Genomic DNA, 190,957 nt, shown 5'->3' on the forward strand with positions numbered 1-190,957 from the left:
AGATCAGAACCGGCTCGACGCCGAGCGCACGAACGCGCGAGACGATGTGGCCGATGCCGCTGCCCACCTTCTGCACCTTCGTCGGATCCTCGAGGTTGCAGGTTCCTTCGGGGAAGATCGCCAAGTCGTCACCGCGTCGCACCCGCTCGGCACTGACGTCCATCATGCGGTTGCCTGCCGCGCTGACGGCCCGCATTCCGTGATTCTTCCCGCGGAACACCGGTATTCCGCCCATCATGTCGATCCGCCTGCGCTGCTTGGGTTCCTGGAACAGCTCGTCCTTGGCCAGCACCCGTGTCCGTCCGATGACCGGGCGCAGCGGCGACGCCCATGCCGTCGCGGCGACGGTGTACGGGTCCGTCTCCGACAGGTGGTTGACGGCAATGATCAGGCGCGTGTCGTCGTAGACGAGGCGACGCAGTTCCTCCCGCGCGCCCTCGGGGTAGCTCACGCGCGGCTTGAAGCGCCTGGCCAGCGTTGCGTAGGCCAATCTCGCGACCTGACGGTTCTGCTGGTGGCGCAGATAGAAGTCGTAAACAGTGGTGTCGTTCTCCAGAATTACCGCGGGTCGATCCATGGAGGGAAGCTTAGCTACCCGAAGATCGGAAACCGACGCTTCGTCGCGAGGTCGTCCATTCCGCTCTGGATGAGCGCGCGCACTTCCTCGTATTTCGCGTCGACGTAGTCCTCGTCCTCGCAACGCGTCGGGTCGTGGTCGACGGTGATCGCCGGCATGAACCTGGTGCGGATCTTCGCCGGAAGCGGAATCTGAGGGAGCGCCGCGGGGGCGATGATCCACGGCAGAGACAGTGCTATCGGGAACACCTTGAGCCGTGCGATCCGGTCGAGTCCCAGCACTCGCGCGAGCCTGTCACCTCGAACGAGCACGGGCATCGCGTCGGCCCCGCCGACCGTCGCGACCGGGACGATCGGAACGCCCATGCGGATCGCCATCTTGACGAAACCCGTTCGCCCGCCGAGGGTTGCGACATCGCGTTCGCTCCACGGCCGCAGCGAGTCCACTTCGCCGCCCGGCCAGACGATGACGTCGCGGCCCTCGGCCAGTGCGGTCGCCATGGAGTCCGGGGCGGCCGGAAGCACACCCATCGCGCGAAACACCGTTCCGATGACGGGGAACGCCATCAGCGCGTCGTGCGCTGTGCCGTGCAGAGTCCGCTTCTCGCCGAAGCGTCGCCACCACTGGGCACCGACAGTCCATGCGTCCCACACGAACGGTGCGCCGGTGTGGACTCCGACGACGAGCACCGGAGGGTCGGGGATGTTGTCCCATCCGTCGATCTCCATCCGGAACCATTTGTCGGTGACGAACCGCCAGAACCGCACCTGCCGATCCATCGCGGCCGTGTTCTGATCGTCCAGATCCCAGTCCCCCGCCCGTTCGGCGACGTATCCCCCCAATCCCCCTTCTTGCCGGTCGCGGCGGTGCTTCATCTTCACCCGTGCCGCCGCGGCCTGCCGCTGAGCTTGCTCCTGCAGTTCCTCACTCCGGTGATCTGCATCACTCATACCCGAACCGTACTCCACCTCGTCAAGAACTAATGTCCATACAAAACGCGGATCGGGAGGTTGTACCAATGGCCATCGCATGGGCGTCGTATCCCTACGCCGAGCACGTGGTCGTCGTGACCGGCGGCGGCTCGGGTATCGGCCGAGCCGTCGCTGTCGCGTTCCTGGAACAGGGTGCGACGGTATGCGTCCTCGGCAGGTCCGACGCCACACTGCGGGAGACCGTCGTCGGCTGGGGAGACCGAGCATCGGCGTGGGTCGTCGACGTGACGCAACGCGACGAGGTCGACCGCGTCGTGGCGAACATCGTTGCGCGACACGGCCGAATCGACGTCGTCGTCAACAACGCGGGACTCAGCGAACCCACGGTCATCGACGACTTCGACCACTCGGCGTGGGACCGGATGCGGGCGGTCAATCTCGACGCGCTCATCCATGTCGCGCGAGCCACGGTTCCCCACCTCGAACGATCGGGAGGCAACTTGATCGCGATGTCGTCGGTCGCCGGCCTGGGCGGCGACTGGGGCCAGTTCGCGTACAACGCGACGAAGGGCGGCGTGAACACCTTGGTGCAGAGCCTCGCTCTCGATCTGGGACGACGTGGGATCAGGGTGAACGCCATCGCCCCCGCGTTCACGGCGACCCAACAGACGAAGTCCCGCCTCGACGACCCCACATTCCGCGGCGCACTGATGGACCGCGTCGCCCTCGACCGCGTCGGCGAGCCGGAAGACATTGCGCGCGTGGCACTCTTCCTCGCCTCACCCGACGCCGCCTACATGACGGGCGTGATCGTCCCAGTCGACGGCGGCACCACTGCATCCGTCGGGACTCCCCGGCCGCCGGCCTGACGATCGACTCGTCCGCAATCGAGCACAGGTTGTGTGAACGATCTCCCAGCGGGTATCTCAGGCCCAGGCAACCCGAAGGGACTACTCGTCATGGCCAAGAACAAGACCGCGCCCGGTCCGCGTTGGATCAAGACCGCAGAGAACCGCACCGGAATCATCCTGGTGATGTCCGGCATCGTCGCTGCCGCGTTGTTCATCACCGCACTCGCAGGTGGCTTCGAGGGATGGGTATGGATCGCCGGTATCGCAACGATCGTGCTGGTGGCGTCCGGCGTCCTTCTACTACGCGCCGGCGCGAAGCGCGCCACGGCGGCTCGGCCCGTCCTCTACCATCCCGACTCTCCTGACGTCGTGCTCGACATCGATCCCGACACCGGTGAGCGGACACCGCACAAGGACTGATTCACCCGAACGATCCACAGCGCCGTCCGCGAACCGCGGATGGCGTTGTGTGCTGTGTGCTGTGTGCTGTGTCCGGATGTCCCATCCACCGCCTCGACGAAACGGTCGAAAGTGTCGGCGATATTGTCTTAACATTCGCACATGGACTGGTGTAGTCTTCAAGCACCATAGTGACACAGCACACACGACGGCCTCGCACCCGACCGTCCCGAACCGAAGAAGGACACAACCAATGTCCGCATCCACCACGCCTGACCTGACTCCCGCACTCGCCCAGCGAGTACATCGGCATCACGTCGTCATCATCGGCTCCGGGTTCGGCGGTCTCTTCGCGGCGAAACAACTGCGCAAGGCCAACGTCGACGTCACGCTGATCGCGAAGACCACACACCACCTCTTCCAGCCACTGCTGTACCAGGTGGCCACCGGCATCCTCTCCGAAGGAGAGATCGCCCCCTCGACCCGCATGATCCTCAAGGACCAGCACAACGCCTCGGTCATCCTCGGCGAGGTCAACGCCATCGACCTCGAGAAGCGAGTCGTCACCTCCCAGTTCCTCGAGCGCATCACCGAAACCAGCTACGACAGCATCATCGTCGCCGCAGGCGCCGGCCAGTCCTACTTCGGCAACGACCACTTCGCCGAATACGCACCGGGCATGAAAACCATCGACGACGCCCTCGAGCTCCGCGGCCGCATCCTCGGAGCGTTCGATCAGGCCGAACTCGCCACGGACCCGGCCGAGATCGAGAAGCTGCTGACCTTCGTCGTCGTCGGCGCCGGACCTACCGGCGTCGAAATGGCAGGCCAGATCGCCGAACTCGCGAACAAGACCCTCGACGGCACCTTCCGGCACATCGACTCGCGATCAGCGAGGATCATCCTGCTCGACGCCGCACCCAAGGTTCTGCCCCCGTTCGCCGACTCCCTCGGTCAGGCGGCCGCGAAACGGCTCACCACGATGGGCGTCGACATCCAGCTCGGCGCGATGGTCACCGACCTCGACGCCAACGGCTTGACCGTCAAGGACAGTGACGGAACCGTCCGACGCATCGCCTCGCGCACCAAGGTCTGGTCTGCGGGTGTCGCCGCGAGCCCACTCGGCAAGACCCTCGCCGCACAGTCGGGCGCCGAGATCGACCGCGCAGGCCGCGTCCTGGTGAACAAGGACCTCACCCTCCCCGGCCACCCCGAAGTATTCGTCGTCGGCGACATGATGGCACTGGACAAGCTCCCCGGCGTCGCACAGGTCGCGATCCAGGGTGGCCGCTACGCGGCACGCGTGATCGAAGACGGCGTCGAAGCAGTGCGCGCGGGCAAGCAGGTACCCGAGCGCAAGGACTTCAAGTATTTCGACAAGGGCTCGATGGCGACGGTGTCCCGCTTCTCCGCCGTCGCGCAGGTCGGCCCCATCAAGATCACCGGCTTCATCGCCTGGGTCATGTGGCTGTTGGTTCACCTGCTCTACATCGTCGGCTTCCGCAGCCGCCTCACCACCGTGATCTCCTGGCTGACCGCGTTCTTCTCCCGCGGACGAGGCCAGCTGGCGATGACCGAGCAGCAAGTCGACGCCAGGCGCGCGATGTTCTACTTCACCGCACCGGAAACCCCAGGAAGCGACGCCCCGGTCACTGCACCGGAGCCAGAATCCGCCACGCGCCCACTGCAAGACAGCCGGACGTAACCAGCAGGAACAGGCCCACCCAGACGATTCCCGGTAGGAACGTCAGGCGAGCCAACTGATCGGCGTCGGAATCGCGTGCCCGTCCTCGACTGCGTGAGCGTTGCAGTTCGAGGACGGGCCGTGGTCCGGCGATCAGCAAGAACAGGGTGATGAAGTACGCGGCGGCCACCTGCTGCTCGCCGGTTCCCCACCAGGACACCGCGAACAGCGCCGCACCGACCACGACCAACGACAACGCTCCGTAGACGTTGCGGATCATCGACAGCATCAGTGCGATCGAGACGATTCCGATCCACAGCACCGCCGACGCGCGCTGCGTGCCCAGTACGAACGCCGCCCCGAGGCCGAGCAGCGACGGCCCGACATATCCCGCGAAGGTCATCGCGATGACCCCGAGGCCCGTCGGCTTGCCCTTCGAAATCGCGACGCCCGACGTATCCGAGTGCAATCGCAGTCCCACCAGTTGCCTACCGGTGATCAGAGCAACGAACAGATGAGCACCCTCGTGGGCGATCGTCACGACATTGCGCGCAACCCTCCACGTCTGCGGAATCAACACGATCGCCAGAGCGACCAGCGCTGCTACTTGGACGATCCATACGGGTGGATCAGGACTCACCGCGGAAATGCGGTCCCAGAATTCGGTCACCCTTCATTATGCGGCTCCGCCGCCAGTGACCCCCGCGTGCGGCTCCGCCGCCAGTGACCCCCGCGTGCGGCTCCGCCGCCAGTGACCCCCGCGTGCGGCTCCGCCGCCAGTGACCCCCGCACGACCACAAAGACCTTTGTGTCCATTGGTTTCCTATGCGTGACGGCGATCACGACGGTGGGTCAAGATGAACGGGCGATGACGAACCGACCGAATCCGATGACGCGTAGACGCGCACTGACCGCTATGGCTTTGTTGCCGATAGCGCTGTCGGCCGGCTGCGCCCTGACCGCGGACCCGCCGCCGTCGGATCTCCGCATGCTCATCCCCAACACTCCGGGCGGCGGATACGACGTCACCGCTCGCACGGTCGCACGCATCTGCGAGAACCACGAGCTGAGCGGGCCCATCGAGAAGTTCAACGTAGTCGGCGGCGGCGGATCGGTTGCGCTCGCGAGGGTGATGCGTGAAAGCGGAAACGTGTCGCTTCTCGGCATGGTCGGAGTCGGCGTGGTGGGTGCGGCACACGTAGACAGGTCACCGTGGGGTCTGTCGGACACGACGGCGCTCGCGCGGCTCGTCGACGAACCGGAAGCGCTCATCGTTCGATCGAGCGCGCCGCTGCAGACCGTCGAACAGTTCGTCGACCGTTGGCACGCCGACCCCGCCACTCTCACCGTCGGGGTCGGTTCGGCGGTCGGCGGTCCGGACTACGTCTTCGCGTTGGAACTGGCCCGAGCTGTCGGCCTCGACACCAGAGACCTCCACATCGTCGAATACGACGGTGCAGGGGATCTTCTGACGGCGGCGATCGACGGCAGTGTCGATGTCGCCATCGCGGGGGCCGGTGAGTACATCGACCAGATCAGCGCAGGGTCGCTCCGCGTGCTCGCTGCGTCGAATCCGTCCGGCGACACACCGACTCTCATCGATTCCGGCATCGATCTCGTGTTCACCAACTGGCGCGGGTTCGTTGCTCCACCGGACATCCCCGATCAAGTCCGCGCCGACCTGATCGACATGCTCGCCCGCATGCGCGATACCGACGATTGGCACCGCGCAACCGTCGAACACGGCTGGATCGACTCGTTCCTCGCCGGTGACCGATTCTCCGAATTTCTTGCAGCCGAGGATGTTCGGATGAAGAGCACCCTCGGCGAACTGGGTGTGCCTCGGTAACGAGGAAACCCTGACCCTCCCCGGCCCGACGCCGGCCGATGAACACTGCCATGCGGACACTCCGCTGCGCCCGAAAAATACGGAAGGACTTCTCGTGGACGACTGGGTCCAAACCCTTTCCACAACGGCACTGCTGTCCATAGCCGTCGTCGCCATCGTGGTTCTGCTGCTGTTGATCATCAAGGTCAAGCTGCATCCTCTTCTTGCTCTCGTGATCGTTTCCATCGCAACAGCTTTCGCGGCTCGGATTCCGATCTCGGAGATACAGGACGTGCTGATCGTCGGGTTCGGCACGACGCTCGGCGAAGTCGCACTGCTCGTCGGACTCGGCGCGATGTTCGGTCGTCTCGCGGAGATCAGCGGCGGCGCACAATCATTGTCCGACGCCTTGATTCGACGATTCGGCGACAAACGTGCACCGCTCGCGCTCGGCGTCGCATCACTGTTGTTCGGCTTTCCGATCTTTTTCGACGCAGCGTTCATGGTAATGCTGCCCATCATCTTCAGCGTCGCCCGCAAGCTCGGCGGTAGCGTGCTGCTCTATGCACTGCCCGGCGCGGCAGCACTCTCGACCATGCATGTCTTCCTCCCGCCGCACCCGGGCGCGGTGGCGTCGACCATTCTTCTCGGCGGCGACGTCGGCCTGACCATTCTCATCGGCATAGTCGTCGCGGTCCCCACCTGGTTCATTGCAGGGCACCTGTACGGAACGTTCATCGGCAAGCGAATCAACCTGCCGGTCCCCGATCTACTGAGCGGCGGACCACAGGTGGAGACCGTGGAGAATCCGCCGAAGCCGAGCACCATCGTTGCCCTCCTGATGCTCCCGCTGCTGCTGATCTTCGCCAACACCGCCGTCACCACCGCCGCGCGGACGGGCAGTCTGGACGAGAACTCGCCGTGGGTCACCATCCCTCAGGTCATCGGATCGACGCCGGTCGCACTACTCATCACCGTTCTCGTGTCCATCTACGTGCTCGCGCTACGACGCGGACGCACCGCGACATTCGTCGAAGATCTGCTCGACAACGCCCTCAAACCGATCGCACCCGTCGTCCTCATCACCGGTGCAGGCGGCATGTTCGGCGCAGTGCTATTGGCAAGCGGCATCGGCGACGCCCTGGCCGAGACCCTGCGCGAACTGGGTCTCCCGTTGATTCTTTCCACGTTCATCGTCGCCGCGATTCTGCGGATCGCACTCGGAACCGCAACGGTTGCGATCACCACGTCCGCAGGACTGCTCGGCGCATCGATCATGGCCGCAGGATTGAACCCGGTCCAGACCGTCGCGATGATCCTGGCCCTGGCTGCAGGTTCGTCGATCTTCCCGCACGTGAACGATGCGAGCTTCTGGCTCATCGGCAAGTTGCTCGGAATGGACGTTCCGACGACCTTCAAGACGTGGAGTGTCATCAAGACGCTCATCTCACTGGTCGGATTCGCGCTGTCCTGCGTCGTGTTCGTACTCGCATCCGTGTGAGCCGACCGCCATCATGAAGAGCATGACTCGACGACGACCCGGTGCCAGGAGCCTGGCGCAGCAGGTCCTGCTGTTGCAGTTGGTCGTCGTCGCGGTCGTGCTCGTCGCCGTCGCCGGGGTCTCGGTCCACCAATCGGGAGCGGAGTTCCGCGACAGCCAGGGCGGACGCATGGTTGCGGTAGCAGAAAATCTCGCCTCCACACCCGTCGTGCGTGAGCAGCTGGACTCACTCGAGGCCGACCGCGTGCTGGCCCCGGAAGTCGACAGGGCCGTGGATCTCTCGGGTGCCACTCTGGCGGACATCGTCCTACCCAGTGGCCGAATCATTGCGTCGTCGACGCCGGATCGCGTCGGGCAGCGCGACGAACTGGACGGCGACGCCGCCAGCGGTCGGGCGTGGAGTGGTGACGTCGACATCGACGGCCGACGCGCGATCGCAGGCCACGTACCCGTTCTTTCTCCGAACGGTGACGTCCGTGCCGTTGTGGCGGTCAGCTCGTCGTACCCGTCGACGTGGCATCTCATCGGCGAGGCCGGGGCGCCGCTGCTCCTGTATCTCGGAATCGGTGCCGGCCTCGGCCTGGCCGGCTCGTTGCTGTTGGCGAGGCGGATCAAGATGCACACACGGGGACTGGAGATCGCCGAGATCGCAAGCCTGGCCGATCACCGAGAAGCGCTGCTGCACAACATTCGCGAAGGTGTGGTCGCGGTGAACCCGGACGGGGTCATCACGGTCTTCAACGACAGTGCAGCCGAACTCCTCGGCTCGAGCGGAACCGCCGCAGTGGGGCGCACCGTCGACGACGTGATAATCGAACCGGCGGTGCGTGAATACCTCATGGACGAACAGGACAGCGGCGACGTCGTACTCGCCACTGCGTCGAAGGTTCTGGTTCTGAGTCGCCGTAAAGCATCGAGCCGGGGACACCGCATCGGGACGGTCACCACGATGCGCGACAGTACCGAGTTGGCCAGGTTGCAGAGCCAACTCTCCTCGCACAAATCCGTCACCGACACGCTGCGCGCGCAGACCCACGAGTTCGCCAACCAGCTGCACACCATTTCCGGACTCAATCAACTGGGTGACCATTCCGCGGTAACGGATTTCGTCGGCGCCCTCACTCGCCGGCGCGCCGAGATCAGCGACGCCGTCACGCACGCCGTGTCCGACCCCGCGGTCGCAGCGCTTCTCATTGCCAAGACTTCCCTCGCCGCCGAGACGGGGATCGTTCTCGAACTAGAACCCGATTCTCACCTTTCGGCTCTGGACCCGATGCTCGCGACCGACATCATCACCGTCCTGGGCAACCTCGTCGACAACGCCGTCGAAGCGTCGACCTCGGTCCACGGCGCCAGGGTCACGGTACTCATCGACGATTCCGACGGCATCGAAATCGAGGTGTCCGATTCCGGCCCAGGCGTTCCCGTGAGCATGCGCGACGAGATCTTTGCACGCGGCGTGACATCCAAACCCGACGCTCCTGGCGGTCGCGGTATCGGCCTCGCGCTGGTACGAATCGTCAGTACCCAACACGGAGGCACGGCGGTGGTCGACGACTCACCGACCACCGGCGGGGCGCGGTTCACGGTGTTCATTCCAACCGAAGTCGATAGGATCGACACCGATGGTTGACCAGTCCCCGCCGCGCAAGGTGCTCGTCGTCGACGACGACTTCATGGTCGCCGAAATACACCGTCGCTTCGTCGACGCCACTCCTGGCTTCAGGACCGTTCGAATCGTCCATACCGCCGCCGATGCCGTGGCAGCAGTTCGCGAGCTCGAACCAGATCTCGTACTGCTCGACGTCTACCTCCCGGACACGTCGGGACTCACTGCGCTGCAGCAGCTTCGGGGTGAAGGCTACGACGTCGCCGTCATAGTCGTCACGGCGGCGCTGGAACTCGATGCCGTCGGCAAAGCTTTGCACGGCGGTGCGTCCGACTACCTCGTCAAACCGTTCGAGTATCCGCAGCTCGTGGAGAAACTGGACAACTATCTGCGCAGGGCTCGCGCGCTGGCAGATCCGACCACGATGGACCAGTCGACCATCGACTCCTTGTTCGGCGTAGCACGACCGGCCGAGCCCGTCGTGTTACCGAAGGGTCTGAGTCAGGAAACTGGACAGCTCGTGCTCGAGGCCGTTCGAAACGGCCGTGAAGTATCGGCGACCGAGTGCGCCGAGCTCGCGGGTCTGTCGAGGGTCAGTGCTCGGCGCTACCTCGAACACTATTCGTCCGTTGGTGTCCTGACCGTTCGCCTGGAGTACGGGCGCGCAGGCCGCCCAGTGCATCGGTATCGCACGACGACTCAGCCCTGAAGCGCATCCGAGACGATCTCCAGCACCTCCGGTGCGTACGGCACGGAAGAGTGGCCCACGGGCTGAGGCAACGTGATGTTCCGAACACTCGCCCCTGGTCCTGCAGTGAGGAACGTCGACTCCCACGGGGTGACGGTTGTGTCGCCGGTAGAGGCGACGACCGTGTAGTCGACGCCCGGTTCGGTGTCACCACCTGCGTCGAGCGCCTCGAGGAACGGTGATCCTCGCGTCTGATCCACTGCAGCCTGGCCGAGGACGGAGCCGAGGTTCGGGTCGGGCGCCAGGTCCGTTCGGCTACCGAGGGTGGTTCCGTGATTGGAACCCGAAAGACTCACCACCGAACCTACTTTCGGCGCTCCGTCGCCGAACCGGAGATACTGTCGAGCCACCAGTGCACCCTGCGAATGACCGACGATGTCGACTTTCTCTGCCCCGGTCCGTTCCAGGACACCGTCGACGAAGACGCTCAGCTCGTGTGCGGACCGGGCCACAGAAGCGACTCCACGTCGCTGCAGAAGTCCGGCCGCGCTCGTCGCCTCCTCCCCGTAGTTCAGAGCGAACACGCAGTAGCCCTGCGCCTTCAGTGCCGGTGACAACGACGCGAAGGTTCCGTACGCAGTGCTGTACGTGCCGTGAACCAGCACAACGGGTTCCGGATGTTCCTCGGACGGAACGCAGCCGAAGTCGTTGGACCCCGCCGGTGCGGCGTCGGGATGCAGCTGGGCGTACGGCAACGCTTCGTTCCGCGTCGACGCCTCGGGTCCGACACCGACGGTCTCCGTCGTGACGTCCGGAGAAGGGGCCGCTCCCGAGATCCCGGCAGTGCCCGCGCCGAACACGAACGCCAGAACGACGATCGCCGACGCTCCGATGCGGGTCCCTCCACTCATGTTCGTGCTCACACAGGCCGCAGCAGCGATCGACGCCGAGGTGGGAGAGGCTCGGGGGTCTTGTCCGCGAGCAGTTTCAGCGCGCGCCTGATGTCGAGCCGGGTCTGCGACGGTTCGATGACGGCATCGATGTATCCACGCTCGGCAGCGGTGTACGGCGTCGCGACGTACTCGTTGTAGAAATCGATGAAGTCCTGACGCACCCGCGGGCCGTCCTCGCCCGCTGCCTCGATCTCCCGGCGCTTCAGCAACCCGACGGCACCCTCGGCACCCATGACCGCGATCCGTGCCGTCGGCCAGGCGAAGTTCAGATCGGCACCGAGGTTCTTCGAACCCATGACTGCGTACCCGCCTCCGTAGGCTTTTCGGATGACGACGGTCACTTTCGGTACGGTCGATTCGATCACTGCGGCAAGCAGTTTGGCGCCCCGATAGATGACGCCGGCTCGCTCCTGTTCCAAGCCGGGCAGATAGCCGGGGATGTCGACGAGGAACACGATCGGGATGGCGTAGGCGTCGCAGATGTAGATGAAGCGCGCTGCCTTCTCCGAACTGGCGATGTCCAGTGCTCCACTGAGATACGTCGGTTGGTTCGCGACGACTCCGACGGTTCTGCCGTCCACTCGGGTGAAGGCAGTGATGACGTTGGGTGCGTACAGCGCACCGACCTCGAGAAACTCGCCGTCGTCGAAGACCTTCATCATGACGTCGTGCATGTCGTAGGCGGTGTTGTCCGAGTCCGGCAGAAAGGAATCGAGGCTCAGATCCGATTCCGTCACAGTCGGTTCCAGACCGGGGTTCACGATGGGTGCGCTCTCGTGGCAGTTGCTCGGCAGGTAGCCCAGGAGCGTCTTCACCCACACGAACGCGTCGGCCTCGGAATCGGCGACGTGATGCACCGTGCCGTAGCCGGCCTGCTTCGTCGCGCCACCGAGGTCCTCCGCCGAGATATCCTCCCCGGTGACCGCTTTCAGAACGTCCGGTCCGGTGACGAACATGTACGACTGGTCCTGGACTGCGACGACGAAGTCGGTGCACGCCGGCGAATACGCGGCACCACCAGCACACTTGCCGAGCATGATGGAGATCTGCGGAGCCAATCCGGACAGCAACCGCTGGCGGCGCCCGATCTCGGAGTAGAAAGCCAACGACGTCACGGCGTCCTGCACCCGGGCGCCACCGGAATCGTTGATACCGATGATCGGACACGCCGTCTTCGCGGCCAACTCCATCATCGCAACGACCTTGCGGCCGAACATCTCTCCGAGCGAGCCACCGAACACGGTGTTGTCGTGCGAATACACGACAACAGGCCTGCCCCCGACAGTTCCGCGGCCGGTGACGACGCCGTCGCCGTACGGATTCTTCGGGCTGCCCGGAGCCCGCATCAACGCGCCGTACTCGATGAAACTGCCCGGGTCGAGGAGCGCGTCGATGCGATCTCGCGGACCGGGTAAACCGGCAGCGGCTCTCTTGGCGATCGCCCTCTCGCTACCTGGACTGTGCGCCCGGTCGAGTTTCTCGGCGAGGCTGGACAGTTTCTCGGCTGTCGTGTTCAGTGCGAACTCCCGTGTTCGGTACGGCCCCAGGGTGCAAGCGAGCGGGGATCAGGACGCCTTCTGTGCCTTCTCCGCCTTGGCCGCATCACGAGCCAGCGAACGGTCGCGCATCTCCTCGAACTTCGTCGCCTGCTTCTCGAGGTCGTCGAGGAACACAGCGAGTTCCTCACGCTTGTTCTCGCCCTCGCCGGTGAAGTCCTCGCGCTCGAACACTCGCCACTTGCGCAGTACCGGCCACACGACCTCTTCGAGGTGCTGGCGCAGGTCGTAGATGCCGTGCTTGGCCATCAACACACCGTTGCGGCGGAAGTTCGGCATCCCAGCGCCGGGCATCTGGAAGTTCGTCACGATGTCCGACACCGCGTTCAACGTCTGATCCGGCGCGATGTCCATCGCGGCGCCGCAGATGTTCCGGTAGAAGATCATGTGCAGGTTCTCGTCCGCCGCGATGCGCTGCAGCATGCGGTCGGCAATGGGGTCCTCGCAGACCTTGCCGGTGTTGCGATGCGACACGCGCGTCGCCAGCTCCTGGAACGTCACGTAGGACACCGAATGCAGCAGCCCCGTGTGCGAACCGGCGGGAGAGGCGAACCCGTTGGTCATGTGGATCATGCGAGCCTCTTCGAGCGCGACGGGATCCACGCCTCGGCTGACGACCAGGTAATCACGCATGACGATGCCGTGACGGTTCTCCTCGGCGGTCCACCGGCCGACCCAGGTACCCCAGGCGCCGTCCTGCGAGAAGTTCTCGGCGATCTCGCGGTGATACGACGGCAGATTGTCCTCGGTGAGCAAGTTGGTGACCATCGCGGCCTGTGCCACGTCCGACAGCCTGCTCTGCTCCGGGTCGTAGTCGACGCCGCCCAACTCCGCGAAATTGCGGCCCTCGTCCCACGGCACGTAATCGTGGGGATGCCACTCCTTCGCCATCGACAGATGCCGGTTCACGTTGTCTTCCGCAACCGGAACCAGCTCCTGCAGCAGCTCCAGCTGTGTCAGTTCCCTGACCATGGACATGCCTCCTCGAATCGAATACCTACGAGAGCGTAGGTGTGCTCGACCGGTCGAAACGTCAGCTGCCGGAAATTCTGTTAGATGTAGCAAGCCTGCCCGTGGGGACTTTGGGCAGGCTCACACCGTCGTGCCGGCGCCACCCGTCACCGCCACCCCGTCTGCGCGACTTGGCACCCTTTTTATCGACCTGCCACGCCTGTTCACCTTTGAACGAGTATGCGGAGTTCGTAAAAAGGGTGGCAGGTGCCCCCCGGGTCATTCCGCAGGCGCCACTCCCAGCCCCCGGGTCATTCCGCAGGCTCCACTCCCAGCCCCCGGGTCATTCCGCAGGCTCCACTCCCAGCCTCAGCGGGAGGATTCGGCCCATCGCCCCCATCTCCGAACCCAAGCCCTGGGGATCGGCCACGCTGGCGAGGCCGACGTCGAGACTGCCCGACCACTCGCGCGCCACCTGAGCGTCGAGCGCGCTCAGCCGCGCGAGCAGCGGTGGGTGTTGATCCGGCGGGCATGCGGCCGTCAGGGTTTCGAACAACGACCGGAGTCGACGCTGCACCTGGGTCGAACCGCGGCTGAAGTGTCGGATCTCGTCGGTAGCGACTGCGACGTAATCACCCCATGTCCGACGCGTTCCTCGGACGCGGGTGAGCGCAGAGTCCTCGGCTTCTGCGTGCACTCGCGGTGCGAGTGTCATCAGCAGGTCCTCCAGGTGATCCATTGCCTGTACCGCACGTCCTGGGTCGTTGATGGCCGGGGACAAGGCTTTCAACGCGATGTCGACGATGGCCTGCAGGGCGGCAGCAGGACTGACCGTCGGGCTGTGCGTGTCTCCGAAGACGAGGGCCGCCATGAGCTTGTGCGGCCGAACCCGCAGTTGCGGTCCTTCGACGCGGAACAGGACGGCGTCCTGGGCGACGAATTCGCCGATGGTCGGCATCAGCTGCACGGTCACTCCCCAGGACGATGCCATGCGTTGGATGCCGGCCAGGTTCACCGCCAGCAGCACTCGTCCGTCCGGTGAGAGTTGCGTCAACCTCACCGTCGACGTCTCCTCGGGCGAGGACGCTCGATCGTCCGGCTCCGGCACCACTGCACTGTCCGCCGATGTCGTCGGGGCTGATTCCCTGGCTGCCGGATACATTCGAACGATCGAGGTTCTGCCCTGGGCAGCGAGCCAGCGCAGTAGCCGGGACGAGTTCAGGATCATCCCGACCCGGGCCACCAGCCCGATGAACAGGAACGCGCTGACGAACGACAGCAGAATAGCGATCGACGTCGACAGTACCGGCGACGACGACTGACCGGACAGCGCGATGTCCGAGGCGATGACGATGGCGAACACGAAGGTGGACAGGAACATTCCGATGGACCATCGCATGATGGCTTCCTGTTGAAGCATCGGAACCACACGCACCGAGATCTGCGACGCGCCGAATTGCATGGCCAGGGTGATGGCCGTGAACACCAGACCGGTGAGGGTGATCATTCCTCCCGCGATCACTGCCAGCAGTGTTGCCGTCGCACCGATGTCGAGACTCGAATCGACCGTGACGTTTCCGTCGCTGCCCGCGAGTTCGGCGTCGACGACGACGAGAACGAGTGCGAGGATCAGAAAGAACAGCACCAGCAGGGTCGGAAGGCGCCACACCGGAGGCCTGCGCAGACGTCGGCGCGTGCTGCGCCACCGGATCGTCGCCAACACTCGGTTCGGCAATGGGGGTTTCGGCGCCTGGGGCGTCGCCGCGACAGGCAGTTCCTGCACCGGGGCGATGTCCACCGGGGCGATGTTCACCGGGACTCCGAAGCGGCCGGACAGTGCCTCCTGCACAACGATCTTCGCGTGGATCATCGGCTCACGGAATCGCTTCTCACGCGACCACGCTTTGGCTTGTTTGCTCGGCTTGTCCGCGTACCTCCACCGCGCCCAGGGAGAACCCGGCCGCCCGAGCCTCGACGCGCCGACGATCAACAACGGCACGAAGAACAACCCGACGAGTCCCGTCCACAGTTTGCCCTTGAGCAACGTGACCGCGGCGAGCGCCAACTGGAACGCGAGCCCGCCGAGCACGAGAGCGAGCGTGACCAACGAACGATCCTGCTGATAGGCGTCGAAGTCGCCGGCGAAACCGATCGGATGCACCCCCAGCAGGTACAGCCCGGTGATGGCGACCGCAACGAAGACCGCGTCGATCGACGCTCGACCTTCCTCCGCCCAGTACACGTCACGCAGATGCAGGATCAGTGCGAACTCGTCGAGCATCAACGCGCTACCGACGCCGAAGACGCTCGCGAGGATGCAGTTGGCGACCGGGGTGTGGTAGTTCGCGATCGCGACCAGCGAGAAACCCGAGATCAGCACCATGATCAGCCCGAACATCACGTGGTGGATGTGCATCCCACCGGGGGTGACGTTGCCCGGCCACCAGGAGACCTCGGCCCGGATCATGCGAACGCTGAAGCGGATGAACAGGAAGGCCAGCAGAAACGACACGAGCAGGAAGAACAGCGGTAATCGACCATTGTCGACGATCGTCTCGGTGAACCACCTGCTCATGGCCAGCCAGCCTATAGCCGGGCAGGTGAACTACGTGGTGAGAGCTAGAAAACCCACCCGCGGAGGGCGAGAAAGCGGAGAGCGCCGGTGGCTGCGCTCACGGCGACGACCGCGACTATCTGGACCAGAGCGGACGAGCCGGGGAACAGCACGTGCACCGCGGCGAGTGCGGCAGTACCGAGTGCCAACCCGACGAGCGCGAGGCCGCCTGCTTCCCACTGAGTCTGGAACCAGCCGACACGCTCCGCGGCGTGGAAGGTGTGGCGACGATGCAGTTCGTTGGCCAACACGGTGCTGGCGGCGATACCGACGATGTTGGCGACGAACGACCCGAACGTCGCGAGAGCCACGAACAGCGCGGCGTACAGGGCATTGCTGGACGCGCCGACGACAACGAATCTGACAAATTGCGCGGTGGCCGATTCACCGAGGAACCTGGCCTTGAGCCGCGGCCCGCAGGTATCGACTCCGGTATGCGTGTCGACCCTGCTGCTCATGAATCCATACAACCGCAGACCTACGACATTCGGTCCCGCACTATGGCCTATGTCACCGAAGAAGGGCCCGAATTACTTGGAACGGGTGTTCTTCTCCGCTTTGGCGCGCTTGCCACGCGTGAGATCGAAGTTGAACAGATCAGGCTTCACGGACGCCAGGAACAGCATCGCGCACCCGAAAACAACCAAGACGATCGTCAGAACGACCACGACGATTCCGATGAACGCGCCGATACTTTCCATAACTGCCTACCTCCCGTGTCGCCCCTTACCGTACTGGGCAGCCGAAGTGCGGGTCGAATCCACCCCGAATCGGACATCCGTGGCCGACGCTGTGCCACCCTCTCACCCTTCTCCACCCAGCTCGGCGGCTCGCGCGATGGCACGTCGAATCCGGAAGTACGTGCCGCAGCGGCACACGTTCTCGATGCGGTCGATGTCCTCGTCGGTCGGCTCGGGAGTACGACGAAGCAGAGCGACCGCGGCCATGATCTGCCCCGGCTGGCAGTAGCCGCACTGGGCTACGTCCTCGTCCAGCCAGGCCTGCTGAACCGGATGCAGGCGGTCGCCGTCGGCCAGACCTTCGATGGTGGTGACCTCGCGGCCCTCGGCCTCGGCCAGCGGCGTGACACACGGCAGGATCTCCTCGCCGTCGAGGTGGCTCGTGCACGCGTGGCACACCCCGATGCCGCACCCGTACTTCGGTCCCCTGATGCCCAGCTTGTCCCGCAGCGCCCACAGCAACGCAAGATCGCCCGGGGCATCGACGGACACCGGTCGACCGTTCACCACGAAGTCGGTCATGAGCGAGAGTCCGTCATACAGGTGCACCTTCCGTGGCAGCGGTAGTCATCGGGGGAACGGTTCGAAGTCGACGGCGAACCGCAGGGGAAACGACGTGATGTCACGTCCGGTGGCCTTCTCGTAGGCGTTCGCGACGGCCCCGACGGCGGGAGGCACCCCCAGCTCGCCTGCACCTCCCGGCTCGCCGCCACCGTCGACGACGACCACCTGAACGTCCAGCGGCGAATCTCGCTGCCTGGCGTAGTGGAACTGCGAGAAGCTGCCCTCCAACGGAAGCCCGGCCTCGATGTGCAGGCCCGCGGACAGTGTCGTCGAGATGGCGTCGGTGAGGCCACCGAGCATCTGCGCCTCCAATCCGAGCGGATTGATCACCGTACCCACGTCCACAGCGATCACCGCACGCCGGACGCGTGGCCGCTCCGGATCCACCGCATCGATCTCCACCACGACCGCCGCGCACGACCGGTACTCGGCATGGAACCCGATTCCCCGAGCCACTCCTGCGGGTAGTGGGTCACCCCACCCGCTGGAGGACGCGGCGGCGTCGAGCACCGCTCTGTGGCGTGGATCCTCGAGGTGTGCGCGACGGAACTCGACCGGGTCGATGCCCAGTCGCGCCGCGACCCGGTCGACGACGATTTCCGCGGCGCCTCGACTGGTGGCGGAGAACACCGATCGCCAACTGCCGGTGTTCATCGGCAGGTCCACTTCACGCAGTGACTCCTGCACCCCGCCGAATCGGTAGGGGGTGACCACGGTCCGCGCGTACACCGACCGTCCCGATCCACCGCTTCCGGCGGTCAACGCCTCACCGAACCCGTGCGAGAAGTCCGTTGCAACAGAAGCGATTCGATGATCGAACGACGATACCGTCCGACCGTCGGTGCGGACGGCGAACCTGTGATGGGATGCCGCACGGGCCCGGCCGTGACGCATGTCGTCGACCCTCGTCCACATCAACCGAACCGGCCTGCCCATGGCCTTCGAGATTCGAGCGGCCTCCAACGGCGCGTCGAAGAACAGTCTGCGACCGAACGATCCACCCCCGGAAACCACGTGCACGGTCACACTCGACACGGGCAGGCCGAGCGCGCGGGCGATGGTCTGCTTCGCGATGATCGGTGTCTGCATCGAGGCCCAGACCTCGGCCGAATCCGAACGCACATCTGCTACAGCAGAATTGGTTTCCATCGGCGCGTGCGACACGAACGCGAAATCGAAACGGGCCTCGAGATCACCTGCCGTGTCGAACGGTTCGACGGCGCCGTGCAGCCGAGCTCGGATGGACTCGTCGTTCTCGTCGTCGACGGTGCCTGCCGTCCACGTGACCTGCGCCGCCGCGGCAGCCTCGATGGCCTGGCCGAAGGTCTCGGCCATGATCGCGACACCTGTCGGGATCACGGCGACGTCGACCACACCGGGAAGGCCTCGCAGGCTCGCTTCGTCGACGCCGTCCACGCGGGCGCCGATCGTCGGGGGACGCTTGACGACAACGGGAAGTGCGCCCGGCACGTCGAGGTCGAGAGCGTACTCGTGCGCGCCCGTCACCATGGCGCGTGCATCGAGCCTGCCTGTCCCGGCGAGACTCTTCTGCGGCTTGGGCGGACCGGAGACGACACGCAGCAACGGGTCGGCGGCGGCCACGGCAACGGATCCGATCCCCATCGACCGACCGTCCCGAGCGGTGAGAACACCCTCGCGTAGCGAAATCGCGTCGGGAAGCACCGTCCACGCCGCCGCGGCCGCCGCGATCAGACGTGCCCGCACACCCGCTGCCGCATGACGCACCGGCCAGTACATCGAGCGGATCGAGTTGGAACTACCGGTCATCTGGCCGAACAGCAGTTCGGGACGGGCATCGGCAAGGGTCGCGCGCACGGCCGAAACGGGTACGTCGAGCTCGTCGGCGACGAGCATCGCCAGCGACGTCGTCAGACCCTGCCCCACCTCGGCGCGAGGAAGGACAAGACCGACGGTGCCGTCGGCGCGTACATCCAGAACGACCAGCAGATGCTCCGTCGGCTTGCCCGCCGCGATGAAGACGTCACCCAGATCCATGCTGTCACCGAGACCCGTCGCATCCTGGGCCGAGGCGGACGGCGACACCGCAACGGTGAGCGTCGGAGCGATGAGCAGAGTCGTCAGAAACGCTCGCCTACTCCACACCGACTCCCCCTTCTCGTCACGCATGCCTGAACGGTCACGCCGAAACGCGTGTTACCGCTTTGAGTTCCGCAGTCATGTCGCGGGAGCTGGGAAGGGACGACGGGTCGACCCACTGCGCGCTGTCCCAGAGCCCTGAACGCTGGAAAGCCTTGGGGCAGTGCGCGAATATCTCTTCTACCTCGACGACCACACCGAGCTTGGGCCGTGCCTCCTCGCCCTCGAGCAGGTCGAGGATCTCGGGCGCCACCGTCAGCGTGGCGCGGCCGTTGACCCGGAGTGTGTGCGATGCACCAGGCACCACGAACAGCATTCCGACGTGTGGGTTGGCGAGGACGTTGCGGAAGTTGTCCACTCGCCGGTTGCCCGGACGATCTCCGATCACGAACGTCCGGTCGTCGAGATGCAGCAGAGCGCCGCGCGCATCTCCCCGCGGACTGACGTCGCAGTTGCCGTCGGCATCCGACGTCGCGAAGAGCAGGAAGCGGGCGTCGTCCAGGAACGCTCGGACCCCGGGGGTGACCACGTGCCCGACCTTGGTTCGTACGAGTTCCGACGGCTCGCCGACGAGGTCTTCGAGATCCGGAACCGAGGCGATGGTGGCTGCGAACGCAGCGTCTCGAAGTGCCGACATGCAGTACAGGGTAGCGGGGGAATAGATCGTCTTCGTGGCCGTTACACTCGGCAGCAGTAGTTGACTAAGCAACTAAATCCAGCCGGCGGAAAACCAGCCGACTGCATCGTCGAGGAGCCCACCATGCCCGCTGTCACGGTCGACAACATCCTTGCCCTCCCCCGCATCCCCCTTCCCGACGCCACGGCGGTGGCCCGGCCGGTCAAGACCGTCACCACGGCGCCCACAGGGTTCGAGGGTGAAGGGTTCCCGGTTCGTCGGGCGTTCGCGGGTATCGACCTTTCTTCGCTCGATCCGTTCATTCACATGGACCAGATGGGCGAGGTGAATTACGCGCCCGGTGAGCCGAAGGGAACTCCGTGGCACCCGCACCGTGGTTTCGAGACGGTGACGTACATGATCGACGGGATCATGGAACACAAGGATTCCCACGGCGGTGGCGGAACCATCGGCGGCGGCGACACCCAGTGGATGACGGCCGGTGCGGGCATCCTGCACATCGAAGCGCCGCCGGAGCACCTGGTGATGTCCGGTGGACTGTTCCACGGGGTGCAGTTGTGGGTGAACCTTCCGCGAGCGAACAAACTGGCGACTCCGCGGTACCAGGACATCACGGGCAACAAGGTCGCACTGTTGTCCAGCAGTGACGGCGGAGCGCTGATCCGCGTGATCGCCGGTGACGTGGCAGGACACCCGGGTCCGGGATCGACGTACACCCCGATCGCGCTCACGCACATCACGGTCGCACCGGGCGCAGCACTGTCCCTCCCGTGGAACCCGGAGTTCAACGCACTGGCCTACGTGCTGGCCGGTTCGGGCACCGTCGGCGGGGACGGATCCGTCGGGAGTGCATCGGCAGGCAGGCCGATCCGCATGGGCCAGACCGCGCTGTTCGGCAGGGGCGACGTCATCGACCTCGCCGCCGATCCGCGTGGAGAGTCGATGGAGATCTTCGTGCTCGGCGGCAAGCCGATCCGTGAGCCCGTCGCGATGGCCGGACCGTTCGTCATGAACACCAAGTCCGAGGTCGTGCAGGCGTTCGAGGACTACCAGGCCGGGCGACTGGGCGCACCGACCGAGTAGGGATCGTCAGGTGCGGGCGGGCGGCGCCAGTCGTCGTACCGCCCGCATCGGGATCTCCAGCCAGGTAGGCCGGTTGCGCGCTTCGTACACCGCTTCGTAGGCGGCTTTGTCCAACTCGTACGCACCCAGCAGTGCCTCGGTGGCGCGCGGATCCTCCCCGGTCACCGAGGCATACCCCTCGCAGAACGCAGCGGAGTTCTGCTCCACCCACCTCGACGCAACTGCCTCGTCCAGCCCGGCTCCGTCCGGCCCGGCACCATCCACGAGCAGATGGTGTGCGGCGTAGTCGAAGGATCGCAGCATGCCCGCGACGTCCCGCAACGGACTGTCCGGCCGTCGACGTTCCTCCAGCGACTTGGACGGTTCCCCCTCGAAATCGATCAGCAGCCACGTCAGCGGTGTCCGCAGTACCTGACCGAGATGAAGGTCGCCGTGGATGCGTTGCACCGTCGTCTCACCCGAGCGAGCGCGAGCGATCAGTTCACGGGCTGCAGGCAGGCACTCGGCCAACTCCGGCACCACCAGCGCCGCCGCCTCGACCCGCTCGGTGATCTCCTGTACCACCTCGGCTGCCGGACGCCTCGACGTTCCCAACTCCGTCGCCAGATCCGCGTGGACGTGCGCAACGGCCTTGCCCAGTTCGAACGACTCCACCGCGAATCCGTCGGACTCGCCCGCGGCGATCAGATCCGCGACGGACGCAAGGGCAGTCGTCCACCCCTCGGCCGAGTCGACGACGAAATCCTGCGCCATCCCCAGCATCGACAGATCGCCGAACTCTTCCGTCTGAATCCACCCACGCAGCGGCGCGACGTTGCCGCAGCCGGCTTCCGCCAGCGCTCGATGCAGCTCGATATCGGGGTTCACACCCGGTGAAATACGACGAAAAAGCTTGAGCAGCAGCACTTCGCCGAGCACAACCGACGTATTGGACTGTTCTGCACCCAGTACTCGACCGGCCAACCCGGAATCCACCGAATCGTCGGCGAGCGTCTCGAATTCGATGCGCCCGATCGACGCCGAGTCCGCAAGCGCGTCACCGTACAGCGAGATGATCGCCGGATCCAGCAAACCGTCGTACACGACGACGTCGTAATCCGGAAGCGGAAGTTGCCAGGCAGCCACCTCGTCGGGGGCGCTGCTGCGAAACCCCAACGGAACCTGATACCGCTGCACCTGTGGACTCTGCGCGAGCGGAGCGTCGAGCCCGATGTCCACCAGCAGATGCTCGGCCGTCACGTCGGAACGGGCGCCGATGCGCACGCGTTCGACGATGTCGAGGGAAACGACCGGTGTGCCCTTCGCGGCGAACCAACGCTGCTGCGGAATCCAGGTGAGCAGTGCCGTCTCGAGATCCACCGTGGTCACGCCCGTCGACTCGATCATGAAAAGTGTGCCGCCTTCGCTCGGTATGCCCGAAGTTCGATGTGCCCCGCAGTCCGATGTGCACCGCAGTTCGATGTGCACCGCAGTTCGATGCACCCGAACCCTATCGACCCTTACCCAGCGTCGCATTCGCTCACACATGGCCCCTTTCGTCGCGCGAAAGTTATGCGAGGACAGTTCCGAGGTTCGAGCGCGCTCCGTAGAGTGGTCTCATGTCCGCTCCACGACGTAGTCCGCACCAACCCTCGATCCCGCACATCGACATCCATCGCGCCGGTGATCGCCTGAAAACCCGTGTGGCATGGCTGGACTCGAAACATTCCTTCTCCTTCGGCCAGCACTACGACCCGGACAACACCCACCACGGCCTGCTGCTCGTCAACAACGACGACATCGTCTCTCCCGGGCAAGGATTCGACAGCCACCCACACAAGGACATGGAGATCGTGACCTGGGTGACAAAAGGGTCACTGGTTCACCAGGATTCGATCGGACACTCCGGCGTCATCTATCCCGGTCTGGCGCAACGGATGAGCGCAGGCCGCGGCATCATGCATTCCGAGAAGAACGATTCCTGGCGCATCAGCGGTGACACCCACCAGGAGCCGGTCAGATTCGTCCAGATGTGGGTTGTTCCGGACACGCCCGGTCTCGATCCCGGTTACGAGCAACTCGAGGTGGACGACGAATTGTTACGCGGCGGATTGGTACCCGTCGCATCCGGAATGAAGAAGCACGACGGCCACGCCGCGATCAGAATCAATCAGAAGGCGGCAGCACTGCACGTCGCTCGCCTACAACCCGAACGGCCCATCACGCTCCCCGAAGCCCCGTTCCTCCACGTCTTCGTCGCACAGGGCACCGTGCAGGTCGAGGGAGTCGGGGAACTGTACGAAGGGGACGCCATACGGATGAGCGATTCCGGTGGGCAGCGCATCCAGTCGTACGAACACGCGGAAATCCTGGTCTGGGAAATGCACTCCCGCCTCGGCTTCTGACACGCTGCCTTCGACACCATTCACGCAACCACAACGGGGGGACACCACATGACCTATCCGCCACCTGGAGACCAGCAACCCGGCAATCAGCCATCGGGTGACTACCCGCGACCGCCCGGTGACTACCCGCGACCGCCCGGTGACTACCCGCGACCGCCCGGTGACTACCCGCCACCGCCCGGTGACTACCCGCCACCGCCCGGCAACTACCCACCACCGGCGAGCGGATATCCCCCGCCACCCGGCAACTACCCGACGGGTGAGTATCAGCCCGGTGGCTACCAGTCCGGGGGCTACCAGTCGGGTGGCTACCAGTCGGGTGGCTACCAGCAGCCCGGGCAGTACCCGCCGTCGACGCCGAAGAACACTCTGGGCACGGTGGCGCTCGTCGCGGCGATCATCGGCGTACTGACGTTCTGGTCGGTCGTCGGCGGGATCATTCTCGGCCTGCTTGCGGTGGCGTTGGGGTTCGTGGCGAGATCGCGAGTGAAGAAGGGCGCCGCGACCAACGGAACCGTGTCGTTGGTCGCGATCATTCTGGGTTTCGTCGCTGCAGCGCTGTCCGTTGCGCTGATCGCCTTCGGTGTCAGCTGGTTCAGCAACGTCGGCGGGCAGGAGTTCGTCGACTGCATGAACGACGCAGGCAGCAGCCAGTCCGCCCAGGACCAGTGCAGCGACAGATTCCAGCAGAACATCGAGGACCGATACCGCTAGCGAGTCCCTCCGCACGTCGGTTCCCCTGCCGGGTGCTCACGTGCGGAGGGAACCGATGTCCACGACCTGATTGCCGCCCCGATGCTTCGCCTCGTACATCGCGACGTCGGCCCGGCGCATCAACCCGGTGACGGTCCGAACCGGGTCGGATTCGGTGGGCCTGACATGTGCGAGCCCGACACTGACCGTCAGAGGGCATGCGTCCTGCGGTGAGTGCAGTCGACTGCGCAACCACTCGGCGATCGATCTGGCCTGTTCCAGACCCACCTTGGCGACCACGGCGAACTCCTCACCGCCGGTACGCGCAACGAGCAGATCGTCGACGCGGAGCCGCCGGGCGATGAGCTGCAACGCCACGTCGCCCGCCTGATGGCCGAACCGGTCGTTGATCGACTTGAACCGGTCGACGTCGATGACCATCACGGACACGTCGGGTGCAGCACCGAGGAACTGAGCGACCTTCTCGTCGAGCCCGCGCCGGTTCTGCAGCCCGGTCAACGGGTCGGTTCTGGCGCCGTCGGCGTCGATCCGAAGACTGAGCAACACCGACTGCAGAAACACCGGCGCCGCGAACATCACCGGCAGCAACACCACCAGCTGCGATACCGCCAGACCGTGGTCCAAGTGCGGGGTCGTCATGATCAGCACGAACATCAGCGCGACGGTGCACGCCGACCATCCGAGATGCATCAACAGCACCCGCGGACTGTGAAAGATCTGCACGTAGACACCGGTGGCGGCCAACAGCGCGCATCCGGGAAACGACATCTGGATCGAGCCGTAGGACAGCAACGCGAGAGTGGTCCCGACGTCGGCGTAGATCACGAACATCAGCGAGCGGTGCTCGTGCGGCCACGGCCCGCGAATCCAGAGCAGCCCCAAGGCGAAAGACGAGACGGTTCCACCGATGATCACGGCATCGGCCACCGTCGAGGTGGGAGGAACTGCAGTGAGGTACGTCGTGATGGCGGCGAGGCCGAAACACAAACAGCTCAAACCGACGCCCACCCGGTACGCAGTGAGTGCACCGTGCCCGTCGAAGTAATGGACCATCCAGTCGTAGCTGTAGGACTGACGCCACCATCTGCGCAGAAACGTCACCAGCACGTCTCCTTTGCGCCCGAATATGGAACCAACTCCGCGGTCCGGTTGCGAGAGATGGTAACCGCTCGGGCTCAACCACGAAGATCGCGGTGCTCGAAGGCGACGACCCCGGCCACGAGGCCGACTGCCGACACGGCAACGAGCCACACCAGTGGCACCACCTCGACGGCACCGCCGGGAAGATGCGGCAGGTGCGTGAACGGAGACAGATCGAGCACCAGCTGGGGAAGACCGACCACCGTTCCCACCTGCCCCAGCATCACGAACACAGCCAACAGACCCCAGACGGCCGCCGAGAACCGAGGGACGAACCCGAACAGAACGATGCCCGACGCCGTCAGGACCCACACTGCGGGCAGTTGGCTCACCGCCCCGGCGAGCACTCCCGGCAGCACCGACCGGACGTCGCCCACCGACATCCCGTACGGAACCCCTGCCGCGAAGCCGACGACCGTCATCGCGACGGCCGGGCCACCGAGCGCGAACACGAGTGTGCTCACCAGCCACCGAGTGCGCCCGACACTCCCGGCCAGTACCACCTCCGCGATCGACGACTCCTCGTCGGCGTGCACGCGCAACACCGACGAGATGGACATGGCCGCCGCACCGATTCCGAGGATGCTCAGGGCCGTCGCCAGGAACGAGTCGACCAGAGAGGACCCACCGAACTTGCTCAGCGCGTCGCCGATTGCCGCGCTTTCACCCAGCTGGCCCTGCACGCTGTCCGCGGCACTGCCCAGCACGGCCGCGATCACCGCGAGTCCGACGGTCCACGCCAGCAGGGTGCCGCGTTGCGCGCGCCACGCCAAGCCGAACACACCCTGCATCGACGTTGACGGCTTGCCGTCGCGCACCGCCACCAGACCGGCGCCCAGGTCACGCCGAAGTGCCAGCGCGAACGCGAGCCCGGCTGCGACCGTCGCCGCTGCAGCTGGAAGCACCAGTACCCACCACCGTTCGTCGGCGAACGGTCGTAGCTGTGACGACCACCCGATCGGCGACAGCCACGACAGCGTCCCGGAAGACCCTGAAGTTCCTGATGCTCCCGCATCACCGACGGCCCGCAGCACGAACGCCGCCGCCAGCACCGAGATCGCGTAACCGCGCGCCGCACGCGCGTTGGACCCGACCTGCGCGGCAACGGCAGCGACCCCGACGAACACGACGCCCACCGCGGCGATCGACAGCCCGAACGCGACGCTGCCGCCCACCGGGAATCCCGAGGCCGCGAGCGCTGTCGCGGCGATCGCCGCCGTCAGCACCACACCCGTCGTCGCCAAGGCCATCGCCGCGCACAGCCCGGCGCGTCGGCCGATCGCCGTCGAACCCACCAGCTCGGTGCGGCCTGTGTCTTCTTCCGCCCGGGTGTGCCGGACGACCGTCAGCAGCGCTGCGAGAGGGACGAGCGTCAACAGAATTCCGGAGCGCCAGGTCACCAGCGCGCCCAGATCGTCGCCGAAGATCGGTCCGACCAACGCCAGCTCGGCGGGTGTGTGTGCGGTTGCCTCGTAGAACGCCTGCCGATCTGCCGCCGTCGGGTAGAGGCCTTCGAAACTGACGGCGTAGAGCAACGGCACCAAGCCGATGGCCAGCACCCACAGCGGCAGGATCACCCGGTCGCGTCGGGCGAACAACCGGAGCAGCGCCGCCGTCCCGTTCACGACTGCGCCGCGTAGTACTTCAGGAACAGGTCCTCCAGCGTGGGCGGCGAGCTGACGATGCTGGTGATCCCCAGCGCAGCCAGCCTCGTCATCAACTCCGGCAGTTCAGCGGACGGCACCCGGCAGGTCAGGCGGTGCCTGTCGACCTCGATCACCCCGGGCACACCGGCATTGGGCAGACCAGCATCGGGCAGGGTCTCGACGACGACGGTGACCGTCGTGTGCGTCAGATGCCTCATGTCCTTCAGCGATCCCGTGTCGACCGTTCTGCCCTCACGGATGATCGTCACTCGCTCGCACAGCTTCTCGACCTCCGACAGGATGTGCGAGGACAGCAGCACCGTCGCGCCGCGGGCCGACGCGTCGGCGACGCATTCGGCGAAGACCTGCTCCATGAGCGGGTCCAGACCGGATGTGGGCTCGTCGAGCAGAAGCAGTTCTGCGTTCGACGAGAACGCCGAGACGAGCGCGACCTTCTGGCGGTTTCCCTTGGAGTACGTGCGGGTCTTCTTCGTCGGATCGAGCGAGAACCGCTCCAGCAGGTCCGCACGTCGCCGTGGATCGAGGCCACCGCGCATCCGCGCGAGGACGTCGATCACCTCACCACCGGTCAACGACGGCCACAGCGTGACGTCCCCCGGAACGTATGCCAGGCGGCGATGCAACTCCACCGAGTCGGCCCAGGGGTCCTTCCCGAACACCGACACCTCCCCGGAGGTGGCACGAACGAGCCCCAGCAACACGCGGATGGTGGTCGATTTTCCCGCACCGTTCGGTCCGAGAAAGCCGTGCACTTCGCCCTGCTCGACACTCAGATCCAGGCCCGCCAGGGCGAGCGACGCGCCGAAGGTCTTCCGCAGTTCCCTGACGTGCACCACCATGGACGAGCTCCTGCCTCTGCAGTCACGACTCGAAGGCCACTTTCTGGCGATGAGTGTAAAGATGGAATGCATGACAGTTGTGGATTCTGGACAGGCGAACTCTGGTATCGACCTCAGCTACACGGACGCGGGCACTCGCGCGCAGGACGATCTGTTCGTTCACGTCAACGGCAAATGGCTGGACGAGTACGCCATTCCTGCGGACCGGGCCGTCGACGGCGCGTTTCGGACGCTGTACGACAAGGCGGAAGAGGACGTACGCACGATCATCCAGGAGAGCGCGGCGTCGCACCCCCCGGTCGGAACCGACGCACAGAAGATCGGTGACCTCTACTCGAGTTTCCTCGATGCCGACGCCGTCGAGGAAGCCGGCCTGACGCCCATCGCCGACGAGCTCGCTGCCGTCGCCGATGCGGGTGACCTGGTCACCCTCGCCGAGGTACTCGGTTCGTTGCAGCGCACCGGGATCGGCGGCGCCATCGGCCACTACGTCGACACCGACGCCAAGGATTCCTCCCGATACCTCGTGCATTTCTCGCAGTCCGGCATCGGTCTGCCCGACGAGTCGTACTACCGCGAGGAGGGGTACGCCGACATCCGCGACGCCTACGTCGCGCACATCGAGAAGATGTTCTCGATCGCCGGGCTCTCCTACGACGCCCGGAAGGTCGTCGACCTCGAGAAGAAGCTCGCCGCGGGCCACTGGGACGTCGTCGCGCGTCGTGACGCGGAGAAGAGCTACAACCTGGTCGACTTCGACACTCTCGTGAAGAACGAACCCGGATTCAACTGGACCGCATGGATTTCCGGACTCGGCGGTACCACGGAGCAGTTCGCCGAGATCGTCGTGCGGCAGCCTCCGTTCCTGTCCACGTTCACCGGACTGTGGGTGTCCGAGGACATCGAGGACTGGAAAGCGTGGCTCGCCTGGCGCATCGTGCACGGCCGTGCGCCGTACCTGACTGCCGCGCTGGTCGACGAGAACTTCGCGTTCTACGGAAAGAAGCTGAGCGGCACCGAGGAGAACCGGGAGCGCTGGAAGCGCGGTGTCTCGCTGGTGCAGGACCTGCTCGGCGAGTCCGTCGGCAAGCTCTACGTCGAGCGTCACTTCCCCGCGGATGCCAAGGCGCGCATGGAGGTTCTCGTCGCGAATCTGCGTGAGGCCTACCGTCGCAACATCACCGATCTCGAGTGGATGAGCCCGGAGACCAGGCAGAAGGCACTGGACAAGCTCGAGAAGTTCACCCCGAAGATCGGGTACCCGGATCGCTGGCGCGACTACTCCGCCGTGGAGATCGACGCGAGCGACCTGGTGGGCAACTACCGACGCGGATACGTCGCCGAATACCAACGTGATCTGGACAAGCTCGGCGGCGAGGTGGATCGCGACGAGTGGTTCATGACGCCGCAGACCGTGAACGCGTACTACAACCCCGGCCTCAACGAAATCGTCTTTCCCGCAGCGATTCTCCAGCCCCCGTTCTTCGACTCCGGTGCCGACGACGCCGCGAACTACGGTGGAATCGGAGCCGTCATCGGCCACGAGATCGGCCACGGTTTCGACGACCAGGGCGCCAAGTACGACGGCGACGGCAACCTCGTGGACTGGTGGACCGATTCGGACAGAACCGAATTCGGCAAGCGCACCACCGCACTGATCGACCAGTACAACCAGTTCGAACCGAAAGCGCTCCCCGGCCACAAGGTCAACGGCGAGTTCACGATCGGTGAGAACATCGGCGACCTCGGTGGCCTGTCCATCGCTGTCGCCGCGTACAAGATCGCGCTGGACGGCAAGGACGCTCCGGTGCTCGACGGGCTGACCGGTCTGCAGCGAGTGTTCTTCGGCTGGTCGCAGGTATGGCGAACGAAGGCACGCGACGAGGAGGCGATTCGCAGGCTTGCGGTCGATCCGCACTCGCCGCCCGAGTTCCGCTGCAACGGCGTAGTGCGCAATCTGGACAGTTTTCACGAAGCGTTCGATGTGAAGCCGGGCGATGCGTTGTACTTGGATCCACAGGAGCGGGTCAGGATCTGGTAACCACGTGAGTGGAAATGTAGTGCCTTCGGGTCGCTCCGCAGGCTCCGCTCCTGCCCCCTGGCCTACATTTCCACTCACAACGGAGGGGGACGACGTGAAGAACAGAATCAGGTGGATCGCAGCACACGGTCTCGTGCGGTACGGGGCCAAGAAGGCCGCCAAGGCCGGTGACCTGCAGGCCAAGCTGGTTGTCGATCCGGAGACCCGCGCGAATCCGCGGCAGGTGTTCGAGAAGATTCGCGCCACCGGTCCCCTCGTCAAGACGCGAATCTCCAACATCACGGTCACCCACCGCGTGGTCCACGACCTGCTGCGCTCGGACGATCTCCGAGTCACCGAGATCGGCGCCAGCCTGCCGAGTCCGCTTCGGTGGATCGAGAAGCGAACCAGGTCCAAGGCTCTTCATCCGCTGAAACCGCCCTCCCTGTTGTCGGTCGAACCGCCCGAGCACACCCGGTACCGAAAGCTCGTGACCTCGGTGTTCACCCCTCGTGCGGTCGCCCGTATGCGAGAGATGGTGCAGGAGAAGGCCGACAGTCTGCTCACCGAGCTCGCCGCGGCAGGTCCACAGGTGGACATCGTGCACGAGTACTGCGCGCAGCTGCCCGTCGCCGTCATCAGCACCATCCTCGGAGTCCCCGACGAGGACCGGCAACGGGTGCTCGAATTCGGGGAGATGGCCGCCCCGAGCCTGGACATCGGGTTGTCCTGGGAGCAGTTCAACCGCGTCGAGGACGGCCTGGCGCAGTTCGACGCCTGGCTTGCCGGGCACCTCGCGGAACTGCGCCGCAACCCCGGCGACGACCTGATGAGCCAGCTGATCAGGGCCGAGGAGGACGGCGTCGGACTCGACGACGAAGAACTGCGGGCAACGGCAGGCCTCGTACTCGCAGCGGGCTTCGAAACGACCGTGAACCTACTCGGCAGCGGGATCCGGCTCCTGCTCGACAACCCGGACCAACTCGAGATTCTGCGCAACGACCCGTCGCACTGGCCGACGGCCGTCGACGAGATGCTCCGGCTGGAATCCCCGGTGCAGCTCACCGCCCGCATGGCACGGCACGACGTGACGATCGAAGGCGTCCCCATCTCCGAAGGGTCGCTGGTGATTCTGGTCCTGGCCGGCGCCAACCGCGACCCCGATGTCTTCGACGACCCGTACCGCTTCGACGTCACCCGAGCCAACGCAGGTAAGCATCTGTCGTTCTCCGGCGGCAGGCACTACTGCCTCGGCGCGTCCTTGGCGAAGGCGGAAACCGAAGTCGGCCTGAAGACCCTCTTCGACAAATTCCCTCACCTGCGGCTGGCAGGTGAGGGAATTCGCCGCGACACCCGAGTCCTGCACGGCTGGGCGTCGCTGCCGGTGGATCTGGGGCAGCCCGCTACAGCCGATCACCCGTCGTAGCGGAGAAGAAGAACACCTCGTCGAGCTTCGGGACGAGCCGAACGGTCTCAGCCAACCCGACGGACAACCGGCGGTCGACGCGTACCGACACCCGGCCGGACTGCGTGCTCCAGTCCGAACCGAGCGGTGGAGCGCCGTACAGGAACGACTCGGCGCCCAGCTCCTCGATCAGTTCGACCGCCACCGCAACAGCCCCAACCCCCTTCCCGACGAGATCCCACGACTGCGCCGATGATCGTTCCCGCAAGCTCCACGACTGCGCCGATGATCGTTCCCGCAAGCTCCACGATTCCGGCCGGATTCCGACCGTCACGCGGGGATCCTGCGTGGGAGCAGGGATGCGCACGTCGCCGACAACGGCGGCGCCGTCGACGACCGGGGCGTCGATCAGGTTCATCCCGGGCGAGCCGATGAACGACGCGACGAACGTGTTGACGGGGTTGTCGTACAGCTCCCGCGGCGACGCGATCTGCTGCAACTTGCCTGCCTGCAGTACCGCGACTCGGTCACCCATCGTCATGGCCTCGACCTGATCGTGCGTCACGTACACCGTCGTGGTGCCGAGCCGCTTCTGCAATCCGGCGATCTGCGCCCGGGTACTGACGCGCAGTTTGGCGTCGAGGTTGGACAGCGGCTCGTCCATGCAGAACACCTTGGGCTGCCGGACGATCGCACGGCCCATCGCCACCCGCTGACGCTGACCACCCGACAGCTTGCCGGGTTTACGGTTCAGCAGGGGCTCGAGTTCCAGCATCTTCGCCGCGTCGAGCACACGAGCAGCTGTGTCCGCCTTGCTCATTCCCGCGTTGCGGAGCGCGAAACCCATGTTGTCCCCGACGGTCATGTTGGGGTACAGCGCGTAGTTCTGGAACACCATCGCCACGTCCCGCTCACGAGGAGCGAGCGACGTGACGTCGACGCCGCCGATGTCGATGTGGCCGCTCTCGACCGATTCCAGACCGGCCAGCATCCGCAGGCTCGTCGATTTGCCGCACCCCGACGGGCCGACGAGAACAATGAATTCACCGTCGGCGATATCGAGTTCGAGCGAGTCGACGGCCAGCGTGTCCGCCCCCGGGTAGCGGTGCGATACGCCCGCGTAGTGAACCCCTGCCATTACGACGGGAGGTTCGGGGTGATCTGGCGGTCGATGATCTGCTGCAGCTGATCCTGAACACCAGCGAACGTCGTTGCGACATCGGCATTCTGCAGTGCGATCTGCTCGAGGCCCGTACCGATGATCTTGTCACCACCGGGAACGAAGACACGTGCGTAGTCCTGCGACCGCGTCCGAGCGAGCTGGTCGACGGCCGTCTTGGCGTTCGGGTTGGCGGCGAGGAACTCGATCTCGCTCGGATCCTCCTGCGCGGACTTACGGACCGGCATGTACCCGGTGTTCTGCGAGAAGTACGACGTACTCGCTGCATTGGTGAAGAAGTCGATGAACTTCAGCGCATTGACCTTGCGCTCCTCCGAGATCTTCGACGGGATGGCGAGGCCGGCTCCACCCGTCGGGCAGCCCGGTTGTCCGTCGGCTGCAGGCAGGAATGCCGTGCCGAAGTCGAACGCCGCGTTCTGGGTGATGCCGGACAGGTCGCCGGTGGACGCGATCGTCGACGCGATGATTCCCGCACCGAAGTCGTTGGCGATGTCGTTGGAGACGGCCGCGTACTTCTTGGTGTGGATCATGTCCTTGAGGAACTGGCCGGCGGCGATGGTGTTGGGGTCGTCGAACTTCAGGGTGAAGCCGTCGGAGTACGCACCGCCGAACGTCCAGATGGGGCCCTCGAATGTCCACCCCAGGTAGTCCACCGCATTGCCCCAGCCGTGGGCCAGCTTGCCACCCCCGACGACGGCTTGGATGCGCGGGCCCCACTCGTCGAATTCCTGCCAGCTGGCCGGTCCGCGATCCGGAAGTCCCGCCTGCGCCCAGACATCCTTGTTGTAGTAGAACAGCGGGGTCGAGCGTGCGTACGGCAGCGCCCAGTGGTTGCCGTTCCAGTTGTAGTCCGCAAGAAGGGAATCGACGTAGTCGCTGGAATCCACACCCGCGGCGGAGAAGTGCTGATCGAGCGGCTCGATGGCGCCGGTGAGCGCGAAGTTGAACCACCACACGTCGGAGAGGACCACCACGTCGGGGACGTCGTTGCCGGACAGCGAGGCGTTGAACTTCTGCGCCACTTCCTCGTAGTTCTTGCCACCATCGATGAGATTGACCGTCAGACCGGGGTTCTCGGCCTGGAAGCGGGAGATGAGCTCGCGCTCGAACTCCTGCGACTTGCCGGGGTGGCTGGACCAGAAGTTGATGGTGTTCGCGTCGCCCGAACCTTCGGATCCGGACGAGCTGGTTCCCGGGCTGCTGCACGCAGCCAGGGCGGCGGCAGCAGCCGCTGCACCGGTGAGCGTGAGGAATCCGCGGCGATTGATGTTGGCCATGTGTTTCTTTCTCCTGAAGAGGTAGAGCGAATCAACCTTTGACCGCACCGGAGGTGAGGCCTTTGATCATGTGGCGTTGCAGGGCAAGGAAAACGACGAGAATCGGAAGGATGGTCAGGATGGTCGCCGCCATCACTGCGCCCCAGTTCGTGTATCCCTCACTGTTCTGCAGAAGCGTCAGGCCCACCGGTAGCGGTGCGACGGACGAATCGTCGGACATCAGGAACGGCCAGAGGTACTCGTTCCACTCGTTCACGATCGTGATGATCGCGAACGCCACCATGGTCGGTCCGGACAGTGGGAGCACCACCCGGAACAGCAGCCGGAAAGGGCCTGCTCCGTCCATTCGTGCCGCTTCGATGATCTCGGCGGGCAGCGACAGAAAGTGATTGCGCATCAGGAAGGTCCCGAAGGCGACGCCGGCAAGGGGAACGATGATGCCCTGGAATGTGTTTCGCCATCCCAACTCGGAGATCAGCGAGTAGTTGGAGATGACGGTGATCTGATTGGGCACCATGAGGGCGGCGATGATCACCAGGAACACGATGTTCTTGCCAGGGAATCGCAGGAACACCAAGCCGTATGCACTGAGAACGCCGAGAACGAACTTGATCGATGCCACGACACTGGTGATGATCACCGAATTGCGCAGGTACGTGAAGAACGGAACCTCCGTCGTCGCCTCGGTGTAGTTCTCCGGCCGGAAGGAACCCGGCCACCAGGTGACGGGTTGGACGTAGATGTCGCCGCGTTCCTTGAACGAGGTGACGAGGATCCAGAACAGCGGTAGCCCGATCATCAACAGCACGAGAACCATTGCAATGTAACCGAACACCGTCGACAGGCTGCGCTGCCGCTGCGGATCCTTCGGTGCACTACGAGGCGCCTGGGAGGTGTCGGGTTTCGATGTCACGGTCATCGCTGATCGTCTCGATCCATGATGCGAACCTGCACGAGCGTGACGATCAGGAGGATCACGAACATGATCGTCGCGACCGTCGCACCGTAACCCGCTCGGAAGTTGCGGAAAGTCTCCTCGTACACCTGGAAGACCATCGTCGTGGTGCCGTTGCCGAGCGGCCCACCTCGGGTCATGACGTTGATGATGTCGAAGACCTGCAGCGAGTTCAGGAGCACGGTGATGGACAGGAAGAACGTCGTCGGACGCAGTTGCGGCAGCAGAACTTTGCGAAACGTCGTCCACTTCGACGCGCGGTCGATCTCGGCGGCCTCCATCAACTCCTTGCGTGTCCCCTGCAGCGCGGCGAGGTAGATGACGAAGGTGTAGCCGAGGTTCTTCCACAGGTAGGTCACCGTGATCATGAACAGTGCCCACGTGGGGTCCTGATAGAAGTCCGGTGACGAGAATCCGATGCGCTGCAGCAGATCCTGCACCAGGCCGAAGTTGGGGTCGAACACGAACTGGAAGGCGATACCGATCGCCGCGCCGGAGATCACGAACGGCGCGAACACGGCAGACCGAACGAAATTGCGGCCCCGTAGCTTTCGGTCCAGAAGTATGGCCAGCACCAGGCCGAGTACCAGTGAACCGACGACGGCGGCAATGGTGAAGATGACGGTGTTGGACACGATGGTCCACGTGTCGTCCCGCGAGAACCATTCTCGATAGTTCGCGAATCCGATGAACGTCGACGTAGGCGAGGACAGATTCCAGTCGTAGAAGCTGAACTGGAAATTCTCGACGAGCGGCCGGTAGGTGAACACCACCAGCAGGGCCAGGTTGGGCCCCAGAAGAATCAGGAAGAGTGCGTAATCACTCCACGGTCTGCCGAAGAACGATTTTCGGCGTGCTGTGGGCAGCACTCGTTCCGTTGTAGTACTCACTGCGGGGACTGTGCTCACCTACCGAGAACGGTTGGTGAACGAATCCCTAACTCAGTCGGTCGTCGAAAAGAAAACAACCCACTGTGGGGGGCTAGCGGTTCCAGTCCCCCAGGCCGTCGGAGCCACTGAGGGTGCCGCCTGCCGTACCGGTGACGACGACGGGGTCACCCTTCTGCGAGTTCTCGAAGAACCACTTGCCGTCCTCGGTGCTGACGTTGAGGCAGCCGTGGCTGACGTTCTCGTAGCCCTGGGAATCCACCGACCACGGCGCTGCGTGGACGAAGATGCCGCTGTACGAGATACGTGTGGCGTACTCGACGTAGGTGCGGTATCCCTCGGGGGAATCCACCGGCACTCCGTAGGTCGAGGAGTCCATGTACATCTCGCGGACACGTTCGCCGACGATGTAGGTGCCGTTCGGTGTCTCGTGACCGGGCTTGCCGAACGAGGTGGGCATGGTCCTGACGACCTCACCGTTGCGGGTGACGGTGATGGTCTTGGTGGCGTCGTCGGCCGTGGTGATCACCGAGTCGCCGGTGGAGAAGTCCGCGCGTGAACCGCCGGCCTCGACGGTCACCTGGGTGTGCGCCGGGTAGAACTCGTTGGGCAACCACCGCACCTGGGTGTCGTTGATCCAGTAGAAGTGCCCGTCGACGGATGGGCTCGTGGTGACCCGAATGGCGGCCTCGGCGGCGCCGCGGTCCGCAATGGCCTCGTTGAACCGAATGGCGATGGGCTGCGCGACTCCGACGACCTCGCCATTGGGCGTGATCGACGGATCGGAGAAGTTGGCGGGCGCGAGGCGCTGGATCTGCGGTTCAGGAACAACAGGAAGAACCTGATCGGATGATCCGACGCCGGGGATTTCGGGGCCGCCGGGCCACAACGGCGCTGCGGTGGCGGGCGATACCAGGGTGGCCGCACCGACGGCCGCGATCACCGCTGTCAGAGAGATGCGTGTGACAGTCCGACGAAATGCCATGAGTATTCCGATCCATCCTTCTGTGCTGTGCAGGCTTCTGCTGGGCGCCCGTGCTGTGCCGGCGCGCGACGTCCTCGCCGCAATTAACACACACCCGTACCACCGAGTGCCAATCGTCGCGGTGACTGCACGGTCATTCTGCAGGCTGACCGAGGAGTCCCGCTTTCTTCGCCGCCGACCGTACTTGAAATGCAGATACGACGAACAGGACGCCGAACAGTACCGCGAATACGCCGATCAACCACACAATGCTCAGAATGCCGCTGACCGGGGAGAACACCAGTACGAGGCCGAACAGGAGCTCGACGATGCCGGCGAACAGAAGCATTCCCCAGTGAGATGCGCCCGGCGATGTGCCTGCGACCTTTCGCAGGCGGATGGATCCGGCTATTTCGAGAATTCCACCCATGATCGCCCAGATACCGATGACGAAAACAGCGGCGAGTGCGGTGATGCCCGGCCAGACGAACGCCACGATTCCGGCGACGAGCGAGACGACGCCGCCGAGCAGCCACCACACCCATCCGGATTCGACGCGGCGCGACTGGACGGCTCGGATGATCGCGGAGATGCCGTCGACGATCGCGTAGGCACCGAAGACGACGACGAGTGCCCAGACGGTGACGCCGGGCCACACGAGGGCCACGATGCCGAAGATCACGGCGACGATGCCCCTGAGCAGCACCGCCCACCACAGGTCCTTGCCGATCCTCAGCAACGCATCGGCCCCGTCGCGTTCAGAGAATTCGTAGCGTCCCGAAGGCTCGGTGGTCACGTCGGTTCTCCCTCGTTCATCGCAGTAAATAGCGGTTGTCGACGCCTCACGGCATCGAGGTCCAGGTGGTGGACCCGTCGGAAACACAGATTTGGCCGGTGCTGAGGTTGACGGCGAATCCGGCGCCCGCCTGGCAGCTGACGCCTTCGGCAACTGTTCCGACGAACGTCTGTCCCCTCGTCAGCGACAACGCAAACGCGAGAGCGCCTGGATCGGGAGAGACGATCGACACGGAGTCCCCGCCGATCGACACGGCGCCGACGGTGCCCGCCGTCGTTTCCGCGGCGGCCACCCCACCGGACCGGGCGACGGACAGCGCGGATCCGCCCGCGTCGGCGCGGGCGAAGGACACTGCGTCGAGTGCGTGTGCGAGAGCGCGGGAGAACTCGTCGACGGTCGATCCGCACGCAGCGGTGCCGTCCACGACGACGGTGTCGACGCCGGGCCGCGCTGTGCACGACAACTCGGCGGCCGACGCGTGCGACGGCGACACGAGAGCCACCGCTGCTCCAGCGAGTACGCAGCCCGTGAGCAGCGCTGTCGATCGATATCGCCCGTATCCGCCGAACCCTGCCACCGGAGCACCTTTCTGTGAGCGTGATCGGAGATCGTATGTTTGGATTGTGCCACTACGGGGGACCATCTAGCGGGTCTATCCGACCCGTCAGTTCTCCGTCGAGCCACCGGCGGCTCACACAATGCCGCCTCCGACGCCTGTACGAATCGTTGCCCCTGGTCACCGCGGCCCGGGGCCTGTTCTCTCGTATGGGGACGGAACGGCTTCCGCGGATGGGGGTCGAAGTGTTCGACAAGCAAGCGCCGATCGAGCGCGCTGTGGTGGTTGTGCCGGTTCACAACGAGGAAGCACTTCTGGACTCGTGCCTGTCTGCGCTGGTCAGGTCGTGTGAGCAGGTCGACATCGACGTCGACCTCGTCGTGGTTCTCGATTCCTGCACCGACACGTCCGCCGATATCGCCGCGACGTGGGCCGACAAGGTCGACGCGACCGTCCTCACCGTCGCGCGACGCAACGTCGGAGCAGCCCGCGCAGCCGGTTTCCTGTCGGCCACCGGACCAGCAGGCCGAGCACAGGACAACACCTGGTTCGCGACGACCGACGCCGACAGCACCGTCGGACTGGAGTGGATCTCATCGCACCTCGCTCACGCAGCGCAGGGTGCGCACGCCGTGGCGGGGACCGTCGTCACCGAGCTGGATTCGCCCGCGTTGACTCTGGTGTACGACGCCGGCTACCGCCACACGTCCGGCCATCGCCACGTGCACGGCACCAATCTCGGACTGCGCGCGGATTTGTACTGGACCGTCGGCGGATTCGGCGCACTGACCACCGGCGAGGACGTCGACCTGATGGCTCGGGTCGAACGCGCGGGCGTACCGGTTCTGTACTCGTGCGATTCGCCCGTGCTGACGTCGTCGAGGCGCTCCGGCCGGGCACCCGACGGGTTTGCCGCTCACCTGCAGGATCTCGAATTGGCCATCGCCCGATGACGGTCGACGGTAGCTCGCTCGTCGAGCGTCTCAAGCGATTCGTCGCCGACGAGGCACCTGGAATGCCGCTCCCCGGTTCGGGTTTCACCGACACTCGCTGGTTGACGCTCGCCGGGCTCGGCCGCGAGGACACGGTTCTCGGGCGTCTGGCCGAGGGCCACGCCGACGCAGTGGCCATTCTCGCCGAACTGGGCGGCCCTGCTCCGAGCCGCGGGCAGATCTGGGGTGTCTGGGCGGCGGAACCACCGTCGCCGGTGCTCGAGGCGGCGCAGGGCAAGAACGGGTGGAAGCTCACCGGCGTCAAACCGTGGTGCTCGGGCGCTCATATCGTCACGAATGCCCTCGTCACCGCCCGCGTCGGAGATCGATCGCGGTTGTTCGCGGTCGACATGACCCAGGACTGGTGCTCGCCGATTCCCAACACGTGGCACGCCGTCGGGATGTCTCGAAGCGATTCCGGGACAGTGCGTTTCGACGGTGCGCACGCCGTTCCCGTCGGCGAAGTCGGGTCGTATGTCGAACGCCCGGGCTTCTGGCACGGTGGGCTCGGCGTGGCAGCGGTGTGGTTCGGCAGTGCCTGCGCTGTCGCCGACACGTTGCACGCGGCAGCGCAGTCGAGCTCCGATCCGCACACCATGGCTCATCTCGGCGCCGTGGCGGCATCGCTCGGTGCCGCGTCGGCCGCGTTGACCACCGCCGCTGCGGAGATCGACGCCGATCCGACCGACTCCGAGGCCCGCGGCAGCACCAGGGCACGGACCGTCCGCGCGATCGTCGAGAGCGCCGCTACCGACACCATCGACCGCGTGGGCCGCGCGCTGGGCGCCGCCCCGCTGTGCGCGAACGGTGAGCATGCACGCCGCGTCGCCGATCTGACCGTTTTTCTACGCCAGAGCCATGCCGAGCGCGATCTCGCAGCGCTGGGCCAGGAGATCGCGAAGGAAGAGTCGCCATGGTAGCCGCCGCCGAACACACCGACACGCAGGAAACCAGAACGTTCGACACCGTCGACCCGGGCACACCGCTCGAGGTGTGGCAGCAGTGGACACCGTCGTTCCCGCCACTCGATCTCGGTCGATGCCGCGAGATGATCGTCGTCGCGCCCCATCCCGACGACGAAGTGCTCGGTGTCGGTGGCCTGATGTCGCTCGCCGCCGCGTCGGGCATCCGGGTGTCCGTCGTGGCCGTCACCGACGGCGGCGCGTCGCATCCCGGGTCTCCGACGATGTCCGAGGCGCAACTGATCGACGAGCGGCCGCGTGAAGCGAGGCGCGCTCTGACCGAACTCGGTCTCGACGTCGACCCGATCCGGCTCGGCTTTCCCGACGGCGACGTCGCCGCGCACGAGGACGAGCTCGCGCGGGCGCTCACCGAGCTGTTGTCCGGTGGACAGGGCACCTGGTGCCTGACGCCGTGGCGCGGCGATCGTCATCCCGATCACGAAGCGACGGCGCGGGCATGCCTGACGGCGTCGAGACGCGTCGGGATCGCGGTGCTCGAGTACCCGGTGTGGATGTGGCACTGGGCGTGGCCGGATCATCCCGAGGTTCCCTGGGGTCGCGCGCTGGGGATCACTCTGGACGATCGCACTGCCCAGGCGAAAAAAGCCGCGGCACACCGGTTCACGTCTCAGATCCAGGATCTGTCGGACGATCCCGCCGACCGGGCGGTACTTCCGCCGCACATTCTGGCGCGTTTGCTTCGATCCGAGGAGGTGGTGTTCGCATGACGGACGGCACTCTGCAGAAGGACTATTTCGACGACGTCTACGACGGCAACGTCGATCCGTTCCGGCTGGGCGACAACTGGTACGAGGAGCGAAAATACGCTCTGACGTTGGCTGCGCTGACCGAACCGCGATATCGCCGCGCGCTCGAACCGGGCTGTTCCGTCGGAATACTGACCGAGAAGCTGTCCAGCCGCTGCGACGACCTGACGTCCACCGACATCGTCGCCTCGGCGCTGGAGACCACCAGGGCTCGTCTCGACGCGCGCACCGGCGAGTCCAGCGGCCGGGTGCAGCTGCGCGAATGGTCGCTCACGGACTCGTGGGACGAGTTCGACGAGATCGGCCCGTTCGATCTGATCGTGCTCAGCGAGGTCGGGTACTACCTCGGCCCTGCTGACCTACGCGCTGCCCTGGGCCAGGCAGTGGCGCATCTCGAGCCGGGAGGCACGCTCCTCGCGGTGCACTGGCGACACCTCGTCGCAGACTATCCACAGACCGGTGACCAGGTGCACGACGCCATCGGGGCCACCGACGGACTGGTCCGTATGGGCGGTTACGTCGACGAAGATGTGATACTCGAAGTGTTCGCTGCGGAGTCGTCCGCACGGAGCGAGTCGGCGGAGCCGACCGGAAGACCGGAATCGGTCGCACGACGTGAGGGTTTGATATGAGTGAGACTGAGATGAGCGACAGAATGACCAGCGGTGAGACCGCGACGCGCGCCTATCGCGGCGGCGCACTCGAGGATCTGCTCGGACCGGACAGTCTGCACACCGACTTCGCCCCCATCGTCGACCTGATGACCCGTGAGGTGATCGGTTACGAAGCCATCGTCATGGGACCCGAGGATTCGGCGTTCCGCGAGCCTGCGGCCCTCGCGTCCGCGGCGCGGGCGATGGACATGACCGTCGACCTCGACCTCGTTCGCTGGGCCGGCGCCGTCGAGGGTGCCGCACGCCTCGATTCGCTTCAGGGACTGCCGCTGTTCATCGCCATCGACCCGGACACACTGCCGTACCTCCCCGACCGCGGAGACGTCGACGCAGGTTCCGCCGTCCTGCAGCTGGACGAGACCTCACTCATTCGTCGACCCGCGCAGTTGCTGCGCGCGGTAGCGGACGTCCGCAAGCTCGGATGGGCAATCGCCGTCGACCATGTCGGTGTGAAGCCGGAATCGCTGGCACTGCTGCCGCTCCTCGAACCCGACGTGGTCAAACTCGATCGCAGCTTGATCACCCAACGTCCGAGCCGGTTCACCGCCCGCGTCGTCAACGCCGTCGCCGCGTACACCGAACGCACGGGCGCGATCGTCATGGCGGAAGGAATCGACACCGAGGACGCCGTCGGGACCGCCATCGCGCTGGGCGCACGCGTCGGGCAGGGCCGGTTCTTCACCGAGCAGAACCCCGTTCCGGTGGAACCGTCGAAGCGACTGTCACCGTTGGATTTCCGCACGTCACCCGAGCGCGGCTCGCTTCCACGTTCCTCGCCGTACCAACTGGCCGCGGCGGGACGCGATTCCAAGCCGTCGACCAAGCGTCTTCTGGTGGAGGTCAGCAAGGGGCTGGAGTCCATTGCCGGCCAGAGCCTGCAGACCGCCGTCATCCTCGGCTCGTTCGAGAGCCGGGAACATTTCACGCCGCTGACCGCACGTCGCTGGGAGGTCATGGCGACGAGGGCAGCCCTCGTCGGCGCACTCGCCGCGGGCATCGATCCCGAGCCCGCGCCGCGCGTGCGCGGAGCGGACCTCGACCCCGACGACCCGGTACGGCTCGAATGGGTGGTGGTGGTGCTGTCGCCGCACTTCTCGGCGGTACTGGCGGCCAAGGACATGGGAGATACCGGACCGGACATGAACCGGCGGTTCTCCTACGTCCTCAGCCACGACCCGCAGCTGACGGTCGACTGCGCGCGAAGTCTGCTGCTGCGGCTTCCGGTGGAACGTACCGGGCTCTGACCGATACCGATCAGTCTTCGGCCTTCTTCTTCGCTCCTGGCTCCACGGCCCTCTTCCGGGTCGTTCCTGCAGGCTCCACGGCCCTCTTCCTGGTCGTTCCTGCAGGCTCCACTCCGGCGTAGCTCTCGGCGTCGGCGACGACCTTGCCCGCCAGTTCGGCCAGACGCGTGTTGGTCTCCTGCGAGAGCCTGGAGAGCAGCGCGAACGCCTCCTGAGCACCCAACTTGTAGCGCTCCATCAGCATGCCCTTGGCCTGGCCGATGATGTCGCGTGAGGTCAGCGCGGCACGAATCTGCTGTTCCTCCTTGGCGCTGGAGAACGCGATGGCAGCGTGCGCGGCGAACAGCGAGCCGATCGACTCGGCGTCCTCCCCGAACGCGTCGTGACGGGTGGAGTGCAGGTTGAGCGCACCGAAGTTGTAGCCCTCGACGTACAGCTGGAAGCAGATCATGCTGCGCACTCCCAGCGCCGACGCGGCGGCAGCGAACCGTGGCCAGCGTCGGTCGGAATCCATGTCGTCGATCCGGATGGTCCGCTGCTCGACGGCCGACTCCAGGCACGGCCCTTCACCGATCTGCTGCTGAATTGCGTCGCACTGACCGGCGAGGTCACCGGTCAGTGCGGCGCTGTGGACGAATTTGCCGCGGAGCACCGTCGTGATGCTCGCTGCTTCGGCGGCCGGGACGTTCATGACGGCCGATTCGGTGATGGCCGCCAGTGTCCGGTCGGGGTCTCCGTGCTCGCGGCGAAGTTCCCTGGCCACCGCCGCCAGGCGCTGACTCAGATCGAAGTCGGCTCCGGTCGTCGTGGTGACGTCCGCGCCGAGAACCTGCTCACTGATGAGAACCACCTCCGCCGAGATTTTACGACTCAGAGTTCGCTGGGCGCGATGAGCTGGTGCACGTATCGCATTTTGTCCAGCACTGTGGGCGGCAACACGAACGGGTACAGATCCTGGTGGCCCATCGAGCGGTTGATCTGGTTGAGCGCCCAGGACAGCGGTAGCCACCACTCCACGATCTGGTCGAAACCGACGTCGCCCGGTAGTGGGCTGTCCAGCGTCGATCCGGCCGGGGCCATACCGAAGGCTGCCGCGGTGTCGAGCGTGTCACGAATGTGCAGGTAGTGGGCGAACGTCTCGGCCCAGTCCTCCGCCGGGTGCATCGTCGCGTAGGACGAGACGTAATCGTCCTCCCAGTTCTCCGGCGCACCCTCGTTGTAGTGCCGGTCCAGGGCGGCCTGATAGTCGGTGTCCGGGTCGCCGAACAGTTCCTCGAACCGCGGTCGGTGTTCGCCCGTTCCGACGAGGACCATCTGGAAGTAATGGCCGATCTCGTGCCGGAAGTGTCCGACGAGAGTGCGGTACGGCTCGGACATCGACACTCGGAGCTGTTCGCGGTGGACGTCGTCGCCCTCGGCCAGGTCGAGCGTCACCAGTCCGTTGGCGTGGCCGGTCATCACCTGCGTGTTGGCGCTCGACAGCAGGTCGAAGGCGAGACCGGTCTCCGGGTCCTTGTCACGCCCGTCGATCGGGAGACCCAGCTCGGTGAGCTCGAGGATGACCCGACGCTTGTTCGTCTCCGCGTCGGCGTAGGCGACCATCGCGTCGACGTCGTCGTCCGCGGGGCGCGTCCTGGTGAGTCGGCACGAGAAGCAGAGTTCCTCGCCGGTCGAGGTGTCGACGAGCCAGTTGCACCTGGCCGTGCTCAGGTTGGCGCACACCTTCCAGGTGACATCGACATCGCTGCCGGGTGTGGTGATGTCGATCTCGGCGGCGCCGTCACCGTCCGTGTCAGGGAGCGGCAGCAGGGCGCGGGTGGGAAGGTGGAATCCCAGCGCACTGTGGCAGCTGAGGCACAGCGAATTCTCGAACGAGAGTTTCTGACCGCATTTGCGGCAGATCAAAGCACGCATGATCCCGACTTTCATTGCTCAGGTGCCTTGGTCGACTTCAGGCCCACCAATGCTCGACTGCGAATATGACGGTTTCCCGTCGGTTTCGGTACGTCGGAGATAACAGAGTAGTCACGATACGGTCACGAGGTGCCGTAACGGTGGAAGCTTTCCTACCGTCGGCGCGTTGCGTGGTGTGCGCAGCGACCGAACACACGCTGCGGAGAGTCAGGTCCACCAGCTGGACCACCGATCGAGGGGATTTCTTCAACCGATGAGCACGCTTGCAATCCCCGGACCCCGCGCCTGATGGCCGACATGACACCGACCGTCTCACCCGTGCGACGGTTGGCCCAGCGCATCACCGACTCCCTCGGCCCGGGACAGGGTGCCGCAACTCGCGGTGCAGGGGGTAGCGAGACCCTTGCCGCGGGTTTCCTTCTCGGGGCGACCCTACTCGCACTCCTGTGGGCCAACTCGCCTTTCGGCGACACCTATCAGAGCTTCTGGCACACCGAACTCTCGATCACCGTGGGTGGCCACGGCATCTCGCTCGACCTCGCGCACTGGGTCAACGACGGCTTGATGGCGTTGTTCTTCTTCGTCGTCGGCCTGGAGGTCAAACGCGAATTCGCGATGGGCGAGCTCACCGATCGCTCACGCGCGAGCATCCCGATCGTCGCGGCGCTCGCGGGTCTCGCCATCCCCGCTGTTCTGTTCCTGATCCTCAATCCATCCGGTGAGGCCGCAGGCGCCTGGGGCGTCGTCATCTCCACCGACACCGCGTTCGTTCTCGGCGCACTGGCGGTCATCGGACCGAAGAAGGCCGCCCGTCTACGCATCTTCCTGCTGACGCTCGCCGTCGCCGACGACGTCGGCGCGCTCGCCATCATCGCGTTCTTCTACACCGACAAGGTCGAGATCGTTCCGTTGATTCTGGCGTTCGTCGGTCTGGCCGCGATCGCGCTGCTCCGACGCATGCAGGTGTGGCGCGGGATCGGTTATCTGGTCGTCGCACTGGCCACCTGGGTGGCCTTCCACGAGTCGGGCGTGCACGCCACTCTCGCCGGCGTCATGATCGCACTCATCCTGCCGGTCTACCCGCCGAGGCGCAGCGAAGTGGAACGCGCAGCCGACCTCACCCGAGCGTTCCGCCAGTCACCCAATCCCGAGTACGCCCGCGCCGCGAGGCTGGGCCTGGACCAGGCCGTGTCCGTCAACGAGCGTCTGATGCGGTTGTATCAGCCCTACACCGCGTTCCTGATCGTGCCGATCTTCGCGCTCGCCAATGCGGGCGTCGTCCTCAGCGGCGAGACCCTGCGTGCCGCCGCCACGTCGCCGTTGACGTGGGGCATCGTCGTCGGACTCGTCGTCGGCAAGCTCATCGGAATCACCGGTGCAGCAGCCGTTTTCGCCAGGATGAAGCCGTCGGCGCTGGCGCCCGGTCTGACGATCTCGCACATCGCGGGCGGTGCTGCACTGTCCGGAATCGGATTCACGATCTCGCTGTTCATCGTCGACCTCGCCCTCGACGACGAATTCCTCGCCGACCAGGCGCGCGTCGGCGTGCTGGCCGCGTCCGTGGTGGCGGCGCTGCTCGGCTGGCTGCTGTTCCGTATCGACGCGCGCATCCATCCGCCCAAGCAGGAGGTGTCGCATCGGATCCTGCGACCGGTGAACGCCAAGCGCGATCACATCCGTGGTCCCGTCGATGCACCCTTGACCATCGTCGAGTACGGCGATTTCGAATGCCCGTTCTGCAGCAAGGCAACCGGAAGCATCAAGGAGGTCCGAGCCTACTTCGGTGACGACGTCCGATACATCTTCCGGCACTTGCCCCTCGACGATTACCACCCGCACGCGCGCTACGCAGCCCACGCCAGCGAAGCCGCGTCGGCGCAGGGGAAGTTCTGGGAGATGGCGGACGTCCTGTTCGCGAACAGCGACGCACTCACTCCCGACGACATCGACGACTACGCCGAGGATCTCGGTCTCGACATGGACCGGTTCTCCGAGGACCTACGTACCGGCGATTACGTGGTTCGAGTGGAGGACGACGAGCTCGACGCCGCGTCGAGCGACGTCGAGGGCACGCCGACGTTCTATCTCGGCCGCGGGGACACCGACTTGATCCGGCACACCGGGCCTTACGATGCCGCCTCGCTCATCCGGGAACTGACGCAGCTCCGCACCTCCTCGACGTGACGCGGCTCCACTCACAGACGGTTGCCGTCGTCGTCCCAGTGCTCGGCGACTTTTTTCGACGGTTGAACGCGAGGAGGTTCGCCGGGCATCTTGGGGTAGTCGGGCGGGAAGTTGAGTTCGCCGCCCGGCAGGGTCTCCCAGAGTTCCAGCAGCGGGTCCAGCGAGTAGGCGTGCTCGTCCATGTCCGCCCACGGATCGCCGTCGGACAGGTAGTCGGGGATCGTCACCAGGTTGTACTCGCGAGGGTCGGAGATCCCGGCCAGGTGCGCCCACGTCATCGGCGTGCTCACGGGCGCACCGGTCTTCGCCCGTAGGCTCCACGCGCTCGCGATGGTCCGATCCCGGTTGTTCTGGTTGAAGTCCAGGAAGATCCGTTCCCCGCGCTCTTCCTTCCACCAGTTGGTCGTGACCCCGTCGTCGCGGCGCTCCAGCTCACGTCCCAGCCCGATGGCGGCGTGCCGCACCTGCTCGAACGTGTACGACGGCGTGATCCTGACGTAGATGTGGATGCCGCGGTTGCCGCTGGTCTTGGGGTATCCCTTCAGCCCCAATTCCTCCAGCAGTTCACGGGTCACCTCGGCCACGCGCTGCGCGTCGGCGAACGTCGTCCCGGGCTGCGGGTCGAGATCGAGCCGCAACTCGTCGGGATGGTCGACGTCCGGGCGTCGCACCGGCCAGGGATGGAACGTCAACGTGCCCATCTGCGCGGCCCACACTGCGGACGCCGGTTCACCGGGGCACAGTTCCTCCGCGGTCCGGCGGCTGGGGAAGGCGATCTTCACGGTCTCGATCCAGTCGGGAGCGCCCTTGGGCAGCCGCTTCTGATAGAAGCCGTCGCCCTCCTTGTCCTGCGGGCCGAGGGCGAGACGCATCCCGTCGCGGAAACCGTCGGGCCACCGTTCCATCGCGGTCGGTCGAGTGCCGATCGCTCTCAACAGTGGTTCACCGACGGCGGCGAAGTACTCGCACACCTGCAGTTTCGTGATCTCCGGCGTGATGTCCGTTGCCTCGTAGATCACGCGGTCGGGGCTCGAGACTCGTACCTCGCGGTCACCTGCCTGCACGAACGCGGGCGGTGTCTTCGCTGCCATCTTATTTGCCCCCGGCGATCACGTCGGCCACGTCGTAGCTGACGGGCACTTCCAGCTGTTCGTAGGTGCAGGACTTCGGATCCCGGTCCGGTCGCCACCGTAGGAAGCGTGCGGCGTGCCGCAGACGCTCGCCTTCCATCTGGTCGTAGGCGACCTCGATGACCCGCTCGATGCGCAGCGGCACCCAACTGCGGTCCTTGTTCGACGTCCACCGGTTGGCTTCGGCCGATTTCGGTTCTTCCCCGGTGCGCAACGGCTGCAGTTCTTCGAGGATTTCGACGCGCCGCTTGTCGGTGAACGCCGACGCGCCGCCGATCATCCGAAGCTCGCCGTTGTCGTACAGGCCGAGCAGCAACGATCCGATTCCGTTGCCGGATTTGTGCACTCGGTATCCGATCAACGCGCAGTCGGCCGTTCTGGCGTGTTTGATCTTGATCATCTCGCGCTTGTTCGGCAGGTACAGCCCGTCCAGTTTCTTGGCAACGACTCCATCCAGCCCAGCGCCTTCGAAACGCTCGAACCAATCCTGCGCGGTCGCCGCGTCGTCCGTCGTGCTGGTGACCTGGCAGCGATCACCGCCTGCCATCACCTCGAGCAGCTTTGCCCGACGGACGGAGAACGGCTCACCCGTCAGGTCGGTCGAACCGATCGCCAGAAGATCGAACGCGACGAACATCGACGGTGTCTTCTCCGCGAGCATGCGCACTCGCGAATCGGCGGGGTGGATGCGCTCGGACAACGCGTCCCAGTCCAGCCTCGTACGCCCGTCCCGCTCCCGCGGCACGACGATCTCACCGTCGACGACGATCTTGTCCGGCAGTTCCGCCAGGACGGCCGAGACCAGCTCGGGGAAGTAGCGGGCGAGGTCCTTGCCGCCACGCGACCCGAGGATCACCTCGTCGCCGTCGCGGAAGACGATGGCACGGAAGCCGTCCCACTTGGGCTCGTACGACCATGCGGGCTCTCCGCCCTCGGGCTGTGCGGGGACGGTCTTGGCGGCTTTGGCCAGCATCGGTTGCAGCGGCCACGCGATCGGGAGGTCCACGAGAGCAATACTGCCCTAGTGGAACCGCCGAGGAGTACCTTCTTTCGCTGCAGGTAATCGTGAATGTCCGCCTCAGCGTTCACTCGAGCCACACCTGGTCTCACGAAATCGGGACGGACGGGATATTTTTGATCCGATTCTTGTCGTGCTCGGGTCCTCACCTTCATAGAACTAAGGAACGGTCAATGCTCTCCCTCAGTGAGAAGTTTCGCGGCGCAGCGATTGCTGTGCTGGCATGTAGCGCTGTCGTGCTCGCAGGCTGTAGCAGCACCGTCACTCCGCGGGCGATCCCGGCCGCCGACGAACTCGTCACCTCGACCACCCAGACCAGCTCGTCTGCGCCCACGACGGGCGAAGCGCCGGCGCAGGAAGGTGAGGACATGGGCGGTGACGTCGACATCGACGTCGAGATCGGTGAATGCGTCGACCTCGGGGGAACTGTCGACGACGCCACCATCGACAATGCCGCGTGCGGAAGCGCCGACTCGAACTACAAGGTGATCGGCAAGGCTCCCACAAACGCCGAGTGCATCTCCGACGCAGACCAGTACTACTACGAGACGTACGCGGACATCGAGCAGGGCGCACTGTGCCTGGACATCGACTGGGTCATCGGCGGCTGCATGGACATTCCGATGGACGACGATCCCGAGCGTATCGACTGCGGATCGCCCGGGTTCGATTCCGTCCGCGTCGTGGAGATCCTCAGTGGAACCACCGACGTCGACTCCTGCGATCTCCAGGCGACGAGCGGTTTCCGTTATCCGGAACGCAACTTCGTCGTCTGCGTCGAAGATCTGTAGATCGGTGCAAGACTTCCGTCATGACGGTGCTTTCATGACGGTGCTTCCATGACGGGGTCCGATTCGGTCCGATTGAAGACTCCGAGGGGACGCTGGATCGTCGCCGCGACGGTTCTGGGGTCCTCGCTGGCGATGCTCGACGCGACCGTCGTGAACGTGGCGCTGCCCGACATCGGCCGGGATCTCGGATCCGGCGTCTCGGGACTGCAGTGGACCGTCAGCGCCTACACCCTGACGTTGGCGTCGTTCATCCTGCTCGGCGGTGCGCTCGGCGATCGCCTCGGCAGACGGACGGTCTTCGTCTGGGGCACGATCTGGTTCGCCGTCGCCTCGGTCCTGTGCGGTCTGGCGCCGAACATCGAGGTACTCGTCGCCGCGCGATTGCTGCAGGGCGTCGGCGCGGCGTTGCTGACGCCGGGAAGCCTCGCGTTGATCTCCGCGTCCATTCATCCCGACGACCGGGGCGCCGCCATCGGCGTGTGGTCCGGTCTCGGCGGTGTCGCGTCCGCCGTCGGGCCTCTGCTGGGCGGGTGGTTGGTCGACGTGGCCGGGTGGCGATCGGTCTTCCTGCTGAACATTCCGCTGGCTGTCGCCGTCGTCCTGGTGGCCGTCAAGCACGTGCCCGAGAGCCGCGACCCTCACGCGGAGGGGAAACTCGATCTCCCCGGTGCAGGTGTCGTCGCCCTCGCGCTCGGCCTGCTCACCTACGGCTTCATCGACGCATCGTGGTGGGTCGTGGCGGCGGGCGTACTCGCGGTCGGAGCGTTCGTCGTCGTCGAGTTGCGGACATCCAATCCGCTGATTCCGCCGTCGTTGTTCGCGTCCCGTGTCTTCCTGGCGGCCAACCTGGTGACGTTCGCCGTGTATGCGGCGCTCGGCGGAGTGTTCTTCCTGCTGATCCTGCAACTTCAGTTGGCGCTCGACTATTCGCCGATCGCCGCAGGTGTGGCGACTCTGCCGATCACCGCTCTGATGCTCGTGCTCTCCGCGCGGGCCGGACGGGTGGCGCAGCGCATCGGGCCCCGTGTGCCGATGACTGTCGGGCCGTTGGTCGCCGCCGCCGGACTGCTGCTGATGCTCCGTATCTCGCCGGCCGCGGCGGGAGTGGAGGCTGCAGGAACGACTGGATCGGCGGCGGGAGTTAGGCCGGCATCGACATACCTCGTCGACGTGCTTCCTGCCGTCGTCGTCTTCGGCCTCGGCTTGTCGATCCTGGTCGCGCCGCTCACCGGCGCCGTCCTGGGAGCCGTGTCCACCGACCGCGCAGGAACAGCATCCGGTGTCAACAATGCCGTCGCCAGAACCAGCCAGCTCCTGGCCGTGGCCGCTCTACCTGGCCTCGTCGGAATCGCGGGCGCCGACTACGACCGGCCCCAGACCTTCTCCGACGGCTTCCACACGGCCATGATCGTCTGCGCCGGCCTGCTCGTCGTGGGTTCCCTCATCGCCGCAGTCATGGTCAGGAGTCCGTCTCGAAAGAACCCCACCTACAGCTGCGACCCGTCGTCCCCGGCGCTGAGCCCGAGGGAGCAGATTTAGGGGGCAGGAGTGGAGCCTGCGGAACGACCCCAATTAGGCCAGGAGTGGAGCCTGCGGAACGACCCGGATTAGGCCAGGAGTGGAGCCTGCGGAACGACCCGGATTAGGCTGACCGTTACGGATACAGCCCATATCCGAGATCAGGTCAGGAGAGCTATGTCGACCGAGAACGATTCGCCGGACGTCAAACCGCGGAGCCGCGACGTCACCGATGGTTTGGAGAAGACCGCTGCGCGAGGAATGTTGCGCGCGGTGGGGATGGGTGACGAGGACTGGGGGAAGTCCCAGATCGGCGTCGCGTCGTCGTGGAACGAGATCACTCCGTGCAATTTGTCCTTGGAGCGCCTCGCGAAGGCGGTCAAGGAGGGGGTCCACACGGCGGGCGGGTATCCGCTCGAGTTCGGCACCATCTCCGTCTCCGACGGTATCTCGATGGGTCACGAGGGAATGCATTTCTCGTTGGTCTCGCGTGAGGTCATTGCGGACAGTGTGGAGACGGTGGTCAGCGCGGAGCGCCTCGACGGCTCGGTGCTTCTGGCCGGGTGTGACAAGTCGCTTCCCGGAATGTTGATGGCCGCAGCGCGATTGAATCTCGCGAGTGTGTTCCTGTACGCCGGTTCGACGCTTCCGGGTTTCGCGACGCTGTCCGACGGCAGTGAGCACCAGGTGACCATCATCGACGCGTTCGAGGCTGTCGGTGCGTGCTCTCGTGGCCTGATGTCCCGCGAGGATGTCGACACCATCGAACGCGCAATCTGTCCGGGCGAAGGCGCCTGCGGCGGCATGTACACGGCCAACACCATGGCCAGTGCCGCTGAAGCTTTGGGAATGTCGTTGCCCGGCAGCGCTTCTCCGCCTGCACCCGATCGTCGACGCGACGGGTACGCCCGTGCCAGCGGCGAAGCCGTCGTCGAACTTCTCCGACGCGGTATCACTGCGCGAGACATCATGACGAAGAAGGCATTCGAGAACGCGATCGCCGTCGTCATGGCCTTCGGCGGATCGACCAACGCCGTGCTCCACCTTCTCGCCATCGCCCACGAGGCCGAAGTGGAACTGACGCTCGACGACTTCCGGCGCATCGGCTCCAAGGTGCCGCACCTCGCGGACGTCAAGCCGTTCGGCAAGCACGTCATGACCGATGTCGACGCCATCGGCGGAGTTCCCGTCGTCATGAAGGCGCTGCTCGACGCCGGGCTCATGCACGGCGACTGCCTGACGGTCACCGGAAAGACCGTGGCCGAGAACCTCGCTCACATTGCGCCGCCGGACCCCGACGGCAAGGTGCTGCGTGCGCTGGAAGAGCCGATTCACCCGACCGGCGGCATCACCATCCTCGAAGGTTCACTGGCCCCGGGCGGCGCCGTCGTCAAGTCGGCAGGTTTCGACTCGGACGTGTTCGTCGGCACTGCACGAGTTTTCGAGCGCGAACGCGCCGCGATGGATGCGTTGGAGGACGGCACGATCTCCGCGGGCGATGTCGTCGTCATCCGATACGAAGGCCCCAAGGGCGGACCGGGAATGCGAGAAATGCTCGCGATCACCGGTGCCATCAAGGGCGCGGGACTCGGTAAGGACGTCCTGTTGCTGACCGACGGCCGATTCTCCGGCGGTACAACGGGACTGTGCGTCGGACATGTCGCGCCGGAAGCCGTCGACGCCGGACCCATCGCCTTCGTTCGCGACGGTGACCGGATTCGCCTCGACGTCGGAAAGGGAACCCTCGACCTCCTCGTCGACGACGCTGAACTCGAATCCCGCAAGGAAGGTTGGGCACCTCTACCGCCCCGCTACACCCGCGGTGTCCTGGCCAAGTACGCCAAGCTCGTCGGTTCCGCATCCGATGGTGCGGTACTGATCTAGCGCGTGACCCCATCGCTCGAATCGTCCGTTCACACGAACAGACAGCGTGTGAGGCGTTTTCGAGCGATGGGGGTGGGACGCAATCCCTGTACTAGAGCGGCATGGACCAGACGGAGCTCGAGCGCTCTTTCAGGTCGGTGCACTTGCGGCGGACGGAGTCGCCGTACTGGTAGATGTTCAGCTGATCTTCCCGGACGACGGGCTTGGGTGCCCGTTTCATGACCGGAAGTTCCGCGAGGTCCAGCGCCGCGTCCAGTTCTTCTTCTGCGGTTTCGCGGCGCTTGCGAGCGATGTCGGCCAGGGCGAGGTGGTGGATGGTGAGATGGTCCGACGCTGCGAGGGCAGCTTCCTCCTCGGTGGCGGCCTGGACCTCGTAGACCTTGGCGGCGAGCTGGTAGATGCTGGGTCGGGTGAGTTCGTCGTCGACCACTTCGATTGCCACCGGATCCTGCGTCGACGCCTCGGGCGCAACCTCTTTCCGAGGTTTCTTCACCACGGCGTCCGGGGCCGACGGTTGCTCGAGGAGATGCTCCAGCTCGGCAACTTCCTTGGCTGCGTCGGGATCGAATGCAGTGCGGACGGTAGGCACGACGCGCGGGGTGCGGCCGGGCAGCAACACGCCGACCACGACGGTCCCGATGGCGAAGACCACGGCTGCGATCAAAGATGTGTGCACGACGGCGTTCGCGAACGAGCTCACCGCGGTGATCACCAGGTTGTCGGCGTATCCGGTGAGAAAGGTGTTCTCGCGCATGATGTCTGCGACGATCACGGCCCCGGCCACCGAGTCGCCGGACGCTTCGATCGCTTGTGCGGCTTGCGCGGTCGGCTGGCCGTCGGTTCCTTTGCCGGGGAAGTCCGCGAGGTAGTCGACGATGCCGCCGCGGTACGTCGTTGCGAGAACCGAACCGAGAACGGCGATTCCGAGAGATCCGCCCAGTTCCAGCGCAGTGTCGTTGAGCCCGCCGGCGACGCCGAGCTTGCTCTCGGGGAATTCGGCCATGATGGCGTCGGTGCACGGCGACACGCTGAGGCCGATACCGAGGCCCAGTAGTGCCAGAACCGGAACGAAGTCGACATAGGTTGCGGTGGTGTCGATTCCGAGCATCGAGACCACGGCCAGCGTGCCGACGACCATGCCGGCCGTGACGGTGTACTTCATGCCCACTCGCGGCGTCAGCCATTGTGTGATGCCCGAGCCGACGAACACGGCGACCGCCAGAGGGAGCAGGTGCACCCCGGTCGAGACCGGGCCCATGTCGAGTACGAACTGAAGATATTGGGCCACATAGTAGATCGCGCCGAAGGTGACGAGGAAGAACAGCAGGACGGCCAGTACGGCACCGCTGAGGATGCGGGACGAGAACGCTCGGACGTCGAGAAGTGGGCTCGGGTGGCGAAGCTCCCAGGCGACGAACGCCGCGGTACTGAGCGCGCCCACCACCGCGAAGTACGTGGGTCCGACGCTCCAACCGAAGTGCATGCCCTCGATGATCGCGTAGACCACCGTGGACACTGCGAGCACGGAGAGCAGCCCTCCGAGCCAGTCGATCCTGCCCGGGTTCACCGCACGTGACGGCGGCACCAAAGCGACGGCGCCTGCGATCCCGATGATCGTGAACGGGATGTTGATCAGGAAACTCGAACCCCACCAATAGCTTTCGAGCAGCCAGCCGGCGAGCAGCGGACCCATCGCGATGGCGAGACCCGACGTGGCGGCCCAGATGGTGACGGCCGTGGCCCGTTCGCGTTTGGGGAACGTCGCCACCAGGAGCGACAGCGTGGCAGGCATGACGATGGCAGCGGCGACGCCCATGACGATGCGAGCGAGAATCACGCCTGTCGTGGCGCCGGTCAGCGCGCCGGCGAGAGAACCCGCCGTGAAGATCAGCAGGCCGATGATGAGTGCGCCTCTGCGAGAATACCGATCGCCGATGACGCCGAACAGAAGCATCAAGGCCGCGTACGGCACGGTGTATCCGTCGATGACCCACTGAAGGTCGCTGCTCGACAGGTTCAGATCCAGCGTCATCGCAGGCGCCGCCACCAACAGCGACGTGTTCGCCATGACGACGACGAGCAGGCTCAGGCACAGCACCCCCAGCGCTGCCCAACGTTTCGCGTACGGCTTTTCCATCTCCTGAACAGGAGTCATCGCAAGCAATGTCATGTGTGTTCCCCCCCTAGGCACCACACGCGACACACCGCGCGCAGTGCTGTGCAGCCTAGGAAGGATGCGTTAGAGTACGCAATTCTTTGTGGCGGCCGTTACACAAGTGACTGGGAGAGATCCCAACGAACGAAAATGCCACCGTGTCAATCGAACTGACACGGTGGCATGATCTGTAACGCTGATGACCCGATCGGCGACTCGGAGAGTCCGATCAGGGGATGGGGGCGAAACCTGCTCCGACGGCGTTGCCTGCGTCGATGTGGCGCAGAATCGCGTCGATGTTGGTACCGACCTGCGGTCCGAAGCACGCCACACCGAGGTACGCGTTCACCATGCCGACGAGCGTGGTGCCGACGACGACCGGGCTACCGGAGTCACCTTCGACGACGCACAGCTGCGACCAGGTCTCCTGCGACTGCAGAACGTCCCCGTAGGCGACGCCGCACGTGTTACCGGTGGTGCGGCCTTCCTTGCAGACGATGTTGGGGAACGAGGCGGGAGGACCGACCTGCGTGATGGTCACGTTGCCCACCCGGTTGACCGGAACGACCTTGGCGCGATCGAACTCGATCACCGCGTAGTCGTACTCGGGGTTGGAGAACGCGATGCGTCCGACGACGCCTGCCGACGGGTCGTACTCCGGCACGATCGTGGCGCCTGCTCCACCGCAGTGACCGGCGGTGATACCGACGAGGCGGCCTTCGCGGTCGTTGCCGATGGTCGTCAGAGTGCACTCGGCAGCATCGTCGACGATGATTCCGGATCCGCCCCCCAGCACCGCCGGAGCCGCAGCTGACGCAGTTCCGACGCCGAAGCTCGCAGCAACAGCGGCAGCAGCCACGGCGACGAGCATGAACTTCTTCAACATGTATTCCCTCTCCAGCGGTGTCCGCAGAACCCTAGCAATAAGAAGCACCGATGGACGAGTACCTGACGTCAATAAGTACGCACGAGTACTAAAGGTCCGATTCCAGAGCGGCCAGCATGGACCGGGCTTCCTCGAGTTGGCGGCTGAGCTCCTCCACACGCGACGCTGCCTCTTCTCGCGCGTACGAGATCACGGCTTCCACGGCGTCGCGTGCCGAATCGTCGCCCAGTTCGCGTACCGCGCGGGAGACGGACTCGGGGGACACCGACTGCGCTTTTCCTGGCCTGCGGGCACCGTGGGTGACCGTCACGGACCAGTCGTTGTCCGGCCCGGCGTGGATGGTGACGCTGACGCTGTCCGGCCCCTTCTTTCCCTTCCTCGCCGGCGCAGGCTTGGGCGCAGCAGTCTTGGGCGCGGCAGTCTTGGGCGTGGCGGACGTCGTCACCTCCGACTTCGGAGCTGCGGATTTGGTGGCCGCAGGCTTGGGTGCTGGGGCCGGCTCGGTCCATTCGGCCACCTCGGGCCCCGGCGTCGACGCCGGTTTCGGTGCCGGTTTCGGTGCCGGTTTGGGTGCACCGCCCGGAGGGTTCCGGGTGATCCGGAGTTCCTCCGCTTCGAACGGGAGCTCGTCGTTGACGCCCTTGGGGCTGATGGTGACGGTGTTTCCGTCGATCGAGACGACCCTCGCCGACGTTCCCTCGGGCAGGCCCAGGCTCGGCGTCGGCTCGATGAGGTACACCGTCGCGCGCCGCCCCTCGGAGAGGGCCGTGGCCAGCGTGTCGAGATTCTCCGGCGTCAGGGAACCGGTGGGCGTCGAACGTCTACGCGGTGGCATCGGTGCATACCTCTCTCGAAAGTGTTTGCGAATACTGTCGCATACTTGTCCCCCGGAACGCAGAATCCATGCATGCGATCGACACCCGTCACCTCCGACCTTCTTCTCGGCGCACTCGATGTCGAGGTCACCGAACGAGGCCTGATTCCGCACCGGCTGCCCGCGTGGACTCGCAGCCGGTTTCCCGACGACCGGATCGCCGGGGCCGAGGTGCAACCGGCGGGAGTTCGGCTGGCTTTCCGCACCGATGCGACAGTCGTCGAACTCGACGCCCTTCCGACGCGGCAGGAGTTCGTCGGACTCCCGCCCCGTCCGTCGGGGATGTTCGACATGACGATCGACGGCGAACTCGTGCACAGCGTGGCGTCGGCTGGTGGCAACGTGCTGTCGGTCGACATGGTGACCGGCAGTGTCGATCGAACGGACGGCCCGGTGGTTCCGGTGCGATTCGAGATGACACCCGGCGCCAAGGACGTCGAGATATGGCTGCCGCACAATCAGCACGTCGAGTTGATCGCGCTGCGCAGCGACTCTCCGATCGTCGCCGCATCCACCTCCGAGCGGCAGGCGAGGCCGAGGTGGATCCACTACGGCAGTTCCATCAGCCAGGGATCGAACGCGACGAGTCCCAGCACGACCTGGGTGGGACTGAGCTCGTCGGCGATGGGTTTTTCCGTGACGAACGTCGGGTTCTCGGGCAGCGCGATGCTGGATCCGTTCGTCGCCCGGGTCATGCGCGACGAGCCTGCCGAGGTGATCAGCCTCGAGGTCGGCATCAACCTCGTGAACGGTGACGTCATGCGGACGCGCGCGTTCACGCCCGCGGTCCACGGGTTTCTGGACACGATTCGCGACGGGCACCCCAGCACACCGATCGTGGTGGTATCACCGTTCTACTGCCCGATCCACGAGAACACTCCGGGGCCAGGCGCATTCGACCCCGACGCACTGGCCGAGGGCGCCGTGCGGTTCGTCGCGACAGGTGATCCGGGGCCGGGGAAGCTGACGCTCACCGTGGTCCGGGACGAACTGCGGCGCGTGTTCGACCAGCGGGAGGATCCGAACCTGTATCTCGTCGACGGTCTGGATCTGTACGGTCCGAGCGACTTCGACGAGTTCCCGCTGCCCGACGCCTTGCACCCGGACGCCCGTGCTCATCGTCGGATTGCCGAACGGTTCGTCGAGTCGTTCCCCGCCGCACAGAATTATGTGTAACTCGAAGTAACAGATAAATTTGGCTTTGTCGGAGCTTCACTCGACGACGTCCTCCAGCCTACTGCGCGGCAGCCCGAGGGGCATGGCGAGAGCATTGTGAGATAGCCGACCCCAAACCCGCATATAGGCCGCTTCGCCCCCGTAGCCTGGCCGAGTACCTGCGTGCGGTACGGGAAACGGGAGGACTCGATGTACCACGTCGAAGCGAGTGATCAGCGAACAGCCGAAGGCCGGCAGGTCTATTTGCTCGACGCAGCGGGGGCTCTCGAGATCCAGGCACTCAACTCGTGGATCGACGCGACGACGCCCGACGGTGAAACTCGTCCTCCGTCGATCGCGCTGTCCGGCGACTCGTCGGGGCAGGTGGCCGAGCTGGTACGCGGGATCGGTGACGACCCCCTGCTGATTCCGCTTCGCGTGACCCTGTCGGCCAAGAAGCGACCCGGATTCCTCCGTCGGGCACTCGCACCGCGCGGCAACTCGCTCCCGACGAAGACCTGGCAACGATGGGTCCAAGGCGACGACCCGGACAGGTCCGCCGTCCTGGTCGGCGAACCCGCGACGCTGGGCGATCTGTCGGCCAAGTTCGAGAAGTCGGGCGGAAGGTCGTTGTCCTCGTTCATCGCCCGCCAGGCCACTCTTGCCCTCGACCGGGCCGAGCGAGACGTCATCGGCTCGGAGTACAAGATTCCGCGCTTCGTCGTCGAGGACATGACCGAACAGAAGAAGTTCCACGACGGCATCGCGGAGCTCGCGCAACAGGTCGGCGAGGACGTACCCGAGGTGGAGCGACGGGTACACACCATCCTCGGCGAGATGGTGGCCACCGAGACCAGGCGGGCGGTCGAGATGTGGGGCACCCTGGGCGCCTACTTCTCTCGCGCGTACAAGGTCGACGTGGACCGAGCTCAACTGCAGAAGGTGCGTGAACTCAACAAGAAGCACCCTCTCGTCTTCCTCCCCAACCATCGCTCGTACCTCGATCCTCTGGTCCTGCGGCCCGCACTGCTTGCCGAAGGGCTGCCACTCAACCACGTGATGGGCGGCATCAACGTCGGTTTCTGGCCCATCGGCCCCATCGCGAAACGCAGTGGCGTCGTGTTGATCCAACGCAAGTTCTCCGACGAGATCTACAAGTGGACGCTGCGTCAGTACATGAGCTTCCTGCTGAGCAAGCGCTTCAATCTCGAGTGGTACATCGAAGGCGGACGTAGCCGCACCGGCAAACTCCGTCCGCCGCGCTTCGGCTTGTTGACCTATCTGGTCGACGCCCTCGAGTCCAGCGACGCCGAGGATGTCTATCTGGTGCCGACGGCCATCACGTACGACCGACTCCACGAGGTCGGCGCCATGGCCGCCGAATCCCACGGCGCGCAGAAGCAAGCCGAGGGAATACGGATGGCCATCGGCTACATCCGCGCCCAGGGCAAACTGCGCGGCAACGTGTACCTCAACTTCGCCGAGCCCGTCTCGGTGCGGTCCATACTCGACGACAACGAGGACAAACGCGTTGCGGTGCAGAAGATTGCGCTGACGGTGTCGCACGCGATCAACGACACGACGCCGGTGACCCCTGCCGCGCTGGTGACGATGGCACTGCTCGGTATCGAAGACCGCGCCCTGAACGTGCACGAGATGTGGGCCATCATCTCGCCTCTTGCGAGCTACATCAAGAGACGCGGTCTCCCGACGGCGGGCGGCATCGACATCAGCGAGGTCGACGTGGTGCGATCCGCCGTCATCGCGCAGGTGAATGCGGGCGTCGTCAAGCGCTTCGACGACGGACCCGAGCCGGTGTTCTATCTCGCCCAGGACAAGCACCTGGTTGCGGCGTTCTTCCGCAACAACGCAATTCACTACTTCGTGATGCGCGCCATCGGCGAACTGGTCGTCCTGCCCGACCTGGGCCAGGGCACACCGTCGACGCCCGAATCGTTGTGGAAGTCGGCGCTCGAGCTCCGCGACCTGCTCAAGTTCGAGTTCTTCTTCGGCGACAAGAAGGACTTCGGTGATCGCCTCGAAGCCGAAGTGGCACTGATCGATCCGGATTGGCGCGCCAATCTGGACGATCCCGAGTACTCCTCGCGGCAGCTCGAGTCCCAGGACCTGCATCTCGCTCACCGCGTGTTGCAGCCCATCCTGGAGGCCTATCAGGTGGTGGCGGATCAGCTCATGCTGCAGCCCACCGGAGTCGAGTTCGACAAGGCGTCGTTCGTCACGCATTGCCTCGGCGCAGCTCAGGCCCGCAGGCTTCGGCAACAACTCGACCACAGCGAAGCCATCTCGGGTGAACTCTTCGACACTGCACTGCAATTGGCCGACAATCGCAACCTCGTCGATCCTGGCGGGGAGAACCTTGCGCAGCGCCGACGGGACTTCGCCCGCGAGATCAACGAATGGGCACGGAAAGCGAGAATCGTCCGCGACATGGCCCACCGCATGCTCGACGAGGTGGATCCGTTGACCCTTCCGGCCCCTGTCGCGAGCACCGACGAACGTGAGGACGACGCCTGATGACCAGCCCTCTCGACCTCCAGCTGCAGGCCATCGCCGAGGCACCCGAAGGCCCGGACACTGCGGCGTTCTTCGACCTCGACGGCACGCTGATCAACGGCTTCTCCGCGAAAGCCGTGTTCCTGGAACGACTGAAGACTCTCGATGTCACCGTTCACGAACTGTGGGAGATCTCGAGCGCCGTCGTGGAGATGCGGATGCGCAACTCCCCCGTCGACAACCTGATGGGCAAGGCCGTCAAGGGTCTAGAGGGACGGCGCGAGGAGGACCTCATGGAGCAGGCATACACGCTGTTCCGCAACGAGATCGCACCGATGATCTACCCGCAGGCCCGCAGGCTCGTCGAAGCACACCGACACGCGGGGCACCGGTTGGTGATGGCTACCTCCGCGACCCCGTATCAGGCCATTCCCGTCGAGCAGGACCTGATGTTCGACGAGTTGCTGTGCACCACACCGGTCGTCGTCGACGGCGTCCTCACCGGCGAACTCGTCGGGACGTCGTTGTGGGGGCCGCGCAAAGCGAAGGCCGTCGCGGATTACGCGGACCGGGAGGGCCTCGACCTGGCTCGCTGTTTCGGATACTCCAACGGCGGCGAGGACGTGCCGTTTCTGGCGGAGGTCGGCCGACCCGTCGCACTCAACCCCGACGAGGAGCTCACCCGGCACGCGGACAAGGCCGGCTGGACGTCGTTGAGGCTCGAGAACCCCAAGCGCGGCACCGACCTGGCGTCGGCTGTTCGCAGTACCGCTGCCCTGGGCTCCGTCCTCGCCAGTGCCGGGATCGGGCTCGGTCTCGGCCTGTTGACCCGCAGCAGGCGGACCGGTGCCAACATCACCTCTTCCATCGCCCCGGACATCGCGCTGACGCTCGCGGGCGTGAAGTTGAACGTCGTCGGCACCGAGAACGCGTGGTCCGCTCGGCCTGCGGTGTTCATGTTCAATCACCAGAGCACCGCGGATTCGATCATCGTGGCGTCGATCCTCCGTCGCGACATCACCGCCGTCGCCAAGCGGGAACTCGAACGCGACCCGCGCTTCGCTCTCCTCGGCAAGATCTTCGACGTCGCCTACATCGACCGCGGCGATCCAGCCCAGGCCAGAGAGGCCATGGCCCCGGCCATCGAGAAGTTGGATTCCGGCATTTCCGTGGCGATCGCGCCCGAGGGCACCCGGATGCCGACGTCGCGGCTCGGCCGGTTCAAGAAGGGCGGCTTCCACCTCGCGATGCAGGCCGGCGTACCCATCGTTCCCATCGTCATCCACAACGCAGGCGACGTGATGTGGAAGAAGGATTTCACCGCGCACTCCGGTACGGTCGATGTCACCGTCGGCGAGCCCATCTCCACCGAGGACTGGGTTCCCGAGAAGATCGACAACTACATCGACGACGTCCGGTCCTTTTTCGACAGAACGCTGGGATATGCCTGAAGAACAGATCAACTCGGTCGTGCAGAGAGAAATCGAAAAGAATCTGCTGGGGGGAACACCGAAATACACGCGCACGGATATCGTCGAGAAATCCGGGATACCGCTCGAGCGAGTCATTCAATTGTGGATCGCGATGGGCTTCCCGGTTCACACCGACGCCGATGCCGTCGTGTACACCGACGCGGACCTCGATGCTCTGCGCATGATCACCGGTCTCACCGAGCAGAAGGTCATCCGGCCGGACATGGAGGTCGCCATCGCGCGCACCCTCGGTCAGACGATGTCCAGGCTCACCGAATGGCAAGTGGGCGTTGTGAACAGTCACATACACGACCGCGTCGCCGAGGGACGTGACGCCGAGGGCCGGGACGCGGACGAGCTCGCGAGCCCCGCAGACCTCGACGCCATCCGCCGCGACGCGCGCGAGATCGCGGCGCAGACGGTGCCGACTCTCGAAGCCCTGCAGTCCTACACCTGGCGCAGGCATCTGGCGGCCACCGCCGGCCGCGCCATCGCCGATCCGGGCGAGGAGACCACCAGCCGTACCTTGGCCGTCGGTTTCGCCGACATGGTCGGATACACCAGCCTGACGCGACGCCTCGCCATCGACGAGCTCACCGAACTGCTCGAGCAGTTCGAGTCCGTGGCCACCAACATCATTGCGCGCGGTCGTGGTTCGGTGATCAAGAACGTCGGCGACGAAGTGATGTTCAGTGCGCAGACGCCCGAGGACGCCGCCCACATCGCCCTCGATCTCCAGGATGCGTTCGCGACCTACGAGGACATGCCCGAGCTTCGCGTCGGAATCGCCTGGGGACCGGTGCTTGCCCGTTACGGCGACCTCTACGGTTCGGTCGTCAACATGGCTGCGCGCCTGACCAGCTCGGCGCACCCGGGAACCATCCTGGTGGACACGACGCTGACGGAACTGCTGAGGGAAGATTCCGAGTTCTACCTCAAGTCTCTTCGCTCCCTTCGTGTTCGCGGCTTCCACAAGCTCAAGCCGCACGCACTGCGAAGGAACAGAAGAGACTGACCCTATGTGAGGACCGACCGATAGAAGTCGAGGTGCCTGCGTGCTGCTTCGTCCCACGTCAGGCTGCGCGCAAGGGCGCGACCGACGTCCGGGTCGTGGCCGTGATCGATCGCATCCGCCAGTCCCGACGCCATGTCCTGTGGGCTCGTCGCGTACGTGACGGCGTCCCCGAACACCTCACGCAGTACCGGCAGGTCGCGGGCGACGACGGGTGTGCCTGCCGCGAGCGCTTCCATGGCGGCCAGACCGAAGCCCTCTTTCGTCGAGAAGAACGGAAGAACGCTCGCCTGCGCGACCAGGTGCGGCAGTTCCTCGTCGTCGACGACGCCGAGCACGACCGGTTCGATTCCCATTTCTGCTGCCCGCGAATCGAATTCATGCCGGTAGTCGCGGTAGTCGAACAGTGTTTCCCCTCCGGCGAACACGAGCGAGAAGTCCGGCCTGTTCAGCAACGAGAAGGCGTCGAGCAGGTCCAGTGACCCTTTTCGAGGCTCGATGCCGCCCACCGCCAGGACGTACTTCCCGAGCTTGTCCCGCCACTGGGTTCCCCTCGACCTCGCTGCGGCGTCGAAGCGCTGCGCATCCACTCCGTTCGGAATCACCGTGGGTGTGAAACCCCAACCGGCTCGTACTTCTTCGGCCACGGCGGCCGATACGCAGATCCGCGCACGAGGCTCCGTGATCGCGCGCTCGTGGCACGCAGCCAGCGCGGGGGTCGTGAACGTGTCGAGGTGGTGGATAGTCCGGATGCACTGCCCCACGGCATTCGCCGAGATGCAGTCCTGCGCGTGGACGATGTCGTGCTCCTCGCGCGAGAATGCCTGCCCCAGAACGTCGATCGAACGAAGAATCCTGTCTCCGACGGTTTCGTTCTCGCGGGCCTCGAACGGAACCATTCTGACCGTCACCGACGGATCGACGGGACGGAAGAATGCCGCATCGCCGCCTCGACCCAGCGACCACACGGTGACGTCCTCGCCGGCGCGGGCGAGCGCTTCGGCCAGATGAAGCGTGTGCACCACTCCGCCGCGCGGCTTGGACGAGTACGTCAGGAGTGCCACCTTCAACTTCCTGATCCTTTCTCGTCCAACAGATTCGGGTACGCATCCACTCGCCGCTCTTCCAGGTGGTGCAGACCCCGGCGCGCACGGTCGACTTCGGCGTCGACGTCGATGTCGACGACGGCGAGGCCTCCTTTGTCGCGTGTCTTGACGAGCACGTCGCCGCCGGGACCGACGATCTTGGCCTGTCCGAGGAATCGGAGCGAACCCATCACCCCGGTCTGGTTGGACGAGACCAGGACCACCTGGTTCTCCGCGGCACGTGCTGCGTCGTACAGATCGAACAACCGAGACTGGCGATCGTTGGGCAGACTGGACGCCCGGTCGGTCACACTCGCAGGCCACGCGGACAATGCAGCGATGATGCGAGCACCGTCCAACGCCAGCGTGCGAGCGGATTCCGGGAACGTCTTGTCGTAGTCGATCAGCATGCCCATCCGACCGACAGGAGTGTCGAAGGCCGAGAATGTTTCCCCCGCAGCGTAGGCGAGCGACTCACCCAACGGCTGATGCACCTTCCGGTGACTACCCAGCACACCATCGCCGGTAAGACACACCGCGGCGTTGTAGCGAAGCCCGCCGGCCAGCTCGGTGTACCCGACGCACACGGTCAGATCCCCGGCCGCGGCCATGATGGCGGCGATCTCCGGTCCGTCGATGTCCAGAGTCGGCGGCAGTTCGGACACGTCGGGATTGCGGAGACTGTCGATGTACCCACCGAGGGAGGCGTCCGGCAGCACGAGAAGATCGAGTCCGTCTCGCTTGGCGCTGTCGACGATCGTGACGATCTTGGACACCGCGCGATCCACGTCTCGACCGAAGTGTGCTGCCAGAGCGCCTATCCTGATGGATGTCACGAAGCTAGACCACTACCTTCTGCGGCTGAGCAGCACTGATTTCCAAGCCGATCTGCTCGGCCAAGAACTCGGCGTCGCGGGCTACGGAAGCAAAGCGTCCCGACCCCCAGGTGTGTTGCCACGGCAGCCCGAGGAAGTACAGACCCGACACCGACGTGACACCGCGGTTGTGCGTCGGGTGGCCCTCGCCGTCGAACGCACCGACCTTCAGCCACCGGTAGTCGGTACGGAAGCCGACGGACCAGATCACTGCCGTGACGTCGCTGTCTGCCAGATCGAGCTCCGTGGTCTCCTGCTCCGGACGCCACACCGGAACGTAGCGCTTCTCGGTGGGTGCATCGATACCCTCACGCTCGATGTAGGCATCGATGTTGTCCTTGATGGACTCGGCGACGGCGTCGGCTGCATCGAGTGACGCTTCGAGCGTCGGCGCGAACCGCAGCACCCCGTCGTCGACGCCGAGAAGCCGGCCGTAGAGCTGCATGCCCTCGGTCGCGAACGCGCGCAGGTCGATGTCACGACCACCGTCGCGTCCCGTCACGTAGTGGTTCGTGTTCTCGCGTTTTCCGACGCCACCGGGCTGATCTTCGATGGACACATCGTAGACGCCCATGTCGTGCAACCAGGCGACACAGTCACGGCCACGATAGAACCGTGCGACGCGCGGAGCGGTCCCCGCGACCAGGTGCACCCTCCTGCCGTCCAGGTGCAGGTCCTCGGCGATCTGCGCACCCGATTGTCCGGTACCCACGACCAGCACGTCACCGTCCGGGAACTGATGAGACCCGCGATACTCCGACGAGTGGATCTGAAGGATGTCGCTCGGCAGCTTCTCGGCGAAACGCGGGATCGTCGGGATGTGATATCCCCCGACCGCAACGACGAGGTGGTCGGCGTGCATCGGCCCGGCTGTGGTCTCGAGATCGAAGCCGCCCTCGGTGCCTTGGAGTGCGTTCACCACCGAGACGTGTTCGCGGACGGGTGCGTCGAAGGTGTCTGCGTACCGCCGGACGAAGTCGTAGACCTCGTCGCGCTTCATGAAGCCGTCGGGATCGTCACCGCCGTAGGAGAATCCGGGCAAGGCGCACTGCCAGTTCGGCGTGACGAGGGTAAAGTTGTCCCAGCGGGAATCCTTCCACTCGTGCGCGACGGTCTCGGCCTCGAGGACGACGTGGTCGATTCCTCGCTGCGTCAGATGCCAGCTGATGGACAGTCCCGCCTGTCCACCGCCGACGACGATCACGGAGTGATGTTCGCTCATAACAATTCAGCTCCCGACATACTCAGGACACGAACTGCGCCCGAGGAGTACCCGGCGCCGACGTCGTGAATTTCTTCCATCTGCTGGGCGGCGGAGGTGCACCGCATTCCGAATTTCGCCAGCACGCGATCGCTGGCCACCGTCAACGCTTCCGAGGTCAGCTTCACGAATTCCTCGACCGAGTACTCCGCTCCGGGCGTCAGGTAATCGTGCATCACCAGAGACGGTGAATAACAGGATTGTTCGCGGCCGTCGGGCCACTGCACGAGAAATCGCATCTCAGGCATGAACTGGCTCTTTCGTGATGGTCTTGTACACCGAGGGCCGACGATCGCGCAGGTTGTACATTCCGCCTCCGCGTGCAGCCGCCATCAACCCTTGGACATCCACCGTCGCCGTCGCCAAACCGGGTTCGACGCCGGTGCCCGCGAGAATCTCGCCACCGGGTCCGACGATCTTGGCGCTGCACACGAACCGCAAGGATCCGAAGGTGCCCGACTGGTTGGCTGCCACCCACACCACCTGGTTCTCCAGTGCGCGGGCGCGGTCGTAGATGTCGAAGCGCTGCTTCCAGCGGTCGTCCTCCATGTTTTCGACTGTCGCGGTACGGGCGGTCGGCCACGCGGAGATGGAGGTGATGATCTCCGCGCCGTCGAGCGCAAGTTCACGTGCGGCTTCGGGGAATCCCTTGTCGTAGCAGATCTGCATGCCCATCCGGCCGACCGGAGTATCGAAGGCAGCGTAGCTGTCGCCTGCGTCGTAGCAGAGGTTTTCGCCGAGTGGCTGATGCACTTTGCGGTACGAGCCGAGTATTCCGTCGCCGTGCAAGGTGACCGCCGCGTTGTAGCGTGTGTCGCCGTCCTTCTCGCAGAATCCGAGGGTGATCACCGTGTCACCGGCCATGTCGATGACCCGCTTCAACTCCGGTCCGTCCAGTTCCAAAGCAGGAGGAAGGCTTTCGAGCCTGCGCTGGCGCGCTTCCTCGGATTCGTCACCGCCGCCCAACGAAGGGAGGTACCCGCCGAGGCAGGCCTCGGGCAGCACCAGCAGTTGACTTCCGCGGTTGCGCGCCTCTTCGAGCAACGCGGCAATGGTCCGGTATCCCTGTTCCATGTCGCGGCCGAATTCGGCTGCGGCCACGGAGATGGTCGTGTCGTTCATGCTTCTCCCAATCCGGTCACGGTGGACGTGACCGCTGACGTGGTGATTCCGTCGGGCCACCGCAAAGCGACGCCCGGAATGTCGGTGAGCTGGCCGCATCGAGCGGATACTGCTGGTCCCGACGGTGCACACTGCGCATCGGGACGGTCCGCGGTGATCATCGCGAACCCTGGAAAACACGTGACCCACTCGCCCATGGCGGCGGCGTCGGGTTTGGGGATGGAGGCGACGTCGAGAACGGCTCCGGTTCCGCTCGCTTCGGCGAGCATTCCGGTGGTGCCGACGAGGCCGGCCATCGAGACATCCTTCGCGGCTCGGGGCGCCGTCCGAGCGACGAACGACGCCATCTGCGTGAGCTCCTCGGAGTTTCGTCTGGACGACGAATCCCACTGCTGACCTTGATAACCCCGTCGCCAGTTGCCTTCGATGTCCGCGGTGAGAGTCAGGACGTCTCCGGCGGACGCGCCGCCGGCGCGAACGGGGCGCGGGGTACTTCCGAGTGCCGTGACCGACAGCGACGACGGCACCCCGACCTGGGTGTGACCACCGAGGACCGGTACTTGCCAGGCCTGTGACGCGTTGGCCAACCCTCGGACGATGCGCGTGAGCCTCGACTGTGTCGGGGCACCGACCGCGTCGAGCATTCCGACGGCCCGGGCCCCCATTGCCGACAGGTCGTTCAGGTTGACCAGTGCGGCACACCAGCCCGCCCATTCGGGATCGCGGTCGACCATGGAAGGCAGGATGGCGTCGCACGCGGCGATGATGTCGCTCCCCGGAACGGGGACTCCGTCGTCGCCACGGAATCCTTTGGCACCGAGACCGAGTGGCTGAGCACGCAAGGGTGCGAGCACACCCGCGAGCATCGCCTTGGTCGAGACCACGAGCCGCTCGATTCGATCGATCGGCCAGTACATGGCGACGTGTGGCGCGCCGTGCACGTCGACGTCGGCGCGTCTGACCCATCCCAGCCTGGTGAAGAGCGTTTCGTTCTGTTTCTGCACGGTGGCGTCGAAGCGCAGTACGCCGTGACTTTCGGCGTGCGCACACGCGGCCCGCACCAACGCCGGCCCGACCCCGGATGTGCGCGCCGCCGACGAAACCACCAACCGGCTGCCAGCCCACCACCCCAGATCGGTCGATGTGCAGGGAGCCAACCGAACTCCGCCCAGCACGCTGCCGTCGGATGCAGTGGCGACCAGTACTACCGTGCGCGGGTCGTCGTCGACGTCGTCGTGATCGGACCCGGCGAACAGCCCCTGCTCTCGGACGAAGATGTCGCGTCTCAATCGGCGGTAGGTGCCGAGCTGCGAAGCGTTCGAACACGGTTGGATCAAGAAGTGCGAATCGGCTTCGGTAGGTACCGTTCCCGACAGACCGGCCAAGTCACTCGCATACATCAGCCACCCGCATTCTGCAGTACGCTGCACGCTCCGCACGCCGCGCAGCCTGCTTTCTGATCCGAACCGAGCATCGATGCCGCTTGCAATTCCTTGGCTACCCGGCGCGTCACGTCCTCGAGCACGTCTCGGTTCGGAGCGACCGCATGGTCGACGTCGACAGCCAGCGTGCCGCCGAGCGGCCGGAACGGAACGACGAACGGGTAGACACCCATCTCGATGAGTTGAGCTGCACCCGAAACCAATTCGTCCGGATCCTCACCGAGGCCGACGAGTATGTACGTCGAGACCTGGTTGCGCCCGAAGACGCGAACCGCTTCCTTCCACGCTGCTCGGTATTCGTCCATCGACACCGAGGCCTTACCCGGCATCCATTTCCGACGGACATCGTCGTCGAGTGATTCGACGTGAATGCCGATGGATTCGGCACCGGCGTCGTAGAGATCGGTGATGGTCTGAAGGTCGCCGGGTGGTTCGCACTGCACCTGGATCGGCAGATCCGGGACCACGGCCTTGATGGCCTTGACGCACCGTGCGAGGTGCCGCGCTCCGCGATCCTTCGCCGCGGAGGTACCCGTCGTCATGACCATCTGGGTGACACCGTCGAGTCGGACTGCAGCTTCGGCAACCTCGGCGAGCTGCGCCGGAGTCTTGACAGCGATCGTGTCTCCTGCTTCCAGCGACGCCTCGATGGAGCAGAACCGGCAGCGCTGGTCTGCGCCGTACCTGATACACGTCTGCACGACGGTAGTTGCGAGAACGCTGGTTCCGTGGAGTTTGGCGATCTTCTCGTAGGCGATTCCGTCGGCAGTCTTCAGGTCGTAGAATTTCGGCCGGTCGATTGTTTGGACGTCGAGACCGATGTCCGATCCGTCGAACAGGATTCGCCCCTCTTCGAGGACATACGGACTCAACGGATTACGAGGGATGGCTGCGCCGAGACCATCGATTCGAACATGCCCGTCGTCGCTGGGCCCGGCGCCGGCCGTTCTGTTGACCGGCGGCGTCCCTCGAACTCCGAGCAACGCCAGGTCTACACGCGTACTGACAGACATGTCAGGCTCCTAGACCATGTAGGTCGAGTTGATGATGGCGCCCTTGCGTGCGTAGTGAATGAGGGCGTCCTGGACGTCGAGGGGATGCGCCGGGATGACGCCCTCGATCAGGTCTTCCTCGCGGCCACCGTGCAGCGCGAGGCCGAAGCGACAGCAGAACACGGTGCCGCCCTCGGCGATGAACGTCGCGAGCGAGTCGTTGATGTTCTGCTCGCCCGGGAACCCTGAGTCGCCGGTCGTCGGGAAGCCGCGCGTGGCAAGGCAATTGATAGCGCCGGGACCGTAGAAGTACATGGCCGACTCGAAGCCCTTGCGCAGTGCCCTCGTTGCCTGCAGCACGGCAACGAAACTGACGGATGATTCGTGGGCGATACCGTGCACGAGCGTGAAGTAGCTCTCGCCGTTCTCGGCCTTGTAGTCGGGGAAGATCTTGGTGGAACCGTAGATGTTGCTGCCCTTGGGGAGCGAGGGATGCGGGATCTCCGAGAGGGACTTGGCGATGTTCTCGGCGATGGCGTTGTCGATATCGGACACGTAGTGCTCCTGGGATGAGAGGTTGTCGATCAGCGGGTGACTGAGAACCGAGTGGGCAATCGTTGGCCACCGGTGGAGAGAAGAATCGAAGCCGGAGATGCTCTTCGGCCATGAGACAAGTACAAGCCCCATCCATTTCCGAATGGTCACGCGCGGAATAACGCACTGTTTCGAAGGGCTCACATCGAGGCACGTGCGCGGACCGATACTCTTGAGTTCTACTGACCACCCGCACCACTGCCTAGTTCGAACGAGGAAACGATGATCGGCGCCGTCACAGGCTTGCTGTACGTGATGTCCCTGATCGTCGGCGTGTGGGTTCTGGTCAAACTCGTCATGGGGAGCCCGGTACTCCTGAAGTACCGATCCAACCGGGCGCTGTTCTGGACGATCGCCGCGACCGAGGCCGTCGTGCTCGCTCAAGCAGTCATCGGATTCGCCATGATGTTCACCAGCGACCGCGAGATACATCGCCTCACGTTCGGCTCGTACCTCGTGGGGCTCCTGCTACTGTTGCCGATCGGCACCTGGTGGTCGCTCGGCGATCGCTCACGCGGCGGTACAGCAGTGCTGCTCGTCGCCGTCGTCACCCTCGCAGCCATGGTGTTGCGCCTCAGCCAGATATGGGCCGGATATGCCTGATACCTCGTCACCCCGGGACCACCTGCAGCAGGCGACACGCACCGGATTCGGCCGATTCCTGATCGCCGTCTACGCGGTGTTCGCTGTGGCTGCAACGTCCCGATCGATCGTGCAGCTGACGACGCGGTTCGACGTCGCACCGTTCGCGTACATCCTGTCGGCCGTCGCTGCAGTGGTCTACATCGTCGCAACGGTCGGGCTCGCTCGTGCCACCGAGGCATCACGCAAGGTGGTGACGGTGTCGTGCATCATCGAACTGGTCGGCGTCCTCGCGATCGGCGCCCTCAGCTACATCCAGCCCGACGACTTCCCCGACGCAACGGTCTGGTCTCACTTCGGCCAGGGATACGTCTTCATCCCCGTCGTACTTCCCATCGCCGGACTGTGGTGGCTGCGTCGCACCCGGCAGCCGCGCACTCCGCAGTAAACCGGAGTCCTCTACTTCAGCGCCGCGAGGTTGGCGACGGATTTCTTCACATCCGAGTCGAGTGCTCTGGCGACGACTTTTCCGACGGGACCGAAGAGGACGCCGCCGCCGAATTCCGCGTCGAGGGTCAGTTCGGAACCGCCGGGGCTTTCGCGGACGTGGATCGTCAGGGAAATCCTGACGCCGCCTTTTCCGCTGCCGGACATTTCGATGAGCTCGGGTTCCTTGTACTCGGTGAACGTCCATCGGATCGTGTTCTTGAAGCCTTTGACCTTCACGAGGGATTCGACTTCGGTGCCCTTGGACAGCGTTTTCGGCGGCGGGCTGCACCATCCACCGTGGATGGTCATCCACTCGTCGAACCTGTCCAGGGCCGACGCCTTGTCCCACGCGCCCTGCGGGTTCTCGGGCATCTGCACGGTCACACTGATCGTCGCCATACCTTCCATCATGTCCCACGTCGGCGACGGCCAAACTATGGTGGCGATCATGGCGACGCTCGACATCGCAGGTCGGAAGGTCTCGGTGACCAACCTGGACAAGGTGTTGTTCCCGGAGACGGGCACCACCAAGAGTCAGGTCATCGAGTACTACACGACGATTGCGCCTGCGATGCTTCCTCATCTGGCCGGTCGGGCCGTGACTCGGAAGCGGTGGCCGAACGGTGTGGAGCAATCGTCGTTCTTCGAGAAGAATCTCGCGTCGTCGGCGCCGGAATGGCTGGATCGCCGGGACATGCAGCATTCCGATCGGGTGGTGACGTATCCGTTGTTCTCCACCACGGCGGACTTGGCGTGGCTCGGGCAGCAAGCTGCCATCGAGGCCCATGTCCCGCAGTGGCGGTTCGACGGCAGTCAGCCCGGACCGGCGACGCGCATGGTGTTCGATCTGGATCCCGGGGACGACGTCGACCTGGCCCGTTGCGCCGAGGTGGCCTGCGAGATCCGCGATCTGATCGCCGAGATCGGGTTCACGGCGTTTCCGGTCACGAGCGGGAGCAAAGGCATCCACCTGTACGTGCCGCTGGAGAAGCCGCTCACGACATCGGGGGCGTCGACCGTCGCCAAGCGTGTGGCGACGTTGCTGGAGGAGCGCTCACCGGACCGCATCACGGCGACGATGGCCAAGGCCAAGCGAACCGGACGGGTGTTCGTCGACTGGTCGCAGAACAACGGCAAGAAGACGACCGTCGCGCCGTACTCGATGCGCGGCAGATCTGAGCCGACCGTCGCCGCACCGCGCTCCTGGGACGAGCTGGAATCACCTGGTCTGCACCAGCTTCGGTTCGAGGAGGTCCTGCGCAGATACCACGACGACGGCGATCTGCTTGCCGACCTCGATCCGCCGTTGGAGGTCCGCGAGCCGGACAAGCTCACCAAGTACCGCAGCATGCGCAGCGCGTCGAAGACGCCCGAACCTGTGCCCGACGCCGCCGAACCTCGCGGCACTACCCCTGGACACGAACACGAACACGACGACACGTTCGTCATCCAGGAACACCATGCGAGGCGCCTGCACTACGACTTTCGCCTCGAGCACGACGGTGTCCTGGTCTCGTGGGCCGTGCCCAAGAACATTCCCGACGACCCGGCTCAGAACCGCCTCGCGGTGCACACCGAGGATCACCCACTGGAGTACGCACGCTTCGAGGGCACCATCCCCAAGGGCGAGTACGGGGGCGGCGAGGTGACCATCTGGGATTCGGGCACCTACGAACTCGAGAAGTGGCGTGACGACGAGGTCATCGTCGTTCTGAAAGGCACTCGGGCACAGGGCCGTTTCGCGTTGATCCGCACCAAGGGAAACCAGTGGCTCATGCACCTGATGAAAGAAAAGGATGCACCCGAGCTACCGAAGAGCGTTCAGCCGATGTTGGCGACGGCAGGCGACGTGACCGACCTGCCCGACGGCGAATGGGCGTTCGAGGGCAAGTGGGACGGCTTCAGGGTCGTCGCGCGGATGTCCCACGGGGAGATGAAACTGGAGTCTCGGACCGGCAAGGATCTGACCGAGCGGTTCCGCGCCCTCTCGGCGCTGGCCGCGGATCTTGCCGACCACGAGGCCGTCCTCGACGGCGAGGCCGTGGTGTTCGCTGCCGACGGATCGACGAGTTTCGAACTGCTGCAATCGAGTTCCGGTACCGACGTGAAGTTCATCGCGTTCGATCTACTGCACCTCGACGGCACATCGCTGGTGAAGAAGAAATACTCGGACCGGCGCAAGCTGCTCGAACTCCTCACGACCGGCCTGGAGTCGGTCCTGGTGCCCGAGGCGCTCACGGGCACGGCAGAAGAAGCTCTGGCCACCAGCGTCGAGCGTGGCTGGGAGGGCGTCGTCGCCAAGCGTGTCGACTCCGTGTACCAGCCAGGTCGACGCGCGCACACCTGGATCAAGACGAAGAACTGGCGAACACAAGAAGTCGTCGTCGGCGGGTGGCGACGCGGGAAAGGTAGGCGCGGCGGTGGTCTGGGTTCTCTGCTCGTCGGCATTCCCGGCCCGAACGGACTGAGGTATCTGGGCCGGGTGGGAACGGGGTTCACCGACTCTGCACTCGACACTCTGGCCGCGCTGCTCTCGCCTCTGGAGTCGGACGAGTCGCCGTTCGAGGAACGGCTCCCGACCGCCGACCGAAAAGATGCGGTATGGGTCACACCGTCGCTCGTCGGCGAGGTTCGGTTCTACGAATGGACGGACTCCATGCACCTCAGGCACCCGAGTTGGCGTGGCGTTCGTGACGACAAACAGCCGACTGACGTGGTTCTCGAGAACGATCCCTAGCCGACTGGTCAGTTTGTAGCCGCGTGCCATAAAATCTCGGAGTCTTCGGTGATCGCTGCCGGGGGGCGGCGTAACGAGCGGACTGCTTTTCCCTATATCGCATTCGGTGGGGTAGAAGGACAGCAACATTCGCTCGAGTAATCAGAGCTTTCGGGAGGGAACCCAACGTCATGCGCGCACTCAAACTGGTCGGGGCTGCCAGTATCACGGCAGTGGCGATCGCCTGTTCCGCGGTGATATCGACGGGCACCGCAGCGGCCAATCCTCTGGAACCGACGCCGATCTCCGACGTCTTCTATGCGCCTGTGCCGGACCTGGAGGCCAAGAATCCAGGTGACATCATCTCCAGTCGGCCCATGCCGCCTCCCGCCGGTTTCCTCGACACCGACGTGTGGCAGATCCGGTTCCGCTCGACCAACTCTGCCGGCGATCCCATCGCGGCGGTGACGACGGTGTTCTCACCGCGGAACAAGGTTCCGAACGGGCCGTTGCTGTCCTACCAGCACATCATCAACGCACTCGGTCTGCAGTGCGCGCCGTCGCAGGCCTTGTGGACGCAGGACCCCAACCTGATGATCCGTGAGGCTCCTGCACTGAACGTCGCATTGCAGCGTGGCTGGACCATCAACATGGCGGACCATCTGGGACCGAACAGCGCGTACGGCGCGGCCAAGATGGGCGGGCAGATCGTCCTCGACAGCATTCGGGCGACCCAGCGTTTCGATCCGCTGCAGGTTCAGCAGAGCCCGGTTGCACTCGCCGGTTACTCGGGCGGCGGCATGGCCACCGCGTGGGCTGCGGCATTGCAGAACGACTACGCACCCGAGCTGAACATCGTCGGAAGCGCAGCGGGCGGCGCACCGATGAACCTCGAGCGCATGGCACGCGACCTCGGATTCAACCCGCACCCGGTCTTCGGACTCGCATTCGCGGCGGCTCTGGGTCTCGAGCGTGAGTACCCGACGCGCATCCCGATCAGCGAGCAGCTCAACCCGCTCGGTCAGCAGATGGCAGCGCAGCTGCAGAATGCGTGCACCAACGACATCATCGCCGTCGGTGCGGGCAAGAGCGCGATGCAGGTGGCCAACTCCATCGACTTGATCGACAGCCCCGAGATGGTTGCCGCAGTCAACGAGAACAGCGTCGAGCTCTACCCCGGTGTCCCCAAGGCCCCGTACTTCGAGTGGCACAGCCCGACGGATGCGCTCATCCCTGTCTCGGCCATCAGCAACACGGTCGGCCGCTACTGCGCCGCAGGCGTTCCGGTCACCGAAGTGCTCGTTCCCAGCAATGATCACCTCACCGCTGCAGTTCTCGGATTGCCTCAGGCGCTGGAATGGATCGACGCACGCTTCAACGGCGTGCCCGCTCCCAGCAACTGCTGACGGCCGGCCGACCCCGGGCCTTGAACGTTCGATCGGTTCGAGGCCCGGGAGTGGAGCTTGCGGGACGACCATCCGATTTTGTTAGCCTTACCTCGCACAACGTTGTCGATGCGAGGAGTTTCCGTGCGTTCCAGTGTTCTCAAGCTAGCCGCAGGTGCGGCCGCCATCGCCCTGGCCGCAGGGTGCTCTTCGGACGACAGTTCGTCGTCGTCCGAGTCGGGCGGCGAATCCGGGGCGTTTCCGGTCACCATCGACCACGCGTTCGGCCAGACGACCATCGAGAGCGAACCGTCCAACGTCGTGACGATCGGGTTCAACGAGCAGGACTTCGTTCTCGCGCTCGGCGTGAAGCCCGTTGCTACCCGCGGCAACCTGAGCTACGACTACCGCCAGCGTCCCTGGGCACAGGACGCACTCGGTGGCACCGAGATCCCCGAGGTCGGCAGCACCGACCTCAACCTCGAGCAGATCGCGGCGGCCGGTCCGGATCTGATCCTCGGGCCGTACTCCTTCATCGAGAAGGGCCAGTACGACCAGCTGTCCGAGATGGCTCCGACGATCGCCGACATCGGCGGGTACGAGGACGTACCCGCTGCCACCTGGCAGCAGGAGTTCGAGGTCATCGGAAAGGCCCTCGGCAAGGAGCAGGAAACCGCGGACAAGACCGCCGAACTCGAACAGAAGTTCCAGACGGCGCAGGACGAGAACCCGCAGTTCGCCGCCAAGACGCTCGCACTCACGTTCCTCATGGACGACGGCAGCTACATGATCCTCGGTTCCGACGACATCCGTGCGCTGTTCTTCACCGACCTCGGCTTCCAGGTTCCGGAGAAGACCGAGACCGTCAGCCTGGAGGGACTCACCCAGCTGAACTCCGACGTGATCGTCGTCGCCGGCAAGAGCCGAGAAGAGCTCACCGCCAACCCACTGTTCGCGCAGCTGCCCGCCGTCGCCGAGGACCGCACCGCCTACATCGGTTCGTTCGATCAGGACCTTCCGTCCGCTCTCGGATACTCGAGCCCGCTCTCGCTCGACTACGCGATCGACGGCTTCACCCCGATGCTCGCCGCCGCTGCGGACAACGACCCGGCGACGGTCGTGCCCGCTCCTGCAGGGTGATCACGATCCACTGGTAGCGAATTGAGTTCGATGGAGCTCCTCGTAGCGGCCACCCGCTGCGAGGAGCTCTTCGTGTGTTCCCCGCTCGACAATCGAACCTGCCTCCACCACCAGGATGGCGTCGGCGGCCCGAATCGTCGACAGTCGGTGCGCGATCACAACCGAGGTTCTGCCCGCGAGCGCCTCGGACAGCGCAGCCTGGACCGCTGACTCCGACGTCGAATCCAGCGACGCCGTCGCCTCGTCGAGAATCACGATCCGTGGCCGAGCAATCAGCAGCCGAGCGATGGTCAGTCTCTGCCGCTCACCTCCGGACAACCGATAACCGCGCTCTCCGACGACGGTGTCCAGCCCGTCGGGCAGAGATTTCACCAGATCTTCGAGCCGTGCCCGACGCAACGCGTCCCAGACTTCGTCGTCGGTGGCCGACGGCCGCGGCAGCACAACGTTGGACCTGATCGTGTCGTGGAAGAGATGTCCGTCCTGCGTCACCATCCCGACGGCACCTCTGATCGAATCCGCTTTCAGATCACGGACGTCCTTGCCGCCCAGCAGGATGGATCCACTGTCGACGTCGTACAACCGAGCGATGAGCTGCGCGACGGTGGACTTGCCCGCGCCCGATGTACCGACCAGGGCAATCATCTGCCCAGGTTCGGCGACGAACGAGATGCCGTGCAGCACTTCGTCGCCGCCACGAGAATCCAGCGTCGCCACTTCCTCCAACGAGGCAAGCGACACTTTGTCCGCCGACGGGTAGGCGAACCTGACGTCGCGTAGTTCGACGGCAGCAGGCCCGTCGGGGACGTCCACGGCGTCGGGACTGTCCTCGATGAGCGGTACGAGGTCGAGGACTTCGAAGACACGCTCGAAGCTGACGAGAGCGCTCATCACTTCGACGCGTGCGCTGGCCAGCTCCGTCAGCGGTGAATACAACCGGGTCAACAGAAGAGACAGCGACACAACCGAACCCGGATCCAACTGTCCCTTCAGCGCGTAGAAACCACCGAGACCGTAGACGACGGCGAGCGCGAGGGCCGACACCAACGTCAGCGCAGTCACGAACACCGTCTGCACCATGGCGCTCCGAACGCCGATGTCCCGGACCCGAGCTGCGCGAACCGCGAACTCGCGCGACTCGAAGTCCGGTTGGCCGAACAGCTTGACCAGAGTCGCACCCGGCGCGGAGAACCGCTCCGTCATCTGCGTACTCATCGCGGAATCGTGTTCGGCTGCTTCACGTTGCAGCCTCGCGAGTCGCCTGCCCATCCGGCTGGCTGGTATCACGAAGACCGGAAGGATGATCAACGCGAGCAACGTGATCTGCCAGGAAATCCCGATCATCACGACGAGCGTCAGGATCAGCGTGACGAGGTTGCTCACGACGCCCGAGAGCGTGTCGCTGAAGGCGCGTTGCGCTCCGATCACGTCGTTGTTCAACCGGCTCACGAGAGCACCGGTGCGCGTCCGGGTGAAGAACGCGATCGGCATCCGCTGAACGTGGTCGAACACCGCGGTGCGCAGATCCAGAATCAACGCCTCACCCAAGCTCGACGACAGCCACCGGTTCACCAAACCGAACGCCGCGTCGACGACGGCGATCAGTGCGATCGCCACCGACAGCCACAGCACGACATCGAACGAGTCGCCGTCGACGATGGCATTGACGACGCGTCCCGCCAGTACCGGCGTCGCGACCGCCAGAACTGCGAGCACGACGCTCAGAACGACGAACCCGATCAGTTTGTTGCGGTGCGGCTCGGCGAACCTCAGGATCCGCCGAGCCGTGATCGACGAGAACTGCGTGCTCTGCTCGGACGCATGCATCGTCCGATACAGCTGATTCCAGGCCGTGACTTCCATGCTCATACCGGCAACGCTAGAACCTCGATGTAGGTAGAGGTCAAGGAACGCGCCACATCACGCCACTGCGGACACAGCAGCCTCCTCCAGGGCGAGATCCACGATGTCCGCGACGTCGGTCATCGGACGTACGTCGAGGGCGGCGAGCACCTCGGCCGGTACGTCGTCCAGATCCGGTTCGTTCCTCGCGGGAACGAAAACGGTCTTCAGACCTGCCCGTTGCGCGGCCAGCAACTTCTGCTTGACTCCGCCGATCGGCAGGACCCGACCGTTCAGCGTGACCTCGCCGGTCATTCCCACATCCGACCGCACCGGCCGTCCCGTCGCCATCGACACCAGTGCCGTGACCATCGTGACGCCTGCCGACGGACCGTCCTTGGGTACGGCACCTGCCGGTACGTGGACGTGGATGCTGCGGTCCAACACCTGCGGATCGATGCCGAATCGTGCCGCGTGAGATCGCACGTAGGACAGGGCTATCTGCGCCGACTCCTTCATGACGTCACCCAGCTGACCCGTCAGCGCAAGTCCGGGCTTGCCCTCCGTCGACGACGCCTCGATGAACAGCACGTCGCCTCCGAGTCCCGTCACGGCGAGACCGGTTGCCACACCCGGCACTTCGGTTCTCTCGTGAACGTCGGGAGTGAAACGCGGTCGGCCGAGGTACTCGACGAGTCCCGCCTCGTCGATACGCACCGTCGCCTTTCCCCCTGCCAGTGCTGTCGCGGACTTCCGCAGAGCCTTGGCGAGCAGACGCTCGAACTGACGCACACCTGGTTCACGGGTGTAGTCGGCAGCGATCTTTCGCAACGCATCGTCGGTGACGTCGACTTCGTCGGACGTGAGCGCAGAACGTTCCAACTGACGCGGCAGCAGATAGTTCCGCGCGATCACGACCTTGTCGTCCTCGGTGTACCCGTCGATGGTGACGAGCTCCATCCGATCGAGCAGAGGTCCCGGAATCTGTTCGACCACATTGGCTGTCGCCAGAAACACGACGTCGGAGAGGTCGAGATCGAGGTCCAGGTAGTGATCCCGAAAAGTGTGATTCTGCGCCGGATCGAGAACTTCGAGCAGAGCGGCACTGGGATCGCCGCGGTAGTCGGAACCGACCTTGTCGATCTCGTCGAGCAGCACCACGGGGTTCATCGAACCCGCCTCACCGATGGCGCGGACGATTCGCCCGGGCAACGCACCCACGTAGGTACGCCGGTGTCCGCGAATCTCCGCTTCGTCTCGAACGCCACCGAGTGCGACACGAACGAACTTGCGGCCCAACGCACGCGCCACGGATTCGCCCAGCGACGTCTTACCGACTCCGGGCGGCCCCGCGAGCACCATGACCGCACCCGATCCGCGTCCACCGACGAGGCCCATGCCGCGCTCTGCTCGACGCGCCCGCACGGCGAGATACTCGACGATACGATCCTTCACGTCGTCCAGACCATGGTGGTCCGCATCGAGAATCGCTCGTGCCGAATCGATGTCGGTCGTGTCGGTCGTGGTGACCGACCACGGCAGGTCCAGGACGGTATCGAGCCACGTCCTGATCCACCCGGACTCGGGACTCTGATCACTCGCCCGCTCGAGCTTTCCGACCTCACGAAGTGCGGCCTCGCGCACCGCATCCGGGAGATCTGCCGATTCGACGCGGCCGCGGTAGTCGTCGGCGCCGTCTGGTTCGTCCTCGCCGAGCTCCTTGCGGATCGCGGCGAGCTGCTGCCGCAGCAGAAACTCTTTCTGGGTCTTCTCCATACCGTCGCGCACATCGTTCGAGATCTTGTCGTTGACCTCGACCTCCGCGAGATGGGACCGGGTCCACTCGATCAGCAGTGTCAGACGATCGTGCACGGATGGGGTCTCGAGCAGCTGCCTCTTCTGCACATCGGTCAGGTACGACGCGTACCCCGCGGTGTCGGCGATCGCGCCGGGATCGGTGAGCTTGTTGACGGAGTCGATGACCTGCCACGCGTCGCGGCGCTGCAACATCGCGACGACGAGCTGCTTGTACTCGGTGGCCAGCGTTCGGGTGCTCTCGGCAGTTCCACCACTACCGTCGACGGCGGATTCGTCGACGATTTCGGCCTCGACCCACAGGGCAGCACCGGGCCCGCTGACACCGTGACCGATGTGAGCGCGGCGCTCGGCCTTGAGGACTGCGGCAGCCTCCCCGGTCGCGAGCCGTCCCATCTGCACGATGGACGCAACCACGCCGTACGCGGCGTATCGGTCCTCGAGCCGAGGAGCAACGAGCAAGGTTCCGTCGTTGGAAGCCTGTGCTGCGTCCACGGCAGCGCGCGCGGACTCGTCGAGTTCGACGGGGACGACCATCCCGGGCAGAACGACGGGGTCGGTCAGAAAGAGAACAGGTAGGCGGATGGGTTCGGGCATTACAGCACCTCCGGTCGGTTGAGCTATGTGGACTCAACTTCACGTGTGCTCCGGGTGTTCCCCGTGGTGAGCGTGTTCTCCGTGGGCAGAATCAGCGTCCGCGACTACGCCCGACGACTGCCGTCCCGTCCAGTTCCTCGGATCTGACGATCTCCGCTTCGAAACCCGACGCCGCGACGAGCGCCGCGGTGCCCTGCGCTTGCCGAACGCTGGTTTCGACCACGATGCGGCCCGCAGGAGCAAGCCACTCCCCCGCCCCCTCGACCACTCGGCGCTGGAGGTCGAGGCCGTCGACACCTCCGTCGAGAGCGTCTCTCGGCTCATGGTCCCTCGCCTCGGACGGCATGGAACCGATCGCCCCGGTCGGAACGTACGGGGCATTGGCGACCACGACGTCGACGGTTCTCCGAAGACTGTGCGGCAGAGCGCTGTACATGTCACTTCGATAGACATGACCTCCGACGGGCTCCAGATTCCGACGCGCACAGCGGACTGCAGCGGGTGCGATGTCGGAGGCATGCAGCGCCACCCCGGGCCGCTCGTGTGCGATCGCAACGGCGACTGCCCCGGATCCGCAACAGATGTCGAGCACAACCCCGGGCTCCGCGTCGACCGCGGCGTGCACGAGGAGTTCGGTTCTGCGACGGGGGACGAACACTCCGGGCGCGACCGATATCCGCAGACCAGCGAACTCCGCCCACCCGAGAAGTTGTTCCAGTGGAGTGCCGTCGACTCGCTGTGCGACAGCCTTTTTCAGAGCGCTTCCGCCGAACGCCTCCACGAGGAGCCGAGCCTCGATTTCCGCGAACACGCAGCCCGCGGCGCGCAACACCCGGACGATCTCGTCGAAGGAAGGCGCGGACATCGGACTCGAGATCAGCCGAGGGGCGTGAGGCGGTAGTGCAGCCGGACAGCGGTCACGTTCCACAGTTTCAGCACATGATCGGTCCGCAGCACCCCCTCGTCGTCGACGTAGACATGGAAGACCTCGTGGATCGGCGCTCTGGCCGCGTACCAGGCACCTTTGTCCAACACGACCGTGTAGGCGCCGTCCTGCCCGAACCTACCCGACGGGGACGTCAGAACGAGCGAACCTCCTTCGCCCACTGTCGGTTTCAGGAAAACCTGGACGTTGCCGTCCTCCAACGGGAAAGTCACATGGACGCTCGGACCCGACGCCGAGGGAAGCGTCGAAGCGCGGTAGTAACCGCTGTACATGTAGTCGCCGGTCTTCCGCAGAGTTCGCAACCAGGCAGAGCCGGCATGCCGGCCGTCGGCGTCGACGATCTCCGTGACCTCACTGTCCACACCGTGTGCCACCGCCAGAGGCTGCACCGGAAGAGCAAGCTGCTGCACGCGTTTGCCGTACAACGCTTCGATGGCCGCGCCGGGTAGCCCGAAACCCGTCGTCCACTGCGTCCACGCATCCATGCGCCACCGAGCAGTGTGCTCGTAGAATTCGCGAATGCGAGGGTCGATCGCGCTCGGGTCGAACTCCGGACCGGCCAGCGCATCGAAGCTGTGCAGCAAACCGTCCGACGAGGAACCGGGTACGACGCGCCCACCGATGCGCTCCGCCTCCTGCTGCAGCCACCTGTCCCGAACGACGCCCGGACCCGATACCGGCCCCCGCAACCACGACTGGTCGCCGTCGAGGTCGACACGTCTTCCGACCGTCTTCCACCCCAGTCTCGACGCCTTGTCCGCCAGCGACCACGCCCCCACGCTCACCATGCACCCAGCGTCTCACACCGGCTCCTCAGCAGCGAGCACTGCGACAACCCAACCGGAATCGAGTTCCGAGAACGGCCCGAGTGCATCGACCTACTTCGCAGGATCGGGTTCTCCATGAATCCGTACCCACGGCCCCAGAGCTTGTCGTAGGCGAGACCAGCTAGCACCCTCGGAGGAACACCACAGTGACTACACCCAAGACCGCGTCCGTGTGTCGGACTTCGATCATAAGATCTTGCATCGTGGGCACATCGAGTGCTGTCGCCGTCGTCGGCAGGTATCACCGCTGTTGCATCAGCTGACGAAACTCGCCTGGCGAATCCAGAGACAGCAGAGGCACTTCCGGGGTGAAACCGGCCGACGATGGATACCGAACCGATGCCTACACAGGGTCGGGGCAAATACTGGCGACAGCCAGCACTTGCGAACCAAGTCAGCCCGCAGTCGGGACGTTCTACCTTGCGCCCGCATCAGGCTAGGCCGTGATCGCCGGTTCGCGTGGACGCATGTCGGATAATCTCATCCGTCTATTCCTGCAGCCGCGGAGCGGTCCGAAATTCCACCCCCGAATGACGGCGATCGCCTCCGTACTCCCAGCGAATGGTCCGTTCGGGGCCATCTCGACGAGGCCTCACGCTGATTCCGCGATAGTCGTAACCGTCCTGTCTCACCTGTTCCCACTCGAAATCCACGGTCTCCCCGACGACCGCGTCGACACTGGAACCGGTGATATGAATGGACTCATTCTCGCGCGCAGGAGGCAGCGTGATGGCCCACAGCATGCTGACGTGAACCCAGCATCCGCCGGCAGTGTCCAGGGAGTCGAGAACGCCCCATCCTTCGTCGGCATACCACTTCCTGATAACGCCTGTACTGGTCATTGCCTCAGGTTAGCCAGGTTGCGGGAGCCATACCGGAGCAGACGACCCGACCACACCGATGTGGAGCAGAGAAAGAAAATAACGGGAGGCATCGCTCACGGTTGCGTTCGAACGTATGTTCGATTACTCTATGTGACATGGCACAGCCGGGGGGCTCCACGCAGGTTCGATCCGATGCAGACAGTGCGGCATCGCGGTCACTGACGCGCCTGTCGGATGGACGGCGGGCAGAGAACCGAGCGTCGGCAGTGGTGATCCACGAGTTGCAAGATCTCTACGAGATACGGCTGTGCGCAGAGATGGACGTGCATGCACTGGGTGCAGAGCACGGCAGTGAGGAACCGAACGTCGATCGCGCCCGACACACAGTCGAATACGAAGCAGCAGTGTCCATGTCGACAACTCGGACTGTTGCGCGCCAGATGATCGTTGTCGCCAACCATCTGTTCTGGCGTCTGCCGGCAATCGATGCCGCCTTCACGGCCGGGGACCTCGACTACGGCCGTGTCCGAACGGTAGTTCTGACCCTGCTCCGCGCCAGCGACGAGACTGTGTCGGCTCTGGAGGCAGATATTCTCGCCGCGGCACAGCGATGCGCTCCGAAAGCGCTGCGGGAGAACATCTGGCGCCGCTGGTTCCAATACGACCCGGACGAGGCCGCGGCTGCACAGAAAGCTGCGCTCGCCGACGAACGATGCGCCGAGATTCGCCGCAACGACTCCGGCATCGCCACCCTGGTGTCGAAGATGAGCGTGCTCGAGGGCGCTGAATGCGACGCCCTCCTCGACGAGTACGTAGCCACCGTCTGCCCGAAAGATCCACGAACCAAGAAAGAACTACGCGGACATGCCTTACTCGCGTTGATCCACCGAGAAGATGCGCTCCAATGCCGTTGCGGGAGCGAGGAATGCCCGTTTCGCGGAGTCGATGCCAAGAACCCCAACCGGCGACCGTACCTGCTGAACATTCACATCGACATCGAAACCATTCTCGGGCTGAACGAAGAGCCGGCCACACTGTCCGACGGCACAGTTCTCGACGCGGAAACCGTGCGACTCCTCGCCACCGACACCCGCTGGCAGGTCCTGCTCACCGAAACCCTGACCGCCGCACGTGACCGCCGTGGCCTCGACAACGACGAATCGGCCGACGATCTCGACGACGACGGTGCCGGCAACTCGGACGAGGGTTCGGACGGGGGTGACGACGACGATGGCGGCACCAAGGTTACTGACGCACCGAATCCCAGACCACCGGCGCAACATCCAGTACGGCGCGGTCGGCGTAAGGCTGCCCGTGCTCGGCGGGTTGTCGCCCGCGGCCGAACACGGCCTCCAGCGCCTCTGCCGACTACTACGCAGCGGGCCAAGGACAATCCGCGTGCATCGGCGATCGGGGAAGAAGCGGCGCTGTCCGCGGCGATTGCTGCGTTCATGGACGCTGTGGCACTCGACCCGTCGCTCGCCGAGGGCTTGCACCCCGACGGACACGGTGGATTCTGCACGCCTCCGCCCGGAGCCCTCACCTACCGGCCGAGCGCTGCTCTGGTCGCGCTGGTTCGCGCGAGCTATCACACCTGTACGTTCCCGAACTGTGGGGTACCGGCTGCCCGTTGCGACATCGACCACATCGTTCCGTTCGATCATCGAGATCCGATTTCCGGAGGCTGGACCGTTCTCGGAAACCTGCATCCACTGTGCCCGTACCACCATCAGGCCAAGACTCTGCGACTGTGGGCGTGCACCAAGCTCGACGGAGACGGAATCTATTGGCGCTCAGGGGCTGGGCTGCAGCACATAACCCCACCCGCGTTCGGAACAGTCGACATCCCCGGCGATTTCGTCCACGTCCGTCGATTCCGCATGCCGTCCCGACCGACGTCGAGGGGCGCATCCCGTCGATCCGACACCCGCAACAACATCGACCGCCACGACGACTTACCCGACCCGCCGGACGAACTGTACGAACCCACGTGGTGGGAAGCCAACATCACCGACGAGGACTGCCAACTCTGGAGGCTCCTGAATCCGCGCACCGACGGCGGCGCACCAAGTCTGGCGGACATCGCAAGACTCGACGATCCGCAGTGCCGAGCCGACGCGCTATACCTCCGCGAGAAGTTCCTCGAGCATCGCGCCGTGGTCGCCGAACGCGAGAAGTACCGGCCACCACCGTTCTGAGCAGGAGGTTTCAGGAGTGGAGCCTGCGTAATGACTCGTACTAGGGTTCGAGCCCGAGTCCTTCCGCTTCCAAGGCGGCCTTCACGATGCCGAGTGCTTTGGGGCCGACGCCGTGGAGCTGTGCGAGCGCCGATTCCGACTGCCCGGCCAACGCCTCGAGCGATGTGAAGCCGGCGGCGAAGAATGCGCCTGCTGCGGGGCGTCCGGTGCCTGCGGGGAAATGGTCGATCGGCTCACTCATGGCCACATCTTAAACTCGCCGGTAACCTGGTCGGGTGCCTGACAACAAGCAGCGACGCGTCATCCTCACCGGCGGAAACACCGGAATCGGTTACTTCACCGCGCTCCAGTTGGTGAAGCAAGGCGACCACGTGACCTTGGCCTGCCGCAACCTGGACAAGGCCAAGACAGCGGCGGACAAGATTGCCGCAGAAACCAACAGCACCGGCGGCGTCGTGGACACTGCCGAACTCGATCTGGCCGATCTGAGCTCGGTGCGTGATTTCGCGGCATCGGCTCCCGACCGCGTCGACGTCCTCATCAACAACGCAGGCGTCATGATGCCTGCGACGCGGCGCGAGACCGTCGACGGCTTCGAACTTCAATTCGGTACCAATCACCTCGGCCACTTCGCGTTGACCGGCCACTTGCTCCCCAAGCTTCGCGCGTCGGACAAGGCCACCGTCGTCACCGTCTCCTCGGTCGCCCACAAGCAAGCACCGAAACTCGATTTCGACGATCTGCAGGCCACGCGCGGGTACAACCCACAGCGGGGTTACGCCAATTCCAAGTTGTCGAATCTGTTGTTCGCACTGGAACTTCAGCGCCGTCTCGATGCCGCGAAGATCGACATCACGAGCAACGCCGCCCACCCCGGCATCTCGTCGACCGAGTTGTACTCGAGTCCCGACGGCCTGGGGAGTTCCAAGATTGCGTCCCTCGTCGCGGCCGTCGGGCTGCCGATCATCTCGCAGTCCGCGAAAGCCGGCGCACTTCCTACCCTCCACGCACTCGAGAAGGGTGGACCGGGGTCGTACACGGGCCCGAAGTGGTTGTTCGAGTCCCGTGGCGCTCCCGCTCCGGCAAAGCTCTCCGGCAAGGCAAAAGACCGCCAGCTCGCCGAAAAGCTCTGGGAAGCAAGTGAACGACTCACCGGAGTCGTGTACGACCTCGGCTGACGCACCGACATGCGGGTCAGCCGCCTACCGTGACCGAAGCGGGTAGCGGCATACCCCGGTCGCTCAGCACCGCGCGTAGCCGGTCCGGGTAGTCGGTGATGATCCCGTCGACTCCCATGTCCAGCAGGACGTTCATGGTCTCGGGGTCGTCGACTGTCCACGGAATGACCCGAATTCCAGCGGCATGGGCGTCGTCGATCATCTTCTGGGTCACGTACAGCTCGAAGTCCGGGTCACTTACCTTGCCGCTCTGCGGATTTCCCTGAACCGGTGAGAATCCGGATGCGCCGAACGAGCGGATCGCGGCAATCGGGTCACCGTCGAAATCGTCGATGTCCACGCCACCGAGCCATGGCGACCTCCCGGACTGACCGATCTGAAGAAACTCACCGTTCGTCAGCGCGACGGTCGGTAGTGCGGGTTCCACTTCCCGGACCCGCTGCAGCGCACCCCAGTCGAAGCTCTGGATCGTCGCTCTGTCGAGCATCCCAGCGGCACGGATGGTGCCGAGGACGGTGTCGACGAACTGCTCACGAGGTGCCGTCTCCGTCGGGCTTGCCGCTTCGACCTTGGTTTCGACATTCAGCTTGATCCCAGGGGCACTGGCGGCAAGTTCGAGAACGTCGGCCAACGTCGGCATCCGCGCACCCGGCACCGTTCGTTGCTCCGGATAGTCCGCCAGCCGCAACGTCCCACAGTCCAGGGTCCGAATCTGCGCCAGCGTCAACGTGTTCACGTACTTGCCGACGTAGGGGAACTCGGGATCCTGCTCGACGACAGGTGCCGTGTCCAGACATTTCTTCGACGAGACCTGCCGATCATGGGTGACGACGGCAATCCCGTCCTCGGTGATCTGCGTGTCCAGTTCCAGCGTGGTCACGCCGAGCTCCAGTGCAGTGGTGAACGATTCGAGGGTGCTCTCGGAGACGAGGCCGAGTCCACCCCGGTGCGCCTGTAGATCGAACTCGCCGTTCGACGGCTGAGGTCGAGGATCCGGCGACCGGTCCGCTTCGGCCGACGAACATGCAGTGAACGTGACCGCTGCGAGCACGGTCAAGACGAGCGCGGCACCTGGTAGTCGTCGCATGCCGTTCGACGCTAGGGGTGAGAAGCGTCGACTCCGTGAACTAGAGCTTCCCCGCACCCTTCAGATAAGTGACAACAGGCGCTCGGAACATTTCCGTGCGTGCGGCGCGGGCCCCGAGGGCAGAGGTCACCAACCCCTCGCACAACGCGATGTAGCCGGCTCCGACCTCGGCGTCGCCGAACAGTTCGACGGCACCAGGCCCCGAGAACAGGCTGCCCGCCAGCGCGGCGCGGTCGGCGTCGGACACCGTCGGGTCGAGCATCAGCACGTGCCGGGCGCGTAGTTGGGCGGCTCTCTCCGTGACGAGGTGGTCCAGGTACCGCACCGTCACTTCGACCGGATCACCCTCGATGGTCGACAGGTGGGTGAACTCGGCACGCGAAGTCTCGGTGATCCGGGCGATCACGGCGGCGAACAGATCGGCTTTCGATCGGAAGTAGTACGACGTGGAGCCGGCCGGCAGCGTCAGGGCGTCGTCGAGCTTGCGGTGGGTCAGTGCCCGGAGTCCGGAATCGGCGATGACGTCGATCGCCGCGTCCGCGATCGCAGCTCTTCTGTCCATGACGTGGATCGTACGCCAATTTCCTCTACATATGTAGAGTGGGCGCCCATGAGGCCACCAGTACCCCGGAATGCGTTCGCCGCCGATTTCGACCTGGACCCGTCGCAGCACTCCGTCGTCGACCTTCTCACCGAGGCCGACACGCTCGGCCTGTACCTGTGGGGACCCGTCGGGCGAGGCAAGACCTGGTTGATGGACAGATACTTCGGCGCCGCACCGGAGCCCAAGAAACGCCTGCACTTCCACACCTTTTTCCGTGACCTGCACGCGTCGTACTTCGTTCATCGGTTCCAGCTCGAACCGACGCTCGACGCGTTGATCGGCCCCACCCGATTGCTCTGCTTCGACGAATTCCACGTGCACGACATCGGCGACGCACGGCTCATCGCCCGGATGCTCGACGCCCTGTGGGCACGAGGTGTCGCCGTGGTCGCGACGTCCAATTACCCACCCGACGGCTTGCTGCCCAATCCGCTGTTTCACGACGCATTCCTCCCGACCATCGAGGTTCTGAAAGCGAACCTCCGAGTGGTGTGCGTCGACGGACCCGTGGATTACCGCACCCTGGGCGACGCGAACACCGAGAACTCGGGATTCTCCGCGGGAACCTGGTCCACCACCGGAACTGCCGCAGGCGAGTCCTTCGCGGACCTGTGCGAGGCCCCGAGGTCGACGGGCGATTACCTGGCCATCGTCGATCGGCTCGACGCGGGCGCAGAACTGACGATCAGGGAAATACCAGCACTTGCCCAGGCGTCGGACGACGCAGTGCGCAGATTCTCGAATCTCGTGGACATCCTGTACGACGCGGACATCAGGACTCGATTTCACGCACGGGTGCCGTTGGAGGAGTTCGCCGACGGTCACCGGGAAGGCCTCGGCTCGGTCTCGTCGGGAGGAGTCGATCTGAAGAGGACGCTGAGCAGGCTCCATCAGCTTCGGCATTCGCGGGCGTCGACACGTCTCGGAGCCGAGAAGTAAGGGAGACGCCCACAGCTGACGGCGGTCGGGGGCGACAGCAGCCGCGGGCGTCTCATCCATCATTCGCCGCAGGTGAAAGGCTGGATGGGTCCGGATGGAAAGTTTTTCGGAAATTTCTCGGCACCGGCATGGAATACCACCCGGCAAACTCCCGTTAGAGTAGAAGTCAATGCAAACGCATGAAAATGCGTTCGAGGGATTCGGCCAGGGAGCACACCATGCAGTTCGGAATCTTCACCGTCGGCGACGTGACAGTCGACCCCACCACAGGTCGCGCACCCACCGAAAACGAGCGGATCAAGGCAATGGTCACCATCGCCAAGCATGCCGAAGAAGTCGGTCTCGACGTGTTCGCAACCGGTGAGCACCACAACCGGCCGTTCGTGCCGTCGTCACCGACGACGATGCTCGGGTACGTCGCCGCCCAGACCGACAAGCTGATCCTGTCCACGTCGACGACACTCATCACGACCAACGACCCGGTGAAGATCGCCGAGGACTACGCGATGCTCCAGCATCTGTCCGACGGCCGCGTCGACCTCATCATGGGCCGCGGCAACACCGCGCCGGTCTACCCGTGGTTCGGCAAGGACATCCGTCAGGGCATTCCCCTCGCGCTCGAGAACTACCAACTCCTGCGACGCCTGTGGACCGAGGACGTCGTGACGTGGAAGGGCAACTTCCGGACTCCGCTCGACAGCTTCACCTCCACGCCTCGCCCGCTGGACGACATCCCGCCGTTCGTATGGCACGGCTCGATCCGCAGCCCCGAGATCGCAGAGATCGCCGCGTACCACGGTGACGGATTCTTCGCGAACAACATCTTCTGGCCCAAAGAGCACTACATTCAGCTCATCGACCTCTATCGCCAACGCTACGAGCACTACGGGCACGGCCGCGCGGACCAGGCCATCGTCGGCCTCGGCGGTCAGGTGTTCATGCGCAAGAACAGCCAGGACGCAGTGAACGAGTTCCGGCCGTACTTCGACAACGCACCCGTCTACGGACACGGCCCGACGATGGAAGAATTCACCGAGCAGACACCGTTGACCGTCGGCTCACCACAGCAGGTCATCGAGAAGACACTCGCGTTCGCGGACTTCTTCGGCGACTACCAGCGCCAACTGTTCCTGATGGATCACGCCGGTCTCCCGCTGAAGACGGTCCTCGAGCAGCTCGATCTGCTGGGCGAGGAAGTGGTACCGACGCTGCGCGCGGAGTTCGCCGCACGACGCCCGGCCGGGGTTCCCGAGAACCCGCCGACGCACGCGAGCATGCTCGCCGAGAAGGAGACGGCTGTTGCCGTCTAGCACCGAACTGTCGGTTGTCGCCTGGGAGGCGTTGTTTCGCTCCCAGGTGGCGCTGATGCGCAAGTTCACCGCCGACGACATTTGGGGCCCGATCAGTCTGCGCGAGTACGACGTGCTGTTCACACTCGGCAATTGCCCGACGCGAACGTTGCGTCTGCACGACCTCAACGCCGAGATCCTGCTGACCCAGCCCTCGCTCAGTCGACTCTGCGAACGGCTGGAGAAGCTCGGACTGGTCACCCGCACGCCGGACCCGAACGACAAACGCGGAACCGTCGTCGGCCTCACCGACGACGGCCTCGCTGTGCAACGGGAGATCGGACGGAAGCACGCGTCGCGCATCAGGAGATACGTCGGCGACGCGTTGACCGACGAGGAACTGCGAACACTGACGGCACTGTGCACCAAACTGAGGCTCGCGCAGAAGGACATCTCATGACAGGCGGTTTCCCATGAACCTCGAAATCATCACCCCACGCGACGTTCCACTCGGCGGCCCTCGCGCCATGAACGTCCGGCGGACGCTACCGACGAAACAGCGAACCCTGATCGGCGCGTGGTGTTTTGCCGATCACTACGGTCCCGACGACGTATCCGCGTCCGGAGGCATGGACGTCCCGCCGCACCCCCACACCGGGCTGCAGACCGTGAGCTGGCTGTTCACCGGTGAGATCGAACACCGCGACAGCATCGGCTCGCACGCACTTGTCCACCCCGGCGAGCTCAACCTCATGACCGCGGGCCGCGGAATCTCCCACTCGGAAGTCTCGACCGACAACACCCGAATCCTGCACGGCATGCAGCTGTGGGTCGCCCTGCCCGGGTCCGCTCGATTCACTGCGCCGGCCTTTCAGCACTACGTCCCCGACGCCGTGACGACGGGCGGCGCAGAGCTGCGGGTGTTCCTGGGATCTCTCGCGGGCCGGACATCCCCCGTCTCGACTTTCACACCACTCCTCGGCGCCGAGATCGTCCTTCCCGCAGGGAGTGCCGTTCAACTCGACGTCGACGAGGCCTTCGAGCACGGCATCATCGTCGACCAGGGCTCGGTGAACGTCGAGACCCTTCCCCCAGCTGACGACGCCGATCCCGAGGACGCGGAATCCGGCACCCTTGCCCGAGCCGAATTGGGATACCTCCAGCCCGGCAATCGCGCCATCACCCTGCGAAACTCGGGCACCGACGAAGCACGAATGCTGCTGCTCGGCGGGCCACCGTTCGGTGAAGAAGTAGTGATGTGGTGGAACTTCATGGGCCGCACCCACGACGACATCGTGGCCTATCGCGAGGCCTGGGAAGGAGCGGAGCATGCGGAGCGTGACGGGCAGTTCGGCACGGTCGATGGGTACCGGATACCGGGGTTCAGACTTCCTGCGCCCGAACTACCGAACGCTCGCATCGCCCCGAGACACTGAGGTGCGGGCGCTGCGAGGGTTCGGCTCGAGCCTCAGAAAAGAGTAGCGACCTCGTCGAGGGATTCGCTGCGGGAAGGTGCGGCAGCGGCAGGCGTGCCGGCAGCGGTAGCAACAGGTTTGCTGGGGCCCGCTTTGCCCGAGGCGACGGCGCGAGCAGCTTCACCGGCGAGCGCGTCGGCTGCCTCGTTGAAGTGGTTGCCGACATGTCCACGGACCCAGCGGAATCGGACAGGTCCGCTGCGGTCCACGATTGCTCGATCGATGCTCTGCACCAATTCCAGGTTGCGCACCGGCGATCCGCCCGCGGTTTTCCAGCCCTTACGCTTCCACCCCGGCAGCCATTCCGAAGCACACTTGATGGCGTACTGCGAATCCGACTCGATGAGCATCGGCTCGTCACCGGGGTGCGCGAGGATTGCCTCCAAAAGCGCTCGAAGCTCGGCGATCTGGTTGGTTCCCGACGCTTCTCCACCGGAGTTGGACGGCCCCGTGTGGTTGACCCAGGCCCAACCGATGGCGCCACCCGGATTCCGCAGACACGAACCGTCAGTACTCACGATGATCACGGGAAGGACCCTACTTCGCCCCACCGACAAACAACAGGCGCCGCGCAGGAGTGGAGCCTGCGGAACGACCTGATGAGGCAGGAGTGGAGCCTGCGGAACGACCTGATGAGGCAGGAGTGGAGCCTGCGGACCTCTGAATTCGGGGGCCGAGGACCGCTCGAGGCTGTGTGGGTGTCCGAATGGGTAGTGTGGGAAAGCATCCGAGAACGCACCCGACAGGGTCGATCACACATTCGCACTCACCGAGGACTCGAATCGTGACAACTGCAGCGCCAGGAGAATCCATCCCGTCGTCGTTCGAAGCATTGGTGGCGAGGGAGGCCGACGGCATCACGCTCACGCGAGAACGCGTCGACGCGTCGTTTCTGCCGGAGGTGTCGGGTCCGTCGGTGACGATTGCCGTGGAGTATTCGTCGGTCAACTTCAAGGATGCTCTCGCGATCACGCCGAAGGGTGGAGTCGTCCGCGAGTACCCCATCGTCCCTGGCATCGACGTCGCGGGAACCGTTGCGGAGTCCACATCGCCGGAGTTCGAGGTGGGTCAGCGCGTCGTTGCGCACGGGTACGACATCGGTACTGCGCAGCACGGTGGTTACGCCGAGTTCGCGCGCGTTCCCGCCGAGTGGGTGGTGCCGTTGACCACCCTGTCCACCCGTGAGGCCGCGGCCATCGGCACCGCGGGTTTCACCGCGGCACTGAGCGTACGTGCGCTGCAAGCGGCAGGCGTGACTCCGTCCGACGGGCCGGTGCTGGTGACGGGTGCCAGCGGCGGAGTGGGGACGGTCAGCGTCGACCTCCTCTCGGCCGCAGGCTACGAAGTGGTCGCATCGTCCGGCAAGCAAGGCGCCACGCAACTGCTGACAGAGTTGGGTGCATCGCGGGTCGTCGGCCGGCTGCCGGAGGATCCCGATGCCAAGCCGCGTCCGCTCGGCAAGGCGGAGTGGGGCGGCGTCGTCGACTGCGTAGGCGGCAAGACGCTGGCACATGCGTTGAGCACGGTCCGGTACGGCGGCGCTGTCGCCGCGAGCGGTCTGACCGGAGGCGCGCAGCTGCCGACGACGGTGCTTCCGTTCATTCTGCGCGGCGTGTCTCTGCTCGGCATCGACTCCGTGTTACTCCCCATCGACAAGCGCCGGGCACTGTGGCAGAAACTCGAAACCGATCTGCGCCCGCAGCGTCTGTCGGCGCTCACCACCGAGGTGCCCGTGGCGGACGTCGCGAGTGCTCTCGACTCGATCTCCGGCGGTGGCGTCACCGGCCGAACGGTCGTCGCCGTCTCCGGAGGCTTCGCGTAGGCCGCGGCGCTCGGATCCAGTTCCGGCGTTTGTCGGTCGGAGGGGATAAAGTCGGCGGCACGATGTTCCCGAAGACCACGCCAGGCTCTCCATCCGCCGCCGGAGACAGTGATGTCTCGACGGTGTTCGAGTCGGCGTCCCCGCTGGACCCGATGGCGTGCCTTCGGGATCTACGCAGGGGCAAGGGAGACCCCACGTTCGAGCGGGACAGCGCAGGCAGTGTCTGGCGAGCGTCGCGTCTTCCGTCCGGTCCGGTCACATACAGGATCACCCCTATCTCGCGCACCGCCGTCCGGAGCCAGGCGTGGGGTCCCGGTGCCGAGGAGTTCACCGGATTTCTGCCCGCGCTGCTGGGCAGTGAGGACGACTCGTCGGGCTTCGCGCCGGAGCATCCGACCCTGAAGGAAGCTCACCGACAGCATCCGCACCTTCGCCTCGGCAGGACCGGGCTCGTCATGGAAGCCCTGGTGCCCGCGGTACTCGAGCAGCGTGTCCACGGGTTGTCCGCGTTCTCGTCGTGGCGCAGGCTCGTCACGAAATTCGGCGAGCGGGCACCTGGCCCGACTCCGAAGCCGATGTTCGTTCCGCCCCCTCCGGACGTCTGGCGCCGCATTCCCTCGTGGGAGTACCACCTCGCCAACGTCGATCCTGCTCGCTCCAAGACCATCGTGCGATGCGCACAGGTGGCGCACCGTATGGAAGAAGCCGCCTCGATGCCGTTCGCGGATGCGACACGTCGCCTGCGGGCTGTCCCCGGCGTCGGCATCTGGACGGCAGCGGAAGTCGCGCAACGTGCCTTCGGCGATCCCGACGCCTTGTCCGTGGGCGACTACCACTTGGCCGCTGCGGTCGGTTGGTCGCTTCTCGGTCACCCCCTCGACGACGCCGGAATGATCGAGTACATGAAACCGCTTGCACCGCATCGCTTTCGTGCCGTCAAGCTACTTCAAATCAGCGGCCGGGCAATCAAACCGAAATTCGGTCCACGCACACCCCTCGTCGACCACACCTGGCACTGACGCACGAGTACGAGTAGCACCCAATCCACCTGCGGCACAATGATTGTGAGCACGGTGATTTTTTCTCCTCCACGTCCCTGACCTGGCAGTTCGCGAGCGTTTTGCACACCGAATTTCAACTGCTAGTTTTCCGGGACACAAAAGCAGGAGGATGACGTCATGAGTCTCGGCCCACGTCTGCGGGCGGCGGCGGTTGCGATCGCCGCGGCCAGTGCGCTTCTCGCCGGGTGCAGTTCAGGAACCAGCACCAGCACCGACGGGGGCCTGACTCCCCGGTCGGGCGGGGAGATCACCGTGGGGATCATTCCTGCCTGCGGTTGGGACAAAGCACAGACGTCCGGGTGCAACTTCGCCAATGTCGAAATCGTGGACAATCTCACCGAGCAGATCCCCGACACCGGTGAGGTCGTACCCTGGCTCGCGGAATCGTGGAAGATCGGCGACGACGGGACGTCCTACACCTTCGCGCTGAAGGACGGAGTCACGTTCAGCAACGGCGAAGTTCTCGACGCCGAAGCCGTGAAGCTGAACTTCGACAACGTGGTGGAACTCGGCAAGCAGGGGCGCGCATTTCAGTCCTCCGCATACCTTCAGGGTTATCGGGAGTCGGTCGTCGTGGATCCGCTGACGCTCCGAGTCGAGTTCGACGCCCCGAAAGCCGGCTTTCTGCAGGCGTTGTCGGAGAAACCGCTCGGCATCATCGCACCGGAGACCATCACCACCAGGACACCCGAGGAGCGACTGGCGCAGGGCGTCATCGGAAGCGGTCCGTTCGTCATCGAGGAAGTTGTTGCAGACCAGAAGTTCGTCGTGAAGCGCCGCGACGACTACCGATGGTCCTCGCCGAAGAACGCACACGAGGGACCCGCTTACCTGGACCGCGTGACGTTCCAGATACTCCCGGAAGACCTCGTCCGAACCGGAGCGTTGCTCAGCGGTCAGATCCAGGTCTCGACGACCGTACCGAGCAACGACGTCGACTCCATTCGGGCACAGGGCTTCGACATCGTCTCCCGCTCCTCGGCGGGCGTCGTCTACACCTATTACCCGAACGTGACGGACCCGATCCTCGCCGACGAATCCGTCCGAAAAGCGTTGCAGCTGGGCATCGATCGCCATGAAATTCACGACACGGTGTTCAACGAGTTCCAGACGGTTCCCACGAGCGTGCTGTCCTCGACGCACCCCGACTACACGGATCTGTCCGAGGCCCTAAAAGCCGACCAGGACGAGGCGCGTCGAATCCTCGACGACGCGGGGTGGACCGAAGGCCCCGACGGCATTCGCGAGAAGGACGGCCGGAAGCTGAGCGTCGCAATTCAATTCAGCGCGAACGGCGACAAGCCGATCCACGAGCTCACACAGCAGCAGCTGAGAGAGATCGGCATCGACTTCCAGCTCGAGCAGCTCACCGCCGCCGAGGTGACCGCCAACCGTTCGTCGGGTCGATGGCAGCTCCAGTACGGCAACCTGACTCGGCCCGATGCCGACGTGCTGGTGTCCGCGTTCGACCCGACGTACAGCAACTACTTCAAGTCCTCCTACGACCCCGAGCTCGAACACCTCCTCGGCGAGCAGGCGTCCGAGCTCGACGATGTCACCCGCCGTGAGCTCGCCAACCGCATTCAGGACACGATCGTCGACCGCGGTTACGCATTCCCGATCACCGAAGGGAGCCAGACCCAAGCCGCCCCGTCGACCGTGCACGGGCTGAGCTTCCAGGCACCGTGGTGGCCGTCGTTCGTGGATACGTGGATCGAGGAATGACACTCGCGGGAACAATCCGGCGACCTCCCCGCGTTGCCACACAGGAATAGTTCGCCTAGATAAGGAGTCATCTTGGTTGCCATCGGAAACTCGAACCTCGACATCTTCCCCCTCGCTCTCGGCGGAAACACGTTCGGTTGGACGAGCGACGAGAAAGCGTCGTTCGAGATCCTCGATGCGTTCACGGCAGGTGAAGGCAACTTCATCGACACCGCCGATTCCTATTCCGCCTTCGCCGACGGTAATTCGGGCGGCGAATCCGAGACCATCATCGGTAAGTGGACTGCCGCGCGCGGCAACCGCGACGACGTCGTGATCGCCACCAAGGTGAGCCAGCACCCCGAGTTCAAGGGCCTCGCCCCGAAGAACATCGCCGCTGCAGCCGAGGCCTCGCTGAAGCGACTCCAGAGCGACCACATCGACGTCTATTACGCCCACTACGACGACGAGTCCACCCCGCTCGTCGAGTCCCTCGCCGCGTTCGACCAACTCGTCAAAGACGGGAAGGTGCGGTACGTCGCCATCTCTAACTACTCCGCCGACCGCATCCGCGAGTGGGTGTCGCTCGCCGACGAGCATGGTTTCGCCAAGCCGATCGCGCTGCAGCCGCACTACAACCTCGTCACGCGCCGCGAGTACGAGAGCGAACTCGCACCACTCGCCACCGACAACAACCTGGGCGTCTTCCCGTACTTCTCGCTCGCAGCGGGCTTCCTGACAGGCAAGTACCGCACTCGCGAAGACCTGGAAGGACAGGCACGCGAGCGGCTCGCCACGGGATACTTCACCGACAAAGGCCTCGACGTCGTGACCGCACTCGACGAGATCGCCGATGCTCACGACGCGGAGATCTCCACCGTCGCACTCGCCTGGCTTCTCGCACAGCCGACGGTCACCGCACCGATCGCCAGCGCCAGCAAGATCTCTCAACTACCCGCACTGCTCGACGCACCACGTCTGTCGCTCGCCTCCGACGAAATCGCACGACTCACCGAGGTGTCCGGACGAATCTGAGCCGGGCCGGTCTTCAATCTGGTCACTCCTGCGGGCTCCGCTCCCGGCCTTCTCGGATACGTAACCTCTGCCACACCGGGAACTTTTCCGCAGAGTCGGGAACAACGCGCCGGCGTCGGTTGCTGACGGTTGGGTGACGCAAGCAACCGATGCCGTGTCGGCATCCACAGAACCGACCTCCGCCGAGCGCCTGCGAATCATTCTGGTGCTCGGCGCATTGATCGCGCTCGGTCCATTGACGATCGACATGTACCTTCCCGCTCTGCCGTCCATCGTCGACGATCTGAACTCGTCGGCAGCCGCCGTGCAGTTCACGCTCACCGGAACGTTGATCGGGCTCGCGCTCGGCCAGCTCGTCATCGGACCTCTCTCCGACATCGTGGGGCGACGCCTTCCGCTGATCGTCGGCACCGCGGTGCACATCGGCGCATCCCTTCTCTGTGTCATCGCTCCCAACGTCCCGGTCCTCGGACTGTTCCGTGGCCTGCAAGGACTCGGTGCGGCAGCGGCGGCGGTCGTCGCCATGGCAGTCGTTCGTGACCTCTTCACCGGTCGGGCGGCGGCAACCGTCCTGTCTCGTCTGATGCTGGTCATGGGCGTCGCACCCGTACTTGCACCGTCGATCGGCGGCGGCATCCTCATCGTCGGAACGTGGCGGTGGGTGTTCGGTGTCCTCGCCGTACTCGGCGTCGCCTTGCTTACTCTTGCCGTCTTCGCTCTGCGCGAGAGCCTGCCGCCCGAGCGTCGTCGCAGCCGAGGCGTCATGCCCGTCGTGCGCACGTACGGCGGCCTCCTGCGCGACGGCCAGTTCGTCGTACTCGTCCTCGTCGCCGCCCTCGCGATGTCGGCAATGTTCGCGTACATCGCCGGATCGTCCTTCGTGCTGCAGGACGAGTTCGGTCTCAGCGAGCAGCAGTTCGCGATCGTGTTCGCGCTCGGAGCGATCGCGCTGATCGGCGCCTCGCAGTTGAATGTCGTGCTGCTCGGACGCTTCACTCCCGTACGCATCGTGATCAGCGCACTGTCGGCAGCTGTGGTGTCGGCTCTCGTCATGACGATCCTGGCGGTTGCAGGGATCGGCGGGATCTTCGGCTTCCTCGTCCCACTGTGGTTCGTGCTCGGTGCCGTCGGCTTCGTGATGCCCAACGCGCCTGCCCTCGCGCTGTCGCGACACGGCGAAGCAGCCGGAACGGCAGCCGCACTCCTCGGCGCCGCACAGTTCGGTTCCGGTGCGATCATCGCTCCCGTCGTGGGTGCGCTCGGCAACGACAACGTGGCAGTATCGCTGACGATGGTTGCCGTGTCGGCCATCGCCCTGCTGGCCCTGATCGGCGTGACGGTCACCTCCGCACGACAGTCCGGACGCCGGTCCGAGCCGGAAGCCCAGGCAAGTCGGACGGTCCACGCGAGCGAGGACCGAAAGTCTCCTGAGGGGGCAGCCCAGACGGCACGAGCGAAGTCCGTGGAAACGTCTACCAGCGAGGTGTGAGAGTCGAGTGCCGGACCGTGAACGCGACGCCACCGGCAAACCGCTCAACGGGCGCCCCCGTGACGGCCTGGGAAGGCCGCTCGCGCGGGGCGCCGTCGGCGTCGAACGCATTCCCGACGATCTGAGGTTGCCTCCCGACGAGGCCATCACGAGAGCGCAGAAGCTGCTCGACGCGTCGATGCCGTTCCACGCTCACGAAATCCTCGAAGGCACGTGGAAGGACGCGCCCGAGCCGGAACGCAGACTCTGGCAGGGCCTCGCCCAGCTCGCCGTCGGACTGACTCACGTGCTCCGCGGTAACGTCGTCGGCGCGAAGTCCCTGCTGAGACAGGGGCACGACCGGATCCGCGACTACGAACTCGACCCACCGTACGGGCTCGACATCTCGGGGCTGCTCAGCTGGTCGGAAGGCATACAGGACCAGCTCGACGCCGGCGCTCTTCCGCCTGATCCCACCGTTCCTCGTCTACTCTCCTGAGCCCGCGTTTGGCGATGCCCGCCGCTTTGGCTACAGTGGCGCAAGGTTAGGTAAGGCTTGCGACAGTTAGACGAGAACTTCGAGGTGGTGTCGGCATGCTCGGGCAATCTGCAGTGGAGGCTCCGTACTGGGTCGCCGTCCTCACGCCCGAGGAACGCACCTTCGGCAGCAGGCGTACCGACGAACGAATCGACACCGTCTTCTCGTCCGTCGTCACCGAGACGCACACGCAATGGGCCGCGCCGGAGCACCCGACGTCCGCGACGCTCCTGGCCGTCCTCGCCGCCACCGTCGGCGCGTGGCAGAGCGACCGGTGCCGCTGCTCCTCGTCCGGAGTTCTCGTGGATCTTCCGTGCAGCACCGTGGGGCAGGACCATGCCCGGTACCCGGTTCGGCTGCCGGTGACCGGCGCGCCGAGCACGATTCTCACCGAAGTTCGACGCCGCATCGCCGCCGTCCCGGACGGCGGCGCAGGTTACGTCACCGCGAAGCGAGCCCCCGCCCTCGCCCGCAAGCACGGCGCGCAGATCGCGTTCTCGTTCGAGCCCGACGCCGCCGCGATCACCGCGCCCGGCGACGACGATCCCCTTCGCCACAACCTCTCGGTCACGTGCAGCGTGTCCGAACTCGACGGAGTGGTCATGGTCGACGCCGAGTTCCGCTGGAACAGCCGAGTTTTCACTCGCGCCGACGTCGACGACTTCGAGAGGTTCTGGGAGAAGACCGTCTCGGCGTTCGTTCGGTCCTGAACCTCAGAGCGACTTCAGGTACTGCACGTCGGCCGCGAGTCCCTCCGCTGGAGTTTCCAGGATCACCGGCGCACCCGATGCCTCCGCGACCGCGACCAGAACGTCGGTGTCGATGGTTCCGTCGGCAAGATTCGCATGGCGGTCACGAGCGGAATCGAACTCGTCGCGTGAATTGTTCAGGTGCACCAGGTCGATTCGTCCGGTGATGGCCTTGATCCGATCGACCACACCGACCAATTCCTCCCCACCCGCCCATGCATGGCACGTGTCGAGGCAGAAACCTGCACCGAATTCTCCGACGGCATCCCACAGACGAGAGATGTCGTCGAAATGCCTGGCCATCGCAAAATCCCCGCCCGCAGTGTTCTCGATGAAGATCGGCACCGCGAAACCACCGTCGTCGGCCTGGCGCTCGAAAAGCTTGCGCCAGTTCTCGAATCCTTTGGCGGTGTCCTCACCGTCGCGGACATGTCCGCCGTGGACGACCAATCCGATGGCGCCGATGTCGGCCGCAGCAGACGCCTGCTCGATCACCGCTTTACGCGACGGAATGCGGATCCGGTTGTTCAGACTGGCGACGTTGAGAACGTACGAACTGTGTACGACGACGTCGACGTCACTCGCCTTCAACTCCTCACCCTGCGGATGCGGTGTCAGCTTGTTCCACTTCTGCGGGTCGGTCAGAAACATCTGAACGAAATCGACCCCGAGGCTTGCCGCAGAACCGAGCGGGTCGGCACTGTCACGAACGTGTGCTCCGATGCGCATCTCTCCATACTAGGGGCGGATGGGTGGTCTCCCCGATATGGAAATGCAGAAAACACTGAAACACTGATGCCATGACTGACACAGGACCCTCAGGTCGTTCCGCAGGCTCCACTCCTGGCCACCCGGGTCGTTCCGCAGGCTCCACTCCTGCCGCCCGGGCGAGCGCCCTCACCAAGACCTACGGTTCCGGCGACACTCAGGTCCATGCGCTGCGGGACGTGACGGTGGAGTTCGCCCGCGGCGAGTTCACGGCGATCATGGGCCCGTCGGGGTCGGGCAAGTCGACGCTGATGCACTGCCTCGCAGGTCTCGACACGGCCACCTCGGGAACGGTCACGATCGGTGACACCGAGCTGACCAATCTCGACGACAAGCAGATGACCGGACTGCGCAGAGACAGAATCGGTTTCGTGTTCCAGTCGTTCAACCTCGTGCCCACGCTGACGGCGTTGGAGAACATCACGTTGCCGCTGGACATCGCGGGGCGCAAGGCCGACCCGCAGTGGCTCGACACCGTCGTCGACCGACTCGGCCTACGTGACCGTCTCGGCCACCGGCCGAGCGAACTGTCCGGTGGCCAGCAGCAACGCGTCGCGTGCGCACGTGCACTCGCCGGACGACCCGATATCGTCTTCGGCGACGAACCGACCGGCAACCTCGATTCCCGCTCGTCCGGTGAGGTGCTGAGCATCCTCCGCGCTGCCGCCGACGAGTTCGACCAGACCGTCGTGATCGTCACGCACGATCCCCGCGCCGCCAGTTACGCCGACCGGGTCGTGTTCCTCGCCGACGGTTCGGTCATCGATCACCTCGCGAACCCGACCGCCGAGAACGTGCTCGACCGCATGAAGCGTCTGGAAACGGCCTGACCATGCCTTCGACCAATCCCATGCGCAAGGTCTCACTGCGCAATCTCGCCGCCCACAAGGTCAGACTCGCACTGACCGTCCTGTCCGTCGTGCTCGGAACCGCCTTCGTTGCAGGGTCTTTCGTGTTCACCGACACACTGCAACGAACGTTCTCGTCGATCTTCTCCGACACTGCCCAGGGCGCCGACGTCCGTGTCAGTGCCGAGGACGCACGCTCGAGCGGCGTCCCTGTCTCCGCAGCCGACGTCATCTCGTCCCTACCCGACGTTCGTGCCGTCGCACCGTATGTCAGCGGTCAGATCGTCGTACTGGATTCCTCGGGCGCTGCCGTGCAGACCGGTGGCGCGCCGACTATCGGCGAGGCGTACCTACCGCCCGAGCGGCGACTGGGCGAGGACGCGGTGTTCATCGCAGGTTCAGCGCCCACGGCACCGGGCGACGTCGTCATCAACGAGGGCGGCGCCACGCGCTCCGGGCTCAGCGTGGGTGACACCACGCAGGTCCTCGTGCCGTCGAAAGGCACCGTGGACGTCACCGTGACCGGGATCTACGACACCGCCGTCGAATCCGGCGGGTACATCGGCATCCAGTTCACCGAGGGCCAGGCCGACGAACTGTTCTCCGACGGCGAGCACGTGCAGTACTACGACATCGCCGGAACAGGCGTGTCGCAGACGGAGCTTCGGGACGAGATCGCCGCCGCCCTACCCGACTCGAAGGTGCAGACCGCGGACGACGTCCGGGACGAAGCACAGGCCGAGATCGAACAAGCCCTGTCCTTCGTGAACTACTTCCTGCTCGCATTCGGCGCGATCGCATTGCTCGTGGGCACGTTCATCATCTACAACACCTTCTCGATGATCGTCGCCCAGCGCGTTCGCGAGCTCGCTCTGCTCCGCGCGATCGGCGCCAGCCGCGGCCAGGTCAGCCGCTCCGTGGTGCTGGAAGCTCTCGTCGTCGGTGTCATCGGCAGCGCGATCGGCTTCGCGGGCGGCATCGGTCTCGCCTACGGCCTGCGCGCACTGCTCAACGCGTTCGACCTCGGATTGCCCTCGGGGGCACTGGCACTCGAACCTCGAACCGTCGTCGTCGCTTTCGCCGTCGGCATCGTCGTCACCGTGCTCAGCGCATACGCACCCGCTCGTCGTGCCGCCAAGGTGCCACCCATCGCGGCGATGCGCGAGGAGTTCGCCTCCGCCGGTGACAGTCTGCGCGTGCGCACCTGGATCGGCGTCGTGATCGGCGCGATCGGCGCCGCTGCCGTCGTCATCGGAGCGCAATCCACCGGCGGCGCTGCCGCAGCGACCGTCGGCGCAGGTGCCGTGGCGGTGATCGTCGCCGTCGCGCTGGCGGCACCGTCACTGTCCCGGCCGGTCGTCGGTGCCCTCGGTTCGGTTCTGACGCGGCCGTTCGGCCCGATCGGACGCCTGGCCCGAACCAACTCGGTCCGCAATCCCCGGCGTACGGCCGCCACTGCCTTCGCTCTCATGCTCGGGCTGATGCTGGTGTCGGTCATCGGCGTCCTCGGCTCGACCGCCAAAGCGAGCGTCGACGCCCTGGTCGACAACGGAATCGAAGCCGACTACATCTTCAGCGGCCCACCGTCGATCGGAATCCCGACGGGAGCCGCCGCAGCCGCCCGGGAAGTGAACGGGGTCGACCGCGTCGCCGTACTTCACCCGGTGTCGGTGGACATCGACGACGAGCCCGCCTTCGGCGTCGCGCTCGAAGGGAGCCCGGAAGGATTGTTCGACAGCGTCGTCGTCGCCGGGTCGCCGGAGCTGCAAGGCGACAGCATCGCAGTGTCGTCCTCCGCGTCGCGCGACGAGGGGTGGGCGCTCGGCTCGATCGTGAACATGACGTCGGTCGACGGGCAGCAGGTTCCCGTCACGGTCACCTCCGTCTACGAGGACAACCCGCTGGTAGGGCAGTGGATGATCTCGAACGACGTCTACCAGAAGGTGACTCCGAGCATCGTCCGGTCGGACATCGTCGTGCTCGTCGGCGCCGCTGCGGGAACCGACCTGAACGTGCTCAGGACCGACCTGGAAGCCGCCACCAAGCCGTTCGTCGTCGTTCAGGTCCAGGATCGCGACGAATTCAAGGGGTCGCAGGGCCAGCAGATCGACACACTGCTCGCCGTCCTCTACGGGCTGCTCGCGCTCGCCGTCGTCATCTCCGTGCTGGGAATCGTCAACACTCTCGCTCTGTCGGTCGTCGAACGACGCCGTGAAATCGGAATGCTCCGGGCCGTCGGCATGCAGCGCCCCCAGGTCAGGCGCACGATCTATCTGGAGTCGCTGCTCATCGCGCTCTTCGGGGCCATCGTCGGTCTCGGCCTCGGCGTGGCCTTCGGATGGGGATTCGTCAGAACTCTGCGCGACGAAGGTCTCGGTCTCCTGACCGTTCCGTGGGGCCAGATAGTGGCCATGCTGTTCGGCTCGGCCGTCGTCGGAGTCCTCGCGGCACTCTGGCCGGCGGTGCGCGCCGCCCGCACCCGACCTCTGGAGGCAATCACGGAACCATGAGACGGGTCGTGGCGGCCTCGTCGGTCGATCGAACGAAAAGTTGCAGCCAAAAGGACCGCAGAGTTACCTTGTACGGAGTAAAACAGACTTTACGATTGTTTTCAGGGTGGTTTCCCGGTAGAGCGATCGCAAGGAACGCCGTACTCGAGGAGCAACCATGTCGGTGCACAAGCTGGAAGCGCCCACCCACGCGCCGCTTGCACCGCTGTGCAAACCCGGCACCAGGGACACCCTTCTCGACCGACTCTGCGAGGTCGCTCACGCGGTGCCCGACGCCGTCGCCGTCCACACCGAGGACGGGGCGGTCACGTTCGACCAACTCCTGCACCGCACCTATGCGTCGGCGAGGAAGATCGCGCAGCTCGCAGGGGACGATCCTCGCCCGATCGCCGTCGAGGCCGCCTCCACGTCGGAGTCGATCGCCACGATGCTCGCGGTGATGGCGTCGGGCCACGCTCTGGTTCCGTTGGATTCCAACCTGCCGGCCAACCGCGCGGATCGCATCGTGGAGTCGGCAGCGGCGCTCCGCCTCGAGCGGGCGGACCTGGCGACCACGCAGGATTCCGCGATGCCGCTGCCCTCTCTCACCGGCAGCCGGACGGCCTTGATCGCATACACCTCGGGCTCCACCGGTGCCGCCAAAGGCGTGCTGCTGAGCCACCGCATGTGCCTGACCAAGGCGTACGAGGTCAGCTCGGCACTCGGCCTGTCCTCCCGCGATCGCGTCGGCAACGCCCTGCCGGTCAGCTTCGGTGCGGGCCTGAACACGTTGTTCGCCGGCATCCTCAGCGGTGCGACGGTCTACTGCACGGACCCACGCACCGTCCTGCCCACCACCTTGACCGAGTGGATCGAACGGTCGTCGTTGACGACGTTGCATTGCTCACCTTCGCTGGTACGGAGCTTCCGAGGGGGAGCAGGGGAAAGCCCGTCCGACGCCATCGTCCCGCTCCCGGACAACGCCGTGCCGTCGCTGCGCGTCGTGACCACCTACGGCGAAGCCCTGCACTCGCGGGACGTCATCGGATTCCGTAGCGCACTCGGCAGCGGCGCCACCTTCGTCAACTGGTACGCAACCACGGAAGCAGGCGGCGTGGCGTACGGCGAGTACCGATCGGACCACCCCCTGCCGTCGGGCTTCCTCACCGCGACGACCCTCCCGAAGGGCAAGATCGTCGACGTCGTCGACCCGGTGGGCACGCTCGCACCGGCCGGAGTGGCCGGGGAGATCCGCGTCTCCGCGGAATGCCTGTCCGACGGCTACCTCGGTCTCCCGGACCTGACGGAATCCCGCTTCGCGAGCGACGGGCCGCTCATGCGCTACGCAACCGGCGATCTCGGCCGATTCGACGAGACCGGACAGCTGCACCTGCTCGGCCGAGCCGACGACGCCGTCAAGATCCGCGGATACCTCGTCGAACCCGCCGAGGTGGAAGCAGCAATCCGCGGACTCGACGGCGTCCGAGACGTGGCGATCGTTCCCCGCTCGACCGACGACGAACCTCACCTCGATGCGTTCTTCGTCAGCGACACACGGGACAGTGCCTACGTCCGGGCGCGCATTCAGGACCAGCTCCCCACGTGGATGGTTCCCCGGAACATCACGCGCACACACACGATCGAACGCAACGAACGCGGCAAAGTGGACCGGCAGCGGCTGCCGGAGCAGGGTGCAGACCTGGAGTCCGCCACGGTGACGGAAGCGCCGCGCGGCGCGACGGAGATGTGGATCGCCAACATCGTCCACGATGCCCTTCGGGACGAGGTCGACGGGATCGACGACATCGGGTCCACCACCGACTTCACCGCCATGGGCGCTACGTCGCTTGCTCTGACTCGTATCTCGGTGGGGGTCGCGCGCGCCTTCCACATCGTGCTGTCGGCGGAGGAACTGGTCGGGGCCATGAGCGTCCGCCGTCTGGCCTCGATCGTGGACACCAAGCTCGCGTCCATCGACAACAACTCGGCCCGTTCCAGAGCCGAGTCGATCGCGGTGCCACTGCGCACCGCGGGTGCGCTCACGCCTCTCTTCGTCGTCGCAGGTGGTGGGGTGCCCGCCGTCGGTCTGGCCGCGCTTGCTCGGCGGCTCGATCCGGACCGTCCCGTCTACGTGATCCAGGCCAAGGGAATGGACACCCGGGCACTTCCCGACCGCACCATCCGCGCCGCAGCCCGCACCTACGTACGAGAGATCACGCGAATCCAGCCGACGGGCCCGTACCTTCTCGCCGGGCACTCGCTCGGCGGATGGATCGCACTCGAGATGGCACACCAGCTTCGGGCCGGCGGCGGATCGGTGGCGCGGTTGACTCTCCTGGACCCCCGCCTGTACCGCCATCTGCTCGACCGCTTTCCTGGCGGAAGCTCCCTCGAAGCTGCACCGGCGGGCGTAGGTGCAGCCGCGTCGCCGAAGATCACCGTCGCAACCCGCGTCGGTATCGCAGCGCGGGTGGTCACCGCGGGCATCGCACGTTATTCGACGACCGAGAGGTGGCTGGCATTCGCGGCGATCGGCTCGCTCGCTCTGCGCTTCCATCGTCCGAAGCCATGGAACGGGCCGGTCAGCGTCATCGTCACGGCGGAGAACACCGACGATCGCCGGTCGTGGGCCGCGATAGCCACCGGTGACCTGTCCATCACACATGTCGACGGCCGCCACGTCGACATGGTCCGCGAACCGGTCGCCGAGGACGTCGCTCGAATCCTCGACCACGAACTACGCCGAGCAACCGAGGGAATCATCCACTAGTGCAGCACCTCGACCCGGAACGACGACACTCCTCTCGTCGTGCCGCCTCACGGTCACTGACGGCCTCCATCGCTGCTCACCGGGGCATCGACTGTCCCGAGGACGCCGATCCGCGTACGTTGGGCATCGAAGCCGCCGGCGGAACGACCCAAGTCGGCAGGAGTGGAGCCGGCGGAACGACCAGAGTCACTGCGCGAGGAGGATCGATGCCAGACCGAACGTCGCCCTACGAGCTCGAGTCGGTCGAGTTCCATCGGGACACCCTGCGGTACGTCGACGCCGGGGACGGTCCACCTGTGGTCCTAGTTCACGGCCTTCTCGGCTCGCACGAGTCCTGGGCAGGTCAGATCGAGCGGCTGTCGGAGAAGTACCGCGTCATCGCACCGGACCTGTTCGGCCACGGCGACTCGGACAAGCCACCCGGCGACTACTCACTCAGTGCGCACTCGGCGACCATCCGCGATCTACTGGACCACCTCGACATTCGTTCGGCACCGATGGTGGGGCATTCGCTCGGCGGCGGAATCGTCATGCAGACCGTCTACCTGTTCCCCGAGCGCGTGGAGCGGATCGCCCTCGTCAGCAGTGGCGGCCTCGGACGCGAAGTCAGCTTGTTCCTGAAGGCTGCGACTCTGCCGGGCAGCGAACTGGTGCTGCCGGTGTTGGCGTCGGACTGGGTCCGTAGGAACACCGAGAACGTGGTGACTCAGCTCGGTAAATGGGGGCTGCCTGTGCGTCCCGGTAAGAGCACCACCGAGACGTGGCGCGCGTTCAAGACGGTGGCGGACCACGGCTCCCGCTCCGCTTTCCTGGCGTCGACCCGCGCCGTCGTCGGTCCACGCGGTCAAACCGTCAGCGCCAAGCAGCATTTCGAGAAGTTCGAATCGCTGCCCTCGCTCCTGGTCTGGGGCGGGAAGGATCGCATGATCCCAGCGTCGCACGCGGACAACATTCGACGCGAGGTTCCGAACTCGCGCGTCGAGATCTTCTCCGATGCAGGGCATTTCCCACAACTGGACGAGCCCGATCTGTTCTTCCGGGTGCTCGACCAGTTCCTCGGCACGGCAGCGGTGTCCGAGCTCGCACCGATTCCGCAGTCGACGCGGCCGGCCTCGTCGGACTGACCGTGGCAGTGATTCCGATGTTTCCCCTGGGAAGCGTTCTGCTCCCGGGTGAGCCGCTTCCTCTGCACATCTTCGAACCGCGCTACCAGGAGATGCTGCGAGACTGCCTCGCTACCGAGGACCCGAGCTTCGGGGTGGTGCTCATCGCCCGCGGCCACGAGGCCGGAGGCGGAGACGTTCGGCACGATGTCGCCACCAGGGCGCACATCGTCGCGCACCAGGACATCGGCGACGGCCGCTTTCTCGTGGAATGCGTAGGAGGGGAAAGAATCCGAGTCGACGCCTGGCTCGAGGACGACCCGTACCCTCGTGCCGACGTACGGCCGTGGCCCGATCATCCCGAGGATTCGGTCACCGAATCCGAGTTCGCCGAACTCCAGGAGCAGATCAGGGCGCTGTATCGACTGATCGGCACTCTCGCCGAAGCGGAAGGCTCGACGCCGCCGGACGATCCCGAATTCTCCGAGCTTCCCGCCGCGTCGGGGGAACGCCTGTTCCGCCTCGCCGCGCAGGTTCCCATGGGCCAATCCGACCGCCAGGACGTCCTCGAGGCACTCGGCGCGTCGGATCGACTGCAGGCCCTGACCGACGCCATCGACAACGTCAGCGACATAGTCCGGTTTCGACTGCAGTAGCACATTCAGCGCACAAAGGAAGAACCCCCGGGAAGCAATGCTTTCCGGGGGTTCTTCTTTCGTAGCGGGGACAGGATTTGAACCTGCGACCTCTGGGTTATGAGCCCAGCGAGCTACCGAGCTGCTCCACCCCGCGTCGGGTGCTTCACTACCGTACCTCTCCACGGGCCCGAACACCCAATCGCCTGGTCAGACGCATTACGCCCACAGCGATCTCTGCTCGGAGCAGAGAATCCTTCCTTCCCGCCGACCCACCGCGCAGCCTGATGGGGACCGACGACACTCACGAGTGAGGAATGCACATGTACACCACCATGAACGAACGCGACACCGCCGCGGTGTCACCGTTCGACGACCAACTGGCGTCCCGACTGCTCGATCAACGCATCGTCGTACTGGGGGCCGCCGTCGACGACGCCATCGCCGGACGGATCTGCGCGCAGCTGCTCCTCCTGTCCGCCAACGACTCTCGCCGCGATATCAGCCTCTACATCAACTCACCTGGAGGTTCGGTGAGCGCGGGCCTCGCGATCATGGACACCATGCGGCTCATACCCAACGACGTATCCACCCTCGCAATGGGTTTCGCCGCCAGCATGGGCCAGTTCCTGCTCACCGCGGGCACCAAGGGAAAACGCTACAGCCTCCCGCACGCCCGCGTGATGATGCACCAGCCGTCCGCAGGCATCCGCGGCACCGCCGTCGACATCGAGATCCAGGCGCAGAACCTCGAATACACGAAGGCATTGATGCACAGCCTCAATGCCGAACACTCCGGCCACGACGTGTCCACGGTGACGGCGGACAGCGAACGCGACCGTTGGTTCACGGCCGAGCAGGCTCGGGACTACGGCCTTATCGACCACATCGTCACCACCCTCGACGACATACGACCATCGGCACCGCACCACAAGGTAGGACTGGGAGTCGAGCAATCATGAGCCAGTACACGATCCCCACCGTCGTCGAACGGACTCACAGCGGCGAGCGCGCCTACGACATCTACAGCCGACTCCTGTCCGAACGCGTCATCTTCCTCGGAACCGAGATCGACGACGGCGTCGCGAACGTCGTCATCGCGCAGCTCTTCCACCTCGAATCGGACAACCCCGATGCCGACATCAGCTTGTACATCAATTCACCCGGCGGATCGTTCACCGCGATGACCGCCATCTACGACACGATGGAATACATCAAACCCGACGTGTCCACCTTCTGCGTCGGGCAGGCAGCGTCGGCCGCGGGAGTGCTGATGGCGTCGGGAGCACCAGGTAAGCGAATCATGCTGAACCACGCCAGGATTCTGCTTCACCAGCCGTCAGGTGGAGGTGAGGGAACCATCTCCGATCTCACGCTGCAACGCGACGAGATAGTGCGCGTGCGCTCGGAGATGGAGAAGATCCTCGCCCATCACACCGGTCAGAAACCCGAGACACTACGGCTGGACACCGACCGCGATCGGATCTACACCGCCACCGAGGCAGTCGATTACGGGTTGGCAGACCTGATCGCGACCAATCGGAACTGACTGCGCTGCAGACCACTCCGCCCCGGTCAGGCGGCCAGCATGGTGACGGGAGCGGGACCGCGCGAGACTCGTTGGACGGAGATCGTTCCAGCGAGTTCTCGCCCGGTCAACATCAGCAGGCGAGACGGGGCGATCTCCAGCGCGCCGCACAGAGCCGAGAGCACCTCGGACGACGCTTCCTTTCGTCCCCGCTCGACCTCGGAGAGGTAGGGCATCGACACCCGCGCCTCGGACGAGACCTCCTGCAAAGTGCGGCCCTGTTCCGTGCGGATTCGACGCAGAACCCGGCCCATACCCTCACGGACCAGCGGTTCGGGGCCGGGCGGCGTACGACCTGCGGCGGGGCGCAGCGGGAGAACCTTCGCGATAGCTCGTTCGTCTGCCATGCAGCCAGGCTAGGAGCTGTGTGGACCTTTCGCTCGATCTTCCGAACCTATTCTGCTGTCGGCAGAAATCGGTCCCGTCCGTCCTGGTCGTCGCCATACTGTCGCCGCGGTCATGAGCTCCCACGCCACGAAGGTGTAGATCGAGACACGCTCCACCGCGCCGACCGGCCCGATACCCGTGAGGAGCAACGCCGACGCCGCGAACCCCACCGTCCCCAGCCCGACGGAAGCGCGCGAGTACCAGCGCGGGAATCTCGTCGCATCGGAACCGACAGTCCGTGCCGAACCGACAGTGAGGGCGATGACGTTTCCTGCGCCGATGGCCAGAACCGCCCCCAGGGTGTGCAGGTTGCCCTCGCCCGTGTGCACCACGGCAACCAGCACACTCCCGACCGCGTAGGCGAGGACACTGCCACGCATCAGCTGCGCCCGTCCCCTCGTCAGCAGGGGAGCCGCGACGAGTCCCGCCGCGAGCACCGACGCCGCGGACACGCAGAACGAGGCGTTCATCAGTCCGTGCCACTCGGACACCTCCGGCACCCCGAGCTCGCTGACGGTGTCGTGCAGTGGGCTGTAGCCGTCGAACCGGAGAGCTGTAGCCGCCTCCGCGAGCAGATATTGCACACCGGCCACTCCGAACAGAGCGCCGGCAATGCGGCATCGTCGACCTACCGATGCGCCGCGTGCCCAGGCAGTACGCAGTGTCCCGATGACTGTCTCCCTGTACGAACGATCCGGAACCAAGGGGTCCGGGTGAACAGCCTGTACCGGTAGGTACAGTCGGGGTCGTTCCCACGCAGCGCGGCGCGGGAGCACCCCCTCGAGGAGCAACTGTGCCACGAACAGCAGCGTCACGAACAGCAGCGTCACGAAGAGCAGCGTCACGAACAGCAGCGTCACGAACCACCGCCGACAGGCGGGACGTGGTGCCCGTCCTGGCAGGTGTCTTCGGAGACCTGGGCTGGAACGGGTCCTCGCTGTCGGTGATCAGCAAGCGAACCGGGCTCGGCAAGGGCAGCCTGTACCACTTCTTTCCCCGCGGAAAGACCGAGATGGCGGAGGCAGTTCTGGACGAGGTCGAGCGGTGGTTCCAGAGCAACGTGTTCGCACCGCTGCGTGCCGCGACGGACGCCCGCGCGCGCTCCCACGACATGTTTGCGCAGACCTCGAAGTACTTCCAGTCCGGCCGTCGGGTCTGCTTGTTCGCGGCGTTCTCGCTCGGTGAGGAGCGGGCACTCTTCGGCTCCCGCGTCGCCAAGTACTTCAGCGATTGGATCGACGCGCTGACGCCGGTGCTGCGGCAACTCGGACACGGCGACGACGCCCAGGGTTTGGCGGAGGAGATCGTCGCCGGGATACAGGGAGCGTTGGTGCTCTCCCGCACGTCCGGCGACACCCGTAGCTTCGAGCGTCTCATGTCCCGCCTGGAGACCGCCGCGCTCGGCACGGGCTCGCTGGAGATGGCGCGATGACCACCGGACCCATCACCACCAGACCTGCTCCGCCGCTGCGTACATTCGGAGTTCGCGAATTTCTGCGCCTGCTCGTCATCGGCGCGGTCCTGGTGTTATATCAGGTGCTGGCTGTCGGAAAGTGGGCGCTCGCACCGCGTCGCGGTTGGCCGCTTCACGCCTCGGAGGGCGTCGTCGACGCCTTCTTCGTCCTGGGACCGACGTTCGTCAAGGTCGGGCAGTTGATGGGCTCGTCCCCGGGACTGTTTCCCAAGGTCCTGGCCGACACCTGCCTCCGATGTCTCGACGAGGTCCCGCCCTACCCGGGTGCGCAGGCCCGCGCCACCATCGAGTCCGACCTGGGACGGCCGACGGCGGAACTGTTCAGCCGCTTCGACGACGTCCCGCTGTCCTCTGCATCGGTCGCGCAGGTGCATCTGTGCGTCCTGCGCGACGGCCGCGAAGTGATCATGAAGGTCCAGCGCCGGGGCATCTACCACCGCATGAAGGTGGACCTGCGCATCGCCTACATCTTCGCCCGGGCGCTCGAGAAGTTCATCGTGTTCTTCAAGACCGCCAACGCATCCGCGATCATCGTCGACCTCCACGCCGCCACATTCGCCGAGTTGGACAGTGTGGTCGAAGCGCGCAGGCAAGCACGCTTCCGCGAATCGATCTCCGCGTTCGGCGACAACGAGTACGTCACCGCGCCAGAGGTGTTCACCGAATACTGCGGCAGCCGCGTGATCTGCATGGAACGAATGCACGGTTCACCGCTCGACCAGTGCACGCCGGGCGACGCGTCGGAACTCGTCGTCCGGCGAGCCGCGAAGGTGTGGATGGAAGCGCTTGTGCTGCACGGCCTCTTCCACGGCGACGTCCATGCGGGCAACGTCTGGGTGCTCGACGACGGACGCGTGTCCTTCCTCGACTTCGGCGTGATGGGCGAACTCGACGAACAGTGGCGGATGCTCCTGCAGGACCTGTTCCACGCCACAGTCGTCGACGGCGATTTCACCCGCCTCGCGGGCAGCGTCAAGCGTCTCGGCATCGTCACCGACGACGTGGGCACCGACGCCGAGGTCGGACTCATCCTTCAGGCCGTGTTCGCACCGATGCTGTCGGACACGTTGGCGCACTTCAGCCTGACCGATTTCATCAAGGCTCTCGTCGGAATGGGCAAGCAGTACCGAACGTCGAGTCCCGAGGAACTCATTCTCGTCGGCAAGCAACTCGGATACTTCGAGCGGTACGCGATCGAACTGGCCCCGAACTGGGCGCTCGGGACCGACCCGTTCGTCTTCAAGAACGTCTTCCCCGCGGAGATCGCTGCGTTGTCCACAGCACGCGGAGTGGAACTCCCCGACTGAACCGAGTGGAACTTCCCGATTGAACCGGAGTGGAACTGCCGGCTACTTCAGTTGGAGAACCACTTTTCCTGCGGCGGTGCGATTTTCGAGTGACAGTATGGCATCGGATGCCTTGTCGATCGAGAACACCGTCGGCTCCGGGGCGGTCAGTTCTCCCGACGCCAGCAGCGGTTCCAGCTCCGCCCACTGAGTCGCGAGGTACCCCGGCCGCGTCATCCACCATGCGCCCCAACCGACACCGACGACGTCGACGTTGTTGAGCAACAGGCGATTCACCTTCACTGTCGGGATCTCGCCGCCCGTGAAACCGAGCACCAGGATGCGTCCCGACGGCGCCAAACTCCTGATGCTGTCGGTGAACCGATCACCGCCGACAGGATCGACGACGAGGTCGACGCCTCTGCCGTCGGTCAGCTTCTTGACGGCGTCCTTCCATCCTGTTCCGTCCGCGTCCGCGGTGAGCACGACGTCGGTGGCGCCTGCAGCCCTCGCGATCTCACCCTTTGCCTCGGTGCTGACGACCGCGATCACGCGCGACGCTCCGAGTACCGGCGCCAACCGCAGCGCAGACGTTCCGATACCGCCTGCAGCGCCGTGCACCAGCACGGTCTCGCCCTCGGCCAATCGCCCTCGTTCGCGAAGCGCGAAGTGCACCGTCAGGTCGTTGAAGAGCAAACCCGCCCCTGCCGTGAGCGACACGGCGTCGGGTAGTGGAAACACGGTGTCGGGCGAGACGACGGCGACCTCCGCCATACCGTCGGACAGTCCGGTCAGCGCGGCGACACGGTCGCCAGCGGCGAACCCCGATCCCTCCGGCGCCGAGCGCACGATCCCGGCGATCTCGCTGCCGGGAACGAACGGTAGTTCCGGCTTGTACTGGTACAGCCCCCTGGTCAGCAGCGCATCCGGGTACGCGACGCCCGCCGCCTCGACGTCGATCACCAACGCGTCGTCGCGAACCGCGGGTTCGTCGATGTCGACGATCTGCACCGATTCCGGGCCGTCGAGACTCGTGATGTGTACCGCGCGCATGTGCTGTCCTCTCGGAAGATCTGCTGCCAGGGGGAATGCCGACGATCTACGTACCTCGATCCCACCGTACAAGTCGATGTGATCGAATCGACTCATGAGTACCCCCCTCACCGTCGAAACACCGTCCGGGCCGGCGCGCGGAGGCATCGTCGTCGTCCAGGAAGCCTTCGGAGTGACCACCCACATCGTCGACATCTGCCGGCGCCTCGCCGACGCCGGCTGGGTAGCCGTCGCACCCCATCTCTTCCACCGCCAGGACAAGCAGATTCACGATTACACCGACATGGACTCGGCGATGGCGTCCATCGGCGCGCTGCAGGCCACCGAGGTCGATGCCGACGTCGACGCGGCCCTCGGTGACATCGCCGCCCGAGGCTTCGAACCGGCCCAGTCCGCGATCATCGGGTTCTGCATGGGCGGATCGGTTGCCTTCCACACCGCTGTTCGACGCACGCTCGGCGCAGCCGCCACCTACTACGGCGGCGGTATCGACAAAGCCCGCTTCGGTTATCCGACAATGCTGTCCGTCGCCGACGCACTCCAGACACCGTGGCACGGTTTCTTCGGCGACCTGGACACCGGCATTCCCGTCGAACAGGTGGAACAACTGCGTGCCGCCGCAGCAACGGCCCCTGTGTCGACCGAGATCACTCGCTATGCAGAAGGCCGGCACGGCTTCAACTGCAACGACCGGCCCGCGGTCTACAACCCCGACGCCGCCGCCGACGCCTGGGTCCGCACTCTCGACTGGTTCGACGGCCATGTCGCCCACTGAACCGAGCTCGACCGAACGAGGAACGGACGAACCAGGAACGGACGAGACGGAGCAGGTCCGAGCGTTCTGGCAGGAGCTCGAACTTCCGGGGCTGTTCGACGTCCACACCCACTTCATGCCGAAGAACGTCATGGACAAGGTGTGGGCGTACTTCGACAGTGCGGGGCCGCTCGTGGGCATGGACTGGCCGATCACCTACCGCGAGGACGAGGAGGTGCGGCTGAACCGGCTGCGCGAGTTCGGCGTACGCGGTTTCACGTCGATGATCTATCCGCACAAGCCGGGGATGGCCGCGTGGCTGAATTCGTGGGGTGCAGATTTTGCGCAACGCACACCGGATTGCCTTCGGACGGCAACGTTCTACCCCGAGCCCGACGCGGGGCGGTACGTCGCCGACGCGATTACCTCCGGGACTCGAATCTTCAAGTCGCACATCCAGGTAGGGAATTATGCACCGGGCGATCCCCTACTGGATCCTGTGTGGGGCGCCATCGAGGATGCGGCGGTACCCGTCGTCATCCACTGCGGTTCCGGCCCCGCACCCGGTGACCACACGGGACCGGAACCGATCGCCGGACTGCTCCGACGATTTCCGCGCCTACCGTTGATCATTGCGCACATGGGCATGCCCGAGTACACCGAATTCCTCGATATCGCGACGCTTCACCAGGAGGTACGGCTGGACACCACGATGTCCTTCACCGATTTCTCCGAATCGGCATGGCCGTTTCCGGTCGCCGAGAGATCGCGTCTGCTGGATCTGCAGGATCGCATCTTGTTCGGAAGCGACTTTCCCAACATCCCGTACCCGTATCTCGATGCGCTCGAGGCCGTCCGTCGATTGGATCTGGGCGACGACTGGGTTCGAGATGTCTGCTACCACAACGGCGCAACCCTCTTCGGACTGCACGAGGCGTGAGCCGAACCGACTGAACCGAAGGTCAGGCCTGCTTGAAACCGCGAAGCGCCTCGCTGACCGCACTGCCCTGACGGAAGCCCGCCTCGGCGGCTGCTGAACGTACAGCCGGGTCGGTGGGGTCGGGTCCGATGGCCGACAGCGTGTCGGCGTCGGGCCGGATGACCTCGACGCTCGAACCTCCCGCGATCAAGCGTCCGCGCTCGGCCGCCGATGGATCCTGCCCGGCATCGACGACGCCGACCTGCAGGATCAGGACTTTCGCGAAACCGACTGCGAGGTCGGCATTTTCGCTGGATCGGACGCCGCCGTCGATGTAGCGATGCACGCCTATCGTCACCGGCGGCCACATTCCCGGGATGGCGCAACTGGCTGCGACGGCGTCGACCAATCTCACTCCGGAATCGCGATTCAGCACTCGAAGTCGGCCCGATTCCGCGTCCACCGCCACGACCCTGAGATCACGATCCGGCCACTCGTGCGACGGCAGCCTGTGTGCGATCACCGCACGTCGCTCCGCTTCGGACGGTGTCGACGCCGCGAGAGCGGCAGTGCCGACGTAGCGGGCGAAGCGCTGTCGGTCGCCTGCTGCCCGCTCGGCGGCCGCGTCGAGCAACTCGTTCAGCGAGTCGATCGACACATTCGGACGTGGCTCGTCGATCTGCAGTTCGGGCCGAACCTGCCTGTCGTAGAGGTCTGCGAGCGACACTCCACTGCTGACCTGGGCTGCGACGGCCGCTCCCGCCGAAGTGCCTAGCAGCATGTCCGACCAGTCGGGGCCGGTCACGTCGACACCGGCGTGGGCCAGTCCGTGAAGCAGGCCCGTCTGCCATGCGATTCCGGCGACCCCACCGCCGCCGAGAACCAACGCTGTGCGCGACACATTCATCCCCTTCGATACGAACATCCCCGGCTACGTTCTTCGAGCCCCAGGCACAGAACCTACTACCTCGGTGTCGAATCACCCGCGGAGCGAGACTGCCGATTCACCCGCGGAGCGAGCCACGCGACCAGATCGGCGAGGACCTGCTCACGTTCGGGTTCGTTGAAGACCTCGTGGAACAAGCCGTCGTACACCTCGAGGGTGAGGTCGGTGGAGCCGGCTCTCTCGGCGATCATCCGGCTGCCTGCCACGTCGGCGAGCTTGTCCTCGCTGCCGTGCTGCAGCAGCACCGGCAGCGTCAACGACGGCAGGGCAGCCGGGAAACTTTCCATCGCGCCGACGAGGTGGCTGGCCAGCCCGGCAGGAACCTTCCCGTGATGCACGAGGGGATCCGCGTCGTACGCGGCGACGACGGCGGGGTCGCGCGAGACGTCGGCCGAGTCGAGTGCCTGAACCGGAACGGACGGCGCGATTCTGCCGAGAATCTTTCCGATCGGCACGAGGATCTTGGGTGTTCCGTCACCGAGCACCACTGCCGGGCCGGACAGCATGAGACCGTCGAGCTCGGCTTGATGCTCGAGTGCGTAGGACAGCGCGATAGCGCCGCCCATGCTGTGCCCGAGCAGGAATGTCTTGGTGTTCGGGTGCGCGGTGCGGGCGATGCGGAACAGTTCGTGCAGGTCGCTCACGTAATCCGACCAGTTCTTGGACTCGAGCCGTTTGCCACCCGACCGCCCGTGCCCTCGGTGGTCGATCGCGTACACGATTAGGCCGAGGTCGCCGAGCACAGCGGCAACGTGGTCGTAGCGTCGGGCATGCTCACCCAGTCCGTGGGACAGCACGACCAGCCCGGTAATCTCGGCATCGGGCGTCCAGACGTCGTAGACGATGTCGGTCCCGTGCCGGCCAACGAGCGAGAACTCGGCTCTGTCCACAGTGGTGCTCCTCACGTCGGGTCTGTGTGCCCATCCGATCACGTGGCTGGTTCGAACGACAATGGTGAGGACCTTTGCCCGAAAATAACTGTTACCTTTAGTCAGAGTAAATTTCTTGCGGTCGATTTTCCGAGAGGGGGTATGCGACCCTCATGAGCCAGCAGACTCCGAGCGTGCCGCTCACGTGGCGCGATCCCAAGAGATACCTGTGGCCTCTCGGCCTGGTGATCCCGCTCAGCCCGTTCATGGCCTGGGGCCTGGTCAGTTGGCTCGGTCCCGGCGCGTTCTGGCTGCTGGGCCTGGTGATCATGGGCATCGTCATCCCGCTCGTCGACGCCTTCTCCGGCGTCGACCGTCGTAACCCGCCCGTCGAAGCCGCCGAGGCACTCGAGAACGACAAGTACTACCGCTGGTGCCTGTATCTGCTGATTCCGCTGCAGTACGCCGGACTCGTCCTGGCCTGCTACCTGTGGGCGCACGGACCTCTCGGAGTACCGGAGCGCATCGGGTTGGCGATCACCATCGGAATCGTCGGCGGAGTCGGAATCAACGCCGCCCACGAGCTCGGCCACAAACGTGAGAACGTCGAGCGCTGGATGTCCAAGGTGACATTGGCGCAGTCGTTCTACGGGCACTTCTACGTCGAGCACAACCACGGTCACCACGTACGCGTCGCGACGCCGGAGGATCCTGCGTCGGCCAAGTACGGCGAAAGCTTCTGGAGGTTTCTTCCGCGGAGCATGATCGGCGGCATCGTCTCCGCCTGGGAGCTCGAGCAGCGACGGCTCCATCGCATCGGCAAGTCACGCTGGACCGCCCACAATCACCTGTTCAACGCGGCGGCCATCTCGGTCGTGTTGTTCGCGGCTCTGATCGCAGGCTTCGGCTGGATCGTGGCGCCGTACCTGGTGCTGCAGGCAGTGATCGCGGTGATTCTCTTCGAGGCCGCGAACTACCTGGAGCACTACGGGCTGCTGCGGCAGAAGACGAAGCGCGGGCGGTACGAGCGCACCAACCACACCCACAGCTGGAACAGCGATCACCTGTGGAGCAACCTGTTTCTGTACCACCTCCAGCGGCACAGCGACCACCACGCCAACCCGGTGCGGCGGTACCAATCCCTGCGCAGCATGGACGATTCCCCGCAGCTCCCGGCCGGGTACGCAGTGATGATCTTCTGCGCACTCGTGCCTCCGCTGTGGCGAAAGGTGATGGATCAAAGGCTGATCGACTACTACGACGGGGACATGTCGCGCATCAATTCCTTGTGAGTGGAGTGCCCTAGTCGTCTGTCTGCGCCCGGAGGTACCGCCCGAAGTGGGGGACCGTGAAGGCGATGGTTCCCCGCTCGGCGGAGTAGATCAGGCCCTTCTTGATGAGCCCGTCCCGTGCGGGGGACAACGACGCGGGCTTGCGGCCCAGCTCGGTGGCCACCGCGGATGTCGGCACCGACGCATCGTCGCCCGAAAGATCGGCCATCGCGCGCATGTACTCGCGCTCCGCTGGGGTTGCCCGCTCGTACCGCGAACCGAAGAATCCGACCGCCAGCTCTTCCTCCGCGGTCGGCGCCGCGACACGAACGTCCTCGGCGGTGATCGGTGTTTCGGCCGCGAGATCCCACGTCGCCTTGCCGTACGCCTGCACGAAGTACGGGTATCCGTCCGCGGCGTCGTACAGCGCGTCGAGTGCCTCGGTGGTGAACTCGACGTCCTCGCGATCCGCAGGAGCGATCAGCGCAAGATCAGCCGCGGTCCGTTCCAGCCTGCCGATGCGGTGATAGCTGAACAGCCGCTCCGAATAGCTCTTCGACGCGGAGAGGACTGCAGGCAGATGCGGCAGCCCTGCGCCGACGATGATCAGCGGCGCCGCGTCCTGACTCAGCTCGTGGCAGGCCGCGCACAGCGCCGAGATGTCGGCAGGCCCGAGATCCTGCATTTCGTCGATGAAGATGGCGATGCCTACGCCGACGTCCCCGGCCAGCGCCGACGCGTCGAGCAGCAGTTCGACCAAGTCGATCTCGATGTCACCCGAGTCGGCTCGTCCGGTCTTCGCCGGAACGTCGATGCCGGGCTGCCAACGCTCGCGCATGCCCTTGTCCGCCGACGCTCGGAGCGCGAACGCCTTGAGCACTCCGAGAAACTCGTCGACGCGCTCGGGATCCCGGTGCGACGCGGCGATTCCTCGGACGGCCATGTGTAGTGCCGACGACAGTGGCCGTCGCAGCTCCTGGTCCGGCCGCGCTTCGATCTTGCCGGTGCCCCATCCTCGCGCGACGGCCGCCGAACGCAAGTGATTCAGCAATACCGTTTTCCCGACGCCTCGCAGACCCGTCAGTACGACGCTTCGCTCCGGACGGCCACGGGTGATGCGCTCGAGTACGACGTCGAAGGCGTCGAGTTGCTTCTTTCGCCCGGCGAGTTCGGGCGGACGTTGACCTGCGCCGGGAGCGTAGGGGTTACGCACGGGGTCCATGGGGTCAAAGTAACAAGTGGGATTGCTCTTTATGGGTACATCTAGGCCGTGTCCTAGAGAGTGTTATCGAGGCCTAGCAACTTCATCGCGCCGTATCGGGCACTATCGGCTGGCCGCTAGACACCGTTAGACGACCGAATTCTTGCTCTGCACGGGCAGGCGAGAGTACTTTGACACTCGTGCAGAAGTTTCTCGTAGTACACCGCCGTAGCGGGGTCTGATTCGGACCGACCCCCGCTGCGGGTCGTTGTGCTACCTATCTCGGTCCTTCCTTCACATTCGGAAAGACCACTTCCATGAACGCTCTCCCCTGCACCTCTTCCGCCCCGTCGTCTGCCAGCGAGTCCTTCGCGTCGCGTTTCGGCGGCATTCTCCCGCCGGAACTGACGGCCTCCGCGCAGGCCATGACCTGGTCGGAGTTCCGTGCCGAGTTCAGCGGCGCCTCGGGTCCGATCCGCCTGGGCAGCTGGCAGGAATCCGACGCGCGAGGCGGCCGGAAGACCTTCGATGCGACCTTCGGGATCGGCGACTCCATTCACTCCACGACGGCAACCAGCTTCGGCCCGATCGACGCGTTGACGTCGATGCTCTACGACGCAGGCATCCACATCGAGATCACCGCGTTCCACCAGCAACCGCTGGGCCTGCATGAGCTTCTGCACGGCTCGACGGCGACCTTCGTCCAGTGCGACATCGACGGTCGACGCGAATGGGCGATGGCCATCGACGCGAGCAGCGTCGAATCATCGATCAGGGCCGTCATCGGCGCAGCCAACCTACTACTCGACCGGCGCAGGGCTGCACGTCCGTCTCTGGATGGTTCTACACCTCTATCGGCTGCGCGCTAGATATTCGTAGAAGGCGATAGCAACGCTCACTATCGCCTTCTACGGCTTTCTTCCATGGACACTAGAAACATGTAGAAAGCGTTACGGCATTTCCATCGTCTCGGCCCGCCGAATCTCGCCGACCGCGCGTTGGATGTAGCCCTGGGCCGCGACCTTTCGCCTGACCAGCAAGTCGGTGATGATCAGGATCGCGTGCTCCGGCCGGGGAAACGGCCGTTGCTCCGCGGCCTCCTGCATGTGATCGGCGACGCCGAGCGCCCCCGTCAGCACCTCGACGAAGCCGGGAACGTCCAGATCCTCGTACCACGCGGCCGACGCCCGGACCGCGCTCGTCAATGCATCCTGGACGTCCTCGCCGGTGAGACCGTCGGGATGCAGTTCTTCGAGTAGCGAACGCACCATCTCGGCGTGGATCGAGGAGACCTGGGCTCTGTCCTCGGAGTCGAGACTCCGCGCGGCGTCGTCGAAGTCGCCTTTCGAGCGGGCGCGTGCCGCGGTGATTGCGTCATCGGTTGCGTCGGCGATCGCGCGTACGGTCGGCGGCCAGTCGGAGTTCTCGATCACCGGTCGATTCTCGCAGGCAGGACCGACAGTTCGTGTACATGTAACCCGGATTCATACTAAAGTCGAGTGCATGAACACCGCTATGGACCGCAGAATCGTCGTCAACGAGGGCATGCACCTCGCCGTGTTCGAGACCGGCAACCCGGACGGTGAGACGATCGTGCTGGTTCACGGCTGGCCCGACACGCACGAGTTGTGGAGCCACATCGTCCCGCTCCTCGAAGAGGACTATCGCGTCGTGTCCTACGACGTGCGCGGAGCAGGCGAGAGCACGATTCCTCAGGAGCGGTCGGCATACCGGCTCCGCAACCTGGCCTCCGACTTCTATGCAGTGATCGACGCCGTCAGCCCGGACCGGAAAGTCCACGTCCTCGCGCACGACTGGGGCGCAGTCCAGGCCTGGGAAGCAGCGGCCGAGCCACACGCCATCGACCGCATCGCCTCCTACACATCCATTTCCGGTCCCAACCTCGACCACCTCGGCAAATGGTCGCGCTCGCGCCTCGCGAAACCGACGGCGGAGGGCATACGACACGTCCTCGCCCAGGTGCGCGCCTCCTGGTACACGGTCACGTTCCATATCCCCGGACTGTCGACGCTGCGAATCAAACGCCAGTTCGCCAAAGGGTGGCCCGCGTTCCTGCAGGAGTTCTCGGGCGTCGATCCTGCTCTGGTGACACAGAATTCGACCCTGTGGTCCGATGCAACCAACGGCACCAACCTCTATCGCGCCAACATCGTTCCACGACTGACGAAGCCGCGGGAACGCTACGTGGACATCCCCGTCCAACTGATCGTGAACACCGAGGACGTCGCCGTGCGCCCGTACCACTACGCGGACACAGGCAAGTGGGTGAAGAACTTGACTCGCAACGACATTCCAGCAGGCCACTGGTCGCCGATCTCCCACGCGCGCGACATCGCGGAACTCACCAAGACATACATCGCCGGACTGGCCGCTGAGTAGCCGGCCGTCGACCGAAGAACATCTCAGGGCGCGAGAACCAGCTTGTGCCGCACCGATGATGCTCGGCTCCATGCCTTCTCGACGTCGGACAGCGGAACTTCCTCGTACTCGATCCGAAGCTTGCCTTCGGCTGCCCAGTCACTGATCCGACGGTAGGCGTCGACCACCGCTTGCGGCCCGTGGTGAATCGGCATGAACCCTGCGACTGTCGCTCCCAGTGCCCTCATGAGCTGTGCCGGGATCGTGATGTCGGCTCCGGCTCGGTCGCCGATCTGAATGGACCGCACGCCTCGGTTTCCCGCCCGAAGCGCGGCGAGTGCCACAGTGCCCCAGGTGTAATCGAGGATCACGTCGACGCCTCCGGACGCGTCGCGGATCGCTGCCGTCAGGTCGCCTTCGGTCGAGCCGACGGCGACCACACCGGTGGCGCCGAGTTCCAGCGTCGCCTCCAATGCCTGCCGGTCGCGTCCGACGACCGTGATGGACCCGGCGCCGAGCAAGGACGCAGCCTGCACGGCGATGCGCCCGACCACGCCGGTGCCGCCCAGGATGACGACGCTCTCGCCTGCCTTCAGGTGCGCCCCCTCGACGAGCGGCATACTTCCCGCCAGGCCTGCGTTTCCCAAGGTCGCGGCGGTTCCGAAGTCCAGGCCGTCCGGAATGTCGATCAGGTTGCCCACGGGTACGGGCGCGAACTCGGCCATCGAACCGAACGGAGCCCGCGGCAGGGAGAAGTACACCCGACGTCCGTCGGCGGTGACACCACCGCCTTCGATGCCTGCGATCACGGGCAGGGTTCGCGGGCTCAGGTAGTGCCCGCCCGAGGCGATGGCAATATCGACGGCATTGATCGTGGCCGCTTCCACCCGAAGCACCTCGATGCCCTCCGCACCCGTCGGGTCCTCGTGATCGGCGAACCTCGGAATCCCGTACTCGGTCAGAACTGCTGCTTTCACGACGTGCCTCCACCCATCGTCCGCACCCTCACGCGGGTGACTGAATCGGTATTCACTGAATCTAGATTCAGTCTGTACGCTACACATGTAGCTGTCAACCGAAAGGGCGCATGTGCCGACCACTTCACGCGAGCTTCAAGCCGCCCGAACCCGCACGGAACTCGAGCACGCCGCGCGCGTCGTGTTCGCGCGGACGGGATACCTCGCGGCCAAGATCACCGACATCACGCGCGAGGCCGGCCGGTCGACGGGGTCGTTCTACAACCATTTCGACAGCAAGGACGCACTACTGCTCGCCCTCGCCGAACGGCTCGGCGAGGAAGCCGACGCGATAGTCGCCGCGCAGGATCCGGTCGCACGAACCGCGCGAACCATGCGTCCCCACCTCGAGGTGTTCTGGCGGATCTTCGGCGAGAATCGAACAGTCATCGACGCGCTCCGCGACGCAGCCCTCGTCAACGACGAACTCTCCTCCCGTGTCGAAGAATTCACCATCCTGCAGTTCGAGCCGTGGGTCGACAGACTGCGCGGATTCGAGAGCGACGGCGTCGAGCTGCCGGCGTCACCCGCGGTGACGGCGCAGCTCGTAGCCGGCGCCGCCGAGTCGTTCGCACGCCGATGGACGGGCGAACCGTCGCACGGACTCGATGCGCTCGTCGACTTCGTCGATCGCGCAGTCTTCGGTCCACTCGTGAACACACGCCCCGATCAGGCGAGGTGACCACGCAGCGTGTCGGAGGTGTAGTCCCTACGGAAGAGCCCCCGCGACTGCAGGACAGGTACCACATGGTCGACGAAGTCGTCCAAACCGTCCGGATACAGCGGGGGCATCAGGTTGAAGCCGTCCGCTGCACCGCCGTCGATCCAGGCCTCGATCTCGTCGGCGATGGACTCGGGAGTGCCGATCATCGTCGCGTGGCCGCCGCCTGCGGCGAGCGTGCCGAGCAGCTCACCGACGGTCGGGGAGTCCTTCGCGATGATCCGAAGGATGGTCTCGTACCGTCCGTGGGGCCCGGTGAATTCCTCGATGGGAGGCAGTGAAGGGACAGGAGCATCGAGTTCCCACGCACTGCAGTCTTGTTCGACGAACGTGCTCAGTTGTTTCAACGACTGCTCCACCGGCAACAAGGCGTCGAGCTCGTCCTTCTTCGCTCTCGCCTCGGCTGTGGTCGATCCGACGTAGGTCACGAGGCCGGGCATGATGCCGACGGACGCCGGTTCCCGTCCAGCGCTGCGGACCCGCGCCTTCACATCTGCGTAATACGCTGCGCCGGAGTCGATATCGTAGGCAACTGCATAGATCGCCTCGGCGTAGCGGGCGGCCAGATCCCGGCCCTGCCCCGACGCGCCCGCCTGGAACAGCACCGGCCGGCCTTGCGGCGAACGAGGGACCGTCAGTGGACCGTCGACCCGGAAATGTTTGCCCGAGTGGTCGATCCGGTTCACCTTGTCCGGATCGGCGTACACGCCGTCACGGTCGAGCACGAGCGCGTCGGCGTCCCACGTGTCCCACAGAGCGAGGGCGACGTCGACGAACTCCTCGGCACGCGCGTATCGCTCACCGCGAGGCGGGATCTCGTCGAAGCCGTGATTGCGTGCCTCGGCGTCGAACATCGAGGTGACGACGTTCCATCCGGCACGTCCGCCGCTGATGTGGTCGAGGGAGGCGAGCAGGCGCGCGGCGTGGAACGGCGTGTAGAACGTGGTGGACACCGTGGTCACCAGACCGATGTGCGTCGTCGCCCGCGCCATCGCCGTCATCGCGGTGATCGGTTCCAGAAACCATGTTCCCGCTCCTGCCGGGTCACGCACCGAGTGGCCGTCGGCGAAGAACACCGCATCGAGCTTGCCGCGCTCCGCCGTTTGTGCGAGCTTCTCGTAGTACCCGATGTCGCCCAGATCCTCGACGCGCGAACGCGGATGTCGCCAGGCGGCGCTGTGGTGACCGCAGTTGTACAGGAAGGCGTTCAGATGCATCATCAGTCCTTGACCAATCCACCGTCCACGACGAGATTCTGGCCGGTCACCGAACGGGACCACGGCGATGCGAAGAACAGCAACGCATCGGCGAACTCCTCGGGCGTCACCACACGCTTCAGTGGAGTGGAGGCGGCGATGAAATCGAAGACCTCCTCCGGCGTCGCGGCGCTCGCGTCGGTGGTGCGCAACAGGCCGCCGGACACCATGTTGACGGTGATGCCGTCGCCGCCGAGGTCGGCCGCAAGCGTCCTGGTCAGGGACAGAAGCGCGGCCTTCGATGCCGTGTAGTCGTGATACGGCACCACCGGGTTCTGAAACAGGTTGGTGCCGACGTTGACGATCCGGCCCGATCCGGCGGCCCGCATACCCGGCACCGCGCGCTGAGTCGTGTTGAGTGCGCCGCGCACTGCGCCTTGGAACTGGGCGTCGAACTGGTCCCAGGAGATGGTGTCCGCCTTGCTGCGCGCGTCACCGTCGAACGAGAAATCGGCGAGAGCATTGTTGACGACGGTGGTCACCGACGTGCCGAAATGCTGCTCGGCTGCGGTGAACAGGGCGTCGACCTGGGCGGGATCGGTGACGTCGGCAGCGACGGCCACACCACCGATCTCCGACGCCAGTGCCTCCGCAGCCTCGCGGCTACGTCGATAGTTGACGACGACGCGTGCTCCCTGCGCAGCGAACGCGCGGGCCACTGCGGTTCCCAGGCCCCGTCCGGCTCCGGTGACGACGACGGTCTGACGATCGAAGTTCATGCGTGTGCCTCTCGCTCGGCGGACACCACGAACGTGAGGATGCACGGACACCCAGATAAAACTTTCGATCCGCGCTGACATCCCTACGCTGGTGTTGACCAGATCAGGTTCGACGGGTGTGTTCTCAGCCGCGTCGGTGCGGCACCCCGTGTCGACTGCACACTGTAGTCCCTTCGCGGGGCGCTACCGTCTATCACTCCGTCTACGGCGATCTATCGAAATTTGTAGAGAGTGATAGATCGCCCTACGGTCGGGCTAGCCGATGACCGCCCATCCGTGTGCCGGCACCGTCGTCCGTCCCCGGTCCACGGAGGCAACACCTGCCAGGACTTCACCGGAGATGCGGTAGTCGACGGTGTCGTCGCCGAGATTGAGCGCGACGTGCAGTGCGTTGTCGCCACTGTGGACCCGATAGAGCATCGCGGTGTTGGCCAGCTCGACGGTCTCGGTTTTCGCAGTGTGCAGCCACGGAGCGCGTCGACGTAGTCCGATCAGTTCCTGGTGCAGGTGGAACGTCGACCATCCCGCCGAATCGAGTTGCTCACGGGTCATGGGGAACTCGGGCCGGACGTCGTCGTCGCCGCCGACGCGCTCCTCCTTGACGCCGCGGAATCCCTGCTCGTCGCCGTAATAGATCATCGGTGTTCCACCAGTGGTGAACAGCGTGACGAGCGCGTGGGGGAGATGCCGTTCGTCGGAGATGGTGCTGGCGATGCGATTGACATCGTGGTTGCCCACGAACGTGGCGGGCACGAAGGTGTCGAGCCACTCGTTGTGGCGACCGAGGGCGTGCGAGAGCTCGAAGAAGTTCTGCTCCGCGATTGCACTCCACGTCGCCTTCCACAGCTCGTACTGGGTCACCGAGTCCAGCGAGCTCCGCTGCACGATCTGTGCGTAGTCACCGTGGATGACCTCGCCGAGGAAATACGCGTCGGGGAACCGTTCGCGGACCCGCGGTAGTACGGTCGCCCAGAACTCCGGCGGCACAGCATATGCCGCATCCAGACGCCATCCGTCGGCGCCGCGGCCGAGCCAGTGTTGCATGACGTCGACGACGTAGTCCTGCACTGCCGCGCTGCTGTGGTCGAGCGCGACGAGTTCGTCGTGACCTTCGAAGTTGCGGTGACGCCCGGAGGCGTCGAGATGAAACCAGGATGCCGCGTCGGAGTCCCCGGCAAGAGCGCTCTGGAACCGTGGAAAGCTCTGCCCCACATGATTGAAGACACCGTCGAGCATGACCCTGATTCCACGGCCGTGCGCTCGGTCGATCAGAGTGTCGAAGTCCTCGTCGGTACCGAGCCGCTCATCGACGCGCAGGTGGTCGACGGTCTCGTACCCGTGGCCTTCCGAGGCGAAGATGGGACCGAGTGCGACACCGGACGCCCCGAGTTCCAGTGCGTAGTCGAGCCATTCGACCACCTTGAGCAACCGATGCTCCTCGGCCAAGGAGGTTCCGTCCCACTCTCGCACCGGCGCACCGGCGAATCCGAGAGGATAGACATGCCACCAGATTGCGTGCTCGACCCAGGACGGACTCATGCGCGCACCACGGATTCGCGGCCGAGTTCGCCGGCACCGGTGTGCCCGGACAAGCTGGTGACCAGATCGAATTCGGCGAGGATGCAGCGTAGTACGTGCTCCACGCCCTCCTGCCCGCCGAGCGCAAGGCCGTACAGGAACGGCCGGCCGAGCAGTACCGCGTCCGCTCCGAGCGCAAGCGCCTTGGCCATGTCCGCACCCGTGCGCACACCGGAGTCGAACAAGACCGTCACCTGGTCACCGACGGCGTCGACGATCGCAGGCAGCGCGTCCAACGATGCTCGTGCGCCGTCGATCTGGCGCCCACCGTGATTGGACACCACGATGCCGTCGACTCCGTGCTCGACGGCCGACCTCGCATCTCCGACGGTGCAGATCCCCTTGAGGACGATCGGACCGTCCCAGTGATCCCGCAGGAACTTCAGCTGACCCCAGTTCAGCCCCGGATTGGGGAACATCTTGGCCCAGTGCATCGCCGCAGCAATGGGATTGGTCTCCACGGGCTGCTCGAGACCGGCCTTGAACGCCGGATCGGTGAGATAGTTCTCGATGCCGAGGTTGGCGAGAAAGGGGAGATAACCGCGGTCGAGGTCCGCCGGACGCCATCCCAGCAGGGTCGTGTCCAGGGTGAGCACGAGCGTCGTGAAGCCGGTGGTCTTGGCCCGATCCAGAAAGCTCAGAAGCACCGATGCATCGGTGGGCCAGTACAACTGGTACCACCGCGGTGCGTCGCCACCGGCTTCCGCCACTTGCTCGAACGAGTGCGACGCCTGCGTCGAGTGGATGTACGGAATGCCGAGCGCCGCTGCGGCTCGTGCGGTGGCGAGCTCACCGTCCGGATGGGCGAGGGTCTGAATTCCCACCGGAGCGATCAACACAGGCGCGGGTAGCTCCGTACCGAGCACCGTGACCGAGTGATCCCGCTCGGCCGCACTACGCAACATACGCGGTGCAATGCGCCACCGGTCGAACGCTTCTCGATTGGCCCGGGCCGTCGAACCACTACCGGCGCTGGCGACGATGTACCCCAGCGCCTCGGGCGTCAGCCTCGCCGCGGCCTGATCCTCGAGTTTCGCGAGGTTGGTGGTGATCTTCGGCTTCTGATCGGTGAACATGCCCTGGGCATAGATGCCGATCTGATGGTCACTGAAGTTCATGCTCCCCACCGTAGTGGGCGGCGGGAAGTGGACGGCACGAAATCCACCCGTCGAGCAGCGCAGCGCAGCGTGCACGCAGGTCGGCTTCGTTATCCACCAGGTCTTTCCTGATGGCATCGACCATGTCCTGGTCCTGCTCGATACCGTCGCGCACCCACGCGTCGGCCCAGGAGTCGAAGACGTCGACGTCGATCTCGGGGTGGAACTGCAGTCCCAGGTGCCTGCCGTGCACGAAAGCCTGCTGGCCGGCACTGTTGCTCGCGATCACCGTCGCGGTGTCCGGCGCGACGAAGGTGTCGTCGTGATACTCCATCCACGGTCCGGGCCCGATCAGATCCGGGCGCGTCGAGCGGGTCTCGGTCAGGCCGTGTTCGGGGAACTGCGACCGCGTGACGGTTCCGCCCAGGATTCGCGCCAGCAACTGCCCACCGAAACAGACACCCAGAATCGGTACGTCCTTCTCGATGGCACGCTCGAGATAGTCGATCTCCGGGCCGATCCACGACGACTCTCCGTACGCGGCGTCCGGCGATCCCATGACGACCACCATCCCGGCGTCGTCCAGCGACGGCGGGGTATCGGCGTGCCCGTAGTCGAAGGAATGCACGTCGAGTCGGTATCCGCGACTCTCCAACTCGGGCGCGAGCGTACCGATGTTGCGTCGGCCCAGAGCCGGGTCACGATCGTGGACCAGAACGACTGCGCGCTTGTCGGTCGCGGAATCCTGTCGAGAATCGAACGTCATGAGGGACGAGGTTAGGACACGGTGCCGAACGGGACGTCCTCTGTACCGATACTGCCGTGTCGGTCGTGTGCTCTACGGTTGTTCTCCGTGCCACCACGTCGACGCAAACCCGCTTCAACCACTGCCCGCACGGTCGGCGCGGGCAAGAGCGCTGCCGCACGTAAGTTCAAGGCGTCGTCGGGAACCACCACCGCGAAGAAACGCACCACCACACGCAGGAAGCCGGTCCGTAAGACGGCGTCGCCGGATCTCCCGCTTCCCGATCCAGGCGAGCGCGTCTGGGTACTCGACGTCCCGTTCGAGGATCGCGCATTGGCATCGGCGTCGGGCGCCCGCTGGTATCCGGGCCCACGCGTGTTCGCGTACTACGGAACCGATCTGCCCGACGGGTTGGCCTCGTTCGAGTCCATGCCGTACAGCCTCCAGCGGTGGGTGGAGGACGACGCGAACGAAGAGTGGAGACCGGAGGTCGTCCACGAACGGTCGTTGACGCCTCGCGAGACGCAACTCGAGTCGGTGCGCCGGCAGCTGGGCGCGATGAACGCTGGGTTCCCGTACTTCGCGCAGATGGACTCGACGGGTCTCGGTAAGACTCTCGCCGTCTGCGAGGCCGTCCGGCATGCAGGCTCCACTCCGGACATCGGCACGGTTCTGGTCGTCGCACCCAAGGGCGCGCTTCCGGGCTGGCGACGGACCATCGCCGATACCGAGGCGGATCTCGATCCCGCGGATCGCAAGCGTTGGCTGCTGGTGACGTATCAGTCCACCAAGAAGTTGTTGACGGTTCCCGAGGACACGGACCTGGGCAAGCGCAAGAAGACTCAGAACAAACGCACGATCTCATTGGGCGAGTTGCGTTTCGACATCGACGTCGTCATCGCCGACGAGTCGCATGCGTTGATGAACATCGAGTCGCAGCAGTCGCAGATTCTGTGGCGGTATCAGGAGGCCGCGCGTGCGGTCGTGTGGATGTCGGCGACACCGGGGTATCAGCCGATGCACTTCGCGTACATGGCTCGCGCGATCGAGCAGAGCCGGGCGGCCGGTCCCATCGTCGGCGACGAGGAGGTCCTCGGGTACGGCGTGACCACCAAGTGGGCAGAATTCCTGATCGAGCAGGGCTTCGCACTGAAGGAGGGCAAGGCGACCACCGGGCTGAAGACGTGGAGGTGGGAACCGGAGGACGCCGCGCAGCGTACGCGCGACATCGACACCATTCACCGGTGGCTCTCCGGAGGTGCTGTGCCGTGGTCGATCTCGCGGCCCTCGCCCCCGACGCCGCGTGAGCCGCTCGGCCAGGAACTCACTGCCGCGCAGAAACGCCTGTACAACTCGGCGTGGGTGGATTACCGCAAGGAGCTCGGCCTACCACTGTGGAAGTCCGTCGGCGGCAAGCGTGTGCTGCAGAAGAACCCGAGCACGAGAGCTGCGGCACTGCGGTTCCGTCAGAAATGCTCCTACCTGCGGATCCCGTCGACGGCCGATCAGGTTCGCGCGTGGATTCGCGACGGCAACCAGGTGTTCGTCTCCATGTTCTACCGCGAGTCGGTCGCCGGCCTCGCGGAGGCGCTCCGCGACGAAGGCCAGGAGGTCGCCGTCGTCGACGGCAGCATGAGCAGTCAGGACCAGGAGCACGAGATCCGACGCTTCCAGACCGGCGCTGCCCGGGTGATCATCTCGACCACGACGAGTGCGATCAACCTGCACTCGAACGAGCTGTTGCTTCCGGAGCGGACGGTGTCGACGTCGGCGCCGCGTGTGACCTTGATTCACGATCCACGATGGACACCGATCGAGATTCGTCAGATCGAAGGCCGAGCCAACCGCATCGACAAGGACCACGAGCACACGACGTCGACGTGCTATTACGGATACGCCGAGGGCACCGTCGAGGAGGAAATGGTGCTCACCGGGATCGAGCGCATCGCGGACCTGGGCTCCATCGTCGGTCAGGCCGACCTCATCGACCCGGAAGCATTCCTGGCGGCGCGGGCGGAGGCGGGATCGGCGTCGGGCGAATAACGTGGGGTAGTCGACCGAGCCACTACGCGAGGGGGAGTCATGAGTCCAGACAGTTCCGATCCGCACCGCTTCGATCCGCACGATCTGTTGGCCGAGGCACGTCTCGGCGTCCTGGCGACCATCAAGTCCGACGGTAGGCCGCAGCTGTCGCCGGTGACGCCGTACTACGACCGCGACGCCGGAATCGTCTACGTGTCGATGACCGACGGTCGCGCGAAGACCAAGAACATCCGGCGCGATGCTCGGGTGTCCATCGAGGTCACCAGCGCCGACGGCAGGTCGTGGGCCACGGTGGACGGGACCGGGACGCTGGTCGGGCCGGGAGCGGACGCGTCGAGCCCAGAAGTCGACGCACTGGTCGACTACTACCGAGCCGCCGCCGGAGAGCACCCCGATTGGGACGAGTACCGGTCCGTCATGGTGTCCGACCGCCGCGTGCTGCTGAAGCTTGCCGTCGAGCACGTCTACGGCCAGCGAATCGGCTGACGAACCAGCTGCCCGTCGGGAACCGGCTGCGTTGACTTCCGCGACATGAGTCTTGTGCCCACCCACACGCTGACAATCGGCGTGCTGGGTCCGATGCGTGCGCGCCTCGACGATCGCGACATCGACCTCGCCGGCCCCGGCCGACGCGCAGTACTGGCGCGACTCGTCCTCGCCAGGGGTTCGATGGTGTCGACGGATCTGTTGATCGAGGATCTGTGGTCGGGTGAACCTCCCCCCAAAGCGCTGGCAGCCCTGCAGGTTCACGTGTCCAATCTTCGCAGGACCCTCGAGCCCGACCGCAGGCCTCGCACGCCGGCGACGGTTCTGGTCAGCTCCGCGCCGGGATACAGGCTGGTCCTTCCGACCGAGCAGGTCGACGTCTGGCATTTCGAATCCCTGGTCGTCGGCGGCATACGCGAGAGCGACCCGACATCTCGGCTCGGAAGGTTCGATCGTGCGCTCGCGTCGTGGTCGGGTAGCCCGTATCAGGGTCTCGCAGACACGCACTGGGCTGCAGTGGAGATCGCACGTCTCGACGAACTACGAAGCACGGCAGTCGAAGAACGGGCGCATACGCTGCTGAATCTCGGTGCTGCACCCACGGTCGTCATCGCCGATCTCGGGAGGCACGTCGCCGACAGTCCAGGACGTGAGCGCCCCGTCCACATCCTCGCTCTGGCGCAGTACCGCGCAGGGCGACAGGCCGACGCCCTCGATACCCTGAGCCGGGCGAGGAGATACCTGTCCGACGAACTGGGCATCGACCCCGGCCCCGAGTTGCGCACACTGGAACGCGCCATCCTTGCCCAGGATCCCGCGCTCGATGCACCGCACGTGGTCGACGCCGCTACCGCCCGTGTGTCGTTCCCTGCGCCCGCGCCCAAGGCCCCGGTGGTGAACTGCAGACCGGAGGAAACGCAGGTCGTCCTCGATGCTGCCCGTGGTGTCGAACACGGCTCGTTCGACATCGTCTGGCTGGGAGGCGAGCCGGGCCAGGGCAAGTCGACACTTGCCGACACCGTCGCGCACCACTTGGCTGCCCGCGGATGGACAGCGGCGTGGGGGTCGTGCCCGGAGGTCGACGGGACACCGCCGGGCTGGCCGTGGTCCGAAGTTCTAGCGTCCCTTCGGTCGCAGGCGCCAGTCCCCGGAGAGCTGCGGCAGATACTCGATCCCGCTTCGGCGTCCGATGATGTCGCCGTCGAGACATTCTGGCTGGCACGGGCTCTCATCGGCTATCTGACCCGTCTCTCGGCAACTGCACCGCTCGTACTCGTCTTCGACGATTGCCACCGAGCGGACGAGCTGACCATGCAGTTGCTCCGGCACCTGATTCTCGCTCCGAGGGGTGCGCGGGTGCTCATCGTCGCGACGTATCGAACCTCCGAGGTATCGGCCGAGCTGGACACGGTGTGGGCAGCAACGGCGGGCACTCCGTCGACCAAGATGCGCTTGACGGGGTTGACTCCCGGTGGTGTAGCGGAAGTCGCGAAGCAATCCGGCTACACGGACATGGACGCGGACGTACTCGACGTGCTCGCCGAAAGAACGGACGGCAATCCACTGTTCGTCCGTGAGTTCGCTCGGTTGATCGTGTCGGAAGGTGCAGCCGCGGCGCGCTCCTCGATTCCGGTGGAGATCGGTGAAGTCCTCCGGCGGCGCATCACCAGACTTCCCGAGAACAGCGTGCTGACACTCAGGCGCGCATCGGTTCTCGGCCGCGACGTCGATCTCTCCGTGCTCTCCGCGATGAGCGACAGGACCGAGGACGAGTTGATCGACGCACTGGAGCCGGCAGTCCTTGCCGGCCTTCTCACCGAGACCGACTCGGAGCGACTACGTTTCACCCATGCGCTCGTCCGCGACACGCTGTACACGGAACTGCCGCTGATGCGACGCACGCGGTTCCACGGCAATGCGCTACAAGTGCTCGCAGCCCGAACACCACACGATCCCGCACTTCTCGCTCACCATGCTGCACTGTCCGCAACTCCCACAACAGCACTCACGCTCGTGCCCTTCGTCGTGGACGCGGCCAGGCGGGCTGCAGCATTCGGTTCGCACCGAGAGGCGCTCGTACTGTGGAGCTCCGCCGTCGAACTGCACGAGAGCGCCGTCGACGGGTCCGAGACGGACCTGCTGGACATCCTGATTCCCTACGTCGGGTCGTTGGCGCGGGCGGGCGATACGGCGTCGGCGCGACGTCGACGGCGCCGAGCGGTGGACATCGCGTCGGCACCGGGGACCACAACGCACCTCGGGCGTCGCCGGTCGATCGACGCTCTCACATCCTGGTCCGCACCGGTCGTGTGGTCCATCCGGCCCGATGTCGTCGTCGATGCGTCCATCGTCGACCCCGTTCGAGCGTTGTTGCTGGATGCCGATATCGGTGTGGCTGATCGCGCACTGTTGCTGAGCACGCTCGTGTTCGAGATAGAGGGCAACGATGTCGCCGAGACAGTCGCCGCGGCGTCGGATGCGGTGCGTCACGCCCGACTGTCCCAGAACGACGCCGTTCTGTGCCGGGCACTCAATGCGTACGGTTACGCAACCCTCGGTCCTGATCTGGCGCACACTCTGTTCGCGACGAGCGAGGATCTGCTGCGTGCGGCGGTAGCCGACCCTGCATATCAATCTCTCGGTCACTACTATGCATTCTTGTCTCATTGTGCCGCAACGGAACTGGATGAAGCAGACGCGAGCGCCGCCGCCGTCATCATCCACGCCAGCGGGCAGCAGCTGGGTGAGATGCTGGGCGTCGTCCGGATCTACCGAGCCGCCTGCGACATCGCGTCCGGCCGCACCGACAGTGCGCTGCGCGGATACTCCGAGGCAGCGGCCCAGATGGTCGCCGGCGGCAGCGCGATCGCCCATCTGATCACCATGATCGGACGACTGGGCGTGGCAACGTATCTGGGCGATCTGGCACCGATGGTCGACGAGCTGAGCGCCATCGAGAACATGCGCCCCCAGAGCGTCCGGTACCCGCTGATCGTGGCATTGCTCGACTCGGGCGAGAAGCACAGGGCACGCGAACTCTGGCTCGACGCGGAGCCGTACGACAGGGATTACTACTGGCTCGGCATGACCGCCCACGCGGCCCGCGCCGCAGCGAGGCTCGGTGACCTGGAGGCGGCCACGAAACTGCACGACGAGCTCTCACCGTTCTCGGGTCGGATCGCGGGGTTCGACTCGGGCGCCTTCTACGCGGGCACGGTCGACTCCGCCCTGGCGGCAACGGCCGAAGCCCTCGGCGACACCGCTGCCGCCGAGGAGCTCCGAGCGCGTTCCGATGCCCTCCTCGAGTCACTTCGTCATCGGGTAGCTACGTCATCGGGTAGCTATGTCATCGGGTAGCTACGTCGACTCGTGAACTTGACTGCAGGCCGCGTGTGTCCGCTCCTGAGCTGTTGCCTTTGATCATCAGGACTCCGATTGCTGCGATGGCCAGGCCGCGGGGGATCTCGATGACGAGCCCGGACAGAACCGGGGCCTGAGGGATCGGCGTCAGGAGAATCAGTCCGCCGAGCGTCATCACCGCACCGATCCACAGCGGTACTGCACGAGACTTCAGTAGCGCGATTCCGATGATCAGCATGCTCACCATGAAGACCAGGCCCGCGAACAACTGCAGGTTCTGGAATGCCGGATCGGCGAACAGCGAATCGTCCGTCGGGATGAGGAAATGAGCGGTCTCGTGCTTGGCGGCTATCGGTACCGAGACGAATGCTTCGACGGTCAGATGCGGGAGGATCACGAGCATCCCACCGAAGAAGTAGAGAGCGAAGCCGATCAGGCCGAGCAGTCCTGTCTTCCTGGACACCCAGACGTAGACGGCGGGCAGCCCGAGGAATTGCAGCAGCGTCCCGATCAGCAGCAAGTACTGCGCGTACGGGTTGAAGGGTTCGCTGAGCGCTTCCACCGAATGCGCCCATCCGCCGACGACCGGATGCAGTGTTCCGCCGATCAAGTTGAAGACGAAGGCGACGACGACGGCGATACCGCTCAGCCTGTACAGGAGCGAAGGTGTGATGTTCATGGTCGACAGCGTCGCCCACTGCACTTGGTCGCCACTTGGCGAGAACTTTCGGCAGCTCACGTCAGCCGTAACCCGGAATAAGTAAGCCGACGTAACTATTGTACCTTTACAGAAAGGTAGTTCTAGGTTCAACTACCACTAGTTTCGATTCACGAGGAGATGGGTTGTCATGGCCACGTACGACGTAGCAGATCGCTCGGCGATCGTCACCGGAGCAGGCTCCGGAATCGGCCGCGCGGTTGCACTGGAATTGGCGGCGAACGGAGCATCGGTACTGGTCGCCGATCTCGACGGAGACCACGCGACGGCCGTCACCGACGAGATCACTGCAGCCGGAGGCACCGCGGCAGCCTTCGTCGGCAACGTTGCGAACCTGGACGACGTGAAGGCCATGGTCGCTGCGGCCGGTGACCTGGCTCCGCTTCGCATCGCCGTCAACAACGCAGGCATCGGAGGCGAACCCCTCCCCGTCGGCGACGTGTCGGTGGACAGCTGGCGCAAGGTCATCGAGGTCAATCTCAACGCGGTGTTCTACGGAATGAAGGCCCAGATCCCGGCCATCGCCGCAGCAGGCGGTGGATCCATCGTCAACATGGCCTCGGTCCTCGGCAGCGTCGGAATTGCCAACTCGGCCAGCTACGTCGCATCCAAGCACGGCCTGCTCGGTCTGACGAAGAACGCTGCGCTCGAGTACGGCGCACAGGGCGTTCGCGTCAACGCAGTCGGCCCCGGCTTCATCCGCACGCCGCTCCTCGTTGCCAACATGGACGAGGATGCGCGAAAGGCGTTGGAGGCCAAGCACGCTCTCGGTCGTCTCGGCACCTCCGAAGAGGTGTCCAGCCTCGTTGCCTTCCTTGCCAGCGACGCCGCAGGCTTCATCACCGGCAGCTACCACCTCGTCGACGGCGGCTACGCAGCCCAGTAGCTCCGGACCGTGTCACCGCAGTCGATTCCGTCCGCTCGACGGTGCATCAGCGCACGAACGGCATGACCTGACGCACCTTGGGGTCGCGGAGGTAGAGCGCCGCCCACACCGCGACCCCGACGTACACCGCGAACAACACCGTGCTGAACAGTGGCTTGTCGACCCTCCAATTGGTCAGGACCGCTCCACCGAGGTAGCCGGTGAGCAGTACCGCGCCGAGAAATGCCGTGCGCGGCACCAGGAACAATGCAAGGCTGACCAACAGAACGACACCGATGACCGGCGTCATCTCCTCGCGTAGACCGAGATCGACCGTCGCGTCCCGCACTTGCTGCACATTGATCAACTTGGTTACTCCGTCGAAAATCAGGAAGATCGCGAGGAGTGCCGTCAGCACCCACCCGGCGCGTGCGGCAGTGCGGGAGCCGGACGGGACGGTCGGTGTCACGTTCTCGGTCTGTGTGTTGTTCGAGGCCATTGTCTTCTCCGATGCTCGCGGGGGAGTGTGTGCCTGTACCGACACCGCCCGGCTCGGAAACTCATCGCACGACGCGGTCAGGTACCCAGTTCGCCCGAAATGTCCGCCGCGGCGAGCATCGACACGAGCAGAGGCACAACCTTCTTCGCTCCGACTCGGTACTCACCTCTCCCATGCTGTTCGACGATGTGGGCCGAGCCCAGCACCTTGAGGTGGTGGTAGACCTGCCCCGTCGACCCGAGCCCGACGGCCTCCTGCAGTTCCGACGCGTTGGCCGGTCCCCGCAGGAGCACTTTCACGATCTGCAATCGGACGGGATGGCCAAGGGCAGCAAGCACATCAGTCGTACGCGCGACCGAGAGGTCCAGGACCCCGTCGGGCGAATACCCGATGTCCCATGTCACGTCCCCGTGTAGATGGACGTCGCCGCGGTACGCGATCTCACCGCCCGTCGGGGCAGCTTTCTCTGTCGGAGCACCGACTTCGCGGCGTTCCAGCTCCGCGACCCTGGCCTCCAACTCGGCGAGTCTGGCCTCGAACTCCCCGCTCACACTGCGCAGGCAATTCGGTCGAAGCCCGACGGTGAGCTCAGCGCGTCGACGATCAGCGTCTGCTGGTTCCCGAAGCCGGCGAGAGCTGCCTCGTACCGATCGGCAGGCAACGAGTCGATCAGCCACACCGCCGTCGCCACGGTGCCGTCGTCCCGCCGTAGCTCGAATGCCTGCGTCAGGACGCCCGGCAGGTTGCCGCCTTTGAACCCGATTCCGGCGGCACCGTCGGGCGCGGGTCGGTGTTCGAGCTGCCGCAGTGCGACATCGCTACCGTCACCGAAGGTTCCGTCGGCGATCGCGCGATAGAACCCGGCGAGTTCGGCAGCCGATCCCTGCGCCGACCGCTCCTGCACCCCGTCGACCTGCTGATCGTACGACGGCACTTCGAGGCCTGCGCTCACGTCCACACGGAACTGCTGATCGAAGGCCCACCTCTCCGCCGTCGCCCACGTGTCACCGTCGCCCAACGCGGGATCGAACAACGACAGCGTCTGCGTCACGAGTGTCGGAGCCTGGAAATTCTCCCACCCTCCGGCCGCGGCAGCACGCGTGAGCGCGTCGTCACCCAGCCGATAGCGCAGGTAGTCCGGCGCGGCATTGTCACTTTCCTGGATCATCGCGGAGACGATGTCGTCCAGCCGAACGGTGCCGGCAAGATCGGTCGCGCTGGTGCCGTCGCTCGCGATCCCCAGCCGTTCCAGCGCCGCCGGGTGCGCTCCGCCGTCCGTTCCCGGTACGTACCACCGCTCCCAATCCAACAGCGGCACTTGCTCGTCCGGGTCCAGTTCCCCTGCGGCGACTGCGCGAGCGTAGGCGCCGAGGTGGACCACTTTCACGGCCGATGCCAGCGGCTGCTGCTCCTCGGCGCGATGTTCGACGGTGCGTCCACTGCCGTCGTCGACCAGCAGGCTCACGGACTCCGGCGCCTGACCGATCAGACCCAACCACCCGTCCTCGGTGTTCAGATCCGTCGACGTCACCGGCGTGCACTCGTCCGGCTCCGGCGCACTGTCGGTGCCGGATGTGGATGTGCACCCCGTCGACACGAGTAGAGCCAGGCAGCTTGCGGATACAGCAATGGTTCGACGCATCGTGACCCCTCTGTCATTCCGTAATTTCGTAATTTCAGATTAGGACACAGTGAAGGCGAGTTCAATGGGAACATATGTTCGAATGCGTGTTACTCTGAGTGGGCCGTCCTGGAGTCCCCCGGCTCCGGACGGTCCAAACGTCGAGCAGGCGGTGGCAAGCATGGATTCACCCGGAAAGAACGCGGCGGCGCATGACGACAGCGGAGGGTGATGACGGCAGCGGAACCCTCCATCGATTGGGCGATCGATGGGTCGAGAACGCACCGTGCAGGTGCGCTCGCGGTCACGCCCTCGGCCCACGGACCGTACTGGTCGGGTCGAGGGCGTGTTCCTGCGGACGAGGGCACCACCGAACCCACGCGTGCCGCACCTGCGGAGATGTCACCTTCAGCCCGCCACTCGGCCCGAGATGCGCGGACGCGAGCTTCGACTCACGCGGATCCCACCGCACCTAGGGCCGCCGGCCCGGTAAGGGACAATCGAGGGCATGGAACGCGATGCCACGGGCGACGAACCCCAGGCGGTGCCGGATTTCGACCGGCTCCGGAACGACTTCACCCGATTCATGATGGGGTACAAGTTCGGACTATACGCAAACCGCCGCTAACTTGCACCCCTATCGGCCAGGGGCAACACACCCACACTCACAGTGTGCACAACCCCTGACTGTGGCGAAAACTGTAGCGAATCCACTGCGGCGCGTTGACCAGCGGAAATGGACCAACCGTGCGGTCTACAGCATAATTTGCTGATGCGAACCACCCTCCTCCGTGCAGGAGTAATCACAGCGCTCGCGCTCGCAGCAGCCGCCTGCGCCAGCACCCCAGAACCCACCGTCATCGCCACCCACGAACCAGCGGCAAACACACCCGAAACCACCAAACGAGCCATCACCTTCGCGCCACCGAAACCCGACCCCGCACTCACCGCATCCAACTTCCGCATGCAGATCGACGGCCCACAAATCACCGTGCACCTCATCGACAACTACAGCGTCGACAACGCTCGGGAAGTCTTCGAGACAGTGCAGAAACGGCAACGCGAAGAGGACGGCTACTTCGTGTGGATGTACTGCGACCCCACCGAGGAGCCGATCGGGAACGGCAAGTTTGCTGTCGGTGCGATCGGTGCGGCACGCACAGGGCTAGGCGATGGGGAAGGCGAGTTCACGCCACTACCGGGCGCGGTGTGCGAGGTGTAGAGAACTACGAAAGCGCCCCACCCCGAAAGGTGAGGCGCAATCGCACGAACGTTCGAAGAGTGTTACGGTGGGTGCAGCCCGTCCCGGAGGGAAGCCGGGGCGGGCTTTCGCATATTCAGGAGACCCGACATGGATCACAACACACTGACATGGAACGGCAAAGGCTGGGCCGAGGGCGCGCCCCATGAATGCCCGAACGGACACCCTCTCGTTGCCGGGAGAGTGCTCGTCGGGTCGCGCGTCTGCTCATGCGACGTTCACCACCACCGCACCCATCGATGCCGTGTTTGTGACGCCCTGACTTACACGCCTGCACTCGGGGTGGACTGTCAGGACTCCAGCTTCGACGGACGCGGACGACACTGACCCGAGAGAGACTTGGTGTTATGCACCGCTTTCACGGGGTCATTCGGACGACGTAACGAGTCGGCGCAGGAGACCCCGATTCGGTTACCGTGCATCGATGCGATCAACACCAGAGCGTGGGCTGGAAGTGCTCGTGGATCAGATGCGGCAGGCGAGCGTCGCAGGACTGTGGTTTGTCGCGTTAACCACAGCGCTCGCTCTTCCTGATATCTGTGGAGCGCTCGCGTCGGAAAATGGTCGCGCCACCGGGTCGAAGTATCGAGCGTGGGTCTCGCAGTACATCGAGGGTGAAGACGAAGAGTCCGCTGAGCGCCTGTGGAAACTGCGCTGCTCGCTGCTGCACCAGGGATCGATGCAGACGTCGGGGATGGATCCGATTGGGTTTCTTGTCCCAGACGAGGGCCAGAGCCAGATGCACGGACTGAGCATCCAAATGTCCGAGACCGAACGAATCAACATGATGAGCATCCCCATTTTCGTTGACGATGTGGCGACCGGAGTTGGAACATGGTTGAACGACGTCGCGGGATCATCTCGATTTGCTCGAAACGTCGGAAAGTCAGCGCATCTCAGGCGTGACGATCTCCAGCCAGTGATCCGTGGCGCATGGGTCATTCGATAGCTTCATCAACTCGTCATCGATCGGTCCGTTATCTTGATGATTCGGGATGTCAGGAAACCTGGAGCTTCGAAAAGCCACGCGACCGCCAAGGAGTGACGACCCAGTGCGAACCCCACACCGACTGCGAGCGCAGCCACCCACGATGCTGGGACGACCCACAAACTACTGACCCAACCGAACTCGGACGCCACGCTGCACACTGCGGTGATCACGGGGAAGTGCAGCAAGTAGAACACCACAGAGTTGCGCCCGACGAATTGCAGAGAACTCACGGCCGCATTCGTACTGGCCATAGCCGCAGCTATTCGCACACTGAGGAGAATCAGAGCGAACGACGCCGGTATCGATAGCACCTCATATTGAAAGAAGTGGGTGTCGGTGTCATGGTTCTTGTACAGCGAGACCACAGTGAAACTGACTGCAATCGCTATTACGCCCACGACAATCGGGGGCGACCAACGCGTGACTGATTCCATAAGCCTATGGACGTAATAGCCGGTAAAGAAGAACACGGCGAAGTACATCAGTTGTTGGAGTTGCGCGCTGGGAGTGATGAGGGCTGCCGCCACGATGAGCGGCATGGCGATCCACCAGCGAAGTCTTACGACGGCAGGGGCCACCACGTAGTACACCAGCAGAAAGAAGATGAACCAGAGATACCCGTTCGCGATCCACGCACGCGGACTGGTCAGTTCACCGTCGAAGTACGGAAAGGTGAGCATGTGCACGGCCGCCCAGATGAGGTACGGCCATGCGAGCAACCGGACCTTGCCGACGTAGTAAGGGATTGCCGGTTTCCGAAGCGACTTACTAAGCAGTAGCCCGGAGAGGAACATCAGTGCGGGCATTCTCCACGGTAGAAATACCTCGTTGATGAGGTAAAGCCATCTCGGCATGTCGAACCCGTAGTAAACAGGAATAGCGGCCGAATGCCAGAACACCAACATCACGATTGCTAGACCACGAAGAGTGTCCATCCAGGCGAGTCGACCCTTGTCCATGTCGGCAACTTAGCAAGCCGAACGGACAAGGGTCGAACGCGGTCACGCTGTGCGTTGGAGTGCGAGCTGAACGATCGTGCCGAGGTACCCCGAAGACGCGGGGTTCTTCGTCGACATTCGCAGTCTTAGGCGCCGCTTTCCGGTGCTCGCCACGACCACGTTCGCGATCTGGCCGCGCTGGTTGCGTAATGCCGTCGCGCCGTATCCGTCGATTGTGCCAACGAGGTCGTTGTCGAGGTATACGTTGTAGATCCCTCGGCTGGCCGCCAGCGTGTGGATCACGTCTATGTTCCAGGTGCCAGCTCCGATCAGCAGATCCCACGCAATTTCGTCGTTCTGTGCACCGCTTGAGTTGAGACCTGCGTTGCCTATCGAACCGGTGTCTACGGTGATCGATGCCCAGTTCGTCTGCAACGACGGAGTTGTCCACGGAGAGATTTCGATTCTCCACGGCGTAGACGAAGCGCCCTCGCCTGCCCCAACTACCGTGCCGTCCGTGTCCGAAGTCGGCGCGGTCGCTTTCGAGCGTAAGTTGCTGTCTGCGTCGATCCAATAGTGTTTCGATCCGAACTGCCAGTGACCGGAATTCCAAGCCGCACTGATGATCGTCGCACCTTTGTGCGTCGGTCTGATCACACCACCTGTGAATCCGTAGCTGTCCCAGAACCCGGGACCTACGAAGTGCCCGACCGGTGCCGCACCTTCCGCGAATGCGAAAACCTCCCGGAAGGTGTTGTGCACGTAAAATCCTTGCACGCTCATCGCCTGCACGGATGCCAGCTTGAAAATGCACGACGGGTTCGGTGTGACGTTGCCGGCCGGGCCGGGCACAGACCGACCAGAAAAGTTGACTCGGAACGACCCCGACACGACTACTTGGCGGACGGTGTTGAAGCTGACCATGCCGTCACCGTTGCCGACCTCTTCGAGAGAGACGTTGTGCAACGCCAGGGTGAGAATGTTTCCGCCGCTGATCGCGTACCCGCCGATGTTTTCGAAGATGCTGTTTCCAAAGCTGACGGCTGTTCCGGAGTCGGCGAAGTCGAGGCCGTTGGGTTGTGCGGCTTTACCCTGCGCAGCCCCAACGAAGCCTGCGACGGCGCAGTTTACGAACTGGCAGTCCTCGAAGTAGACATCGGTGTGGACGCGACGTGCCGATCCCGAGGGGTTCCCGGCTGGAATCGCGAAGCTGAAAGCGTCCCCGTAGTTGCTCGCAACGTAGCCGTACCTGTTCCCGTAGAAGCGGATGCCTTTGACGTGCGAGATCCAAGCGCCGATCCCGCGGATGGCCGCGCCTTGGAACCCTGAAATCTCGGAGTCTTTGTAGCCGACTACTCGCGAGTTGTTGTCACAGAACACCAGCCGAACGCCGTCATACATGTCCGACGCAGACGGTGCGTCGTTTCGCCGCGATCGTGCGATCTTGCCGACGATGAGGTTTGCGTACTGGCCAACTTGGATCCCGCACCAATCATTGGTTGCGGAGACGGGAAAGTCGAAAAATAGGGAAGCGTCCGAAGCGTCGAGGGTGACACCAGGTGGAACGGTCAGCGATGGTCCCGTGGCTGGCGCGCCCACGAGATAGAAGCCCGCGGGAATTTTCACTGTGACCGAGCGACGTCCGAGGTATGCGTAGTAGTCCGACGACGCAATGTCGCTGGCCGCATCCATCGCTGCCTGGATTGCGAGGCGGTCGTCTGTGCCGGTCCCTGCTGTTCCGATCCTGCCGGTGTAGTCCGCCTTTGCGCCGCGGCCTACAACGCTGGTGGCCGCGCGAGTCGTCACCTCTCGAAGGTTGGACATGCGTGGAAGATTCTTGGCTTGACTGATTCCGTCACCGACGTAAATGTGCCCTTCGTCGGTGACGACGAAATCGCCGTTTGGTACGACGTAGGTTGATGCTGCGCGAGCTGCTTCGTTTCCCCGAGTCCAAGGACGGACTCCGACTCCCTGTGCCATTAAAGCTGCCCTCCGTCGTAACCACCACTGCCGCCGCCTGACACGGTCGCCCACACGGTGCCGGTCGATGTCTTGGTGAGAACCTGCCCGGACGTACCAGCCTCGCTCGGAACCGGTGCATAACTATTGTCAGCGTCCGTTTTCGACACATACGTCGAAGCAGCCTCAGACTTATCCAACTTCCCCGACACAGTCGACGCATTCGCCTTCGACCCCAACGACGACTCAACAGCATTCACCACCGCCGCCACAGCATTAGCATCCGCGTGAGAAAACTTCTCACCCGACGCCCACGTAGATTTCACAGGCATAACAAACTCCTAAAGGGTGAGAGGAAACACAAACGGGAACACGCCTACACCGGCAGGCGGGGCTGCGGTAGGCTTCGCAACATCGACAGGCGCGCCATTACCGTGAATCGTCACAGAAAACTCTTGCAACGCATTCGGATCTGATGCTGCGGCATCAGTCCAGACGACCGGGCCCATGCCTTGATACGAGTCGGGGGCATCATCGCGCCGATAGATATGGAATCGCACGAAATTGTAGACACCGACTTGACGGCCCTTGGAACGCAACAATGCTTGGCCGGGGTCGTCTTCGAAGCCCGACGCATTCTCGCCTTTACGTTTACCGGAGCCTTCTACGCGCCACGTTAATCCTGTGACTGTTTGGGAACCGTATCCGCCTGCATCGATGTCGGAGGTTTCTTGTGCTGATCCTTCGAAGATGGGGGATACGGCGGATAAGCCTCGAACGAATATCCAGTCTGGTGTGTCGGTGGTGAGCGGGTCGGCTATACGCACTACCCAGTCGCGTGCAAGTTTGGTTTCTAGTCCCGAACTGTTCGGGGGTGTAGCAACAACCATCACAACCCCCTAAACCTCAGCCAAATAGAGAAAGGATTCTCATTCATTACTTTCCTCCCGCTAAACGGCCGTCGTATAAATATAGGAGGATCCCTTACCTACTAGCGTCCGAGCATTCGAACCGGGATTGCTTACACTCCAACGTAAAACATCGCCCTGTTGGACATCAAATGGCGGGGTCGTATATCTAGCGTCCGAACTCGTGACGCCCCCCACGGAAACGCCATTCCGAAGTACTCGCCACGAAAGCTTACTTGCAAATGCTGGAACTTTAGCCTCGCCAGTCACCGTGATTCGCCCGGTTCCGTTCATGACTAGACCGCCCGAGCTATCCAACACAGTCGCCGGGTAGCCTTGTCGAATATCAAGATCCTCGCGGCTGATATTCTGCCATTCACCACCTGGGGCGACCGTTAGGTCATCTTTCGCATATATCCACATAGGCGAAGGCGACGGACCGCCATTACCTCCGCCTGGGTCTGTTCCGCCTCCTGATGCCGCTGACCATACGACTACGGAGCCGATGCTGACTGTCTGCACTTCAGTGCTTCCGATGCTAATCTTGTCGGCTGTGATAGATCCGATTGATATGGGCATCAGGCTGCCGTCCTGAAATACACTGTGGATGCAGACTTGCTTCCGAGAGCTTGGAACTGGGCTTCCGTGCCCGTCCAGATCACCAAGGATGCCGCCGCGCCATTAGATTGGCCCGACACATTCCCCACCGCCAACTTCGACAACGCGATCTGAGCACCCGACGCAATCGACGCATTCGTCACCGAACCCGCCTTCGGGTCACGCGCATCCGACAACCGCGAATCATTACCCGCAGCCGCAGTCGTCCCAGACGTACCCAACTGCAACGGATTCGCGACCTCCAACACCTCACGCGCAGCCGCAGCAGTCGACGACTTCATCAAACCACGGCCAGTCGTACCCGTACCACCCAGATTATCGACAGTCGCAGACGTAGAACCCCCGCCACCACCACCCGTAACCTGCACATCACCCGCAACATCCGGGCCAACACCATTAATCGTCCGCACAAACCGTGCATCCAAACGAGCACGGACAGGCGTCGGCAACTCAAACGTCGCCTCATCCACCGCCACAAGCTTATTAGCCATCACAGGCCCCCATCAAATATCGTTAGAAATAGGCTCAGGAGCAGGCGGAGGAGTCAACCCAGGCGCATGCACACGCACCCAATCCAAAAGCGCACGAATATAAAGCACAGCAAACCGGAAACGACGCTCCTCAGACCGCAACGCCTCGCGCAGCTCGCGGACCTCACCATCCAAACGATCAATCGAATCCTTCATAGGAGTCAACTGCGCCGTAAACGTTTCACGCTGCTCAGACAACATCTTCTGCCACTGCTCCGTAGCCGCAGAATCAGCCGAACGCTTCGACGTACCACGCTGAGTCCACCACGCCAACAACGCAACAATCGTCGGGCCAACAACAGAAATGATGATCGATTCAAGGGACACGAGGAACCTCCACGGGTTCGGGTCGTGTCGCCTCCCTATACACCAGTAGGGCCACAAGCACGTAATTCAATGCCGACACCCAGGCGCGGGACACATCATCCACCCACCAAGACCAAAAGAAACTAAGAGCCCACAAGCCGTTCAAGCCGACGAGCGCCGAATACGCTGCATCGCCAGCGAACAGGCGAGGCGTGAAAGCCGCCAGAACAGCGACAAGACCGACAATGATCCACGCCATCGAATACACGGGCAGGGGGACGAACTGATCCACCAGAGCTAGCTGCGTCGGAGTCGTCTCCGGGGACGGACCAAGATAGGACCATCCCCGGAGAGCAGACATGAACCCGACAACCACGAGCACGAGGCGGGTTTCCAGACGCGACCGCCAACACTCACGGCCGCTCAACATCAGAGCGGGTAACCCTGCACAGGAGGCGCAGACTCGGCAGCAGTCTCATCCTTCGCGCCAGGCTTCGTATTCGCCAACGCCAAACCGGCAGTCGGCAAACCAAGCACCGCAGCAAGCAGCAACAGCACCGCCGACTCGCCACCCGGAAGAACAACACCCAGACCCGCCAACACTGGAATCGCAGCAAGCACGATACCGTACACATACTTACGCTGGGCAACAGAAGGATTGAACGTGGAAGCCATGATGGCATCCTTTCGATAGGAGGAAACGAAGAGTCAGACAGACACTTCGAGCTTTTTCGCGATCGCATCAAGCAGCTCGCCCTGACGCTTCAACTCGACGCCATTCAGATACGACGCCTTATCGATCTGCAACAGGTAGCCGACCGCCGTGTCCGTGTAGCCGGATGTCTCCACCCGAGTCTTGAACCGGTACGTCAACTCGTGGAAAATACGATCCTCACGCGACATGCCGACGAGCGGATCAGATGGTGTGGGTGCCACAGGGCTACCTCCTGGTTTCACAACAAGCGCCCACGTCTGCGGGCCGATCTTGCCGTCCTCGATCAAACGTGCATTACGTTGAATTTCGCGGGCCTTCTGCGCAGTCGCAGGACCGTACTGGCCGTCCTGCACGATGCCCGCCGCGGCCTGCCAACGCTTCAACCCGTCAATCCAGTTGGCGGGCTCACCGGCCTTACCGGAAATACTGTTCTCCGGGCCGTCATAGGGTCCGTAGTAGAAGAACACGCCCGACGAGTTCGGTAGCGGAAAGTCATGCGGTGCCAGATCGTTCACGACCGGGCCTGCAATTGACCAATACTCGTTGAACAGGCCATCGTTCCAGGCGCGGGCACTGGAACCGTACAAGACGCCCGGAGTGCCGCGAGACTCCCAATTCGCATGCTCGATCGTGCACGCCGTATGCGAATACGGGCCACCACCGCCATGCTGAAAACCAGCCCGAAACACTGCATCCCGAGGAATCGCGTTCGCAGCCGAACGAGTCATCCCCGCATACCTACCGCCCGGAGCAGTACGCCACGACTCCGTAGACCCATGCCGCTGAAACAACACATCCGAACGGCCATCCGTAGCAATGAACATGCCAGCAGCGCCCACAACACCCGAACAATCCGTAGACGCCCGAGCATTCGACGACGAAAACGCGCCACCATACCCATACGGCAACCCGGACTTGCTGAACGCAAAAGCGTGCAGCCGATTCAAAACAGAACGCCTCACAGCCATAACGGCCCCTTTACGTAGATTCGGTCTCGCCTGATTCGGCGACCGGAGAAGACTCAGGAACTTCGACAGACTCGAACGGCGGGCCACCCTGCTCCGCAATCCACTGACGGATCACAAACAACTCCGCCAATACCAAATCCACCTTGTCGCCCACACTGTCAATATGATTCGGCAGACTGTAAACCGACATGCAAACCTCACACAGGTAACGCGAACACCGTCAAAAACGATGGCACAGGCGAATAATCATGGTTGGAACTACCAGAAGCCCGGACCAGTGACACCGTGAACGTCGCCACCTGACCCGCAGCCACAACACCAGTCGATGTATCAGCGCCGTGCATCTCAGCACCCGAAAACGACGGGGCAACAGGAAACGCGGCCATCGCGCCCGTCGTACCGAACCCATCCAACTTCGCGACAGTCGGCCCCGACGTAGACCCCAAATTCACCGCCACACTGAACGTGCCGCCACGACCACGCGCAGCCACCGCACCAAACACCCACGGACGCCACGGAAACAACTGCGCAGGAACAGTGAACGTCCCCAACAATCGGGACGCGCCAGTCGCATTCGACACCGCAGCAACCCACCCCGAACCATTCGGGAAATGCCACGGCCCCACCAGCGACGGAAGCAAAGTCGACGGCTGCCAGCGGCTCGTAGACGCATTCCACGCCAACGTGTCACCCAACACCAGCGGCCGATTCTCATCGAAATCCAGCGACGACAGCAACGCCGCCGCAGGACCAGGCGCACCCTGCACACCCACCGGGCCACGCGGGCCACGCGGAATACGGAACTCCAACGACTCAAGCCCCGACCCCGTAGCGCCGAAACTATACAAGCCCGGAGTGTCCTCCGACTCGACCAAACCAGCATCGACCTCGAACAAACCGGTCGCGCCAACAAACCCCGAAGGGATCGTGTACAGCCTCGACCCGGCAGGCGACTCCGTTAGATTCACACTCGAATTGCGGATCACCCGCACCGACGCAGTAGAGCCCGGAGGCAACGTAGCGAACAGTGCAGTCGGATCGTAAGCCCGGTCATCCCCGCGGACACCCTTAGGTCCGATCAACCTGCCAGCATCAAGCCACCGCCCAGAACGACGCACCCACACCCGCATCGCATCCAACACGATGAACCCGTCACCATCAGCCCCCGACGACGGCAAATCGCCAGCCGACGCGACCATCCCCAACCACCGAAAATCCGGGGCATCCAAACCGTCATCACCCACCGGGCCAGGAAGACCCGCAGGCAGCGACGTACTATTGTTGCGGCCCCGGAACTCCACCCACGCCTCACCCGAAGAACCAATATCCTCCGTGTCAACCCAGATCACTTCCAGGTCATTAGCGAGATCGCTCATCGTCTTCGCCACAGATCAGCCCTCCACAGGCTGAAGCCAGCACGTCAACGTAGCCCCCGCCTGCCCGTGCGCCCACGCGCCCGTCCCCACCGTCCGTGCAGCAACCACATGCAACGTCGTCGGAACACCCGCAGGCACCGTCCCCTCACCCGAACCCGGAGTAATCGGATTCGAATAGCCAGGCGCAATCTGATTCGTGAACGCAGTCGCACTCTGCACACCCAGGCCCTTACCGACCAGAGCGCCCGACGCCGAACCGACACGAACCTCCATGTCGACACGCCTCGCGCCATCGCCAGAGTTGATCGACACCGAACCGAATACCAACGGCCGGTAGGCGAACTCCTGCTCAGGGAGATTCAACGTTGCCAACGTCTTCGTGTTCGCCGTAATATTGGAGGCTGCGACCGCAAACGATGACTCGCCCAACGTCCACGGCCCCACCAATGAACGCCCCGGTTGGCCTGGACGCCACGTCTGCGTAGACGCCGACCACACCGGCACATTCCCCGACGCAGGCGGAGTGGACTTATCGAAATCCGCTGCATCAGAAAGCAGCCCCGGAATACCCGGAACGCCACGCTCACCCGGAAGACCACGCTCACCGCGAGGCAACATCAAATCCAAGAACTGCGCGCCAGGTTCACCGCCGATCGACGCCGAACCCTCACCACCCGCAGAAGACGTGGTCACATTACGGACCTCCAACGCGGCAGCGCTACCCGGATCACCCTTCTCGCCCGTAATCGCACCCACATCAAACCACTGGGCACCATTCCAGACATGCGCGTGACCGTCACTCTCCGCCACAAACCCGTAACCCGCATGCGCAGAACCAAGATTCGACGGCAGGCCATTCACATTCGCTACCTTGCCGCGCCAATCAAACGTCGGCCGCGAATCACCCTGCGCGCCCCGCTCACCACGCTCACCCATCGGCAACTCAACATAAAGCTGCCCGCCCTCCAACTTCACCACAGCCCGATTCGGATCCCGCAAATCAGCCGCAGGAACCCACGAAAACGTCACACGCGCAGTCAACTCCGCCATCAGGCCAACCGCCCCTCAATGAACATGAAGCCCTGCGTACGCAACACTTCCACCGTCTCCGAAGGCAACGCCGAACCATCCGCCACACCACGCTTGAACACCAACGTCGCATCGCCAATAGTCACCGGACCCTCGAAACGATTCGGGGACACAATCTGCAAAGCCATCCGGCCGCTCCCTGCATTAGATTTGAAGATTCATAGACCGGACGACCGTCGCCAACCCCTTGATGCCACCAATCAACTGGGCCAAAGGATCCTGCGCAGTCCGGTCATCACCGATGATCGTGTCGAACTCGCGCAAGCCAGAACGGTTATCGCGCATCTTCACTTCCGCGATGTAGTCTTCGATGATCTTCCCGGAGTTACGGAACCTGACCAGATCGTTGACGTCATAGCGTGGCCGACCGTTATCCGAGAAGCCCTTACCGAACTCGTAAGGCTTGTTCTCGCCGATCGTGAACTTGACTGCACGCTGACCAGCCGCATCCTTCATGGCCTGCATACCAGCTTGCAACGCGTCCAAGGTGAATGCGCCTGCACCCGCGTTCGCCCACACTTCCGGCCACGCATACGGTCCGAGTTGAGCTTTACGGGTGTAGTCGACGAACCTGTTGAACGCGAACAGAATATTGTCAAGGAGACCGCCGATACCGATCGACAGGAACGGTAGGCCGATAGCCGACAAGGCCAGAGAGATCAAGGCATTGACGGACTCACGGATCAACGTGTTGATGATGTCCGGTGATTTTCCGCCCACCAGAATCGTGTGACCCTCAGGATGTTTCCCGGTCTCCACGAAACCTGTGATGCCGCCGCCCTCAACTGACCACTGAATTTCCTGCCGCATATCGCGGGGGTCAACGACATCGAAAATGTAGGATGGGCGGATCATCGTCCGATTCGACGGAAACGGCTGCGCGTCACCCGGCAGCCACAAATCCATTTTCGCCTGGAACGCAGCCTGATTCAACACCTGCGAAAACAGTTCGTCGATGGGATCCATGCGGGCAGCCATCACAGTGAAGTTGGAGAAATCCAACCTGTTGTGTGGGGCAGTGACCACAGGCGCGCCAGCGCGCGCCGCGTTCTGCCCCACATAGTGCATCATGACGCCCTTAGCGCCACCGATCTGAATGTCCTGCGGGGGAGCCTGCAACCACTCCGGCAGAAACGTATTCGGGTACGATAGGAGACCGTGCAACATGCGTTGCTCGCCCTTCAAATCCACTTCCAAATACGCGTTATCCGGGCCGTGGAACCTGTAATCCACTGCCCGACCAGACCAGCGTTTACCGTTCACACTGCACGTGACCGGAACAACCGTCTCGACACAAGCGCGGAGATTGTTCGCGTGCCGGTGATTACCCTCCACCACCAACTTGCCGGTATCGACACCAGTCTTTTTCCACGTCAACTCCGACTCGACATACTTCCCGAGCGGCTCAGCAGTGCCATACGTGTTGTCGTGGATCCTGAAATCCAGCGGAGCCTCAAGCTTCCGCAACAGCGCTACCATGCGCGCTCCGTGATAGGAGTGAACGAAACCGTAGCCGTCGAACGCTTGTTGATGCCGCCGACACACGACAACTGCAAATCAACCAGACCCGACTGGCCCGTCCGCCGTGCAGGGATCTGCTGCCCATCGACCCACTGCAACCCCATCTGAGACCACAACGACGGACCAGACAGTGACCCCGACCGTACTAACGGATCCTCGATGTTCGTGTCAACCACAATCCGTTGACCGTTGCCCATGTTTGGCAACGTCATCGTCGGACCACCCTTGATCCCGAACGTCCACTGCCCAGGGCCGACGAACTCCCAGACCGGCCAGGGGGATTGATCGCCGCGGTTCTGAATCTTCGCCGTCGACAAATCCTGAATGTCGAACGTGCGTGACTCCTTCGGGCCTTGCCAAAACGAGTAGTCCGCGAGCAACGTCAACTTCTCCGACGCCACACCCAGCAAGCCAGGTTTAGTGCGGTAGTCGTCCGTCTCCGCGACCTCACCCAGACGGCAGTCCGCCCACCAATGCCCCGACTCCGACGACCGAACCAGCCAACGCCCCACCTCATCGCCGCGACCCAACGAAGCACGCCACCGCGAATGATAAGAACGCCAGAAAGATTCAGTCGACCGACGCACATCGAGCCGCCACGGCTGAACCAGAAGATCCGCAGTGATCGTCCCCGACTCGTCCGTCTTACCCTTCCAAATCCTGCCCTTAGTGCGAGCATTCGTCTGGTAGATATGGGTGAACGGTGAACCCAACATGCCGGTCGGGGTACCGTTCAGAGCCATCCCAGAATCAGGAAAGTTCCAAACGGTACCGTCGACACCTATCCAGGTGAACCGTAAAACGTCAGGGATCACCGTAGGACTCCTAGAGAAGTGGTGTTTAAAGGCGCAGCCCGAACGCTCCTGCCGCGTTACGGATCACAGCGCCAGGATCATTCGACTGCTGGGTGACGATGTCGCCGTTGATTTGATCGCCCTGGATCGTGTCGCCAGTCGGCGGAATCTGCTCGGCAGCATCCTTGAACGCTGCCGCAAGCTGCTCCACCGTCTCCCGGCCCAGATTCAAAATTCCGCCCGAGAACAGTCCTTCGAGCTGCTCGGACAAGAACCCTGCAAGACCAGCCGCGCCAACCAGCGTCTTGTACATGTTTTCCGCAGCCAGTTCACCGCTCGTCGGCTTCTTCAACACCGTCAACGGCGTGCCCGAACCGACAGCATCAGAATCGGCTTGCGCAGAAGACCACGCCTTCACCGTCTCCGTATGCTTCGAACCGCCAGCCTCGAAAGCCCGATCCTTCGGCCCGAAGAAACCGACCGTGCCGCCCTCGGCGTAATGCCCGACAGCATCCCGCTTCAACAACTCCAGAAGCCCCGGATACTTGTCCGCGATATCCTTCGGGATAACAATCTCACCGGGGGTGAGCATGGCGGGCACAACATCAGTCGGCGGTACAGGTGGGCCGAGCGGAGGAATCGACTGTGCGATACCAGCCGCAGCGGACTGCAAGAGGCTCGCACCAGATGCGCCGGCACTGTTGATGCCGGACATGAGAGTGTCGACCTGCTGCCGCGGTCCTGCGAGAGGATCAGCGGGAGCGTTCCCCAACCCGAACGGCCAGTTTGTGATCCGCACATCCTGCACGCCCGCAGACGCACCCGTGGTAGGCGTGGACGTTGACGTGGCAGGCGTACTCGAACGTAGGCCACCATCGGACACCGGAGCCTTAGCTACAGCCTCCGACACCTTCCCCGAAGACTCCACAACCGCATCCGCTTGCACCTTCGCCGCATCACGCGACTCCAACAGAGCATCAACGATCTTCGAATCCTCTTCAGCGCCGAACGCGTCACGGAACTTCCCCGTGAAATCGCCCTTATCCAGCAGTGCTTTCACGCCGTCAGGATCGGCATCGCCGCCCACATTGCCGGTCAACAACTGCTGAACCAGCGCGGAATCCTCTTCCACGCCGAATGCGCTACGGAACCTGTCCGTGAACTCGCCGCCATGCAGCAGCGCCTTCAAGCCATCAGGATCGGACTGCTCGTTGAACAGTGCGTTCGCGCCCGCCCGCTGCGCATCCAGGACGCCACCGAGAAGCGGATTGTCCTCTTCGATGCCGAACAGGCCGCCGAGCCGTCCGGTGAACTGACCTGATTCGAGGAGTGCCCGGATGCCCTGCGGATCGTTTTCGTCCGTGAACTGACCGCCACGGCCACCCGACAGGAGCGCCGCAACTAGAGGCGAGTCCTCTTCGACACCGAACTTCTCCCGGAAGCGGCCAGTGAAGTCACCGGCCGCGATAGCCTTCAGGCCGTCAGGGTCATTCTCGTCATTGAACTGTGCCGCATCGGGTTTACTGCCGTCGCGGTGGCGTAGGATCGCGTCAACGAGTTTGTCGTCTTCTTCGACCCCGAACGCTTCACGGAACCTGCCGGTGAAGTCGCCGTTTTCACGCAGAGCCCGCACCCCGTTAGGGTCGTTTTCCGCGGTGAACTGCGATACCGGTTTCGTGTTCTTCGCGTCGATGAGTGCTTTGACGAGTGGTGAATCTTCCTCCAGCCCGAAAGCTTTACGGAATGATTCGCTGAACTCGCCGCGTTCCACCAACGCACGCACGCCGTCCGCGTCGTCAGCGCCAGGCTTGCGCGCCTCCAACAGTGCGTCAACGATCTTGGAGTCTTCCTCCACTCCGAAGGCGTCACGGAACTTACCTGTGAAGTCGCCCTTGTCGAGGAGTGCTCGGATACCGTTGTCGTCCGCTGGGGTTTTGGTGGCGTCTGCTGGTTTGGGGGCGAGTGCTTCGATGCCCTTGTTGAGGGACTGCAACAGTCCGCCTGCGGATCCGCCCGCCTGGGGGCTTCCGCCGCCCGATGAGCTTCGCGATCCGCCACTAGACGACGAGCTACCGCCGCCGATGGAGCCTCCCGGCCAGTTCGTGACGAACACGTCACGCACGTCACCGCCGCGAGCGCCCGACGACGACGAACCGCCAGCCGACGAACTCGAAGACCCGCCAGCGCCACCGCCCGCAGAATCGCCCATGTATTCGGTGCCGTCGTCCCCGCGGGGAAGATGCCACACCATCGGGAAGTCCTGCGCCGACTGAGCGCCAGCACCGTAAACAATCCCTGAGGAGCCGGACTCGGCGGGCGTACCGAACAGGTCGCCTGCCATGTGCCCGTTTTGACCAGAGCCGCCGTTGGTGCCGATGTTGAAGCCGCCCGGATCGTAGCCCTGAACAAATCCAAGAGCCGCGAAATCCGAGTCCGTGGTGAAGCGGACATCCTTGCCGGTGTAGGCGTTGTAGATACCCGACCAGTAGCCGGAACAGTCAAGAGCGCCGTAGACGTAGGGCATACCGTTTTTGGATTGGGCGTATGCGATTGCGGCGTCTTTGTCACCGATCGCGCCACCGTCCGCGTAGGCCCCGACTTCGCCGCGTTGCAGCGCGTCACGGAACCTGTACACCCCGGCTTGCCCGCCGAGTTTCGCAACATCGTCGGCGTCGAGCATGTGCTCACCGTTGGATCCCCAGAGGGGGATGAGGTCGTCGCGGGGTCCGCCTGGGCCGTGGATTGCTCCGCCGTCCGCGAACCCTCCACCACCTCCACCTGGCGACCCGCCCCCACCGCCACCCGAAGGCAGTGCGACAGGGACCGGGCCTTGCATGCCTGGAGCATCCGCCGCGGACACTCCCTGCGACTGCCAGTAACCGACGCGCCGCTGCTCCAACTCCACATACATTTGCAGCGACTTGCCGTCGTTGTTGCGCAGGAAGTTGTCGATCGCGACTTGACCGTCATCAGTGTTGGCGGTGATGCGGGTTGTGCCGTCCGGGAGTGTCTCCACTTTCAGCCCGAGCGCCGAGAGTGCGTCTGTGGCGTCCTTCGTCAACGCCTCCGTGACAATCGTCTTGTCATCCGGGACGTCAACTACCTTGCCCTTGAGGACATCCAACGCGAGATGTGCTTCAGGCATGCCAGGTTGATTGATCTGCGTCTCAACCAGATTCGGGAATAGGTCGAACGAATTCAGGAGCGTGTTTGCCTGCTCGTTGTTCAAACCCATCTGCATGGCTTGCTGAAGTAGTGCGTCACGGTTAGCCGCGTAAGTGCCCGTCAGTTCTTCGACAGTCTTACCGGCATCCAGGCCAGCGCGAGTCTGCGCCTCGAAACCGTCTTTCAGTTGACGAAACTGATCGGCTAGACCGGGGGGAAGCATCTCGTCCGCAGCGCCTGTGAAACCCTCAAGTTTGGCGATACTGCCGTCCGCCTGCTCGCCCAGATCCGAGATCGACGCGATGATCTTCGCGGACTCGTCACTGAACCGCATGTTCAGGGAAACGTTCTGGCCGAACTCGTTGAACCGTTCCTGCGCCTTATCGATTCCAGGTACTAGCGTGTCGTCGATGACGTTCGCGCCCTTAGTGAGCGCCTCATCGATCGCCGCGCCACCATTGCGGGTAGCGTCCGCCAACGTCCGCAGCTTCTCCGCTGCACCACCCGTAGCGATACCGAGAATCGCGCCGAAACCGGGGATGCTCTCACCCACGGACAGGATGTTCGCGCCCATATCCAGGAACGAAGCACCCGTTTCCGCTGCCGCGCCACTGAACTCAGCCAGCATTCGCATACCGTCAGCAACGAACGACGCTACAGCCTTCGCCGCCTCGAACCCGCCGTTACCAACCGCGATGAAAAAATCCACCACGCCGGCACGGTTGTTGCTGATCTTGTCTGCCCACTCAGCGATCTGCGGACCGAACGCCTCAGCCAGCGCGCCCTTCAAACTATCCACGACAGTGGAGATGGAACGCATCGCGCCCTCAACGGACGTTGCGCCGTTCCCGGACATGACGCCGATAGCGTTCTTCGCCGCGCCCTCGTAGTCGTTCATCGACTGCACAGCCGTCGTTAGGTCCAGGTTGTACATGGCGTCACCCATGTCCTCGGCCTTCGTGCCGAACAACCCGACCGCGACAGCGTTCCGAACCAACGGATCCTCAGTCTCACGGATCTTCGTCAGCAACTCTTCCATGCCCGCGGTACCCTCAGTGCCGCCCTTGGCGATCTGCGCAGACATGTCAGCCGCATTCAAACCGAGCGCCTCATACGCTTCAGCCGCAGCCTTCGACCCGTCGATAGACCGGATCGCGAACTCTTTGATCGCGTCCGCTGCCGTATCCGTGTCGCGGGCACCGCCCTGCACCGCCTGATTCATCAGCCCGAAAGCCTCAGCGCCAGACAACCCGACCTTCGCGAACTGCACCGAATACTCGGTGACCGTATCGACAAGATCCTCCGAGGCGTTCAACCCCATCTGCCCGCCCTTGACGAGCAGATCGAAAGCATCATCGACATCCGCAGCGAACCCCGACTTCACCGCGTTACCCGCTGCGCGAGCAACATTCGGGATATCGTCACCGAGTATCTGCGACACAGCATCCAACGATCCGATGATGTGTTCCGCGTCCCGCTGCGTAGCGCCCGCATCCAACAGGCCGTTACCCATAGCGACACGAGCCGTATCCAAGTTCGCTTCGACGCTCTCACCGAACACATCCGCGTACGCTTCACCAGCAGCCCGCGCAAACTTCTCGGCCTGCGCCGTCGTCACACCAGTCTGCGCCTGAAACAAATCCCGCTGAAGCTCCTGCTCCATACCGTCTTTGATCGCGGACGCCAACGCCACACCAACACCGAGACCCAACGCGGCCACGCCAAGAATCGAGCCAGCGATAGGGCCACCCTTGGAGGCCATACCGGAGATCGCATCCGAGAAGCCGGATAGGAAGTTTCCGCCCGCACTGTCTCCTGCGCCTTCGCCTACATCTGCTAGGTCATCTGTTGCGTCGTCGGCTGCATCGCCAACCTGGTTGAGTTCACGTCGTGCAGCCTGCGCATCGTTGATGAGCCGCTGCAAACCCTGGGCATCCATCCGCGCCAAAGCGCGCTCACCGTGCGATGCGCCCTGCCTAACACTCTCCCCGATCGATGTGCCAGCCCGGTTCGCTTCACGAATCAACGCATCCAACTGCCAGCGATCCAACTGACGAAGCGCATCGCCCGCGCCCTCAGCGCCGCGAGTAATCCGCGTCAAAGCGTCAGCATCAATACGGCGCAAACCATTCGACGCTTCACGCGCACCCGTACCGATACCGCGCACCGAACGCTCAGCCCGATCCGCCGACTGACCCAAACCTGCGGGCACACTGTCGAGATCGCGCACCTGACGGCCCGCATCCTGTGCAGCATCCCCGAGATTCCCGACCTGCCGTGCAGCATCACGCATCGAACCACTAGCCGACGACGCTGTCCGGTCAAGCTGTGTGGATAAACTTCGGGCAGTGCGTTCAGCACGTTCCATGCTCTGGTTGAAACGCGAGTCGTTCAACTCTAGAGTGGCGAAAATCGTACCGGTATCGAGAGCCATTAAAGCCCACCGCCCTCAATGCTATTCGGCGCGTGCGCCACCAATGTTGATTCCGTTGCCCTTAGCGAGCGCGTGAATGATTCGATGCATCGGCACCGACCCGAGGTACTGCGCGGCCTCGCCATTTTCCCAGTGCGCGACAGCAGTCTTCGGAGAGATAGCGAAGTGGATGATCGCTGTACGGCCCGCGTGCAGGATGAACGGCCACGACAAACCGTCCTTGTGCATCTCGCGTAGGACCGGTTTGAGGATCTTCCGTATCTCTTCGACCTCTTGATCGGAAGTCAGATCCGATGACCGTGCCAACTTCCACAGCCGCAAACCTTCCCTACCGTTGGGCGCGGGAATCGTGTAGCGTTTCCCGCCGATCGGAAGATGCAAATCGGGGTCGCTGATTTCACGCAGATCGCGCACAGTCGTTATCTCCTGAGGGCCTTTTTGATTTGATGCGCCATGACAGTTTGAAAAGTTTCAGAGAATGCGGTGGCAGCGTTCTCCAGGTATTTGGCTTCGCCACCATTCGGGTGATTCAAGCCCACGTCTTCGTGCTGCTTCACTGCGTACTCTGTGTTGAAGGAGACCGCGCCCACGACGCCGTCATCAACTTCGTTCACTGATGCCTTAGATGAGGCGCGAAGAACACCATCTTTGATGGGTGTCAGGTCGACTGCTTCGCCTCGCAGAGCCTCCGTGGCAATCTCCATACCTTTGACCGCGCCGGCGCGTTGCTTGTCGATGACGGCCTGCGAGTTCCATTGAATCGCCACAGTTACCTGCCTGTCAGAATGTCGCCGAACTTGCGGCGTAAACGCGACTGAGGTTCCGTCAGGACACCCCACACGCGGGCATTCAACCAACGAAACGAACGTTCCTTCAGAATCCCTGACTCCAAATCGATGCCGAAGAACTGTTGAAAATCAAGCTCTACAAGTTCCCAATGCTCAAGCATCATCGCCCAAGTCAGGGTTTCCCGTGGACCGGCAGGGGTGGTTTTGCCGTAGTTCTCGGGGTAATACCAGTCGCGGAGTCCGGTTGCTTCGTCGTAGGGTCCGCCGCCTGGATCGTCGGGGCCGCGGCTACCGGGCGCTTCCCCATCTTCAGGCCACTCGGGTTCCGGCTCGGACTCGTCGACAGGCGGTGCGGGTTCATGTTCCCGGTCGAAGTAGTCCCAGAACAGTGCGCCCGCGTGCGCTGACTGCCCGTACCAGATCAGTGCGGTTCGTGCGACATGCAGCAACTCAGGCCATGACACACCGTCATCGAGCATGACATCCCACATGTCACCGAGCAGGAGACGCATCTGTTCGATGAGTTCATCATCGCTCCAGAGCATTTCGCCTGGTGTGGCGAACATCAGGTGCAGGCGTAGGCCTTGTTCCGCTGTGACGCCGCCGACTTCGTAGGTTTTTCCTGCGACGAGTGCGGGCATGTGCGGGTTGAGGAAGTCGTGGGCGTCGGACACGAGTGTTGTGCAGCCTTTCCTGCCAGACACCGGGGCAACAGTCAACCTAGAGTTGATCGTTGCCCCGGCATGTCAGCTAAACCGCAGCGGGCTTCTCAATGTCCAGCGGCTCACCGTTACCATGCACAGTGAACGAGAACTCCTGAAGCGCATTCGGATCCGATGCCGCGGCATCCGTCCACACCACCGGGCCGGTACCCTGGTAAGCGTCCTCCGCGTCATCACGACGGTAAATCTGGAACTGAACGAAGTTGTCGCCGCCAGTCTTACGGCCCTTCGCACGCAGCAATGCCTGACCCGGATCATCCGCATACCCGGTCGAGTTCTCACCCTTCCGCTTACCCGATCCTTCGACACGCCACGTCAAACCGGTCACAACCTGCGAACCGTAACCATTCGCGTCGATGTCCGACGTTTCCTGCGCGGCACCCTCGAAAATCGGGGACACAGCAGACAAGCCACGCACAAACACGTACTCGCCTGCCTGAGCCTTCGGATCCTTGATTCGGAACACCCAGTCGCGGGCCAGCTTCGTTTCCAGCGCAGCCGAGTTCGGGGGAAGAGCAATGGGGGTTGGGGTAGTCATGTTGCCTCCTGGCAAAACCCAGACTGTCAGCCTGGGTTGAGAGAAAATTCGTATGAGTCAGCGCGTTCTTGCCGCTGCTTCGTGTCGGCACCCAGTGGGGCAGCCATGAGACGCCGCGAGTGCAGGACTCGGACGCCACCGGGGAGGACGTAGCGTGTCTTGTCGTCGAGTAGCGCGAACAGTTTGTCGCCTAGATCGTTGACGGGTCTGACGTTTGCGTTGTCGCCGCGCATTCGGATCTGGATTTTGATGTCCGGGTTTGCACGGTCGGGGTCGCGTTCGCGGGAGTCCTCGTAGATGTTGAGCATGATCGCGGTCGAGGGGCTGTCGGGTAGGTGTCCGACGTAGAGTGCGGGTGCGCCTGTGCCTGTGTAGGTTCCGTTGGGGTTCCAGCGGGCGAGTCCTGCGTCTCGGATCGCGGTGGCGAGGGCGTCGGTGATCCGATTCCATGTGAGTTCAGGCATCGGTTACTCCAAGCTGACGGACATGTGATTCGGTGTTGCAGGACCGCCACTGTCCGCGACACTCACCGCTAGAACAGTTGACTGTCGGTGCCCGAATGTCGCCGGTAGAGTCACCCTGGATCCGACCGGAATGTAGTCGGTGCCGATGGGGAACGCGGCAGACGTGGACGACACAACTTCGTCGCCGTCCTTGTTGCGCACCATCCGCGTCGTGTCGGCAACGGAACCCAGAACGGTTACAGCCGACGAGTACACGTCTTCGCCGTAACCTGATGTCCCCTCGAAGCGTTCAACCGTGATCGGATGAGTCCACCAGTCCGCCAGATAGTCCCGGCGTGGCATCATTCCGCCCTCGGAAACGACGAACCTAAACCACTGTTCTGCAATATCGCTAGGCCGCGGGAGCCGAGGCAGTCGAGGGATGCTTCCTGAGCTGCGACCTGCGAGGCCGTCTCGAACGACGTTGATGCGCCGTTGATCGACGATGACGCCAACACTGCTGGCTGCCCCGCCTTGCCTGCATTCGGGTTGATTCCCGCTTCATCCCATTCCGCGACCTGCGCGCATGTAGCATCCCGAAACGCGCTGACATCGAAGGCATCCGATGGGAACCCTGCCGGGGTCACCGGATACTCGTCGAAGCGGGTAGCTTTCCGAACCAGTTCCGAAGCGGCCCTGAGTAGCTGTTTCGCTTCGAACTCGTCAGGGACGGGGTTGATCCACTCGCCTAGTTCTTCCCAGCTCGCGTAGACGTGCAACATTGCTCCTCGTGGTGCAGCCTGCCCCCACCGTTCACACAGTCAGGTGGGGGCAGGCTGTGTCTTATTCGGCAGGCAGTGTTGGTTCTGTCTGCGCGGGCGCATCCGGTTTCGGCTTGCGTGGGGTGCGCGGCTTCGCAGGTTCCGGCTTGTCGCCTTCACTTCGCAGCCAGCGCGCCAGCTTGTCTAGGTGCGGGAGACGCTCGTCGGACTCGACCACCTGATTCGAGTTGACGTTCACGTACCGGAAGCTCACGCCTTGTCAGCGCCCTTGATGAGAACAGCGCGGTTCTTGTCGAGGGTTTTGACGCCGTAGAGGACGTCGAGGGATACGACATCCTTCTTGAACTTCTGGTCGTAGCCGATGACGACGCGGATGCCGAAGCCGTTGTAGGAGGCGATGTAGGCGTTGGATGCGCCCATCGGCAGTTCGAGCTGGCGGGTGACGAGTGCCACGGCGGTCTTGTGGAAGGCCACACCAACCTCGGTGGTGGGGTCGCCCGAAACCTGCGCGCCTGCCGCCTTGGGCTGCCCGATGTTCTGGGACATGTAGGCGTCGAAGCCGAACAGGTTCGAGCCGATGGAGCCCTGACGAAGTCCAGCGGTGGTGCCCGAAGCGTCGTTGCGCTTCAGCAGATCGGAGTTGAGCCACGACCCCTTCATGCGAGGTCCGACGATGGCCCGACGCTCCGTCTGGGGAACGTTGAACACATCGAGTTCAACGCCGGCCGCGATGAGCGCTTCGGCCTTGCTGTACTCGGACCCTACGCCCTGGCCGACCTCGTTGGTGATGTCGTTGCGGAACTTCAGCACGTCGCGATCGATGCGCTGGGCGATCGCCTCGACAGCCGGGTTGAGGAGCTGCGTGGAGAAGTCCTTGATGTGCAGCGACAGGTCACGTGTGGTGACCGCAAACGACTTGTCGACGTGCGTATCGAGCTTGACGGGGATGCCGCCCTCGGTCGCGTCGTCGATGTGGATGCCGACAGCGGGATCGAAGTTGTCGTCGTCCTCGATCTCGAAGACAGCGGGCTTGCGGATGGTGATCGTGTCACCAACAGCAGCCGCGAACTCGCTACCGTAGTCGCGGTGAACAAGCTGAGCCGCAACGCAGTTCTCGTAGAGAGTTGCCAGCGAGGCTTCAGCAATTACCTGAGGGGTGAGGAAAGTATTCGCCATGTGTGGTGGCCTGTTCTGCTAGTCGGACAGTCCGCGGTGTTCGCGGTACTGTTTGCGGAAGGCTTCGACCCCTGTCGGTGCCGCCTGGACCTTGCCGCCGTGTTCGATTCCCGAAGCGCCCGCGGCCACCGGGGCAGCTTTCAGCTTCGGGTTTGATGCGATTGCAGACTTAACTGCCGCATCCACCTGGGTTGCGTAGTCGTCTGCGGTGGAGTCGATTCCGGCGAGCTTCTCCCGGAGAGTCGCTGAATCGTTGAGTGCTACGAAGTCGCCTTCGTTGGTTTTGGCTGCCTCGCGGAGTGCGTCACGCGCCTGGTATTCGCGGAGCTTCTTCGCGGCTTCCGTTTCCCGCTGGCTGACTGCATCGCGTTCCTCGGTGAGCTTCGCGATGGTCTGTTCGGGGGTGAGTGTTTCGTCGTCCTTGATGAGCCCGAGTGCGCGCCCGAGTTTTTCGGCGAGTTCCTCTTGTGCTTTGGTGGCGGATTCGGTGGCTGCCCGCTGCGCTTTTTCGTTGCCCTTGACTCGTGCCGCAGCGGCTTCCTTGCGGAGCTTGCTGATCTCCTTGCGGAGGATGGCGGGGTCTTCGATGGTGCTGTCTTCGCGGGTTTCGCTTGTCTCGGTTTCCGTCTCGCCCGTGGTTGTGGTGTCGAGTTCGGTTGTTTCGCTGCCGGTTCCGGTGTCCTCGGTGGACGTTGCGGTTTCGGTTGCGGTTGTGTCGGACATGCGTAACCCTCCTGGGGTTTGCTAGGGGTTCCCGAGCGCCTGGCTTCGGGCATGAAAAAACCCGCCAACCGTGTGGTGTGGCGGGTGCGGTGGAGAAAGGTTTAGGTGTCGTCGCGGGCGGCTTCGATTCGGTCGGCCCGCTCCTGCTGCCTAACCGAGATCGTCATCATCTGCCGGTCGTCTTCGTCCTGCCGTTCATACAAGTGGACGGCAACGTCAGCGGACTTCACAGATCCGCCCTGGATAGCGAATATTCCAGGGCGGATCTCAGCTACGAGACGTGGCGGGCGTCGGTAACGGGTGACGTGCGTCGAGAGCGTCTGATACGGCTTAGCCATCATCCCTCTTCGTCTACCGTGTAGCGGATACCAGCATTGCGGAGCTGCTCAGCCAACGCTTCACTCGGGCCTTCACCCTTGAAGTGGATGAAGTCGATGTCACCCACGCGGACGCCGTTGTGGATTTGAGCTTCCACATGATTGTCCCCGTAGAAGCCTTGGCTGGTGAAGATAGACCCGCCACTGTCGGGTGCGGGCTTGCCGTTCAGGTAGTCCGCGTACTCGGCTGCCGTGTCGTATTCGGCTGCTTCCAGCGGGTTCGCCGTGTAGTCGCCTGGCTTCTTCGGATCACCGGGGAAGGTGTAGTTGACATCGTCGAGGGAGTCGCCCACTGCCACGGTGACGGCGGAGGCTTTCACCTTCGCTTGCAGTACGACCGCGATGTAGCCGTAGTCGTCAGCGCCCGAGTCCTTGCCGGATCGGTCACGCATGTAACCGTAGATAGGCGGTTCTTCGTGGTCGCCGAACCATGCGTTCTCTTTGAGAGCGCGCTGTTCGGGGAGGTATCCTCCGCCGCCTGTTTCCGTGATGTTCGGATCGCGCTGCGAACGGAACTGTCCGTCTGCGAGGATCTTGGACAGTACGGATTCAGAGGGCACGTTGACTGCGACGTCTTTGTCTTCCATGAACATGCGTAGCGCTTCGTGTGAGCGTTCGATGAGTGCTGCTCTGGCTGCGGCTGTGGGTGCGACGGACTGAAGGTTGGCTTCGAGGCGGGCGACTTGCGCGGCCCTATCCTTAGCGATCTCGTCTGCGCTGGTCGCGTCGATGAGACGCTCGATCTCAAGTGTTCGACTGCTCCGAATGAAGTTGTCATTCTTGAGGGCTTCGTCGCGCTGCATGTACAGGCGGGCGAGGTCATCGACGCTGGACATGTCGCGGGGTACCGTCTGGCGTGCGCGGGCGGCTGCCGCTTCTCGCGCTGCCGCGGCCAACTGCTGCTGCCGTAGAGCTTCCTCCACAGCGGCCTGCATCTCAGCGGCCTTAGCAGCCTTCTCCGCGGCCTCACGTGCCGCAACCACGGCAGGATCAACCACAGGCTTCGGCGTCGGTGGCGTGACTTTCGGGCGCTCCACATTCAACGGACCGAGATTGCCTGGATCCACAGCGTTGGCATCGCCAACCTGCAACCGTTCCCGATCCAGTCGACGCTGCAACCCCTTCGCCTCAGCGAACGCTTTCGTTGCCGCCTGCGCAGACTTGACCTTCGCCAACGCACGCTTACGGTCAGCCGGATCCATTATGGTTGCCGCATCCCGTTTCGCGGCCCGCACAGTACGTTCCAGAGCGCGAAGCTTCTGGGTGTTGCGGTAGCCTTCAGGATCAGCCGGGGTTAACTGTGGCTGCTTCGACGGTTTGACACCGGGAAAGTAGGCGGCAGAAACATGCCGGCAGTTCGGGTGATGCAGGCCACGTGAAATAGCTTCACGAATGGTGGCGAAAATCTTCACTTCGACATCGCTGCCGTCGATCTCGGATTCCTTCACCACTGTCCCGGTCTCGTTGTCGAGCGACAGGATCTTGCCCTCGTATGGGGCGCATTGGGGGGCAGGGTTGGAGTGGGCTGAGATGCGTACCAGGGTGATGCCTTGTGACCGTAGTCGCGCTTCATGTCCGGCAGCGAATGCTCGCATCACTGAGGAGCGGGTCGCCATCTCCACATAGGTGGCGGCATTCCAACGTCGGCCAGCTTTGTCCACGAACCCGGTGATGCCTTGTTTGGCGAGCCGGTTCAATGCTTGCTGTGCCGCTTGTTCGCGTGTCACCGAGCCTGTCAGTACACGCCCGGTCACTTCTGCGATGACACGCCTGTAGGCGTCATCTGTGGACCGCAGAATCAACTGGTGTGTGCCCCGTGTTTTCGCCAGTGTTTCGGTGACGAGGGCTTGGGTGGCGTGGCGGTCGATGACACCCGCTGCGGATGTGGTGATGCCTGCGGCCAGGAGGTCTGCTGATGCTGCTCTTGTGCCGCGGTTGGCTGCGGTCCCGATGGCGAGCCCGAGTTCCTTCTGTTCCGCTGACGCGAGAGCGTTGACAACGTCCATCGACTCGTATTTGAGTTTCTGGACTTCCGCTAACTGGGTTTCCGCCCAGTTGTTGGTTTTGCCTGCTGCCACTGCTGCGGTGACTTTGGAGAGGAGGACTGCCTCACTGTCCGAGTACAGGTCGACGAGCCCGGTTGCGAGCCCTTCTACCTGTCCCGGATCCAGCATCGGCTATTCGTCCTGTTCGTCGTTTTTCGCGAAGGGGTTTTCGGGTTCTTCCGTTGTGTTGGAGACATTCGTTTCCGTGTTGGCGTCATCTGGCGCGCCGTCTCCACCCACCCCGTATTCGGATGGGTCCACCAGTACCGGCCCCGCATCTTCTTCGAGGATCCGATTGGATTCGGCCCGGACCCGCTCCGAGTCCCAGTCAGGGTTGACCAACGCGACGATTGTTTCCGTTGATGCAGCTTTGGCTTCCCGGAGTGTTTTCGCGGTGAGCGCCCGGTTGTAGGCGCTGTCTCGCATTGGAGGCCATTCGATTTCGATGTCCTCGTCCACGGTGGCGCGTGTTCCGGGGAATACGTGTCCGTCGACTTCAAGGAGTGTCCGCGCTAGCCGTGTCAGGCAGGTTCCCCACAAGCGGTGTTTCGCTGTGCGGGTGGTGCTGGATGCGGCTGTGCGGGCTGTGATCTCAGTTGCGGTTGCTGCGCCGCCTTCTTCGGAGATGCCGAAGGTGAGTGGCGAGTACCCTGATCGTCGGATGATCTCCAGAACGAGTGCTTGCGCGATACGGAGGTGTTCTTCGACGCGGATAGCAAACTGTTTCACTTCAAAGAAGGCTGCCGCGGCACCGTCTTTTCCTGCGGCGTTGCCGACGATGGAGAACAGTTCACGATCATTGTCGAACGCGGCACCCTCGCCCGCACGCCCAACCTTCGTCATGTTCTCTGACATGAAGGCGCGTGCACGCCCGAGACGCAGATCCCGCATCAGCGATGACCAGGTTTCGTCTACCTGGTCGAGGAGGGGGATGATGTCGTCGGAGATGTCGGGGCGTCCGAGTGGGCGGAGTTGTGGCTCTGTCCGCCAGATCGGGTTAGGGAGCTGGTTGGGAATGTAGCCTGCGGCGATGTCTTCGGATCCGGTTTCGATGAATCCGTAGGCGTTGACCTTGATGCCCGCGGTGGCAGGGTGGTCTTCGAGCGGCACGAGTTGCCCGAGGTTTTCGTCCGAACCCTGGTAGAGGGCGTGGAAGATTTTGCCGGGTTCGTAGCGTTCGAGATGCCGCCACACCAGTTTGTCGGGTGCGTCGAGTTCAGACCAGAATGTGACCGCTGACAGTCGGCCCCATTTGAATTCAGGGATGGCGCGGTCGGGGTCTTCGAAGTGGATCCACGCGTTTTTGGTGAGGGTTTGATCCCACACGATGCGCGGCCACACACCACCCAAGGCTGCGCATGTTTCTGCTGCGACGAGCATCGCGGAATGCATCTGCGGGGTGTTGAGGATGAAGTCGACGCGTTCTTGTGCAACGAGTTTCGCTGGGTCGTGAACGGTTTTGCCGTCCTCGTCGTCATCGAGTTCCGCGTCTACGTCTGCGATCTTGAACTTGGGGCCGTCAGCGAACAGGAGGTTCGCGGAGGTTTGCACCAGGTCCGCGGCGATCGGCAGATGCAGCCGGGTCGTCACCTGCTTTTCAGTGGGGCGTTTCCCCCAGAACACGGACAGCCCGAACATGCCGGCGTCGAAGCCGAAGCTTCGGCGTTGCCCGCCCTGACTGTAGTAGGAAGCGAGTTTGTCTGCGTGCCCTTCCCACCACACCTGTTTTTCGGCGATGTCTGCGATTAGGTCGTCGAAGGGCGCGGGGGGCCATGTCGCATTGGAGTCGGGTAAGGGCACTCTCGGACTCCTATGTGTCGTCTATAGCGGGTCCGTCGAGGTAGGACTGCCACGTGTAGCGGGTGGATGCGATGGAATAGCGTGCAGCGTCGAGGAAGTCATCATCGATTTTGATGGGCTTGTCTTCGCCTTTTTCTGCAGCTTTGGGATCCCAGACGTAGTCGGGGATTTCGGCGACCAACTTGGGGCAGAGGCTCGAAAAGTAGAGGTGCCCGGAGAGGAGGAGGGATCCGATGGTGCGGATTCCTTCTTTCACTTTGTTGGAGGCGTTGTAGATGGTGTGGTTTCGCTCGGTGAGTTCGAGTTTGATGGAGAGCGCGGAGGGGTCGACGAAGATTCCTTCGACTTGCTGCCCGAATCGGGTTTGGTGTTGGTCGAGGAATTTGTCTAGGCCGTCCGCGATTTGGCGGTCTGTGGAGCCTGTGGGGGGCGCGTATTCTGCAATTGCGTACAGTTTGTTGTCTGCGCCGATGCCGAGGAGGATTCCTGCGGTGGGGTGGTTGGCTCCGATGTCTAGCCCGAATGCGATGAGGCGTTGCATGGTGGGGAGTTGTTCGTAGTCGATGACGTGTTTGTCTTCGTCGAACATGCTGTAGATGACGCCGTCTGCGAGTGCCCATTCTCCGAGGATCATGCGGAGGTAGAACAGTCCGGTGTAGGAGGCTTTGCGTCGTGCTACGTATTCGGGGTCTAGGTTTTTGTTGTCGTCGAGGAGGAATGAGAAGCGGTGGAGGTCGATGGGCCGCGTGGGGTCTTCGACGTCTTTGTTTGCGTATTCGTCTCGGCGGTCGATGAGTGTGCCGTCGTGGCGGATCCATAGTTTCGCCCGGTCGAGCCACTTCTTTTTGAACCAGTGGCGGGGGCCTTCAGGGTTGCATGTGCACCACATGCGCGCACCCTTCACGGACAGGCGTGAGACGAGCATGTCGAAGAAGGATTCAGGGAGTGTCGCTACCTCGTCGGCGTAAGCTGCGGCGAGGGTGAGTCCCTGAATCTTGGTGCGGGCTTGTTCGTTGTTTGCGCCGACGATGAGCACTTCACGGCCGAAGATGTCGACGGTACCGGAACCGTATTTGATGACAACGTTGTTGGCGCCGAACATTTCCTGCATCGGTATGATGAGGTTGTTGATGACGGTGCGTTGTGTGCGTCCGGCGATGCAGAACAAGCCTTCGGGGCCGTGGATGCAGAATTGGGCGAAGTCGTAGAGTGTGCCTACGGTTTTGCCTGAACGCACGGAGCCGTCGAAGGCGTTGATTTCGGCGGTGGATAGCCGGTAGGCGTCTCGCGCTTTGCCTTCGAGTGGTTGGACGCGGAGGCCGTTACTCATCTTTGGCACCGCCCACGATGAAGTCGATGTACTTGTCGGCTTCAGCCTTCGACGCACCCTGTGTCTTGTCTTTAGGGAACAGAGCGAGGAGACGGGCCTCGTATTCCATGAGTTTGAGGATCGAGTCGGCGGCTTTGTTGTCCCCGCGTGCAGCCTTCGCAGACAGGCCGGTAATGAGGCCCATGATGCGGTCCCGGTGTTCGTCCACAATGTCTTGGGCGATCGGGTTGGTGATCTCTTGGATGGCTTGCTTGTAGTCTTTGTGCGCCAACGTCTGTGAGATGCCGAGCTTTTCTGCGATCTGGTAGTAGTGCAAGCCTGCGCGCCGCAGTTTCAGGACTTTCGCCATGCGGTCTGCGCGGTCTGGGGTGACACCTTTTTTGGGGGTGAATGCCATGCGGCACCTCGTTCAGGGTGTCCGGTCGCGCCTGGCGTCCCGGAGTGGCCCCTTTTACGGGGTTTACGCGTATTCGTCGATCAGTTGTGCAGCGAGTTTCGTGTAGGTGACGTTCATGCCTGGGACACGCTTGGTGTTGTAGCTGGTGTGGTATCCGGTGCGGTAGCGGTCGATTGCTGCACGCGCCTCTGCGTAGTCGCTACCCTGGGGTGCGACTGGCTGCCATTGGTGGAGGCGTAGTCGTGTGAGGAGGTTGGTTCCCCATGCGTGCGGGTCTGCGAGGGACATCGAGGATGTCTGGTCCGCGAGTGTCCGTAGCGGCGAGTTCTTCGGGGTGCAGCAGATCGGATCCAACTCGTCGAAGATCCACCGTGCAGTGACACCGTTGATGCGCCGTGATCCTGCGATACCGTGACCCGCCGACGTGAACCCGTCGGGTTGGAAGGGGTCGGAGATGAGGATGACGGCTGCGACTTTGCGGCGTTGCGCTGGGGTGAGTTGTGCTGCGGTGTGGCCTGCGACGGCTGCGCCGGCACTGAAGCCGATGAGGATGACGGGGTCTTGGGCTTCGTCGATGCGCTGGTTGGCGTACCGGATGCCTGTTGTGAGGCTGTTGTCGAACGATCGCCCCAACAAGGTTGGGACGATGCCGTATTCGGCGGGGTAGTGGTTTTCGACGATGCGCCAGCGTGTGCGTGTTTGGTCGGTGGTGACGCTGCACATGTTGCGGGTCTGGTTTTCGCCGATGCCACGGTTTCGGATGATGGTGGTCAACGAGAACCTTCCAGAAGTTGGGTTCGGTCCCCTTGCAATCGCTTCGTCCGCCGTCGTGGTGTGGGGTGCGGGAGCGTGCAAGGGGACCGAAGTTGGTGTATCCGACGCCTGCCGCGGCTACAGCGATCGGACCGCCCCGCTGCACCTTTACGTGGCACGGGATCGTTTGCATACCTGGCAGGAGTCGAACCTGCGGGCGTCGGTTTTGGAGACCGGGCCGCTACCACTAGCTCAGGCATAGGTTGGTGGCGGGTTTACGAGACCCAGACCGGGACGGGAACACGTTCGTCTATGTGTCTGCCCGGTGCCATGACGTTTGCAGCTACGCAACAGTTTCCAGCAGCTACGCTTTCACCCTGGCCAAGGGTGTCCTGTCCGTCATGCACATTGCGCGCCGTGTCCGTACGCGCACACTCTGTCACCACCAGCATCAGCCGCTAAACCGATGCTTTGCTACCCCGGCAGGAATCGAACCTGCAACCGTCTCCGTAACAAGGAGATGCACTGCCAATTGTGCTACGGGGCAAAGACCGACACCATAAGGATGCCGGTGGGTATTTTAAAGCTCGTACCGCGATTCCTAGGACACGGCACGGCGTTTACTGCCTTGGGGATTTGGCTACGCGGTGAAGCGTGCCAGTGATCGCGCCAAGGTCAAACTCTAGACGGCCAGTTCCATGTGCGCGGGGAGGGCTCTTCGTCAAACGGGACTGCGTATTCCCGATAGTCGCCACCCAGGCCGTGTACCAACAGGTCGATTGTGGTGTCATCGGGAAGTTCTGGAACAAGGTCCGCTGGCCTGCCCTTACCTGACAGGGTGCCATCAGGCGACGGACCCCAACGTTCGATGACGTCAAGGTTGGTGGAGTCGCGTGTGCGCAACACGATTGCGGGTGAGGTGATTCCGTCGCCGTTGCGGGATGCGTAGATGACGATGCGTCCTGGTGTGGGAGGTACTGTCACTGGGGCACTTCCTTGGATACTCACGTCGGCCCGCCGAGAATCGAACTCGGGTCTCCCCTGCGCGGGGGCGCTCTTGCCATTTAAGCGACGGGTCGTTGCCCCCGGTATTACACTGCCGGGAGTCAGTGTCGAGTTTGATACCCCAGCTCCGATGACTGGAACACCCCGCGTAGCCATATGGTCTCCGGGTGCATCTCGCACGTCCTGCGAGCCGTTGAACGCCCCACCTGCAACCCGCGAATCACGGAGAACCACCCTGCAACATGACGCTAGGGAGGTGGGGCGGCTGAAAACGGAAGGCGTATTCATTCCGTTCAAAGCCTATAGATCAACCCTATCAACACAGCGGACACGCTACGCCATGTGCGGACCTTGCGGCATGACCTGGCATTTCAATCAATCGAGGTCATCCAACTCTGCTTTGAGCCGATCCGCCTGCGACTGTGCAGCTCTCGCCGACGCGGCACATACACGTGCAAGATCGCCGTTCTCCTCCGCAGCCCAATTACATGCGCGTTCCGTGTACCTAAGCACGAGCTTCTCGTACTTGTAGATCAGTCGGCGTAGTTGTCGCTCACTCATGCTGCTGCCTTTCGTGAGCGTGCGTAGGCGAGACTGTTTTCGGCGCGTTTGATCTGTTCACGCCACACCGCTCGCAACAAGTGATCGTCATACTCGACACCCATCGGGCCGATGCGGGCGATCCTCGGATTCGATGCACGCCAACGACGCAACGTGCGTTTATCCCTACCCACCAGAGCAATAGCTTCCGTCTCGGATAGCCATGTACGTGGATCGGCTACGGGCCAACGCTTCTCATGCAAGGCGCGGATCGGCTGCCACCGTTCCAGAATGTTGTCGCAATCCCACTCCGGGATATCCTGCTGTGCGAGATACTGGATGCGCTGTCCGACAGTGCCGCGGAAGTAACTCTGCAATCCGTTGAGCATCCACGTCTTGTGAAACCCGTACGCGTTGGACCAGTAGAGGACTTGCTTCTCTTCAGCTACCAACGCGTCGATGGGGTCTATCGCGAGCGGGGGACGAGACGACGGCTTCGCATGACTACTGCCATCCTCTGCCCCCCGCTGATGGGTTGGCGCAATCCACTGCCGTATCTCCAACAACTGCATCGGCGTGTTGCAGATGAGTTGGTGGATGCGGTGTTGGTTGGGGGTGCGGTCAACGCTCATGGGTTTAATTATGGGAGTCCAGTTGCACGCCTTGACGTTAAGCGGCGCGCACCTTTTCGCGATAGTACCAACCATCCCAGCCCTCGGGGACATCCGGGAACGCTCGGAGATAGGCGTCCAACTGTTCGTTCATTGCGTCCGTCTCGCTGACCGTCAAGAGATGGTCAGGACTGCACAACAGTCTCTCGCCGTCCCAGATCCACTTCCACAGTCCGCCATAGCGAGTGTCTGCCACTGCGAGCATGTCGGCGTAGGAACGTTCAACCCCGTCCATCTTTGTAAGGTGATAGGTGCCGAGCGTGGCAATGGTCTTGCCGTCTTTACGTCCAGCCCATAGCGCATCCACTTATGGTCTCCGGGTGCATCTCGCACGTCCTGCGAGCCGTTGAACGCCCCACCTGCAACCCGCGAATCACGGAGAACCACCCTGCAACATGACGCTAGGGAGGTGGGGCGGCTGAAAACGGAAGGCGTATTCATTCCGTTCAAAGCCTATAGATCAACCCTATCAACACAGCGGACACGCTACGCCATGTGCGGACCTTGCGGCATGACCTGGCATTTCAATCAATCGAGGTCATCCAACTCTGCTTTGAGCCGATCCGCCTGCGACTGTGCAGCTCTCGCCGACGCGGCACATACACGTGCAAGATCGCCGTTCTCCTCCGCAGCCCAATTACATGCGCGTTCCGTGTACCTAAGCACGAGCTTCTCGTACTTGTAGATCAGTCGGCGTAGTTGTCGCTCACTCATGCTGCTGCCTTTCGTGAGCGTGCGTAGGCGAGACTGTTTTCGGCGCGTTTGATCTGTTCACGCCACACCGCTCGCAACAAGTGATCGTCATACTCGACACCCATCGGGCCGATGCGGGCGATCCTCGGATTCGATGCACGCCAACGACGCAACGTGCGTTTATCCCTACCCACCAGAGCAATAGCTTCCGTCTCGGATAGCCATGTACGTGGATCGGCTACGGGCCAACGCTTCTCATGCAAGGCGCGGATCGGCTGCCACCGTTCCAGAATGTTGTCGCAATCCCACTCCGGGATATCCTGCTGTGCGAGATACTGGATGCGCTGTCCGACAGTGCCGCGGAAGTAACTCTGCAATCCGTTGAGCATCCACGTCTTGTGAAACCCGTACGCGTTGGACCAGTAGAGGACTTGCTTCTCTTCAGCTACCAACGCGTCGATGGGGTCTATCGCGAGCGGGGGACGAGACGACGGCTTCGCATGACTACTGCCATCCTCTGCCCCCCGCTGATGGGTTGGCGCAATCCACTGCCGTATCTCCAACAACTGCATCGGCGTGTTGCAGATGAGTTGGTGGATGCGGTGTTGGTTGGGGGTGCGGTCAACGCTCATGGGTTTAATTATGGGAGTCCAGTTGCACGCCTTGACGTTAAGCGGCGCGCACCTTTTCGCGATAGTACCAACCATCCCAGCCCTCGGGGACATCCGGGAACGCTCGGAGATAGGCGTCCAACTGTTCGTTCATTGCGTCCGTCTCGCTGACCGTCAAGAGATGGTCAGGACTGCACAACAGTCTCTCGCCGTCCCAGATCCACTTCCACAGTCCGCCATAGCGAGTGTCTGCCACTGCGAGCATGTCGGCGTAGGAACGTTCAACCCCGTCCATCTTTGTAAGGTGATAGGTGCCGAGCGTGGCAATGGTCTTGCCGTCTTTACGTCCAGCCCATAGCGCATCCACTGTGAACCCTGATCCACTAGTGCCGTTTGTGCGTGTTTCGGGACGGAAGGCGTAGGGCTTCTGGGAGGGCGTGAACTTGTCGACTTTCGCTAGGCTCATGCGTCGGTGATCTTTCCCGTGTAATTGAGTGGCTTCACCTGCAACCCTTCAGCCTCAAACCGTGCCAACAACTTCGACTGCGCCTTCTCCGTCGCGCATTCGATCAGCACCCCGCACACTGTCGGTGTCACATCCGACTCCGGTTCATCCTCACCGTCATCATCGGGGTTCAAACCGTCCAAGAGCTTCTCTAGCTCGTCGTCATCGAAGCCTGTCGCTGCAAGATCAGGCAGTGATTCGAGGAGGTCAACCAATGCTTGGTTGTCGTAGTCGGCTTCGTCGCTGGACTTGTTATCCATGAGGTTGACGCGGATCGCATCCTCGTCGCTGTAGTCGACAAGGTCTATGCGAATCTCCGTCCACCCCAGCCGCTTCGCAGCTTCCAGTGTGTGATTGCCTGCCAGCACAACCATGCCACGCCTGTTGACCGTGATGGGCTTGTACTGGCCGAGACGATCCAACGATTCCATGATGGTGTCGACGTCACCACGTCTGGCATTGCCAGGGTATGGGGTGAGGTCGTTGATGGGGTGGAGCATTAGGCATCATCCTTCGGGGTGAGCGTGTCGAGTTCTTGGCGGATCAGACCGGCGAAGGTTTCGGCTTCAATGTAGGCGGGAAGGTATGCCTCCGAATCCTTGTGACCTGAGAGTAGGTCGACTCGCAGGTCTGCGAACGCTTCGAGTCGGTTGAGTGCCGCGAGGGCTGCCGCGCCCTGCACCTGCTCCACCACAACACCACCCAAACCTTGCACCTTCTTCTCCTCCCGCACCCACTTCTGTTCCCCGACCGCTGTACCCCATTTGTCGAGGGCTTCCTTGTAGGTGTAGCCCATGCCCCAGGGTTCGTCGGGGTTGAGTTGTTTGGCGTCGATAGCTTCCTGCACCGTCATGCTCACGACGTCACCTGCTTGCTAGGGCGGTTGTCGAACTCGGGGTGCGTATGCATGTACTCCAACATGGCGAACGCATGCCACGCCACCGAGGCGAGGTGGGGAGCGCCCGTCTCCTCGTCGTGGTCCTCGCCCGACCAGAACTGCCACAAATGACGGTTCAAGGCAGCGAACGAGAGAGACCAGTCGTAACCGCCTTCCCAGTTCCGTTCCGCATACTTCTCTGCACCCTTGCCGTACAGCTCTGCGAGATCCTTCAGGGGTCCAGCGGGCACCAAATCGTACCGGGCTAGCTTGCTGCCCTTCTGTGCACCCGTTGAGGATGTGACTCGGGTTTCGGTCGTCACGACGCATTCTCCTTCGCATGGAATTGGTTGACGAACTCGGCAAACTCTGCGATCGACGAAACTCGTCGGCGTCTGAGATCGAGGTGCTGGCCGTCGCCGAAGTGATCCACAGAAACCAAGTTTTCGTCGCGGTTCCAAGGGCGGTCGTACAGTACGGGAACGCAACCTGACTGTTCGAGTTCGTCGTAGTTGCTTAGCTTGTCGTCGATCATGAGTTCAGTGCGGACAACAGTTTTGTCGCGGCTAAACGTGAGTGTGTCGTAGGGGAAGTTGGCTTCTGCGAGCCATCGGGCCGTAGCTTCGTGACTGATGCCAGGATGGCGGCCGAAGGATCGGTCGGTGATGACATGCAGGGTATGCCCCTGCTTCTGTAGGCGACGTAGATGGGTTAGGTCTTCGGCGTTCGGCTGGTTGTGATTCCAGAGCGTTCGAGCGTTGGCTGCGTCGTGGCAGTGGCCTACGAACTGCTGGTCTGTGATGCCCCATTCCCTATAGAAGTACCAGGTGTTCTGCGGGCTGAAGGACGCGTCGTCCCATCCTTCAGCGGACAGGTGGCTTCTGAAGGCTGCACCGAAGTCGTAGAACACTCCGTCTAGGTCGATCCCGATGCGGCTCAATGCTTGTGCCTCCTGTTGAACATGTCGATGACCGGGGCGAATCGACGCTCTTCCGGCAGGTACGGGTTCGGGTAGTTCAGGATCTTGTTGACCTTCGCCATATGCGAGGCGTACTTCGGGTCCACTCCGTAGCGGTCGTCGCGCAAATCCACATCCAAGTCCACCATCTCCGCGCGATCCACCACACACTCCGGTAGCTCGTTCGCGTATTCGCGGATGAGGAAGGACGCCCATGCCATGCCCTTTGCGAACTCCGAACTGTGCGCGGAGGTAGCTTCGGCGTCGATGATGCCTGCGGCCTGCTGTAGTGCTTCAGCGGTGTTCATCGGACCTCCAGGGGTGTGCCGATGCGGATGGTTCCAGCGAACGGGACGGGGATGTGGAGCGTCCAGTAACCGCCGTTGGTGAGTAGTCGCCATTTGAGGGTGCGGGGGTAGGCGATGTCACGCCACCTGTTCAACCAGGACGGGCGAGGTCTGTACGTCATCACTGTAGCCATCCCAACTCGTTAAGTCCGTAGGTGAATGCTCCTGCGCCAGCGATGATGACTGCACTGAGTGCGATGGATCCGCCTACAACGAACAGCGCTTCTCTTGCGCCCATTTCGTGGATGGCGAGGGCGAGTCCGCCAATGAGGAGAAGCGCCAGTATTGCTGCGCCGATGATGAGGTAGATCATTCGGGGTGGCTCCTGAGTGTGTCGTGGACAGTGATCTCCAACCAGATCGCCGGCACACCTTTGCGGTGGATGACGGGTTCTGGTCGGGACATTCGCGTGTAGTCGTCGTCTTCAACCAAACCCGCATCAACTAGGCCATCGGCTATCGGCTTGAGGATGGCGAACAGGTTGTCGCTGTCGCGTCGGGCGTTCGTGCGTGGCCGGTAGTGAAGTTCGACTGCGACGTGTGTGCAGTTGCGGGGCAGGTTGGCGTGCAGTGCTTTCGCCATAGTTGTTTGCCGTAGCTCTGCGATTTTGGAGGCTTTCGCCATTGCTGCGCCTCGGGTCGCGCCACGATCATTGAGGGATAGGATCGGGCGCGTCCAGGGTAGTTCGAGGATGATGGGCGCGGTCATTGGAAGTATCTCCAGAGTGCGCGGGCTGCGTGGACTACAGCGTCGATGAACAGGAATGCGCCGATGGCGAGGGCGGCGAGGATGGCGAGTCCTGCGAGGGCGTCGAACACCACATCCCCCGTCATCCCTTGCGCTCGAATCCGCAACGCAGGCAATAGTCCTGGACGTACTTAAGGTCCATGGAGGTGAACTTGTGGCTACCGAACACGCGGCAGCGCCAGGGGATGTGCGGTTTGTCGCTCATCGATAGGGTGACGACGATGGCGGTGAGCGTGAGGCAGGCAATGAAGGCGATGAGCACTGCCGTGGATGTTCCGCTCATGGTTCGACCTCGATGTCTTCGTTCGGATTCAACACCAGCCGCAAATGTGGCCGGTATTTGTTGCGGATCATCACACTGGACGCGTTGGCGTGGACGGCTGTGATGTGGTGAAGTTTCTTGTCGCGGACGAGTGTCATGCCGACCTGTTGCGGCCCTAGCTCGGATGCCTTCACGCTGCACGTACTCCGTCCACGTCTTCATCCCAATCCCGAATCCCCTTCAAAACTTCACTGTCGGAGATAGTGGGGGTGTTGAACTTGACGGAGTCGGTTTCATGCGTGAGTGCCGCGTTCAGTTCGTCAACGAGCGTGGTTGGCTCCATCTCCAGGAACTCCGCAATCCTGGGGCCTTTCCAGCCGTTGCGTTGCATACGCAGGACTGCTGCGGGTTCGATGGCGACGATTGCACCGTCTGTGTCGCAGGTGGTGGCGAAGCGTTGCGGCTTCACGTCTTTCGGGCCGTAGTCATCGGTCGGCACAGTCACTTCGAGGTCTCCTCTTCGCCGCAGTCGATGCAAAGTCGACCGTCGTAGTTTGGGTCAATGTGTGCGTAGTAGTGCGAGCCGCCCTCCGCGCCAGGGCATCCACTTCCGCCACTGAAGGTGCAGGCAATCACTTGAACAGTCATGCTGCTGTGGCCTCCAAATCGAAAAGTGGAACATCATCAACACACGCACGCGCCTGCATCTCCGCCTCCGTAGCCCGCGCTACAGGTATCCGCCCGGATGCAATCACATTCAACGTGTCACGGGTTTTTCGGTCACCACGGCAGATAATCCCCGCTGCGACAACACCATCCGCTACCCATGATCCTTCCGCATCGAACCCTTGCCCTGACGTTAACGCTGCCCGAGCGCATTCGCGTTTGAAGGGGCAGGTGGTGCAGGTTGCGAGGGCTTGATGCGTTTGGATGGAGAGTTCCCAGGTGTCGGGTGGGTTGAAAGCGTCGGGTTGGTGGAAGCCGGGTTGTCCTTTGCAGGGGGCTTTAGTTCGCCAGTGGTTATCGGTCGCGGCAACACCAAACAGTTCGTCCGTCATGCCGCAATCTTTCTTGCCGAATCAGTAAACTCCCATTCGACGTAGTCCTCACAAAATGCGGCCGTTATCGGTCCAGACATTCCGATCTCAGCCTCGCCTTTGTGGTCGTCGATGCAGTCGAGGTTCGGGCAGACGCAGTCGTTGTCAAACCATGCCTGCATCCAGCATTCGTCATGCGGTGCAGGTGGATGCCCATACTCGGACTCGTGGTCCGCGTCCCAGCTCTCACATTCGCAGTCTGGGTAGCGGTGGCAATCGGCGTTACGGTCGCAGTGGCACGTGAACTCGAGACCGTCCTCGGTGATGCGCACGGTGTGTCCCGCGATGATGTCTACGGGTCGGGGTTCTGTCTGGGTCATGGCAGTGACACCTTCCGGGAATTACATGCGTGTAAGTACCTGCCCAGTATTGCGCACTGTGCACACTCAGCGCAACCCCTCAATCATCATCGATGTCACCGCAGTCACACAAGCGTTGCCGCCACTTATGCAACCCCGCCTCTAGCAGGCCATCGGTGACGTAGTCGGGTTGTTCTACACGCCCGATGACGTCAACAGCGGACGTGTCGCGTTGATCCAGCCTGCGTGAGCCGATGATGGTGACGTAATCCACCGGTGTCCAACCGTGATCGCCGTTGACGGTGTCGATGGTGTTGGCGAGGTGGTGGAGGGCTTTATCGTAGGCAGCCCACGCCTCATCCAAATCACTCACGGCCCCACCTTTCATCCGGGTAGTCGAGGGGTCTCCGAAACCCGAAGTCGAACTGCCCGTTCACGTTGTCGGTGTTGGCGAGGATGGCAGCCTTCGACGGCTCTTCGACTGCTGTGGTGTCGCGAAAGAATTGGGTGTGCCATACGTAGCCGAATGCTTCGATGGTGGCCTTACCGAAACTGACATGAATGTCCACTGCTAGCGCTTCCCCTTTATTTGTCTGTCAACGAAACTCATCGCGTGGGCGTGGGTACCGAATCTCCACTCGCGCCGTACAGGTGACGGGTCGTTCGGTTGCGACACCCACCAGTTGCGCCACCCATGCTGGCCGACCGGATAGTCCGAATAGATGCGCCAACGCTTCTCAAACTTGCGCTGTGCAATCCACTGACGGATACCCTTGCGGATCGCCAGAGTGTTGACGAAACCGTATGCGCACGCGGACATGATGAACCCGTACTGCACGGTTGCGAGAGCATAGGCGATCCACGCGAACTGCACTGCAAGCCCGACTGCGTAGCCTGCCCATCGTGTGCGGCCTTCGCGGGTGGTGAGGTATAGCCCGGTGACGCCTACGCCTGCGAGGATGAATGACCACCACATCAGAGCACGCTCAGATCTGACCAGCCCCGCGCCGTATGAGTACCAATCAACATGCCCATCAAACCGGGCGGAGACCACACACCGAACTGCTCCAACATGTACTCGGAGGATCGTTCCGCCTCCAACGCGGGGCAGCCGAAAAGGGTGCGGCCTTCGAACTCGTTGGAGTACATGTGGTGGTAGTGCGCCATGATCCACAGTGGTACGTCGCCGTACTGTTGCGTGTTGCCGAGGATTTGGCGTTCGATGGCGGATTTGGTGCGGATCTCCGTGGACCCGCCCTTGCCTTTCTCCACGTAGCCGTGTGAAAAGTAGGTGTCTTGACCGGAGAGGTTGACGACGACGCCGGGTGCACCTTCGCCGATGGTCCAGTCGATATGCGGTCCACCGAATGCCTCAGCCTCATCGAACAGTTTCTTCACTTGGCGAGCAACGTGCGTGGAAGCATTGTCGTTGCGTGTGGTGACTGGATCCTTGGAACCGTTGCGTGTCCACTCTCCATGATTGGACACCACAGACGCAGCCGATAGGGGCAAGTTCAGTTTCGCGTACTCGCGCAGCGTCCACACGCGCATGTCGTAGTCGAGTTCCAGCTGCTGCGAGAGGTTCAACTCCACAGTGTGGGGCTGGTTGGCGTAGTTGTTGCACACGCCTTCCGTCTCATCGCCCATGAACGTTGTGTGGATGCCAGCGGGCGCAAGCCCTACCGAGATGAGTTTCTCGATGGCTGCGACGTGACCGGTGACGCCGCGTTTCCAGTTTTCGACGGCTTCTTCGGTGCCTTTTTTGCCGAGTTGCGGGTCTGCGGGGAAGTTGGCGTAGGTAGCGTTGATGCCGCGACCGACCGTTGCAGGCTTCGGTTCCTTGCGTGGGCGGGTGAGCGCGGACCTCCACTGCTTCACCGTCTCCGGGTCGATCTCCTCCCCAGTCTTACGCCTGAAACGTGCACTGTAGGCGTACAACTGGATGGAGTCCCGGCTACCGTCTTTGCTACGGGCGGATTGCTGCCAGGTGGACATGCGCACCGTGTCATCGACTACCTCGAACAGTGAACCGTCCAGGTTGAACAGGTCGAAGACGGCGGTCCAGTCCCGGTTGGCGATCGGCGCATTCACTACAACGTTGTTGATGGTTGCGCCGGCACTGGATACTTCGATGGACCCTTTTTGTGCGGGTTCGGTTTCGGGTTTTACGTGGTCTGCGAGGCTCAAGGGTGTTCCAGTTCTTTGAGGTGCCTGCGGAAGGTGGTTTCGGAGGCGGGGAGGCCGAGGGCGCGGCAGGCTTGCCACAGGTGTGATGTGGGGTAGTTGCGGTCGATGAGCGACCAGAAGGTGTCGCGGTCTTCGGTGTTGAGGGTGTTGAGCCATTGGGTGGTGCTGGTGGGGGCAGCCTTGGTGGACTGCCCCGCAACCAGCTCAGCGAGACTCATCGTTTCCCCGCGACCGCTGCAACGGCCAGGATGATGACGCCGAGGATGAACAGTCCTGTGGATGCGATGAGTGGCGTGAACACCCACCACCAAGACAGGTCAGCGAGGTTCGTCAACTTCAGGGCGAGGAGGAGCAGGAAGAGTGCGCCGAAGAATCCGATGCCTCTGCGTGCGGGCGTTGGGGTTGGGTTGCTCATGCGCGACCCGACTTCTGCGCGAAGATTCCGTTGAGCGTGAACGCCGGATTGGGGTCCGTGTAGTAGGCGCGCACCTTTTCGGCGTCAGCCTTCGCCTTCGCTGCGAGCCGAATATCTTCGTACTTCTGCGTCATGGTTCGCGCTGTGGCTTCCCATGCCTGTGCTTCTTCGGTTTTGCGGAGTGCGAGGTTGTTGGCTTCCTCCACCCGCCCCTGCAACGTCTTGATCTTTTCCGCTGCGGATTTCAGGTCGGCAATCGCCGAATCGTAGTCTTTCTTGCTCACCACGACGCCACGGTATTCGTCGAGCTGAGCTTCGAGCTGCTGGACCTCCGACGCCTTGTCCCTGAGCTGATTCACCGCCGTGTCGAACGTGCGGCGCTCTACGCGGTCACCGATCTTCTTGTCCAAGTCATCGAGAATCGCCTGATGCTGATCACGGCTGATGTAGTCGCTTGCCACCCGAAGATTGTTGGCAACATAATGCTTCAGGCTTGCGAGCAGGTCGACGTCGGTGGACTTGCCGGGGATCTCGCCCGTACTGCCCCGCCATGAGCTGCTCGGGATGTAGCGGATCGCTTCGGCGATGGTGTTGTGGTCGCGGATCTGTTCTGATCGTGCGGCTGCGGCGTTGTTGAACTCGCGCTGCGTGTTGTCGTTCGCCTTACGCAGTTCGCCCTTCAGTCTGACAGCTTCAGTGAAGGCGTCGTTGTAGCGGTTGCTGGCGCCGGTGGCGGCTCGCTTCGCCACACCCAACTCCGCATCCAGCTTGCGCGCCTTCTGCCCCTCAAGGATCGCTGCATCCGAGAGTGCCGCAACAGTGTTCGGTATGTCGAAGTCGCGCTTACCTCGGTCGGTGAAGTAGCGTTCGCCATCTTCGTCGCGGAGGAGGTTGGCGGGCGCTTCTTCCCAGAGGTAGTCGCGGATCTGGTTGAGTGTTTCGTCGCCGTGGGCTGCGCTGCCAATGACTGCACCGAGTTCGCGAATGGCGTCGAATGCTTCGTCGTATGCGGCGTCTATGGCGGTGTTCGTTTTGGTGGTCGTCATGGTGTTCAGCGTATTACGTACTGTGCACGCCTGACGTTAACGACGTGCAGCCCCCAACCTGTGAAGGCTGGGGGCTGCTGTGTGCGGGATGTCAGGTGCCGAGTGCCCACTGTGGGACTGCGTAGCGTCCGTGGGGGTCTTCGACTATGGCGGTTGTGTGGTCGGGTTCTGCGATGAGGGTGACGGGCCAACCGTCAACAGTCGTCAGCATCGGCTTAGAAGGGCGGCTGAGAATCGCCAGCAGGGCCGGTCGCCCACGGATCACTGCCGCCCGAAGACTGCTGCTTCTGCCCGCCTGAACGGTTCGCCTTCTGCACCTGCGCTGTAGCGAACCTGAGCGTCGGCCCGATCTCGTCCACGTCGATCTCCAACGCCAACCGCTCCACCCCATCTTTCTCGTATGGGCGGTTCTTCAAGCGGCCTGTCACGAATACCTGGTCGCCCTTACGGAGGCTCTCGGACACGTGCTCTGCGTAGTCGCGCCAAACATTGCAGCGGAACCATGTGGTGATGCCGTCGACCCACTGTTCGTTCTGTTTGACGCGTTCGGTGACTGCGACGTTGATGTTGCAGACCGCTACTCCTGCGGGGGTATAGCGGAGTTCGGGGTCTTTGCCGAGTGATCCGATGATGGTGGTTGTGGCGCTCATGTGTGGTGGTCTCCTAGTTTTCGATGTCGTCGCGGGCTGCGAGGGATTCAGTGGAGGGTGGGGTGTGCAGTTTCCGGTCTGCGTGCACAAGCTCCCAGGCTTTACGCCCTAGTTCGCTGTCGTCTCGCCCCGTCGTCGCGAGGAAGGTTTTGAGGTCGCGGCCGATGTGGCAGTTGCGTGTGCGGATGCTGTCGATGTCGTCGGCTTCAGCACGCAACGATTCGACTGCTTCGTCGTAGCCTTCCGGGGTTTCCGCGATGGGCCGCTGTGCGAGGAATCTGGCGGCGAGTCGGTAGGCTTCTGCGGTGTCGATGCTCACGCGGTCTTCACCTCCACACCAGGCTCCACCCAACCGAGGGTCTCCAACGCGCCCTTTATGTTCGGCGGTGTCCACCCTGGCGGCTTCGCGATCTTGCCATCAGCTCGCCGGTAAACCTTGCCGTCGACAATCTTGGAGAGGTTCGACTGGGTTACCTGGTCGGCGGTGATGGTTGTTCCGATGCGACCGATGGCTTCGAGGTTGCCTCCGTGCGCGATCACCTGAATGTCGTGGTTAGCGTCCACATACTCGGGCAGGTTGAACCGCCCCTGGTTGATGGCCTTGCCGATGGTCCACTCCACGTCATTTTCTGCGACGTCATCGAGGTATTCGTCGATGTTTCCGAATCCTGCTGCTTCGACCAGCTCTTCGACTTCTTCGAAGAGCAGTTTGAGCCGTAGCGCGATGGTCTCGGGCGCGGGGATTGCGGGCACGTCGGGGATGGGGTGTCCTGCGGCGGTGAGGAACTGTTCGGTGCCGTCGAGGATGTTCGGGAAGGTCACTGTGGGGGCTCCTTGATGGGCTGCCATTCAACCCTGGTGTAGGCGTCCGGGCGGTCAGCGTGTGGACGGTAGATCACGGACATGTCATCCAAGCCGAGGATGGTGCCGGCTTGGTTTTGGACGTTGTTGAGGAGGATTCGGCGGGTGTCTGGTGTGACTTGTGAGGTGTAGGTGAGGTGTGTGTGCCAGTGGATGACGCCGTCGCCGTCTTGAATACCGTTGGTAATGTTGACGAGCAGTGACGGTTCGATGCTGGTCATGCTGCGCGCCTCACTTCGAACGAGTCATCCTCACCCATCATCCGCCTACCCCACGACTCCAACTCGTTAAGCATGTCGCGGGCTTCTTCGATGACTTCGAGGTCGTAGGGGTCGCCTGTTTCGGCGATGGTTTCGACGTAGATGCTGGTTTGGGGTTGGCCGTCGCTGTCGTAGATGTTCCACCACTGTTGCTTCGGGTCTCCGAGTTCTGCGGTGTAGGTGTAGCCGTCTGTGTGCTCGAATTCGACTGTCCGGGTGCTCATGCTGCGACCTGCTGTGCGTCACGGATGATGGTCGCCTGCCGTACCGCCACAGCCAAGGCGTCGTCGATGTCACCAAACGGATCCGACACCCACCAACGAGTGCGCTGGTTCGGTGCGGACGTCTGCCATTCAAGGCTGTCATGGTGCTGCTGCCAGTCGTCGGGGACTCGCACGCGGACGGTGTAGCCGAAGGAGTCACGGCTGATGTTCCATTGCGCGCCATTACCGTTGCGCCAGTCATCGGTGATACCGAGAAGCTGATCCAAGTGTTGAGCGTTGTTCACTGGTTTTCCGTTCTGTCGTTGGGTGGCCTGGCAGGGCCGGGTCGCTAAGAGGGCAAAGAGAGCGAGATGTGAGCGGACGCGAGCTGGCCTTCAGGGACCAGGCCGAACCCTGGGTGGCTTCGAATCTGATCTGACAGTTTGCCTGGATGCTTTTTGACTAAGTGGTCTGCGAGTACTCGCTTGGCGCTTACGGATTCGAGCACCTTTTCTGCGTCCAGGTTCTCGTTCCAAGCTAGACCGAACTTGGTTCCGCATTCCGGGCAGTCGTACGAGACGCTTAGCTGCGTTCCGCTTAAGAGCTTTTCGGTGTGGATGGGACTTGTCTCAATGGCGAGCATGTCGGCCTTCCGATCGGTGATGTCCGTCTGCCTCACGGCGATGGACGAAGGGGGTGTTAGATGCGTTCCGCTTGGAATGCGTCGGGGCGGAGTGCGGTCACCTTGTGGGTGGGCGAGGTCATCTCGTGTGCACAGGTGTCGATGGCGTCGATGATGTCGGCTTCTGCGATGTCGACGTATTCGGCGATGTGCGCGTATCGGACCCAGCCGTCGAAGGTGGCTCCGCGGGTGTTGGCGTCTGCGTGGGCGATCATGTCGTGGGCTGCGAGGATGTTTGTGAGGTGGCGGTTGGTGGTGGGGGCTGCGGTGTTTGTCATGGTGTGAACACTATCGCATGGTGTGCACAGTGCGCAACGGTTAGGCGAGAGCTTTGCCTGCCGGATGCCGTTTCATCGAACGCCAAAGGTCACTGCGCTCCCGCATCAGCGCGTCACGTCGGCGTCGGGCTTCGGACTCGGCCCGCTGCATTTTGAGGACTTCGACGATTGCTTCGTTGATTTCTACGTTGAGCTGTTCTATGCGGGCGTTCATGCTGCCCCCGTCGTGTGCCACCAATAGTTTCTGTAGGCGAGGAATGGCTGCTTGTTGCCGTCCAGGAGTGCATTGACTGCGTAGGCTTCGTCTTCCAACGCGGCCTCGCGAGCGTCATACTCGGACAGCAGTTGTGGGATGCCGTCTTCGTCTTCCAACCGTTCCTGCTCCCACTGGCGTTCGTCGGCTTCGGTGGGATCGTTAGGGTTGGTGATGTCAACAGTGGGTGGATAGAAGCTCATGCGGTCACGTCCTTGTGTCGACGGTCGGCGTTCACCCGGATACGTGTGTCAGCCATGAGCCGGCGTCGTGCTGCACGGGACAGGTCGGGTTCATCCAATTGTGGTCGGCGGTCGTGGTGTTTCATGCCCGAACCAACAACTTCTGCTGTGCTTCACGGAAAGCGACGGCGCGGTCTTCGAATGCCGCCTCGGGGTCATACCATCGAGCAGCACGCTCCTCTGCCGATTCTGCGACTGCGATCGGATGCTGCCTGCGAAATCGGGCTTCGATGTCGAGCTGAATGCCGATGCGTCCGCCAGCTTGGTGGTGGAAGCGAATGAGGTTGTCGCGCAAAGTGCGGAGTTCCTCTGTGTCTCCGTCGCGTTTGGCGAGTGCGCGAACGGTATGGAGGACGGTACGTTTACCGCGTGCTGCGCGTGTGCCGCGGATGCCGTCGAAGGTGTGGCGTGTGGGTTCCCAATCGGGGTCGGCTGTGCGGTTGAAGGCGACGAGCCTGCGCATGTAGTCGATGGTGTTGCTGATGCTGATCATGGGGTTTCCTGTCTGTTGCCGGTCTGGCAGGACCGGGTGTGCCTTGACGATACCTTGCGTGTGCACAGTGCGCAATAGCAGTCTGGCCCCGAACCGTGAGGTCCAGGGCCAGAGAGTTACTTGCGGGTGGTGTTGAGTGCGTGGCGGTGTGCGGACATAATCGCCGCACAATGCGCGGTCGGATCATCACCGTGCCGGATGTTCGCGTACACGCCTTGCCCGCGGATGACACCGTCGCGTGTCCATCCTGTGGCGTGGTGGTCGTGGGTGCCGAATACTGCTGTGCCGTCGTTGTCTTGGCGGTCGGGTTCACGGTATTCGAGGACCACATACCGCTCCAGGATCTCCTGCGCGGCAGCCACCGGGTTAGCGTCGTGGCACTCGATGATGCCGGCGAGGTCGTCACGGATGCTCACAGCAGTACTCCAATCGTCGTGACGATGCCTGCCCATAAGGCGAGGGATGCGGGGATCGCGTAGGCGAGGCCGTGGATGGGGTTGTGGTGCATGGTGTTCTGCTTTCTGTCGGGTGGCTGGCAGGCCGTGTTGACGATAGCGCAGCATGTGCACACTACGCAAGGACGCTACTGGTCCTCCTCGGCGGCAGCAGCGGGGCCGACGATGCTGTATCCGGCGTCCGACAACCGCTCCGACAGCACCTCTGGTAGGTTCTCGGCGATCTCCGCCGCGAAAAAGGCTTGATCCTTCGGGTTGTCATCGACTGGTCCATAGCCGTCCAGGAATCCCGCAACGTAGCCCTTGATCGACTCTGCGATGATGTCGATCTCGCTCACGTCTTTCCTCCTTCAATGCTGCCATTGGTGACTGGCGCGGTGTGTGTTGTCATTCACGGGTCTTGGCTTCACTGGTTTGCGAGATCAGTGCTCTCGGTTTGTTGAAACCGTTCCTGACCAGCGCCATCACTTGATTTCGGCGGTCTTCCGATGCCGGATTACCGCGGGTTATTGCCAACGTACCTACGGGTGCTGGTTGCCGTCGTCGTTCCCGGATGATCTTTGTTAGATGTGCGGGGACGAGGTATTCGGTGGATTGCGCCCGGTGATATCTGAGTGCTGCGTGTGCTTCGTCTGCGGTCCAGGATGCGTCGTGTGCGGCTTCGAGCCATTGGGAGAGGACGAGTCGGTCGAGTTGCCGGTTGTCGATGATCTGGATTTTCTGGAGTAGTTCGGTCATCTGATCGGCGGTCATTGGTGTGTTCATGCTGCGTGTCCGAGCTGTGAACGGTTGTTGTCGCGGAGTTGTTCGACGAGTGCGTTGATGTGCGCGTCCGTAGTCGCATAATCGTTATCGTTGTGCTGCGGTTCGTCGTTGACGCATCCAGTGTCGGCTGCGCAGAGTTCGAAGATTGCTGTGATGTTGTCGCGAATCAGCGTGCGGCGTTCTTCAACTTTCGCGGCGTGCGCTTCGAGGCTCATCTCAACTCTCTTGGCGTTGTTCTCTTGGAATTGGATCCATCCTGTAATGGGTTGGCGGTAGTCGAGCCAGCCGTGCCATTGCCGCCGATGCTCGTCGCACATTCCACTCACTGGACGCTCCTGTCGTAGTTGATGATTAAGCGGCCGAAGTGTTCGGATACTGCTGGGACGACGGCGTTTCCAAGGGCGTGTAGGGCCGGCTGCACCAGCCTGCGGGGAATCCCATGAGCCACTCGATCCATGTTGGGTTCAGGTAGCCAATCGGGCCTCCGAGCGCTCCGACTGCTTCTTCCAGGTTGATGTTGGAGCGGCCCTTCCGTGGCGGGTTGGTTCGGATCCTGGACATCGTTGATCTGGGGGTAGGCCACGATGAAGACTCGTTCGCGGCGGTGGGGAGCGCCGAAGTCTGAAGCTCGGACAGTTGCCCATTGCGCATTGAACCTGAGGACGTGAAGGTCACTGAGGATTTCCCCGAATGCGTCTCGATCTCGAACAAGACGTGAGACGTTTTCCAGGAGGATGTAGCGGGGTTGTAGTGCGCGTATGACGTTGAGAGTCCAGGGCCAGCCCCATCGTTCATCGTGGATGCCTTTCTGTAGGCCGGCTTGGGAGAATGGCTGGCAGGGGAAGCCTGCGCAGATGAGGTCGACGTGGGGTCGGGGTTGGGATGTCCACCATTCTGCGGTTGTGCGGACGTCGTTGTGTTGGGGCGTGTTCGGCCAGTGTGCGTGGAGGATGCGCCGGCAGTATTCGTCGAGTTCGACTTGTCCGACGACTTCCATTCCCGATCGTTCGAGTCCTAGCTCGAGCCCGCCTATGCCAGCGAAGAGGGATAGGACGTTCATGCGAGTGTTCGCCGGATGAGTTCGTCGGTGAAGAACGCTTCGTTTTCCGGGTCTTTGAGTTGGCGGGCGATGCGTGCGGCTTGGTGGAGTTCGTCGTTGGTCATGCCAGCGAGAATGTCGGTGTCGTCGTTCATGTGCGTTTCCTGTCGTTGCGCCGATGGCAGTCGGCGGACGTGTCACTGGGTAGCGATTGCTGCCCTTTCGATCTGATACTGAGGCACTTTTAGCCGTTTCGTGGGTTCCGGTGCCCGCGAGCTGAATTTAGCACACTGTCGCGCACTGTGCACGGTTACGCAATCAACGTTTGCTGCCCGTCGTCAACCACCGTCAGATGTCGGGCGTGCTCCGGGATCGGTATCCCTGCTGCTTCGAGGATGCGGATGTCCGGGTTGTCCTTCATCGCTTCGGCTTCGGCGTAGTTGCGCATCCGCTTGGTGATCTGCGGTGCCCCGTACGCGCCCCTGGTCGGCTCTGTGCGGGCCGTGCGGGCTTCGATGTCAGCTTGGGCTGTGCGCATCCATTTCCGCCACGTAGCGAGCCAGTCAAGCTTTTCAGCGGTTTTGCCGGGTTTGGCTAGCCAGTAGTCGACGAAGTTGGCGGTTTCGCGTTGGAGGTCGACGTTGGGTGTTTCGGGGCGGAGGGTGTCGACGGCGTGGCGTGTGGGTTGCCAGTCGGCGTGGATGCGGGT

At 63.7% G+C, this 190,957-nt stretch carries 200 protein-coding genes, 4 tRNA genes, 1 pseudogene and 1 riboswitch (1 of these 206 running past the window's edge); of the genes and pseudogenes, 64 read left to right on the forward strand and 141 right to left on the reverse strand.

Annotated features, from left to right (window positions below; all coding sequences use genetic code 11):
• A protein-coding gene (locus tag CH289_RS06960) for a 1-acyl-sn-glycerol-3-phosphate acyltransferase (RefSeq protein WP_019666872.1) crosses the window boundary here: on the reverse strand, positions 1–577 show its 5' portion. 158 nt of this gene lie to the left of the window's left edge; 577 of the gene's 735 nt are visible here — the first part of the coding sequence; the start codon lies at positions 575–577; its stop codon lies beyond the left edge, outside the window.
• A gap of 14 nt (positions 578–591) precedes the next feature.
• A complete protein-coding gene (locus tag CH289_RS06965) occupies positions 592–1,527 on the reverse strand; it encodes a lysophospholipid acyltransferase family protein (protein ID WP_033190333.1) in 936 nt (311 codons plus the stop codon).
• Between the two features lie 68 nt (positions 1,528–1,595).
• Here CH289_RS06965 and budC point away from each other — a divergent pair, with 68 nt between their 5' ends.
• From budC to CH289_RS06980, 3 genes are all read left to right on the forward strand, one after another.
• Positions 1,596–2,378, forward strand: a complete 783-nt coding sequence (gene budC / locus CH289_RS06970; protein ID WP_037184064.1) for a meso-2,3-butanediol dehydrogenase — start codon at positions 1,596–1,598, stop codon at positions 2,376–2,378.
• A 90-nt stretch (positions 2,379–2,468) separates the two neighbouring features.
• Entirely contained in the window at positions 2,469–2,780 is a 312-nt protein-coding gene (locus tag CH289_RS06975) for a hypothetical protein (RefSeq protein ID WP_230594019.1), read from the forward strand.
• Positions 2,781–3,012: 232 nt separating this feature from the next.
• Positions 3,013–4,464 carry an NAD(P)/FAD-dependent oxidoreductase gene (locus CH289_RS06980; protein WP_037184062.1) on the forward strand — a complete coding sequence of 484 codons (1,452 nt, stop codon included), beginning with the start codon at positions 3,013–3,015 and terminating at the stop codon, positions 4,462–4,464.
• On the opposite strand, the gene CH289_RS06985 is transcribed toward CH289_RS06980, so the two are convergent.
• Entirely contained in the window at positions 4,409–5,113 is a 705-nt protein-coding gene (locus tag CH289_RS06985) for a M50 family metallopeptidase (protein ID WP_019666877.1), read from the reverse strand. The genes CH289_RS06980 and CH289_RS06985 overlap by 56 nt on opposite strands.
• 198 nt (positions 5,114–5,311) lie before the next feature.
• On the opposite strand from CH289_RS06985, the gene CH289_RS06990 reads away from it, so the two are divergent.
• The 4 genes from CH289_RS06990 to CH289_RS07005 all read left to right on the forward strand — a co-directional run bounded on the left by CH289_RS06990 (position 5,312) and on the right by CH289_RS07005 (position 10,090).
• Positions 5,312–6,292: a Bug family tripartite tricarboxylate transporter substrate binding protein gene (locus tag CH289_RS06990; RefSeq protein ID WP_256977066.1), complete on the forward strand. Its 981-nt coding sequence runs from the start codon at positions 5,312–5,314 to the stop codon at positions 6,290–6,292.
• Between the two features lie 94 nt (positions 6,293–6,386).
• A complete protein-coding gene (locus CH289_RS06995) occupies positions 6,387–7,772 on the forward strand; it encodes a GntP family permease (protein ID WP_094727630.1) in 1,386 nt (461 codons plus the stop codon).
• Between the two features lie 13 nt (positions 7,773–7,785).
• Positions 7,786–9,405 carry a sensor histidine kinase gene (locus CH289_RS07000; protein WP_037158954.1) on the forward strand — a complete coding sequence of 540 codons (1,620 nt, stop codon included), beginning with the start codon at positions 7,786–7,788 and terminating at the stop codon, positions 9,403–9,405.
• A complete protein-coding gene (locus CH289_RS07005; RefSeq protein ID WP_020112390.1) occupies positions 9,398–10,090 on the forward strand; it encodes a response regulator in 693 nt (230 codons plus the stop codon). Before CH289_RS07000 ends, CH289_RS07005 begins: the two co-directional genes overlap by 8 nt.
• On the opposite strand, the gene CH289_RS07010 is transcribed toward CH289_RS07005, so the two are convergent.
• The 9 genes from CH289_RS07010 to CH289_RS07045 form a co-directional block, all read right to left on the reverse strand.
• Entirely contained in the window at positions 10,081–10,980 is a 900-nt protein-coding gene (locus tag CH289_RS07010; protein ID WP_256977067.1) for an esterase/lipase family protein, read from the reverse strand. The genes CH289_RS07005 and CH289_RS07010 overlap by 10 nt on opposite strands.
• An 8-nt stretch (positions 10,981–10,988) precedes the next feature.
• Positions 10,989–12,539: an acyl-CoA carboxylase subunit beta gene (locus CH289_RS07015; RefSeq protein ID WP_179276766.1), complete on the reverse strand. Its 1,551-nt coding sequence runs from the start codon at positions 12,537–12,539 to the stop codon at positions 10,989–10,991.
• Between the two features lie 48 nt (positions 12,540–12,587).
• Positions 12,588–13,550 carry an acyl-ACP desaturase gene (locus tag CH289_RS07020; RefSeq protein WP_026348097.1) on the reverse strand — a complete coding sequence of 321 codons (963 nt, stop codon included), beginning with the start codon at positions 13,548–13,550 and terminating at the stop codon, positions 12,588–12,590.
• 322 nt (positions 13,551–13,872) lie between these two features.
• Positions 13,873–16,104 (reverse strand): DUF2254 family protein, encoded by a 2,232-nt coding sequence (locus tag CH289_RS07025; RefSeq protein ID WP_094727632.1) that lies wholly within the window; start codon positions 16,102–16,104, stop codon positions 13,873–13,875.
• 44 nt (positions 16,105–16,148) lie between these two features.
• On the reverse strand, positions 16,149–16,601 hold the full coding sequence (locus CH289_RS07030) for a GtrA family protein (RefSeq protein WP_019666882.1): 453 nt from the start codon (positions 16,599–16,601) through the stop codon (positions 16,149–16,151).
• Between the two features lie 72 nt (positions 16,602–16,673).
• A complete protein-coding gene (locus CH289_RS28215) occupies positions 16,674–16,844 on the reverse strand; it encodes a hypothetical protein (RefSeq protein ID WP_019666883.1) in 171 nt (56 codons plus the stop codon).
• A gap of 102 nt (positions 16,845–16,946) precedes the next feature.
• Positions 16,947–17,405, reverse strand: coding sequence for a (2Fe-2S)-binding protein (locus CH289_RS07035; RefSeq protein ID WP_026348098.1), 459 nt, complete (start codon positions 17,403–17,405; stop codon positions 16,947–16,949).
• Positions 17,406–17,450: 45 nt separating this feature from the next.
• Entirely contained in the window at positions 17,451–19,595 is a 2,145-nt protein-coding gene (locus tag CH289_RS07040) for a molybdopterin cofactor-binding domain-containing protein (RefSeq protein ID WP_094727633.1), read from the reverse strand.
• 10 nt (positions 19,596–19,605) lie between these two features.
• Positions 19,606–20,202 (reverse strand): MSMEG_1061 family FMN-dependent PPOX-type flavoprotein, encoded by a 597-nt coding sequence (locus tag CH289_RS07045; RefSeq protein WP_094626594.1) that lies wholly within the window; start codon positions 20,200–20,202, stop codon positions 19,606–19,608.
• A gap of 123 nt (positions 20,203–20,325) precedes the next feature.
• Here CH289_RS07045 and CH289_RS07050 point away from each other — a divergent pair, with 123 nt between their 5' ends.
• A complete protein-coding gene (locus CH289_RS07050) occupies positions 20,326–21,285 on the forward strand; it encodes a pirin family protein (protein WP_020112398.1) in 960 nt (319 codons plus the stop codon).
• Positions 21,286–21,291: 6 nt separating this feature from the next.
• Here CH289_RS07050 and CH289_RS07055 read toward each other — a convergent pair whose 3' ends face one another.
• Positions 21,292–22,671 (reverse strand): maltokinase N-terminal cap-like domain-containing protein, encoded by a 1,380-nt coding sequence (locus CH289_RS07055; protein WP_094727714.1) that lies wholly within the window; start codon positions 22,669–22,671, stop codon positions 21,292–21,294.
• 212 nt (positions 22,672–22,883) lie between these two features.
• Between CH289_RS07055 and CH289_RS07060 the strand changes: the two genes are divergently transcribed.
• Complete coding sequence (locus CH289_RS07060; protein WP_033189762.1) at positions 22,884–23,669, forward strand: pirin family protein; 786 nt, start codon at positions 22,884–22,886, stop codon at positions 23,667–23,669.
• A 48-nt stretch (positions 23,670–23,717) separates the two neighbouring features.
• On the forward strand, positions 23,718–24,383 hold the full coding sequence (locus CH289_RS28680) for a DUF4190 domain-containing protein (RefSeq protein WP_256977068.1): 666 nt from the start codon (positions 23,718–23,720) through the stop codon (positions 24,381–24,383).
• Positions 24,384–24,419: 36 nt separating this feature from the next.
• Here CH289_RS28680 and CH289_RS07070 read toward each other — a convergent pair whose 3' ends face one another.
• The 3 genes from CH289_RS07070 to CH289_RS07080 all read right to left on the reverse strand — a co-directional run bounded on the left by CH289_RS07070 (position 24,420) and on the right by CH289_RS07080 (position 28,029).
• Positions 24,420–25,484, reverse strand: a complete 1,065-nt coding sequence (locus tag CH289_RS07070) for a GGDEF domain-containing protein (RefSeq protein ID WP_231383875.1) — start codon at positions 25,482–25,484, stop codon at positions 24,420–24,422.
• A 74-nt stretch (positions 25,485–25,558) separates the two neighbouring features.
• Positions 25,559–27,148, reverse strand: a complete 1,590-nt coding sequence (locus CH289_RS07075) for an ABC transporter permease (protein WP_094727634.1) — start codon at positions 27,146–27,148, stop codon at positions 25,559–25,561.
• Entirely contained in the window at positions 27,145–28,029 is an 885-nt protein-coding gene (locus CH289_RS07080; protein WP_033189765.1) for an ABC transporter ATP-binding protein, read from the reverse strand. Before CH289_RS07080 ends, CH289_RS07075 begins: the two co-directional genes overlap by 4 nt.
• A 61-nt stretch (positions 28,030–28,090) precedes the next feature.
• On the opposite strand from CH289_RS07080, the gene CH289_RS07085 reads away from it, so the two are divergent.
• Together CH289_RS07085 and CH289_RS07090 are read left to right on the forward strand one after the other, a co-directional pair.
• Positions 28,091–30,070, forward strand: a complete 1,980-nt coding sequence (locus CH289_RS07085) for a M13 family metallopeptidase (RefSeq protein ID WP_371828337.1) — start codon at positions 28,091–28,093, stop codon at positions 30,068–30,070.
• 94 nt (positions 30,071–30,164) lie between these two features.
• A complete protein-coding gene (locus tag CH289_RS07090) occupies positions 30,165–31,475 on the forward strand; it encodes a cytochrome P450 (RefSeq protein WP_037184036.1) in 1,311 nt (436 codons plus the stop codon).
• On the opposite strand, the gene CH289_RS07095 is transcribed toward CH289_RS07090, so the two are convergent.
• The 7 genes from CH289_RS07095 to CH289_RS07125 form a co-directional block, all read right to left on the reverse strand.
• On the reverse strand, positions 31,453–32,592 hold the full coding sequence (locus tag CH289_RS07095; RefSeq protein WP_094727635.1) for an ABC transporter ATP-binding protein: 1,140 nt from the start codon (positions 32,590–32,592) through the stop codon (positions 31,453–31,455). The genes CH289_RS07090 and CH289_RS07095 overlap by 23 nt on opposite strands.
• Positions 32,592–33,911, reverse strand: a complete 1,320-nt coding sequence (locus CH289_RS07100) for an ABC transporter substrate-binding protein (protein ID WP_019666897.1) — start codon at positions 33,909–33,911, stop codon at positions 32,592–32,594. The genes CH289_RS07095 and CH289_RS07100 overlap by 1 nt, the downstream gene beginning before the upstream one ends.
• A gap of 31 nt (positions 33,912–33,942) precedes the next feature.
• Positions 33,943–34,830: a carbohydrate ABC transporter permease gene (locus CH289_RS07105; RefSeq protein ID WP_094626590.1), complete on the reverse strand. Its 888-nt coding sequence runs from the start codon at positions 34,828–34,830 to the stop codon at positions 33,943–33,945.
• Positions 34,827–35,735, reverse strand: a complete 909-nt coding sequence (locus CH289_RS07110) for a carbohydrate ABC transporter permease (protein ID WP_019666899.1) — start codon at positions 35,733–35,735, stop codon at positions 34,827–34,829. Before CH289_RS07110 ends, CH289_RS07105 begins: the two co-directional genes overlap by 4 nt.
• A 112-nt stretch (positions 35,736–35,847) precedes the next feature.
• Positions 35,848–36,738 carry a L,D-transpeptidase gene (locus tag CH289_RS07115; RefSeq protein WP_020112410.1) on the reverse strand — a complete coding sequence of 297 codons (891 nt, stop codon included), beginning with the start codon at positions 36,736–36,738 and terminating at the stop codon, positions 35,848–35,850.
• Positions 36,739–36,871: 133 nt separating this feature from the next.
• Positions 36,872–37,543 carry an HdeD family acid-resistance protein gene (locus tag CH289_RS07120; RefSeq protein ID WP_094654974.1) on the reverse strand — a complete coding sequence of 224 codons (672 nt, stop codon included), beginning with the start codon at positions 37,541–37,543 and terminating at the stop codon, positions 36,872–36,874.
• 16 nt (positions 37,544–37,559) lie between these two features.
• Positions 37,560–38,090, reverse strand: coding sequence for a DUF6764 family protein (locus CH289_RS07125; protein ID WP_019666902.1), 531 nt, complete (start codon positions 38,088–38,090; stop codon positions 37,560–37,562).
• Between the two features lie 224 nt (positions 38,091–38,314).
• Here CH289_RS07125 and CH289_RS07130 point away from each other — a divergent pair, with 224 nt between their 5' ends.
• The 5 genes from CH289_RS07130 to CH289_RS07150 are packed head-to-tail and all read left to right on the forward strand — an operon-like array spanning position 38,315 to position 42,708.
• A complete protein-coding gene (locus tag CH289_RS07130) occupies positions 38,315–39,022 on the forward strand; it encodes a glycosyltransferase family 2 protein (RefSeq protein ID WP_371828327.1) in 708 nt (235 codons plus the stop codon).
• Positions 39,019–39,981, forward strand: coding sequence for an acyl-CoA/acyl-ACP dehydrogenase (locus CH289_RS07135; RefSeq protein ID WP_037139952.1), 963 nt, complete (start codon positions 39,019–39,021; stop codon positions 39,979–39,981). Before CH289_RS07130 ends, CH289_RS07135 begins: the two co-directional genes overlap by 4 nt.
• Positions 39,975–40,751 carry a PIG-L deacetylase family protein gene (locus CH289_RS07140; protein WP_019666905.1) on the forward strand — a complete coding sequence of 259 codons (777 nt, stop codon included), beginning with the start codon at positions 39,975–39,977 and terminating at the stop codon, positions 40,749–40,751. Before CH289_RS07135 ends, CH289_RS07140 begins: the two co-directional genes overlap by 7 nt.
• On the forward strand, positions 40,748–41,422 hold the full coding sequence (locus tag CH289_RS07145; protein ID WP_020112412.1) for an SAM-dependent methyltransferase: 675 nt from the start codon (positions 40,748–40,750) through the stop codon (positions 41,420–41,422). The genes CH289_RS07140 and CH289_RS07145 overlap by 4 nt, the downstream gene beginning before the upstream one ends.
• A gap of 11 nt (positions 41,423–41,433) precedes the next feature.
• On the forward strand, positions 41,434–42,708 hold the full coding sequence (locus tag CH289_RS07150; RefSeq protein WP_244165080.1) for an EAL domain-containing protein: 1,275 nt from the start codon (positions 41,434–41,436) through the stop codon (positions 42,706–42,708).
• A 10-nt stretch (positions 42,709–42,718) separates the two neighbouring features.
• On the opposite strand, the gene CH289_RS07155 is transcribed toward CH289_RS07150, so the two are convergent.
• Together CH289_RS07155 and CH289_RS07160 are read right to left on the reverse strand one after the other, a co-directional pair.
• Positions 42,719–43,558: a GAF and ANTAR domain-containing protein gene (locus CH289_RS07155; RefSeq protein WP_094727636.1), complete on the reverse strand. Its 840-nt coding sequence runs from the start codon at positions 43,556–43,558 to the stop codon at positions 42,719–42,721.
• Positions 43,559–43,578: 20 nt separating this feature from the next.
• Complete coding sequence (locus CH289_RS07160) at positions 43,579–44,622, reverse strand: zinc-binding metallopeptidase family protein (protein WP_026348104.1); 1,044 nt, start codon at positions 44,620–44,622, stop codon at positions 43,579–43,581.
• A 288-nt stretch (positions 44,623–44,910) separates the two neighbouring features.
• Here CH289_RS07160 and nhaA point away from each other — a divergent pair, with 288 nt between their 5' ends.
• Positions 44,911–46,806, forward strand: coding sequence for a Na+/H+ antiporter NhaA (nhaA, locus tag CH289_RS07165; protein WP_094727637.1), 1,896 nt, complete (start codon positions 44,911–44,913; stop codon positions 46,804–46,806).
• Between the two features lie 11 nt (positions 46,807–46,817).
• Here the strand turns inward: nhaA and CH289_RS07170 are convergent, their stop codons facing one another.
• Positions 46,818–47,897: a DNA polymerase domain-containing protein gene (locus CH289_RS07170; protein ID WP_094727638.1), complete on the reverse strand. Its 1,080-nt coding sequence runs from the start codon at positions 47,895–47,897 to the stop codon at positions 46,818–46,820.
• A 1-nt stretch (position 47,898) separates the two neighbouring features.
• Positions 47,899–48,942: an ATP-dependent DNA ligase gene (locus CH289_RS07175; RefSeq protein WP_033189778.1), complete on the reverse strand. Its 1,044-nt coding sequence runs from the start codon at positions 48,940–48,942 to the stop codon at positions 47,899–47,901.
• A gap of 185 nt (positions 48,943–49,127) precedes the next feature.
• On the opposite strand from CH289_RS07175, the gene lppU reads away from it, so the two are divergent.
• From lppU to ilvD, 3 genes are all read left to right on the forward strand, one after another.
• Complete coding sequence (lppU, locus tag CH289_RS07180; RefSeq protein WP_019666913.1) at positions 49,128–49,745, forward strand: LppU family putative lipoprotein; 618 nt, start codon at positions 49,128–49,130, stop codon at positions 49,743–49,745.
• A 48-nt stretch (positions 49,746–49,793) separates the two neighbouring features.
• A complete protein-coding gene (locus CH289_RS07185) occupies positions 49,794–51,284 on the forward strand; it encodes an MFS transporter (protein ID WP_033189779.1) in 1,491 nt (496 codons plus the stop codon).
• Positions 51,285–51,440: 156 nt separating this feature from the next.
• Positions 51,441–53,147 carry a dihydroxy-acid dehydratase gene (gene ilvD / locus CH289_RS07190; protein ID WP_019666915.1) on the forward strand — a complete coding sequence of 569 codons (1,707 nt, stop codon included), beginning with the start codon at positions 51,441–51,443 and terminating at the stop codon, positions 53,145–53,147.
• Between the two features lie 91 nt (positions 53,148–53,238).
• Here ilvD and CH289_RS07195 read toward each other — a convergent pair whose 3' ends face one another.
• The 3 genes from CH289_RS07195 to CH289_RS07205 form a co-directional block, all read right to left on the reverse strand.
• Entirely contained in the window at positions 53,239–55,317 is a 2,079-nt protein-coding gene (locus tag CH289_RS07195; RefSeq protein ID WP_033189015.1) for an MFS transporter, read from the reverse strand.
• Between the two features lie 214 nt (positions 55,318–55,531).
• A complete protein-coding gene (locus CH289_RS07200; protein ID WP_019666917.1) occupies positions 55,532–56,188 on the reverse strand; it encodes a S1 family peptidase in 657 nt (218 codons plus the stop codon).
• Positions 56,189–56,276: 88 nt separating this feature from the next.
• Positions 56,277–57,023: a DUF6319 family protein gene (locus CH289_RS07205; RefSeq protein ID WP_037159006.1), complete on the reverse strand. Its 747-nt coding sequence runs from the start codon at positions 57,021–57,023 to the stop codon at positions 56,277–56,279.
• A gap of 72 nt (positions 57,024–57,095) precedes the next feature.
• Between CH289_RS07205 and CH289_RS07210 the strand changes: the two genes are divergently transcribed.
• The 4 genes from CH289_RS07210 to CH289_RS07225 all read left to right on the forward strand — a co-directional run bounded on the left by CH289_RS07210 (position 57,096) and on the right by CH289_RS07225 (position 63,218).
• Positions 57,096–58,238: an SGNH/GDSL hydrolase family protein gene (locus tag CH289_RS07210; RefSeq protein WP_094727639.1), complete on the forward strand. Its 1,143-nt coding sequence runs from the start codon at positions 57,096–57,098 to the stop codon at positions 58,236–58,238.
• 189 nt (positions 58,239–58,427) lie between these two features.
• Positions 58,428–60,752: a glycerol-3-phosphate 1-O-acyltransferase gene (locus CH289_RS07215; protein WP_033189052.1), complete on the forward strand. Its 2,325-nt coding sequence runs from the start codon at positions 58,428–58,430 to the stop codon at positions 60,750–60,752.
• Positions 60,752–62,182, forward strand: coding sequence for an HAD-IB family hydrolase (locus CH289_RS07220; protein ID WP_037159011.1), 1,431 nt, complete (start codon positions 60,752–60,754; stop codon positions 62,180–62,182). Before CH289_RS07215 ends, CH289_RS07220 begins: the two co-directional genes overlap by 1 nt.
• Positions 62,175–63,218 (forward strand): adenylate/guanylate cyclase domain-containing protein, encoded by a 1,044-nt coding sequence (locus tag CH289_RS07225; RefSeq protein ID WP_019666922.1) that lies wholly within the window; start codon positions 62,175–62,177, stop codon positions 63,216–63,218. Before CH289_RS07220 ends, CH289_RS07225 begins: the two co-directional genes overlap by 8 nt.
• Before the next feature lie 2 nt (positions 63,219–63,220).
• On the opposite strand, the gene CH289_RS07230 is transcribed toward CH289_RS07225, so the two are convergent.
• The 8 genes from CH289_RS07230 to CH289_RS07265 are packed head-to-tail and all read right to left on the reverse strand — an operon-like array spanning position 63,221 to position 70,547.
• A complete protein-coding gene (locus tag CH289_RS07230; protein ID WP_033189018.1) occupies positions 63,221–64,285 on the reverse strand; it encodes an MSMEG_0565 family glycosyltransferase in 1,065 nt (354 codons plus the stop codon).
• On the reverse strand, positions 64,282–65,136 hold the full coding sequence (locus CH289_RS07235; RefSeq protein ID WP_033189019.1) for a carbon-nitrogen hydrolase family protein: 855 nt from the start codon (positions 65,134–65,136) through the stop codon (positions 64,282–64,284). Before CH289_RS07235 ends, CH289_RS07230 begins: the two co-directional genes overlap by 4 nt.
• A 4-nt stretch (positions 65,137–65,140) precedes the next feature.
• A complete protein-coding gene (locus tag CH289_RS07240) occupies positions 65,141–66,397 on the reverse strand; it encodes an MSMEG_0569 family flavin-dependent oxidoreductase (protein WP_033189020.1) in 1,257 nt (418 codons plus the stop codon).
• Complete coding sequence (locus CH289_RS07245; protein WP_019666928.1) at positions 66,394–66,684, reverse strand: MSMEG_0570 family nitrogen starvation response protein; 291 nt, start codon at positions 66,682–66,684, stop codon at positions 66,394–66,396. Before CH289_RS07245 ends, CH289_RS07240 begins: the two co-directional genes overlap by 4 nt.
• On the reverse strand, positions 66,677–67,558 hold the full coding sequence (locus CH289_RS07250; protein ID WP_033189021.1) for a carbon-nitrogen hydrolase family protein: 882 nt from the start codon (positions 67,556–67,558) through the stop codon (positions 66,677–66,679). The genes CH289_RS07245 and CH289_RS07250 overlap by 8 nt, the downstream gene beginning before the upstream one ends.
• Positions 67,555–68,958, reverse strand: a complete 1,404-nt coding sequence (locus CH289_RS07255) for an MSMEG_0567/sll0787 family protein (protein WP_027498928.1) — start codon at positions 68,956–68,958, stop codon at positions 67,555–67,557. The genes CH289_RS07250 and CH289_RS07255 overlap by 4 nt, the downstream gene beginning before the upstream one ends.
• Entirely contained in the window at positions 68,958–70,013 is a 1,056-nt protein-coding gene (locus tag CH289_RS07260; RefSeq protein ID WP_033189022.1) for an MSMEG_0568 family radical SAM protein, read from the reverse strand. Before CH289_RS07260 ends, CH289_RS07255 begins: the two co-directional genes overlap by 1 nt.
• Positions 70,014–70,022: 9 nt before the next feature.
• Positions 70,023–70,547 (reverse strand): MSMEG_0572/Sll0783 family nitrogen starvation response protein, encoded by a 525-nt coding sequence (locus tag CH289_RS07265; protein WP_026348108.1) that lies wholly within the window; start codon positions 70,545–70,547, stop codon positions 70,023–70,025.
• A 261-nt stretch (positions 70,548–70,808) separates the two neighbouring features.
• On the opposite strand from CH289_RS07265, the gene CH289_RS07270 reads away from it, so the two are divergent.
• Both CH289_RS07270 and CH289_RS07275 read left to right on the forward strand, forming a co-directional pair.
• Positions 70,809–71,189 carry a hypothetical protein gene (locus tag CH289_RS07270; protein WP_019666933.1) on the forward strand — a complete coding sequence of 127 codons (381 nt, stop codon included), beginning with the start codon at positions 70,809–70,811 and terminating at the stop codon, positions 71,187–71,189.
• Positions 71,182–71,616, forward strand: a complete 435-nt coding sequence (locus CH289_RS07275; RefSeq protein ID WP_033189023.1) for a hypothetical protein — start codon at positions 71,182–71,184, stop codon at positions 71,614–71,616. The genes CH289_RS07270 and CH289_RS07275 overlap by 8 nt, the downstream gene beginning before the upstream one ends.
• Positions 71,617–71,627: 11 nt before the next feature.
• On the opposite strand, the gene CH289_RS07280 is transcribed toward CH289_RS07275, so the two are convergent.
• Positions 71,628–72,056 carry a type II toxin-antitoxin system Rv0910 family toxin gene (locus CH289_RS07280; protein ID WP_026348109.1) on the reverse strand — a complete coding sequence of 143 codons (429 nt, stop codon included), beginning with the start codon at positions 72,054–72,056 and terminating at the stop codon, positions 71,628–71,630.
• Between the two features lie 49 nt (positions 72,057–72,105).
• On the opposite strand from CH289_RS07280, the gene CH289_RS07285 reads away from it, so the two are divergent.
• The 3 genes from CH289_RS07285 (at position 72,106) to CH289_RS07295 (ending at position 76,898) form a co-directional block, all read left to right on the forward strand.
• A complete protein-coding gene (locus tag CH289_RS07285; RefSeq protein WP_033189053.1) occupies positions 72,106–74,394 on the forward strand; it encodes an ATP-dependent DNA ligase in 2,289 nt (762 codons plus the stop codon).
• A gap of 170 nt (positions 74,395–74,564) precedes the next feature.
• Positions 74,565–75,779 (forward strand): lipase family protein, encoded by a 1,215-nt coding sequence (locus CH289_RS07290; protein WP_020112431.1) that lies wholly within the window; start codon positions 74,565–74,567, stop codon positions 75,777–75,779.
• 123 nt (positions 75,780–75,902) lie between these two features.
• Positions 75,903–76,898 (forward strand): iron-siderophore ABC transporter substrate-binding protein, encoded by a 996-nt coding sequence (locus CH289_RS07295; RefSeq protein WP_020112432.1) that lies wholly within the window; start codon positions 75,903–75,905, stop codon positions 76,896–76,898.
• Here the strand turns inward: CH289_RS07295 and CH289_RS07300 are convergent, their stop codons facing one another.
• The 5 genes from CH289_RS07300 to CH289_RS07320 form a co-directional block, all read right to left on the reverse strand.
• Positions 76,899–78,767 carry an ABC transporter ATP-binding protein gene (locus CH289_RS07300; RefSeq protein ID WP_026348110.1) on the reverse strand — a complete coding sequence of 623 codons (1,869 nt, stop codon included), beginning with the start codon at positions 78,765–78,767 and terminating at the stop codon, positions 76,899–76,901.
• Positions 78,768–78,818: 51 nt separating this feature from the next.
• Complete coding sequence (lon, locus tag CH289_RS07305) at positions 78,819–81,152, reverse strand: endopeptidase La (RefSeq protein ID WP_019666940.1); 2,334 nt, start codon at positions 81,150–81,152, stop codon at positions 78,819–78,821.
• Between the two features lie 91 nt (positions 81,153–81,243).
• The gene (locus tag CH289_RS07310) at positions 81,244–82,017 is read right to left on the reverse strand and encodes a putative protein N(5)-glutamine methyltransferase (RefSeq protein WP_019666941.1); all 774 of its coding nucleotides are present in this window, start codon (positions 82,015–82,017) and stop codon (positions 81,244–81,246) included.
• A gap of 11 nt (positions 82,018–82,028) precedes the next feature.
• On the reverse strand, positions 82,029–82,886 hold the full coding sequence (locus CH289_RS07315) for a hypothetical protein (protein ID WP_019666942.1): 858 nt from the start codon (positions 82,884–82,886) through the stop codon (positions 82,029–82,031).
• 527 nt (positions 82,887–83,413) lie between these two features.
• Positions 83,414–83,767 (reverse strand): hypothetical protein, encoded by a 354-nt coding sequence (locus tag CH289_RS07320; protein ID WP_019666943.1) that lies wholly within the window; start codon positions 83,765–83,767, stop codon positions 83,414–83,416.
• Between the two features lie 137 nt (positions 83,768–83,904).
• Here CH289_RS07320 and CH289_RS07325 point away from each other — a divergent pair, with 137 nt between their 5' ends.
• The gene (locus tag CH289_RS07325; protein WP_020112435.1) at positions 83,905–85,947 is read left to right on the forward strand and encodes an HNH endonuclease signature motif containing protein; all 2,043 of its coding nucleotides are present in this window, start codon (positions 83,905–83,907) and stop codon (positions 85,945–85,947) included.
• 40 nt (positions 85,948–85,987) lie between these two features.
• Here CH289_RS07325 and CH289_RS07330 read toward each other — a convergent pair whose 3' ends face one another.
• A complete protein-coding gene (locus CH289_RS07330; RefSeq protein WP_020112436.1) occupies positions 85,988–86,188 on the reverse strand; it encodes a helix-hairpin-helix domain-containing protein in 201 nt (66 codons plus the stop codon).
• A 34-nt stretch (positions 86,189–86,222) separates the two neighbouring features.
• Between CH289_RS07330 and CH289_RS07335 the strand changes: the two genes are divergently transcribed.
• Positions 86,223–87,125 (forward strand): oxidoreductase, encoded by a 903-nt coding sequence (locus tag CH289_RS07335; protein WP_019666946.1) that lies wholly within the window; start codon positions 86,223–86,225, stop codon positions 87,123–87,125.
• Positions 87,126–87,141: 16 nt separating this feature from the next.
• Here the strand turns inward: CH289_RS07335 and CH289_RS07340 are convergent, their stop codons facing one another.
• Positions 87,142–88,212 (reverse strand): glycerophosphodiester phosphodiesterase family protein, encoded by a 1,071-nt coding sequence (locus tag CH289_RS07340; RefSeq protein ID WP_020112437.1) that lies wholly within the window; start codon positions 88,210–88,212, stop codon positions 87,142–87,144.
• A gap of 40 nt (positions 88,213–88,252) precedes the next feature.
• Positions 88,253–88,774 (reverse strand): TetR/AcrR family transcriptional regulator, encoded by a 522-nt coding sequence (locus CH289_RS07345; RefSeq protein ID WP_020112438.1) that lies wholly within the window; start codon positions 88,772–88,774, stop codon positions 88,253–88,255.
• A 48-nt stretch (positions 88,775–88,822) separates the two neighbouring features.
• On the opposite strand from CH289_RS07345, the gene zapE reads away from it, so the two are divergent.
• The 4 genes from zapE (at position 88,823) to CH289_RS07365 (ending at position 92,480) form a co-directional block, all read left to right on the forward strand.
• Positions 88,823–89,755 (forward strand): cell division protein ZapE, encoded by a 933-nt coding sequence (zapE, locus tag CH289_RS07350; protein ID WP_019666949.1) that lies wholly within the window; start codon positions 88,823–88,825, stop codon positions 89,753–89,755.
• A gap of 218 nt (positions 89,756–89,973) precedes the next feature.
• Positions 89,974–91,065, forward strand: coding sequence for an LLM class flavin-dependent oxidoreductase (locus CH289_RS07355; protein WP_019666950.1), 1,092 nt, complete (start codon positions 89,974–89,976; stop codon positions 91,063–91,065).
• 55 nt (positions 91,066–91,120) lie between these two features.
• Complete coding sequence (locus tag CH289_RS07360) at positions 91,121–91,504, forward strand: MarR family winged helix-turn-helix transcriptional regulator (RefSeq protein ID WP_371828043.1); 384 nt, start codon at positions 91,121–91,123, stop codon at positions 91,502–91,504.
• Positions 91,505–91,517: 13 nt separating this feature from the next.
• Positions 91,518–92,480: a pirin family protein gene (locus CH289_RS07365; RefSeq protein WP_020112439.1), complete on the forward strand. Its 963-nt coding sequence runs from the start codon at positions 91,518–91,520 to the stop codon at positions 92,478–92,480.
• Between the two features lie 32 nt (positions 92,481–92,512).
• On the opposite strand, the gene CH289_RS07370 is transcribed toward CH289_RS07365, so the two are convergent.
• Entirely contained in the window at positions 92,513–93,046 is a 534-nt protein-coding gene (locus tag CH289_RS07370) for a ribonuclease H family protein (RefSeq protein WP_020112440.1), read from the reverse strand.
• A 257-nt stretch (positions 93,047–93,303) separates the two neighbouring features.
• Here CH289_RS07370 and CH289_RS07380 point away from each other — a divergent pair, with 257 nt between their 5' ends.
• The 7 genes from CH289_RS07380 (at position 93,304) to CH289_RS07410 (ending at position 100,857) form a co-directional block, all read left to right on the forward strand.
• Positions 93,304–94,341, forward strand: a complete 1,038-nt coding sequence (locus CH289_RS07380) for an acrylyl-CoA reductase family protein (RefSeq protein ID WP_033189026.1) — start codon at positions 93,304–93,306, stop codon at positions 94,339–94,341.
• A 62-nt stretch (positions 94,342–94,403) separates the two neighbouring features.
• Positions 94,404–95,360 carry a DNA-3-methyladenine glycosylase family protein gene (locus tag CH289_RS07385; RefSeq protein ID WP_371828581.1) on the forward strand — a complete coding sequence of 319 codons (957 nt, stop codon included), beginning with the start codon at positions 94,404–94,406 and terminating at the stop codon, positions 95,358–95,360.
• A gap of 159 nt (positions 95,361–95,519) precedes the next feature.
• Positions 95,520–97,127, forward strand: a complete 1,608-nt coding sequence (locus tag CH289_RS07390) for an ABC transporter substrate-binding protein (protein WP_020112443.1) — start codon at positions 95,520–95,522, stop codon at positions 97,125–97,127.
• A gap of 72 nt (positions 97,128–97,199) precedes the next feature.
• Positions 97,200–98,141, forward strand: coding sequence for an aldo/keto reductase (locus CH289_RS07395; protein ID WP_020112444.1), 942 nt, complete (start codon positions 97,200–97,202; stop codon positions 98,139–98,141).
• A gap of 133 nt (positions 98,142–98,274) precedes the next feature.
• The gene (locus tag CH289_RS07400; RefSeq protein WP_033189028.1) at positions 98,275–99,630 is read left to right on the forward strand and encodes a multidrug effflux MFS transporter; all 1,356 of its coding nucleotides are present in this window, start codon (positions 98,275–98,277) and stop codon (positions 99,628–99,630) included.
• Positions 99,631–99,637: 7 nt separating this feature from the next.
• Positions 99,638–100,108 carry a DUF309 domain-containing protein gene (locus CH289_RS07405; protein WP_020112446.1) on the forward strand — a complete coding sequence of 157 codons (471 nt, stop codon included), beginning with the start codon at positions 99,638–99,640 and terminating at the stop codon, positions 100,106–100,108.
• Positions 100,109–100,203: 95 nt separating this feature from the next.
• Positions 100,204–100,857 carry a condensation domain-containing protein gene (locus CH289_RS07410; protein WP_033189029.1) on the forward strand — a complete coding sequence of 218 codons (654 nt, stop codon included), beginning with the start codon at positions 100,204–100,206 and terminating at the stop codon, positions 100,855–100,857.
• 3 nt (positions 100,858–100,860) lie between these two features.
• On the opposite strand, the gene CH289_RS07415 is transcribed toward CH289_RS07410, so the two are convergent.
• On the reverse strand, positions 100,861–101,625 hold the full coding sequence (locus CH289_RS07415) for a deoxyribonuclease IV (RefSeq protein ID WP_033189030.1): 765 nt from the start codon (positions 101,623–101,625) through the stop codon (positions 100,861–100,863).
• A 71-nt stretch (positions 101,626–101,696) separates the two neighbouring features.
• Here CH289_RS07415 and CH289_RS07420 point away from each other — a divergent pair, with 71 nt between their 5' ends.
• The 5 genes from CH289_RS07420 (at position 101,697) to CH289_RS07440 (ending at position 109,530) form a co-directional block, all read left to right on the forward strand.
• Entirely contained in the window at positions 101,697–102,494 is a 798-nt protein-coding gene (locus CH289_RS07420) for an ABC transporter ATP-binding protein (RefSeq protein WP_020112449.1), read from the forward strand.
• Between the two features lie 20 nt (positions 102,495–102,514).
• Positions 102,515–105,022: an ABC transporter permease gene (locus CH289_RS07425; RefSeq protein ID WP_033189054.1), complete on the forward strand. Its 2,508-nt coding sequence runs from the start codon at positions 102,515–102,517 to the stop codon at positions 105,020–105,022.
• 157 nt (positions 105,023–105,179) lie between these two features.
• Positions 105,180–107,771: an alpha/beta fold hydrolase gene (locus tag CH289_RS07430; protein ID WP_033189031.1), complete on the forward strand. Its 2,592-nt coding sequence runs from the start codon at positions 105,180–105,182 to the stop codon at positions 107,769–107,771.
• A 206-nt stretch (positions 107,772–107,977) separates the two neighbouring features.
• Positions 107,978–108,895, forward strand: coding sequence for an alpha/beta fold hydrolase (locus CH289_RS07435; protein WP_051127775.1), 918 nt, complete (start codon positions 107,978–107,980; stop codon positions 108,893–108,895).
• Positions 108,896–108,897: 2 nt separating this feature from the next.
• On the forward strand, positions 108,898–109,530 hold the full coding sequence (locus CH289_RS07440; RefSeq protein WP_020112453.1) for an LON peptidase substrate-binding domain-containing protein: 633 nt from the start codon (positions 108,898–108,900) through the stop codon (positions 109,528–109,530).
• A 62-nt stretch (positions 109,531–109,592) separates the two neighbouring features.
• Here CH289_RS07440 and CH289_RS07445 read toward each other — a convergent pair.
• Positions 109,593–109,666: transfer RNA gene (locus CH289_RS07445), tRNA-Met, on the reverse strand.
• Between the two features lie 160 nt (positions 109,667–109,826).
• Here CH289_RS07445 and CH289_RS07450 point away from each other — a divergent pair.
• On the forward strand, positions 109,827–110,471 hold the full coding sequence (locus tag CH289_RS07450; RefSeq protein ID WP_019666967.1) for a ClpP family protease: 645 nt from the start codon (positions 109,827–109,829) through the stop codon (positions 110,469–110,471).
• The gene (locus tag CH289_RS07455) at positions 110,468–111,058 is read left to right on the forward strand and encodes a ClpP family protease (protein WP_020112455.1); all 591 of its coding nucleotides are present in this window, start codon (positions 110,468–110,470) and stop codon (positions 111,056–111,058) included. The genes CH289_RS07450 and CH289_RS07455 overlap by 4 nt, the downstream gene beginning before the upstream one ends.
• Before the next feature lie 26 nt (positions 111,059–111,084).
• On the opposite strand, the gene CH289_RS07460 is transcribed toward CH289_RS07455, so the two are convergent.
• Complete coding sequence (locus CH289_RS07460) at positions 111,085–111,444, reverse strand: helix-turn-helix domain-containing protein (protein ID WP_094727640.1); 360 nt, start codon at positions 111,442–111,444, stop codon at positions 111,085–111,087.
• Positions 111,445–111,453: 9 nt separating this feature from the next.
• Positions 111,454–112,344, reverse strand: a complete 891-nt coding sequence (locus CH289_RS07465) for a DUF998 domain-containing protein (RefSeq protein ID WP_256977069.1) — start codon at positions 112,342–112,344, stop codon at positions 111,454–111,456.
• Positions 112,345–112,367: 23 nt separating this feature from the next.
• Here CH289_RS07465 and CH289_RS07470 point away from each other — a divergent pair, with 23 nt between their 5' ends.
• Together CH289_RS07470 and CH289_RS07475 are read left to right on the forward strand one after the other, a co-directional pair.
• Positions 112,368–112,916 carry a TetR/AcrR family transcriptional regulator gene (locus CH289_RS07470; protein WP_020112458.1) on the forward strand — a complete coding sequence of 183 codons (549 nt, stop codon included), beginning with the start codon at positions 112,368–112,370 and terminating at the stop codon, positions 112,914–112,916.
• Entirely contained in the window at positions 112,913–114,265 is a 1,353-nt protein-coding gene (locus CH289_RS07475; RefSeq protein ID WP_020112459.1) for an ABC1 kinase family protein, read from the forward strand. Before CH289_RS07470 ends, CH289_RS07475 begins: the two co-directional genes overlap by 4 nt.
• A gap of 42 nt (positions 114,266–114,307) precedes the next feature.
• On the opposite strand, the gene CH289_RS07480 is transcribed toward CH289_RS07475, so the two are convergent.
• A complete protein-coding gene (locus CH289_RS07480) occupies positions 114,308–115,297 on the reverse strand; it encodes an NADPH:quinone oxidoreductase family protein (RefSeq protein WP_037159303.1) in 990 nt (329 codons plus the stop codon).
• Between the two features lie 94 nt (positions 115,298–115,391).
• Here CH289_RS07480 and CH289_RS07485 point away from each other — a divergent pair, with 94 nt between their 5' ends.
• Both CH289_RS07485 and CH289_RS07490 read left to right on the forward strand, forming a co-directional pair.
• Positions 115,392–116,072, forward strand: coding sequence for a dienelactone hydrolase family protein (locus tag CH289_RS07485; RefSeq protein ID WP_033189034.1), 681 nt, complete (start codon positions 115,392–115,394; stop codon positions 116,070–116,072).
• A complete protein-coding gene (locus CH289_RS07490) occupies positions 116,059–116,991 on the forward strand; it encodes an amidohydrolase family protein (RefSeq protein WP_094727641.1) in 933 nt (310 codons plus the stop codon). The genes CH289_RS07485 and CH289_RS07490 overlap by 14 nt, the downstream gene beginning before the upstream one ends.
• Positions 116,992–117,013: 22 nt before the next feature.
• On the opposite strand, the gene CH289_RS07495 is transcribed toward CH289_RS07490, so the two are convergent.
• Positions 117,014–117,877: a patatin-like phospholipase family protein gene (locus tag CH289_RS07495; RefSeq protein ID WP_306427514.1), complete on the reverse strand. Its 864-nt coding sequence runs from the start codon at positions 117,875–117,877 to the stop codon at positions 117,014–117,016.
• Positions 117,878–117,933: 56 nt separating this feature from the next.
• Positions 117,934–118,806, reverse strand: a complete 873-nt coding sequence (locus tag CH289_RS07500) for an alpha/beta hydrolase (RefSeq protein WP_033189056.1) — start codon at positions 118,804–118,806, stop codon at positions 117,934–117,936.
• Between the two features lie 152 nt (positions 118,807–118,958).
• On the opposite strand from CH289_RS07500, the gene CH289_RS07505 reads away from it, so the two are divergent.
• Positions 118,959–120,077: an alkane 1-monooxygenase gene (locus tag CH289_RS07505; RefSeq protein ID WP_094727643.1), complete on the forward strand. Its 1,119-nt coding sequence runs from the start codon at positions 118,959–118,961 to the stop codon at positions 120,075–120,077.
• 10 nt (positions 120,078–120,087) lie between these two features.
• On the opposite strand, the gene CH289_RS07510 is transcribed toward CH289_RS07505, so the two are convergent.
• Positions 120,088–121,278: an ATP-binding protein gene (locus tag CH289_RS07510; RefSeq protein ID WP_019666979.1), complete on the reverse strand. Its 1,191-nt coding sequence runs from the start codon at positions 121,276–121,278 to the stop codon at positions 120,088–120,090.
• A gap of 296 nt (positions 121,279–121,574) precedes the next feature.
• On the opposite strand from CH289_RS07510, the gene CH289_RS07515 reads away from it, so the two are divergent.
• Positions 121,575–122,126, forward strand: a complete 552-nt coding sequence (locus CH289_RS07515) for an alpha-isopropylmalate synthase regulatory domain-containing protein (RefSeq protein WP_020112465.1) — start codon at positions 121,575–121,577, stop codon at positions 122,124–122,126.
• An 81-nt stretch (positions 122,127–122,207) separates the two neighbouring features.
• On the opposite strand, the gene CH289_RS07520 is transcribed toward CH289_RS07515, so the two are convergent.
• Positions 122,208–122,690, reverse strand: a complete 483-nt coding sequence (locus CH289_RS07520; RefSeq protein ID WP_020112466.1) for a hypothetical protein — start codon at positions 122,688–122,690, stop codon at positions 122,208–122,210.
• Between the two features lie 70 nt (positions 122,691–122,760).
• Between CH289_RS07520 and CH289_RS07525 the strand changes: the two genes are divergently transcribed.
• Positions 122,761–123,657: an alpha/beta fold hydrolase gene (locus tag CH289_RS07525; RefSeq protein WP_033189037.1), complete on the forward strand. Its 897-nt coding sequence runs from the start codon at positions 122,761–122,763 to the stop codon at positions 123,655–123,657.
• A 23-nt stretch (positions 123,658–123,680) separates the two neighbouring features.
• On the opposite strand, the gene CH289_RS07530 is transcribed toward CH289_RS07525, so the two are convergent.
• Positions 123,681–124,613, reverse strand: coding sequence for a quinone oxidoreductase family protein (locus tag CH289_RS07530; protein WP_020112468.1), 933 nt, complete (start codon positions 124,611–124,613; stop codon positions 123,681–123,683).
• 112 nt (positions 124,614–124,725) lie between these two features.
• On the opposite strand from CH289_RS07530, the gene CH289_RS07535 reads away from it, so the two are divergent.
• Positions 124,726–125,334, forward strand: coding sequence for a TetR/AcrR family transcriptional regulator (locus CH289_RS07535; RefSeq protein ID WP_033189038.1), 609 nt, complete (start codon positions 124,726–124,728; stop codon positions 125,332–125,334).
• Here the strand turns inward: CH289_RS07535 and CH289_RS07540 are convergent.
• From CH289_RS07540 to CH289_RS07560, 5 genes are all read right to left on the reverse strand, one after another.
• Complete coding sequence (locus CH289_RS07540; protein WP_033189039.1) at positions 125,322–126,593, reverse strand: LLM class flavin-dependent oxidoreductase; 1,272 nt, start codon at positions 126,591–126,593, stop codon at positions 125,322–125,324. The two genes, CH289_RS07535 and CH289_RS07540, sit on opposite strands and share 13 nt — an antisense overlap.
• Entirely contained in the window at positions 126,593–127,348 is a 756-nt protein-coding gene (locus CH289_RS07545; RefSeq protein ID WP_026348116.1) for a 3-oxoacyl-ACP reductase, read from the reverse strand. Before CH289_RS07545 ends, CH289_RS07540 begins: the two co-directional genes overlap by 1 nt.
• Before the next feature lie 63 nt (positions 127,349–127,411).
• Positions 127,412–127,507, reverse strand: a riboswitch (TPP riboswitch).
• A 96-nt stretch (positions 127,508–127,603) separates the two neighbouring features.
• Positions 127,604–128,887, reverse strand: a complete 1,284-nt coding sequence (locus tag CH289_RS07550; protein ID WP_094727644.1) for an alpha-amylase family glycosyl hydrolase — start codon at positions 128,885–128,887, stop codon at positions 127,604–127,606.
• Positions 128,884–130,044, reverse strand: a complete 1,161-nt coding sequence (locus CH289_RS07555) for an alpha-hydroxy-acid oxidizing protein (RefSeq protein ID WP_094727645.1) — start codon at positions 130,042–130,044, stop codon at positions 128,884–128,886. Before CH289_RS07555 ends, CH289_RS07550 begins: the two co-directional genes overlap by 4 nt.
• The gene (locus CH289_RS07560) at positions 130,031–130,789 is read right to left on the reverse strand and encodes a type 1 glutamine amidotransferase (RefSeq protein ID WP_094727646.1); all 759 of its coding nucleotides are present in this window, start codon (positions 130,787–130,789) and stop codon (positions 130,031–130,033) included. The genes CH289_RS07555 and CH289_RS07560 overlap by 14 nt, the downstream gene beginning before the upstream one ends.
• An 87-nt stretch (positions 130,790–130,876) precedes the next feature.
• On the opposite strand from CH289_RS07560, the gene CH289_RS07565 reads away from it, so the two are divergent.
• The 3 genes from CH289_RS07565 to CH289_RS07575 are packed head-to-tail and all read left to right on the forward strand — an operon-like array spanning position 130,877 to position 136,654.
• The gene (locus CH289_RS07565) at positions 130,877–132,811 is read left to right on the forward strand and encodes a DEAD/DEAH box helicase (RefSeq protein WP_256977070.1); all 1,935 of its coding nucleotides are present in this window, start codon (positions 130,877–130,879) and stop codon (positions 132,809–132,811) included.
• A 39-nt stretch (positions 132,812–132,850) separates the two neighbouring features.
• Positions 132,851–133,297, forward strand: a complete 447-nt coding sequence (locus CH289_RS07570; RefSeq protein WP_019666991.1) for a PPOX class F420-dependent oxidoreductase — start codon at positions 132,851–132,853, stop codon at positions 133,295–133,297.
• 45 nt (positions 133,298–133,342) lie between these two features.
• Positions 133,343–136,654, forward strand: coding sequence for a BTAD domain-containing putative transcriptional regulator (locus tag CH289_RS07575; protein WP_094727648.1), 3,312 nt, complete (start codon positions 133,343–133,345; stop codon positions 136,652–136,654).
• Here the strand turns inward: CH289_RS07575 and CH289_RS07580 are convergent.
• Positions 136,644–137,336: a hypothetical protein gene (locus tag CH289_RS07580; protein ID WP_230595539.1), complete on the reverse strand. Its 693-nt coding sequence runs from the start codon at positions 137,334–137,336 to the stop codon at positions 136,644–136,646. The genes CH289_RS07575 and CH289_RS07580 overlap by 11 nt on opposite strands.
• 169 nt (positions 137,337–137,505) lie before the next feature.
• Between CH289_RS07580 and CH289_RS07585 the strand changes: the two genes are divergently transcribed.
• The gene (locus tag CH289_RS07585) at positions 137,506–138,261 is read left to right on the forward strand and encodes an SDR family NAD(P)-dependent oxidoreductase (protein WP_020112475.1); all 756 of its coding nucleotides are present in this window, start codon (positions 137,506–137,508) and stop codon (positions 138,259–138,261) included.
• Positions 138,262–138,307: 46 nt separating this feature from the next.
• On the opposite strand, the gene CH289_RS07590 is transcribed toward CH289_RS07585, so the two are convergent.
• The 3 genes from CH289_RS07590 to CH289_RS07600 all read right to left on the reverse strand — a co-directional run bounded on the left by CH289_RS07590 (position 138,308) and on the right by CH289_RS07600 (position 140,381).
• Positions 138,308–138,739 (reverse strand): DoxX family protein, encoded by a 432-nt coding sequence (locus tag CH289_RS07590; protein WP_020112476.1) that lies wholly within the window; start codon positions 138,737–138,739, stop codon positions 138,308–138,310.
• 77 nt (positions 138,740–138,816) lie between these two features.
• The gene (locus CH289_RS07595; RefSeq protein ID WP_019666996.1) at positions 138,817–139,290 is read right to left on the reverse strand and encodes an ArsR/SmtB family transcription factor; all 474 of its coding nucleotides are present in this window, start codon (positions 139,288–139,290) and stop codon (positions 138,817–138,819) included.
• A complete protein-coding gene (locus tag CH289_RS07600; RefSeq protein ID WP_019666997.1) occupies positions 139,287–140,381 on the reverse strand; it encodes a serine hydrolase in 1,095 nt (364 codons plus the stop codon). The genes CH289_RS07595 and CH289_RS07600 overlap by 4 nt, the downstream gene beginning before the upstream one ends.
• A 751-nt stretch (positions 140,382–141,132) precedes the next feature.
• On the opposite strand from CH289_RS07600, the gene CH289_RS07610 reads away from it, so the two are divergent.
• Positions 141,133–141,582: a hypothetical protein gene (locus tag CH289_RS07610; protein ID WP_094727649.1), complete on the forward strand. Its 450-nt coding sequence runs from the start codon at positions 141,133–141,135 to the stop codon at positions 141,580–141,582.
• 499 nt (positions 141,583–142,081) lie between these two features.
• Positions 142,082–142,570: a hypothetical protein gene (locus CH289_RS07615; RefSeq protein ID WP_143545049.1), complete on the forward strand. Its 489-nt coding sequence runs from the start codon at positions 142,082–142,084 to the stop codon at positions 142,568–142,570.
• Positions 142,571–142,575: 5 nt separating this feature from the next.
• Here CH289_RS07615 and CH289_RS07620 read toward each other — a convergent pair whose 3' ends face one another.
• The 74 genes and pseudogenes from CH289_RS07620 to CH289_RS28255 all read right to left on the reverse strand — a co-directional run.
• Positions 142,576–143,571, reverse strand: coding sequence for an acyltransferase family protein (locus CH289_RS07620; protein WP_094727651.1), 996 nt, complete (start codon positions 143,569–143,571; stop codon positions 142,576–142,578).
• Positions 143,572–143,613: 42 nt separating this feature from the next.
• Positions 143,614–145,374, reverse strand: a complete 1,761-nt coding sequence (locus tag CH289_RS07625; protein WP_143545050.1) for a glycoside hydrolase family protein — start codon at positions 145,372–145,374, stop codon at positions 143,614–143,616.
• Positions 145,375–145,850: 476 nt separating this feature from the next.
• A complete protein-coding gene (locus CH289_RS27950) occupies positions 145,851–146,399 on the reverse strand; it encodes a phage tail tube protein (protein ID WP_143545051.1) in 549 nt (182 codons plus the stop codon).
• A gap of 596 nt (positions 146,400–146,995) precedes the next feature.
• Complete coding sequence (locus CH289_RS07630) at positions 146,996–147,316, reverse strand: phage upper tail fiber protein (RefSeq protein ID WP_094727653.1); 321 nt, start codon at positions 147,314–147,316, stop codon at positions 146,996–146,998.
• A 222-nt stretch (positions 147,317–147,538) separates the two neighbouring features.
• Positions 147,539–147,892, reverse strand: coding sequence for a hypothetical protein (locus CH289_RS27955; protein WP_143545052.1), 354 nt, complete (start codon positions 147,890–147,892; stop codon positions 147,539–147,541).
• A gap of 408 nt (positions 147,893–148,300) precedes the next feature.
• Positions 148,301–148,546, reverse strand: coding sequence for a hypothetical protein (locus CH289_RS07640; protein WP_094727655.1), 246 nt, complete (start codon positions 148,544–148,546; stop codon positions 148,301–148,303).
• A gap of 33 nt (positions 148,547–148,579) precedes the next feature.
• Positions 148,580–149,314, reverse strand: a complete 735-nt coding sequence (locus CH289_RS07645) for a peptidoglycan-binding domain-containing protein (protein ID WP_094727656.1) — start codon at positions 149,312–149,314, stop codon at positions 148,580–148,582.
• 437 nt (positions 149,315–149,751) lie between these two features.
• Positions 149,752–150,930, reverse strand: coding sequence for a hypothetical protein (locus CH289_RS27960; protein ID WP_143545053.1), 1,179 nt, complete (start codon positions 150,928–150,930; stop codon positions 149,752–149,754).
• 15 nt (positions 150,931–150,945) lie between these two features.
• Positions 150,946–151,980 carry a hypothetical protein gene (locus CH289_RS07655; protein ID WP_143545054.1) on the reverse strand — a complete coding sequence of 345 codons (1,035 nt, stop codon included), beginning with the start codon at positions 151,978–151,980 and terminating at the stop codon, positions 150,946–150,948.
• Complete coding sequence (locus CH289_RS28220) at positions 151,980–152,147, reverse strand: hypothetical protein (protein WP_179276757.1); 168 nt, start codon at positions 152,145–152,147, stop codon at positions 151,980–151,982. Before CH289_RS28220 ends, CH289_RS07655 begins: the two co-directional genes overlap by 1 nt.
• Before the next feature lie 16 nt (positions 152,148–152,163).
• Positions 152,164–153,498 (reverse strand): Gp37-like protein, encoded by a 1,335-nt coding sequence (locus CH289_RS07660; protein WP_094727659.1) that lies wholly within the window; start codon positions 153,496–153,498, stop codon positions 152,164–152,166.
• Positions 153,492–154,355: a hypothetical protein gene (locus tag CH289_RS07665; RefSeq protein ID WP_218828458.1), complete on the reverse strand. Its 864-nt coding sequence runs from the start codon at positions 154,353–154,355 to the stop codon at positions 153,492–153,494. The genes CH289_RS07660 and CH289_RS07665 overlap by 7 nt, the downstream gene beginning before the upstream one ends.
• Before the next feature lie 25 nt (positions 154,356–154,380).
• Entirely contained in the window at positions 154,381–159,933 is a 5,553-nt protein-coding gene (locus tag CH289_RS07670) for a phage tail tape measure protein (RefSeq protein WP_094727661.1), read from the reverse strand.
• 21 nt (positions 159,934–159,954) lie between these two features.
• Positions 159,955–160,347 (reverse strand): DUF7426 family protein, encoded by a 393-nt coding sequence (locus CH289_RS07675; RefSeq protein ID WP_094727662.1) that lies wholly within the window; start codon positions 160,345–160,347, stop codon positions 159,955–159,957.
• Between the two features lie 5 nt (positions 160,348–160,352).
• A complete protein-coding gene (locus CH289_RS07680) occupies positions 160,353–160,700 on the reverse strand; it encodes a hypothetical protein (protein WP_094727663.1) in 348 nt (115 codons plus the stop codon).
• 2 nt (positions 160,701–160,702) lie between these two features.
• On the reverse strand, positions 160,703–161,395 hold the full coding sequence (locus CH289_RS07685) for a DUF7426 family protein (protein WP_094727664.1): 693 nt from the start codon (positions 161,393–161,395) through the stop codon (positions 160,703–160,705).
• Positions 161,396–161,471: 76 nt separating this feature from the next.
• Positions 161,472–161,981 carry a phage tail tube protein gene (locus tag CH289_RS07690; protein WP_143545056.1) on the reverse strand — a complete coding sequence of 170 codons (510 nt, stop codon included), beginning with the start codon at positions 161,979–161,981 and terminating at the stop codon, positions 161,472–161,474.
• A 26-nt stretch (positions 161,982–162,007) separates the two neighbouring features.
• Positions 162,008–162,445 carry a minor capsid protein gene (locus tag CH289_RS07695; RefSeq protein ID WP_094727666.1) on the reverse strand — a complete coding sequence of 146 codons (438 nt, stop codon included), beginning with the start codon at positions 162,443–162,445 and terminating at the stop codon, positions 162,008–162,010.
• Positions 162,446–162,448: 3 nt separating this feature from the next.
• Positions 162,449–162,787 (reverse strand): hypothetical protein, encoded by a 339-nt coding sequence (locus CH289_RS07700; protein WP_143545057.1) that lies wholly within the window; start codon positions 162,785–162,787, stop codon positions 162,449–162,451.
• Positions 162,787–163,206, reverse strand: coding sequence for a hypothetical protein (locus CH289_RS07705; protein WP_094727668.1), 420 nt, complete (start codon positions 163,204–163,206; stop codon positions 162,787–162,789). The genes CH289_RS07700 and CH289_RS07705 overlap by 1 nt, the downstream gene beginning before the upstream one ends.
• A gap of 249 nt (positions 163,207–163,455) precedes the next feature.
• Positions 163,456–164,382 (reverse strand): P22 phage major capsid protein family protein, encoded by a 927-nt coding sequence (locus tag CH289_RS07715; RefSeq protein ID WP_094727670.1) that lies wholly within the window; start codon positions 164,380–164,382, stop codon positions 163,456–163,458.
• A gap of 18 nt (positions 164,383–164,400) precedes the next feature.
• Positions 164,401–165,105, reverse strand: a complete 705-nt coding sequence (locus CH289_RS07720; protein ID WP_094727671.1) for a hypothetical protein — start codon at positions 165,103–165,105, stop codon at positions 164,401–164,403.
• Between the two features lie 337 nt (positions 165,106–165,442).
• Complete coding sequence (locus CH289_RS07730) at positions 165,443–167,656, reverse strand: phage minor capsid protein (protein WP_094727673.1); 2,214 nt, start codon at positions 167,654–167,656, stop codon at positions 165,443–165,445.
• Positions 167,657–167,659: 3 nt separating this feature from the next.
• Complete coding sequence (locus CH289_RS07735) at positions 167,660–169,327, reverse strand: phage portal protein (protein WP_143545058.1); 1,668 nt, start codon at positions 169,325–169,327, stop codon at positions 167,660–167,662.
• Positions 169,328–169,337: 10 nt separating this feature from the next.
• Complete coding sequence (locus tag CH289_RS07740; RefSeq protein WP_094727675.1) at positions 169,338–170,657, reverse strand: PBSX family phage terminase large subunit; 1,320 nt, start codon at positions 170,655–170,657, stop codon at positions 169,338–169,340.
• A complete protein-coding gene (locus tag CH289_RS07745; protein WP_094727676.1) occupies positions 170,650–171,054 on the reverse strand; it encodes a hypothetical protein in 405 nt (134 codons plus the stop codon). Before CH289_RS07745 ends, CH289_RS07740 begins: the two co-directional genes overlap by 8 nt.
• 63 nt (positions 171,055–171,117) lie before the next feature.
• The gene (locus tag CH289_RS07750; RefSeq protein ID WP_094727677.1) at positions 171,118–171,828 is read right to left on the reverse strand and encodes an alpha/beta fold hydrolase; all 711 of its coding nucleotides are present in this window, start codon (positions 171,826–171,828) and stop codon (positions 171,118–171,120) included.
• Positions 171,829–171,997: 169 nt separating this feature from the next.
• Positions 171,998–172,067 (reverse strand) — tRNA-Trp (locus CH289_RS07755).
• A 214-nt stretch (positions 172,068–172,281) separates the two neighbouring features.
• Positions 172,282–172,354, reverse strand: a tRNA-Asn gene (locus tag CH289_RS07760).
• A 462-nt stretch (positions 172,355–172,816) separates the two neighbouring features.
• Positions 172,817–172,886, reverse strand: a tRNA-OTHER gene (locus CH289_RS07770).
• Positions 172,887–173,187: 301 nt separating this feature from the next.
• The gene (locus CH289_RS27965) at positions 173,188–173,373 is read right to left on the reverse strand and encodes a hypothetical protein (protein WP_143545060.1); all 186 of its coding nucleotides are present in this window, start codon (positions 173,371–173,373) and stop codon (positions 173,188–173,190) included.
• A complete protein-coding gene (locus tag CH289_RS07775) occupies positions 173,370–173,984 on the reverse strand; it encodes a hypothetical protein (protein ID WP_143545061.1) in 615 nt (204 codons plus the stop codon). Before CH289_RS07775 ends, CH289_RS27965 begins: the two co-directional genes overlap by 4 nt.
• A 37-nt stretch (positions 173,985–174,021) precedes the next feature.
• Positions 174,022–174,258, reverse strand: a complete 237-nt coding sequence (locus CH289_RS07780) for a hypothetical protein (protein WP_143545062.1) — start codon at positions 174,256–174,258, stop codon at positions 174,022–174,024.
• A 293-nt stretch (positions 174,259–174,551) separates the two neighbouring features.
• On the reverse strand, positions 174,552–174,737 hold the full coding sequence (locus CH289_RS27970; protein ID WP_143545060.1) for a hypothetical protein: 186 nt from the start codon (positions 174,735–174,737) through the stop codon (positions 174,552–174,554).
• Entirely contained in the window at positions 174,734–175,348 is a 615-nt protein-coding gene (locus CH289_RS07785) for a hypothetical protein (RefSeq protein ID WP_143545061.1), read from the reverse strand. The genes CH289_RS27970 and CH289_RS07785 overlap by 4 nt, the downstream gene beginning before the upstream one ends.
• A gap of 37 nt (positions 175,349–175,385) precedes the next feature.
• Positions 175,386–175,622 carry a hypothetical protein gene (locus CH289_RS27975; RefSeq protein ID WP_143545062.1) on the reverse strand — a complete coding sequence of 79 codons (237 nt, stop codon included), beginning with the start codon at positions 175,620–175,622 and terminating at the stop codon, positions 175,386–175,388.
• Between the two features lie 167 nt (positions 175,623–175,789).
• Positions 175,790–176,332, reverse strand: a complete 543-nt coding sequence (locus tag CH289_RS07795; RefSeq protein WP_094727682.1) for a ParB/RepB/Spo0J family partition protein — start codon at positions 176,330–176,332, stop codon at positions 175,790–175,792.
• Positions 176,332–176,691, reverse strand: a complete 360-nt coding sequence (locus CH289_RS07800; RefSeq protein ID WP_143545063.1) for a hypothetical protein — start codon at positions 176,689–176,691, stop codon at positions 176,332–176,334. The genes CH289_RS07795 and CH289_RS07800 overlap by 1 nt, the downstream gene beginning before the upstream one ends.
• Entirely contained in the window at positions 176,688–177,032 is a 345-nt protein-coding gene (locus CH289_RS07805) for a dATP/dGTP diphosphohydrolase domain-containing protein (protein WP_094727684.1), read from the reverse strand. Before CH289_RS07805 ends, CH289_RS07800 begins: the two co-directional genes overlap by 4 nt.
• Entirely contained in the window at positions 177,029–177,649 is a 621-nt protein-coding gene (locus CH289_RS07810) for a 5' nucleotidase, NT5C type (RefSeq protein ID WP_179276759.1), read from the reverse strand. The genes CH289_RS07805 and CH289_RS07810 overlap by 4 nt, the downstream gene beginning before the upstream one ends.
• A complete protein-coding gene (locus tag CH289_RS28225) occupies positions 177,646–177,975 on the reverse strand; it encodes a hypothetical protein (protein ID WP_179276760.1) in 330 nt (109 codons plus the stop codon). The genes CH289_RS07810 and CH289_RS28225 overlap by 4 nt, the downstream gene beginning before the upstream one ends.
• Positions 177,972–178,136, reverse strand: coding sequence for a hypothetical protein (locus tag CH289_RS28230; RefSeq protein ID WP_179276761.1), 165 nt, complete (start codon positions 178,134–178,136; stop codon positions 177,972–177,974). The genes CH289_RS28225 and CH289_RS28230 overlap by 4 nt, the downstream gene beginning before the upstream one ends.
• Positions 178,136–178,327: a hypothetical protein gene (locus CH289_RS07815; protein WP_094727686.1), complete on the reverse strand. Its 192-nt coding sequence runs from the start codon at positions 178,325–178,327 to the stop codon at positions 178,136–178,138. The genes CH289_RS28230 and CH289_RS07815 overlap by 1 nt, the downstream gene beginning before the upstream one ends.
• Positions 178,324–178,722 carry a RusA family crossover junction endodeoxyribonuclease gene (locus CH289_RS07820; protein WP_094727687.1) on the reverse strand — a complete coding sequence of 133 codons (399 nt, stop codon included), beginning with the start codon at positions 178,720–178,722 and terminating at the stop codon, positions 178,324–178,326. Before CH289_RS07820 ends, CH289_RS07815 begins: the two co-directional genes overlap by 4 nt.
• Complete coding sequence (locus CH289_RS28685; RefSeq protein ID WP_256977071.1) at positions 178,719–178,847, reverse strand: hypothetical protein; 129 nt, start codon at positions 178,845–178,847, stop codon at positions 178,719–178,721. The genes CH289_RS07820 and CH289_RS28685 overlap by 4 nt, the downstream gene beginning before the upstream one ends.
• The gene (locus tag CH289_RS07825) at positions 178,844–179,044 is read right to left on the reverse strand and encodes a hypothetical protein (protein ID WP_143545064.1); all 201 of its coding nucleotides are present in this window, start codon (positions 179,042–179,044) and stop codon (positions 178,844–178,846) included. Before CH289_RS07825 ends, CH289_RS28685 begins: the two co-directional genes overlap by 4 nt.
• Positions 179,041–179,217: a hypothetical protein gene (locus CH289_RS28235; RefSeq protein WP_179276762.1), complete on the reverse strand. Its 177-nt coding sequence runs from the start codon at positions 179,215–179,217 to the stop codon at positions 179,041–179,043. The genes CH289_RS07825 and CH289_RS28235 overlap by 4 nt, the downstream gene beginning before the upstream one ends.
• Entirely contained in the window at positions 179,214–179,528 is a 315-nt protein-coding gene (locus CH289_RS07830; RefSeq protein ID WP_143545065.1) for a hypothetical protein, read from the reverse strand. The genes CH289_RS28235 and CH289_RS07830 overlap by 4 nt, the downstream gene beginning before the upstream one ends.
• A gap of 139 nt (positions 179,529–179,667) precedes the next feature.
• Complete coding sequence (locus CH289_RS07835; protein ID WP_094727690.1) at positions 179,668–180,081, reverse strand: WhiB family transcriptional regulator; 414 nt, start codon at positions 180,079–180,081, stop codon at positions 179,668–179,670.
• Positions 180,078–180,440 carry a hypothetical protein gene (locus CH289_RS07840; protein ID WP_256977072.1) on the reverse strand — a complete coding sequence of 121 codons (363 nt, stop codon included), beginning with the start codon at positions 180,438–180,440 and terminating at the stop codon, positions 180,078–180,080. The genes CH289_RS07835 and CH289_RS07840 overlap by 4 nt, the downstream gene beginning before the upstream one ends.
• Positions 180,441–180,519: 79 nt before the next feature.
• The gene (locus tag CH289_RS07845; RefSeq protein WP_094727691.1) at positions 180,520–180,792 is read right to left on the reverse strand and encodes a DUF7213 family protein; all 273 of its coding nucleotides are present in this window, start codon (positions 180,790–180,792) and stop codon (positions 180,520–180,522) included.
• Positions 180,785–180,988, reverse strand: a complete 204-nt coding sequence (locus CH289_RS07850) for a hypothetical protein (protein ID WP_094727692.1) — start codon at positions 180,986–180,988, stop codon at positions 180,785–180,787. The genes CH289_RS07845 and CH289_RS07850 overlap by 8 nt, the downstream gene beginning before the upstream one ends.
• Before the next feature lie 2 nt (positions 180,989–180,990).
• The gene (locus CH289_RS28240; RefSeq protein ID WP_179276763.1) at positions 180,991–181,395 is read right to left on the reverse strand and encodes a hypothetical protein; all 405 of its coding nucleotides are present in this window, start codon (positions 181,393–181,395) and stop codon (positions 180,991–180,993) included.
• The gene (locus tag CH289_RS07860; protein WP_094727693.1) at positions 181,395–182,606 is read right to left on the reverse strand and encodes a hypothetical protein; all 1,212 of its coding nucleotides are present in this window, start codon (positions 182,604–182,606) and stop codon (positions 181,395–181,397) included. The genes CH289_RS28240 and CH289_RS07860 overlap by 1 nt, the downstream gene beginning before the upstream one ends.
• The gene (locus CH289_RS07865; protein ID WP_094727694.1) at positions 182,603–182,824 is read right to left on the reverse strand and encodes a hypothetical protein; all 222 of its coding nucleotides are present in this window, start codon (positions 182,822–182,824) and stop codon (positions 182,603–182,605) included. The genes CH289_RS07860 and CH289_RS07865 overlap by 4 nt, the downstream gene beginning before the upstream one ends.
• Positions 182,821–183,021, reverse strand: a complete 201-nt coding sequence (locus CH289_RS07870; protein WP_094727695.1) for a hypothetical protein — start codon at positions 183,019–183,021, stop codon at positions 182,821–182,823. Before CH289_RS07870 ends, CH289_RS07865 begins: the two co-directional genes overlap by 4 nt.
• Complete coding sequence (locus tag CH289_RS07875) at positions 183,018–184,067, reverse strand: hypothetical protein (protein ID WP_094727696.1); 1,050 nt, start codon at positions 184,065–184,067, stop codon at positions 183,018–183,020. Before CH289_RS07875 ends, CH289_RS07870 begins: the two co-directional genes overlap by 4 nt.
• Positions 184,068–184,282: 215 nt before the next feature.
• On the reverse strand, positions 184,283–184,717 hold the full coding sequence (gene ssb, locus CH289_RS07880) for a single-stranded DNA-binding protein (protein WP_094727697.1): 435 nt from the start codon (positions 184,715–184,717) through the stop codon (positions 184,283–184,285).
• Between the two features lie 13 nt (positions 184,718–184,730).
• Positions 184,731–185,036 carry a hypothetical protein gene (locus CH289_RS07885; RefSeq protein WP_094727698.1) on the reverse strand — a complete coding sequence of 102 codons (306 nt, stop codon included), beginning with the start codon at positions 185,034–185,036 and terminating at the stop codon, positions 184,731–184,733.
• The gene (locus tag CH289_RS07890) at positions 185,033–185,539 is read right to left on the reverse strand and encodes a nucleoside triphosphate pyrophosphohydrolase family protein (protein WP_094727699.1); all 507 of its coding nucleotides are present in this window, start codon (positions 185,537–185,539) and stop codon (positions 185,033–185,035) included. Before CH289_RS07890 ends, CH289_RS07885 begins: the two co-directional genes overlap by 4 nt.
• Positions 185,536–185,799 (reverse strand): hypothetical protein, encoded by a 264-nt coding sequence (locus CH289_RS07895; protein ID WP_094727700.1) that lies wholly within the window; start codon positions 185,797–185,799, stop codon positions 185,536–185,538. The genes CH289_RS07890 and CH289_RS07895 overlap by 4 nt, the downstream gene beginning before the upstream one ends.
• Positions 185,796–186,062 (reverse strand): hypothetical protein, encoded by a 267-nt coding sequence (locus tag CH289_RS07900; RefSeq protein WP_094727701.1) that lies wholly within the window; start codon positions 186,060–186,062, stop codon positions 185,796–185,798. The genes CH289_RS07895 and CH289_RS07900 overlap by 4 nt, the downstream gene beginning before the upstream one ends.
• A complete protein-coding gene (locus CH289_RS07905; protein ID WP_143545067.1) occupies positions 186,059–186,328 on the reverse strand; it encodes a hypothetical protein in 270 nt (89 codons plus the stop codon). The genes CH289_RS07900 and CH289_RS07905 overlap by 4 nt, the downstream gene beginning before the upstream one ends.
• Before the next feature lie 412 nt (positions 186,329–186,740).
• Entirely contained in the window at positions 186,741–187,001 is a 261-nt protein-coding gene (locus tag CH289_RS07915; protein WP_094727704.1) for a hypothetical protein, read from the reverse strand.
• Positions 187,002–187,041: 40 nt separating this feature from the next.
• The gene (locus CH289_RS28245; RefSeq protein ID WP_179276764.1) at positions 187,042–187,215 is read right to left on the reverse strand and encodes a hypothetical protein; all 174 of its coding nucleotides are present in this window, start codon (positions 187,213–187,215) and stop codon (positions 187,042–187,044) included.
• Positions 187,212–187,457, reverse strand: a complete 246-nt coding sequence (locus CH289_RS07920) for a hypothetical protein (protein ID WP_094727705.1) — start codon at positions 187,455–187,457, stop codon at positions 187,212–187,214. The genes CH289_RS28245 and CH289_RS07920 overlap by 4 nt, the downstream gene beginning before the upstream one ends.
• A 121-nt stretch (positions 187,458–187,578) precedes the next feature.
• Positions 187,579–187,989, reverse strand: a complete 411-nt coding sequence (locus CH289_RS07925; protein ID WP_143545068.1) for a hypothetical protein — start codon at positions 187,987–187,989, stop codon at positions 187,579–187,581.
• Positions 187,990–188,105: 116 nt separating this feature from the next.
• A complete protein-coding gene (locus CH289_RS07930) occupies positions 188,106–188,405 on the reverse strand; it encodes a hypothetical protein (RefSeq protein ID WP_094727707.1) in 300 nt (99 codons plus the stop codon).
• A gap of 167 nt (positions 188,406–188,572) precedes the next feature.
• Positions 188,573–188,782 (reverse strand): hypothetical protein, encoded by a 210-nt coding sequence (locus CH289_RS07935; protein WP_094727708.1) that lies wholly within the window; start codon positions 188,780–188,782, stop codon positions 188,573–188,575.
• A gap of 49 nt (positions 188,783–188,831) precedes the next feature.
• Complete coding sequence (locus tag CH289_RS07940) at positions 188,832–189,209, reverse strand: hypothetical protein (protein WP_143545069.1); 378 nt, start codon at positions 189,207–189,209, stop codon at positions 188,832–188,834.
• Entirely contained in the window at positions 189,206–189,535 is a 330-nt protein-coding gene (locus tag CH289_RS07945; protein WP_143545070.1) for a hypothetical protein, read from the reverse strand. The genes CH289_RS07940 and CH289_RS07945 overlap by 4 nt, the downstream gene beginning before the upstream one ends.
• Positions 189,532–190,269: a DNA cytosine methyltransferase gene (locus CH289_RS29010; RefSeq protein ID WP_094727711.1), complete on the reverse strand. Its 738-nt coding sequence runs from the start codon at positions 190,267–190,269 to the stop codon at positions 189,532–189,534. Before CH289_RS29010 ends, CH289_RS07945 begins: the two co-directional genes overlap by 4 nt.
• Positions 190,266–190,403: a hypothetical protein gene (locus CH289_RS28250; RefSeq protein WP_179276765.1), complete on the reverse strand. Its 138-nt coding sequence runs from the start codon at positions 190,401–190,403 to the stop codon at positions 190,266–190,268. Before CH289_RS28250 ends, CH289_RS29010 begins: the two co-directional genes overlap by 4 nt.
• 155 nt (positions 190,404–190,558) lie before the next feature.
• Positions 190,559–190,957 (reverse strand): annotated as a pseudogene (locus CH289_RS28255) (hypothetical protein); the annotation flags it as partial.

The sequence above is a fragment of the Rhodococcus sp. RS1C4 genome, from assembly GCF_002258225.1.
Taxonomy (GTDB): domain Bacteria; phylum Actinomycetota; class Actinomycetes; order Mycobacteriales; family Mycobacteriaceae; genus Rhodococcoides; species Rhodococcoides fascians_E.

Excerpts from the sequence above, each read along its gene's own strand:
- CH289_RS07620 (WP_094727651.1), bottom strand. The coding sequence starts at position 143,571 with ATGGACAAGGGTCGACTCGCCTGGATGGACACTCTTCGTGGTCTAGCA.
- CH289_RS07390 (WP_020112443.1), top strand. The coding sequence starts at position 95,520 with ATGAGTCTCGGCCCACGTCTGCGGGCGGCGGCGGTTGCGATCGCCGCG.
- CH289_RS07030 (WP_019666882.1), bottom strand. The coding sequence starts at position 16,601 with ATGAGCAGCAGGGTCGACACGCATACCGGAGTCGATACCTGCGGGCCG.
- CH289_RS07415 (WP_033189030.1), bottom strand. The coding sequence starts at position 101,625 with ATGCGCATCGGAGCACACGTTCGTGACAGTGCCGACCCGCTCGGTTCT.
- nhaA (WP_094727637.1), top strand. The coding sequence starts at position 44,911 with ATGGCCGACATGACACCGACCGTCTCACCCGTGCGACGGTTGGCCCAG.
- CH289_RS07780 (WP_143545062.1), bottom strand. The coding sequence starts at position 174,258 with ATGGACGGGGTTGAACGTTCCTACGCCGACATGCTCGCAGTGGCAGAC.
- CH289_RS07870 (WP_094727695.1), bottom strand. The coding sequence starts at position 183,021 with ATGAGCAACCCAACCCCAACGCCCGCACGCAGAGGCATCGGATTCTTC.
- CH289_RS07045 (WP_094626594.1), bottom strand. The coding sequence starts at position 20,202 with ATGTCGGCACTTCGAGACGCTGCGTTCGCAGCCACCATCGCCTCGGTT.
- lon (WP_019666940.1), bottom strand. The coding sequence starts at position 81,152 with ATGCCCGAACCCATCCGCCTACCTGTTCTCTTTCTGACCGACCCCGTC.
- CH289_RS07865 (WP_094727694.1), bottom strand. The coding sequence starts at position 182,824 with ATGAGTCTCGCTGAGCTGGTTGCGGGGCAGTCCACCAAGGCTGCCCCC.
- CH289_RS07355 (WP_019666950.1), top strand. The coding sequence starts at position 89,974 with ATGCAGTTCGGAATCTTCACCGTCGGCGACGTGACAGTCGACCCCACC.
- CH289_RS07115 (WP_020112410.1), bottom strand. The coding sequence starts at position 36,738 with ATGGCATTTCGTCGGACTGTCACACGCATCTCTCTGACAGCGGTGATC.
- CH289_RS07555 (WP_094727645.1), bottom strand. The coding sequence starts at position 130,044 with ATGAACTTCAGTGACCATCAGATCGGCATCTATGCCCAGGGCATGTTC.
- CH289_RS07690 (WP_143545056.1), bottom strand. The coding sequence starts at position 161,981 with ATGACTACCCCAACCCCCATTGCTCTTCCCCCGAACTCGGCTGCGCTG.
- CH289_RS07145 (WP_020112412.1), top strand. The coding sequence starts at position 40,748 with ATGACGGACGGCACTCTGCAGAAGGACTATTTCGACGACGTCTACGAC.
- CH289_RS07820 (WP_094727687.1), bottom strand. The coding sequence starts at position 178,722 with ATGACCGCGCCCATCATCCTCGAACTACCCTGGACGCGCCCGATCCTA.
- CH289_RS07460 (WP_094727640.1), bottom strand. The coding sequence starts at position 111,444 with ATGGCAGACGAACGAGCTATCGCGAAGGTTCTCCCGCTGCGCCCCGCC.
- CH289_RS07320 (WP_019666943.1), bottom strand. The coding sequence starts at position 83,767 with ATGACCAGTACAGGCGTTATCAGGAAGTGGTATGCCGACGAAGGATGG.
- CH289_RS07040 (WP_094727633.1), bottom strand. The coding sequence starts at position 19,595 with ATGCGTGACGAGAAGGGGGAGTCGGTGTGGAGTAGGCGAGCGTTTCTG.
- CH289_RS07410 (WP_033189029.1), top strand. The coding sequence starts at position 100,204 with ATGCTCGGGCAATCTGCAGTGGAGGCTCCGTACTGGGTCGCCGTCCTC.
- CH289_RS07385 (WP_371828581.1), top strand. The coding sequence starts at position 94,404 with ATGTTCCCGAAGACCACGCCAGGCTCTCCATCCGCCGCCGGAGACAGT.
- CH289_RS07050 (WP_020112398.1), top strand. The coding sequence starts at position 20,326 with ATGCCCGCTGTCACGGTCGACAACATCCTTGCCCTCCCCCGCATCCCC.
- CH289_RS07610 (WP_094727649.1), top strand. The coding sequence starts at position 141,133 with ATGCGAACCACCCTCCTCCGTGCAGGAGTAATCACAGCGCTCGCGCTC.
- CH289_RS07010 (WP_256977067.1), bottom strand. The coding sequence starts at position 10,980 with ATGAGTGGAGGGACCCGCATCGGAGCGTCGGCGATCGTCGTTCTGGCG.
- CH289_RS27965 (WP_143545060.1), bottom strand. The coding sequence starts at position 173,373 with ATGAGTGAGCGACAACTACGCCGACTGATCTACAAGTACGAGAAGCTC.
- CH289_RS07745 (WP_094727676.1), bottom strand. The coding sequence starts at position 171,054 with ATGGCATTCACCCCCAAAAAAGGTGTCACCCCAGACCGCGCAGACCGC.
- CH289_RS07360 (WP_371828043.1), top strand. The coding sequence starts at position 91,121 with ATGCGCAAGTTCACCGCCGACGACATTTGGGGCCCGATCAGTCTGCGC.
- CH289_RS07705 (WP_094727668.1), bottom strand. The coding sequence starts at position 163,206 with ATGTTGCACGTCTACGCGAGCTGGGAAGAACTAGGCGAGTGGATCAAC.
- CH289_RS07590 (WP_020112476.1), bottom strand. The coding sequence starts at position 138,739 with ATGGCCTCGAACAACACACAGACCGAGAACGTGACACCGACCGTCCCG.
- CH289_RS07430 (WP_033189031.1), top strand. The coding sequence starts at position 105,180 with ATGTCGGTGCACAAGCTGGAAGCGCCCACCCACGCGCCGCTTGCACCG.
- lppU (WP_019666913.1), top strand. The coding sequence starts at position 49,128 with ATGCTCTCCCTCAGTGAGAAGTTTCGCGGCGCAGCGATTGCTGTGCTG.
- CH289_RS07695 (WP_094727666.1), bottom strand. The coding sequence starts at position 162,445 with ATGCCTGAACTCACATGGAATCGGATCACCGACGCCCTCGCCACCGCG.
- CH289_RS28220 (WP_179276757.1), bottom strand. The coding sequence starts at position 152,147 with ATGGCTTTGCAGATTGTGTCCCCGAATCGTTTCGAGGGTCCGGTGACT.
- CH289_RS07915 (WP_094727704.1), bottom strand. The coding sequence starts at position 187,001 with ATGACAAACACCGCAGCCCCCACCACCAACCGCCACCTCACAAACATC.
- CH289_RS06965 (WP_033190333.1), bottom strand. The coding sequence starts at position 1,527 with ATGAGTGATGCAGATCACCGGAGTGAGGAACTGCAGGAGCAAGCTCAG.
- CH289_RS07315 (WP_019666942.1), bottom strand. The coding sequence starts at position 82,886 with ATGGTGAGCGTGGGGGCGTGGTCGCTGGCGGACAAGGCGTCGAGACTG.
- CH289_RS07170 (WP_094727638.1), bottom strand. The coding sequence starts at position 47,897 with ATGGCAGCGAAGACACCGCCCGCGTTCGTGCAGGCAGGTGACCGCGAG.
- CH289_RS07215 (WP_033189052.1), top strand. The coding sequence starts at position 58,428 with ATGTACCACGTCGAAGCGAGTGATCAGCGAACAGCCGAAGGCCGGCAG.
- CH289_RS07510 (WP_019666979.1), bottom strand. The coding sequence starts at position 121,278 with ATGGACCCCGTGCGTAACCCCTACGCTCCCGGCGCAGGTCAACGTCCG.
- CH289_RS07025 (WP_094727632.1), bottom strand. The coding sequence starts at position 16,104 with ATGAGCAGGTGGTTCACCGAGACGATCGTCGACAATGGTCGATTACCG.
- CH289_RS27975 (WP_143545062.1), bottom strand. The coding sequence starts at position 175,622 with ATGGACGGGGTTGAACGTTCCTACGCCGACATGCTCGCAGTGGCAGAC.
- CH289_RS07525 (WP_033189037.1), top strand. The coding sequence starts at position 122,761 with ATGAACACCGCTATGGACCGCAGAATCGTCGTCAACGAGGGCATGCAC.
- CH289_RS07260 (WP_033189022.1), bottom strand. The coding sequence starts at position 70,013 with ATGTCTGTCAGTACGCGTGTAGACCTGGCGTTGCTCGGAGTTCGAGGG.
- CH289_RS07275 (WP_033189023.1), top strand. The coding sequence starts at position 71,182 with ATGCCTGATACCTCGTCACCCCGGGACCACCTGCAGCAGGCGACACGC.
- CH289_RS07435 (WP_051127775.1), top strand. The coding sequence starts at position 107,978 with ATGCCAGACCGAACGTCGCCCTACGAGCTCGAGTCGGTCGAGTTCCAT.
- CH289_RS07185 (WP_033189779.1), top strand. The coding sequence starts at position 49,794 with ATGACGGGGTCCGATTCGGTCCGATTGAAGACTCCGAGGGGACGCTGG.
- CH289_RS07140 (WP_019666905.1), top strand. The coding sequence starts at position 39,975 with ATGGTAGCCGCCGCCGAACACACCGACACGCAGGAAACCAGAACGTTC.
- CH289_RS07210 (WP_094727639.1), top strand. The coding sequence starts at position 57,096 with ATGCGATCGACACCCGTCACCTCCGACCTTCTTCTCGGCGCACTCGAT.
- CH289_RS07245 (WP_019666928.1), bottom strand. The coding sequence starts at position 66,684 with ATGCCTGAGATGCGATTTCTCGTGCAGTGGCCCGACGGCCGCGAACAA.
- CH289_RS07325 (WP_020112435.1), top strand. The coding sequence starts at position 83,905 with ATGGCACAGCCGGGGGGCTCCACGCAGGTTCGATCCGATGCAGACAGT.
- CH289_RS07200 (WP_019666917.1), bottom strand. The coding sequence starts at position 56,188 with ATGTTGAAGAAGTTCATGCTCGTCGCCGTGGCTGCTGCCGCTGTTGCT.
- CH289_RS07655 (WP_143545054.1), bottom strand. The coding sequence starts at position 151,980 with ATGGCGGAGTTGACTGCGCGTGTGACGTTTTCGTGGGTTCCTGCGGCT.
- CH289_RS07330 (WP_020112436.1), bottom strand. The coding sequence starts at position 86,188 with ATGAGTGAGCCGATCGACCATTTCCCCGCAGGCACCGGACGCCCCGCA.
- CH289_RS07570 (WP_019666991.1), top strand. The coding sequence starts at position 132,851 with ATGAGTCCAGACAGTTCCGATCCGCACCGCTTCGATCCGCACGATCTG.
- CH289_RS29010 (WP_094727711.1), bottom strand. The coding sequence starts at position 190,269 with ATGAACGTCCTATCCCTCTTCGCTGGCATAGGCGGGCTCGAGCTAGGA.
- CH289_RS07920 (WP_094727705.1), bottom strand. The coding sequence starts at position 187,457 with ATGAGCTTCTATCCACCCACTGTTGACATCACCAACCCTAACGATCCC.
- CH289_RS07740 (WP_094727675.1), bottom strand. The coding sequence starts at position 170,657 with ATGAGTAACGGCCTCCGCGTCCAACCACTCGAAGGCAAAGCGCGAGAC.
- CH289_RS07240 (WP_033189020.1), bottom strand. The coding sequence starts at position 66,397 with ATGAGCGAACATCACTCCGTGATCGTCGTCGGCGGTGGACAGGCGGGA.
- CH289_RS07135 (WP_037139952.1), top strand. The coding sequence starts at position 39,019 with ATGACGGTCGACGGTAGCTCGCTCGTCGAGCGTCTCAAGCGATTCGTC.
- CH289_RS07005 (WP_020112390.1), top strand. The coding sequence starts at position 9,398 with ATGGTTGACCAGTCCCCGCCGCGCAAGGTGCTCGTCGTCGACGACGAC.
- CH289_RS07925 (WP_143545068.1), bottom strand. The coding sequence starts at position 187,989 with ATGATCAGCATCAGCAACACCATCGACTACATGCGCAGGCTCGTCGCC.
- CH289_RS07670 (WP_094727661.1), bottom strand. The coding sequence starts at position 159,933 with ATGGCTCTCGATACCGGTACGATTTTCGCCACTCTAGAGTTGAACGAC.
- CH289_RS07195 (WP_033189015.1), bottom strand. The coding sequence starts at position 55,317 with ATGACATTGCTTGCGATGACTCCTGTTCAGGAGATGGAAAAGCCGTAC.
- CH289_RS07080 (WP_033189765.1), bottom strand. The coding sequence starts at position 28,029 with ATGGTGGTGCACGTCAGGGAACTGCGGAAGACCTTCGGCGCGTCGCTC.
- CH289_RS07485 (WP_033189034.1), top strand. The coding sequence starts at position 115,392 with ATGAGTACCCCCCTCACCGTCGAAACACCGTCCGGGCCGGCGCGCGGA.
- CH289_RS07280 (WP_026348109.1), bottom strand. The coding sequence starts at position 72,056 with ATGGCGACGATCAGTGTGACCGTGCAGATGCCCGAGAACCCGCAGGGC.
- CH289_RS28230 (WP_179276761.1), bottom strand. The coding sequence starts at position 178,136 with ATGACGTACAGACCTCGCCCGTCCTGGTTGAACAGGTGGCGTGACATC.
- CH289_RS07505 (WP_094727643.1), top strand. The coding sequence starts at position 118,959 with ATGAGCCAGCAGACTCCGAGCGTGCCGCTCACGTGGCGCGATCCCAAG.
- CH289_RS07105 (WP_094626590.1), bottom strand. The coding sequence starts at position 34,830 with ATGACCGTGACATCGAAACCCGACACCTCCCAGGCGCCTCGTAGTGCA.
- CH289_RS07310 (WP_019666941.1), bottom strand. The coding sequence starts at position 82,017 with ATGTCCGCGCCTTCCTTCGACGAGATCGTCCGGGTGTTGCGCGCCGCG.
- CH289_RS07825 (WP_143545064.1), bottom strand. The coding sequence starts at position 179,044 with ATGAGCGGAACATCCACGGCAGTGCTCATCGCCTTCATTGCCTGCCTC.
- CH289_RS28245 (WP_179276764.1), bottom strand. The coding sequence starts at position 187,215 with ATGAACGCCCGCATAGAACAGCTCAACGTAGAAATCAACGAAGCAATC.
- CH289_RS07585 (WP_020112475.1), top strand. The coding sequence starts at position 137,506 with ATGGCCACGTACGACGTAGCAGATCGCTCGGCGATCGTCACCGGAGCA.
- CH289_RS28685 (WP_256977071.1), bottom strand. The coding sequence starts at position 178,847 with ATGACGGGGGATGTGGTGTTCGACGCCCTCGCAGGACTCGCCATCCTC.
- CH289_RS07220 (WP_037159011.1), top strand. The coding sequence starts at position 60,752 with ATGACCAGCCCTCTCGACCTCCAGCTGCAGGCCATCGCCGAGGCACCC.
- CH289_RS07060 (WP_033189762.1), top strand. The coding sequence starts at position 22,884 with ATGTCCGCTCCACGACGTAGTCCGCACCAACCCTCGATCCCGCACATC.
- CH289_RS07095 (WP_094727635.1), bottom strand. The coding sequence starts at position 32,592 with ATGGCAGGGGTTCACTACGCGGGCGTATCGCACCGCTACCCGGGGGCG.
- CH289_RS07785 (WP_143545061.1), bottom strand. The coding sequence starts at position 175,348 with ATGAGCGTTGACCGCACCCCCAACCAACACCGCATCCACCAACTCATC.
- CH289_RS07290 (WP_020112431.1), top strand. The coding sequence starts at position 74,565 with ATGCGCGCACTCAAACTGGTCGGGGCTGCCAGTATCACGGCAGTGGCG.
- CH289_RS07660 (WP_094727659.1), bottom strand. The coding sequence starts at position 153,498 with ATGGTAGCGCTGTTGCGGAAGCTTGAGGCTCCGCTGGATTTCAGGATC.
- CH289_RS07255 (WP_027498928.1), bottom strand. The coding sequence starts at position 68,958 with ATGTATGCGAGTGACTTGGCCGGTCTGTCGGGAACGGTACCTACCGAA.
- CH289_RS07900 (WP_094727701.1), bottom strand. The coding sequence starts at position 186,062 with ATGAGCACCCGGACAGTCGAATTCGAGCACACAGACGGCTACACCTAC.
- CH289_RS07545 (WP_026348116.1), bottom strand. The coding sequence starts at position 127,348 with ATGAACTTCGATCGTCAGACCGTCGTCGTCACCGGAGCCGGACGGGGC.
- CH289_RS28680 (WP_256977068.1), top strand. The coding sequence starts at position 23,718 with ATGACCTATCCGCCACCTGGAGACCAGCAACCCGGCAATCAGCCATCG.
- CH289_RS07300 (WP_026348110.1), bottom strand. The coding sequence starts at position 78,767 with ATGAGCATGGAAGTCACGGCCTGGAATCAGCTGTATCGGACGATGCAT.
- CH289_RS07225 (WP_019666922.1), top strand. The coding sequence starts at position 62,175 with ATGCCTGAAGAACAGATCAACTCGGTCGTGCAGAGAGAAATCGAAAAG.
- CH289_RS06975 (WP_230594019.1), top strand. The coding sequence starts at position 2,469 with ATGGCCAAGAACAAGACCGCGCCCGGTCCGCGTTGGATCAAGACCGCA.
- CH289_RS07840 (WP_256977072.1), bottom strand. The coding sequence starts at position 180,440 with ATGACCCAGACAGAACCCCGACCCGTAGACATCATCGCGGGACACACC.
- CH289_RS07630 (WP_094727653.1), bottom strand. The coding sequence starts at position 147,316 with ATGAAGTCGTCGACTGCTGCGGCTGCGCGTGAGGTGTTGGAGGTCGCG.
- CH289_RS07160 (WP_026348104.1), bottom strand. The coding sequence starts at position 44,622 with ATGCGTGCTTTGATCTGCCGCAAATGCGGTCAGAAACTCTCGTTCGAG.
- CH289_RS07895 (WP_094727700.1), bottom strand. The coding sequence starts at position 185,799 with ATGACCAGCATCGAACCGTCACTGCTCGTCAACATTACCAACGGTATT.
- CH289_RS07100 (WP_019666897.1), bottom strand. The coding sequence starts at position 33,911 with ATGGCCAACATCAATCGCCGCGGATTCCTCACGCTCACCGGTGCAGCG.
- CH289_RS07035 (WP_026348098.1), bottom strand. The coding sequence starts at position 17,405 with ATGACCGACTTCGTGGTGAACGGTCGACCGGTGTCCGTCGATGCCCCG.
- CH289_RS07715 (WP_094727670.1), bottom strand. The coding sequence starts at position 164,382 with ATGGCGAATACTTTCCTCACCCCTCAGGTAATTGCTGAAGCCTCGCTG.
- CH289_RS07730 (WP_094727673.1), bottom strand. The coding sequence starts at position 167,656 with ATGCTGGATCCGGGACAGGTAGAAGGGCTCGCAACCGGGCTCGTCGAC.
- CH289_RS07340 (WP_020112437.1), bottom strand. The coding sequence starts at position 88,212 with ATGCGACGACTACCAGGTGCCGCGCTCGTCTTGACCGTGCTCGCAGCG.
- CH289_RS07150 (WP_244165080.1), top strand. The coding sequence starts at position 41,434 with ATGAGCGACAGAATGACCAGCGGTGAGACCGCGACGCGCGCCTATCGC.
- CH289_RS07640 (WP_094727655.1), bottom strand. The coding sequence starts at position 148,546 with ATGGCTTCCACGTTCAATCCTTCTGTTGCCCAGCGTAAGTATGTGTAC.
- CH289_RS07720 (WP_094727671.1), bottom strand. The coding sequence starts at position 165,105 with ATGTCCGACACAACCGCAACCGAAACCGCAACGTCCACCGAGGACACC.
- CH289_RS07000 (WP_037158954.1), top strand. The coding sequence starts at position 7,786 with ATGAAGAGCATGACTCGACGACGACCCGGTGCCAGGAGCCTGGCGCAG.
- CH289_RS07345 (WP_020112438.1), bottom strand. The coding sequence starts at position 88,774 with ATGGACAGAAGAGCTGCGATCGCGGACGCGGCGATCGACGTCATCGCC.
- CH289_RS07490 (WP_094727641.1), top strand. The coding sequence starts at position 116,059 with ATGTCGCCCACTGAACCGAGCTCGACCGAACGAGGAACGGACGAACCA.
- CH289_RS07420 (WP_020112449.1), top strand. The coding sequence starts at position 101,697 with ATGACTGACACAGGACCCTCAGGTCGTTCCGCAGGCTCCACTCCTGGC.
- CH289_RS07285 (WP_033189053.1), top strand. The coding sequence starts at position 72,106 with ATGGCGACGCTCGACATCGCAGGTCGGAAGGTCTCGGTGACCAACCTG.
- CH289_RS07480 (WP_037159303.1), bottom strand. The coding sequence starts at position 115,297 with ATGCGCGCGGTACACATCACGAGTCTCGACGGCCCGGAATCGGTGCAG.
- CH289_RS07270 (WP_019666933.1), top strand. The coding sequence starts at position 70,809 with ATGATCGGCGCCGTCACAGGCTTGCTGTACGTGATGTCCCTGATCGTC.
- zapE (WP_019666949.1), top strand. The coding sequence starts at position 88,823 with ATGAGGCCACCAGTACCCCGGAATGCGTTCGCCGCCGATTTCGACCTG.
- CH289_RS07020 (WP_026348097.1), bottom strand. The coding sequence starts at position 13,550 with ATGGTCAGGGAACTGACACAGCTGGAGCTGCTGCAGGAGCTGGTTCCG.
- CH289_RS07250 (WP_033189021.1), bottom strand. The coding sequence starts at position 67,558 with ATGAACGACACGACCATCTCCGTGGCCGCAGCCGAATTCGGCCGCGAC.
- budC (WP_037184064.1), top strand. The coding sequence starts at position 1,596 with ATGGCCATCGCATGGGCGTCGTATCCCTACGCCGAGCACGTGGTCGTC.
- CH289_RS07450 (WP_019666967.1), top strand. The coding sequence starts at position 109,827 with ATGCACATGTACACCACCATGAACGAACGCGACACCGCCGCGGTGTCA.
- CH289_RS27950 (WP_143545051.1), bottom strand. The coding sequence starts at position 146,399 with ATGGTTGTTGCTACACCCCCGAACAGTTCGGGACTAGAAACCAAACTT.
- CH289_RS07495 (WP_306427514.1), bottom strand. The coding sequence starts at position 117,877 with ATGAATGTGTCGCGCACAGCGTTGGTTCTCGGCGGCGGTGGGGTCGCC.
- CH289_RS07775 (WP_143545061.1), bottom strand. The coding sequence starts at position 173,984 with ATGAGCGTTGACCGCACCCCCAACCAACACCGCATCCACCAACTCATC.
- CH289_RS07455 (WP_020112455.1), top strand. The coding sequence starts at position 110,468 with ATGAGCCAGTACACGATCCCCACCGTCGTCGAACGGACTCACAGCGGC.
- CH289_RS07425 (WP_033189054.1), top strand. The coding sequence starts at position 102,515 with ATGCGCAAGGTCTCACTGCGCAATCTCGCCGCCCACAAGGTCAGACTC.
- CH289_RS07600 (WP_019666997.1), bottom strand. The coding sequence starts at position 140,381 with ATGCGTCGAACCATTGCTGTATCCGCAAGCTGCCTGGCTCTACTCGTG.
- CH289_RS07645 (WP_094727656.1), bottom strand. The coding sequence starts at position 149,314 with ATGACTCGTTCGGCTGCGAACGCGATTCCTCGGGATGCAGTGTTTCGG.
- CH289_RS28215 (WP_019666883.1), bottom strand. The coding sequence starts at position 16,844 with ATGGAAAGTATCGGCGCGTTCATCGGAATCGTCGTGGTCGTTCTGACG.
- CH289_RS07365 (WP_020112439.1), top strand. The coding sequence starts at position 91,518 with ATGAACCTCGAAATCATCACCCCACGCGACGTTCCACTCGGCGGCCCT.
- CH289_RS06990 (WP_256977066.1), top strand. The coding sequence starts at position 5,312 with ATGACGAACCGACCGAATCCGATGACGCGTAGACGCGCACTGACCGCT.
- CH289_RS28240 (WP_179276763.1), bottom strand. The coding sequence starts at position 181,395 with ATGTGGTGGTCATTCATCCTCGCAGGCGTAGGCGTCACCGGGCTATAC.
- CH289_RS27970 (WP_143545060.1), bottom strand. The coding sequence starts at position 174,737 with ATGAGTGAGCGACAACTACGCCGACTGATCTACAAGTACGAGAAGCTC.
- CH289_RS07700 (WP_143545057.1), bottom strand. The coding sequence starts at position 162,787 with ATGCCACGCCGGGACTATCTGGCGGACTGGTGGACTCATCCGATCACG.
- ilvD (WP_019666915.1), top strand. The coding sequence starts at position 51,441 with ATGTCGACCGAGAACGATTCGCCGGACGTCAAACCGCGGAGCCGCGAC.
- CH289_RS07475 (WP_020112459.1), top strand. The coding sequence starts at position 112,913 with ATGACCACCGGACCCATCACCACCAGACCTGCTCCGCCGCTGCGTACA.
- CH289_RS07085 (WP_371828337.1), top strand. The coding sequence starts at position 28,091 with ATGGAATGCATGACAGTTGTGGATTCTGGACAGGCGAACTCTGGTATC.
- ssb (WP_094727697.1), bottom strand. The coding sequence starts at position 184,717 with ATGAGCGCCACAACCACCATCATCGGATCACTCGGCAAAGACCCCGAA.
- CH289_RS07560 (WP_094727646.1), bottom strand. The coding sequence starts at position 130,789 with ATGACGTTCGATTCTCGACAGGATTCCGCGACCGACAAGCGCGCAGTC.
- CH289_RS07835 (WP_094727690.1), bottom strand. The coding sequence starts at position 180,081 with ATGACGGACGAACTGTTTGGTGTTGCCGCGACCGATAACCACTGGCGA.
- CH289_RS07550 (WP_094727644.1), bottom strand. The coding sequence starts at position 128,887 with ATGAGTCCGTCCTGGGTCGAGCACGCAATCTGGTGGCATGTCTATCCT.
- CH289_RS07055 (WP_094727714.1), bottom strand. The coding sequence starts at position 22,671 with ATGATCGAGTCGACGGGCGTGACCACGGTGGATCTCGAGACGGCACTG.
- CH289_RS27960 (WP_143545053.1), bottom strand. The coding sequence starts at position 150,930 with ATGAGCGATCTCGCTAATGACCTGGAAGTGATCTGGGTTGACACGGAG.
- CH289_RS07940 (WP_143545069.1), bottom strand. The coding sequence starts at position 189,209 with ATGAACACACCAATGACCGCCGATCAGATGACCGAACTACTCCAGAAA.
- CH289_RS07795 (WP_094727682.1), bottom strand. The coding sequence starts at position 176,332 with ATGCTCCACCCCATCAACGACCTCACCCCATACCCTGGCAATGCCAGA.
- CH289_RS07205 (WP_037159006.1), bottom strand. The coding sequence starts at position 57,023 with ATGCCACCGCGTAGACGTTCGACGCCCACCGGTTCCCTGACGCCGGAG.
- CH289_RS28225 (WP_179276760.1), bottom strand. The coding sequence starts at position 177,975 with ATGAACACCGCTGAAGCACTACAGCAGGCCGCAGGCATCATCGACGCC.
- CH289_RS28250 (WP_179276765.1), bottom strand. The coding sequence starts at position 190,403 with ATGAACGACGACACCGACATTCTCGCTGGCATGACCAACGACGAACTC.
- CH289_RS07515 (WP_020112465.1), top strand. The coding sequence starts at position 121,575 with ATGAACGCTCTCCCCTGCACCTCTTCCGCCCCGTCGTCTGCCAGCGAG.
- CH289_RS07575 (WP_094727648.1), top strand. The coding sequence starts at position 133,343 with ATGAGTCTTGTGCCCACCCACACGCTGACAATCGGCGTGCTGGGTCCG.
- CH289_RS06980 (WP_037184062.1), top strand. The coding sequence starts at position 3,013 with ATGTCCGCATCCACCACGCCTGACCTGACTCCCGCACTCGCCCAGCGA.
- CH289_RS07875 (WP_094727696.1), bottom strand. The coding sequence starts at position 184,067 with ATGACGACCACCAAAACGAACACCGCCATAGACGCCGCATACGACGAA.
- CH289_RS07580 (WP_230595539.1), bottom strand. The coding sequence starts at position 137,336 with ATGAACATCACACCTTCGCTCCTGTACAGGCTGAGCGGTATCGCCGTC.
- CH289_RS07540 (WP_033189039.1), bottom strand. The coding sequence starts at position 126,593 with ATGATGCATCTGAACGCCTTCCTGTACAACTGCGGTCACCACAGCGCC.
- CH289_RS07815 (WP_094727686.1), bottom strand. The coding sequence starts at position 178,327 with ATGATCTACCTCATCATCGGCGCAGCAATACTGGCGCTTCTCCTCATT.
- CH289_RS07625 (WP_143545050.1), bottom strand. The coding sequence starts at position 145,374 with ATGTCCAACCTTCGAGAGGTGACGACTCGCGCGGCCACCAGCGTTGTA.